Below are 223,462 nucleotides of genomic sequence, written 5' to 3' on the forward strand. Positions count from 1 at the left end.
CTGGAACGGACACTGCGCTAGCCTGTTCCGGCCCTTTCGCGGGTAAACCCGCTCCCACAGGAACTGTGCAAACCTTGAGACTTGCACAGCCCCTGTGGGAGCGGGTTTACCCGCGAAAGGGCCAGTGCAGGCTAGCGCAGGAGCGACTGGATCTGTTCGTGCAAGGTATCCAGGTCGAACGGTTTGGCCAGGATCGGTGCCTTGCGGGTGATCGGGCTGCCGGATTCGAGAATCTCCGCCGGGTAGCCGCTGATGAAGATCACCTTCAGGTCCGGCCGCAACTTCACCGCCGGCTCGGCAATGTCCACCCCGGAAATCCCGCCCGGCAAGCGGAAGTCCGTGACCATCAGGTCGAGGTGCGGCTTGCTCGCCAGGATCGCGAACGCCTGCTCGCCATCCTCGGCCACCAGCACGTGGTAGCCCTCGCCTGCCAGGTAATCGCGCAGGATCATGCGAATCGCCGGTTCGTCCTCGACCACCAGTACTACATCTTGTGCATCTTCACTCATGTCAACGCCTTGAAATACTTACAGCTGGTCATCAGACCCCAGGCTCAGGCAGAGGTTGCCCGTGCCTGGTCGTTTTGTTGTTCGTAGGTTGCCAGTGGCAACTGCAAGGTAAAGGTGGCGCCTTTGCCCTCTTCACTCTCCACCAGTATGCGCCCGCCGTGGGCCTGGACGATCTGCTCCGATATGTACAGCCCCAGGCCCAACCCACCACTGGCCTGCTGGGTGGCGACCCGCTCGAACTGTTGGAAGATGCGCTGCTGGTTGGCCACGCAGATGCCGATGCCATGGTCCTGAACCTGCACGCAGGCCAGGCCGTCCTGCTCGAACACCCGCACCTGCACCGGTTTGCGCTCACCATAACGCAAGGCATTGGACAACAGGTTGGCCAGCACCTGCTCGATGCGAAACTCGTCCCACTCACCCTGCAGCGGCTCGCAGCGTTGCAATTCGAAATGGGTGTCCAATGCGCTGGCCTGGGCAGCAAAGTTCTCCACCAGGCCGCGCACCAGCTGGCCCAGGTCGAACGCCTTGGGCCGCAGCGACAGTTTGCCGGTGCGGATGCGCGATACATCGAGCATGTCTTCGACCAGGCGGATCAAGCTGTTGATCTGCCGCTCGTCGCGCTCGACCATGGCCTGCAGCTTGTCGCCGCTGAAGGCGGCAAGGTTGCCGCGTGCCAGGTGCAGCTTGCGCAGCTGGGTTTCCAGGATCAGGCCATTGAGCGGGGTGCGCACCTCGTGGGACACGATCGACATGAAGTCATCGCGCATGCGCACGGCATGCTCCAGTTCACCCCGCGCCGTTTGCAGCTGGGCCAGCAGCAGTTCCTGCTCCTGGCGGCTGCGTTCCAGGGCCTGCAACTGGCGGTCGAGCACCTTGCGCTGGCGGTACAGGTCGACGAACACCGACACCTTGCTCTTCACCGCCAGGGTGTCGAGCGGCTTGTGCAGAAAGTCCACCGCGCCGCTTTCATAGCCCTTGAACGCGTAGTTCATCTCGCGCCCGGCGGCAGTGACGAACACGATGGGGATGTTGCGGGTCTTTTCCGTGCCGCGCATCAGCTCGGCCAGCTCGAAACCGTTCATGCCCGGCATCTGCACGTCGAGGATGGCCAGGGCGAACTCGTGCTCGAGCAACAGCGACAATGCGGCCTCGGCCGACTGGGCCTGGTGCACCTCGCGGTCTTGGCCCTGGATCAGGGCGTCGAGGGCCAGCAGGTTTTCTGGAAGGTCGTCGACGATCAGCAGTTTGGCGATGGTGTGGCTTAGCATGCGCTGGGTTCCAGGGCGGCGAGCAATCGCTCGATGCCACTCAGAGAAAGAATATGGTCGGGCTGGTGCAGGGCCAGTGCGGCCTCCGGCATCAGCGCCACCTGTGCGTCGCAAGGGTCCTGGACCACGGTCCGGCCCCCGTTGTGCTTGATATAGGCCAGGCCTTCGGCGCCATCTTCATTGGCCCCGGTGAGCAGCATGCCCAGCAGGCCGGCACCGTAGGCATCGGCCGCCGACATGAACAGGTAGTCGATCGCCGGCCGGGAAAAATGCACCGGCGGCTCCTGGCTCAACGACAGTGTCAGGTCACGCTCCACCGACAGGTGGTAACCCGGCCCGGCCACGTAGATCTGCCCGGCGCGCAGCGGCTGCTTGTCGCGGGCCTCGCACACTGGCCGCCGCAGGCGGCGCTGCAGCACCTCGGCCAGCTGGCTGTGGCGATCATCGGGCAGGTGCAGCACGCATATCACCGGAATGGCGAAGCCGGCCGGCAACGCGCCCAGCACGCTGAACAGCGCCGTCACGCCACCCGCCGAGGCGCCGACCACCATCGCGCGTACGCCTTTCATGACTTGCGGTAGATCCGTTCGGGCTTGACCAGCGGCTCGAAGCGCTCGCTGTAGGCGGAAAAATCCACCGATTCCTTGCTGCCCAGCACCAGGAAGCCGCGGTGGCACAAGGACTCGTGGAACAGGCCCAGGGCGCGGTCCTGCAGCTCCTTGTTGAAGTAGATGAGCACGTTGCGGCACGACACCAGCTGGGTTTCGGAAAACACGCTGTCGGTGGCCAGGCTGTGGTCGGCGAAGGTCACGTTGTCGCGCAAGGTGCTGTCCATGATGGCGTTGCCGTAGGCTGCCGTGTAGTACTCGGCAAAGTCCCGCCGGCCGCCGGCGATGCGATAGTTCTCGGCGTACTCGCGCATGCTCTGCATCGAGTAGATGCCCTGCTTGGCCTTGTCCAGCGAATGCGGGTTGATGTCGGTGGCGTAAATGATGGTGCGCTCCAGCAGGCCCTCCTCGCGCAGCAGGATGGCCATCGAATACACCTCCTCGCCCGTGCTGCAGCCGGCAATCCACACCTTGATCGAGGGCCAGGTGCGCAGCAGCGGCACCACTTCGTTGCGCAGCGCCAGGTAGTGCCCCGGGTCGCGGAACATCTCGCTGACCGGGATCGTCAGGTACTGCAGCAACTGCATGAACATGCCAGGGTCGTGCAGCACGCGCTCCTGCAGCGCCGACACCGTCAGGCAGTCGAACTGGCGCAGCGCATGCAGGATCCGGCGCTTGATCGACGCGCCGGAATAGTTGCGGAAATCGTAGCTGTACTTGAGGTAGATGGCCTCGATCAGCAAGCGGATTTCGATATCGGTGTTACGTTCGCTAGTCAAATTCGCTCCAGTTGCGGTAGCCACACACGGATCAGCGAGAACAAGCGGTCCAGGTCGATCGGTTTGGCCAGGTAATCGTTGGCGCCGGCCTGCAGGCATCGCTGCTGGTCATCCTTCATCGCCTTGGCGGTCACGGCAATGATCGGCAGCTTGCGCCAGCGTGGTTGCTGGCGGATCAGCCGGGTGGCCTCGAAGCCGTCCATCTCCGGCATCATCACGTCCATCAGCACCAGGTCGATGTCGTCATGCTGCTCCAGGCGCTCGATGGCCTCGCGGCCGTTGCGGCCGATTTCGACGATCGCGCCCTTGTGTTCCAGCGCGCTGGTCAGGGCGAAGATGTTGCGCACGTCGTCGTCCACCAGCAGCACCTTGCGGCCTTCGAATACCTTGTCGCGGCTGCGCGCGGTCTTGAGCATGCGCTGGCGTTCGTTGGACAGCTGCGACTCGACCTTGTGCAGGAACAGCGTCACTTCGTCGAGCAGGCGCTCCGGGGAGCGGGCGCCCTTGATGATGATCGAGCGCGAGTACTTGAGCAGGTCGGCTTCTTCTTCGCGGGTCAGGTTGCGCCCGGTATACACGATCACCGGCGGGAAGGCACGGATGTCCTCGGCGGTCATGCGCTTGAGCAGCTCGTTGCCGAGCATGTCGGGCAGCTTGAGGTCGATGATCATGCAGTCGTAGATGTTCTCGCGCAGCAACGCCAGGGCATCCTGGGCCATGGCCACGGCGGTGATCTCGACATCGTCGTCGCCGATCAGGCGGGCAATGCTTTCGCGCTGCAGGTCGTCGTCTTCCACCAGCAGGATGTGCTTGAGCTTCTGGGTCAGCTTGGCCTCCAGGCGGGCGAACACTTCCTTGAGTTGTTCGCGGCTGGTGGGCTTGACCGCGTAGCCGACGGCGCCCATGTGCATGGCAGCCTCGACCCGGTCCTCCACGGAAATGATATGCACCGGAATGTGCCGGGTGCTCGCCTGCTCCTTCAGGCGTTGCAGCACGGTCAGGCCGGAATGGTCGGGCAGGCGCATGTCCAGCAGGATGGCATCGGGGATGTACTGGGCGGCCAGCTCGAAGCCCTCGTCGGCGCCCTGCGCCACCAGGCAGCTGTAACCCAGCTCGTGGGCCAGGTCGAAGAGAATGCGGGCGAAGTTCGGTTCGTCCTCGATCACCAGGATGCAGCGGTTGCCGAACGGCGCGCGCTCGCGGTCGTCGGCGAATGCCGGTGCCTGGCGTTTCGGCGCCGCCACCGCCGGTGCCTGCGGCGCGGGTGGCAGGCTGTCGACCGCCGGGCGCAGGCTGAGCGGCTCGATATCCTGCGCTACCCGCTCATAGCGCTCCGGCAGGATCAGGCTGAACACGCTGCCCTGGCCGGGGCTGCTGTCGACGCTGATCTGCCCACCCAGCAGGTGCGCCAGGTCGCGGGAAATGGACAGGCCCAGGCCGGTGCCGCCATAACGGCGGTTGCTGGTGCCATCGACCTGGTGGAAGGCGCCGAAGATCGCCTGCTGCTGGTCGGCGGCGATGCCGATGCCGGTATCGCGCACGGCAAAGACGATGCCGGTGCCAGGCTGGTAACCGATGTTCAGGCTGACCTTGCCGCGCTCGGTGAACTTGATGGCGTTGGACAGCAGGTTCTTGAGGATCTGCTCCAGGCGCTGGCGGTCGGTGAACAGCGTGGCCGGCACCTGCGCCTCGGTGGTCACCTCGAAGGCCAGGCCCTTGTGCCCGGCCAGCGGCTCGAACATGCCACGCAGGCCTTCGACCAGGCGTTCCACCTGGGTGCTTTCGGGGCGCACTTCGAGCTTGCCGGCTTCCACCTTGGCGATGTCGAGAATGTCGTTGATCAGGTTGAGCAGGTCGTTGCCGGCCGAATAGATGGATTCGGCGAACTTGACCTGCTCGTCGCTGAGGTTGCCCTCGCCGTTCTCCGCCAGCAGCTTGGCCAGGATCAGCGAACTGTTCAGCGGCGTGCGCAGCTCGTGGGACATGTTGGCGAGGAACTCGGACTTGTACTTGCTCGAACGCTGCAGCTCCTCGGCGCGCGCCTGCAGCTCGTCCTGGGCCTGGAGCAGTTCGTCGTTCTTGCGGTCCAGGGCCTCGGTGCGCTCGGACAATTGCTCGTTGGTCTGCTCCAGTTCCGCCTGCTGGGTTTCCAGATGGGCCTGGGACTCCTTGAGCACGCGGGATTGCTCTTCGAGCTCTTCGTTGGCGGTTTTCAGCTCTTCCTGCTGCACTTGCAGCTCTTCGTTCAGTTGCTGGGTCTCGGCCAGCACTTCCTGCAGGCGCTGCCGGTAGCGGGCGCTTTCGATGGAGATACCGAGGTTGCCACGGACCCGCTGCAGCATCTCTTCGTCACGCTCCTGCAGCGGCCGCAGGAAGCCCAGCTCCAGCACACCGTTGATCTGCCCGTCATCACTGCAGGGCATCAGCATGGCACTGCGCGGCAGGCCCCGGCCCAGGCCGGAACTGAGGTGGAAATAGTCGTCGGGCAAGTCGTCCAGGCGCAGCAGCCGCGCTTCGCGCACGGCCTGGGCCAGCAGGCCTTCGTGATCGCCCAGCACCTGCTCGCGGGCCTGCTCCTCGGCATCCAGGCCATAGCTGGCCACACGCACCAGGCGGCCATGCTCGTCACGCACGTACAGCGCGCCGACCACGCTGCCCAGGTAACCGCCGAAGAAACGCAGGATGTTGTCACCGAGCATGGGCAGGGTCAGCTGGCCGAGCACCTGTTCGGCCAGTTGCGTCTGCCCGTTGCGCAGCCAGGCCTGGTGTTCCAGGCGCTCGGCCGCGCGCTGCTGGGCCTTGAAGTTTTCGTCATAGGAACCCGACAGCGCCAATAGGTCGCGCCGCCCGAGGTAGGCCAGCAAGGCACTGAGGCCGACGATGAACAGCACGAAGGACGACATGACCGTGACGGTCACACTGTTGACTCGCTCGTTGCGCGCCATGCGCAACTGTTGTTCGCTGGCGATCAGGTTGTCGAACTCTTTGCGGATCTCGTCGGTCAGGCGCTTGCCGCGGCCGTTGCCGATCAAGGCGCGGTAATCACCCTGGCTGCGGCGCAAGTTGATCATCTCGCTGCCGAAGGTGTTCCACGCCTGCTGCAGGGCGATCAGCCGGTCGATGCGTTCGACCTGTTGCGGGTTGTCCTCGACCATGCCGCGCAGGCTCTGCAGGCTACCGAAGATGCGCGGCTTGGCCACCTCGTAGGGGTCGAGGAAACGCTCGTCGCCGGTGATCAGGAAGCCACGCATGCCGGTTTCCATGTCGATCGACAGTTTGACCGTTTCGTTGGCATTGCCGATCACCCGGTCGGTGTGCTCGACCCACTGCAAGGCCGAAAGCAGGTAGTTGATCACCGCGACGAAGGCAACGGCCCCCAGCAGGCCAACCCCCAGGGGTAGGCCGACGTTGCGGCTCAACAGCTTGCGGAAGCTCCGCTGGTCCATCGAGGCTGCTTGAATCATGTGAAAACGCCCGAGCAAGTAAAGTCCATTGAAAGTGTGGCAAATCGATCGTTGTAGTTGTCTGCCACTGCTCTGTCCCGTAAAGCGAGTCTAACCAGCTTTGGCGGGTCTGGCAGGGCATTTAGCCAGTATTTGAAGGTGATGTGAGCCAATCGTTCCATCTGATTGCACGGACCGGTATCCTCGGGGAACTTCTGCTGCCATCCGGAGCACAGATTAAAGACATTCATTCTGCACAGGATCGCAACCATGCACCTTCTGGTAGTCGAAGACGACGACATCGTACGCATGCTGATGGTCGAAGTGCTCGACGAGTTGGGCTACACCGTCATCGAAGCGGAGCATGCCAACGCGGCGCTGCGCATTCTCGAAGACCCGAACCAGGCGCTGGCGCTGATGATGACCGATGTGGGGCTGCCGGACATGCGTGGCGAAGATTTGGCGGCCAAGGCGCGCGAACTGCGGCCGCTGTTGCCGGTGCTGTTCGCCAGTGGCTATGCCGAAAGCGTCGATGTACCGGAGGGCATGCACCTCATCGGCAAGCCGTTCAGCATCGACCAGTTGCGGGAGAAGGTGCAGGCCATTCTGGGTAACCCTTGAAATCGGTGTCGCCTGCTTCGCGGGCTTGCCCGCTCCCACAGGGAACGCGCGGCCCCCAAGCTGGCGCTGTACCTGTGGGAGCGGGTTCACCCGCGAAGGGGCCGGAACAGGCAGTACACCTCACAGCTCCCTGCGCAACAGGTAGCTATCCATGATCCACCCCTTGCGCGCCCGCTCCCGCTCACGCACTTCCATTATCTGCGCCTTCACCGCCTGCAACGGCCCGGCAATCAGCACCTCATCAGCAGTCCCCAGGTACGCGCCCCAGTAGATCATCAGCGCCGGGTCATCGAGCCGGGCAAACGCGCACTGCCCGTCCAGCATCACCAGCACATTGTCGATCTGCCCCTGCCCGGCCAGGCGCCGCCCTGGCAATACGGTCAACGGCTCACCGATGCGGTTGAGCGGCACCTGATGGCGCGCCGCCAACGCCTGCACGCTGCTGATGCCCGGAATGACCTGCAGGCGCAGCGCCACACCACGCTCGCGGACCAGGCCAAGGATGCGCAGGGTGCTGTCGTACAGCGTCGGCTCGCCCCACAGCAGAAAGGCGCCGGTTTCCCCAATGCCTATCTCCTGTTCGATCAGCTGGGCATACAGCGCCGCACGCTGCCGGTGCCAGTCCTGCACCGCGCCCAGGTAGTCATCGGCCTGGCCATCGCGTGCAGGGTCGGCCACCTGCACCAGGCGGTAGCCGCCCTCGGGCCGGTAGCGTTGCAGGATGGCCTTGCGCAGGTGCACCAGTTCGTCCTTGTCGCCGCCCTTGTCGAGCACGAAGAACACGCTGGCCTGGCGCAGCGCATCGACCGCCTCGTAGGTGACCTGGCGCGGGTCACCCGGGCCGATGCCGATCAACAACAGGTCTTTCATTGCCCTGCCCTTTGCGGGAACCAGCAGCCATTGTCAGGTGGCTGCCGGTATTTGGCAAAGCGCCCCGTCAGAAGATGGAGAAGTTGTAGCTGACAATGACCCGTGTCTCGTCCATGTCACGCGCCCACTTTTCATAGTTGCTGCGGTAAGTGGAATTACGCAGGCGCACACTGACGTCCTTGAACGTGCCACTTTGCACCTGGTACTTGAACTCGGTGTCGCGTTCCCATTCTTTGCCTTCGGCCGTGCTGCCCGGCACCTTGATATTGTCACCGTTGATGTAACGGGTGAAGAAGGTCAGGCCGGGCACGCCCAGGGCCTTGAAGTCATAGTCATAACGCACCTGCCAGGAGCGTTCCTGGGCGGCGGCGAAGTCGTTGACCTGGGCATAGTTGACCAGGTACGGGTTGGTGCCATCCAGGTATGGCATGGCACTGTCGCCATACATGCGTTGCCAGCCGGCACTGAGCTTGTGACCACCCAGGCTGTAGCCGAGCATGCCGCTGAACGCGCGATGGTCGATTTCGCCGGCGCGGGCATTGCCGATGTCGTCACTCTTGATCAAGCGCAGGTCTGCCGACAGGCTGCCCACCGCCAATGGCTGGCTGGCCACCAGGCCGAGGAAGTGCTGGCGGTAGATGTTCTCCAGCTTGGCCACCTGGTACTGGGCGCTGAAGCGCTCGTTGAAACGGTAATCGACACCGGCCAGGTCAAAGTGGTCAGCCTCGATATCGCAGGCATAGCGCTTGTTCTTGCAATGCACGCGAATGTCCTGGCGGTCGGTGGAATCCCGTGCGGTGTACTTGTCCAGGCGGGCCAGGGTGAACTTCAGGTCGCGCACTTCTTCGGAGGTGAGCATGGCGCCATGGAACATGGTCGGCAGCAGGCGGCCATCGTTGTACTTGAGCAGCGGCACATCTGGCATCATCGAACCGTACTTGAGCACGGTATTGGAAACCTTGACCTTGGCCGCCAGGCCCATCTTCGCGTACTGGTCCGCCGAGTGCCGTGGGTCATGGCCGGAAGACGGCAACAGGCCGCTGTTGCTGTCTGCCGGGCTGGAGTCAAGTTTGAAGCCGAACATGCCCAGCGCATCCACGCCAAAACCTACCGGCCCCTGCGTGTAACCCGACTGCACATTGAGGATGAAACCTTGTGCCCATTCTTCGCGTTTGGACGCACCCTGGCTGGAACTGCTGTGGCCGTCACGGAAATCCCGGTTGAAATAGACATTGCGTGCTTCGACCTTAGCACTGCTGTCTTCAAGAAAACCGGCGGCCTGGGCATTGACGCCGGCACACAACAGGAACAAGCCGGCAACACGACGCCCGGGGGCGAGGGGGAAAGGGGCAAACATGGGAGAAAACATCCAGAATCAAGGCGAGTAAACAACCTGTGGCACGTGCTGGCCACGGTACTGCGAGGGGGCCGAACAATAGCCGGCCATCATCTGAAATTATCGCGCGAAGGCTCTGGCACGGGCCATTGGACCATGGTCTAAGCGCACCGCAAGGCAACCGCGAAAAAACCGGACAATACCGCGCGCAAAACTAGGAAAGTTCCCGGCTTACTTACAAAAAGTTTGCAGTTTACCCAGTACCCATGAATGACTACACTCGATATCAGCGAACAGCGGAACCCACCCGCGTGGCCGGCGTTTTTATTCTTCTTCAATGTTCGTCACGCCCTGCCACGACCGACGTACAGGAGTGATTACAGTGTCCAGACTTGCAGAGTTTCGTGCTGCCGAAAAAGCGCTCCAGGAACAGATGGCGCAACTGGAAGCGTTGAAAAAGGATGCCGGCCTCAAACGCGAAATCGAATTCGAGCAGAAACTAGTCGGCCTGATGAAAAGCTACGACAAGAGCCTGCGCGATATCATCGCCATCCTCGACCCGAAAGCAGTGGCCCGGGTTTCCAGTGCAGCGCCCAAGCAACAGCGCCGCGCGCGCGTGGTGAAGGTTTACACCAACCCGCACACCGGCGAGCGGATCGAGACCAAAGGCGGCAACCACCGTGGGCTCAAGGCCTGGAAAGAACAATACGGAGCCGCCACGGTAGAAAGCTGGGTACGCTGATGAAACGTCCACACGTGCTTCACACTTTTTTCACAAGGGCTGGCTCAGTATCGAGACAGCTAAAGGACTAGCGACCCCATCACGCGCCCGCACATGCGGGCCTCTAATTCCAGCGCCCTGCCTCGTGCAGGGCGCTTTCATTTGCGCAATCGGCACACTGCCGTATCATGGCCGGCCTGTCTGTTTTGCCGGCGCCCTGCGCCCGGCCCCGTCTCAGGAGTTCCCATGAGCCTGCATGATCTGCAAACCCTGCCTGGCGTCACCGCCCAACCGGACGCCGCCACCGCCCAGTTCGTCTTCAACCACACCATGCTGCGGGTCAAGGACATCGAGAAGTCCCTGGACTTCTACACCCGCGTGCTGGGCTTCCGCCTGGTGGACAAGCGCGACTTCCCCGAAGCTGCCTTCAGCCTGTACTTCCTGGCCCTGGTCGACCCGGCGCAGATCCCGGCCGATGACAGCGAACGCCACCAGTGGATGAAGTCGATCCCGGGCGTGCTGGAGCTGACCCACAACCACGGCACCGAAAACGATGCCGAGTTTGCCTACCACAACGGCAACACCGACCCACGCGGCTTTGGCCACATCTGCATCTCGGTACCGGACGTACGCGCCGCCTGCGCACGCTTCGAGGCACTGGACGTACCGTTCCAGAAGCGCCTGCAGGACGGGCGCATGAACCACCTGGCCTTCGTCAAGGACCCGGACGGTTACTGGGTCGAAGTCATCCAGCCGACCGAGCTCAAAGGCTGAGCGCTCATCGCGGCTCGCTCGTCGGGCCGGGAACTCCCGGCCCCTTGCTGTGGTATATGAAGGTAACTGCTTCACATGCCACAGCGAGGTAAGGACGATGCAATCTCTTCACTGTGAATATCGCAAGCACACCATCACCGCCAGCGTGATGCCCCACCCCGATTCCCCCCTGCCCTACGCCGCCGGGTGCCTGATCACCGACCCCGACGGACACACCAGCAGGCGCATGTCGATGCCGATGAAGTTCTTCTCCGACCTCGAGAACGCCCAGCATGTGTCGCTGGCCCATGGCCGGGCGCTGGTCGACCAGCAGCTGGATGAAGGGCACAAGGTGTTCTGACCTTGTCGATGCCTGTGCCGGCCTCTTCGCGGGTAAACCCGCTCCCACAGGGGTAGCGCCGCTGCTACATGCGTGCGCTAATCCCTGTGGGAGCGGGTTTACCCGCGAAAGGGCCGGCACAGGAGTAATCAGATATCCCGGGCGTACGCCACCGCCGCCTCCACCTGCGCCAAGGTGGGTCGCACCCCGGTATAAAGCACGAACTGCTCCAGCGCCTGCAGCGCAATCACCTCCAGCCCGGTGATCACCGGCTTGCCCAACGCCCGCGCCCGTCGGATCAACGGTGTGCTCTCCGGCATCGCCACCACGTCGAACACCCGCGCCGCCGCGGCGATGGCGTTCTCGGAAAACGCCAGCTCCTCGGCCTCGGGCCCGCCCGCCATGCCGATCGGCGTCACGTTCACCAGCATGGGTGGGCACAGGTCGCCCAGCTCCGCCACCCAGCGATAACCGCACACATCCGCCAGCTGTCGCCCGGCCTGCTCGTTGCGCGCAACGATGATGCCTTCGGCGAACCCGGCATCGCGCAGGGCACTGGCTACCGCCTTGGCCATGCCGCCACTGCCGCGCAAGGCAAACGCCGTGGACGGGTCGACCTTGTGCTGCGCCAGCAATTGGCGCACGGCCAGGTAATCGGTGTTGTAGGCCTTCAGGTGACCATTGCTATTGACCAGGGTATTGACCGACTCGATGGCCGCCGCCGATGGGTCGATCTCGTCGACCAGGGCCATGCAGGCCTCCTTGTACGGCATCGATACCCCGCAACCGCGGATACCCAAGGCACGTATGCCCGCCACCGCCGCCGGCAGGTCATCGGTGCGCATGGCCTTGTAGTAGAAGTCCAGGCCCAGCTGCTGGTACAGGTGGTTGTGGAACCTTACCCCGAAGGTGCCGGGGCGGCCGGCCAGGGAGATGCACAGCACGGTGTCTCTGCTTGGAGTTGTCGACATAACCTTCTCCTTTGTCATAACTGAAACGTTTGTTCAGCGTAACAGAGGTAACCGCTGGTCGTCCCTTACACAACCTTTACCGTTCCCCCGTGCTCAGCTGACGAAGAGTGGAGTCATAGTAATAGGACCCCACACCTGGGGTGTCCTTGCGAGGGTTTCTTCATGAACCGTCACATTCCCGGAATCGCCCTGCTGGTCGGTGCCTTGGCCATCAGCGCGCCCGCTGTCGCCCATGGCGGCCATGGCCATGGCGGTTGGTATGGCCCCGGCCCTCTGCTGGGTGCGGCCGTGGTTGGCGCCGTGGTCGGGGCGACGGTTTATGGCGGGCGTGACCGTACCGTGTACGTCGAGCGCCAACCGGTCTACTACGGGCCGCCACCGGTGTACGTGCAACCACCGCCACCGCCGGTGTACTACCAGCCGTACTACGTGCCAGCACCACCGCCCCCGGGCTACCGCACCTACTACGGCCCGCCACCGGTGTATTACGGCCCGCCGCGGTGGTAAATGTTGATAGAACCAATGACCACTATCGAGGAAGTTAATTTCAAACCGCCCCGGCTGCTGCGTAAGGTAGGGCCATGTTTTACAGGAGGTCCACATGGCCACTATCCAGATCATGTCCGTCGTCGGCAGTGCCGTCCCCGCTTCGCTGCGTCAGCAGGGCCTGCTGGCATGCTGGTACCTGGTACGCAACGGCGAAGCCGTAAGCGGCCCGATGCCGACCCTCGCCTCGGCCCAGGCCCTGGTCGAACAGTTGCAACCAGGCACCCTGGTCGCCTGACCCGTATTTGTTGTGCGTTGCTCCCTACGCCCTTCTGGCCCGCCTACCTGGCGGGTCTTTTTTTGCCTGGGCGTTACGCCTGAACCTCCCCGCTGCAGGCTATGAACATTGCCAACAACGCGGCCAATTGGTGCTCGCGCTGACCGTAGCCCGCGCCAGGCAGGCTGGCCCAGATCGGCGCGGCCTTGGCGATCGCCTGGGCAATGCGGCCGGCCTTGATCAGTGCCAGTGCCCCGCACTCGTTCAGCAACTTGATTGCCGCCAGGTCCTGGGCCTCAGGGGTAAAGCGGCCATTGAAGCCATAAGTGCTCACGATGGCATCCCAGGTACCGGCCAGAATCTGGTACCGCCCTGCCGCGGAGCTGTGGATGCCGTAGCTGGGCAACCACACCTTCTGCCTCGGGTGCCCGCTGTAGTCATTGAACAGTTGGCCGCCGACCAGGACGTTGTAGCCATCGTCACTGGCGGCAATGGTTGAGGTACCCTCGGACCAGGCCAGCATGTCCAGGAATGCGAGCACGTTCGCGCCGCCGGCAGCGGCAGAATCCAATCGAGCCATGTTGTCTCCATACAGAAAAGGGCCCATACGCATGGGCATGAACAGAATTTGTCTTGCGGGCCGCCTCACTCACCCTGCTTCCCGCGCAGGCGGGCGATCCCCTCGCCCTGGACGGTGACCTGCCGGGGAGGATGGCCGCCCCGACTGGTCAGCGCTTCGATCTTGCCTTCCAGGCGCCCTACAGTGATCACCAGTTCATTGCGTTCCTTGGCAAACTGATCGGCCCTGGCCTGCGCTTCTCTTCGGGCGTCACGCTCGATATCGAGCAGCTCGTTCAGGCGCCGGACCACGCCAATATCAGCGTTGTCCATGGCACGGTCAGCCGCATCCCTGGACAGCCACTTGCGCAGCCAGAGGAATGCACCCAGCAACACGGTGCCTGTTCCGCCCAGCCAGGTGATGGTGCCTGGGCCGAGGTCAGTCGGGTCCATGAAAACCTCATAACGGATGGTGATGTCGTAAGCCTGGAGAACAGCTTCTCGGTGGCTTTCCTTGCTTGCATATTTAATTTAGCCTACAGCTAATATCGTGACAAGAGAAATTTAGCCTTGAGCATATTTAGCAGCAAGCTAAACACTGGCATGCTTCGCCCCATGGACATCTACGAAATTCGCAAGCACAACCTGGTCAAGCTGATCGGCAGCCAGAGGAAGGGATCCTGCGCAGAGCGCTGGGGGATGGCGCCTGCGCATCTGAGCCAGATCCTTTCGGACAAGACAGCGAAGAACCTGGGCGATGACGTGGCCCGCAGAATCGAGGGCATCGAAGGCTTGCCGCGGGGGTGGTTCGACGCGATGGCAGCGGGCGACCAGGCGCAGTCGCCGGTCGAGGCTGGCGACAGCAAGCTTTCCGCGGCCGACCTGGTCAAGCAGATGCTTGCCAGAAGCGGCAGAGGCATCCCCGAAGAAACCCGGCAAAGGCTGCTGGCCGCCGCCGAGGAGCCGGCAGACTCGACGCTGGTGGCGGCTGAACTTGTTCGGCCAGGCCTGGTGGGCGACGAAGTGTGGATTGCCCACTACGACGTCCGTGCGGCCATGGGCGGCGGGCAGATCCCCCACGACTACCCCGAGATGTTCAAGGATGTTCGCGTCAGCCCAAGCCACCTGCGCGAGCTGGGCGTGGAGTTCAGCGAGCACCACCACCTGAAGATGGTGACCGGCTGGGGGCAGTCGATGGAACCGACCATCAAGCACCGCGACCCGCTGATCGTGGACGTCAGCATCCGCGAGTTCGTCGGTGATGGAATCTACTTCTTCTCCTGGGGCGACCACATCTACATCAAGCGGCTGCAGATTGCCGACGAAGACCATTTCGAGATGATTTCCGACAACTCGCGGCACAAGGACCGCATGATTCGCCGGGAAGAGACCTACATCCAGGCCAGGGTGCTGCTGGTGTGGAATGCGCACCTTGTGTAAGCGTCATTGATCTAGCAGGGCACTGTAGGAGCAGCCTTGTGCTGCGAAGAGGCCAGTACTGACAATGCATATCTGTTGCCTGTCCCGGCCTCTTCGCAGCACAAGGCTGCTCCTACAAAGTGGGCATTTTCCCGATGTTCAGAAAGGTGCCGCCTCCTCGACCTGCTGCTCGCTGTCCTGCTCGACGATAAAGTCGTCGCGCTCCTCCACGCTGCCGCGCTCCCAGCGCACCGTCACGCTCTCGTCGTCGTTGAAGGTCAGTTCCAGCTCGGGCGTCTCGGCCAGCAGGCCCATCACCTCCTCCCACTCGGCATCACCGTCGGTATCCAGGCGATGCACCGTCACCCAGCGCTGCGTCTGCGCGAGCGGGTGGTTGATCATCGCTGATACCCGCAAGCTCAGCCGCTCTATTCCGGTCATTTCCTGGCGCTGATGGGGCGTCGACTTCAAGGGCTTAGACATATTCTTATCCTGACAGCTGTATATTCGTACAGTATTCAAGGAAAGCTTATCTCACCGCCAAATCAAGCGTAAAGCCCCCGATGTGGAAAATTTTCGCCAACAGGTAATTTGTCGCCCGGCGAAATAATTTTAGCCATGAGCTATTGACGATGATTTAGCGCAAGGCTAAATTTCATTCTAGCAGCCGCCACCGTGCTGCTGCGGCACCAACCGTCATTTCCATTCAGGAGTTCCCCCCATGAGCGTAGATATCAGCAACCTCACCATCGCCGTTCCGGTAGCCGAATCGTCGATCAGCACCGTAGCGGTCGAACTCACCGGCAGCGAAGCGATTGCCCTTTACCCGAACTATGTGACAGTGCTCAGCGATGGTTCGGTCCAGTTGTCTGCCCCCACCAAAGGTGCTTCGAGCAAAAGCACCCGCAGGACCCGCTGCGAGTGGTCGGAGCCGAAATACTGGACCTTGAGCGGTGCCCCACATCACTGGAATCGCCAGGAAATGACGCTGACCAAGGTCAACTGGGCGCAGAAGGTGGTCATCGCGCAGATGCATGTCTACGGGGACGACAGCCCGCCCGTGAAGGTGTTCTGGAAAAAGGGCGACATCACCCTGGGTTTTCGGCGGACCTACAACCAGACTGACCCTATCAACTCGACGGTGCTCAAGGGGGTACCGCTGGGGGCAAAGTTCGAGGTGAGCATCCATGCCACCGCAGCAGGCGTGGTCAACGTTACGGCCAAGTGCAATGGCGTGAGCGGTACGTCCGGCGATCTACAGTTCGACAACACCTGGGCTACACAGCTATTCGAGTTCCACGGCGGGGTCTACAACCAGGTGGACTACACCGATACCACGCCAGCCGATGACGGCTCGATCTGCATCATCAGCGACCTCTCGCTGACCCATGCCTGAACCCAGTCAGCCGGCAAGACATCCCGATGCCCCTGCCCCCCCAACGCAGGTTGCATCGGGATCGCCTTTGGCTGAACTCCAGGTGGGCCGCTCATGGCTGCCGCTCAAACTTCCTGCTTCCCGGATGAACTAAGCTATTCGGATGTCTTTTTTCCAGATCAGGGTTAGGCCCCCATGAGACTGTTCGATTTCATTGATAGCAGTATGGAACCCATTCTCCAGGCTTGGGAAAATTACGCTCGCTCGGTTGAAACAGAGCTGCCGAAGCAGGACTCCATCGGCTTGCGCAATCATGCCGAGAAGATGCTCCGCACCGTGGCCGCAGACATGAGAACGCCCCAGAGCAGGCAACAACAGTCCGAGAAAGCACAAGGGAGAGGCCCCAGGAGTTCCAGCGAAACCGCAGCGCAGACCCACGCGGTTGCTCGCTTGATAGCTGGGTTCTCGATGGACCAGATGGTGTCCGAATACCGGGCATTGCGCGCAAGCGTTCTGTCCCTCTGGCTTAGCCAGGAGTCGTTCGCAGACGCGCATCATGTTCAGGACATGATCCGGTTCAATGAAGCGATTGACCAGGCGCTCGTAGAGTCGATCGCGGCCTACGGAACGGCAGTCGAGGCGACCCGGAAAATGGTGCTCGCCGTGCTCGGTCATGATTTGCGTTCGCCCTTGGGCGCGATACTCATGGCTGGCGGGCTGATCCAGCGGCAGGCCGGACTGGATGAAAAGGGAAAGGTACTTGCGACCCAGGTTTGTACCAGCGCACATCGGGCAAATGTCATGATCAACGATCTGCTGGATCTGGCCCGCTGCAACCTGGGGACTGGCATTCCAGTGGATTTGCGGAAAATGGATCTGAACGCCATCTGCCAGGCTGTCATTGACGAACTGCGCACGGCATTCCCGCACGCGCGGATCATCCTGGATGAGCAGGCGCACATCACCGGGCAATTCGACCCTGACCGCATCTCTCAGGTTTTCTCCAACCTGATAGGCAATGCCCTGCGCCATGGCGATGCGACAGCCCCGATCAAGGTCACGGTGGCCAGGGTGGATGGTGTTCCACGGGGCAGCGTCCAGAATTCCGGAGAGCCTATTCCACCCGAGGTGATGCCCTACATCTTCAAGCCGGAAGGGCGATACTCGAGCTACTCATCCGGAGAGCGGGGCTCCGCAGCGGGGCTCGGCCTCGGCCTGTTCATCGCATCGGAGATCGTGGCGAACCACGGTGGCAGAATTGAGGTGGAGTCGACCGAAGAGGAAGGGACGACCTTCGAGGTTGTTCTGCTGTCTTCGGCAGAGTGATGATGGGTACAGGACAAGTACCGGATTAAATTTCGTTCACGTTGCGCCCTTTAGTCATAAGGCATTCGACAGCAAATCAGCCATACTCCAGAATGCAGTGGTTTTTGGGGGAAAACCCTTGCACAGCCAACGACATACCAACTTTTAGTGAGCCTCAACGTGAAAACATCCCTGTCCATCCTCAGCCTGCTGCTGTTGCTCACAGGTACTGCGACCCTTCCGTCGACCGCTGCTGCACAACCCCCGGCCCAGGTTCAACGTGACCCTTCCAAGCTGCACCTCGCCTCGGGCAGCGCCCTGCTGATCGACTTGAACACCAACCAGGAGCTGTATTCAAGCCACCCCGACCGCGTGGTACCGATTGCGTCGGTGACCAAACTGATGACGGCGATGGTAGTGCTGGATGCCAAGCAGCCCATGGATGAGATGCTCACCATGACCATTGCCAACAACCCGGAAATGAAAGGCGTGTATTCGCGTGTGCGGCTGGGCAGCCAGCTCGACCGCCGCGAAACCTTGCTGATTACCCTGATGTCATCGGAAAACCGGGCGGCCAACACCCTGGCCAACCATTACCCCGGCGGCTACCCGGCGTTCATCAAGGCGATGAACGCCAAGGCCCGCAGCCTGGGCATGGCGCACACCCGCTACGTCGAGCCGACCGGCCTGTCGACGCAGAACGTGTCCACGGCCCGTGACCTGGCCAAGCTGCTGATGGCGTCGCGCAAGTACCCGATGCTGAGCGAGCTGTCGACCACCCGCGAGAAGACCGTGGCCTTCCGCAAGCCCAACTACACCCTGGGCTTCCGCAACACCGACCACCTGGTGAACAAGAGCAACTGGGACATCAAGCTGACCAAGACCGGCTTCACCAATGAAGCCGGGCACTGCCTGGTGCTGCTGACCCGCATGGACAACCGCCCGGTGGCCATGGTGATCCTCGACGCCTTTGGCAAGTACACCCACTTCGCCGATGCCAGCCGCATGCGTCAGTGGCTGGAAACCGGTGCTGCCAAGCCGGCGCCGGCGGTGGCCATGCAGTACAAGGCGGAGCGGCAGAACAAGGGGCGCCTGGCGGCCGAATGACCGCCACCTGATGCTACCCGGCCCTTGTAGGAGCGGCCTTGTGTCGCGATGGGCTGCAACGCAGCCCCGACGATTTGTGCATTGATGCCAACATCCCGGGGCCGCTTCGCAGCCCATCGCGACACAAGGCCGCTCCTACAGGGGACCATATCCGCTGTCAGGCCGTGGCGCTGACCATCCCGCCCGCGCTGCTGCCGCCCTCTTGCTGCAACAACTCCAGCAACTGCGCCGTGGCCGCCATGATCTGCCCGTTGATGGTGGCAATGCTCGCCTGCTTGGCGCCCACCGCAGCCGCCTTGGCAGCCTCGTCCATTTTGCTGTCCATCAATGCAGCAAGCTGCTTCTGCTCCTCGGCCAGCTGCTTTTGCAAATCCTTGATCAACTGACGCAGCTCGGACACGGCCTGCGACTCCCCACTGCCTTCACTGTCCGTGGATTGCGCCTGGCCAGCCCCGCCAACCTTCATGCTGTCGCTACTGATGCTCAAGGGCCCCAGTGCCTCACCAGCCTGTTTCGCCTGCTCGCGTTCGGCAGTTGCGTTCGCGCTCAGCGTCTGGGCTGAAACGCCGTTGATCATCAAATTGCTTGCTGTTATCCCGCTCATCTCGGTTCCTTGCCTCAAGTTGGCTCCTTGTCGTACCCCTATCGGCCCCCCCTCACAGTTCTTTAGCCCGCTTAAATTCCCCCCCGGCTGGCTCGTTCCAACACATGTACTTGCGCAGGAGCCGGAGCTCCGGCGGGCGTCAAAATCCGACCATTCAGGGAATCGCAGCCATGAGCCAGCCCTCACAGCAGGAAACCATCAAAGATCTGATCGGCGTGGGCTTCGGCCCTTCCAACCTGGCCCTGGCCATCGCCCTGGAAGAACTCGCCGAGTCCCAGGGCCATGCCCTCGACGCGCTGTTCATCGACAAACAGCAGGACTATCGCTGGCACGGCGAAACCCTGGCCACCCAGAGCGAGTTGCAGATCTCGTTCCTCAAGGACCTGGTGTCGCTGCGCAACCCCACCAGCCCCTACAGCTTCGTCAACTACCTGCACCAGAAGCAGCGCCTGGCCGACTTCATCAACCTCGGCACCTTCTACCCCTGCCGCCTCGAGTACAACGACTACCTGCGCTGGGCCGCCGAGCACTTCGCCACCCAGGCGGTATATGGCGAGGAGGTGCTGCGCATCGAGCCGGACGTGCAGGCGGGCCGGGTCGAGCACCTGCGCCTGGTCTCGCGCGACGCCCAAGGCCGCGAATACAGCCGCCGCACCCGTTCGGTGGTGGTCGGCAGCGGCGGCACGCCGAAAATCCCGGAAAAGTTCGGCGCCTTCAAGGACGACCGGCGGGTATTCCATCACTCCCAGTACCTGAGCAGCCTGAACAAGCTGCCGTGCACCGCCGGCAAGCCGATGCGCATTGCCGTGATCGGTTCGGGCCAGAGCGCCGCCGAGGCGTTCATCGACCTCAACGACAGCTACCCGTCGGTCAAGGTCGACATGATCCTGCGCGGTTCGGCCCTCAAGCCTGCCGATGACAGCCCGTTCGTCAACGAGATCTTCTCGCCGGACTACACCGACCTGGTCTACAACGAACCGGCCGACCAGCGCAGCAAGCTGCTGGGCGAATACCACAACACCAACTATTCGGTGGTCGACCTCAACCTGATCGAACGCATCTACGGCATCCTCTACCGGCAGAAGGTCGCCCACCAGTACCGCCACAACGTGCTGTGCCGGCGCCAGGTCGAAGCCGTGGTGGCCACCCGCGAAGGCCTGGAACTGACCCTGCGCGACCTTGCCACCGGCCAGCAGCAGACCCACCGCTACGACGCGGTGATACTCGCCACCGGCTACGAGCGCCGTTCGCACCGTGACCTGCTGGCGCCCCTGGCCGGCTACCTGGAAGATTTCAGCGTCGACCGCAACTACCGCGTGCTGGCCAGCCCCGACCTGCAGGCCTCGGTATACCTGCAGGGCTTCTGCGAAAACAGCCACGGCCTAAGTGACACCCTGCTCTCGGTGCTGCCGGCGCGCGCTGCGGAAATTGGCCGCGCGCTGTACCAGGACCTGGCGCAGCTGCACGGCAAGCCGCAACCGGCAGTGGCCCTGACCCGCGCCTGATCCCCTAGGCATGTAACAGGACCTGTAGGAGCAGCCTTGTGCTGCGAAGAGGCCGGTACTGACAACAGAGATGCATTGTCAGTACCGGCCTCTTCGCAGCACAAGGCTGCTCCTACAGGGTCGCGCCAGCTTTCAGGTTTCTTTGCCTGAAACATTTGCTTGCATTTAAAACGGCAGGTTTTCGATTCTCATTCGTCCTTATCAATACAGCCCCTCTTTGGCTGGGCACACGCTCGACTCCCCATTGCAGAAGACCGTCAGATGGCCAAATCACCGAAAAAATCCAAATCCAGGCTGTGGTTCCTGGTCCACAGCTGGCTCGCCTTGCCGATCTGGTTCTTTGTCCTGATCGTCTGCTTCACCGGCATGCTCGCGGTGGTCAGCCAGGAAATCGTCTGGCTGGCCGACCCGGCCGTGCGCGCCAACAAGCCCGACGCCGACGCCGAACGCCTGAGCTTCCAGCAGGTACTGGACGCCCTGCACAAGGCCGAGCCGGACATGGTGGTGGAGCGGTTGATCCAGCCGGACGGTTCGCACTTTGCGGTCAAAGCCAATGTCACCCTGCCTGACGGCACCAGCCCGACGCTGTATGTAAACCCCTACACCGGGGCCATCCAGGGCAAGACCCCGGACTTCAACTTCGAAGCCTTCACCCGCGCCCTGCACGGCTGGTGGCTGGTGCCGTTCACCAACGGCTTCAGCTGGGGCTGGTACCTGGTGTCGCTGCTCGGGCTGCCCATGCTGGCTTCGCTGGTCACCGGCCTGGTGGTGTACAAGAAGTTCTGGAAGGGCTTCTTCAAGCCGGTGCGCACCGGCCATGGTTCGCGGATTTTCTGGGGCGACCTGCACCGCCTGGCCGGGGTCTGGTCGATCTGGTTCATTGCGGTCATTTCCATCACCGGCACCTGGTTCCTGATCCAGGCGATCCTGGCCGACAACCACATCACCATTTCCAGCCGGCCCATCGTGCCGGTGATCGCCCGTGAGGACGTGCCGCAAACCCCGAATGGCAGCCCGGCAACGCGCATCGACCTGGATGAAGCGGCACGCATCGCCGGCCTGGCAGTCCCGGGGCTGGATATCAGCTTCATCTCGCTGCCGGCCACCGCCTACAGCCACATCACCCTGGCAGGGCCAGGCTGGTACCCGCTGATGTTCCAGAGCGCCTCGGTAAACCCGTACACGCGTAATGTCGACAGCCAGTTCCTGATCAGCGACCGCTCCGCCCTGGAGTTCGTCACCGAATCCATGCGCCCGCTGCACACCGGCGATTTCGGCGGCCTGCCGATCAAGCTGGTGTGGTTCTTCTTTGGCCTGGTCCTCACCCTGATGGTGTTCAGCGGCTTGCTGATCTGGACCAAACGCACCGCCCAGGCCACCGCCGCCGCCCTCAAGCGCAGCGAGCGCGCACCGCGCATGGCGCGCCATGAACCCACCGTGGAGATCCGCCCATGAGCCAGGCCCAAGCCGTGACCGTCAGCCCGCTGAAGCAACTGTGGCTGAAGTGGCGTTTTCACCTGAACATCCTGCTGATTCTCATCCCGCTGGGCTTCATGCCCAAGTACTTCGCCGACGCCAAGCTGTTCCGCGGCGAAGCGGGGCTCGGCGCCAATGTGATCAACGACATCCAGGTCGGCCCCTATACCCTGGACCTGGCCGAGATGCGTGACGAGGCGCCCCGCGCCGACGGCCCTGCCGGCCACTTCAAGGTCTTCAATGCGTCGCTGTGCAAGGCCTGCGTCAACGGCGTCAAGGCGGCCTACCTGCGCATCGGCAAACCGCGCAGCCTGCGCGCCGCCGGCACGATTTTCTTCGGTGCGCCGTACAACATGGGCACCTCGTTGCCGATCCCGCCACGCACCAAGCCCGACGCGCAGATCTGGATCACCCTGGAAGGCTGGGACGGCAGCATGCACCAGGCGTCGGTCCCTCTGGCCAAGGCATCGCCAGCCACCGTGGCCTGGCTCGAGAAACAAGGAGGCAAGAAATGAAACACCTGATACGCACCCTCGCCCTGCCCTTGCTGGTGCTGGCCGCCGGCCCGGCCCTGGCGCACAACCCGATGTGCGAATGCGAAGAACTGCCTGGCGGCCAGGTCAAGTGCACCGGCGGCTTCTCGGATGGCAGCGGTGCCCCCGGGGTAACCCTGGACGTGATCGCCTACGACGAACAGGTGCTGGTCGGCGGCAAGCTCGGTGACGATTCGACCCTGACCTTCAAGCGCCCGGACGGCGAGTTCTACGTGCTGTTCGATGCCGGCCCCGGGCACGTGGTGGAAGTCGACCACGCCGATATCGCCCAGCCATGAGCCGCGCCCAAGTGATTCGCCCGGCCGGTGCCGGGCACGAAACCCTGTACGTGCTGCTGGTCAGCCTGCTGATCGTGGTACTCGCCACCAGCGTGGTGCTGCTGCGCGGCGAACGCGAGGATGAACAGGCCATCGCCAGCCACCAGATCGACGCCCGTCGCGACCTCACCGCCGCCGAGCAAGGCCTGTACACCGACCTGCGGGTGGCCTTCGACGAAATCCAGCTGCTGCGTGAAGAAAACGCCGCCGCGCCCAGCGTGCAGGCCCTGGCCGAGGAAGGCCTGCCGCCGTTCGTGGTCGATGCCGGCAGCCAGAGCCGCGGCAACCACCAATGGTCGTGGCTGGAACCCGGGGCCTACCTCGGCCGCAGCCAGGCCCCGGAAGTGGCCGGCAGTCTGCTGCTGATCCTGCCGGCCGACAGCACCGGCCAGGCCGATGTCTGGCTGCGCCGCGACAGCGCCGCCGTGACCCCGGACGACCTTGGCCAGGCCGCCCTGATCGCCGCCGGCTGGCAGCAAGTGGTCAGCCATTACGACGCCGGGGTCACCCGCGAACACCGTCACTGAACCCAAGGACTCCCCCATGCTCCGCTCCGCCCTCGCCCTGCTCCTGGCCCTTGCCCTGCCGGCACAGGCCCTGGCCGATAACGGCAAGCCCCTGCGTATCGGCATTACCCTGCACCCCTACTACAGCTATGTGAGCAACATCGTCGGCGACAAGGCCGAAGTGGTGCCGCTGATTCCGGCGGGGTTCAACCCGCATGCCTACGAGCCACGGGCCGAGGATATCAAGCGCATCGGCACCCTGGACGTGGTGGTGCTCAACGGCGTTGGCCATGACGATTTCGCCGACCGCATGATCGCCGCCAGCGAAAAGCCCGGCATCAACACCATCGAGGCCAACCAGAACGTACCCTTGCTGGCGGCCACCGGCATTGCCGCCCGTGGCGCCGGCAAGGTGGTCAACCCGCACACCTTCCTGTCGATCAGCACCACCATCGCCCAGGTCAACAACATCGCCCGCGAACTGGGCAAGCTCGACCCGGACAACGCCAAGCTGTACACGCAAAACGCCCGCGCCTATGCCAAGCGCCTGCGCACACTGCGTGCCGACGCACTGGCCAAGGTCACCGAGGCGCCCAGCGCCACCTTCCGGGTCGCCACCATCCATGCCGCCTACGACTACCTGGTGCGCGACTTCGGCCTGGAGGTGACCGCGGTGGTCGAGCCAGCCCATGGCATCGAACCCAGCCCGGCCCAGCTGAAGAAGACCATCGACCAGCTCAAGGCGCTGGACGTGCGGGTGATCTTCTCGGAAATGGACTTCCCGTCGGCCTATGTCGAAACCATCCAGCGTGAATCCGGCGTGCGCCTGTACCCGCTGACGCACATTTCCTATGGCGAATACACCAAGGACAAGTACGAAGTGGAGATGAAGCGCAACCTCGACACCGTGGTCCGCGCCATCCAGGAGAACCGCGCATGACCGCCGCCGCCAACCTGGTGACAGCCTGCGGGCCGCGCATCGAGTTTGCCGGCATCGACCTGACCCTGGGCCGCACCCGCATCCTCGAACAGGTCAGCTTCAACGTCGCCGCCGGCAGCGTGCATGCCATCGTCGGCCCCAACGGCGGCGGCAAGAGTTCGCTGATCAAGACCCTGCTTGGGCAAATGCCACACCAGGGCCAGCTGACCCTGCACTGGCCCGGCGAACGCGAAGTGATCGGCTATGTGCCGCAGGCGCTGGAGTTCGACCGTGGCCTGCCGATGACCGTGGACGATTTCATGGCTGCCATGTGCCAGCGCCGCCCCGCCTTCCTCGGCCTGTCGCGCCGTGTGCAGCCGGCCATCGACGCGGCCCTGGCGCGGGTCGGCATGCTCGACAAGCGCAAACGGCGCATGGGCGCGCTTTCCGGTGGCGAACGCCAACGCGTGCTGCTGGCCCAGGGCCTGATTCCCGAGCCGCAACTGCTGGTGCTGGACGAGCCGATGTCGGCCCTGGATGAAGCCGGTATCCAGGTGTTCGAACAACTGCTGCAGGGCTGGCGCCAGGCCGGCACCACCGTGCTGTGGATCGAACACGACCTGGAAGCCGTGCTGCGCCTGGCCGACCGGGTTACCGGCCTGAGCCGCCAGGTACTGTTCGACGCCCCACCCGCCCAGGCCCTTACCCCAGAGCGCCTGCTCGGCCTGTTCTCCGTTCACCCGCGTAGCGAGAGCCTTGCCTGATGAGTTTCGAAATCTTTCGGCAAACGGTCCAGGACTGGGCCACTGCCGGCTACCTGCCCGAGGCGCTGGCCTATGGCTTCGTGGTCAACGCTCTGCTGGCCGGTTTGATGATCGGCCCGGTGCTGGGCGGCCTGGGCACCCTGGTGGTGGTCAAGCGTTTTGCCTTCTTCTCCGAGGCGGTCGGCCATGCCGCGCTGACCGGCGTGGCCATCGGCATCCTGCTGGGCGAGCCCTACACCGGCCCCTACGGCAGCCTGTTCGGCTACTGCCTGCTGTTCGGCATCTTGCTCAACTTCCTGCGCAACCGCACCGGGCTGTCGCCGGACACGCTGATCGGCGTGTTTCTGTCGGTGTCGCTGGCGCTGGGCGCCAGCCTGCTGCTGATGCTGGCGGGCAAGATCAACGTGCACATCCTCGAGAACGTGCTGTTCGGCTCGGTGCTGACCGTCAGCGGCCAGGACCTGGTGGTGCTGGGCATCGTCGCGGTGCTGGTGCTGGCATTGGCCGTGCCGCTGTACAACCGCATCATGCTGGCCAGTTTCAACCCCCAGCTGGCGGCCGTGCGCGGGGTGGCGGTGAAAACCCTGGACTACCTGTTCGTGGTGCTGGTGACCCTGGTCACCGTGGCCTCGGTGAAGGTGATCGGGGCGATCCTGGTCGGGGCGCTGCTGGTGATTCCCGCTGCCGCCGCACGCCTGGTCAGCCAGTCGCTGAAGGGCTTTTTCTTCCTGTCGGTGCTGATCGCCACGCTGAGCACGTTGCTCGGCATCCTGCTGCCGATCGTTTTCGACCTGCCGGTGCCGTCCGGCGCCGCGATCATCCTGGTCGCGGGCATCTGCTTCGCCCTGGCGGCGCTGGCCCGCGCCCTCGTCCCCCGCCTGCAAGGAAACCCGGCATGAACCTGAAACGCCTGACCCTGGCGCTGGCCCTGGCCGGCCTGCCGTCGCTGTCTTTCGCCACGCAAGTGCTGACCGCCCTGCCCGTCACCCACAGCCTGGCCAGCGCCCTGCTCGACGGCACCACGGTGCAGCTCACGCGGGCAGCCCCCGCCAACCTGCCTGCCAGCCGCCAACCTTCCTATTTCAGCGGGCGCGGTGGCGCCAGCCTGCACAAGGCCGCGCAGCAGGCCGACGCGGTGATCGGCGTGCGCTCGATCTGGCGTGACGACCCGCTGTACCCGATGGCCCGGCGCAGCAATATCCGGATCGTCGAGATCGACGCCGCACGGCCAGTGGATGGCGCGCTGCCGGGTATTGCGGTGAGCGGCGACGAGGCCTATGGCGCCTACCCCTGGCTCAACCCGACCAACTTCGGGCGCATGGCCGACGTGGTAGCCAATGACCTGGAGCGGTTGGCGCCGGGCGACAAGGCAAAGATCCAGGGCAACCTGGCCGGGCTCAAACGCCAGTTGCTGGAGCTCTCGGCCAGCAGCCAGACACGCCTGGCCAAGGTCGACAACCTGACGGTGGTGAGCCTGTCGGAGCGACTGGGTTATCTGGCCAGCGGGTTGAACCTGGACATGGTCGAGCAGCCGCTGCCGGCCGAGTGGGATGCCGCTGCGCTGAAGGCGCTGGGGGACAACCTGAAGGCGCAGGATGTGGCGCTGGTGCTGGACCATCGGCAGCCGGAGGCGGCTGTAGCCGAGGTGATCAAGGCGTCCGGGGTGAAGCTGGTGGTGGTGGAAAGTGACCCTGAGGATGCGTTTGCCGGGTTGAAGGCCAGTGTGAATCAGGTAGTTGGCGCTCTGGGCGAAAGCTGATGTTCTCCTCGCAGTCCCACAGGCCTGCACGGTCCCTGTGTAGGAGCGGCCTTGTGTCGCGATGGGCTGCGCAGCAGCCCCAAGGGTTCAGCGGTGATGCACAATCTTGGGGCTGCTGCGCAGCCCATCGCGACACAAGGCCGCTCCTACAGGACCGCGCTCGACAGCCAGGCCACCATCAACGCTTCATGCACCGCTGATAACGCTCATCCACCCGCCCGGCAAACCACGCCGTGGTCAGCTTGCGGGTGATCTTCGGGCTTTTCAGCTGAATCCCCGGCAGCACCGCCCGTGGCACCGGCTTGCCGGCCGCGGCATCCGCCAGGGCAAACACCCCGCTGTACAGCTTGCTGTCCTCGAAGGCCAAGCTATCGCCCTCCTCCAGCTGGCTGCGGACCTGCGGGTTGCGCAGGCCCAGCTTCCCTCCCAGTTTGCGCGCCGCCTTTTCCGTGGTCCCGGGCATGATCGAGCCCGGCGCCACCAGGTCGCCATCCAGCGCCAGCGTTACCCCCGTCACCTTGCTCAGTGCCGCCTGGAATGCCGCATTGCGGCTGGCGTACCAGCCCGCGTTGAAATCGGCAAAGCGGTACAGCTGGCGATCGTAGTTGGCCGAATAGCCCAGCAAGTGGGCGATACCGAAATACATGCCGCCGCGCCGGGTGAACACTTCCTGGCGAATGCTGCCGTCGTGGCTGTAGGGGTAATCCCGCGCATGCTTTTCGGCAAAGTCGATGCTGACCTGCATCGGCCCACCGGTATGCACCGGGTTCAGCCCGCCCAGCAAGGTCTTGCCCAGCGGCACGCGAGCGATGACTTCGTCATACAGTTCGCTCAACTGCTTCTCGCTGCGCACCGCCTGCAAACGTTGCTGGTAGCTCTTGCCATTACCCGACGGCGTCTTCAGTGCACCATCGACCAGCAACTTGGGGATATGCAGGCGCGCGGCGCGGCGGTCGATTTCCTCCCGGGCAATACGCCCCAGGTTGGGCACCTGCGGGTCGGCATTGAAGGTCGATTCCTGTTCGGTCACCGCCAGCACCGCACACAGGTTGCTCTTGCTAGGGGCAATTCGCTGGGCCTCGAACGCCACCTGAATGTCCCGGGCCCAGCCCTCGCGGTCCTTGGCCTGGGCGGGTAACAGCCGCAGCAGTTGGGCGCGGACCTTGGCCGGGTCCGCCTCGGGTGCTTCCTCACGGCGCCCGGCGCAGCCTTGCAGCAGCGCCAGGGCCATCAACCCGGCAGCCAGTAACCGGCCGTTCAGGGCTGTTCACCGACCAGGTAGGTCTTGCTGATGTGCCGGAACAGCGGGTGGCCGGCACTGCCCATAAGCTCGAACAAAACCATTTCGCGGGTCACCACCTGCGCCCCCGCAGCCCGCATGCGCGCCAGCCCTGCGGCCTTGCTCGCCGGGGTACGGCTGTCGCAGGCATCCTCGACCACGAACACCTGCTTGCCCAGTGCCAGCAGGCCAAGCACGGTCTGCAGCACACAGACGTGGGTTTCCATGCCACAGACAATCACTTGCTCGCGCGCCATCAAACTCGCTGGCAGGCACTCGGCGGCCACGCAGGAAAAATGGCTTTTCTCCACCACCTCGGCGGCCGGCGCTGCGGCCAGCAGCTCGGCCAGGGTATGGCCCAGGCCCTTGGGGTACTGCTCGGAAATCACCGTCGGCAGTTCCAGCTCGTTCGTCGCCGCCAACAACCAGCGGGCCCGCGCGCGGGTGCCTTCAGGGTCGCTCATGGCGCCGATGAGTTTTTCCTGGATGTCGACGACCAGCAGCGTGGCCTTGTGGGGATCGATCAGCATTGTCTGCCTCTTGCCTGGGAAAAGGCCTAGCCTCCCCCAAGGCAAGCGGTGACGTCAATCAGGCGGACAGCCGAAGCGGTTGTAGCGACGCGGTCAGCGCAGCGAGCACCCGGTCCTCATGCTCATGGATGAAGAAGTGGCCGCCAGGGAACATCTGCAGCGAGAACGCCCCGTGGGTTTCCTGGCGCCAGGCCTGCAACTGCTCGTCACTGGCGCGGTCCTGCATGCCGCCCAACACGTGCAGCGGGCACTGCAACGCCGGCCGCTGGCGGTAGGCGTAGGTACCACACAGCAGGAAGTCGGCGCGCAGGGTGGGCAAGGTCAGGCTCATCAGCTCGGCGTTGGCCAGCACTTCCTCGGGCGTGCCCTGAAGCTCGCGCAACTCGCCGATCAACTCGGCGTCGCTTTTCGGCTCGCGCCAGTTCTTGCCGTCGTAGTCCTCGCGGCGGGTCGGCGCTGCGGTACCGCAGGCGAACAGGGCCAGTGGCGCCGGGCAGCCCAGCGCCTGCAACTCATGGGCAAGTTCAAATGCCAGCAAGGCGCCCAGGCTATGGCCGAGCAGCGCGTAGGGGGTGCTGGCCGCCAGGCGCTGTTCGGCGGCCAGTTGCCGGGCCAGGGCCTGCATGTTGGTGTGCAGTGGCTCGGCCATGCGCGCACCACGCCCGGGCAGTTCCACCGGGCGTACCTGCAGCCACGTCGGCAGCTTGCGCCGCCAGCGGCTGTAGACCATGGCGCTGGCCCCGGAATACGGCAGGCACAGCAGGTTCAGTGCAGTCACTGGGCGGCGGCTTCGGCCATTTTCTGGCGCAGGCTCAGCGGGCGCATGTCGGTCCAGACTTCATCGATATAGGCCAGGCATTCCTTCTTCAGGCCGCTCTTGCCTACGGCACGCCAGCCGTTGGGGATGGCTTTGTAGTCGGGCCAGATCGAGTATTGCTCTTCGTGGTTGACCACTACCTGGAACTGGATATCGTCGCGGTCGAAAACGGAAGTCATTGCCTGTCTCCTTGAGTGATGAATGCCGCTGCGCGCCTGGCGCAGGGGGGCTTTCAAGTAGACGTAGCATGCGGCGAAAAAATTAGTGGGGCTGATGCGGTCCTTGTAGGAGCGGCCTTGTGTCGCGATCGGGCGCGCAGCGGCCGTAATCCAGGCGACCCAGACCTGCCAGGAAGACCGAGGTTGCAGGCTTTGCGGCCGCTGCGCGCCCGATCGCGACACAAGGCCGCTCCTACAAAGACCGCGCCGGGCAGGCCTTCAGGTATCCCGCAACAGGTCGTGGGTATCGAGCAAGCGGAAGGCAACCTGCGGGTTGCGTTCCAGCCCACGGCGGATCGCCGCCGGGATCGACTGCCGGGTCTTGCGGCACAGCCCGGGCTGGTCGTCCAGTTCGATGACGATGCCACGCATGGTCCGCACTTCGTTGAAACCAGGGGCGATGTGCACGCGGATGCCCAGGTTTTCGTACATCCGTTGCTGCAGGCGTTGCAGGTCTTCCAGGTCCTTGAGGTTTTCCAGGCGGTCGAGCAGGCGCTTTTCTTCCTGGCGGGTCAGCAGGAGGATGCGCTGGGCTGTCTGCGGGTGGTCGGCCAGGTGTTCGCGGCCACAAATGCAGGCGCCAGGTGGGCAGGGTTGGCGCAGGGATGGAGAACTGGTCATGGGGCAAGCATAGCCAGTTTTTGTGTCGCCTGTGCGGGCCCTATTGCCGGCAAGCCGGCTCCCACAGGAGCCGCGATGGCGTAAAAAAACTTTCCTGTCAGGATAAAAAATTTCACAAATCTCTAGACCGTCACCCCTCACTTCGCCTATAAATCGCCAAAAGGAAATTTATATTCCTACCAAGAAACATAACTTCGCCTCCCGCGAAGCCTCTTTTGCCCTTGTGCCCGACCTGCCCCACTCCATCACGAGGCCTATCCGACATGCATCCCGCTCCCGATCACTTCATCCTGCGCGTCAGCTGCCCGGCCGTGTCCGGCATCGTCGCCGCGGTGACCACCTACCTGGCCGAGCACGGTTGCTACATCAGCGAGATGGCGCAGTTCGACGACGAGGACAACGGGCGCTTCTTCATGCGCGCGGTGTTCCGCTACAACACCGATGTCACGGGTGACACACCGCAGCTGGAAGCCGGCTTTGCCGATGTCGCCCAGCGCTTCGACATGCAGTGGAGCCTGCACAGCAGTGCCCGGCCGATGCGCGTGCTGCTGATGGTGAGCAAATTCGACCACTGTCTGTCCGACCTGCTGTACCGCCATGCCAAGGGCGAGCTGGACATGCAGATCACCGCCGTGGTCTCCAACCATCTGGACCTGCGCCCGATGGCCGAGCGCCAGGGCATCCGTTTCGTCTACCTGCCGGTCAGCAAGGACACCAAGGCCGAACAGGAAGCCGCGCTGCTGCGCATCGTCGAGGACACCGGCACCGAACTGGTCGTGCTGGCGCGCTACATGCAGATCCTCTCCGACGACCTGTGCCGCCAGCTGTCGGGCCGGGCGATCAACATCCACCATTCGTTCCTGCCCGGTTTCAAAGGCGCCAAGCCTTATCACCAGGCCTACCAGCGCGGGGTGAAGCTGATCGGTGCCACCGCCCACTACGTCACCAGCGACCTCGACGAAGGCCCGATCATCGAGCAGGAAGTGCAGCGCGTGGACCATGCCTACGCACCGGACGACCTGGTGGCCATCGGCCGCGACACCGAGACCATCGCCCTGTCCCGCGCCGTGAAATACCACCTGGAGCACCGGGTGTTCCTGAACCACGACCGCACGGTGATCTTCAAATGAACGCCATTCCCGGTATCAAGCTGATCGACGGCAAGGCCACCGCGGCGCGGGTGCTGGCCGAGGTACGCGAGCAGGTGCAGGAACTGCGGCAGGGCGGCGTGCAGCCGGGCCTGGCGGTGGTGCTGGTGGGCGCCGACGCTGCCAGCCAGGTGTATGTGCGCAACAAGGTGCTGCGTGCCGAAGAGGTGGGCATCCGCTCGCTGGAGCATCGCCTGCCCGCCGACACCAGCCAGACCGAGCTGCTGGCCCTGATCGAGCGCCTCAACCGCGCCCCCGAGGTCAACGGCATCCTCGTGCAACTGCCGTTGCCGGCCCATATCGACGAACACCGCATTCTCCAGGCGATCAGCCCACTGAAGGATGTGGACGGCTTCCACAGCGAGAACGTCGGCGGCCTGGCCCAGGGCCGCGATGTGCTCACCCCGTGCACGCCCAGCGGCTGCATGCGCCTGCTGCGCGATGCCTGTGGCGAACTGCGTGGCAAGCATGCGGTGGTGGTCGGCCGCTCGAACATCGTCGGCAAGCCCATGGCCGCCCTGCTGCTGCAGGCCGACTGCACGGTGACCGTGGTGCACTCGCGCAGCCGCGACCTGCCGGCGTTGTGCCGCCAGGCCGACATCCTGGTGGCCGCAGTGGGCAAGCCGCGGCTGATCGGTGCCGACTGGCTCAAGCCCGGCGCGGTGGTGATCGATGTCGGTATCAACCGCATCGACGAAGGCGGCCACAGCCGCCTGGTCGGCGATGTCGACTTCGCCGCCGCCCTGCCCCAGGTGGCCGGCATCACACCGGTGCCCGGCGGCGTCGGCCCGATGACCATCGCCTACCTGATGAAGAACACCCTGCTCGCCCTCGACCTGCAACAACAGGCCGCCCACCAGGAGCGCACCCCATGCCTTTCGCCCTGCTGAAATACGGCCTGAGCGCCGACTACCCGGTGGAGGTCGACCTGCCACCACCGTGCGAACTCAAGCCACGCTATGACGTGGTGATCATCGGCGGCGGCGGCCACGGCGTGGCCATCGCCTACTACCTGGCCAAGTACCACGGCATCACCAATGTCGCCGTGCTGGAAAAGGCCTACCTGGGCGGCGGCAACACCGCGCGCAACACCGCGGTGATCCGCTCCAACTACCTCACCAGTGAGGGTGTGCGCTTTTACGCAGAATCGGTGCGCATGTTCCAGAACCTGTCGAACGAGTTCGACTTCAACATCATGTATTCCGAGCGCGGCCAGCTCACCCTTGCGCATACCGACGCCACCGTGCGCGCGTTCCGCCAGCGCGCCGAGGTCAACAAGCATTTCGGTGGCCGCACGGAAATGATCGACCGCCAGCAGATCCGCGAACTGGTGCCCAGCCTGAACCTGGACCCGGGGCACCTGCCGGTGCTGGCTGGCCTGTGGCACATCGACGGCGCCACCGCGCGCCACGACGCAGTGGCCTGGGGCTACGCCAAGCAGGCGGCCAAGCGCGGCGTCGAGATCCACCAGCTGACCGAAGTGCAGGACCTGCTGATCCGCAACGGGCGCATCGAGGCGGTGAAGACCAACCGTGGCACCGTGCAGTGCGGTTGCGTGGTACAGGCCGTGGCCGGGGCCAGTTCGCTGCTGATGGCCAAGGCCGGCATCCGTGCGCCGATCCATACCTACCCGCTGCAGGCCATGGTCACCCAGCCGTTCAAGCCGTTCCTCGATCCGCTGGTCAGCTCGTCGGCGCTGCACTGCTACGTGCAGCAGACCAGCCGTGGCGAGATCGTCTTTGGCGGCGGCTCCGACCCCTACCCGCTGTACAACACCCGCTCCACCCTCGACCTCAAGGAAAGCCTGCTGGCCCACGCCATCGAGATGTTCCCGTTCATGGCCAACGCCAAGCTGATGCGCCAATGGGCCGGGATCACCGACATGACACCGGACTACAGCCCGATCATGGGCCTGTCGCCGGTGCACAACTATTACCTGGACGCCGGCTGGGGCACCTGGGGTTTCAAGGCCACGCCGATCTGCGGCAAGACCATGGCCGAGCTGGTCGCCAGTGGCGGCAAGGTGCCGGAACTGATCGCACCCTTTGCCCTGGAGCGCTTCAGCCGCTTCCAGCAAGTCAACGAAATGGGCGCCACCGCGGCCAGCCACTGAGGAGCGACGACGATGAAGATCCTGACCTGCCCCTTGAACGGCCCGCGCAATATCAGCGAGTTCACCTACGGCGGCGAATTCAGGCACATGCCCGACCCGGCCAGCTGCAGCGACGCCGAATGGGCCGACTATGTGTTCAACAGCGACAACCTGGCCGGGGTGGTGACCGAGTGGTGGCTGCACAACGCCTCCAGCTACTGGTTCCTGGCCGAACGCCACACGGTGAGCGACCAGGTGCTACGCACCTTCGACCCGAAAGAACTGTTCGACCGTCGCGTCGACTTCACCCCCGCCGCCACCCCGGAGATTGCCGGATGAACAGCCACACTCGCCTCCCCGCACCCATGGGCCTGCTGATCGACCGCGAGCGGCCCCTGCACTTCCAGTTCGACGGCCAGGCCTGCCAGGGCTTTGCCGGTGACAGCATCGCCAGCGCCCTGCTCGGCAGCGGCCGCTGGCTGCTGTCGCGCTCGTTCAAGTACCACCGCCCGCGCGGCCCGCTGAGCATGGCCGGACAGGATGCCAACACCCTGGTGCAGCTGCCGGACGAGCCCAATGTGCTGGCCGACCTGGAAGCCGCCCGCGATGGCCTGGTGGTCGAAGGGCAGAACTTCAACGGTAGCCTGGCGCACGACCGCGATGCCTACCTGGGCAAGTTTTCGCGCTTCATGCCGGTCGGCTTCTATTACCGCTCGTTCTACAAGCCCAAGGGCATGTGGAAGGTGTGGGAGCCGCTGATCCGCAAGAAAGCCGGCCTGGGCGTGCTCGACCTCGGTTTCAGGCCGCAGTATTACGACAAGGCCTATCTGTTCGTCGATCTGGCTGTCATCGGCGCTGGCCCGGCGGGCCTGCGTGCGGCACTGGACGCGGCCAATGCCGGGGCCAAGGTGTTGCTGATCGAACAACAGCCGGTGCTTGGCGGCTCGCTCACCTACGCCCGCTTCGACATTGCCGGCACCCGCGCCACCGGCCTGCGCCAGGAACTGCTGGCGGCCGTCGAAGGCCACCCGAACATCCAGGTGCTGCTGGAAGCCACCTGCAACGGCTGGTTCACCGACAACTACCTGCCGGTGATCCAGCACAAACGCCTGTACAAGGTGCGCGCCAGCCGCTGCCTGGTGGCGGCCGGTGCGTTCGACCAGCCGGTGGTGTTCCGCAACAACGACCTGCCAGGGGTCATGCTGACCAGCGCCGCGCAGCGGCTGATGAAGCTGTACGCGGTCAAGCCGGGCCAGCGCGCGGTAATCCTCACCGGCCACGATGACGGCTACCTCGCCGCCCTCGACCTGCAGGAGCAAGGCGTGGCCGTGGCCGCGGTGGTCGACATGCGCGCCGCGCCAGCCGATGCCGCAGTGGCCGCCGAACTGAAGCGCCGCGATATACCCGTGCACCTGGGCAGCACCGTGTACGAAGCCCTGCACGAAGCGGGCATGCGCCACGTGAGTGGCGTGGATATTCGCCCGATCACCGGCCAGGGCAAGGTCGGCTCGCATGGCCTGCGCCTGGCCTGCGACCTGCTGTGCATGTCGGCAGGCTACATGCCGGTGTACCAGTTGCTGTGCCAGGCTGGCGGCAAGCTGGCCTACGATGTGAACCGCGACGAATTCGCCATCAGCAACCTGCCGGCCGGGCTGGATATCGCCGGCTCGGTGAACGGCCGTCACGCACTGAGCAATGTGCTGGCCGACGCCACTCGCGGGGCTGCCGATGCGCTGGCAGCGCTGGGCCTGGAAGCGCCGGTGCAGCCAGTGTTCAGTGCCGAAGCCAAGGTCAACTTCCCCTGGCCGATCTTCCCCCACCCCAAGGGCAAGGATTTCGTCGACTTCGACGAAGACCTGCAAGTGCGCGACATCGTCAACGCCACCCGCAGCGGCTACCGCGACGTGCAGCTGGTCAAGCGCTTTTCCACGGTCGGCATGGGCCCGTCCCAGGGCCGCCACTCGGCGCTGCCGACCGCCCGCCTGGTGGCCCACGCCACCGGGCGCAGCATCAGCGAAACCGGGGTGACCACCGCCCGGCCACCGTTCCAGGCGGAAAAACTGGCCCACGTCGCCGGCCGCGCCTTCGACCCGTACCGGCAAACACCAATGCATCGCCGCCATCTGGAAGCCGGGGCGAAGATGATGCCGGCCGGTATCTGGCAGCGCCCGGCCTATTATGGCAAGCCTGAGGAACGCGAACGCTGCATGCAGGAGGAAGCCCGCCATGTGCGCGAGAAGGTCGGCCTGATCGACGTTTCCACCCTCGGTGGCCTGGATGTGCGCGGCCCCGACGCCGCCGAACTGCTGGAGCGCCTCTACACCTTCGGCTTCGCCAAGCTGGCCATCGGCCGCACCCGCTACGCGCTGATGACCAACGAGCACGGCGTGGTGATCGATGATGGCGTGTGCGCCCGGCTGGGCGAGCAGCACTTCTACGTCACCGCCACCACCAGCGGCGTCGACCGCATCTACCAGCAGATGCTGAAGTGGAACGCGCAATGGCGCCTGGATGTGGACGTCACCAACGTCACCGCCGCCCTGGCCGCGGTCAACCTGGCCGGGCCGCTGGCCCGCCAGGTGCTGGCCAAGGTATGTGACGATGTGGACCTGTCGGCCGAGGCCTTCCCTTACCTCGGCGTACGCCAGGGCACCGTGGCCGGTATTGCCGCGCGCATCCTGCGGGTGGGCTTTGTGGGTGAACTGGGCTACGAAGTGCACGTGCCGGCGCGCCACGCCGAGCGCCTGTGGGATGCCTTGATGCAGGCCGGCGCGGGGTTGGGCATTCGCCCGTTCGGCGTCGAGACCCAGCGCCTGCTGCGCCTGGAAAAAGGCCACGTGATCATCAGCCAGGACACCGACGGCATGACCCACCCGGCGGAGATCGACATGCAATGGGCGATCGGCCGCAAGAAGCCATTCTTCGTCGGCAAGCGCTCGATCGAGATCCTCGAAGCGCAGCCGCTCAAGCGCAAACTGGTCGGCTTCACCCTGCCCAAGGGCAGCCCACAGCCGCTGGAGGGGCATCTGGTGCTGGACGGGGCGGATATCAGCGGCAACGTCACATCCTGCGAATACTCGCAAACCCTGGGGCAGATCATCGGCCTGGCTTACGCCGGTGCCCATCAGGCCACGCCTGGCATGCACATCCCGATCCGCGTGGAGGGCGGCGTGATGGTCAATGCCAAGGTGGTGCCCCTGCCGTTCCACGATCCCGACAACCTGCGCCAGGAGCTCTGAGCCATGACCAGTTTGCAAGCCGAAGCTTTTATTCCACACAGCCCGCGGGCCGAGCTGTTGCACAACTGCGCGTTGACTGACCTGACCGGTCTGGCCCGGGCCGGGTTTCGTGGGGGCGACAGTGCCGCTTGCCTGCAGGCGCGTGGCTACCGCTTGCCGTCGCTACCCAACCAGGCCGTGCGCCAGGAAGACGGTGGCTGGGTAGCGCGCTTGTCGCAGACCGAGTACCTGCTGTTGGGCAGCCTGGCGGACGGCGGTGCACGGGTGGCTGCCGAAGAGGCCGGGTGGGTGCAGGATGCCCGGCGCAACTACCTGCTGCCGCGCCAGGATAGCCATGCCTGGTTGCAGCTGTCGGGGGAGTATTGCAGCGCGGTGATGGCCAAGTTGTGCGGGGTGGACTTGCGCGCCCAGGCGTTTCCCGTTGGGGCGGTGGCGCAGACCTCGGCGGCGCGGATCAACGTGATCGTGCTGAATGTGGGGAGCGATGAGAGGCCGGCGTTGCAGTTGCTGTTTGATCGGGCGTCGCTGGCGTATTTCCGTGAAGCGGTACTGGATGCCATGGATGAGTTCGATGGTGGGTGGGTCGGGGTGGATGAGCTGATGCATTGACCTGCGCCGGCCTGCCCTGTTCCTCATGAACGGCGCGATTCCTGTAGGAGCGGCCTTGTGTCGCGAAAGGGCCGCAAAGCGGCCCCGGCGTTTTTGCGGTGATGCACAGATCGTTGGGGGCGCTTCGCCCCCCTTTCGCGACACAAGGCCGCTCCTACAAAGTAATCACGCAGATCTGCGATACCTCAGTGCTTCATGCCCAGCTCGGCATCATCCATCAGCGCCTTGGCCATTGCGCTCAGGTAATGGGCGGCCCAGATCATCATCGGTTTCTCATCCATCAGGCCGGTGATTGTCAGTTCGCGGACATAGCCCATCAATTCCGAGGACTGCTCGCGGGCATCGCGACAGGGGATGCCGGGCTCGATGCGGAACAGTGGATGGGTGCCGTTTTCGCCTTGGTAGAAGGTGGTCTTGCCGACGGTGAATTGGGTGTCTTCTGTGGTCATTGGTGAATCCCCCTGAAATATCTCGACTGCCTGAGCCGGCCCTTTCGCGGGTAAACCCGCTCCCACAGGTACTGTGCAAGTCTTGAAGTCTGTGGTGATCCTGTGGGAGACCTCGGCGGCGCGGATCAACGTGATCGTGCTGAATGTGGGGAGCGATGAGAGGCCGGCGTTGCAGTTGCTGTTTGATCGGGCGTCGCTGGCGTATTTCCGTGAAGCGGTACTGGATGCCATGGATGAGTTCGATGGTGGGTGGGTCGGGGTGGATGAGCTGATGCATTGACCTGCGCCGGCCTGCCCTGTTCCTCATGAACGGCGCGATTCCTGTAGGAGCGGCCTTGTGTCGCGAAAGGGCCGCAAAGCGGCCCCGGCGTTTTTGCGGTGATGCACAGATCGTTGGGGGCGCTTCGCCCCCCTTTCGCGACACAAGGCCGCTCCTGCAAAGTAATCACGCAGCCCTGCGATACCTCAGTGCTTCATGCCCAGCTCGGCATCATCCATCAGCGCCTTGGCCATTGCGCTCAGGTAATGGGCGGCCCAGATCATCATCGGTTTCTCATCCATCAGGCCGGTGATGGTCAGTTCGCGGACATAGCCCATCAATTCCGAGGACTGCTCGCGGGCATCGCGACAGGGGATGCCGGGCTCGATGCGGAACAGTGGATGGGTGCCGTTTTCGCCTTGGTAGAAGGTGGTCTTGCCGACGGTGAATTGGGTGTCTTCTGTTGTCATTGGTGAATCCCCTGAAATTTCTCGACTGCTTGCACTGGCCCTTTCGCGGGCACGCCCGCTCCCACAGGTACTGTGCAACTCCTGAGTACGGTGAAGATCCTGTGGGAGCGGGCGTGCCCGCGAAGAGGCCAGAGCAGGCAACACATTACTTCTGCCCTAGTGCAAAGTGCTGCGCCCATTGGGCATCTGCACCTGGATCAAGGTGTCTTCGAAGGAATCGGGGGATGTGGGGTGGATCGGGGACAACTTTCAGCATGCTTTGGTATCCATTTGTTGGGCCACCACCGGCCTGCTGTCAAACAGGTAGGTGGCAGCTGTACATAGGTTGACAGACCGGCGGATACCAGAACCGGCGCACGCGAACGTGCCCCATGCACAGCCACCATGAAGGGCAAAGCCATGCGAAGTATCTCGTCGCGGCCTGTCAAAGCCGATCGCTGATGTGCAGCGACCCGCCGAGACTAGAGCGCTGCCAAAGCGGCCGCAACGGGAAACAGGCGGCGTGAGTATCTTTGGGAAATAGCCTACAAGGAAGGGGCTAAATCTGATTTTTCGTTCAAGCCGGGCAACGCATCTGCCCCAACCAGTACGCCACATCCACCTCGTCGATCTGCTCGGCACGCAGGAACCGCTCGGCATACTGGCGGTACACCCCGCTGCTGAGGAACAGCTCCAGCAACTGGCCGTCGATGTGCCCGCCGCGGGCCATGCCCACCAGGATCTTCACCGACTCGGACAAGGTCTTCGGCGCCTTGTAGGGCCGGTCGGCCGCAGTCAGCGCCTCGAAGATGTCGGCAATCGCCATCACCCGCTCGGCAATACCCAGGTCCTGCTCGCCCAGCCGGCGCGGGTAGCCGCTGCCGTCCATTTTCTCGTGGTGGTTGCCGGCGATGTCCGGCACCCGCTTGAGCTGGCGGGGGAACGGCAAGGAACTGAGCATGATGATGGTCTGCACGATGTGTTCGTTGATCTTGAAGCGTTCCTCATCATTCAGCGTGCCGCGGCGGATCGCCAGGTTGTACAACTCGCCGTGGTTGCTGGCGTAGGCCGGCAAGCGCATGTCGAAACCCCAGCGGTTGCGCGGGTCGCCCTTGGCCACCGGGGGCTTGCGCGGGCCCCAGGGTACGCAATGCTCAGGGCGGTCGGCCAGCAGTGGTTCGTCAACCGGTAGCGCAGGCGCAGGCACATCGGCAAAGCGCTCCACCTCATCACGGGAGATGCCCAGGCGGTTGTCGAAATGGCGCTGCCAGCGGCGCTGGCCAATCTGCTGCAGGCGCTCGATGTCGGCGTCCTGCATGAACTCGCCGCCGATGTTGGCCTGGGCGACGAAGGCGAAGTCGTCCTGCAGCTGGGCCTGACTGCGCGCCAGGGTGGCTTGCAGCGCCTGCTGGTCGCCACCGCTGGCCAGGCCTTGCCAATAGGCCAGCTCGGCATCCCGCCAGAGCACCTCGAAACGCATGCGTACCTCGTGGATACGGTTGTACAAGGTTTCCAGCTTGGTCGCCTTGTCCACCACATACTCGGGGCTGGTGACCTTGCCGCAGTCGTGCAGCCAGGCCGCCACGTGGAATTCGTAGCGTTCAGCCGCGGTCATGCTGAAGCTGGCGTACGGGCCGGTTTCGGCCGCCACCGCCTGGTCCAGCAGCATCTGCGCCAGTTGTGGCACCCGTTCGCAGTGGCCGCCGGTATAGGGGCTCTTGGCATCGATGGCATCGGCCAGCAGCTTGATCATGGCATCCAGCAGGCGTTGCTGGGCTTCGACCAGCTGGCGCGTCTCGATGGCCACCGCCACCACCCCGGACAGTTCGGCAACAAAGCTGCGGAACGGCTGGCCTGTCTGCTCGTGTACAGGCCCATCGCCCAGTTGCAGGACCAGGATGCCCAGCAACGCCTGGCTACGGTCATTCAGCACCAAGGCCATGCTGCCCTCATGCAGGCCGAGGGCCTGGGTCACCGCCGTGGCCAGGTGCTGCTGGGCAGCCTCATCCACGGCCAGCTCGCCAGGGTACTGCTCGCCACGGCAGGCGGCGGCCAGGCGCAGCAAGGCATGTTCGGCATCGAACAGGTACACCACGCCGGCATTGACCCCGGCGGCTTCCACCAGATGGGTCAACACACCGTCGAGCATGCGCTCCAGGTCGCGCTCGCGGCTGAGCGTGAGGGTAATCGCCTGGAAGCTGCGGATGGTGCCGGACATGCGGCTGAGCACGCGGCTCAGCTCACGCACCTCGGACACCCGCGAGCGCACCCCGACTTCGCGGCTGAAATCAAAACCCGCCACGCCTTGCAGCTGTTCGGCCAGCAACCGCAACGGGCGGCCGATGCGCCGGCCGAGCACACCACCAAGCACCAGCAGCACGGTTATCAGGGCGGCGGTCCAGAGCAACTGTTCGAGCAGTACCTTGCGCGCACCAGCCAGCAACTCATGGCCTGGCACGGCAATCAGCACCTGCAGGTCCTGCCCGGCCAGGTTGGTCAGTTGCACGCGCATGCCATACCAGGTCTGGCCGTCCACCTGATAAGGCTGCGGGCGGGTGCCTTGCGGCAGGTCGGCGTAAAGTTGCTGCAGGCTGGGGATGCCCAGTTCGCCGATGCGCGACAAGCGCACGGCCTGCCCTTCGTGCACGATTACCCGCTGCAGGTCCGGGTAGGCCACCACGCTGCCCTGATCGTCGACCACGACGATCTCGGTGCCGGGGGTCATGCGCAGGCCCTGGGTCTCGCTGGCCAGGTCGTCGACCGAAACGTCCATGCCGATCACCGCCCCGCCGTCGACGCTGCGCTGGGCCATGGTCAGGCCGATCTCGCGGGTGGTGAAGAACACATAGGGGTGGGTCAGTACGGTGGTGGGTTGGGCGCTGGCCTCGACAAACCACGGGCGCGTGCGCGGGTCGTAGCGGTATTCGGGCTTGGCCTGGGCCTGCAGCAGGTTCAGCGCGTGGTCGTAGAAGCGCCACTCACCCTGCACCGCCCCACCCTCACGGCTGACGCTCTGCACCAGGAAAACGGTGCCCGGCGGCGCGGCGAAACGCTGCAGCAACTGCGGGTCGCGCAAGCGGCGCACCAGCAGGAACTCACCACTGGGGTAACCCATGTAGGCAGCACTGAGCATGCGGTTGGCGTCCAGCGTCTCGACCAGTTGCGGCAAGCGTTCCAGGCGCTGAGCCGGGGTTTGCGCGGCCGGGTTGTGGGCGAGCAGGCGGATACTGCTGTGCACCGGGTCGATCAGGCGCCGGGCGCGCTCGTCGATGGTCTTGCCTATTTGCTGGGCAGAATCACCCGCTGCGGCCACCAAGGTCTGGCGAATGCCGTGATAGCCCTGCCAGGCCAGGGCGGCGCCGAGCAGCAACATGCCCAGCACGATGGCGAGAGCCACCAGCCACTGCAGTGAAATGCCACGTCCGGCGTTGCCAGCAGCACGACCATTCGACACGCAGCCCATCTCAGGTACTCCATGTATGGCGGTTTGACGGGGCAGCCAGGACGATCATGCAGGCCGAAGCCATTCGCAGGCAGCGAGACGGGGGCGTGGTGCCACATAGCCCAGCCCCATCTTGGCAGCAGTGTAGAGCGGACCCGAGCTTTCTGCCGGGTTGGCAAAGAAAATTAACGGAACGCCATGAATGATCCGGATACCGCGTCGCCTGCTTCGCGGGCTTGCCCGCTCCCACAGGGACCGCGCAGCACCTGAGCCAGTGCAGTACCTGTGGGAGCGGGGCAAGCCCGCGAAACAGGCGACGCGGTAAAGATCGGATGTATCAGGCGCGCAACTGGTACCAGGTGGTCTTGAGCTGGGAATACTTGTCGAACGAGTGCAGCGACAGGTCGCGGCCAAACCCGGACTGCCTGCCGCCGCCAAACGGCACCGTCACGTCCAGCGCATCGACCGTGTTCACCGACACGGTGCCGGCCTTCAACGCCCGCGCCACGCGGTGCACCTGGTTGAAGTCATCGCTCCACACCGACGCCGCCAGCCCATAGATGCTGTCGTTTGCCAGGCGCACGGCCTGCTCTTCGCTGTCGAAGGCACTGACCGCCAGCACCGGCCCGAATACCTCCTCCCGCGCCAGGCTCATACGGCCATCGACACCGGCAAAAATGGTCGGCTCGATGTAATTGTCCGAGCCGTCGATGGTCAGGCGCCGGCCACCGCACACCAACCGCGCCCCGTCCTGCCCGGCGCGGGCGATGGCGGTTTCGATCCGGCCGGTCTGCCCGGCATCCACAATGGCACCGGCACGGCTCGCCGGGTCCAGCGGGTTGCCTGGCAGCCACTGGCGGGCCTTGGCCTGCAGGCGCTCGATGAACTCGTCATGGATGGAGCGCTGCACGTACAGCCGCGAGTTGGCCGAGCACACCTCACCCTGGTTGAAGAAGATACCGAATGCCGCCTTTTCCGCAGCCAGGTCCAGGTCCTGGCAGTTTTCGAACACCAGGTTGGGGCTCTTGCCGCCGCACTCCAGCCATACCTGCTTGAGGTTGGACTGTGCCGAGTACTGCATGAAGTACTTGCCCACCTGGGTGGAGCCGGTGAACACCAGGCAATCCACGTCCGGGTGCAGGCCCAGCGCCTGCCCGGCCTGCTCGCCCAGGCCCGGCACCACGTTCAGCACGCCTTCCGGTACACCGGCCTGCAGCGCCAGCTGGGCCAGGCGCAAGGCCGAGAACGGTGATTGCTCGGCGGGCTTGAGCACCACGCTGTTGCCGGCAGCCAGCGCCGGGGCGAGCTTCCAGGCGGCCATGTCGAGCGGGAAGTTCCACGGCACCACGGCGGCGACCACGCCGAGGGCTTCGCGGGTGATGGTGGCCAGCGCGTTGGGCGCGGTGGGTGCCACCTGGTCGTACAGCTTGTCCAGCGCCTCGCCGTACCAGGCAAACACCTGCGCCGAGCCCGGCACGTCGATGTTGTAGGCGTCCATGACCGGCTTGCCCATGTTCAGCGAGTCCAGCAGGGCCAGTTCTTCGCGATGGGCCATGATCAGCTCGGCCAGGCGCAACAGCACTTTCTTGCGCTCGCCCGGGGCCATGCGCGGCCATGGGCCTTGTTCGAAAGCCCTGCGGGCGCTGGCGACGGCCAGGTCGACCTCGGCCTGGCCGCAGGCGGTAACCTGGGCCAGCACCTTGTTGGTGGCGGGGTTGATGGCGGCGAAGGTGGCGCCGTCCTGTGCGTTGACGGGCTTGCCGTCGATCAGTGCATTGGCCGGGAGGTAGAGGTCCGAGGCACGTTGTTGCCAGAATTCGAGGGTGTACATTTGTACTCCTGGTAGCTGTTGGAGCAATTTTCCTAAGGGCTACGCGGTTCCTGTGGGAGCGGGCGTGCCCGCGAACACCGGCGTAGCCGGTGCCATACAACGCGTTGGGCCCTTCGCGGGCACGCCCGCTCCCACAAGGGAAGGTGACACGCTCACGAACATTGTTCCCTGTGCGATAGCGCAGCCCCAAGGGCTGGGCGATCTCCCACAGGGATCAGCGGTCTAGAGCTTGCCGACCAGGCGCGCCGTGCGGTCCACGGCAATGCGGGTCTTCTCCACCAGCTCATCCAGTTCGCTGTGGTTGGCGATCAGCGCCGGCGCCATGATCATCCGGCCCAGGGTGGAGCGAATGATCACCCCTTCCTCGAAACCGAAGGTGCGGCACTGCCAGGCGAGGTCATTCTCGTTGGCGAAGCGCTTGCGCGTCGGCTTGTGCTCGGCGAACTGCAGCGCCGCCACCAACCCGGCGCCCTGCACCTGGCCGATCAACGGGTGGTCGGCAAACACCTCGCGCAGGATGCGCTGCAGGTACGGCCCGGTGTCGTCCTTCACCTGGCGCACGATGCCTTCGTCACGCAGCGCCTTCAGGTTGGCGATGGCCACCGCCGCCGCCACCGGGTGGCCGGAATAGGTCAGGCCGTGGGCGAACACCCCGCCCCGCTCCACCAGCGCCTCGGCAATGCGCTTGCTCAGCACCAGGCCGCCCATGGGCACGTAGCCGCTGGTCAGGCCCTTGGCGATCGACAGGGTGTCAGGCTCGAAGCCGAAGTACTCGTGGGCGAACCATTCGCCAGTGCGGCCAAAGCCGCCGATCACTTCATCGGCGCACAGCAGCACGTCGTACTGGCGGCAGATGCGCTGGATCTCGGGCCAGTAGCTTTCCGGCGGGAAGATCATGCCGCCCGCGCCCTGGAACGGCTCGGCGATAAAGCCGGCGACGTTCTCGGCACCCAGTTCGAGAATCTTCTCCTCCAACTGCAAGGCGCAGCGGCGGCCGAACTCGGCCGGGGTCAGCTCGCCGCCCTCGGCGTACCAGTACGGTTCGTCGATGTGCGCCACATCCGGGATCAACCCGCCCATTTCGTGCATGAACTTCATGCCACCCAGCGCCGTGGCGGCCAGGGTGGAGCCGTGGTAACCGTTCCAGCGGCCGATCATGATCTTCTTGTTCGGCTGGCCAACCACCTGCCAGTAGCGGCGCACGGTACGGATCAGCACCTCGTTGGCCTCGGAGCCGGAGTTGGTGTAGATCGCGTGGCTGTAGTGCCCCGGCAACAGGCTGAACAGCAGCTCGGACAGTTCGATCACCGCCGGGTGGGTGGTGTGGAAGAACATGTTGTAGTAGGCCAGCTGGTCCATCTGCGTGGCTGCGGCGGCGGTCAGGTCGCGGCGGCCGTAGCCGAGCTGGGTGCACCACAGGCCGGACATGCCATCCAGGTAGCGCTTGCCCTCGCTGTCCCACAGGTGCAGGCGTTCGCCACCGACGATCACTCGCGGCCCTTCGGCGTTCAGCGCCTTCTGGTCGAGGAAGGCATGGATGTGGTGCGCGGCATCGGCTGCCTGGTAGTCACGGGTCTGGCGTTGCGGGGCGAAAGGCGCATTCATTGTTGGTTTTCCTTTGCGGTGGGGTTGCAGGGTGGCTTGCGCTCAGCGCAGCTTGCCCATGTAGCTTTCCAGCGGGTCCTTGCCCAGCACGCCCTGGGCATTGGCCAGCGCGTCGATGAACAGGGAGAACAGCTCGGACTGGGTACCGATGTCGAGCTTGGCGTAGACGTTCTTGCGGTGTGACTTGATGGTGTCCTCCGACACCCCCAGGCGCTCGGCCAGCGACTTGGTCGAGTGGCCTCGCAGGATCAGCTGGGCGATACGGCACTCACGCTCGGTCAGCAGCGAGCTGCCGAAGTTGTTCAACGCCACGTGGATGCGCTGCTCGAGGATGTTCTCGAAGCGCCCGGTGCGGCTGTCCAGCCCGGCGAAGTGCTTGCCGAGCACCGCCAGTACCCAGGGCGTGATACGCCCGAACAGCGCACGGGTTTGCCCATCGAGCTTGTCGGTGAACGCCAGCGATACCGCCAGGCTCTGCCCGGGCGCGACCTGCAGGATGTAGTTGAGCTCATCCTCCAGGTGCGAGTGCCGGTAGAACGACTGGTAGTACTCGCTGACCTCGAAGTGGTCGGGCGCCACTTCGAACAGGCCGTAGCAACCGGACTCGACCTGCTCCACACAGGCCCCGTAGAACGGGTCGAGCAGATAGAAGCCGGACAGGTAGCGGCTGACATTGCCCTCGGGCTGCCAGGGCGCCTTGTCGTCCTGCTCGAACAGCGCGCAGGGCATGCCGTCGTGCGGGTACAGGTACACCGTGGTCGCCTGGATCGGCCGAATCACGCCAAGCGCAGCAAACAGGGTGGCGGCAAAGCCCGGTCGGCCGATCGCCTCGGTGACCTTGGCCAGGTGCTCGAACCACTGTTGCGAAAGCAATTGATCAGTCACTTTGGGCCTGCCGTCTCAAGTAAAGGCACCGCCGCCAGTGCGGTGCGTCGTTGGCCAGATACTCCCATGGCACTGCAAACACCGAAATCACCCTTTGGGGTGAGCAGGCAAAGCCCCCTGCTGGCTCACCCCAAAGGGTGATTCCGGGTACCAGCGGGGTGTGGGAGCATCAACCCGCCCCAGCGCTGCGAGCCACCCGCTCGACCTCCTTGCACAACACCCACCGGTATCGAGCTCGCTCGCATACCGCGGCGTCCTGCATCCCTTTCCAGGAGTTAGCAATGCATACAACAACAAGTACAGCCCATAGCCCTGCACATAGCCCGTCGCAACCCACCGCCAGCAACGGCCGTTTCCGCAAGTCCATGGGGCTGCCCGCCCTGGTGCTGTTCGGCCTGGCCTACATGGTCCCCCTGGCAGTGTTCACCACCTACGGGCTGGTCACCCAGATGACCAAGGGGCACCTGCCCACCGCCTACCTGCTGACCCTCGCCGCCATGCTGCTGACCGCCTACAGCTACGGCCGCATGGTCCAGGCCCACCCCTACTCCGGCTCGGTCTACACCTACACCCGCAAGGCCTTCGGCAGCCACATCGGCTTCATCGCCGGCTGGACCCTGCTGCTCGACTACATCTTCCTGCCGCTGCTCAGCTACCTGCTGATCGGCATCTACATGTCGGAGTACTTCCCGGCCATCCACGCCTGGGTGTGGGTGGCGGGCTCCATTGCCCTGGTCACCTTCCTCAACCTGATCGGCATCGAGTCGATCACCCGGGTGAACTGGATCCTGGTGGTGGTGCAACTGGTGTTCATCGTCGTGTTCGTCGCCCTGTCCATCCACAACCTCAGCGGGCAGGCGCAGCCAGTGTCGCTGCTGGCGCCGTTCCACCACGAAGGCTTCAGCGTGCCGTTGATCATGACCGGCGCCGCCGTGCTGTGCCTGTCGTTCCTGGGCTTCGATGCGGTCTCGACCATGGCCGAGGAAACCAGCAACCCCACCTACCGCATTCCCGTGGCGATCCTCGCCGTGTCGCTGATCGGCGGCATGTTGTTCCTGGTGGTGTCGTACTGCGCACAGATGGTGTTCCCTGACTGGGGCAGCTTCGCCGACCCGGACTCGGCGTCGGTGGACGTGATGCGCCGGGTCGGCGGCGAACTGCTGGTGACCGCCTTCACCGCCACTTACGTGGCCGGCTGCTTCGCCTCGGCAATGGTGTCCCAGGCCAGCGTGTCGCGGGTGCTGTTCGCCATGGGCCGCGACGGTGCGTTGCCGCGTGCGTTCGGCCAGCTGGTGACGAAAAAGCGCGTACCGGCCACGGCCATCCTGCTGGTCAGCCTGCTGTCGCTGATTGCCTTGGTGATCAGCCTCGACACGGTGGCCAACATGATCAGCTTTGGCGCGCTGTTCGCCTTCTCGGCGGTGAACCTGGCCGTGGTCAAGCACTACCTGATCGACCACAAGCTGCGTGGTGGCCGCAACTACCTGCTGTATGGCGCCATTCCCGGCCTGGGCTTCCTCAGCACGCTGTGGCTGTGGAGCAGCCTGACCAGCCTGTCGTTCACCATCGGTTTGTGCTGGATGGGCATGGGCCTGGTGGTGCTGCTGGGGCTTACCCGGGCGTTCCGGGTGAAGCTGCCGGAGTTGCAGATGGCCGAGTGACCCACGCGCTTTCGAGCATTTGCGCGGTCCCTGTGGGAGCGGGTTTACCCGCGAAGCAGGCGACTCGGTGGATGGCACCGGCTTCGCCGGTGTTCGCGGGTGAACCCGCTCCCACAGTGGGCCGTGCATACGATGGAAACTTTTGGAGAAGGCCGTTGTGATAACGATCTGTTATCACCTGATCCGCATTAATCATTATTCAGCACGCATTTCGCCCCCTACAGTCCCAGCCCAACGACTGTCATTGCCAACGGGAAACGAAATGTCCATCGAACATCGCCTGAACCACATCGCCGGCCAGCTCAGCGGCAACGGTGACGTGCTGCTGAACAGCGTCGACGCCCACACCGGCGAGCCACTGCCATACGCCTTCCACCAGGCGACCAGCGACGAAGTCGAAGCCGCGGTGCAGGCCGCCGAGGCTGCCTACCCGGCCTACCGCAGCACCAGCCCGGCGCAGCGCGCCGCCTTCCTCGACGCCATCGCCAACGAACTGGACGCACTGGGCGATGACTTCGTCCAGCATGTGATGCGCGAAACCGCGCTGCCCGAGGCACGCATCCGCGGTGAGCGCGCCCGCACCAGCAACCAGCTGCGCCTGTTCGCCGATGTGGTGCGCCGTGGCGATTTCCTCGGTGCGCGCATCGACCGTGCGCTGCCCGAGCGCACCCCGCTGCCACGCCCGGACCTGCGCCAGTACCGCATCGGCGTCGGCCCGGTGGCTGTATTCGGTGCCAGCAACTTCCCGCTGGCCTTCTCCACTGCCGGCGGTGATACCGCCTCGGCGCTGGCGGCCGGCTGCCCGGTGGTGTTCAAGGCCCACAGCGGGCACATGCTGACCGCTGCCCACGTGGCCGCGGCCATTGACCGCGCGGTGGCCGGCTGCGGCATGCCTGCAGGCGTGTTCAACATGATCTATGGCGCCGGCGTGGGTGAAGCACTGGTCAAGCACCCGGCCATCCAGGCGGTCGGCTTCACCTGTTCGCTGCGTGGCGGCCGCGCCCTGGGCGACATGGCGGCTGCGCGCCCGCAGCCGATCCCGGTGTTCGCCGAAATGAGCAGCATCAACCCGGTAATTGTCCTGCCCCAGGCCCTGCAGGCCCGTGGCGAGCAGGTAGCCAGCGAACTGGCCGCCTCGGTAGTGCTGGGTTGCGGGCAGTTCTGCACCAACCCGGGCCTGGTGGTGGGCATCAAGTCGCCGCAGTTCGAACGCTTCGTGCACACGCTGGTGGCGCGCATGGCCGACCAGGCGCCGCAGACCATGCTCAACGTTGGCACCCTGCGCAGCTACCAGAACGGTGTGCAGCATCTGCTGGCGCACCCTGGCATCCAGCACCTGGCCGGGCAACCACAAACCGGCACCCAGGCCCAGCCACAGCTGTTCAAGGCGGATGTGAGCCTGCTGCTGGACAGCGACCCGCTGCTGCAGGAAGAAGTGTTCGGCCCGACCACCGTGGTGGTGGAAGTGGCCGATGCCCAGCAACTGGCCGAAGCGCTGCGCCACCTGCAAGGCCAGCTGACGGCCACCCTGATTGCCGAACCGGACGACCTGCGTGCCTTTGCCACGCTGGTGCCGCTGCTGGAGCGCAAGGCCGGGCGCCTGCTGCTGAACGGCTACCCGACCGGCGTAGAGGTATCGGACGCGATGGTGCATGGCGGGCCATACCCGGCCACCTCCGATGCCCGTGGTACTTCGGTCGGTACCTTGGCCATCGACCGCTTCCTGCGCCCGGTGTGCTTCCAGAACTACCCGGATGCGCTGCTGCCGGATGCGCTGAAAAGTGCCAACCCGCTGGGGATTGCGCGGTTGGTGGATGGGGTCGCCAGCCGTGGCGCGGTTTGATCTGACATTGAGGTAGCCTGTACTGGCCTCTTCGCGGGTAAACCCGCTCCCACAGGGACTACACAGCTCATGAATTCTGTGCAGTACCTGTGGGAGCGGGTTTACCCGCGAAGAGGCCGGCACAGGATTACCAGCCCTGTATACAATCCGCAAAAACCTTGCTTACAATGCCATGCGCCTATGACATCGGTAATCGCCGATGCGTATTGCGACAGGCTTAAGCCATGTCATCTACAAATGCTCCAAGAACGCTACTGGTCAAGAACGCCGAACTTCTGGTCACCATGGACGGCGAACGCCGCGAGATCAGGAACGGCGGAATGTTCATCGAAGGCAACCTGATCCGCCAGGTCGGCCCCAGCGATACCCTGCCACAGCACGCCGATGTGGTGCTGGACATGGCCGGCAAGGTGGTCATCCCTGGCCTGGTCAACACCCACCACCACATGTACCAGAGCCTCACCCGCGTGGTGCCGGCGGCCCAGGACGGCGAGCTGTTCAATTGGTTGACCAACCTCTACCCGATCTGGGCACGCCTGACCCCCGAGATGATCGCGGTGTCGACCCAGACCGCCATGGCCGAACTGATCCTGTCCGGCTGCACCACCTCCAGCGACCACCTGTACATCTACCCCAACGGCTGCAAGCTCGACGACAGCATCCATGCCGCCGACGAGATCGGCATGCGCTTCCACGCCGCGCGCGGCAGCATGAGCGTGGGCCGCAGCCAGGGCGGCCTGCCGCCTGATTCGGTGGTGGAGAAGGAAGCCGACATCCTCAAGGAATCCCAGCGCCTGATCGAGGACTATCACGACGCCAGCCACGGCTCGATGCGCCGCATCGTGGTGGCGCCCTGCTCGCCGTTCTCGGTCAGCCGCGACCTGATGCGCGAAGCAGCCGTGCTGGCGCGCCAGTACGGGGTGTCGTTGCACACCCACTTGGCCGAGAACGTCAACGACATCGCCTACAGCCGCGAGAAGTTCGGCATGACCCCCGCCGAATATGCCGAAGACCTCGGCTGGGTCGGCCACGACGTGTGGCACGCCCACTGTGTGCAACTCGACCAGCATGGCATCGAGCTGTTCGCCCGCACCGGCACGGGTGTCGCCCACTGCCCATGCTCGAACATGCGCCTGGCCTCGGGCATCGCCCCGGTGCGCAAGATGCGCGACCACGGGGTGCCGGTGGGCCTGGGGGTCGACGGTTCGGCATCCAACGACGGCGCCAGCATGATCGGTGAAGTGCGCCAGGCCCTGCTGCTGCAACGGGTGGGCTTCGGCCCCGACGCGATGACTGCACGCGAGGCGCTGGAAATTGCAACGCTCGGCGGTGCCAAGGTGCTCAACCGCAACGACATCGGCGCCCTGGCCCCAGGCATGGTGGCCGACTTCGTCGCCTTCGACCTCGGCCACGTGGCCTATGCCGGTGGCCACCACGACCCGCTGGCGGCGCTGGTGTTCTGCACCCCGACCCAGGTGCACACCAGTGTCATCAATGGCCGTGTGGTGGTGAAGGATGGCCAGCTGGCCACGGTCGACCTGCCACGGGTGCTGGAGCGCCACAACCAGTTGGCACGCCAGCTGGTCAGCGGCGAATAAACTGCCATTTGGGCCGCCCTGCGGCCCATTGCCTATCAGAGGACCATGACCATTTCATGCCAGGCCATGCCGCCGTGGTCCGATGGCGATGGTTTGATGTACTGATACCCCAGCTTCTGGTACAGCGCCACGTGCTGCTCCTTGCACATCAGGTGAATGGTCAGCTTGCCCGCAGCTTTCATGCGTGCGATGAATTCATCCATCAACCGCTTGGCGTAGCCTTTGCCCTGGTGTGCCGGGTCCACCACCACCGACATGATCACCACGTTTGGCGCCGCCGGGTCATGCCCGACCAGTTCCTTGAATGCCTCGTCGGACATCACCACTTCGTGGGCACAGCCGCTGTTGATGAAACCAACGATCTCGCCCGCGTTTTCCAGCACCAGGAAGCCCTGCGGATACTGCGCGATGCGGGTGCGGATCTTCTCCAGCGTGGCCGCCTCATCGCCTTCATAGGCACCGATTTCGATGGCGTAGCAGCGCTCGGCGTCGGCGGCTGTGGGGGTGCGAAACTGAGGGGCGCTCATGGCGGGATTCCTTGGTAATGGCTAAAAACAGCCGCCATGGTAAATGAGCGCCGCAGCCACAGGTACAGCTTGTACCCGAAACCTGCGCAGTAACCGAACACATCCACCGCGTCGCCTGCTTCGCGGGCATGCCCGCTCCCACAGGTACGGCGCAGGCTTCGGGATCACACTGTACCTGTGGGAGCGGCCGTGGCCGCGAACACCGGCGCAGCCGGTGCCATCCACCGCGTCGCCTGCTTCGCGGGCATGCCCGCTCCCACAGGTACTGCGCGGGCTTCGGGATCACGCTGTACCTGTGGGAGCGGCCGTGGCCGCGAACACCGGCGCAGCCGGTGCCATCCACCGCGTCGCCTGCTTCGCGGGCTTGCCCGCTCCCACAGGCACTGCGCAGGCTTCAGGCTCACGCTGTACCTGTGGGAGCGGCCGTGGCCGCGAACACCGGCGTAGCCGGTGCCATCCACCGCGTCGCCTGCTTCGCGGGCATGCCCGCTCCCACAGGTACGGCGCAGGCTTCGGGCTCGCGCTGTACTTGTGGGAGCGGCCGTGGCCGCGAACACCGGCAAAGCCGGTGCCATCCACCGCGCAGTCTGCTTCGCGGGTGAACCCGCTCCCACAGGTACGGCGCAGGCTTCAGGCTCACGCTGTACCTGTGGGAGCGGCTTTAGCCGCGAACACCGGCGCAGCCGGTGCCATCCACCGCGTCGCCTGCTTCGCGGGTGAACCCGCTCCCACAGGTACGGCGCAGGCTTCGGGCTCACCCTGTACCTGTGGGAGCGGCCGTGGCCGCGAACACCGGCGTAGCCGGTGCCATCCACCGCGTCGCCTGCTTCGCGGGCTTGCCCGCTCCCACAGGCACTGCGCAGGCTTCGGGCTCACGTTGTACCTGAGGCAACCTTGTGCTGCGAAGCGCCTCGCGGGCGGCGCTCGATCTCACAGGTGCCAAACATCCCCAGACCTGCACCTGCTGCTAACAATTTTTTGCAATTCATTACATTTCTGCGTGATTTCATTTTGCCTCACTGCTGTAGAAGTGACGGTTTCGGTTGGGTGTCAGTTATTTTGTTGTTTTTTTGACGCTCATCATCGAGCCTCAGCGGCGCATGTGCCCGTAGCCACCTCTCAGAGCCGTTTCAATCTACTTTTCAGAGCCAGTGTTTTGACGAATGGAATGCCGTGGTTGGCTATTTCCGGCTTAGGCGCCGAAAGCAGCCAGCTTCATGTACAAGGACTGTATTGGTTGGCCTGCGACAACGCAGAAGACGCCACCGTCCTATGCCGCCAGGTGGTCGGGGGGCTGCCCGAGCACGTTCGCGCAGCCCTGGTCGCCGATGCGCAAGCCATCGGTGATGTGCTGAGTGCGCTCGATATCGCGCAGGGCCCAGCCGAACTGGCGCTGTACGAAGCCGACCTGCAAGCCGCCCGGCACCTGGTCGATGACCTGCCGCGTATTGACGCCGCCGGGCGGGTGCTGGTGCTGTTGGCGCCCGCCGACGTCTGGGGTGCCGGCAACGTCGAAAGCTGGTGCAATGCGCTGCGCCCGGTTCTGTTGGCCGAGGCCACGCTATTGCTGGTCATCAGCAGCGGCCAGAGTGCCGGGTTGCTAGAGCGCCTGCGTGCGTTCAACCAGGGCGTCGATGGCCTGGCCCAGGTGTACCGCGGCAAAGGCGGGGTGCGCTACCTGCAGCATTTCTGGAGCAACCCGCTCGGCAAGACCGGTACGCGCGATGTGGAACTGGCGCGGCTTGAAGCAGGCTTCGCCGCCGCCGGGGCGCCGCAGGCCCCCAGCGACACCGGTGGCGACGAGCTGTTGTGCCTGGCCCAGCGCCCGGTACTGGAAGGTGCGCCAGCCTTCTCCGAGCACTGGCAGGTCTGCGAGAGCCTCGAGGAACTGGGTGCCAAGGCCGGCAGGGCGGTTTCCGCCACGGTCATCTTTGCCATGGACGGCGGGCAGCGCCTGGATAGCCTGGCGCGCCAGTTGCACCGCTTGCGCCAGTTGCGTGGCAGTGCCCTGAAGCTGGTGGTGCGCGAGATGGCACCAACCCTGCGCTACCAGGATGAACAACTGCTGCTGGCCTGCGGGGCCAGCCAGATCGTGCCGTTCGGCGCCAGCCTGTCGCGCTTCCTGACCATGGTCGAGAGCATCCAGGGTTACCTCTGGCGCCGGCGCCTGCCAAGCGATTTCGATGCCTTGCTCGCACGCCTGCGGCCGCTGGCCATCTGCGGGCTGGTGGCGCCGCGCGCGTTCGCCGAAGCGGTGCAAACCATGTGGCACGGGGTGCGCAACGGCGAAATCGCCCACCAGTTGCTGGTGTTGCGCCCGGCCCCTGGGCTGACCCCGCTGCAAGCCTGCTCGCGCACGGTGTTCCGCCGCGACGGCGATATCGCCTGCGTGGTGGGCGATGTGCTGTTCCTGTTCCTGTTCGCCTGCCGCTCCGAAGGCGTCGAGCAAGCCCTTGACCACATCTTCCAGTTGTCGTGGAAAGAGTTGTTCATCAGCCAGGAGGTGCTTGCCGGTGTCGACAGCCTGGCCACCCCGGCCTTCCTCGACGACAGCGTGCCACAGCCACCCCGGCTCGACGCGGCGGCGCAGCTGCCCACCCAGGCCAGGCCGGCCCTGGCGCCGCGCCGGGTGGCCCTGGGCAAGCGGGGTACGCAATGAACTTCGTGCAACTGCTGCAAGTGGTCGGCGTCACGGCGCTGGTCACCTTGGCGCTGGCCCTGCTGCTGTTGCGCCTGCGCGCCACGCTGCGCGGCTGGTTGCGCCGCCGCCTTCCACCTCGTTACCTGAAACCGCTGGGCATACGCCACCGCGCTGCACGCCAGGAACCCCGTAATGACTAATACATCCGCCACCCTCCCGGTACCGGCCCGCTGGCCTGGACTGGGAGGGTGGAACCTCTATTTCCTGGCCAAGTTCCTGCTGGTCGCCCTTGGCATGCTCGACTTCCAGGCGCTGCCGAACCTGTTGTTCGCCGCGTTTCTGCTGCTGCCGTTGCCGGGCAATTGGCTGCGAATCGCGCGGCAGCTGGTGGCCGTACCGGTCGGCATCGCGTTGTTCTACCAGGACACCTGGCTGCCGCCCTTCAGCCGCCTGCTGGCGCAGCCGGGGGTGTTCGATTTCTCGTGGGACTACCTGCTCGAACTGCTCGGCCGCTTCATCAACTGGAACCTGCTGGGCGCGCTGGCGCTGTTGCTGGTGGGTTACCTGTACCTGCGCCACTGGCTGCGGCTGAGTACCTTGAGCCTGCTGGGGCTGGCGTGGCTGGCGGTCGGCGGCCTGCCAGCGCTGGGGTTCAATGCGGGCCAGGCGCCTGGCGCCGCGGCTGCCAGCCCCACCGAGCAGGCGCAGGCCACCGCGGTTGCCGACAATGCCACGCTCGACAGCTGGCTCGAGCGGTTCTTCGCCAGTGAGCGTGAACGGGTGACAGCATTCCCGGCCATGAAGGCCGATGAGCAGCCGTTCGACCTGCTGGTGATCAACATCTGCTCGCTGGCCTGGGATGACCTGTCTGCCGTCGGGCTGCGTGACAACCCGCTGTTCTCGCGCCTGGACGTGATCTTCGACCAGTTCAACTCGGCCACGTCCTACAGCGGGCCGGCCGCCATCCGCGTGCTGCGTGCCAGCTGCGGGCAGTCGTCCCACGCCGGGCTGTATCAGCCCGCCCCGGAGCAGTGCCTGTTGTTCCAGAACCTGGCCAGGCTCGGTTTCCAGAGCAACACCTTGCTCAACCACAGCGGCCGCTTCGACAACTTCATCGGCGATATCACCCAGCAGCACATGCCGCAACCCGGCCTGCGCAACACCGACTTCCCGCGGGCACTGGTCGGCTTCGACGGCTCGCCGATCGCCAGCGACCTGGAGGTGCTGCGCCGCTGGTGGGGGCAGCGCAAAGGCGCGCCGGCCGAGCATGTGTCGCTGTTCTACAACAGCATCAGCCTGCATGACGGCAACCGTATCGTCACCGCCGACGGCGGTACCCGCGTGGCCGATTACGCCACCCGCGCCACCCGGCTGTTCGGCGAGCTTGGCAGCTTCCTCGATGAACTGGAGCGCAGCGGCCGCCGCGTGGTCGTGGCCATTGTCCCGGAACATGGTGCCGCGCTGCATGGCGACCGCATGCAGCTGTCGGGCATGCGTGAAATCCCCACTCCATCGATTACTCATGTGCCGGTGGGCCTGAAGTTCATCGGCATGGGCCAACCTGCCCGCAGCGAGCCGCTGCACGTCTCGGCACCCACCAGCTATCTGGCGCTGTCCGAGCTGATCTCGCGCGTGTATGCGGGCCTGGGCCAGCAGCAGCTGCTGGATGTGCCCAGCCTGCTGAGCGACCTGCCGACCACCGAACAGGTCGCGGAAACCGCAGGTGCGCAAGTACTGAACTACCAGGGGCGCGCCTACATGCGCCTGCAAGGCCAGCCCGACTGGCAGCCTGTCCCGAAGGAGCGCCCATGATCACTGGCAAGGCAGACCCCGCCGACCGCAGCGACGATATCGCCCAGTTGCGCCAGCACCTGGACATGCCGGACCTGAACTACCAGGACATCTCGTTGCTGGTGGGTGTCCAGCAGGCCTTGCAGCGCTGGCCACTGCTGGGTGAAAGCTGCCGGAGCAGCGCCCAGGGCACCTTGTACACGGCGGCGCCGCGGCGCCAGGTGCTGTCGCCATGACCAGCCTGGCGTTGCACGGCGTTCGCGGTGGCCTGGGGCGCAGTGCCTTGCTGGCCGCGCTGGGGCATGCGTTGCAGGGCGTAGGTGAGCGGGTGCTGCTGGTCGACCTGTGCCCAAGCAACCTGCTCGGCCTGCACTTCAATCTGCCCCTCGACACCCACGAGGGCTGGGCGCTTGCCGAGCGGGAAGGGCGGCCATACAGCGATGCCATGTACGAGGTGCTCGATGGCCTGTGCCTGATGCCGTTCGGCAATCTGCCTGCCGGCACGCGGCCGCCGTTGCCCGATGCTGAAGCCTGGCGCGCGCGACAGGCCGAGCTGGCCGAACACTTCGACTGGTTGCTGTTCGATCTGCCGCAACTGCCGGCCGATGCCGCTGGCCAAAGCGTCGAGACTGACGTGCGGGTGTTGGTGGCCGAGGCCGAAATGGCCAGCCACCTGCTGCTCGGGCGCCGGCAGGTCGAGCACTACGACCTGTTGCTGGTCAACCGCTACGACCCCGCCAGCCGCTTGCAGAGCGACCTGCTGATGGTGTGGCGCGACCTGTTCCGTGATCGTTTGCCGATCCAGGTGGTGCACCGCGACGAGGCGTTCATCGAGGCCCTGGCGTGCAAGGCACCGCTTGGCCACTACGCGCCGCAGAGCCTGGCTTGCCGGGACGTGCAGAGCCTGGCGGTGCGCTGCCTGACGAGGCGCCAGTCGTGACCCTGACCCCTCTGTCGGCCTACGCCTGGTTCCGCACACGTGGCGCGCGGCGGCCGGTTGCGTGGCTGTTTACCCTTGGCGTGTGGCTGGCCTTCCTGTTCCTGCGCCTGGAGTCGCCTACCTGGCAAGCCCTGTTGGCCGAGCGGCAGCGGCTGTACCCGCAACTGGCGGGCAAGCGCCCAAGCCTGGGTGACCCGCTGCGCCTGCTGATCCAGAGCCTGTGGCTGCTGGTTCGGCGCCAACCGCTGCCTCGCGAGCCGGGGTTTGCCCGCCGTGCCTGGAGTGCAGTGCGTGCACAGCTGCGCGGTATGCGCCAGGTGCTGCGCCGTTACCATGGCCTGCTGATCGACCGCCTGCAGCAGCTGCCTGCGCGCTACCGCGCCAGCGCTTTCAAGCAGCAAGCCTCGGCACACCTGCGCGGCTTGAGCGTGTTCGCCCGGTGGGTTTTCTACAGCGTGCTGACCCTGGGCGCCATCGGCCTGGCCGTGCTGTGCGTGACCGAACCGTTCGGCTACCTGGCGCAGCTGGTGTTCATCTGCCTGCTGCTGGGCATTGCCCTGCTGGTGCGGCACATGCCGGGCCGCTTCCCGACCCTGATGCTGATCGTGCTGTCGACGCTCATCTCCTGCCGCTACCTGTGGTGGCGCTACACCTCGACCCTGAACTGGAACGACACCACGGGCCTGGTGTGCGGGGTGATCCTGCTGGCGGCAGAAACCTATTCGTGGTTCGTGCTGATCCTGGGCTACATCCAGACCAGCTGGCCGTTGCAGCGCAAGCCGGCGAACCTGCCGGCAAACCCGGCGCACTGGCCGACCGTCGACCTGATGATCCCCACCTACAACGAAGACTTGTCGGTGGTGCGCACCACGGTGCTGGCCGCCCTGGGCCTGGACTGGCCGCGCGAGTGCCTGCGCATCTATATCCTCGACGACGGCCGGCGCGAGGCGTTCCGTGCGTTCGCCGACGAAGTGGGGGTGGGCTACATCGTGCGGCCGGACAACAAGCACGCCAAGGCCGGCAACCTCAACCATGCGCTGGGCGTGACCGACAGCGAGCTGATCGCCATTTTCGACTGCGACCACGTGCCGGTGCGCTCCTTCCTGCAAATGACAGTGGGCTGGTTCCTCAAGGACCCGAAGCTGGCGCTGGTGCAGACGCCGCACCATTTCTTCTCGCCCGACCCGTTCGAGCGCAACCTGGGCTCGTTCCGCCGTCGCCCCAATGAAGGCGAGCTGTTCTACGGCCTGATCCAGGATGGCAATGACATGTGGAACGCGGCGTTCTTCTGCGGCTCGTGTGCCGTGCTGCGCCGTACCGCGCTGGAGAGCATCGGCGGTTTCGCCGTCGAAACCGTGACCGAAGATGCCCATACCGCCTTGCGCATGCACCGCCAGGGTTGGTCATCGGCCTACCTGAGCATTCCGCAGGCGGCCGGCCTGGCCACCGAGAGCCTGTCGGCGCACATCGGCCAGCGCATTCGCTGGGCCCGGGGCATGGTGCAGATCTTCCGTACCGACAACCCGCTGTTCGGCCGTGGGCTGAGCCTGTTCCAGCGGGTGTGCTATGCCAACGCCATGCTGCACTTCCTGGCCGGCCTGCCACGGCTGGTGTTCCTGACCGCGCCGCTGGCGTTCCTGTTGCTGCATGCCTACATCATCTACGCACCGGCGTTGATGATCCTGCTGTACGTGCTGCCGCACATGATCCACGCCAGCCTGACCAACTCGCGCATGCAGGGCAAGTACCGGCAGACCTTCTGGGGCGAGGTCTACGAGACCGTGCTGGCCTGGTACATCGCCCGCCCGACCACGGTCGCGCTGTTCGCGCCGAAGAAGGGCAAGTTCAACGTCACCGCCAAGGGCGGCCTGATGGAGCAGGAGCAGTTCGACTGGCGCATCGCCCAACCCTACCTGTGGCTGGCGGCGCTCAACGTGGCCGGCCTGGGCTTCGCCGTGTGGCGCCTGTTCACCGGCCCGGCGGCGGAAATCGGCACGGTGATCGTCAGCTCGCTGTGGGTGATCTACAACCTGCTGATCATCGGCGCCGCCGTCGCCGTGGCTGCCGAAGTGCGCCAGGTGCGCCGCGCCCACCGGGTGCAGATGCGCTTGCCGGCGGGGCTGGTGCTGGCCAGCGGTCACGCCTACCCCTGTACCCTGGTCGACTACTCCGACGGCGGTGTCGGCCTGCAATTGCACCGGGGCCTCGAGTTGCAAGCGGGGGAGCGGGTGCGCCTGCTGCTCAACCGCGGCCAGCGCGAGTTCGCCTTCCAGGCCTGTGTCACCCGTACCGTCGGGCAACACGTGGGCCTGGTGTTCCATGACCTCGGCCAGCAACAGCGTATCGACCTGGTCCACTGCACCTTTGCCCGCGCCGATGCCTGGCTTGGCTGGAACGAGCAGCACGAGGTCGATCGCCCGCTGCGCAGCCTGGTCGACGTGCTGAAGCTGGGCGGTGTCGGTTACCTGCGGCTGGTCGAACACTTGCCGCCATGGGTGCGGGCGTGGCTGCACCCACTGCACGCGCTGGCGAACTGGCTGGCCAGCTACAGGCCCCGCACACCGCAGCCTGTCCCTTCCTTGAACCCTGTTGATCGAGACGCATGATGACTGGTTATCCCGCGCGTACCTGGGGCCTGGCGATGGCGCTGCTTGCTGCCTTGTCGCAAAGCGCCGCTGCCGCCTCTGTCGCTCCGCTTGCCGAGCCAGCCGTACCCACGGTGCCGAACTGGGCGGTTGCGAAAACCTTCGAGCAGCTCGGGCATGCCTCCGACAGCCTGCTGCTGGGGGTGCGCAACAGCGAGCATATCGAATTCGGCCTGCGGCGCGACCGCCTGGCCACCGACGCCAGCCTGCAGCTGGACTACACGCCATCGCCCGCGCTGTTGCCGAACCTGTCGCACCTGCGCGTGTACCTGAATGACGAACTGATGGGCGTGGTGCCGGTGGAAAAGGACCAGCTTGGCCAGCGCGTGCGCCGCCAGCTGCCGCTGGACCCGAAGCTGCTCAGCGATTTCAACCGGGTACGCCTGGAGTTCGTCGGGCATTACACCGACATCTGCGAAGACCCTGCGCACAGCGGCCTGTGGCTGAACCTGAACCGCAAGAGCCAGGTGCAGCTGCACGAACAGGCCCTGGCCCTGGACAACGACCTGGCGTACTTCCCGCTGCCGTTCTTTGATGTGCGCGACACCGGCAAGGTAACGCTGCCGGTGGTGTTCAGCGGCGTGCCGAGCCTGGGCGAGCAGCGTGCGGCGGCGATCCTGGCGTCCTACTTCGGCAGCCAGGCCGGTTGGCGCAAGGCGACCTTCCCGGTGCTGTACGGCAGCCTGCCGGCCCGTGGCGACAAACCCACGCCGAGCATCGTGTTTGCCAGCAACGACCGTCGCCCGGCCTTCCTTGCCGACCTGCAGCAATTCCCGCCGGTCGACGGCCCGGTACTGCAGATGATCGACCACCCGGACGACCGTTTCAGCAAGGTGCTGCTGGTGCTGGGCCGCAACGACGATGACCTGGTCAAGGCCGCCTCGGCGCTGGCGGTTGGCAACAACCTGTTCCGCGGTGCCCGGGTGAAGGTCGAGCAGATGACGGCACTGCAGCCGCGCCAGCCTTACGATGCGCCGAACTGGACACGCACCGACCGCCCGGTGCGCTTCGCCGAGCTGCTCGATTACCCCGAGCAGCTGCAGGTCAGTGGCCTGCAACCGCGGCCGGTGACACTTGAGCTGAACCTGCCGCCGGACTTGTTCGTCTGGCGCAACCAGGGCATTCCGCTGCGTACGCTGTACCGCTACACGGCCCCGGCAGTGAGCGACGAATCGCGCCTGAGCATCAGCGTCAACGACCAGTACATCACCAGCATGCCGCTGGTGGGCAATGACCGGCGCGGCGGTACGCTCGAGGAAATGCGCCTGGCGGTGCTGTCCGGTGACAACAGCGCATTGACCGAGAAGTCGCTGGTACCGGCGTTGAAGATCGGCGACCGCAACCGCCTGCGCTTCGATTTCAGCTTTGCCAGCACCCTGGGTAGCGCCCAGCGCGACCGCTGCCAGACCTCGTTGCCGGTGGATGTGCGCGCGGCGATCGACGACAACTCGACCATCGACCTGTCCGGTTACCACCACTACATCGCCATGCCCGACCTGCGCGCATTCGCCCGCAGCGGCTTCCCGTTCAGCCGCATGGCCGACCTTTCCGAAACGCTGGTCGTCATGCCGGCCAAGCCCACGGCGATGCAGGTGGGCACCTTGCTCGATGCGGTCGGCGGGCTGGCCGGGCAGATCGGCTACCCGGCGCTTGGCCTGCGGCTGGTCGATGACTGGAAGCAGGCCGCAGCGGCCGATGCCGACTTGCTGCTGCTCGGCAGCCTGCCTGAGGCGCTGGGGGATGCGCCCAACCTTGGCCTGTTGCTCAGTGCCCAGCGGGACTGGCTGCTGCAGGGCCGTAGCACAGGGCTGCCGGGCAGCCAGCGCTTCGATACCGCGCCGGTGGCCGCGAGCAGCCGAGTGGCAGTCAGCGCGCAGGCGCCGATTGCGGCCATCACCGGGCTGAAGTCGCCCTTCCATGAGCAGCGCAGCGTCGTCGCCCTGCTGGCCAACAGCGATAGCGACCAAGCGTTGCTGCGCGACGTGCTCGGCGATGTGGGCAAGCTCGATGCGGTGGCCGGTTCGGTGACGCTGGTGCGCAGCAGCGGCGTCACCAGCCAGTTCGTCGGTGAGCACTACTTCGTAGGCGCGCTGCCGTGGTGGCTACTGCTGTGGTTCCACCTGTCCGAGCACCCGGTGCTGCTGGCGGCAATCGCGGCCATTTGCGTGGTGCTGTTTGCCTTCCTGTTGTGGCGGGCACTGCGCTGGGCAGGCAAGCGCCGCCTGGGTGAGGCGGGGTGATGATGCGTCAGTTGCTGGTGGGGCTGGTCGCCTTGGGCCTGCCCGTCGTCACGAGTGCCGCACCGGCTTGCAAATGGCCGGCCTGGGACCGCTTCAAGGCCGAACTGGTGAGTGTCGACGGTCGGGTCATCGACCCGAGCGACGAGCGCCTGATCACCACCTCGGAAGGGCAGAGCTACGCGCTGTTCTTCGCCCTGGTGGGCAATGACCGGCAAGCCTTCGCGCAGTTGCTGCGCTGGACCGGCAACAACCTGGCGGAGGGCGACCTGGCCCGGCATCTGCCCGCCTGGCTGTGGGGCCGTAACGACCAGCAGCAGTGGCAGGTGCTGGATGCCAACAACGCCAGCGATGCCGACCTGTGGATTGCCTACAGCCTGCTGGAAGCCGGGCGGCTGTGGGACGAGCCGGCCTATACGCAGTTGGGCCAGCGCCTGCTGTGGCGTATCGCCGCGCAGACCGTGCGCAAGCTGCCGGGCCTGGGGGTGATGCTGCTGCCGGGGGACTACGGCTTCGAGGATGCTCGTGGCGCCCGCTTGAACCCCAGCTATTTGCCGCTGCAGTTGTTCGATCGCTTCAGCCTGGTCGACCCGTTGTGGGGCGAGCTGGCGGCCAACACGCGGCGTTTGTGGCTGGCTTCGTCGCCAAAGGGCTTTGCCCCGGACTGGCTGCTGTGGACGCCAGCCGGTGAACTGGCAGCGGACCCGCAACATGGCAGTGAAGGTGACTACGACGCCATCCGCGTCTACCTGTGGGTCGGCATGCTGGCCAAGGACGCGGCGCAGCGTGCCGAACTGGTGGCCCACTATGCCCCGATGGCGGCATTGACCACGCGCCAGGGGTTGCCGCCAGAGCATGTGGATGCGCACAGCGGTGTTGCCAGTGGCCATGGCCCGGCGGGTTTCTCTGCGGCGTTGCTGCCGTTGCTGGCAGCATCGCCGGAGCACGTCGCGGGCCTGGCGGCACTGCGTCAGCGCCTGCGCGAACAGCCAGTCGAAGCCAAGGCCTATTACAGCCAGGTGCTGGCGCTGTTTGGCCAGGGCTGGGACCAAGGCCGCTACCGTTTTGACCCGCACGGCCGCCTGTTGCCGGCCTGGAGCGCGCCATGCAGCGAATGATCGGCGTGCTGATGCTGGCGGCAGTGACCTGCCAGGCCACGGCGCAACCCAAGGATGCCGGCGAACAGCGCCAATGGCTGCTGGACCAGGTGCGTCGCGGCGAGGCGCTGCATCGTGACGACCTGGTGCGCGATGCACTGGGGCGGCTGCAATTGCTCGAGCCGCGCAACCCGGATGTGTTGCTGGCGGCCCTGAGCCTGGCATTGCGCGAAAAGAACAGCACCGAGGCCGAGCAGTTGAGTGCGCGGATCAGTGCCATCGCGCCTGGCAGCTTGCAGGCACGCCAGGCCAGGCGCCTGCTCGAGCTGCAGCAGCCGGAGCGCGTGCGGCAATTGCAGCAGGCCCGCCTGCTGGCGGTCACCGGGCGCAATGAAGAGGCGCTGGCGGCCTATGAACAGTTGTTCGCTGGTGAACCGCCAAGCCTGGAATTGGCCCTGGACTACTGGCGCGTGCGCGGCAACCTCCCAGGCCAGCGCCCTGAAGCGATCAGGCAGCTGCAGCAACTGGACCAGCAGTACCCGGGCAGTGCCGGGCTGCGCCAGACCTTGGCCGGTTGGCTGTTCGCCGAAAATCGCGACCGCGAAGCCTTGGCCTTGCTCGACCAGCTGTCGCGCGACCCTGGCGCACGGGATGCCGCTGCCCAGCGTGAGTTCGACTACCTGTCCGGGCAAGCGGTGAGCGCCGCCAGCGCGGCGGCCTGGCAAGCGTTTCTCCAGCGTTACCCGGCTTCACCGTTGCAGGCGCAGGCCAGCGAGACCCTGCAACAGCAGCGCAAACTGCTGGCCGACCCGTCCTGGCAGGCTGGCCGGCGGGGCTTGGCATTGCTCGACAAGGGCCGCAACGCTGAAGCCGAAGCACAACTGCGCCGGGCGCTGCGCCAGTATCCGGATGATGCCAGCCTGCAGGGTGCACTGGGCTATGCGCTGATGCGCCAGAGCCGCTACGAAGACGCCAATGCGGCGTTCCGGGCGGCAAGTGCCAAGGAGCAGGACACCTACTGGATCAGCCAGTGGAAGGACCTGGAGTCGTCCAGCCAGTATTGGGCGCTGCTCAGCAAAGGCGAGCGGGCACTGCAGGCGAAAGACCTGCGCGCTGCCCGTGCCTTCTACCAGCAGGCACGCCAGCAGCGCCCGAAGGAGGAATACGCCTTGCTGGGCCTGGCGGATGTCTCGCTGGCCGAGGGCGATACAGCCGCCGCCGAGCGGCAATTCCTGCAGGTTCGGCGCATGGCACCGGATAACGAAAGTGCCGTGCGCGGCCTGGTGCGTGTGTACCAGGCGCAATCGCCCGACAAGGCGCGGGCGTACCTCGACAGCCTGTCGCCTCGGCAGCAAGCGCAGTTCGCCAGCCTGCGCCGCAGCCTGGAACTCGCACGCCTGCGCCAGCAAGGTGACCAGGCCATGCAGCTTGAGGACTGGGCGGCGGCCAGCCAGGCGCTGGGCCAGGCCACGGCCTTGGCCCCCGATGAGCCCTGGCTGGTCTACCAGCTGGCCAGCAGCCTGCGCCACCTGGGGCGCACCGCCGAAGCCGACGCGGCATTCGCCAGCATCGTGCAGCGCCAGCCGGGCGACCCATCTACCCGCTATGCCCATGGCCTGTTCCTGGAGTCCAGCGACCGCGATGCGCTGGCCCTGGACAGCCTGGGCGCGGTGCCGCAGGGGGCCTGGAGTGCGGACATGCATGCACTGGAGCAGCGTATCCGCCGCCGCATGACCCTGGCCTCGGCGCAGCAGCTGCAGGCGCAAGGCAGCACGGCTGAAGCGTCCCGCCTGCTCGAGGCCAGCCTGGCGCGTGGCGAAGGCAGCACCGACGACCTGATGCTGCTGGCTGACTGGGCGGCGGCCAATGGTGAGCCTGGCAAGGCGCGCGGTTATTACCAGCGCGTGCTTGCCGTGCAGCCTGGGCAACCCCAGGCGCGCCTTGGCGTGATCGAAAGCGCGGTGGCCGAAGGCAACCTGGCACAGGCCCGGCACATGCTGGCTGTGCAGGTACCGCAACTGGCTGCCGATGACAGCAACGCCCAGCGGCGCCTGGCGGCTGTCTGGGTCGCCTTGGGCAAACACGACCAGGCGGCCGCAATGCTCGACCAGATCGCAGCGCAGCAGCCTCGCCCCGATCCCTTGTTGCGGCGCGATGCTGCCCGCCTGGTGGCGCAGGATGACCCGCAACGGGCGCTGGACCTTTACGCCGCAGCGATGGCCGATGCGCAGATGCTCGAGCGTGCTGCCGTGTCGCCACGGGACGACCGTGCACTGACGCTGGCCAGCCGTGAGCAGGATGACGACGACTGGCTGGCACGCAGCCTGCGCAGCGACGTCGATGCGCTGTATCGCCAGCGCAATACCCATGTGACGTTGATGCACGACTACGGTTGGCGCGAGGACGACGGCACGCCGGGCACGTCCGAACTGAGTACCCAGTCGACCTTGCTGCATGTCGATACCCCTTGGCAGGACGGCACCGCCTTTGCGCGGGTGGAGCGCATCGGCATGGATGCGGGGTCGTTCAAGCAAGACGATGATGGGCGCTATACCACAGATTTCGGTAGCTGCCAGGTTGTTGGCGAGTGCAAGGGGGGCTCGCAAACTGCTGACGGCAGTGTGCTGGCGCTGGGCTGGCAGGGTAGCCGCTGGGCCTTCGACCTGGGCACCACCCAAGGATATGCGATCAACAACTGGTTGGGTGGCGCCACGTTCAACGGTGACCTCGGCCAGTTTGGCTGGTCGCTGACCGCTTCGCGGCGGCCGATGAGCAACTCGCTGTTGTCCTTTGCCGGGGCACGTGACCCGCGCACGGGCGTGCGCTGGGGTGGGGTCACGGCCAATGGCGCCACGCTCGGCCTGAGCTGGGACCAGGGCGGTGACAATGGCGTCTGGGCCAGCCTCGGGCACCACTGGCTGTATGGCGAAAACGTCGCCGACAACCAGCGCACCCGGGCCATGGCCGGCTGGTACCACCGCGTGGTGGAAAAAGCCGATGAGCGTGTGCGCGTGGGCCTTACGCTGATGCACTGGCGTCACGACAAGGACCTGGGCGGCTACAGCCTGGGGCAGGGCGGCTATTACAGCCCTCAGCGTTACACATCGGTTGGCGTGCCGGTCAGTTATGCCTGGCGCAACTACGACTGGTCGGTGCTGCTGGAGGGGTCTGTAAGCTGGTCCCAGGCCCACAGCGGCCGCAGCCGTCTGTATCCGGACACGCACCTCAACCGTAAGTTGATGGATCGATTTGATATCGACGATTCGAACAACGATGCGATGCGCGATGCCAGCGACAGCAGCGGGCTGGGCTACCGCCTGCGCGGGCTGTTCGAGCGACGCCTGAGCGACCAGTGGGTGTTGGGCGGCGGCTTCGACTGGCAGCACAGCGATGACTATGCGCCTAGCCATGGCATGCTCTACCTGCGCTACCTGTTCGAGCCGTGGCGAGGCAACCTGGCGCTGCCGGTGACGCCGCTGGAGCCCTATAGCGAGTGGCGTTGATTCCGAATGCAGACGCTGTGTGCGGATTTACCCGTGAAGAGTCGGGCCTGCAGGGAACGGTCAGCGCCGTGCCGACAACTGCTGCGGTGCCAAAAAAGCATCATGGAAGTAATTGCGCACAGCCTGCATCGCCGGGCTGAACGCCCGTTCCCGGTGCCAGGCCAGCCCGACGCTCATCGGTGTCACCGGGTCGCTGATGGTCACCGTCTCGATACGCTTGCCCTCCAGCGACCAGGGCCGGTGCACCAGGTCCGACAGGATCGCCACACCGCTGCCATTGGCGACCATGCTGCGCACGGCCTCCACCGAACTGGTCCGCACCCGCACTTGCGGCCGCTGCCCGGCCTGTTCCCAATAGCGCATGGCGCTTTGCTCGGCCTCATCCACGGTCAGCAGGATGAACGGCTCGCAGGCCACTTCGGCCAGGCTTACCGCCGAGCGCTCGCACAGCGGATGATGGCCGGGCAGCCACAGGCGGCGTTCGGAGTTGAACAGGGTTTCCGAGACGATGTCCGGGTGGGTGAGGTTGGCGGTGAGCACCACTGCCATGTCGAAACGCCCCTCCAGCAAGCCTTGCTCGATGGCGCTGCGCTCCTGTTCGTACAGCTCCAGGGTCACGTCCGGGTGCCAGTGCTCCAGCCGCTGCAGGTGATGCGGCAGGAAGTAGCCGATCACCGTATAACTTGCCGCCAGGCGCAGCAGGCCGCTGGCGCGCACGTCCGGCAGCGGGCTGTTCAGCGCATCGTCCACGCTGCGCAGGATCACGTAGGCGCGGTTCAGGAAGTGGCGGCCGGCCTCGGTCAGGCTCATGCCCTGGGCCGATCGCTGGAACAGCAGCACGCCAAGCATCGCCTCCAGCTCCTTGATCGCCGTGGTCACCGCAGACTGGGAAATGTTCAGGTGGATTGCCGCCTGGGAAATCTGGCCGATCTCGGCGGTGGCGACGAAATAGCGGACCTGGCGCAGGGTCAGTGACACGGTAGGCTCCCGGGGTATCTGATTTTCAGAAGACACCCTATCTGTTTATAGATCTTCCCAAGGGGGTGCGGAGAATCTAACGTGGCTTGCATGCAGTCACAAGCGCCAGGAGAGACAGTCATGCAGGTGGTGGATTTCAACTCGGACATGGGTGAGGGCTTTGGCCCGTGGACCATTGGCGACGGCGTCGACAACGAGCTGATGGGCTACATCAGCACGGCCAACATTGCCACCGGCTTCCATGCCGGTGACCCCGGCACCATGCGCCGTACCGTCGAGCGGGCCAAGGCCCTGGGCGTCGCAGTGGGGGCGCACCCTGGGTTCCGCGACCTGGTCGGCTTCGGCCGCCGACACATCAATGCCCCGGCCCAGGAACTGGTCGACGACATGCTCTACCAGCTCGGCGCCTTGCGTGAAATTGCCCGCGCCCAGGGCGTGCGCCTGCAGCACATCAAGCCGCACGGTGCGCTGTACATGCATCTGGCACGTGACGAAGAAGCTGCACGGCTGCTGGTGGAAAACCTGCGGGTGATCGAGCCGGAGCTGCTGCTGTACTGCATGCCCGGTTCAGTGATCTGTCGCATTGCACAGGAGCTTGGCCAGCCGGTAATTCGCGAGTTCTACGCCGACCGCGAGTACGACCTGAGCGGGTCGATCGTGTTCACCCGCAACGTGCGGGGCCATGAGCCCGGAGCGGTCGCCGAACGGGTGTTGCGGGCTTGTCAGCAAGGCGTGGTGCGCACGGTCGAGGGGCAGGACCTGGCCATCGAATTCGATTCCATCTGCTTGCACAGTGACACCCCGGGTGCGCTCGAACTGGTCGAGGCCACGCGCCAGGCGCTGGACGCTGCCGGTATCGTGGTGCGCGCGCCACGCTGAATCCGTGGGGCATCTGGCGGGTATACGCCGGAGCCCGTGCAATTTGCTTTCGCCTGCCTTTCTATAAAGATTCCAAGAAAAGGAACAGTCATGGCCGAACCGCTTGCTACAACCCCGATCCGCTACAGCTTTGGCGCCGACGAGCACCTGTTTGCCGAAGTCAGCGAGAGCATGTCGCTGGAGGCTTTTTTCAAGGGCATGGCCGTCACCCGTGCGGTGGAGCGGCTGGCCCTGGATGGCGTGCTGGATGTGTGCCTGGCCAACGCCTCGTTCCAGATCCGCTTCGACCCGGACCGTATCGCGCCGCAGGCACTGCTGGAGGCGGTGCGCGGTGCCGAAGCGCAGGCGGTGGCCGAGCGCTCGTTGCAGACGCGGATCATCGAGATTCCAGTGCTGTACAACGACCCCTGGACCCATGAAACGCTGATGCGTTTTCGTGACCGCCACCAGGACCCGGGCAGCACCGACCTGGAGTATGCCGCGCGGATCAACGGCCTGGCCGATGTCGAGGCGTTCATTGCCGCGCACAGCGGCGCGCCGTGGTTCGTGTCGATGGTCGGGTTCGTTGCCGGCCTGCCGTTCATGTTCCAGATGGTCGAGCGCGAGCGGCAACTGCAGGTGCCCAAGTACCTGCGCCCGCGTACGGACACCCCCAAGCTCACCCTTGGCCATGGCGGCTGCTTCGGCTGCATCTATTCGGTGCGCGGGGCAGGCGGCTACCAGATGTTCGGTGTCACCCCGGCGCCGATCTACGACCCGCAGCAGACACTGAACTACCTGAAGGAGCACATGGTGTTCTTCCGCCCCGGAGACATCGTGCAGTTCAAGCCCATCGACCGCCGCACCTACGACCAGGCGGTGGCGGATGTCGAAGAAGGCCGCTTCGACCTGCGCATTCGCCCGGTGGAATTCTCCCTGGACGCGTTCCTCGCCGACCCGGTCGGCTATCCACGGACCCTGCAGGAGGTGCTGGCATGATCAAGGTACTCAAACCCGGGCTGGCTACCTCGGTGCAGGACCTGGGCCGCGAAGGCTATTACCACTTGGGCATCCCGCCGTCCGGCGCCCTCGATCAGTACGCCCTGAGGGCGGCCAACCACCTGGTGGGCAACCCGGCCGGCGCCGCGGGCCTCGAGTGTGCGCTGGTGGGGCCGGAGCTGGAGTTCCAGCAGGATGCCCTGGTGGCGGTTTGTGGTGCGCAGATGCCGGCCTTGCTCGATGGCCGCGAGCAACGCCCGGACACGGCGTTTGCCGTACGTGCCGGGCAGGTGTTGCGTTTCGGCTTCCCTACCGCAGGCGCCCGGGCCTACCTGGCGGTGGCCGGCGGTATCGATGTACCCGAGGTGCTCGGCAGCCGCTCCACCTATGCGTTGGGTGCATTGGGTGGCTTCCATGGGCGCAAGCTGATGGCGGGTGACCTGTTGCCGGTCGGCGTACCCAGCGGCAAGACCCGCGCCGGTGCGAGCCTGCCAATGGCCTTGCGCCAGGCCTTGGGCGGCGAGGTGGTGCTTCGGGTGGTGCCGGGGCTGTATTTTCATCGCCTGACCAAGGCTGCGGCGCAAAGCTTTTTCACCGAAGCCTGGACGGTAGGCTCCGAGGCAGACCGTATCGGCTACCGCTACAAGGGCGGCAGTGCCTTGAGCTTCCAGCCACGGGAGCAGCCGTTCGGGGCCGGCTCGGATCCATCGAACATCGTCGACAGCTGCTACCCGATCGGTTCGATCCAGGTACCTGCGGGGCTGGAGCCGATCATCCTGCACCGTGATGCGGTGTCGGGCGGCGGCTACGCCATGATCGGCACGGTGATCAGCGCCGACCTGGACCTGATCGGGCAGATGCAGCCCAACCAGCAGGCGCGGTTCCTGGAAGTCAGCCTGGAGGACGCACTGGAGGCTCGGCGTTCGTACAAGAAGAAGCTGGGTTGCCTGGCCAGGTTGTTTGGCTGATTGATCGGTTGCGGCGCTGCGCCGCCCACACAAGGGCTGGCGCAGTCGTTGCAGGGGCGGCCTTGTGTCGCGAAAGGGCCGCAGAGCGGCCCCGGAATTCCGGCATTGCAGCGTCCAGACAAGCCAAGAGGCGAAAATTCCTACAGCGTTTTGGGAAGCCCTACGCTCCTCGAAGAATTGATTCCCCGATAGTGTTCATGTCTTCAGCCTACTGGAAGACAAGGACCTCTTCATGCCCGGCCCATCTGCTGTTCGTCCTGGAAAATCCCAGGCCGCCAACGCTGCCCATGACGTAACCGAAAGCAGCCTGCATGCCATGCTCGATGTCCCGGGGGGCACCGATTCACCCTATCCACCCGATCAGGGCAGGCGCGCAGATCATCAGGGTTATCCGGCCGACCCGGACTTCCGGCTACGCGGTGGCTTCGCCAACCTGATGCTCGACGCGGCCAACCCGCTGTTCGGCCTGGTCATACGCCTGCGTACGCTGGATGACCTGCCCAACATCGAACAGGTGCACAAGGCCCTGCAGACCCAGGTCAGCGCCATCCGCGAGGAAATACAGCAGCACGGTTATTCCGCCGTACACCTCGAAGTCTATTCCTATGCCTTGTGCCTTTACCTGGACGAGGCCGTGATGAGCCGCCCCTGGGGGAACAATTCGTGCTGGAGCCACGAACCGCTGCTCAGCATCTTCCATGACGAAACCCAGGGTGGCGAGAAGATCTTCGTGTTGCTGGAACGGTTGATGCAGTCGCCCAAGGAATTCCAGGATGTGCTGGAGTTCCTGTACTTCTGCTTTTGCCTGGGCCTGAAGGGCAAGTACGCCCTGGACCCGAAGTGCGATGAAATCATCAACGCCCTGATTTCGCGGATGCACAAGGTCATTCGTGAACTGCGCGGCCCCACGCCGGAATTCGTGGGCGACCCGTATACCAACGTGGTCCATCGCCCCCACCGCAGGCTGCGCCGGGAATGGCCCTGGTGGAGCCCGTTGGTGATCTCCGCCATCGCCATGGTCTGCGCCTACTGCTACTACAGCTACCGCCTGAGCTTGATCACCGCCGAGGTGCTGGAATCGCTCAACGGCATCTTGCAGCAGTAACAGGGGGATCCGCATGCCTAGCCAATCCGACTTGCGTTTCACCTTCCAGCCGCTGGCTGGCCAGATTGACTTCGAAGTGGTTTCGTTCGAACTCGACGAAATGATCAGCTCACCGTTCCAGCTGAAACTGGAACTGATCAGTTTTGAAGACGAGGTCGACTTCGGCCAGTTGCTCGACAAACCAGTGCTGTTCACGATCTGGCGCGGTGAGCGCCCCTTGCGCTATGTGCACGGCCTGGTCAGCAGTTTCAGCCAGGGTGAGACGGGGTTCTATCGCACCCGTTACCGCGCCCTGGTCGAGCCCGTGCTGGCCCGTGCCGGCTTGCGTTCGAACTGGCGCATCTTCCAGCAGAAGACCGTGCCGCAGATTCTCGAATTGATGCTCAAGCGCCAGGGCATTGCCCGTTTCGAAATCAAGAGCATGGGCGAGCATCAGGTGCGCGAGTTCTGCGTACAGCCCGGTGAAACGGACCTCGACTTCATCGCCCGCCTGGCGGGTGAAGAGGGTTTCGTCTATCGCTTCGAGCACACGCCGAAACACCACCTGTTGGTCATCACCGACCGACTGCTGGCGCTGGGGCAGATCAGCCGAAGCGCGCTCAAGGCCGACGACGAGGATGATGACTTCTTTGACGAAGACGACATCGGTCCCGACCAGGTGCTGTACCGCGCCAACAGCGGTGGCGACCAGGCCAGGCCTTGCCTGCGCCGCCTGCGTTACAGCGAACAGGTACGCACCGCACGCCAGGTGCAGCGGGACTACACCTTCACCAACCCGCAGTACCGGCAGGAACACCGCGCAGGTGACAGTAGCATCACCCATCAGTCCCGGGACTATGAGCGCTTCGACTACCCCGGCCGCTACAAGCGTGATGCGGTCGGAGTGCCTTTCACCGCTACCCGCCTGACGGCCCTGCGCCATGACGCCCGTATTGCCGAAGTCGAGGGTGACGATGTACGCCTGCAACCAGGGCTGAGCTTCACCCTCGTCGAGCACCCGCGCAAAGACCTCAACGCTCATTGGCGTGTGATGCGTGTACATCACGAGGGTAGCCAGTTCACCAGCCTGCAGGAAGAAGCTGCCGGGGCCGAACAAGGAACGCGCTACTCGCAGGAAGCCGTGCTGGTGCCCGGCCGGATCGAATGGCGTCCGGCGCCATTGCCCAAGCCACGCATCGACGGCCCGCACATGGCCACGGTCGTCGGGCCGCCCGGGGAAGAGATCTACTGCGACGAGTGGGGCCGGGTCAAGGTGAGCTTCCCCTGGGACCGGGAGAGCGAGAACAACGAGTTCAGCTCCTGCTGGGTACGCGTGTCCCAAGGCTGGGCAGGCGGCAGCTGGGGCTCGATGGCCATCCCGCGCATCGGCCAGGACGTGATCGTCCAGTACGTCAACGCCGACCCCGACCAGCCGATGATCACCGGGCGTACCTATTGCGGCGACCAGCTGCCGCCGTACGACCTGCCCGAACACAAGACGCGCATGACCATCAAGAGCCAGACCCACAAGGGCGATGGTTTCAACGAGCTGCGCTTCGAGGACGAACTCGGCAAGGAAGAAGTGTTCATCCATGCCCAGCGAGACCAGAACAATGTAGTCGGCAATGACGAGACCACGCGTGTGGGGCGTAATCGTGTCGAACAGGTCGGCAATGATGAGCACTTGAATATCGGCCATGACTTCCGCCAGGAAACCGGGGGCGACCATACCCAGCTCATTGGGCAAAACTGCCGTGTAGATATCAAGCATGACCTGTTTGAGAAAGTAGGCAACGACCGTAGCGAATCAACAGGGGCCAATCACCAGGCCTTTGTCGGAAAGGACGCCGAGCTTGTCGTCAAAGGTGCGCAAAAGGTCACCGTCGGGCAGGGCATGGAGCAACATACGACGATCTATCAGCTGCGCGCCAGTGAGCGCATCGAGTTCAGAACCGCGGGCGGCAGCATTGTGCTGGACGGGCAGGGCATCACCATCAACGGGCTGAAACTCGACCTGCTGGGGCAAACCAGTGCGGCTGCGTCAGGGGCTGGAAACAGTCAGCCACTTTCGCTTACGCCTGACGCCAGCAAAAAGTGCGAGGCCAAGGTCTGATGCGCACCGATAACCTGGCCAGGCTCATCGAAAGCCATCATGGGGCGCACTTGTACTGCCATGTGCTGATAGACCCGCTTGCGACTGCTCACGATGGCGACCACGCCGTGCTTGCCCCGCTGCGCAATGCCCTGGGTGAGCAGGCATTGACCCGTGTGCACCGGGCCGACCTGGCCCATGCCCCCCAACTGCATCCCGTACTGGTCTGCCTGGCTTCGCCCGGCATAGTCCCCAGTCGCCGTCTGCTGGAACTGACCGCCCGAGCAGCGCAGAGGGCGTTGTTTCAGCAACGGCGTTACCTGTGTGGCTGGCTGTTCAGTGAGGCGCCTGCGGCCGCTGTCGCGTCCCATCTCACGGCCTTGTGTCGGTTGCCCGATTCCAATCGGGAATTTGGCTGCTACCCGGTCTATGAACCCGTCCGTCTGGAGTTGCTTGCGGCGACGTTCGAGCGGCTTGAACAAGGCCCATGGTGGCCGATCAGTGATTGGTTGTTCCTGAGTAGCGGTGGGAGGTTGGCAAGCCTGAAAGGGCAGAGCGGGCAGCGACACCCTTTGCCGACCCCTGCGCGGCGAATTCAGGATGACGTGGGGCTGATCGAACGTGTGCTGGCTACCTGGAGAGTGTTGCGAGCGGGTTCGCAGCACACCAATCAGTGTCAGATTCCACCGTTTGCTGCGGTGCGTGCTTCGAACCATGTCGATGATGCACGCAGGTTGGGCCTGAGCGAGATGGAGGACATCGTGGCCTTCGCTCTCCATCACCTGTGCATTCACCCCAGGCTGCACACCGTACCTGCGGTGGGCGAAATGATCGACACAGCGGCCAGAGGTCAGGCGCCTCTTGCCGCATTGCTCGCCCGCTACTCCGAGGCGCAATGGCGCCAACTGATCGAATGCCTGCCGAAATCCGAGAGTCGCTTATGACCATCAGCCAACGTATTGCCCTCGCGATCGCCGAAGCCGGGCTGCCACACGACCAGTGCATGTTCTGCGAGCGCCAGGGCCTGCCGATCCTGCCGCTGCGCCGCGCCCTGGTGCCGGATACCCGTCCCGAGTGTGTCTCCACCGTGGCGGATAACCGGCATATCTCGACAAAGATCGGCTTGCGCACCTTGCGCAGGGGCTTCCTGTATGTGCTGCTCGACCAGCAGGTCTGGCATGCCTATGCCGTCAGCGAGCAGGGTCACCTGCGTCGTTTCAATCCCTACGAGCCGCCAGACGGCCCGCCTTCGCCGCTGCCCGAAAAATGCGTGAACGCAGACCACGACATTCCTTCGGCCTTTCTCAACATCGATACCAGCAGGTACGCCAGCGCCTGGCTGGCCTTCTCCAGCGATCCTTGGCCGGTGAGCGTGCTGAACGCCTACAAGAGCGGCGCGTCGCCTGCGCATCGCTTCGAGGGCCTGGATCTGATTCAGGCACGCAGCAATCCCGAGCTGCTGGGCATCGCCATGACGCCCGATAACCTACAGGTGGACCAGCAGGTATTCGAGTATGCCCAGCATGGCTGCGCGCCCTTCGACAGTGCGCATGGCTTCCACAGCCGCTGGTTGCGCCGGTTCGCCCTGCGTGGGTATCTGGTCAATGCGATCAACCGGCACAAGCTGGAAAACGGCGTACTGGCGGTAGTGCTCGACGACACCGTCGGGCTGATTCAGGAGTACAACCATCAGCGCCTGAACTGGGTACTGAAGCGTCAGGCCTGGCGTGAAGAACCGATGCGGGCTTATCAGCTGCAGACCTCGCAGATCCTGCAGATCATTCGTGCCACGCACAGGGAATGGGCGGCGCAGAAGGTGCCGTCGCTGGAACCGATGACGGGCGATGGGCCGCCGGTGTTCACCGACCCGGCAGTCGAGCGGCAGCTATTGGTCGAGCGTGCGCAGCAGGAGAGTGACGAGCGGCTTGAAGAGCGCTACCACGAACCGCAGCGGGCCGCGTTCCAGGCTGAATACGAGCAGCAGGAGCGCGAGTTTCAGCGCTACATCGACAAGGACGCAAGGGCGTACGTTGCCTTGTTCGATACGCCGATGTTCAAGGTGGCCGAGGCGTACGACTACGACGGTAACGATCGTGAGTCCGGGGTGGCCTACGCCAAGACCATGGCCCTGTGCCTGGGTGGCGGCGTTACGGAAGCTGTCGTCCCCCGCCTTGAACCGCATGTTCCCGCTTCCGGCACCAGCGAACTGCTCTGGTTGAAATGGCTGCAAGATCCGGACAGCCCGCCCTACCGCGCCTTGCTGATGCGCGACCAGGCACTGCTGGCCGGGCTGCTGCCCAGTTTCTCCGCCACAGAAGCGATCAACTGGAAAGACAGCGACAAGCTCTACGGCATGCTGAGCAAGATCATCGCCAGCGATGACGCCGGCCTGCGCATGCGCAATACCCTCAAGCAGGCCATTGCCGAAACGCAGAGCGCGCTCAATGCGGCCAGTCAGCGGCTGGCGCCATGTCTGTCACCTGGCATTCAGAAAGCCGTGCGGCATCTGAACAGCGCCACGCAGTTTCTCTACAACGGCGTCCACCTGATCGAGCTGGAAGTGCAGATGAAGCTGGGCGAGTACTACGCCTTGCAGAGCGCCCACCTCCGAGAGTTGCAGCACAAGGCCAACGCGTCGATCGCCGAGGCACGGGACCGGATGCGCCGCAATATCGATGACTTCGAGTTTGGCTCGATGAAGGCCATGCGCAAGGTGCGGCCGATCATCCAGCACGGGCTGATGAGCCTGGCCGTGCTTGACCCGCGGTTCACCAATACGATGATCAGCGTGACGGTGTGGGTCGAAGGCAAGGCCGAGGAAGTGCATGGGCGGCTGTTCAAGGAGGCCAGCATGGGGGTAACCCAGGCGAGCAGCGCGGCACAGCTTGCCCTGGTGGATATCTCGGTGGCAGCGGGGACGCTGGAAACCGATGCGCGCAGGTTGTTGCACGGGATGAAGATCACGACGCAGCAGGCGGCCCGATTGGTAAAAACCGGTTTTTCCGGGTTGCGCGGGATTGCTGGCAGCTGGGAGGTTCTGCTGGCGATAGGCGGTTTGTATTTGCAGCAGGACAGCCTTGGCAGGAATCAGGAAAAGGCGGAAGCGGAGATTGGGCCCAAGGCGTATGAAGCCAAGTTGGCGTTGCAAGGATCGCAGTTGGGCCTGTTGGGAGGGCATATCGAACTGGTTGGGCTCATGTTGCGGGCAAGTGCCTATAAGGGTATGCCATGGACCAAAGGTGCTACTGCCACAGGCGAGACCTTGATAAAGATCGGTGCTGTAATAGGCGCTGTCGTCGGGTTTGTTGAGGCAGCACAGGCAGTTTCTGCTGCTAAACGTGCATCGGCAGCAGGAGATGGTGCAGCAGCGATACGATACTGGTTGGCTGCAGGTTTTTACGGGGCCAGCGCCATTGCCGTCGCTGGAACAGCATTAAGTTCCACTGTATGGGGACCCGTAGGCCTCGCTGTAGTGCTGGCGTTGACTGCCTATACGCTTAGCAAAAGCGCTGAAGAGAATGAGTCATCCGCTCTGGAACGGTGGGCCCGACGGTGCTGTTTTGGAAAGGCAGATGAGACGCCAGTCATTCACTGGAGAAGCCCGGAATACGCAGACATCGCATTTGCGGAGCTCAACGCCGCCACGCTAGGTGTACAGGCAGAATTCCACTTCGAAGCGAATCTGGTAAGCGACCCGGCCACTCCAAGGATCGGAGGGTTGACCGGTCTTGAACGGAAACAAAAAATAAAATTCAAGATAATCCTACCTCAGTACAAAGACGGAATGTCGGCATATCGGTGGTGCCTGACAGTCCATCGTCGAGGTGATGGCCAGTTCCCGGACTACACGGGAGGAGAGACGCTGGTTGTGGATGAGTTTCATGCACGTCGCTCAACTGGCTCTTCCAAGTCGGCCAGCTTCCCTGGCTTTTCTCCGCCTAGGCTGCCCGACTATAAAAGCGACTTTAATATTGATAAAAAGTACTCTTCTTTTTCGGAGGGTAATGACCGGTCCCAGTTGGCTATCTCAGGCCTTATAGAACTCATGCCGACAATTGGAGCGCACTCCATTGTCGCAGCAACATTGCTGGTAATGTACTGGCCGGACCGAGAAATTGAAAGTGCGTATATTGAGGTATGTAACCGGAGGGCAAATGACGACGCATGAGCCAAGAGTGCTAATGAGACGTGCGCCAGCCTGGCGCTACGATCTGCCGAGCGCCCACGAAGCACCCACATCGCTCTTGAGTTTGAACGATATTAATCCGCCACCAAACCATGCTGATGATGTATACATGGAGTTGCCTCGATCTACAGTCCGTCTACGAGGTGTATTGGCCTTGCTTGGCATTCCGACGCTGCTGTTCTTGTTTTTTGTAGCTGTACAAGTGTATTGGGGCCTCATTGATTACAGTCAGGCCTTCGATTGGATTATGAAGCTAATCTTGATACTCGGGCCTCTAATCTGCATATGGGTCGTCTTTTCATTTGTCCGGCTAGACTTGGCACTTCCACGAGACGAACCAATACGTTTTAATCGCTTGCGTCGAAAGATCTATATTTATCAATTCAGATGCAACTACCTCTTCCTGTTCAGCCGCAAACACTGGGGCGTCAAACCTGTCGCCTACAATTGGGACGACGTAACCGCCGAAGTCTACCGAGTCTACGCCTCCGGCTACGGTGGGCTGATCGAAAACGTCATGCTGTCGGTTCGCAACCCGGAAACCAACGAAGTCATCGACCGCGTCTTCTTCACCCACGACCTGTATCACGGCGAAGCCTACTGGGCGATCGCCCGGCTATTCATGCAGCAAGGCCCCGAAGCCCTGCCGAAGTTCGTGCACCCACCCCGTGACTGGAACGATGACGATGGCCTCAGCCACATGCATTGCCTGGCACCCAAGGTTCATTGGCCGGAGGACATGGACCGTGAATCTCGTACCGGGCCATCAGAAGGAGAAGCCCAATGAACCCTGTCGTACTGGTAGGCCATCGACATGTCTGCCCGCTGCATGGCGTCAACCAGGTAGAAAGCGGCAGTGCCACGTACACCTTCAATGGCAGGGCGGTTGCCAGGGTGGGGGATCGGACCACGTGCGGCGCCGTGATCGAGAGTGGGGCTGAGCATTTCCTGGTCGAGGGCGCGGCCGTGGCGCGTAAAGGTGACCGGACGGATCACGGTGGTGTGCTGGAGGAGGGTGATGCTGGGTGGATGCTGGATTGATCAAATACCTCTTGTACAAGATCGGGCCCACAGATCTCTGTGCGGCTTTGGCAGTGAACACCAGCGCAGCCGGATGGGTTTGCTATCTCGGTGTTGACACCGAGTGCGCCGCGCCACCATTATCCAGCCATATCCACGCAACGGGCTTGCCGGCATGTCCATTTCCAACCACGCCATTTTCGCTTCGGGCTTCATCGCCCAGGCAGACGCGTGCGTTGCCGTTGCCAAGAAATCCAAGAAACAGCCGCTCATCTGACCGAGGCGCGCTGTCTCGTCAGGTGGGCTGACGAGACAGAAGGCGCCAGGTATCCCTGCCAGACCACTTCGACTCTTCGCCCTGCTGACGCTGACTTTCGGTCAACATCAGGAGTTTTTGCATGTCGAATTTCCGTGGTATCTGGATCGCCCTCGTCACGCCAATGCGCGCCAATGAAATCGACTTCGCCGCCCTGGAAAAACTGGTGAAGAAGCTGCTCGAAGAGGGTGTGGCCGGTTTTGTGGTATGCGGTACCACGGGCGAGGCAGCGGCGCTGTCCAAGGCCGAGCAACTGGCCGTGCTGGACGCTGTGCTGGCCTGGGTGGAGCCGGGCAGGGTGGTGATGGGCCTGTCGGGCTACAACCTGCGCGAGCTGTTGGCCTTCCAGGCTGAAATCCAGCGGCGTGACATTGGCGGACTGCTGGTCCCTGCACCGTGCTATATCCGGCCTTCGCAGGCCGGCATCGAGGCGTTCTTCAGCACCGTGGCGGATGCCGCCAGCGTGCCGGTGATCGTCTACGACATCCCCTACCGCACCGGGGTACGCATCGAGCGTGAAACCCTGCGCCGCATCGTGCGCCACCCGCGCATCGCGGCGGTGAAGGACTGCGGCGGCGACAGCGAGACCACCATGGCCCTGATCCAGGACGGCCACGCCCAGGTGCTGGCCGGTGAGGACATGCAGATCTTCAACAGCCTGTGCCTGGGTGGCGCAGGGGCCATTTCGGCTTCGGCGCATGTACGCGCCGACCTGTACGTGCGGATGCTGCAGCAGGTCGACCATGGCGACTGGGTAGCCGCGCGCGGCACGTTCTACCAGTTGCTGCCGTGGATGAAGATGGCCTTTGCCGAGCCCAACCCGGCTGTGGTCAAGGCGGCCTTGCAGCTACAGGGGCTGATGAGCGACGAACTGCGAGAGCCCATGCAGCCGTGCACCGAGATGACCCGGGGCAAGCTGCAAGGCGTGCTGGATTCGCTCGGTGCTTGAGATAGCACGGCACATAACTCATTGAATCAGCAGGGCCCCTGTGGGAGCGGCTTTAGCCGCGAACACCGGCGCAGCCGGTGCCATGCAGCGCGTTGGATTCTTCGCGGCTAAAGCCGCTCCCACAGGGTACGCGGATCGCTTGCTTCTGAATCTATGAAAGCGGCCTGGCCTCGCCAATCAGGATATCTTCGAAAAACGCCCCGACCGGCTCGGTAGGGTGGCACAACTGGATCTCCAGCACCCACACCACTTCGCTCGGGACGATTTCCACCTCGGCCAGTTTGTCCTGCCCATACAGCACATGCGGGAAGTCGGCGATGCGATGCCCGGCCAGGTTGCGCTCCAGCTGCCAGCCTTTTGCCTGGGCACTGCGCTCGGCGAAGTCGTACAGTTCGCGCCCGGTCAGGCCACGGCCCCAGGCCTGGCGGGTTTCGTCGAACACTTCATGCAGTGCCTTGACGCAGGCGTGGTGCAGCTCGTGCTGGCCGAACACGAAGGTGTCGCCATAGTCGCCCTCATAGCCATCCCATACCGGGCCGACATCGACCACGACGATATCCGTGTTACGTAATACACGTTGCAGATCAATGCCTTGGCGCGGCGTGCGCACGGTGTCGTCGCCAAAGCGGATGTAGGTCGGGTGCCAGGTGTGCGATGCGCCCATCGCCTGCAAGGTTTGCGCGGCCATCTCCAGCGCCTGGGCGGTGGTCATGCCGACTTTCAGCTGGCTGGCGATCGCTGTTACGGCCCGTACCGACTGCTCGCGGGCAGCGAGCATGCCGTCCAGCGAGTAGCGCGGGCCGACTTTTTCCAGTTCCGGGTGCAATGGGTTGGCTGTTGAAGCCGCGGGCGCCAGTGCGCCGCTGGCAACGAAAGCCTCCGCGACAAAACGATGGGGCTGCAGGCCTGCTGCGAGGCACTGCTCGCGAACCTGGCTGATCATCGTGGCATTGCCGCAGGCATAGACCTGGGTGTCGGCCCAGCGATGGGCCTGGGCCAGCGCCACCTGCTGCACGCGCTCCCGGTCCGACAGCACCGGGTGCCAGCGAAAGTGAGCGTGTGCACGGCTGGCCTGGTCGAGAAACTCACGGTCATAGAAGTCGGCTTCCGATCTGCCGCCCCAGTACAACGTGACCTCTGCAACACCTGCCAGGGCGGTCAGCAGCAATGGCTTGATGCCGGCGTAACCTGTGCCAGTGGCGAACAGCACCAGGGGCCGCTGGTCCTCGTGCTGCCAGGTGCAGGCACCCACCGGCCCTTCAAGTTTCAAGCTGTCACCTGCTTGCAGGGTTGGCAGCAGGCGTTCGGTAAACAGGCCGCCGCTTACCTTGCGGATGTGAAACACCAGTTGCCCCTGGTCCTGGGCGGGCAGGTTGGCGATGGAAAAACAGCGGCTGTCACCGTTGTCGAGTCGAAAGCGTACGTACTGGCCAGCCCGTACCGCCAACGGCTGTGCAGGCTGCAGCACCAGTTCGATGATATCGGCGCTCAGTTCGCGTTTGCCATGAACCTGCGCGTGGATTTCCAGCGCCTGGGTTTCCAGGGACCAGCCGGGGATTTCCAGGCGCATGTCGCTGCAGGCGTGGCTCTGGCACAGCAACATTTCGTTGGCGGCGAGGGGGTAGCAGGGCGCGGGCATGTCTGCCGTCCGCTGCTTGTCCCGATACTGCCCCGACACCACCTTGACCTTGCACGACCCACAGGCGCCGCGGCGGCATGAGAAGGGCACCGGCAGGCCGCTGGCGAGCATGGCATCGAGCAGCAGCTCCTGGCTGGCGTCGAAGGTTTTGCCCGAGGGCGACAATTCAATGACGTGGCGGTTCTGCATGGGCACCTCGGGGCAAGTGGAGGTTCGATTGTTGCTATAGTCCAGGACCAGTAGAACCTCCAGTTTCGGTTAATTCACATGGTCCAGCTTCGCAAATGGCAGCCGCTGCTCAAGCTCGACGGGGCGCAGCCGCAGGCTTCGTACAGGCAGATCGTCGAGGGCCTGGTAGCCGCGATCTCCGAGGGCCGCCTGCGCCCCGGCACGCCGTTGCCTGGCACGCGGGAAATGGCGCAACTGCTGAACGTCAATCGCAAGACGGTGATCCTCGCCTACGAGGAAGCCGAGACCAAAGGCTGGCTGGAAAGCGTGCAACGCCGTGGCACCTTCGTCAGTCGGCAGCTGGCGGCTGGCACCCAGGCCGAGCCCGACGCAGCGCAGCCCTTTGCCCTGGTGCTACAGGAGGAGCCTGCCGTTGCCTACTTCGCGGCCAACGAACAGGCTGCCGCGCAGCAGGATCGGCCGGGTGCGCTGTTCTTCGACAACGGCGCCTGTGACCACCGCCTGCTGCCGCAAACCGTTCTGCACCGTTATTACCGTAACGCCTTGCGCAACAGCTTTGCCGCCAACACCGTGCGCCATGGCAGCGCGTGCAGCAGCCACTCCCTGCGCAGCGCCTTGGCCGACATGCTGCGGCACAATCGCAGCCTGAACGTTGGCGCCGAGCATATCTGCCTGACCCAGGGTGTGCAGATGTCGCTGTACCTGGTGGCCAGCGTGCTGCTCAAGCCCGGTGACGTTGTGCTGGTCGAACGCCTGAGCTATCCGCCTGCGTGGGAGATCTTCCGCCAGCTGGGCGCCCGGCTGGTCACCGTGGACCTGGATGACGAGGGCTGCCGGGTCGAGCAGATCGATGCACTTTGCCGGCTGCACCAGGTGCGCATGCTGTACATCACTCCCCATCACCAGTTCCCGACCACGGTCAGCCTGCCTGCCGGGCGCCGACAGCAGCTGCTGGAGCTGGCGCGGCAGCATGACTTTTGCGTGGTCGAGGAAGACTACGACCATGAGTACCACTTCGCCGGTCGGCCTTACCTGCCGCTGGCCAGCGACCGTCAGCAGCGGCACGTGATCTACATTGGCTCATTGTCCAAGTCCCTGGGCAGCACGTTCCGTTGCAGTTTCATTGTGGCGCCGGCGGAGGTGGCTGCGGCGCTCGAACGCAGGGCGACGCTGACCCTGGGGCAGGGCGATGCGGTGATGCAGCAGATGCTGGCGGACTTGATCAATGATGGCGAGCTGAAAAAGCATTTGCGTAGGGTTGCCCGGGAGTATCGCCGGCGTCGAGAGACCCTGTTGGCTTGCTTGCGCGATGCCTTTGGCGAACAGGTAACCGTGCGCGAGCCGGAAGGTGGGCTGGCACTTTGGGTGAGGTTTGCTGACGGGATCGATGTGGACCAGTTGGTTGGCAAGGCGTTGGAGTTGGACCTGGTGGTACGCAGTGGCCGGCAGTTTTCGCCGTTTGGTCATGTGGAAAATGCCCTGCGCCTCGGTTTCGCCTCGCTGGACATGGATGAAATCCGGATGGCTACACAACGTTTGGCGCAAGCGGCGAAGGCGATTGCAACATCGGTCCAGCGCAATCCCTGTGGGCGATCACCCAGCCCTTTGGGCTGCGCTTTCGAGTAGAGAACTGATTTTCGCAAGTGGTCCGCGTACCCTGTGGGAGCGGCTTTGGCCGCGAAGAATCCAACGCGGTGCATGGCACCGGCTGCGCCGGTGTTCGCGGCTAAAGCCGCTCCCACAGGGTCCCTGCTGATGCAATGAGTTATGGGTAGTTCCATGAGAGCTGACTTGCGGGTGATCACCGGCGCAGCCGGTGGCAAAGCAGGTCGATGATGGCCTGACGCGCAGCGTCTGATCGCCGTCAGTGTGCAGCCGTCGGCAGCATGCCCGAGCCCTGGGCCTTGTGCGCGGCTTCTATCAGCTGCAGGTTGCGGCTGCGCAGTGCGTGATTGTTGCCAACACGCAGGTTGGAGCGAAGCGCCAGGGTTTCGGCCTGTTCATACTGCCCTTGCTGAAGGCGCAAAACGCCAAGGTAGTGCAGCGTTGCCGGGTTGTTCGGCTGAATGTGCAGCGCACGCTCCAGGGTGGCCGCCGCCTGGTCCAGTTGGCCGTCGGCATATTGTTGCGAGGCGGTTTCGATCAGCACCGTCGAGGCATTGTTGCTGCGTGCGGGCGCGTAGCGTTCGCCGGCCAGTGCGCCCTGTGCCGTGATTGCGCTGAACAACAGGAGCAGGGCTGACAGAACAGGTGTGCTGGGCATCGGCGGTAGACTCGGCAGGGCTTGGGCAGGCCCGGTTGGAGGGCGAGGGGATGCTATCGACCGAATTGGAGCGTTGAAGTTCCCGCCTGGTCGGCTTGTTGCCTGTTGCCCGGTCTTTGCCTCGACAACATCTGTTCGGTTACCGCCCATAACCGCACTCCGGCGCCTCAAGCCTGGGGCAGTACCTCCGATAGCAGCACACCCACCGTCGAATCATCGACCAGAAGTGGTGCCAACAAGGAGTACTGCCCGCATGCTTGCCAACCTGAAGATCCGCACCGGAATGTTCTGGGTGCTGTCGCTGTTCAGCGTGACCCTGCTGTTTTCCACCGTCAGTGCCTGGCGGGCGGCGGTGGGCAGCGACCAGCAGATCACCGAACTGGACCAGACCGCGCACCAGTCGGACCGGTTGAACAATGCGTTGCTGATGGCGATTCGCGCCAGTGCCAATGTGTCCTCGGGCTTCATCGAGCAGCTGGGTGGTCATGAGGAAAGCGCCAGCAAGCGCATGGCGCTGTCGGTCGAGCTGAACGACAAGAGCCAGAAGCTGGTGGACGAGTTTGTCGAAAACGCCCGCGAGCCGGCGCTGCACGCACTGGCAACCGCGCTGCAGTCTACCTATGGCGAGTATGCCAAGGCGGTCGCCGGGCAGCGTGAGGCAACCCGTCAACGTTCGCTCGAGCAGTATTTCAAGGTCAACACCGACGCCGGCAACGCCATGGGCCGGCTGCAGGCGCTGCGCCAGCAACTGGTCGGCGCATTGAGTGAGCGCGGTCAGCAGATCATGCTGGAATCCGACCGGCGCCTGGCGCGTGCGCAAATGCTGAGCCTGGGGCTGCTGGGCGTGACGCTGTTGTTGGCGGCGCTGTGCTGGGCCTTTGTTGCCCAGCGCGTGCTGCACCCGCTGCGCGAAGCTGGCCGGCACTTCCAGCGCATTGCCGGTGGCGACCTGAGCGTGCCGGTGCAGGGGCAGGGCGGTAACGAGATCGGCCATCTGTTCCATGAACTTGAACGCATGCAGCAGAGCCAGCGCGATACCTTGGGGCAGATCAGCAGCTGTGCCAGGCAACTGGACGCAGCCGCCACGGCGCTGAATACCGTCACCGAGGAAAGTGCCAACAACCTGCGCCAGCAGGGCCAGGAGCTGGAGCAGGCCGCCACCGCCGTCACCGAAATGACCACGGCCGTGGAGGAGGTTGCGCGCAATGCCATCACGACCTCGCAGACCACCAGCGAATCCAACCAGCTGGCAGCGCAAAGCCGCCGGCAAGTCAGCGACAATATCGACGGCACCGAGGCCATGACTCGTGAGATCCAGGCCAGCAGCGCGCATCTGCAGCAACTAGTCGGGCAGGTGCGGGACATCGGCAAGGTGCTGGAGGTGATTCGTTCGGTGTCCGAGCAAACCAACCTGCTGGCGCTCAATGCCGCCATCGAGGCCGCCCGTGCGGGCGAGGCCGGGCGCGGCTTTGCGGTGGTGGCGGATGAGGTGCGTACGCTGGCGTACCGCACGCAACAGTCGACCCAGGAAATCGAGCAGATGATCGGGCGCGTGCAGGCGGGTGCCGAAGCGGCCGTGGCCTCGATGCAGGCCAGTACCAGCCGCGCCCAGTCGACGCTGGACGTGACCCTGGCCTCGGGGCAGGTGCTGGAGGGTATCTACAGTGCGATCGGCGAGATCAACGAGCGTAACCTGGTGATTGCCAGCGCAGCCGAAGAGCAGGCCCAGGTGGCGCGAGAGGTGGACCGCAACCTGCTGAACATTCGCGAGTTGTCGACATCCTCGGCAGCGGGGGCGCAGCAGACCAGTGAGGCGAGCAAGGCGTTGTCGGGGTTGGTGGGGGAGATGACGGCGTTGGTGGGGCGGTTCAGGGTTTGAGGTCTGGCGGGCACCAGGCTGTGGGAGCGGGCGCACCCGCGAACACCGGCGCAGCCGGTGCCATCCACCGCGTCGCCTGCTTCGCGGGTAAACCCGCTCCCACAGGGGCCCCGCCAGTTGAAGGAATGTGCTGTACCTGTGGGAGCGGGCGAGCCCGCGAACACCGGCGCAGCCGGTGCCATCAACCGCGTCGCCTGCTTCGCGGGCATGCCCGCTCCCACAGGGACCTCACCAGCTGAAGGAATGCGCCATACCTGTGGGAGCGGGTTTACCCGCGAACACCGGCGTAGCCGGTGCCATCCACCGCGTCGCCTGCTTCGCGGGTAAACCCGCTCCCACAGGGACCCCACCAGCTGAAGGAATGGGCTGTACCTGTGGGAGCGGGCAAGCCCGCGAACACCGGCGTAGCCGGTGCCATCAACCGCGTCGCCTGCTTCGCGGGCATGCCCGCTCCCACAGGGACCTCACCAGCTGAAGGAATGTGCTGTACCTGTGGGAGCGGGCGAGCCCGCGAACACCGGCGTAGCCGGTGCCATCCACCGCGTCGCCTGCTTCGCGGGCATGCCCGCTCCCACAGGGACCCCACCAGCTGAAGGAATGCGCCGTACCTGTGGGAGCGGGTTTACCCGCGAACACCGGCGTAGCCGGTGCCATCAACCGCATCGCCCGGTTCGAGGGCACGCCATGCGCGCTTTCAGTTATCGATCATGCTTCGAAGAGGAGCGCCCGGCCTTGTTGTGTTCCTTGGAATGGGCAATGCCGGACCGGGTAGTGCCACGGCCGTTGTCATCATTGCGAAGGCTTCCATAGTGATTGCCGCTCTCGCCATGGTTGCGGGTGGCCTTGCCTGCATGATCACTCTCGTAGCCGGCGCCATTACCGTTGAACCCACCTTTGCCGCCGCCATTGCCATTACCTTTGGCATATGCGGAACCAATCGGCGAGACATCGGCAGGCAACAATGCAGTTGCGCCGAGCGCCAGGGCGCAGGTAAAGACGGCTACCAGGGTTTTTTTCATGTTTGTTCGCCTCCAAAAGGCGCAGGGGTGGGAATTTGAGTGCGGATACGACATAAGGTTGCCTTTTAAGTTCCGCAGTGCGCAGCCGTTCGATGAAGCGGCTGCCAGGCCCATTCAGTACCTGGCAGCCTTCAGCTCATCGATCATTCTTGGAGGAGTTTTGTACCGCGCCGCTCAGCCCCTTGGCATTATGATCACCGGGCGTAGTCCCCGAGATAGCGGTAGATTTCGTCAAGCCGCGAGTATCCTTGGACTGGGCAATGCCTGAGGTGGTGGTCCCATGGCCGTTGTCCTGGTTACGTGAGCTTCCATAATGATTGCCGCTCACACCATGATCGCGCGTAGCCTTGCCGGCATGATCACCCGCGAGACCCGCACCATTGCCAGTGCCATTGTGCCCACCCATGCCGGCGCCACGTCCACCGCCATTGCCGCCGCCGTGGCCACCACCACCACCGTGGCCGCCACCGCCACCGCCACCGCCACCGCCACCGCCACCGCCGCCACCTTTGGCATACGCGGAACCCATCGGCGAGATATCGGCAGGTAACAATGCCGTTGCGCCGAATGCCAGAGCACACGCAAAGACGGCCACCAGGGTTTTTCTCATGTTGTTTCGCCTCCAACGGCGCAGGTAGAGCTCAGGTGCTGATAAGACATGCAGCGGCTTTTCAAGTTCTGTCGTGCTGACAGAAGGATCGTGGTCCATGACTGCTCAGATCTCGACCTGGGTGCCAAGCTCGATCACCCGGTTCAGCGGCAGCTTGAAGTACTTCAGGTTGCTGTTGGCATTCTTCAGCAGGAAGGCAAACAGGTGCTCCCGCCAGCGGGCCATGCCCATCTGCCTGCCTGCAATGACCGTCTCCCGGCTGAGGAAATAAGTGGTGCGCATGGGGCCGAACTCAAGGTCCGCACGTTGGCAGCGGCTTAGCGCCAACGGCACGTCGGGTTCCTCCATGAAGCCGAAATGCAGGCTCACGCGGAAGAAACCGTCACCAAACGCCTCGACCTCAAAGCGCTTGCCGGCGCTGACCCGTGGCTCGTCCTCGAACACGACGGTCAACAGCACCACCTGTTCATGCAGTACCTGGTTATGCAGCAGGTTGTGCAGCAAGGCGTGAGGCACCGCCTCGGGCCTGGCGGACAGGAATACGGCAGTACCGCCCACGCGGTGAGGCGGCTGGGCCTTGAGGCTGGTAATGAACAGGTCCAGCGGCAGCGAGCTTTCGTCCAGCCGCTCGACGATCATCCGTCGCCCGCGCTTCCAGGTAGTCATCAGGGTGAACAGTGCCAGGCCGGCAATCACCGGAAATGCACCGCCCTGGAGGATCTTCGGCGCATTGGCGGCGAAATACAGGCTGTCGACCAGCAGGAACGCCAGCAGCATCGGCACCGCCAGCCAGCGTGGTGCCTTCCACAGCAACAGCACCACTGCCGAGGCCAGCAGCGTGGTGATCAGCATGGTCCCGGTCACGGCTACGCCGTAGGCTGCCGCAAGCGCCCCGGACGACTCGAAGCCGACCACCAGCAGCACCACGCCAACCATCAACGCCCAGTTCACCATGCCGATGTAGATCTGCCCCTGTTCCTCGCTGGAGGTGTGCTGGATGAACATGCGCGGTACGTAACCCAGCTGGATGGCCTGGCGCGTCAACGAGAACGCACCGGAGATCACGGCCTGGGACGCGATGATGGTGGCCAGCGTGGCAAGCCCGACCATGGGCAGCAGGGCCCATTCGGGCGCCAGCAGATAAAATGGGTTGCGCACTGCCTGCGGGTCGCCAAGGATCAGCGCGCCCTGGCCGAAGTAGTTCAGCACCAGGCCGGGCAGCACCAGCAGGAACCAGGCTCGGGCAATGGGTTTGCGGCCGAAGTGCCCCATGTCGGCGTAGAGGGCTTCGGCGCCGGTCAGCGCCAGCACCACCGCGCCAAGGATCGCCACCCCCATGCCCGGGTGCAGCACGAAGAACTTCACCGCCCAGAGCGGGTTGAGTGCCTGCAGCACCTCCGGGCGCTGGACGATGCCGTGCAAGCCCAGCGCACCCAGTACGACGAACCACAGCACCATGATCGGCCCGAAGAGGATGCCGATGCGCGCGGTGCCGTGCTTCTGGATCAGGAACAGCGCCACCAGCACCACCACCGACAGCGGCACGACCCAATGTTCGATACCGTCGAAGGCCAGTTGCAGGCCCTCGACGGCCGATAGCACGGAAATCGCCGGGGTGATCATGCTGTCGCCGTAGAACAGCGCGGCGCCGAACAGGCCGAGCAGCACCAGTATCCTGCCCAGGCGCTGGTAGGGCGCCGCCGCCCGATGCGCCAAGGCGGTCAGGGCCATGATGCCACCTTCGCCCTGGTTGTCAGCACGAAGGATGAACAGTACGTACTTGAGCGACACCACCCAGAGCAACGACCAGAACACCAGTGACAGCACACCCAGTACGCCGGCGGTGTTGGCCTGCACGCCGTAGTGCCCGGCGAACACTTCCTTGAGGGTGTACAGCGGGCTGGTACCGATGTCGCCATACACCACGCCGACAGCGGCGACGAGCATGCCGATGGGGTTGGACTTGCCGGGAACGGATTGATTTGCGATGACGGTGGACTGGCTCACGAAGGGCTTCTCTGGACTGGCGGGTAGAAGTGCATGCCATCCCTGAGCATCGCGCGCCCAGTATTCCTTCTGTCTGTCGGCTCAGCCGTAAAAAGAGCGTAAAAAATCAGCCAGCGCCCCACTGCCTGTCAGTCAGGCAATTCGGGGCCGCTTTGCGGCCCATCGCCGGCAAGCCAGCTCCCACAGGTACAGCGCAGACTTCAAGAATTACGCGGTCCCTGCAGGAGCTGGCTGGCCGGCGATGGGCTGCTCAGCCAGGTTGCGCCGCCAGGCTGTTGCTGACATTACGCCCCAGCACCAGCACCGTAGCGAAACCGCAGCCCACCAGGGCCGTGGCCAGGCTCAGCAGCACCGAGCTGCCCAGCTGGTCGACGATCCGCCCGCCGAAGAACGAGCCCAGCGCAATGATCACCTGGAACATGGCGACGAACAGCGGCATGCCGCGTTCGACATCCTTGGGCGCGACGACGAACATCCAGATACTGGCGCAGGCCGGGAACGCGCCGAAGGCGAAGCCCCACAACCCGATCAGCATCGCTGCACCGGTCATGCCGGTGGCGAAATGAGGGAACAGGGCAGTGCTGGTGCCGATCATCAACGCTACCAGCAGCAGGGTGTGACGTACGCTGCGGTTGGCGGCGAAACCGGCGAAGATATTGCCGAATACCCCGGCCACGCCATAAAGCAGCAGCAACGACCCAATGGTCGGCCCATCGAAGCCGGAGCTTTGTTTGAAGAAGGGCGCGACATAGGTGTACGCGGCAAAGTGCGCCAGGCCAATCAGCAACACGGCAATCAGGCCAACCCGCGCCTGTGGGTTGATGAACAGGGCCGGCAGGTCGCTGATGCGAATGGCCTTGTCCGGGTTGAGCCGCGGGAGCAACAGGATCTGCGCCAGCAGCACCGGTACGCCCAGTAGCGCGGTTACCAGAAAGGTCATGCGCCAGCCCATCAGGCCGCTCAACCAGGTGCCTACCGGCACGCCCAGCACGGTGGCCAGGGTTACACCGACCATGATGATCGAGGTGGCCTGGGCTACGCCCACGCCCTTGGGCGCCAGGCGGCCGCTGAGGGCAATGGCCGTCGCCCAGAAGCCGCCGATACTCACGCCCAGCAGCACGCGGCCGAACAGCAGCAGGTTGAAGTCACTGGCGTAGGCCACCACCGAGTTGGCGATGATCATGATCAGCGTCAGGCCGATCAGCAGGTAGCGACGGTCCAGGGCGCCAATGCCCACCGACAGTAGCGGGGCGGCGAGGGCGGCCATGATGCCGGGCAGGGTAACCATCAGGCCGGCGTGGCCTGCACTGATGCCGAGGTCGCTGGCGACATCGTTGAGTACACCCACCGGCAGGAATTCGCTGGTCACCAGGGCGAAGGCGCCGACGGCGACCGAAAGGATTGCCAGCCACTGCTGGCTGACGCTTTGTTGATCATGTTCGGGGAGGCCGCTAGGGGCCTGGCTGGCACTTGGCATGGTATTGGATTCCAAGAGAGGGATGTCGCCTGAAGCAGGCGCAAGGAGCGGGGGAAATTTGCTGGCGATTATAGGGGGCGCTTTTGCCAGGCCAACATGCGGGTCGCTCGATAGTAATCATCAGCGCAATCGATGAAACGCCTTGCGCAGAGCGCCCGCTGTTGGAGGGAGAGTAATGCTGCAGGTTCCGCAAGCAAGCGTTCAGCGGCGCTGGCCAACCAGCGCAGCGCCTGCGCAGGCCAGGGCAATCGCTGCAATGCCCAGCCACTGGAGCAGCGTCAGCACCTCATTGAGGATCAGCCAGCCGGCTATGGCCCCGGCGGCGGGTGAAGCGCTGAGCAGCACGCCAAAGATGCTCGGCGGCAGGTGCCGCATCGCATACATGTCGAGCAGGAAGGGCACGGTGCTGGAGAGCAGAGCGACGCCCAGGCCTACCGTGAGCACCCAGGGCGCCAGCAGGTCGGTACCTGCCTGGTCAACGCCAAGTGGTACCCCCAGCAGCGCTGCGAACAGCATCCCGGTGGCGACCGCCTGCTTGCCGTGAACCGCCACCTTGCTGCCGAGCATCACATACAGCCCCCAGGCCAGTGCAGCGGCGAGCGAGTACAACACCCCGCGCGGGTCCAGGCCATGGCTATCCGTACCCCAGGGCAGCAAGGTGAGGCCGGCGACCGACAAGGCAATCCAGAGCAGGTCGATTCGGCGTCGGGAAGACAACAAGGCAGCCCCCAGAGGGCCGATCACCTCGATGGACACCGCGATACCAACCGGGATGTAGAGAAATGCCCGATAGATAAGCAGATTCATCAGCCCCATCATCACGCCGTAGCCCAGCAGGTGAAGCATGTTCGCCTGCTGCCAGATGCGCCAGGGCCGCAACACGGCCAGCAGGATCACGGCTGACAGGCCTAGGCGCAGTGCGGCCACGCCCTCTGGGCCGACCAGTGGGAACAGGGTCTTGGCCAAGGCAGCACCGGTCTGCACAGACACCAGGCCGGCGATGGCAGCGCCGACAGGAGCGAATGCTCCAACACTTTTCGAGTCCACGCTCGTCTCCAGCGACATACGAGACGCAATTTTAGGGCTCGGCGTTCGAAGGAATTGCTGTGAAAATAGCCCCCTGATGAGCGAACTGCTTTCTTTGGAACCCGAAAATGAGTGACTCCACCAGCCGCCCGCTTGACGGCTTCGATCATGCGATTCTGCGGCTGCTTCAGCGCGACAACAAAACCTCCCAGCGAGCGATTGCCGAGGAAATCGGCCTGTCCACGCCTGCTGTACAGCGGCGTATCGCCCAAATGGAGGCAAGCGAGATGATCGTCGCCAACACTGCGGTGATCGCCCCGGAGAGTGTCGGCCAGATGATTACCGCCATTGTCGAATCGCGCTTGCGGGACGACCGATCCCTGGTGATGGACCGCGCCAAGCGGTACTTCGCCAATGTCGAGGAGATACAGCAGTGTTACTTCGTCAACGGCGGGGTTTCGTTCATCATCGTCATGCTTGCCCGTGATGTGGCGCATTTCGAAAAGCTGGTCAGGCTGCATTTTGCGGATAACGAGGACATCCTGACCTATCGGACGCTGATTGTCCTGGACAAGGTCAAGGTCGGGTTGTCAGTTCCGGTCTGACCCGCGAAGCAGGCGCCGTGGTGGATGGCACGGGCTTCGCCCGTGTTCGCGGGTGAACCCGCTCCCACAGGTTTTGCGTGGCGCTTGAAGCCAGAAAAAAACTGAGGGCGCAACAGTCGTGCCCACAACCTGAAGGCCAGCGCGATCCATGTGGGAGCGGGCGAGCCCGCGAAGCAGGCGCCGCGGTAGATGGCGCGGGCTTCGGTGGAGGACACGCAAGCGTCCTCCACATCACCTGCATCCTATGGCGACACCAGCACATCGCATTGGGATTCGTTAAGCACATGCTTGGTGACGCTGCCTATCAGCAGTTCTTCAAGCGCGCTTTCCCCTTGCTTGCCAACCACGATCAGGTCGCATTCCAGCTCCTGTTCCTGCTCGGCAATCCGCCAGCCAGGGTCGCCATGCACCACGATCTGCCGAGCATCTGCCACTCCGGCGGTTTCGCTCAAGGCCGCGAGCTGCTTCACCGCATCCTTGCGGATGACATTGCGGTAGTGTGCAAGCGTGTCATGGTCGATGTGGGCGAAGCGCATGCTGCCTTCGAACGGCGCCTCGTACACATGCAACAGAATGATCTCGGCCTGTGGGGCAATGGCTTTTGCCAGTTCGATGGAGCGCAGTGACGAAGGCGAAAAATCAACTGCAACCAGCAAGGTCCGGTACGCATCGCGTGGCGCCTGCTTGACCACCAGCAAAGGGCAGGGCATGCGGTTCAGCATCTTTTGCACAGTGGAGCCCAGCAGCAGGCGCCGCGCCACGCTCTGGCCCTTCGCCCCGCACACCAGCAGGTCGCTGCGTTTATCCTGCACCACACGGGTGATTTCCGTGGTCACCGAGCCGTGCGCGACCTGCACGCCAGCGGCGATGTCATGGCGCTGGAACAGCATTGCAGCCAGTGCGCGAATTTTTTCGCCTGCGGTATCCAGCACGCGTTTCAGCAGGTCGTCACCCGGTGCCACCAGCTGTTTCAGGCGCTCGAAGGGGGCCGGGTTGGCAACGTACAGCAGGTCCAGCGATGCCTGTTGCTCCTTGCTCAGGTACGCAGCGCGTTCTGCCGCGTTGCGGGCAGACGTGGACAGGTCGGTGGCTACCAGTACGTGGTTCAGCGGGCTCATGTGGGGCTCCTTGTCCAAAGCCGCGCACGGTGATCGATGGCGATGGCCTTGAGCACAATGCGCATGGCGGTTTTCGATTCGTTCCTTGCTGACAGCCATCGTCGCGCGAACCAGGGGCGGCGGCTTGATTTGCGTCAATGGAGTGAGGGTGACGAGGTGAGTACCGTCACCGCTCTTGAGTTGACCGCATCCATGTCCAGGTGAGTCACCCTGGCAACAGCCCCCGCAACACCCCCGTCACGACAATGGCAAACACCACCACCGGCAGGATGGAATACCGCGAAGCCGCATACACGGTAAGCCCCAGCGCAATCAGGTCGGCCGGATGGCCGGAAACGAACTTGGGCGCGATCACGGCGATCAGTACGCAGCCGGGCGCGGCGTTCAGCACCTGGGTCAGTTGCGGCCCTGGCGTTCGGTTGCGCAACAGCAGAAAGCCCAGCGCACGGGTGAGGTAGGTGGCCACCGCCATGCCCACAATGGTGACCAGCGTAGCGACGTCGATCATGGCTTGGCCCACAGGTAAGCGCTGACCAGGCCAGCCACGGTGCCCGCGAGCACGTACCATCCGCCGGGGATCAGCAGGTAGAACAGCGCCGCGGTGACCAGGCTGAACAGCCAGGGCAGGGCGGCGTGCACGCCTTTCCACATGCCTTTGAGCAGCACCAGGAAGACGGCGGCGAAGGCCATGTCGAAGCCATAGCTGCGCAAATCGCCAAGCAACGGCCCGACCTGCGCGCCAAGGCTGGTGAAGCCGACCCAGGTCACCCACAGGCACAGCGACACCCCCATGAAGTAGCGCAGGCTGAAACTACCGCGCTGGCGCGCATCGGCCAGGCCCATGGCCCAGCTCTCATCGCACATGAAGAACAAGGCACCGAGCGCTTTTGGCAACGGCAGGTGGCGCAGGTACGGCGCCAGGGTCGCGCCCATCAGCAGGTGGCGGCTGTTGACCAGCAGGGTCATGGCGACAATCACCAGGACCGCCGGCGGCGAGGTCCATAGCTCGATGGCGGCGAACTCCGAGCCACCGCCGAAGTTGAGCCCGGTCATCAGCGCCACTTCGCCTGCCGCGAGCTGCTGCCGGGAAGCCTGGGCGCCGAGCACCAGGGCGAAGGGGATGAAACCCAGCAGCACCGGCAAGGCGGCCGTGGCGCCACGACGCAGTTCGCTTTCCGGCGTGGCGGTGGGGGGATCGTTCAGTACAGGTTCAAGGGTATTCATGGGCACCTCCAGTGGAGGTAAATTATTCCAATGTATTGCTGGAATTGGCTTGCGTAGTTGCACCGGAGCTTGGAAGATTTGGCATCTGCTACTGGCAACTGGCAATTTGAGGTTCTTCAATGCCAATCAAGCTCGACGCTATCGATCGACGTATCCTGCGAGCACTGCAGCGCGATGGCAGGCTACAGAACCAGGAACTGGCCAAACAGGTTGGGCTGTCTGCCTCGCCGTGCCTCAGGCGGGTGCGCCTGCTGGAAGAGGCCGGGGTGATCGAGCGCTACGTGGCGCTGGTGGACCCGGCCAAGGTGGCGCTGGGTCTGACCCTGTTCGTGCGGGTGTGGCTCAAGCGCCAGGACCAGGAAACCACCGACGAGTTCGTCGAGGCGGTGCGCCAGTTGCCCGAAGTGGTGGAGTGCCATGTGATGGCGGGTGACTGCGACTTGCTGTTGCGGGTGGTGGCGGCGGACCTGGAGGCCTATCGGCGCTTTCAGATCGCGCACCTGACCAGCCTGAGCGTGGTGCAGAACGTCAAGACCGAAGTGCCGATGGAGAAGATCAAGCTGACCACCGAGCTGCCGGTGTAGTAGCCAGGGCCGCTCGCATCACGACCCCGCGCTGTTCGGCAGCGGCTTCATGCTCAGCGTGGCCCTGCTGTGCTGCGCGTTGTTCAGCGTGAACATGGCCAGCTCCACCGCAGACCGGGTCGTTTGCCTCGGCGTTCCTGATCAGTGCGGCGGTCGCGGCGGTGGCGGCGATGGCCTACGTATTGCTGCTGAAGCAGCCAGTGTCTGCTGACAGGTAATCCTGTAGGAGCGGCCTTGTGTCGCGATGGGCCGCAACGCGGCCCCGGGGTTTCAGCGCAAATGCACACATTGCCGGGGGCCGCTTTGCGGCCCATCGCGACACAAGGCCGCTCCTACACGGGATTGCGTCAGGCAGGGTCATAACGGTTTGTGATGCCAGGCATCATGACAATTTATTTATCCTTATCAATGCCACGCTCTAGCATCTGTTGCCCGCCATCGCCCATCAATCACGAGGTCTTGATGAACAATTCGCTCTTCATTCCCCAGCGTACCGCGGCATTGTTGCTGCAGCACTGGCTTAGCGGTGAGCTGCTGGCGGAACTGCCCGCCAGCCTCAAACCCGAGACGTTGAAACAGGGCTATGACAGCCAGGACGAGTTGTTTGCGGCCGCCGCAGGCCAGCGTGCCGGGTGGAAGCTGGGTGTCGGCAGCCCCGCAGCCATGCGGGCGGCCAATTTGTCCCGGCCCTTGATTGGCCAGTTGGAGGCGGGGCGCTGTCATGCTGGTGGTGTGCACATTCGGTTGCCGGCCGTTACGCCGGTAACCATCGAATGCGAGGTCGCCTTCGTGCTGGATCGCGATATTCCACCCCAGGTTGGGCGGGTGCCGGCCAGCGAAGATATTCGCGCTACCTGTGTCACCTTCGAAGTGGTGCGCTCGCGCTTCGTCGATCGCAAGATTGTTGGGTGGCCAAGCTTCGTGGCGGACAACGTTGGGTTTGAAGCGCTGGTGATAGGCAACAGCCTGGCAGCAGGCATCGATGTGCCGTTGCTGGCTGACCTGGCCGAAACCACCGAGGTATACGTAGACGGCCAGTTGCGGGCGCGGGGCTTGTCTGGCGATGCGGCGACCGACCCGTTGGCATCGCTGGCCCACCTATATGCGCATGCCGCCGAACGTGGCCAGACCCTGAAGGCAGGCGATGTGGTGACTACAGGGGCCATGTGCCAGCCATTCGACCTGAACGAAACAGGGCATCAGGTTAGCGCCAGGTATCTTGGCCAGGAGCTGTTGTTTACGCTGTAGCGATGCCCCAGCCTTTTCGCGGGTAACCACGGCGTTGCGATTGTTTGTATGAGTCACCTTGATGCTTTCCCTTAGCGGTACTAATACTAAGAGACTGCCGGGAGGGGGATGAACATGCAGACGCGCTTTGTTGTGGTTCCCGCTGTGCCGCTCAAGAAAGAGATTTACCCGCGTAGTCTTGGCTTTCCCGCGACGTTAGGGGAGGGTTATGACCTTTATGACACACAAGAAAAGCTGCGCCTGACCTTCAACTACCCGACACGCGCCGAGGCGGAGTTCGTATGCGCGTCCCGCAACAGTTGCCGGGATGCCGATGCGGCGGATATCGCCGGGATTGGTTGATGCAGTTGAAGCTTTGCGGAACTTGAGTGCGATGCGGTCCAGGTGGGCGCAACTGACTTGCTCAATTTTTTGAGACGTGCGCGGTCCCTGTGGGAGCGGGCTAGCCCGCGAACACCGGCGTAGCCGGTGCCATGCACCGCGTTGCATTCTTCGCGGGTAAACCCGCTCCCACAGGGATCGCGTCTGGCCCAGGGTTGGCGCCATTCCTGTAGAGGCCATGGCCTTGCCCATGGATCGTGAAGCCTGCACGGGTCGGTGTGGGAGCGGGCGTGCCCGCGAACACCGGCGTAGCCGGTGCCATGCACCGCGTTGCATTCGCCGGGCCGGGGGCTTGTGTCATGCGTGTTTGAGCGCTTCCACCAATTGCGCCTTGGTCATGGTGGAGCGCCCCTTGATGTCTTTGCTGCGCGCTTCCTTCATCAGGCTCTGCTTGCTCTGGGTTTCCAGGGAACTGCCCGATGTGCGGGAATGACCCTGGCGTGACTTCGCCGCCCGTTTGGCCGAGTCCGAGCGGGCAGTTTTCTTCTCGCTGGAAGAGGTGGCCTTGCCCGAGCCGCCTTTCTTCTCGCCACCCCCGGACTGTTTGTTGACGGTGGCCCAGGCGCGCGCTTCGGCCTGGTCTTTCGGCACGCCTTTGTGCTCGTAGCTTTCCTCGATATGTTCGGCCTTGCGCTTCTGCTTGTCGGTGTATTTGTCCTTGTCGCCGCGTGGCATGGCATTCACTCCCGTCTTGGTTTGCATGAACGGTTGAATGCCGCGGCAACGCCCGAGTGCCCGGTAATCGACCAGCGGTGCCAGGAAACCTGTCGCCCACTCGAAACAGTCATTCAACCGACACATCGAGGCCTTAGGGTTGAGACAGGAACCCGTCCAGAGCTCTGCTCACTGATGTTGCCGTGATGGCGCCGCCAGACGGCTCTACCGTGCGGCTTGCCATTCATTGGTCACAAAGCTGTAACATTGCTGCTGCAAAGTGTGCCGGCCATCACACGGAGCGCTTTTCGATGATACGCCTGATGAAGTCTGCTGCACTCGCCGTTGCCGTTTCGCTTTGCGCCACTTCGGCATCCTTCGCCGCAGAGAACGTCCGCCTGACCGGTTCCGGCGCCAGCTTCCCGGCACCGATCTACCTGACCTGGTTCAAGGCCTTCAGCAAGGAAACCGACGGTGTCACCGTTGACTACCAGTCCAAGGGGAGCGGGGCGGGTGTTCAGGACTTTCTGAACAAGACCGTCGACTTCGCCGCCAGCGACTCGGCAATGAAAGCCGAAGAAATCGCCAAGGTCGGCGAGGGCGTGCAGTTGCTGCCAATGACCGCCGGTGAAATCGTCCTGGCTTACAACCTGCCGGGCAACCCTAAAGGGCTGAAGCTGCCGCGCGATGTGTACTCCAACATCTTCCTCGGCAAGATCACCCAGTGGAACGACCCGCAGATCGTCGCGGCCAACCCTGAGCTGAAACTGCCAGCTACCCCGATCACCGTGGTCGTGCGTGCCGACTCCAGTGGTACCACTGCGGTATTCACCAAGCACCTGTCGGCCATCAACGCTGACTTCAAGCAAGCGCTGGGTGAAGGCAACACCGTCAACTGGCCGGCCAGCGACAAGTTCATCAAGTCGCCGAAGAACGACGGCGTAACCGCCACCGTCCGCCAGACCCCAGGCGCCATCGGCTACATCGAATACGGCTTCGCCAAGCTGGCCAAGGTCGACTTCGCCCAGCTGCAGAACAAGGCCGGCCAATATGTCGTGCCGAACGCCGAGAGCGGTGCCGAGGCGCTGGCTGCGGTGCAGATGCCGGAGAACCTGGTGGCCTGGCTGCCTGACCCTGACGGTGCCAAGTCCTACCCGATCACCTCCTACACCTGGATGATCTTCCGCAAGGACAACGGTAACCCGGCCAAGGCCAAGGCCATGCGCGAAATGGTCGAATACAGCCTGACCGAAGGCCAGAAGATCGCCGACTCGATGGGCTACATCCCGCTGCCAGCGTCGGTTGTCGATCAGGTACGCAAAGCGTCCGCCAACATCCAGTAACACGCCCAGGCGCTCCCGGTGTGGTCTGGCGGCCATGCCGGGTGTGTTTGCCCTCTGTCCCGGAACTTGCCAATGAACACTCCTTTTGCCATCCCGGCTAACCCCGACTCCGCGTGCCAGCCACCGTCTGCGAAAGACTTCCTGGTTGATCGCACCTTCCGTGCGCTTGCACGCATCGGTGTGGTGCTGGTGCTGGCGCTGGTCTTCGCGCTGGTCTACGAAGTGGGCCGCAAGGCACTGCCAGGCATCGAGAAGCACGGCTTTGACGTGCTGTTCGGCAGTGTCTGGGACGTCAACCAAGGCAAGTACGGTATTCTGCCAGCGATCTGGGGCACGCTTTACAGCGCCCTGATCGCTCTGTTGATCGCCGGTTTCTTCGGCGTCAGCATGGCCATTTTCCTGACCCAGGACTTCCTCCCGGCCCGGCTGGCGGCGGTGTTCCGCACCATCGTCGAGCTGCTCGCTGCCATCCCCAGCGTCGTCTACGGCCTGTGGGGGATCTATGTGGTCATCCCGGCCATTCGCCCGCTGACCACCTGGCTGAACAGCGAGCTGGGCTGGATTCCCTTTTTTGGTACTTCCCTGAGCGGCCCAGGGCTGCTGCCTGCCGCGCTGGTACTGGCGATCATGATTCTGCCGACCATCGCCGCCGTTTCGCAGGACGCCCTGACCAGCGTGCCGATGAAGACCAAGCAGGCCGCCTACGGCCTGGGCGCCACCCATTGGGAGGCCATCCTCAAGGTAATGGTGCCATCGGCAGCCACCGGCATCTTCGGTTCGCTCGTGCTCGGCCTGGGCCGTGCGCTGGGTGAAACCATGGCGCTGGCCATGCTGGTGGGTAACGCCAACAACATTTCCCTCTCCTTGTTCGCCCCGGCCAACACGCTGGCGGCCTTGCTGGCCCTGAACTTCCCGGAGGCCGGCCCGAACGAGATCGAGGTGCTGATGTACGCGGCACTGGTATTGATGTTCATCACCCTGGCGGTGAACGTGCTCGGCTCGATGATCATGCTCTACGCCCAGCGGGGTAACAAATGATGACCAACCTCACCACCCCTGCAAACGCGTTGCCCAGCCTGCAGCGCAAGCTGGAAGGCCGTTCCCTGCGCAGCCTGGTATTGACCACGCTGGCATGGTTCGCGGCGCTGGTGGCCAGCGTGCCGCTGATTTCCGTGCTGTACATGCTGATCACCCGCGGCGGCGCACGCCTCAACCTTGAGGTGTTCACCGAGCTGCCACCCACCGGCTTCGAGATGGGCGGGGGCTTTGGCAACGCCATGGCCGGTACTTTCGTCATGGTCGGCATTGCTGCCGCCATCGCCGTACCGGTCGGTATCCTGGCCGCGGTGTTCCTGGCCGAACTCGGCCCGGACAGCAAGCTGGCCAACGCCGCGCGCTTCGCCGCCAAGATGCTCACCGGCCTGCCGTCGATCCTGGCCGGCGTGTTCGCCTACGCCCTGGTGGTGATGACCACCGGCACCTACTCCGCGCCGGCAGGTGGTGTGGCCCTGGCGGTACTGATGCTGCCCATCGTCGTGCTGACCGCTGAAGAGTCGATGAAGATGGTGCCCAAGATCATGAAGGATGCAGCCTACGGCATGGGCTGCACCCGTGCCCAGGTGATCTGGAAAATCGTCCTGCCCACCGGCCTGCCGGCGATCCTGACCGGCGTCATGCTGGCCGTGGCCCGTGCCGCCGGCGAGACCGCGCCGCTGCTGTTCACCGCGCTGTTCAGCAACTACTGGATCCTGCATGACGGCGACCTGGCAGTCATGAACCCGACGGCCTCGCTGGCCGTACTGATCTACAACTTCTCCGGCATGCCATTCGACAACCAGCTCGAGCTCGCCTGGGCGGCCTCGCTGGTACTGGTGATGATCGTGCTGGTAATCAACATTCTGAGCCGAGTATTCGGCAAGCCCAAGTATTGAGAAAGGGAGCATCCGACCTTGAACGTATCCACTGCGCCAAAAGCCGCTCCCGTGGTCAGCGAAGCCCCCATCGTCATGGACTGCAAGCTGGACAAGATCTTCTACGGCAATTTCATGGCCGTTCGCGACAGCCATGTGCCGATCCGCAAGAACGAGATCACCGGTTTCATCGGGCCTTCCGGCTGCGGCAAGAGTACCGTGCTGCGCAGCCTCAACCGCATGAACGATCTGGTGAAGGGCTTCCGTTTCGAAGGCCATGTGCACTTCCTGGGCCAGGATGTCTACGGCAAGGGCGTCGACCCTGTGGTGGTGCGCCGCTACATCGGTATGGTGTTCCAGCAGCCCAACCCGTTCTCGATGAGCATCTTCGACAACGTCGCCTTCGGCCTGCGCCTGAACCGCTACAAGGGCGATATCGGCGACCGCGTCAAGCACGCACTGCAGGGTGCCGCGCTGTGGGACGAGGTGAAGGACAAGCTCAAGGTCAGCGGCCTGGCCCTGTCCGGCGGCCAGCAACAGCGTCTGTGCATCGCCCGCGCCATCGCCACCGAGCCGGAAGTGCTGCTGCTGGACGAACCCTGCTCGGCACTCGACCCGATTGCCACCCGCCGGGTGGAGGAGCTGATGGTCGAGTTGAAGAAGGACTACACCATCGCCCTGGTGACCCACAACATGCAGCAGGCGATTCGTGTGGCCGACACCACCGCGTTCTTCTCGGTCGACATCTCCAAGGGCACCCGTACCGGTTACCTGGTCGAGATGGGCCCGACCACGCAGATTTTCCAGAACCCGCGTGAACAGCTGACCGCTGACTACATCAGCGGCAAGTTCAGCTGAGGCCGTACCTGCCAAGGTGGCCGGGTGTTGCAGTCAGGAAGGCTGCAACACCCGGCCGCATTACCTTCCGCCAAGTGTTACCAGGGATTTCCAATGCCAGCGACGCGTCGTCTTGATCTGCCAGCGGTAGAGCGCGCACTGCGTGAGGTGCAGGCCCGCTTTGCCGAACTCAGCCAGCATTTCACCGAACCGCGGGACCCATTCACCGACGAGGTGCTGCTGAATGTGGTTGAAGGCTATGCCCTGATTGACGACTATGTCGCCCGGGGTGTCGACCTTTTCGACCTGCAGCAGCTGAACCTGATGCTGGAGATCAATGCCACCGTGCTGTGCGGCAGCGACCCGGCACGCAGGCTGGAATTTGCCCCGCACCTGGCGGCGACCGAGGCGCACTTTTTCAACAATGTTGAGGGCGGCATCAAGGACCTCTACAACTGGTATTGCTCGTATGGCAGCGACTCGATCTGGAAGCGTGCGGCGGGTGTCTACGTTCGAATTCTCAGCAAGCCGCAGCTGTTCATCGAAGGCAACAACCGCACAGGGTCGCTCATTGTCAGCTACTTGCTGATGCGCGCGGGGCTACCACCATTCGTGCTGTCGCTGGACAACGCCGAGGGTTACTTCAACCCGTCCTCGGTCATACGCAACTCCGCCAAGCATGGGGTCAAGGCTTTGTACGAACTTCCCAAGATCAAGAAAAAGTATGCAGCTTTCCTTGAAGCGCACGCGCCCGAGCCCGGCAAGTTCTTCCTGGGCGGCACATCCATGCCTGCGCGCGAGAGGTGCCGCTGATGCAAAGCCCTTCTCTGTTCCAGCGCGGGCGGCAAGCCCTCGAGCGTACGTTCAATCGCCCGCAGGTACGCATTTCGTTCGATATCGACGACACGCTAGCCTGCCAGGCCGACCACGCCGCCGCCGAGCACAGCAAGCTGCCGGCGTTCGTCCACCGCTGGTTGGGTGAACCCCTGCGCAGTGGCACGCGCTCGCTGATCCGCGACCTGCGCCGCCAGGGTTGCAGCATCTGGATCTACACCTCGTCGGGGCGCACGCCGTCCTACATCCGCCGTTGGTTGATGCTCTACGGTATCCGCGTCGATGGCGTGGTCAACAGTGACCGGCACCAGCATATCCTGGCAGTGAACGGGCTTGAGAATGCGCCCTCGAAGTTGCCGTCGGCCTTCGATATCGACCTGCATGTCGATGATTCCGAGGGCGTGCGGCTGGAAGGCGTCGACCACGGTTTTCGCGTGGTGGTGGTGTGCCCCAAGGATGAGAACTGGGCGCAGAAAGTGATGGATGCGGCGGTCGATGTCCAGGCACAGCTGGCCTGGCAGCAACCGCACCGCTATGAAATGCCGGTACGGCAGCGTTCGCAGGCCCTCGCTTCCTGAGGGCTTCAAGGTACCTTTCTCGTTACGCCTCTTCGCTACTTGTTGCCCCCCACCTCCAATCGCGGCTTCCCATTTTCAGCTTCGGCTTGACTCGTGAAATTTTTCATGTAATTTTTCATGAAAAATAACTCTAAAAATTTCACGGCAGTCTCAAACGATGAAGATGCACGAAGAGGTTGAAGCCCTCGCGATCCTTATTCACGACCTGCGCAAATTCAAGAACCTGACCCTGGGCGAACTGGCCGAGCGCATCAACCGCTCGGTCGGCTTCCTGTCCCAGGTCGAGCGCGGTGTTTCGCGCCCTACCGTGGCCGACCTCACCGCCATCAGTGAAGCGCTCGGCGTATCCACCGCGTACTTCTACAACCTGAGCAAGCCGCGCAGCGTCAGCTGGGTCACGCGCCCCCACGAGCGGCGCACGCTGTACCTCGAGTCGGGCATTACCGATGTGCTGGCTTCGCCCACCATCGGCGGCGCGTTCTCCATGCTCGACAGCCATCTCGAGCCAGGCGCCAGCAGTGGCGAGCTGTACCTGACTGACCGTTCCGAGCAGGGCTGTTTCGTGCTCGAAGGCGAACTCACGGTCTGGCTGGACCACGGCGACGCCGTGACCCTGCAGGCCAACGACTGCTTCCAGCTGCACCCCCACGCGCAGTTCCGTTACGCCAATCTGACGGAAAAAACCACCCGCGTGCTCTGGGTCTTCAACTGAATTCGTTCACCTCACAAGGACAAGAAGATGAGTGTCGTCTTTCCGGATCTGCTGACTGAAGTGCGCTCGTTCCGAGCGCAGCACCCAGAAATACGTTATGTCGACCTGATTGCGCTGGATATTCCCGGGCACTTCTACGGCAAGCGCTACCCCATGGACATGCTGGAAAAAGTCGCAGCCGGCGCGCCGCTGAAGTTGCCGCAGAACTGCGTGCTGCTGGGCACCCAGGGTGGCCTCTACCCGATCGGTGACTACTGCTTCGCCGACGGCGACCCGGATGCCGCACGCCGCCTGGTGCCGGGTACCCTCAAGCCGGTGCGCTGGGAAAAGGAACCGATCGCGCAGATGCTCATCACCTCCGACGGCACTGCCAAGCCCATCGAGTTCGAGCCCCGTGAAGTGCTGGCCCGGGTGATCCAGCGCCTGGCCAGGCGCGGCATTCGCCCGGTGGTGGCCTTCGAGCTGGAGTTCTACCTGTTCGACCGCAAGCTCGACAACGGCCTGCCACAGTACCCACGCGACAAGGCGACCGACGACCACGACGACCAGCCGAACATGCACATCGAGCGGCTGTCGCGTTTCGCACCGGTGCTGCACGAGATGGTCGATGGCGCCAACGAGCAGGGCGTTCCGGCGAATGTCATCACCGCGGAGCTGGGCCCAGGCCAGTTCGAGATCAACTTCTCGCACAGCGACGATGCCATGAGCGCTGCGGACTGGTCGGCGCTGTTCTGCCGCAGTACCCGCGGGATCGCGATGAAGCACGGCTACCGAGCCAGCTTCATGAGCAAGCCGTACCTCGACGCGCCGGGCAGCGGCATGCATGTGCACGTCAGCCTGTACGACAACGCCGGCAACAACATCCTGGCCGGCGATGACCAGCGCAAGCTGCGCCATGCGGTGGCAGGGTGCCTGGAGCTGCTGCCGCACTGCATGCCGATCTTCGCCCCCAACCACAATGCCTACCGCCGTTACGGCGCCATGGTCAACGCGGCGAGCAAGGCTAGCTGGGGTTTCGAAGATCGCGATGCGTGTATTCGCATCCCCGAGTCCGACCCGCGCAACCTGCGCATCGAACACCGCCTCGCCGGTGCCGACGCCAACCCGTACCTGGTGCTGGCGGCCATCCTGACCGGGATGGAGCATGGCCTGGAACGTGGCGTCGAGCCCATTGCCCCGCTGAACGACAACCGCCAGAGCGGCATCGAGTTCCCCAAGGATGCCTTCAGTGCCCTGGCGGCCATGCGTCACCACCCGGAGGTGAACGAGGGCCTGGGCAGTGAATTCGTGATGGTCTACTGCGAAAACAAATACCAGGAGCAACTGGACTTCATGCGCCACATCGATGCCCGCGAATACCGCTGGTTCCTGTAGGTGCCGGGGTTGGGGCAGCGCCGCTGCACCCTGCCTTTCTACCGTTTCAATACAACGCGCAATATGGATTTGCCGGAGGAAGATATGCCACGTGTGCCCGTTATCGGCATTACCGCATGCACCAGCATGATCGAGCTGCATGCAACCCAGACCATCAGCGAGAAGTACGCGCGCGCGGCGGCCAAGGCAGCGTGCGGGCTGCCCATCGTGATACCCAGCCTCGCAGACCTGATGGACAGCGCCGATATTCTCGACGTGGTGGATGGGCTGATCTTCACCGGTTCGCCGTCCAACATCGAACCGTTGCACTACAACGGCCCGGCCAGTGCAGCGGGCACCCATCACGACCCGCTGCGTGATGCCACCACCTTGCCGCTGATGCGTGCGGCCATCGCCGCCGGTGTGCCGGTGCTCGGCATCTGCCGTGGCTTCCAGGAAATGAACGTGGCGCTGGGCGGCACCCTGCACCAGAAGGTGCATGAGACCGGCATGTTCATGGACCACCGCGAAAGCAAGGGTGAGCCCATCGAAAAGCAATACGGCCCGCGTCACGCCCTGCATATAGAGCCCGGCGGCATGCTCGACCGCATGGGCTTGCCGGCGGTCATCGATGTCAATTCCATCCACGGCCAGGGCATTGATGTACTGGCCCCCGGGCTGAGGGTGGAGGCGCTGGCACCCGATGGCCTGGTGGAAGCGATTTCGGTCGAGAACAGCAAGGGTTTTGCCCTGGCCGTGCAATGGCACCCCGAGTACCAGGTCATGGACAACCCACATTACCTGACCATCTTCCAGTCCTTTGGCAAGGCCTGCCGGCATCGCTCGGTATTGCGCCAGATGCTGTTGAAGTCCGCCTGACAGCGATCTTTCCCAATTACAAAAAAGTACCTGCGTGGCACGGCTGCGCAACTTGATGGAGTGAAGTCAATGAGTGAGCAGAATTCCCAGACCCTCGCCTGGCAAGCCATGAGCCGCGACCACCACCTGGCCCCGTTCAGCGATGTTCGGCAACTGGCCGAGAAAGGCCCGCGCATCATCACCTCGGCCAAGGGCGTGTACCTCTGGGACAGCGAAGGCCACAAGATTCTCGATGGCATGGCCGGGCTGTGGTGCGTGGCGGTGGGCTATGGGCGCGATGAGCTGGCCGACGTCGCCAGCCAGCAGATGAAGCAGCTGCCGTACTACAACCTGTTCTTCCAGACCGCGCACCCGCCCGCGCTGGAACTGGCCAAGGCGATCGCCGATGTGGCCCCGCAAGGCATGGACCATGTGTTCTTCACCGGCTCCGGCTCCGAAGGCAACGACACCGTGCTGCGCATGGTCCGCCATTACTGGGCGCTCAAGGGCCAGAAGAGCAAGAAGGTCATCATCGGCCGCATCAACGGTTACCACGGCTCCACCGTGGCCGGCGCGGGCCTGGGCGGCATGAGTGGGATGCACCAGCAGGGTGGGCTGATCCCGGATATCGTGCATATCCCGCAGCCGTACTGGTATGGCGAAGGCGGCGACATGACCGAGGCCGACTTCGGCGTGTGGGCGGCCGAACAGCTGGAGAAGAAGATCCTCGAAGTTGGCGTGGACAACGTTGCCGCCTTCATCGCCGAACCGATCCAGGGCGCTGGCGGGGTGATCATTCCACCGCAGACCTACTGGCCGAAGGTGAAGGAGATCCTGGCCAGGTACGACATCCTCTTCGTCGCTGACGAAGTGATCTGCGGCTTCGGCCGTACAGGCGAGTGGTTCGGTAGCGACTACTACGACCTCAAGCCCGACCTGATGACCATCGCCAAGGGCCTTACCTCCGGCTATATCCCCATGGGCGGCGTGATCGTGCGAGATGAAGTGGCCAAAGTCATCAGCGAAGGCGGCGACTTCAACCACGGCTTCACCTATTCCGGCCACCCGGTGGCGGCTGCGGTGGGCCTGGAGAACCTGCGGATACTGCGTGATGAAAAGATCATCGAGCAGGTGCACGACAAGACCGCTCCGTACTTGCAAAAACGCCTGCGCGAGCTGGCCGACCACCCGCTGGTAGGCGAGGTACGCGGCCTGGGCATGCTCGGCGCGATCGAGCTGGTGAAGGACAAGGCCACCCGTGCGCGTCATGAAGGCAAAGGTGTCGGCATGATCTGTCGCCAGCATTGCTTCGACAATGGGCTGATCATGCGTGCCGTGGGCGACACCATGATCATCGCGCCGCCGCTGGTGATCAGCATCGAGGAGATCGACGAACTGGTGGAGAAGGCCCGCAAGTGCCTGGACTTGACGTACGAGGCTGTTCGCTGAGCGTCTGGGCGAGACAGTTGCCCCCACCTGACCGGTTGCGCGGTCAGGTGTAGGAGCGGCCTTGTGTCGCGATGGGCTGCAAAGCAGCCCCGGCAATTTGTGCATCTGCGCTGAAACCCTGGGGCTGCTTTGCAGCCCATCGCGACACAAGGCCGCTCCTACAAGGGCCCGCGTCAACCGACCAGGCATATCTTCGCCGGCTCGTGCAATTCCGCGAAGAATCTTGCTTTGTGAAATGAATCATGTACTTTTCAGGGCATCAATTTTCCCATCCGAAAGTCGCGATTCAACCATGAAAGTGCACGAAGAGATCGAAGGCCTGGCCGTACTGATTCGCGACCTGCGCAAGTTCAAGGGCCTGACACTGGGCGAACTGGCGCAGCGCATCGGCCGTTCGGTGGGCTTTCTGTCCCAGGTCGAACGGGGCGTATCCCGCCCAACCGTGGCCGACCTCACGGCTATCAGCGAAGAGCTCGGCGTCTCCACGGCCTATTTCTACAAGCTGGACCAGCCGCGCGAACTCGAGTGGGTCACCCGCCCTCACGAGCGTCGTACCCTTCACCTGGCCGGTGGCATCACCGATGTGCTGGCATCCCCCACGATAACGGGCGCGTTCTCCATGCTCGACAGCCACCTGGAGCCTGGGGCCAGCAGTGGCGAGGAGTACCTGGACGACAGCTCGGAGCAGGGCTGCTTCGTGCTCGAAGGCGAACTGACCGTATGGCTGGATGGCGGCGAGCCGGTAACGCTGCGCGCCAGTGACAGTTTTCAGCTGCAACCCCACGCAAGTTTTCGTTACGCCAACCTCACCGACAAGCCCACCCGCGTGCTCTGGGTGTTCAGCTGACAAGAGAAGCCAAGCCATGCTGGCTTTGGCGTCACCAGGCAATCGGTGTGCCGTCCCACGCCCAGAATGTACCGCTCTGGTCGGGGCCGTGCCGGCTCACCAGCGCTAGGATGCATGTCGCTGCAAATGCCGGCGAGAACAGTTTTCCCGGCGGTACATTGCCCTGAAAGGGTTGGGAAAGGCGGGTGTCGGTGGTCCCGGGATGCAGCAATAGTACCGTGGAAGCAGGGTTCAGTCGCTTGAGTTCGATGCTCGCAGTGTGCAGAAGCTGGTTGAGCGCGGCCTTGCTGGCGCGATAGCTGTACCACCCGCCAAGATGGTTGTCGCTGATCGACCCGACCCGCGCCGACAGTGCCACATAGGTCATCGGTTGCTGTCGCAACAAGGGCAGCAAGTGCCTGAGCAGCAGGACAGGGGCGAAACAGTTGGTCGTGAAGCTGGCCAGCAGCCCAGCCATGTCCACCTGTGTCAGCGCTTTTTCGGCCCGTGCGGGTGCCTCTTGCAGCACGCCAAGCGTGCACAGTACAAGGTTCAGCTGGTCGCAGCAGGCGCCCACCCGTGCCGCCAGTGTTTGCAGTGCCACTTCGGAACAGGCGTCGCAGTCGATGCGAACCAACTGTCTTGGGTGCTCGGCGAACAAAGCATCCAGCGCGGGGCTGCTGGTGGCATGTCGCGAGACGGCAAACACCCGCCCGATGTCGTCGCGCGCCAGCAGCTGTGTGCACAGTGCAAGGCCGATCCCCTGGCTGGCTCCGCAAATCAGCACGTTGGCGGGGGTATGAAGGTCATTGATAAGGCTCACTGAACTGCCTCCTTTGCCGGCCCCGACGCAGGTATGCCACTGTCACTGGCTCTGCCGAAACAAGGCCCTGAGACCCGCAAGTAAAAGTTGTACAACCTCATAAAAAACTGTACATAGTTTCTAATATTGTACAGGTATTTCACGTGCTCGAGGTCAGTATGGGGCACACAACTCGTTGGGCCTGGCTTTGCCTGCTATTGACTGCCCTGTCGGAGGCGGCGGACTGGCGAGCGGAGCTGCCGGCAGCGCAACGGCTGGGCGTCGGTGAGTTCAGCTGGTTTGGCTTGCGCCTTTACACTGCACAGCTATGGGCGGCAGGTCCGGTCCAGGACTGGAGCCGGCCTTTTGCCCTTGAGCTGGCCTATCATCGAAGCCTGTCCAGGGACACGCTGGTACAGGCCAGCCTCGAGGAAATGTACCGCCTGGCACCTGAAAACGTGACGCCGCAGCGGCGCGCGGCGTGGTCCCAGGCCATGCAGCAGGCGTTCGTGGATGTACGCCCTGGGATGCGCATCACCGGCTTGTACATACCGGGGCAGGGCTGCCGTTTCTACGTCGATGGCAAACTCAGCCGGGCGGTCGCCGACCCCGTTTTTGCACGGGCGTTCTTCGCCATCTGGCTCGATCCACGGGCCAGGGATCAACAACTGCGTCAGCGTCTGCTGGGGGGCATGCCATGAATCTGCATAGCGGTAACGCTGACCAGCCAGGGGGAGCCTGAAGATGCGCCTGGGTCTGGTACTGGGTGACCAGCTGTCCTTCGATCTGGCCAGCCTCAACGCCCTCGATCCTGCCCGCGATGCTGTGCTGATGGCGGAAGTGGAAGGGGAGGCCAGGTACGTGCCGCATCATCCGCTGAAGATCGTCCTGATCTTCAGCGCCATGCGGCACTTCGCACTGGCACTGCGCAAGCGCGGTTGGCAGGTGCATTATGTGAAACTTGATGATGACGGCAACAGCGGAACCATCGTTGGCGAGTTGCGGCGCTGGCAGCAGGCCCTGGGAGCCACGCATATTCACCTGACCGAGTGCGGAGAGTGGCGCCTGGAGCAGGCGTTGCGCGATGCCGCACTGCCGCTTGTGTGGCATCGCGACACGCGATTTCTCTGTTCTCGCGAAGCCTTCGCGCGCTGGGCCCGGGAACGCGGCCAACTGCGCATGGAGTACTTCTACCGTGGCATGCGCAAGCGTACCGGTCTGCTGCTGGAGCCTGACGGCAGCCCGGCAGGTGGAACCTGGAATCTCGATGGCGACAATCGCAAGGCCTTGCCCCGCCAGCTGCGTGGCCCCTTCGCCGCGCATTTCGAGCAGGACGAGATCACGGCAGCGGTAATAGCCCTGGTACGCCAACGCTTCAGCGACCACTACGGAGCCATCGACGGTTTCGACTACCCGGTGACCCATGCCGAGGCAAGGCAGCTCTGGCAACACTTTCTGGAGTTCGGCCTGGCAGCTTTCGGTGACTACCAGGATGCGATGGCCGAGGGCGAGCCGTACCTGTTCCATGCGCGCATCAGTGCGGCGCTGAACATCGGGCTTCTGGACGTACGTTGCCTGTGCGAGGAGGTCGACAAGGCCTGGCGCGAGGGGCGAGTACCGCTCAATGCAGCAGAGGGCTTCATCCGCCAGTTGATCGGCTGGCGCGAGTATGTGCGCGGCATCTACTGGCTGCGCATGCCGGAGTATGCGGCGCTCAACTACCTGGGCAACGAGCGAGCGTTGCCAGAATTCTATTGGACCGGGCGCACCCGCATGCGCTGCATGGAGCAGGCCATCGGCCAGACCCTTCGCCTGGGCTACGCTCACCATATCCAGCGGCTTATGGTCACCGGCAACTTCGCCTTGCTGGCCGGTATCGCCCCAGCCGCGATTTGTGAGTGGTACCTGGCGGTCTACATGGATGCCTTCGACTGGGTCGAGCTGCCCAACACGCTTGGTATGGTGATGTACGCCGACGGTGGCTACCTGGGGTCCAAGCCTTACTGCGCCAGTGGTCGTTATATCCAGCGCATGTCCGACCATTGCAAGGCGTGCAGTTACAGGGTTGACCACGTGACCGAGGTGGATGGCTGCCCGTTCAATGCGTTGTATTGGCATTTTCTGATTCGCCATCGCTCGGAACTTTCGGCTAACCCGCGTCTGGCGCTGGTCTATCGAAGCCTGGATGGCATGGCGGCTGACCGTCGCGATGCCGTGTGGCAGCGTGGCCAGTCACTGCTGGCACAACTCGATGCGGCGCAGCCGATATGAAAAAGGGTCTTTTGCCCAGCAAGATCTGCGTGGTGTGTGGGCGGCCGTTCAACTGGCGCAAGCGCTGGGCGCGTTGCTGGGCGCAGGTGCGCTACTGCTCCGAACGATGTCGCAGGTCAGCACCGCACCGCGAGGCGCGCGAGCAAGGGCAGGGTAGCGGCCCATATCGGCACCAGTAACAGGCCGGTTTCCAGCGTGCCCATGGGCAAGTCGACATTTGCCAACCTCGCCCCGCTCAGATAGGCCAGAGGGCCGCCAACTGCACCCACCAGCGCACCGAGCCGCCAGTGCCTGCCGGCCCATGCCAGGCTGTGGCGCATGCCGCTGGCCAGCACCAGCCACAGCAGCGCAAGCCACAGCGGCAGTGGCCAAGTGTCGAAACCGAACACGCCCAGCGCGCCCAGCACGCTGTCCAGCACACATCCCACCGGCGTTACGCGCAACAGCGCCTTGACCTCTGCGTGGACGTCCGGGCACAGGCTCAGGTGCACGGCCAGGCCAGGAACCACAAGCAACGACAGGCAGGTTTTTTCGGCCCCCAATACGCATAGCCACCAGCCAGCCTGTAGCCACAAGGCATTGGCGAGCAGCCAGCCACGGCTCATCAGGCACTGCCAGGCAAGGGCGCGCGCCGTGCCTGGGGCGCGGCCCAGAGCAGATGCGCGACACCGATGGCGCGCTCCTCGAAACCGCCTTGGCAGTAACACAGGTAGAACTCCCACAGGCGCTGGAACATGTCGTCATAGCCCAGGTCCGTCAACGCAGCGCGTGCCTGGCGCAGGTTTTCTCGCCAGTGCCGCAGGGTGCGGGCATAGTCCTGACCGAAATCTTCCATGTGCAAGAGGTTGAGTGCGGTGTGCCGGCTGGCAGTTTCCAGCATCACGCTCAACGAAGGCAGGGCGCCACCGGGGAAGATGTAGCGCTGGATGAAATCGACCGACCGCCGCGCCTGCTCATAGCGCTGGTCGCGTATGGTGATCGCCTGCAACAGCATCAGCCCGTCGGGCTTGAGTAGCGAGGCGCACTGGCGGAAATACACCGGCAGGTAACGGTGGCCGACAGCCTCGATCATCTCGATCGAGACCAGTTTGTCGAAGGTGCCTTGAAGATCGCGGTAGTCTTCGCGAAGCACTTTCACGCGCTGCTCCAGCCCCAGGGCCTGAACGCGTGTCAGGGTATGGCTGTACTGCGCCTCGGAAAGCGTGGTGGTGGTGACCTTGCAGCCATATCGGGTGGCGGCGTGGATTGCCAGGCTGCCCCACCCGCAGCCGATCTCCAGCAGGTGGTCGGCAGGGCACAGTTCCAGCTTCTGGCAGATGCGCTCCAGCTTGTGCAACTGAGCTTGTTCCAGCGTCTGTTCAGAGTGTTCGAACCGGGCTGCCGAATACATCATGGTAGGGTCCAGCAACCGCTCGAACAGGGCATTGCCCAGATCGTAGTGCGCCAGGATATTGCGGCGGGCACCGCGCCTGCTGTTGCGGTTGAGTTTGTGCTGCAACCGCAGGGCAGGGCGGCCGAAGCGGGCCAGGCCACCCTCGAGGGTGTCAAGTACCTCCAGGTTTGCGACAAACAGGCGAGTCACCAGCGCCAGGTCGGGACTTCGCCAATAGCCGTGGATGTAGGCTTCGCCAGCACCGATCGAGCCATTACCGGCTATCAGGCTCCAGGTGATGTCATCAAGTATTTCGACCTCGGCCTGCAGCGGGCTGTCGGCGTCACCGAAGCTCCATTGCTGCCCGTGGCTGAGCAGGCGCAAATGGCCATGGCGCAGCCTGCCCAGGCTGGCGAGCACGGCGTTTCGTGCCAGGCCACCGAACAACGGCCCGAGGCCGGCGAACTTGCTAACGCTCAGGGTGGGGTTCGACATCATCAGGGTCCTCGCAGGAATGGCCGAGCGCCAGGTCACTCTGGCTGGGCGTGTGGTCATGGATGGGCGTGCGTTTGAACAACAGGCGCAGTGCCTGCCAGTAGATGGCCGCGACGGTGCGCAGGCTCATCCAGGGGAAGGCCAGTACGTATCGGTGCACGGCGGCTTTATCCAGCGGCTGGCGCTGCAGGGCCAGGTCGGCCTCGAACACCTTGCTATCGGCTTGCCAGTTCTCCATGTGGATGCGCACATGCTCTGCGTCCAGGGCAAAGTGCAAGCGATAGTCCATGTGCAGTGGCATGAAAGGCGACACATGAAAGGCCTTGGTGACAGTGAAGGGCCTGGCAAGGTTTTCGCTGACCGGCAGCACGTAATGGAAGCGTTCGCGCCATGGCGTGTTTCGCACCTCCAGCAGGATTGCCGTCAGTCGTCCGTCGCGGTCATGGCAGAAATAGAAACTGACCGGGTTGAACGACAGCCCCCAGCAACGCAATTGCGTGAGCAGGTGCACCGGCCCCTCAGGCATCTCTCCCGTCGCGCTGCGCACCAGCAAGCGTGCAGCCTGGGCCAGGGGCTCGCCCCGGCGGGTCTGGGCTGGCAGGTAATCTGCCTGGTTCCAGCTGAGCGGCGCCAGGCGCCAGCGCCACAGCCAGCGTGACAGGCCTGTCAGCCAGGCTTGCTCGTCCAGGTCCAGGTAGAACATGCCGATCCTGTAGCGGAAGGCGTGGGGGCGCGGCGCCAGGCGCCGGTGGCTGACCCAGCCCACGCAAAGGCTGCTGTTCACAAGTGCTCTCCGAAATGCGCGGCCACCTTCAACGCACTGACCACGCCATCTTCGTGAAAGCCGTTGCCCCAGTAGGCGCCGCAGAAGTAACTGTGGCGCTGGCCCTGCAGCTGTTCCTGGCGCGCCTGCGCGGCGCACGCCGCAAGGCTGTACTGCGGATGGTCGTACTGGAAGCGGGCAATGATCTGCGCCGGATCCACCAGCGCGGTCTGGTTGAGGCTCACGCAGAACGTCGCCGGTGCCTGGATGCCTTGCAGAATGTTCATGTTGTAAGTCAGCGCGGCAGGCGCCTGCTGTGGCCCGCCGAGCCGGTAGTTCCAGCTGGCCCAGGCGCGTTTGCGGCGGGGTAGCAGACGGGTATCGGTGTGCAGCACCACATCGTTGCTGGCATAGCCGATGGCGCCGAGCACTTCCCGCTCCTGCACGCTCGGCGCTTCCAGCAGCGCCAGGGCCTGGTCGCTGTGGCAGGCAAACACCACATTGTCGTAACGTTCGGTACCGGCAGCGCTCATCAGGGTGACGCCACCTTCGTCGCGGCTGACCCGGTAAACCTTGCAGTCGAGGCGGATGCGCCCGGCAAACGGTCGGCACAGCGGACCGACATAGCTGCGCGAGCCCCCTTCGATCACGCGCCACTGTGGGCGTTGGTTGACCGACAACAAGCCGTGGTTGCGACAGAACCGCACAAAGAACGCAAGTGGGAAGCCGAGCATGTCCGCGCGGGACATCGACCATATCGCCGAGCCCATCGGTACGATGTAATGATCGATGAAACGCTGCCCATACCGCTGCATCTGGAGGTAGGCGCCCAGGGTAGCGTTGGCATCGATACGCTGGTTATCCAGGTCGGCGAGCGCCTGACGGTTGAAACGCAGAATGTCCCTTAGCATCCCCCAGAACCCCGGGGACACCAGGTTGCGGCGTTGGGCAAACAGGGTGTTCAGGTCGTGCCCGTTGTATTCCAGGCCGGTGGCCGGATCATGCACGGAGAAACTCATTTCGGTCGGCCGCGAGGCGACTTTCAGGTGCTCGAGCAAGCGGATGAAGTGCGGATAGGTCCAGTCATTGAATACGATGAAGCCGGTATCTATTGCATGGCGTTCACCCTGCCAGATCACATCGAGGGTATGCGTGTGGCCCCCGATCCATTGCTCGGCTTCGAAAACCGTAACCTCATGCCTGCGTGACAGCAGATGAGCGCAGGATAGCCCTGCGATGCCGCTGCCGATTATTGCTATACGCATGGATCATCATTCCTGTTCATGACGGGCAAGGTGTTGCCCTAGCGCCAGGCGCAGGCGTGCGGGCAGTGCGCCGAGCAGTCGCAATACCAGGGTGAAAAGCAGGGGGAAGTTGATTTCCAGCGGGCGTTCGGGAAGGCGTTTGGCAATATGGCTGGCTGCGCGCTGCGCCGACCACAGCTGCGGCATGGGGAAATCGTTGCGACGGGTCAATGGCGTGTCGACAAAGCCAGGGCTGACGAGGGTGACGGCGATGCCCTCGCGGGCCAGGTCGATGCGCTGCGATTCCACCAGATAGCGCACGGCTGCCTTGGACGCGCCATAGGCACCGGCGCGGGGCAGGGCCAGCCAGGTCACCGAACTGCCCATCACTACCAGGTGAGGGTGCTGACCGGCGCGAAGCAAGGGCAGGGCTGCTGCCAGGCAGTAGCTGACGGCAAGGAAATTGGTACGGACCACGCGCTCGACAAGGGCTGGGTCGAAATGGCCCGGTTCCAGGTACTCGCAGGTGCCTGCATTGAGGATCACCCGGTCCAGCGCTCCCCAGGCCTGCTCGATACGGGTTGCGATCCCGGATACCTGTACAGGGTCGTCGAGGTCGCCGATGGCCAGCAGCACCTGCCCGGGAAAGTGTTCAGCCAACGGCGCGAGACGATCCGCATTGCGTCCGCCCAAGGCAACCTGGTGGCCTTGCTCCAGCAGGCATTGTGCAAGTGCGGCACCGATACCGCTGCTTGCGCCTGTCAGCCAGCAGCGGCTCATGCCATCCGGCCTTTGAGCCATCGAATCGCACCGCCCATGACCGGAACATGTTCGTAGAGCAGGGCTGCTGCGTCGAAATAGTCCTGGTGAAAATGGACCCGGTCATGCCATTGCAGGTAACTGCATCCCTGCAAGGTGATCTGCTCACCACCGGCCAGGCGTGGATGGCGGAACTGCAGGGTCCAGCGCAGGTAACCTTGCCCGGGCGTCACTTCGTCGGCGCTGGAAAAGGCATAGCGGATATCGTGAGCGTTGGCGTACAACTGCGCGAAATAGGCCCGCAGAGCCGTCAGCCCCTGGATCTGATGCAACGGATCGCGAAAGGTGACATCGTCGCTGTACAGCTTTTCAAGGGTGCCGAGGTTGCCCCCGTCGAGGCGGGTGAAATGCTCGGCGAATTGCTGCAGATACGCTGACATGCTGGGCTCCAGGAATCCTGTACAGAAATGGCTTGCTGTACAGGTATAGCTGAAGTCTAAGCGTAAATCTATACAAGTCAACGACCTTGTATAGGTTTTGGTCAGCGCTCCGCCTGGCCCAGTTGCCGGCGCAATTCAGCTACCTCGGCCTCCAGCTCGCGTAGCTTTTCCTCGGCGAAAACCTGCGCTGTAACGTCGCGCTGGATGCCGATGTAGTACGTCAACTGGTCCGCTTCGTTGTGCACGGGCGTGATGGACAACTCGTTCCAGAACAGGCTCCCGTCCTTGCGGTAATTGCGCAGCACCTGGCAGCATGGGAGGCCTCCACGGATTGCCTCGCGGATGCTGTCGAGGCCCGCCTGGTCATGATCTTCGCCCTGCAGAAAACGGCAGTCCTGATACAGGATTTCCTCGGCGCGATAGCCGGTCAGGCGCTCGAAGGCGGGGTTGACGTAGATGAGGATGCTGTCGTCGCCTTCTTGCTCTGCGACGACGATGCCATCGTTGGAATGCTCGACCATCAGTTGCAGGAGTTTCGCGTTGATCATGGGGCCCACCTACAGGCATTTGTATGCGAAGTGCGCAGCCTGGCCTGCGTGCAGAAGGCCTCGGCGCCGTTTGTTGCATGATGAACCAACGAGGCTCGCCGCAGAAGGTGCATATGGGTTTAGAATGTGCCACCCCCCAGATAAACCCTCATCATGACTGACGCCACCCCAGCCGATTTGTTACCCATGCGCGATGTGGTCAGCCTGACCGGCATCAATCCGGTGACCTTGCGGGCCTGGGAGCGGCGCCATGGGTTGATAAGCCCGCAGCGCACCGAGGGCGGCCATCGCCTGTACACGGTCCGGGATGTCCAGCGCATACGCGACATCTTGCACTGGACCGGCAATGGCGTGCCCATCAGCAAGGTAGGCGACATCCTCGCAGGTCAGCCAGATGCGCCGGTGCAGCAGCACTCGGCGTTCGACGACTGGCGCGCTGCCGTGGAGCGTGCAACCAAGGCATTCGATACACAAGCGCTGGAAAGCATCCATGGGCAGTTGTTCACCGTCCTGCCCAAGGCCACCGTGCTGCGTGAGGTGCTGATGCCAGTCTGGCATGGCCTGGCCTCAGGCATTGCGCCGGGCCAGCGTAGCCAATGGCTGTTTCTGGACATGTTCCTGCGCGCCCGCCTGCTGATGCGCCTGCAGATGAACCAGGCCGATGCACCGCGCGTGCTGCTGGCAGGCACCGAGGGGCAAGCCGAACTGCAGGTGTTGTGCACCGGGCTGCTGTTGAGCAGCGAGCAGCAACGCATCGAAGTGCTCGGTTGCGGGCAGCCGCTGGAAGAAATACCCATGCTGTGTGCAGCAATGCAGCCCGCAGCAGTGGTGATCAAGGTCCAGGTGCCGGTGGACCCTGCCTTGGCCAGGCGGCTGCGTTCGCTGCAAATGGCAATCGTTTGTCCGCTGGCCTTGATTGGCGAGGGATTGGCCGATTTACAACCAGCCTGGCAAGGCCTCCCGCTGTGTCTGCTGGACGAGCAGCGCGCTGACGTCGCACCCATGCTGAACGCCTTGCTCAGTGGTGCCCTGGACCTTTGACAGGGGCCCGCCGTAGTCTGCCGTACTGATCCTCGCCTGCTCCTGTGGGTTACGCCAGAAGTCTTGCCTCTGGGCGTAACCCGGTCCTGGGCCGGAATCATCACGCCGCGCGCGCAGGCCCAAAGCATCTGGCAGCCCCCTCCAAGGCAGCGTTTCTGGCTGTTTGCCAGCTTCTGATAATCGCCTCCGACATCCCGTCCCCGTTTCGGAGCGCGCCATGTACAACAATAAGAATCTGTCCCCACGCTTGCTGGCGGCTGTTACCGTCAGCCTGTCGACCCTTTGCCTGAGCAGCCTCGCCCAGGCCGAGATCATGCTGTACGACAAGGACCAGACGACGTTTTCCACCGACGGCTATATCAACGCCTTCTACGTCAACAGCGATGTCGACCGGCAGGGCGAGCAGTTCGATCGCCGCCAGTCACGGGTGAAGATGGGCTTTCTGCCCAACTACCTGGGCTTCAACATGGGCAAGCAGGTGGATGACCTGAAGCTCGGCGCGCGTGCCTCGTTCTGGGTGACCATCAACGACAGCGAAACCAACGGTACCGATACCGCCATCGACGTGCGCCAGTTCTACGGCACCGTGGCCAACCCCGAGTGGGGTGAGGTGCTGATCGGCAAGGACTTCGGGCTGTTCGCCCGTTCCAATATCCTGCTCGACGAACTGCTGGCCGGTTATGGCCAGGTCAGTGACACCCTGGGGCTGGTGGACGGCGGCGGGGTATCGTTCGGCAACATCGGTAGCGGCTACCCGTACCCGTTCCCCACCTCGCAGATCACCTATCGCACCCCAGTGATGGACGGCCTGCGGGTGGCGGTGGGCATCATGGACCCGGTGGACACCAACGACAGCAGCCCGACCGGCAAGGCCTACCAGGAAAACCCGCGTACCGAAAGCGAGATCACCTACCAGTTCGACCTGGGTGGGGCGCAGATCTACAGCTGGGTCAACGGCAGCTACCAGACCTCCGACAACACCGACCCGGCGGTGCAGTCGGTCACCTCCAAAGGTTTGGGCTATGGTGTGCAGGCGAAGATGGGGGGGCTGTCGCTGACCGGCTCGGGGTTCCAGGCCAAGGGCATCAACCCGTTCTTCACCAACAACGCTGGCGAACCGACCTTGCGCAATGTCGACAGCGATGGCTACCTGCTGCAGGGCTCCTACAAGGTCGGCAAGAACCGGGTGGCGCTGTCCTATGGCAAGACCAAGGACGATGGCAACGGCGCGGTGGGCAGTGGTGCGGATTACGAGACCCGTGGCGTGGCGCTGTTCCATGACGTCAACGACAACCTCAAGCTGGTTGCCGAGTACAACCAGTTTTCCATCGACGGCCATGAAACCAGTGACCAGAACGAAGACACCGATACCTTTGCGGTGGGGGCGGTGCTCACCTGGTAAGCCTTGCCAGACCGGGCAACACGGTCAATTGTAGGAGCGGCCTTGTGTCGCGAAAGGGCCGCAAAGCGGCCCCAGGATTTCAGCAGCGATGCACAAATTGCTGGGGCTGCTTTGCAGCCCTTTCGCGACACAAGGCCGCTCCTACAAGGTCTCGCGCATGCCGGTGATATTACGTCCATGGAACCGCCCACCCGCTACCCAAGTAGCATTCGTCGTCGATGATCGCCTTCGTACACTCATCACTCAGCCACCCCGCGCCGGAGACCACGATGCAGCAGGCTCACAACGACGGTGTGGTCAGCGCCATGTCCCAGGCAACCGACGCCCGGCAGGCAGCCCAGGAGCTGGCGGCGCAGTTGCTGCACCCGCACCTGGGCTTCGTGCTGTTCTTCTGCTCCGCCGAATACGACCTGCAGGCCTTGGGCGAAGCCCTGGAGCAGGGTTTTGGCGGCATCCGCCTGGTCGGTTGCACCAGCGCCGGGGAAATCACCCCGCAGGGCTATGGCCGCAACTGCATAACGGCAGTCGGGTTCGATCATCGGCACTTTTCCATCGCCACCGAACTGATCGATGAAATGGAGCGCTTCAGCCTGATCGACGCCCAGCAGATGGTCGAGCGCCTGGTCGGCACCTGCCGCAGCAACACCCTGGCGCCGATCAAGGGCCACAGCTTTGCCCTGACCCTGCTCGACGGCCTGTCCAGCCGCGAGGAAATGGTGCTCGCCGCCCTCAGTGCGGCCCTGGGCGATATCCCGCATTTCGGCGGTTCGGCCGGCGATGACAACTACCTGACCCGTACCCACGTGTATTTCGGCGGCGCATTCCACCACGGCGCGGCGGTGGTGGTGCTGGTCAATACCTGGCTCGACTTCGAAGTGTTCACCACCCACCACATCCTGCCGCGCCAGGAAAAGCTGGTGGTCACCGGTGCCGACAGTGCCCAGCGCCGGGTCTTCGAACTGAATGCCGAGCCTGCTGCCGAGGAATACGCCCGGCACATCGGCGTGCCGGTGGCCGAGCTCGATCATCGAGTGTTCGCCGCCCATCCGCTGGCCGTGCGCATCCATGACCAGTATTACGTGCGGGCGATCCAGCAAGTGCACCCGGACCTGAGCCTGAGTTTCTACTGCGCGGTGGAGAACGGCATCGTGCTCACCGCCATGACCCCGGGCCCGCTGTTGCCGAACCTGCACCAGTTGTTCGACGGCTTGCAGCAGCGGCTCGGCCCGCTGCTGCTGACCATCGGTTGCGATTGCTTCCTGCGGCGGCTGGAGCTGGAAGCCCGGCACGGCCTGGAGCCGATCGGCGCGTTCCTGCGCGAGCAGCGGGTGATCGGCTTCAACACCTACGGAGAACAGTTCAATGGCATGCACATCAACCAGACCTTCACCGGGGTCGCCATTGCCCGCAACCGGCCTCCTGTCGGTCGCTGAACTGCAGGCCGAGGTCGCCCGGCTGCAGCACCAGAACCACAAGCTGCAGCGTATCAACGGCGCACTGATCGAGCGTATCGAGTCTGGCGTCACGCGTGGCAACGACCCTTATGCCGCGTTCCAGCATTCGGTGGTGCTGGCCGAACAGGTGCGCGAACGCACCGAAGCGCTGAACCAGGCCATGGCCGAGCTCAAGGCCGTCAACCACCTGCTCAGCGAGGCCCGGCAGCGGGCCGAGACGGCACACCAGCACCAGATTCGCCTGATCACCGACCATGTGCCGGCGCTGATCGCCTACCTGAATGCCGACCTGGTCTACGAGTTCACCAACAAGGTCTATGAAGAATGGTACTGCTGGCCTCGCGGTGTGATGCTGGGCCAGAGCCTGCGCGAGGCCCACAGCGAGCAGCATTACCAGCGCCTGGAGGCCTACGTGGCGCGGGCGCTGGCAGGGGAGAGCGTAACCTTCGAGTTTGCCGAAACCAACATCAACGGCCAGGAACGCTACATGCTGCGCTCCTACGTGCCGAACCGCCTGGCCAATGGCGAAGTGGTGGGCATCTTCGTGTTGATCCGCGACATCACCGAGCGGCGCAATACCGCACAGGCGCTGCACCAGGCGTATCAGCACCTGGAGCAACGGGTACGCGAGCGCACTGCCGAGCTGACCAGCCTGAACGAACAGCTGCTGCGCGAAATCGAGGAGCGCAGCCGGGTGGAATCGCGCCTGCGCGAGGCCAAGCGCGAGGCCGAGCAGGCCAACCTGTCGAAAACCAAGTTCCTTGCCGCCGTCAGCCATGACCTGCTGCAGCCACTGAACGCGGCGCGGCTGTTCACCAGCGCCTTGCTCGAGCACCGCGAGCCGCACAACAGTGCTCACCTGGTGCGTAATGTCAGCAACTCGCTGGAGGATGTGGAGAACCTGCTAGGTACCCTGGTGGACATTTCCAAGCTCGATGCCGGCGTGATCAAGGCCGATGTCGCCCCGTTCGCCCTGCGCGAACTGATGGACAACCTCGCTGCCGAATACGCCCAGGTGGCGCGCAGCGAAGGGCTTGAGCTGCATTTCGTGGGCTGTTCCGCCGTGGTGCGCAGTGATATCCAGCTGCTGGCGCGGATTCTGCGCAACCTGCTCAGCAACGCCATTCGCTACACCCGCAGCGGCCGCGTGGTGCTGGGCTGCCGGCGCCAGCGTGGCGGCTTGCGGATCGAGGTATGGGACAGCGGGATCGGTATCGCCGAAGAGCACCTGGAAGAAATGTTCCAGGAGTTCAGGCGCGGCGATGTGCAGCGCCCGGACCAGGACCGTGGCTTGGGCCTGGGCCTGGCGATCGTGGAAAAGATCGCCGGCATCCTCGGCCACCGGATTCGGGTGCGGTCATGGCTTGGCAAAGGCTCGGTATTCGCGGTCGAAGTGCCGCTGAGCGCCACCGCGCCCAAGGCCCAGCCGAGCCTGGCGATCAGCGAACCGATGCTCGAGCGCCTGCGCGGGGCGCGGGTGTGGGTGCTGGATAACGATGCGGCGATTTGCGCCGGCATGCGCACCCTGCTGGAGGGGTGGGGTTGCCGGGTGGTCACCGCGCTGTCGGAGGAGGACCTGGCGCGCCAGGTGGACAACTACCATGCCGAGGCCGACCTGCTGATCGCCGACTACCACCTGGACAACGACTGCAATGGCGTCGACGCCGTGGCGCGGATCAATGCCCGCCGTGCCCAGCCCTTGCCGGCGATGATGATCACCGCCAACTACAGCAACGAGCTCAAGCAACAGATCCGCGAGCTGGGCCACACCCTGATGCACAAGCCGGTGCGGCCGATGAAGCTGAAGGCGGCGATGAGCCATTTGCTGGGCAGCCAGGCCTAGCCGTGATGCCAGACAATCGGACCCAAAGGCTGCTCAGTACGTGTAGGAGCAGCCTTGCGCTGCGAAGAGTCCATTACTGCTAGAGAAGATTATTGCCTTGCCGGCCTCTTCGCAGCACAAGGCTGCTCCTACAGGGCAATGAGGTAGCCTGGGCAATGGAGCAGGGACCAGGTCAACGCCGCAGGTAATCACCAAAATCGATATCACCGGCACTGAGGATGGCCTGCACCCGGTTGTGCACGTTGAGTTTGCGCAGGATCGCCGAAACATGGGCCTTGACCGTGGTCTCGGCGATATCCAGGGTGTAGGCGATCTGCTTGTTCGACTCGCCCTTGGTCATGCGCTCGAGCACCAGCAGCTGCTTGCGGGTCAGGGCCTGGAGCATCTCCGGCGGGAAGCTCGGGGCATCGTTCAGGCGCCGGCTGGTGCTGCTTTTCTGGGCACGGATGATGTCGGGCGGCAGGTAGACGTTGCCATTGAGGATCTGCTCGATCGCCTCGATCATCTGTGAGCGGGGCGAGGACTTGGTGATGAAACCCACCGCACCATAAGTGATGGCCTGCAGCACGATCTGCTTTTCCTGCTCGGCCGAGACGATCACCACCGGCGTGGTCGGTGCCTCGTTGCGCAGGGTGATCAGGCCATTGAGGCCATGCATGCCGGGCATGTTCAGGTCGAGCAGGATAAGGTCGAGGTCGTCGTGCTCGTGGGTCAGCGCCAGGGCGCTGTCCAGGTCGGCAGTTTCCATGACTTCGCTGCCCTGGAAGCCATCGCTGATAACGTTGTGGATGGCTTCGCGAAACAGGGGGTGATCGTCGGCAATCAGAATTTTGTACATGGCCTTTTCACCTCGTTTTTATTGGATGGAGCGGGCACGCGTTCGCAGGCGATGAATTCAGGGGAAGGGTTCTGGCTGCGCCGGCTGCAGCGGCAGGTTGGCCTGCTGCCAGGCGTCCAGGCCGTCGCGGTACCAATACAGATTCTTATAGCCCAGGGCTTTCGCGCGTTTTACCGCGTTCCAGCTTAACCAGCAATCGGAGCGGCAGTAAAAGACCAGCGGTTGCTCCGTGCGCCCCGCGGTGGCTTGTTGCAGGTTGCGCACGAAGTAATCGTGCCACGCCGGGCTCAGCTCACCGTCGCCGGTGTTGGCCAGCCAGCGGCTGCCGGGGATGTTGGCGTGGGGTTCATCTTCGATGAAGCGGCCTTGCAACCATTGGCGGCGGTAGACGTCGATCAGTACCGGCCTTGGGGTGTGCCGTAGCAGGGCTTGCAAGGTGGCGGTGTCGATGACCTGGCCGCCCTCGACCTGTTGTGGGGTCGGGCTGCGGTAGAGGGTGGTGCGATAGCCGTCGGCGGAGAATAGCGGCGTGGTGTCGGCCTGGGCGATGCCCAGCGTCAGGCTCAGGGAAAGCGCCGCCAGCAATGGGCGTGGCAGCCGGGGCAGGGCACGTGGCATGGGGTTTGTCCTTTTTGTTATAGGCCCATTACATGCCAGTGGCGGTGCATTGTGAATGCGACGATCAGACAGCAAAGGCAGTACCAAAGTAGTAGAAAGCCGGGCGCCTCTGGCCTGATCCTGCCCAATATCTGAATGCATGCGCGATCCCTGTGGGAGCGGGTTTACCCGCGAACACCGGCGAAGCCGGTGCCATGCACCGCGTCGTCTTCTTCGCGGGTAAACCCGCTCCCACACGGACCGCGTTCCTTCAACGGGTTCGGCGAAGGGTCCGGAGGGAGACAGCTGCCAATCAGCGCGGCTTGCGCAGCGCCGCATGCTGGGGGTTGAAGGTAAGGATCGCCAGCAGGGTGAACAGCACGGTCAGACCCAGGCATACCGCCAGCGCCAGCGGGTTGAAGCGCTCATACAAGGCAAAGCGCACCAGCTCCACGGCATGGGTGAACGGGTTCACTGCACACAGCCAGTACAGCCACTGGCTGGCCTCGCGCATCTTCCACAACGGGTACAGCGCCGAGGAAAGGAAGAACAGCGGGAATATCACGAAGTTCATCACCCCGGCAAAGTTCTCCAGCTGGCGAATCGCATTCGACAGCAACAGCCCCAGGGCGCTGAGCATCAGCGCCACCAGCAATAACGCCGGCAGCGCCAGCAACAAGCCCGCAGCCGGTGGCTGCACGCCATACAACCAGGCAATGGCAAGAAAGGCGTACACCTGCAGCAGGGAGATCAACGAGGTTGCCAGCAGCTTGCTGCCGAGCAGGAAGGGCCGCGGCAACGGGCTGGTCAGCAACACGCGCATGCTGCCCATCTCCCGGTCATAGACCATCGACAGCGAGCCCTGCATGCCGTTGAACAGCAGGATCATGCAGGCAAGGCCCGGGATGATGTACACCTCGTAGGGGATGTAGGTGTCGTAGGGCTCGATGATCGCAATGCCCAGGGCCGCGCGAAAGCCGGCGGCGAACACCAGCAGCCACAGCAGCGGGCGCACCAGGGCGCTGAGAAAACGGGTGCGTTGCAGGACGAAACGCAGGCATTCGCGCAGGAGAATGCCGTTGAAGCACTGCCAGTAAGCGTTCATCGGGCATTGGCTCCTGTGGGGGCGCTGGTCAGGCAGGCAAAGGCATGGTCGAGGTCACCGCCGTGCTCCAGGCTCAGGGCGTCGGCCGTGCCGCTGGCCACCAGGCGCCCTTGATGCAGGATCAGCAGGTCATCGCTGGGCTGCACTTCGTCCAGCAAATGGGTGGTCCACAGCACACTGAGGCACTGCTCGCGGCACAGCAGCCGCAGGTGCTGGTTGAGCGCCAGGCGGCTGGCCGGGTCAAGGCCGACGCTGGCCTCGTCGAGCAACAGCAAGCGCGGTTCATGCAGCAGCGCGCGGGCAATTTCCACCCGGCGCCGGTGGCCGATGTTCAGCGCCCGGACCGGCTCACGCCGCCGTTCATCGAGGCCCTGGCGGGCCAGTTCGGCATCGACCCGAATATTGCCCTGGCGCCGCGACAGGCCATGCAGCGAGGCGTGGTAACGCAGGTTCTGCTCCACGCTCAGGTCAAGGTCCAGGGTGCTTTGCTGGAACACCACGCCCAGCTGGCGCAAGGCCGGGCGTGTGGCGTTGCGCAGCGAGCAGCCGCACACGCGGATGTCGCCATGCTGCAGGTCGTACAACCGGGTGAGCAGGGCGATCAAGGTCGACTTGCCGGCGCCGTTGGGGCCCAGCAAGGCGGCGAAACGCCCGGGCGCCAGGCTGAAGCCAACCTGCCTGAGCGCCTCGCGCTGGCCGTAGGCAAAGCTCACGTCACTGACTTCGAGGGTATTCATGGCGTCACCACCACGCCCCAGGGGTAGCGGCCGACCTTCACCGACTTGAGCACCTTGAGGTTTTTTGCATCGATCACCGAAACGTCGCCGCTGACCCCGTTGGTGGCCAGCAACTGGCTCTGGTCCGGGGTGAACGCCAGTTGCCAGACCCGCCGACCCACCAGCAGGTAGTCGAGTACTTCGTAGGTCTTGGCATCGACCACCGCCACATGGTTGGCCGGGCCCAGGGCGACGAACGCGTACTTGCCATCGGCGCTGAGCTTGATGCCTACCGGCTGGACCTTGTCCGGGTGCACGCCCTTGATCTGGAAGTTGAGGGTTTTCAGCACCTGGCGGCTGGCCACGTCGAGGATGGTCACCGTGCCGCCGATTTCTGCCGAGGCCCACAGCCGCGAGCCGTCCTGGCTGAACTCGACGAAGCGCGGTCGCTGGTCCACCGGGGTGCTGTCCGCCAGGGTCTGGGTGCTGGTGTCGATCCAGTGCAGCATGTTGGTGGTTTCGCTGGTGTTGACCGCCCACTTGCCATCCGGGCTCACCGCCATGCCTTCGGGCTCGATGCCGACGTCGATCTGCCCGAGCACCTTGTCGGTCTGGGTGTCGATCACTGTCACCAGCGCGTCGTCCTCGTTGGACACGTACAACCAGCGGTCGTTGGGGTGCAGGGCGAACTGCTCGGGGTCCTTGCCGGAGGGCAGCTCCTTGATGATCTTGCGGGTGGCCACGTCCATCACCTGCACCCGGTCCGAATCGCTGGCGCAGATGTACAGCAGCGTGTTGTCGTGGGACAGCAGCAGGCCGCGCGGGCGCTGGCCCACCGGCAGGGTCTCGGTGACTTGCAGGGTGTGCATGTCGATCAGGCTGAGGCTGTTGTCCTTCTCGTTCGACACCCAGGCGGTGGCGGCCACGGCATGCCCGCCGGCAAGCGCCAGGGCGCCCGACAGCAGGCTGGGGTAAAGCAGTGCCCGGTGAAACGGGGAGCGACGCATGGCGAAATCCTTTTTGTTGTGGTTATCGGGTCAGGGGTAGCCGCAGGTCACTTCGGGCTTGTCGTAGCCCAGGCTGTCCATTTCGTTGAACGGGTGCAGGAAGCCCTCCTGCGGCGAGGTGCTGACCAGGGCCCGCGGCTGCACCAGCGGGATTGGCTGGCGCAGCTCGCCGTTCCACGGGCGGTAGCTGAGCTTGCGGCCCTTGAAACCGTCCAGCGGCAACTGCTCGCTGAGCAGCAGTTGCTGCAGGGCGCGGGGCTCGGCCTGGCGCAGTTTGCTCACTGCGCTGGCGACGCTGCGCACGGCCATCCAGGCGGCGAAGTCGCGGTCGTTCATCCAGCGCCCGGCCTGGGCTTCGAAGCGCTTTTGCAACTGCGCCGCGCCGAAGGTTTCCACGGTCTTGTGCCAGCCGGTGGGGGTCAGGCCCTGGGTGCCGGCCACCGGGCGCGGGTACCAGGTCTGGTAGGGCAGGTACTCGCCGAAGTCGCCGCGCTCGTCGGCCACCAGCACCACGTCGTACTCGGCGGTTTGGGTGAACAGCGGCATGTCGGCCTGGGCGCTGCGGCGCTGGTCGTTGTCGAATGTCCAGGCTTTCTCCGCGACCAGCTGCATGCCGAAGCGCTTCATGGACCGGCGCAGGGCCGCCGCATAGGCCCGGTCATCGTCGGTCTGGCCGACGACCAACAGCGCCCGTTGCCATTTGCGCATTACCAGGAACTGCGCCAGGGCATCGGCCAGCATGGCGCGGCTGGGCAGGCTGTGCAGCACATTGCCCAGGCACTGGCTGCTGCGCAGGCTGTCGTCCGGGCTGCCGGCGTTGAACAGCAGGCTGTCGGGCAGGGCGGCAGACAGCGCGCGCAGGCTGGCGGCGGGGGCATTTACCACGAACAGCCGCAGGCCTTGGTCATGCTGGGCCTTGGCGGCTTGCAGCAGGGCTTCGGGGCTGTCGACGCTGGCATTGGCCAGGTGGAATTCCTGCTTGAGAAAACGCCCGCTGCTGTTGCTGTCGACAATCGCCAGTTCGGCGCCCTGCAGCCCGGCATCTGTGGGCTCGGGCAGGATGTTGGACAGCAGCGGGCCGGGATCGGGGCGATAGCCGAGGTAGCCGATGCGCACCTGCAACGGTTCCCCGCCCGGGGCTTGCGCAGCGGGCGCCGGGCTCGCAGAAAGCGTCACGGCCAGGGCCAGCAGGCAGGTCAGGGCAAGGTGGGCAGGCTGGCGCATAAGGCAACTCCACGGCAGATGGCGCCAGCATAGGAAGCCCGCCGGGAGGGGGAAATATGCAGAAAGTAGCGCTCGGCCGGTACCAAGGTAGTAATTCACCACACGGGCCCGGGTTTTACGATGAGCCGCAGCCACTGGAGGAGAATTGCCCATGCGCCTTGTCAACCTGTCGGCCCTGTGGCGAATCAACCTCTGGGTCACCTGTTGCTTCGCGTTGGTGACGCTGGCCTGTGCCGGGGTGCTGTTGCGCCAGGCGGTGGCTGATGTGGAGCGGGAGTTGCAGTCGGCGCAAGCCGTGGTGGCATACCTCGGCGACACCGCCGAGCGCGCCCCGCAGAGCCTGCAACCACGGCTGACGCAAAGCCTGCGCCATGTGCGGGTGCACTGGCTGGCGGCGGATGAACCTGCGCGGCTGCCGCAAGAAACCGGCCTGGATGCCTGGCTGGGCCGCCAACTGCTTGGCCAGCGCCATGACAGCAGTCGGCTGCTGGAGCTGGGTGACGGCCGCCGGGTAATGATTGCCGTGGATGCGCGGGATGAAATCGACGAAGTCCGTGACTCCCTGCAGCAGCTGTTGGTCCTGTGCGGCCTGGCGTTGTTGCTGAGCTTGTTGACCATTCGCTGGGCGGTGCGGCGGGGCATGGGCCTGCTGGACGAGCTGCTGCAGGCCTTGCGCCAGGTCTCGGGTGGGCAATTGACCACACGCCTGCGCGAGGCCGGCCTGCCGGAGGCGCGCCAGCTGGCCGAGCATTTCAACCGCATGACCGCATCTCTGCAGCAGGCCCGGGCCGACAATACCCAACTCACCCAGGCCCTGCTGGCGGTGCAGGAGCAGGAGCGCACCCAGCTGGCGCAGACGCTGCACGACGACCTCGGGCAATACCTGGCGGGTATTCGGGCCCAGCTCTGCCTGCTGCGCATGGTCGCCGACCAGCCCGCCGTGGTGGCGCGGACAACACGCACCCTGGAGCTCGATTGCGAGCGCCTGCAGCAAGGTTTCCGCGCCCTGGTACACGACCTGTACCCGCTGGCGCTGCAGCACATGCCGCTGGCCGAAGCCTTTGGCCTGCTGGTGAGCCAATGGCAGGCCAGCCAGGGTATCGATTGCCGCCTGCGGGTCGGCGAGCAGCTGCCGGCGCTGCCCGGGCCGAGCAGGACGCATCTGTATCGCTTGCTGCAGGAGGCATTGACCAACGTCGCCCGGCACGCCGGCGCCAGCCAGGTGCGGGTACGCCTGCAACGCAGCGCCAAGGGCTTGCGCCTGCTGGTTCGCGACAACGGTTGCGGTGCCAGCCAGCCCCAGCGCCCCGGGGTAGGCCTGCACTCGATGGCCGAGCGCGCCCGCAGCCTGGGCGGTGAACTGCGCATCCTCAGCCGCCCTGGGGCCGGCTGGGCGCTGGACCTGAATATTCCCATGGAGGTGTGATGAATATCGTGTTGGTCGATGACCACGCCGTGGTCCGCCAGGGCTATGCCAGCCTGTTGCGGGCAGTGCTGCCGACAATACAGGTGCGTGAGGCTGCCAGTGGCGAAGAGGCGCTGGCCCGGGTTCAGGAGCAGGTGCCCAACTTGGTGATCATGGACTTCGGCCTGCCAGGCATCAGCGGCCTGGAAACCACCCGGCGTCTGCGCCAGCGCCTGCCGCAATTGCGGGTGCTGTTCTTCAGCATGCATGACGAACTGCCGTTGGTGCGCCAGGCGCTGGATGCCGGTGCCTCGGGCTACCTGACCAAGAACTCGGCGCCCGAAGTGCTGATCGAGGCGGTGCAGCGGGTGTTGGCCGGGCATGCCTATATCGAACAGCCCCTGGCCACCCAGCTGGCCTGCACCTCACAGCAGAATGCCAGCGACCCGCGCTTGCAGCGCATGACCCAGCGTGAGCTGGAGATTTTCGTGATGCTGGCCAAGGGCACACCGGTGCGAGGGATTGCCGAGCAGCTGTGCATCAGCGCCAAGACCGTGTCCAACCACCTGACCTTGCTCAAGAGCAAGTTGCAGGTCAGTTCCCATGCCGAGCTGGTGCATCTGGGGATTGATCTGGGGGTGGTGCGGGTGGCGGGGTGAGGTGTTCTGCTATCTGGACTCTGCGCAGAGCCTTGTAGGAGCGGCCTTGTGTCGCGATGGGCCGCAAAGCGGCCCCCAGGGGCTTCAGCGTCAACGCAGCAATCGTCGGGGCTGCTTTGCAGCCCATCGCGACACAAGGCCGCTCCTACAGGGGGGCTGCGCAAGGCGGGAATATCGGGCTCAATTGTCCCAGGTCTCGGGGCACCCCTTGCACCCCTCCATGTTGGCCTCTTGAAAATTCCCGTAGTGCTGCCGCGCCCCGCGCAAGTCGGCGCGGGCCAGGTTGCTCTGGCCAAACTTGGCCTCCTGCAGGTTGGCATCGCCGAGGTCGGCCTCTTGCAGGTCAGCCTTGCTCAGCCAGGCCATTTCCAGGTCCGCCGCGCGCAGGTTGGCCTGCTGCATCTTTGCCCCTGACAACCTGGCGAACTGCAGGTAGGCCGCGCTGAGGTCGGCCTTGGCAAATTGCGCACCCTGGGCAAACAGGCCCCAGCCCTGAATGGCCACGAGCCGGCCATGGCTCAGGTCGGCCAGGCGCAGGTTGCTCTGCTGCAGGCTGGCGCGGGTCAGGTTGGCGCCTTGCAGTCTGGCCTTTTCCAGGTTGGCCAGGTCCAGCCGGGCATGGCGCAGGTCGGCATTGCGCAGGTCGGCGCCGGCCAGGTTCATCTTGCGCAGGTTCTGGTTGGCCAGGTTGGCGCCCCGCAGGTCGGCCCCCGGGCACTGGCTGGCTTCGGCAATCACGCAGCCGTTGATGGTCAGGGGGGTATCGTTGCCAGCGTCGTCGGCATTCTCGGCCATGGCAGGGGCCAGCACGATCAGCAAGGCAAGTGGCAGGTAGTTCATGGCGAAAGGCTCTCAATGTGAAGTCGGGTATGCACCCTGGGGCCGCTTTGCGGCCCATCGCCTGTAGGAGCAGCCTTGTGCTGCGAAGAGGCCAGCAAGGCAACAGATCTGCTTCGGCTGTAATGGCCTCTTCGCAGCACAAGGCTGCTCCTACAAGCAATAGGCTGCACTGCAGGTCAACTCATGCAGTCAACGCTGTGCAGTCTTGTTGTCCCAGCTGGGGATCTTGAACACCCAGAACGAACCGCCCTGGGCCACCGGCTTGGTCAGTTCGGCCATGTCGCCGCCCCATAGCGGCACCGCGCCGCCGTAGCCCACGGTCACGCCGATGTACTGCTCGCCGTCCTGTTCCCAGGTGATTGGCGGCGAGACGATGCCGCTGCCGGTCTGGAACTTCCACAGCTCCTTGCCCGTCTTGGCGTCGAAGGCCTTGAAGAAGCCGTCGCCGGTGCCGGTGAACACCAGGTTGCCCTTGGTCGCCAGCACGCCGGCCCACAGCGGCAACTGCTCCTTGTGCTCCCACACCAGCTTGCCGGTGCTCGGGTCCATGGCGCGCAGGGTGCCGACGTGGTCGTCATACATGCGCTTGATGCGAAAGCCCATGCCCAGGTAGGCCGAGCCCTTCTTGTAGTTCACTTCCTCGGTCCAGTACTCCTCCTTCCACTGGTTGCCGGGGATGTAGAACAGGCCGGTGTCCTGGCTGTAGGCCATGGGGTTCCAGTTCTTGCCGCCAAGGAAGGGTGGCGAAACCTCCACCGGCTTGCCCTTGGTTTCTCCCGGCAGCGGTTTGGCCGGGCGCTGCCCGGGGTTTTCCACCGGGCGCCCGGTCTTGAGGTCGATGTGGCTGGCCCAGGTGATGTTGTCGACGAAGGGGAAGGCGTTCTGCAGTTTGCCGTTGCTGCGGTCCACCACGTAGAAGAAACCGTTGCGGTCGGCGTGGCCGGTGGCCTTGACCAGCTTGCCGTCCTTGCCCTTGTAGTCGAACAGCACCAGCTCGTTGTTGCCGGAGAAATCCCAGGCATCGTTGGGCGTGTGCTGGTAGAACCACTTCACCTCACCGGTGCTCGGGTCGACGCCGACCTGCCCTGAGGTATACAGGCTGTCGTAGTCATGCGGGTTGCCGCCTTTCGAGGTGCGCGCCCAGGTGTTCCAGGGGCCGGGGTTGCCAGCGCCGACAATGATGGTGTTGGTCTCGGGGTCGAAGCTGGCGCTTTGCCAAGGCGCGCCGCCGCCGTGGCTCCAGGCTTCGACCTTGCCGGTTTCGGTGGTGGGGTCGTCCGGCCAGGACGGTGCCTTGACGTCACCGGTCGGCGTGCTGTCCTTGCCGTTCAGGCGGCCCATGTGGCCCTCGACGAAGGGCCGCATCCACACCTCTTCGCCGGTGTCCGGGTCGCGGGCGAACAGTTGGCCGACCACGCCGAATTCATCGCCGGAGCTGCCGTGGATCAGCAGTACCTTGCCGCTGGTCTTGTCCTTGATCAGCACCGGGGCGCCGGTCATGGTGTAGCCGGCGGCATGGTCGCCGAACTTCTTGTTCCACACCACTTTGCCGGTGCGCTTGTCGAGGGCGATGACCCGCGCGTCGAGGGTGCCGAAGTAGATCTTGTCGCCGTAGATCGCCGCGCCGCGGTTGACCACATCGCAGCAGGGGCGAATGTTGTCCGGCAGGCGGTGGTTGTAGGTCCACAGGCGCTTGCCGGTTTTCGCATCGAGGGCGAACACCCGCGAATAGGAGCCGGTGACGTAGACCACACCGTCACTGACGATGGCCTGGGATTCCTGGCCGCGTTGTTTCTCGTCGCCGAAGGAATAGGACCAGGCCGGGGTCAACTTGAACACGTTCTTGTCATTGACCTGGGCCAATGGGCTCCAGCGCTGGGCGTTGGTACCCATGCCGTACTGCAGCACATCCTGGGTGGTCAGGTGGTCGTTGGCGATGTCTTCCCACGTCACGTTCTTGCTGGCAGGTGCCGCAGGGGTGGTGGCTGCCGTGGCCACGCTGCCCAGGGCCAGGCTACCGGCCAGCAGCAAGGCCCGCACGCTCAGGGCCAGAGGGGAAAGGGCGGGTAGCGTTCTTGTTGTCATGGTTGCAGTTCCCAGTGGAGGTTTTGGCCTGCACAGGGTGGGACGGGGCGGGCATCGCCGGATACGGAAAATGTCCCGCCCTTGCCGGGAATAGTTCCCGCAGGGCACCTCATTTGGCCCTTCGCCACAAGCCCTACTACCAAGGGAGTAAGGCGCGGCCACCAAAGCAGCATTCGGCCGCCTGCGGGCTGTTTCTAAGATGGCGACACGGCCTCTGTGGTTGAGGCCTTGCGTGCAATCGTGAGGGCATAAAAATGACAACAAAACGCAACGTCTTGCTGGCTGCCGGGCTGCTTGCCAGTGCAGTGCTGACCGGCACTGCCTGGGCACATGGCAATGTGGTGCCCCAGGCCGTGGAAACCAAGGGCCTGACCCCGATCAAGGACGCTGGCGTAACCCTGGACGGCGATGGCTGGGCGGCGGTCAACCCGTACCGCAGCTCTCCCGAGCATGACAAGGCCGTGGAAATCGGTGCCTCGGCCTACAACCAGAACTGCGCCGCCTGCCATGGCCTGGAGGCCAAGTCCGGGGGCATCGCCCCGGATTTGCGCATGCTCGATGCCGGCGAGGCGGGGGATGAATGGTTCGTCGAGCGGGTACGCCACGGTGCGGTCCGCGACGGCCGGGTGTACATGCCGAAAATGGCCGACTACCTGAGCCAGGAGGCCCTGTGGGCGGTGCGCACCTACCTGGACAGCGTGCACGTCGAGGAGTGACGGCCATGCGTCTGTTGGCGGTGCTGTTGAGCGGCCTGCTGCTGTGTTGCGCGGCGGCGCACGCGCAGGTGCGCAGCTACGACGCGATCATCGCCGCTGGCGAACTGAAGGTGGCGGTGTACAAGGACTTTGCGCCCTACAGCTTCGAGGACCACGGGCAGCCGCGCGGTGTCGACGTGGAACTGGCGCAGGCCCTGGCCACGGCGTTGGGGGTGCGCTTGCAGCTGATCTGGGCGCCACCTGGGGAGAAGCTCGACGACGATCTGCGCGACTACATCTGGCGTGGCAGCCCGCTGCGCCACCAGCAGCTGGCCGACCTGATGATGCGGGTGCCGTACGACCATGCCTACGCGCAGCGGCGCAACGAGGTGGGCGAGCTGGAAAACGCCCAGGTGGTGATGTTCGGCCCCTATCAGGAGGAGCGCTGGCAGGTCGCCTACGATCACCGCCGCCTGCCCTCGGTGGCCAGTGTCGCGGTGTTCCAGCAACACCCGATCGGGGTCGAGGTGGACAGCGTGCCGTCGTTCTACCTGACTTCTGTGTTCAACGGCATGCTCAGTGCCAAGACCCATCATTACCCCAATGTGCAGCAAGCTTTCGGCGCCATGCAGGCCGGCCAGGTAGACGCGGTGATGGCGATGCGCGGCGAGGTTGACTGGCAACTGCACCAGGCCGCCGACCCGCAACTGGCCCTGGCGGAAAACGCCTACCCGAACCTTGGCAAGCAGGCCTGGGAGATCGGCATGGCGGTGCATGAAAGCAACCGGCAGCTGGCCTATGCGGTGGAGGAGGCACTTGAGGCGTTGATTCGTGATGGGCGGATGAAGGCGATTTATGCCAGTTACGGCCTGCGTTACCAGGTGCCGGAAATGTATCAGTAACAAGCTTCGCAGGCTTGTGAGTTTGTAAAAGCAACACATCCCCCTGTGGGAGCGGGTTCACCCGCGAAGAATGCGACGCGGTATATGGCACCGGCTTCGCCGGTGTTCGCGGGTGAACCCGCTCCCACAAGGACCGTGCACTGTCAGCCAGGTTTGCGTTGATCAAAAGGAGTGGGCGATGAACTGGCGAGCAACTTTGCTGCTGGCCTGCTGGATGCCCTGGGCCGCACAGGCCCAGGCCAGCGAGCCGAGTAACCACAAGGACCCGGTGCCGTCGGTGATGTGGGACTTCTACCACAAGCAGCTGCTGGGCCAGGCCGCGTTCGTGTTCGATGACCGGGTCAAGCTGCTGGCGCCGCCGTTTGCCGAGGACGCCCGCCAGGTGCCGCTGGAGATCGACGCCCGGGCGTTCAGCGGCGAGGTGGTGCGGATTCTCGCCTGGGCCGAACTCAACCCGCTGCCGCGCATTGTCGACTTCCAGCCTGGCGAGCGCGTGCTGCCCTGGTTGTCGATCCGCATCCGCGTCGAACAGGCCACACCGCTGCGTGCCGCGGTGCTGACCCGCGACGGCCTGTGGCATGTCGGCTCGACCCTGATCGATGCTGCCGGCGGCGGTTGTACCGCGCCCAGCGTGGTACGTACCCAGCCCGGCTGGGAGGAGCACCTCGGTGAAGTCCTGGGCGGGCGCTACCCGCGCGGCGACAGCAGCCGCTTGCGCCTGCAGGTGGCCCACCCGATGGACAACGGCCTGGTCAGCGGCATTCCCGAATTCTTCCTCAACCATGCCGAGCTGCAAGGCGCGGACGGCCAGCGCCTGGCCAGCCTGGAACTGTACCCGGCGGTCAGCGAAAACCCCAACCTGGGCTTCGACATCCAGGGCCCTGGGCCGACCCGGTTGGTGTTGCAGGACAACAGCGGCAACCAGTTCGAGGCGGCAGTGCCCTGAACGCCTTGCCCGACTCCATCCCTGACCAGAGGCGCCTGTCATGCGTTGCATTCTGCTGTTGCTGCTGTGCCTGGGCCTGCCGGCCTGGGCAGACCTGGACTATCGGCTCAAGCCCCGGCAGATCGCCGAGGGCACCTGGCTGTTGGAGGGCAGCACCGACAATTTCGCCAAGGACAACGGCGGCAATATCGTCAACACCGCGTTCATCGTTACCGACAGCGGGGTGGTGGTAATCGACAGCGGGCCGTCGAAACGCTACGGCGAAGCCTTGCGCCAGGCCATTGCCGCCACCACCGACAAGCCGGTGGTCGAAGTGCTGCTGACCCATCATCACCCCGACCATGTGCTGGGCAACCAGGCCTTTGCCGATGTGCCCATCGGCGCCCTGGCCGGTACCGGCGAGCTGTTGCGCCAGCAGGGCGAGGCCATGGCCGAAAACATGTACCGCCTGGTCGGCGACTGGATGCGCGGTACCGAGGTGGTGCTGCCGACCCGGGTGCTGGAGCCGGGTATTCACGAGGTGGGTGGCCACCGCCTGCGGCTGCTGGCGCTGGGCGGGCATACCGGTGCCGACCTGGCGATTCTGGATGAAAGCACCGGTGTGCTGTTCGCCGGCGACCTGGTGTTCTACGAGCGCGCATTGACCACGCCCAACAGCCCGGGGCTGGAGGTGTGGCTGAAGGACCTGGACACCTTGCAAGCGCTGCCCTGGAAGCAGCTGGTACCCGGTCACGGCCCGCTGGCCAGCGATGCCCGGCCGTTTGCGCAGATGCGTGATTACCTGAGCTGGCTGGATGGGCTGATGCGTGATGGCGCAGCGCATGGCGATGACATGGCCGAGATGATCCGCAGCCCGATACCCGAGCGGTTTGCCGGTATCAGCCTGACCCGATACGAGCTGATTCGCAGTGTCAGCCACCTGTACCCCCGCTACGAACGCCAACAGCTGCGGCGCGTCGACAGCAAGGGCTGACACGGTCCCTGTAGGAGCGGCCTTGTGTCGCGAAAGGGCTGCAAGGCAGCCCCCGGCAATTTCAGCCATGGGCACAAATCCTGGGGCCGCTTCGCGCCCCTTTCGCGACACAAGGCCGCTCCTACAGGGGACCGCGCAGGTTCACTGATACCAAGGAACTAGAAAACTCCGCACTGCGGGCAATTGTTGGCAAGCAGGTCGGGACCAAGAATTCCCGACACACCGGGAAGTTTTCCCGGATACAACAAAAAAACCAAAGGTAGCCGTCATGACCCGATCCACACGTCGTCCCGTGTTCGCCTTGAGCCTGGTGCTCAGCGCCATGCTGCTTGCCGGTGCAGCCCACGCCGCTGTCAGCAATGAAGAAATTCTCCAGGACCCGAAGAACCCGCAGCAGATCGTGACCAATGGCCTGGGCGTGCAGGGCCAGCGCTACAGCCCGCTGAACCTGCTCAATACCGACAACGTCAAGGACCTGCGGCCGGTCTGGGCGTTTTCTTTCGGTGGTGAGAAGCAGCGCGGCCAGCAGGCCCAGCCGCTGGTCAAGGACGGGGTGATGTACCTGACCGGCTCCTACTCGCGGGTGTTCGCCGTGGACGCCCGTACCGGCAAGAAGCTGTGGCAATACGATGCGCGCCTGCCCGATGACATCCGCCCGTGCTGCGACGTGATCAACCGCGGCGTGGCGCTGTACGGCAACCTGGTGTTCTTCGGCACCCTCGATGCCAAGCTGGTGGCGCTGAACAAGGACACTGGCAAGGTGGTATGGAGCAAGAAGGTGGCCGACCACAAGGAAGGCTACTCCATCAGCGCCGCGCCAATGATCGTCAACGGCAAGCTGATCACCGGCGTTGCCGGCGGCGAGTTTGGCGTGGTGGGCAAGATCCAGGCCTACAACCCGGAAAACGGCGAGCTGCTGTGGATGCGCCCGACCGTGGAGGGGCACATGGGCTACGTGTACAAGGACGGCAAGGCGATCGAGAATGGCATTTCCGGCGGCGAGGCGGGCAAGACCTGGCCCGGCGACCTGTGGAAGACCGGTGGTGCGGCGCCTTGGCTGGGCGGCTACTACGACCCGGAAACCAACCTGATCCTGTTCGGCACCGGCAACCCGGCACCGTGGAACTCGCACCTGCGCCCGGGCGACAACCTGTATTCCTCGTCGCGCCTGGCCCTGAACCCCGACGATGGCACCATCAAGTGGCACTTCCAGAGCACGCCGCACGACGGCTGGGACTTCGACGGCGTCAACGAGCTGATCTCGTTCAACTACAAGGACGGCGGCAAGGAGGTCAAGGCCGCCGCCACCGCTGACCGCAACGGCTTCTTCTACGTGCTGGACCGCACCAACGGCAAGTTCATCCGCGGCTTCCCCTTCGTCGACAAGATCACCTGGGCCACCGGCCTGGACAAGGACGGCCGGCCGATCTACAACGAGGCCAGCCGGCCGGGGGCGCCGGGTAGCGAGGCCAAGGGCAGCTCGGTGTTCGTGGCGCCGGCGTTCCTCGGTGCCAAGAACTGGATGCCGATGGCCTACAACAAGGACACCGGGCTGTTCTACGTGCCGTCCAACGAGTGGGGCATGGACATCTGGAACGAAGGCATCGCCTACAAGAAGGGCGCGGCGTTCCTTGGCGCCGGCTTCACCATCAAGCCGCTCAACGAAGACTACATCGGCGTGCTGCGCGCCATCGACCCGGTCAGCGGCAAGGAAGTATGGCGCCACAAGAACTTCGCGCCGCTGTGGGGCGGGGTGCTGACCACCAAGGGCAACCTGGTGTTCACCGGCACGCCGGAAGGCTTCCTGCAGGCGTTCAACGCCAAGACCGGCGACAAGGTCTGGGAGTTCCAGACCGGCTCCGGCGTGCTCGGCTCGCCAGTGACCTGGGAAATGGACGGCGAACAGTACGTTTCGGTGGTTTCCGGCTGGGGCGGCGCGGTGCCGCTGTGGGGCGGCGAAGTGGCCAAGCGGGTCAAGGACTTCAACCAGGGCGGCATGCTCTGGACCTTCAAGCTGCCCAAGCAACTGCAAACGGCAAGCGCCAGTCGCTAAGCCGATAACCCGCCGCTTGCTGCAGCCGACCCTGCGGCAAGCGGCCCTACTACCAAATGACGAGAGCCCCGCTGCCAACGATGCATTCGCCCGGCAGGCGGGGCTTTTTACCATCGGTCCATCGCCTGTCGCCGGACAGGCATCGACCCCCGCAGAGGCTCAGCATGATCTACGCACAACCCGGAACCCCAGGCGCCATCGTGTCCTTCAAGCCACGCTACGGCAACTTCATCAACGGTGAATTCGTGCCGCCGCTGGGCGGCCAGTACTTCACCAACAGCTCGCCGGTCAACGGCCAGCCGATTGCCGAGTTCCCGCGCTCCGGCGCCCAGGACATCGAGCAGGCCCTGGACGCCGCGCATGCCGCTGCCGAGGCCTGGGGCAAGACCTCGGTGCAGGACCGCGCCCTGGTGCTGCTGAAGATTGCCGACCGCATCGAACAGAACCTCGAAGTACTGGCCGTTACCGAAAGCTGGGACAACGGCAAGGCCGTGCGCGAAACCCTCAACGCCGACGTGCCGCTGGCGGCGGACCACTTCCGCTATTTCGCCGGCTGCATCCGTGCCCAGGAAGGCGGCGCCGCCGAGATCAACGAAGGCACCGTGGCCTACCATATCCACGAGCCGCTGGGCGTGGTCGGGCAAATCATCCCGTGGAACTTCCCGCTGCTGATGGCCGCCTGGAAGCTCGCCCCGGCCCTGGCCGCCGGCAACTGCGTGGTGCTCAAGCCGGCGGAGCAGACGCCACTGTCGATCACCATTTTCGCCGAGCTGATCGCCGACCTGCTGCCGGCAGGCGTGCTGAACATCGTCCAGGGCTTTGGCCGTGAAGCCGGCGAAGCCCTGGCCACCAGCAAGCGCATCGCCAAGATCGCCTTCACCGGTTCCACCCCGGTGGGCTCGCACATCATGAAGTGCGCGGCCGAGAACATCATCCCGTCCACCGTCGAACTGGGCGGCAAGTCGCCGAACATCTTCTTCGAAGACATCATGCAGGCCGAGCCCGCGTTCATCGAAAAGGCAGCCGAAGGCCTGGTGCTGGCGTTCTTCAACCAGGGCGAAGTGTGTACCTGCCCGTCGCGGGCGCTGATCCAGGAGTCGATCTACGAGCCGTTCATGGCCGAGGTGATGAAGAAGATCGCCAGGATTACCCGTGGCAACCCGCTGGACACCGCGACCATGGTCGGTGCCCAGGCCTCGGAGCAGCAATACGACAAGATCCTTTCCTACCTGCAGGTTGCCCGGGAGGAGGGCGCGCAGTTGCTCACCGGTGGCGCTGCCGAACGGCTCGACGGCGACCTGGCCAGCGGTTACTACATCCAGCCGACCTTGCTCAAGGGCAACAACAAGATGCGCGTGTTCCAGGAGGAGATCTTCGGCCCGGTGGTGGGCGTGACCACCTTCAAGGACGAAGCCGAAGCCCTGGCGATCGCCAACGACAGCGAGTTTGGCCTGGGTGCAGGGCTGTGGACCCGTGACATCAACCGTGCCTACCGCATGGGCCGTGGGATCAAGGCCGGGCGTGTGTGGACCAACTGCTACCACCTGTACCCGGCGCATGCCGCGTTCGGTGGCTACAAGAAGTCCGGGGTGGGCCGCGAGACGCACAAGATGATGCTCGATCACTACCAGCAGACCAAGAACCTGCTGGTGAGCTACGACATCAACCCGCTGGGCTTCTTCTAAACCAAGGATCAGCTTGACGCGATACCTGTAGGAGCGGCCTTGCGTCGCGAAAGGGCCGCATGGCGGCCCCAGCAATCTGTGCCGCATGGCTGAAAACCTGGGGCTGCCTTGCAGCCCTTTCGCGACGCAAGGCCGCTCCTACAGGTATCGCGCAAGCTTTTGAGTTTTTTTTGCTCCCCCTACCAACGCACCCCGCAAACCTGTCCCAAAGTAGCATTCGGCCCCGCCGCTCCTCGTGCATTAATGCCTCTACCGGAATCGCCCGGCACCAAGAAGAGGAATGCCCCATGTGGACTAAACCCGCCTTTACCGACCTGCGCATCGGCTTCGAAGTGACGATGTACTTCGCCAATCGTTGATGCCTGTCCGGCCATCACCGCGATGGCCGGGTCTTCATTGAGCAAGCCTGTTGTGAACCTGATCGATCGTGAACAAGCCCTGGCCTTGCGCAAGGGCTTTCGCCTGCGCTGGGAGCCGCGCCAGGCGTGTCATGTGCTGCTGTACCCCGAGGGCATCATCGAGCTCAATGCTAGTGCCGGCTGGGTGCTCGAGTTGCTGGACGGCCAGCGCAGCGTGGCGGCTGTCATCGACCGCCTGGCACAGCGCTTCCCCGGTGTGCCGGGGCTCGACGAGGACATCCTGGCGTTCCTGGAGGTGGCCCGTGCCAAGTACTGGATCGAATGAGCCGTGGTCACGCTTTGGTCTGGTTGCTTTCGCTACGGGATGCTTTACGCTGGCGGTTACCTTCCAGAACAATAAGAACAGGCTTCCCGATGAGCCAGAGTTTCAGCCCGCTTCGCAAGTTCGTTTCGCCCGAGATCATCTTTGGTGCCGGCTGCCGGCACAATGTCGCCAATTACGCCAAGACCTTCGGTGCGCGCAAGGTGCTGGTGGTCAGCGACCCCGGTGTGATTGCCGCCGGTTGGGTGGCAGACGTGGAGGCCAGCCTGCAGGCCCAGGGCATCGACTACTGCCTGTACAGCGCCGTATCACCCAACCCACGGGTCGAAGAGGTGATGCTCGGTGCCGAGATCTACCGGCAAAACCACTGTGATGTGATTGTCGCGGTCGGCGGCGGCAGCCCGATGGATTGCGGCAAGGCCATCGGCATCGTGGTCGCCCACGGGCGCAGCATCCTCGAATTCGAAGGCGTGGACATGATCCGCGTGCCCAGCCCGCCGCTGATCCTGATCCCGACCACGGCCGGCACTTCGGCGGACGTGTCGCAGTTCGTGATCATTTCCAACCAGCAGGAGCGCATGAAGTTCTCCATCGTCAGCAAGGCGGTGGTGCCGGACGTGTCGCTGATCGACCCGCAAACCACCCTGAGCATGGACCCGTTCCTGTCGGCCTGTACCGGTATCGATGCGCTGGTGCATGCCATCGAAGCCTTCGTTTCCACCGGCCACGGCCCGCTGACCGACCCCCATGCGCTGGAGGCCATGCGCCTGATCAACGGCAACCTGGTGGAAATGATCGCCAACCCCACCGATATCGCCCTGCGCGAGAAGATCATGCTGGGCAGCATGCAGGCGGGGCTGGCGTTTTCCAATGCGATCCTGGGTGCGGTCCACGCCATGTCGCACAGCCTGGGCGGGTTCCTCGACCTGCCGCATGGCCTGTGCAATGCGGTGCTGGTGGAGCACGTGGTGGCGTTCAACTACAGCTCGGCACCGGAGCGTTTCAAGGTGATTGCCGAAGTGCTGGGTATCGACTGCCGCGGCCTCAACCACCGGCAGATCTGCGCGCGCCTGGTGGAGCACCTGATCGCCCTGAAGCATGCTATCGGCTTCCACGAAACCCTGGGCCTGCATGGGGTGCGCACGGCCGATATCCCGTTCCTGTCGCAACATGCGATGGATGACCCGTGCATCCTCACCAACCCGCGTGCGTCGAGCCAGCGTGATGTCGAGGTGGTCTATGGCGAGGCCCTCTGACGAGCAGCAACGGGCGCTGGCCGGGCTGCTGGGGCTGGGCGACCACTCGGCGCGCAAGAGCCATTACCCGGAGCTGGCGGTGCGCCTGGACGAGCTGGAGGCCGAACGCAACCGCTACAAGTGGCTGTTCGAAAACGCCGTGCACGGGATTTTCCAGGCCAGCCTGCAAGACGGCATGCGTGCCGCCAACCCGGCGTTGGCACGCATGCTGGGTTACGACAACCCGCAAGCGTTGCTGTTTCCGCTGACGGACCTTGCCGACAACCTGTTTGTCGGCGGGGCCGAAGAGTTGCACGCCATCACCGCGACCCTCGCCCGTGAACGCAGCCTGCACGGCTATGAAACCCGCTTGCGGCGCAAGGATGGCAGCCACCTCGATGTGCTGATGAACCTGTTGCTCAAGCCAGGCCAGGAAGGGCTGGTGGAAGGGTTTGTCGCCGACATCACCGAACGCAAGCTGGCCCAGCAGCGCCTGCAGCAACTGAATGACGAGCTCGAGCAACGGGTGGCCGCCCGCACCGATGAACTGCTTGAGGCCAACCGCAACCTGCAACAGCAGATCGCCGAGCGCAAACAGATCGCCCGCGCCCTGCGCGATGCCCGCGACGCCGCGGAAACCGCCAACCGCAGCAAGGACAAGTACCTCGCTGCCGCCAGCCATGACCTGCTGCAACCGCTGAATGCCGCGCGGCTGCTGATCTCGACCTTGCGCGAAAGGCCACTGCCAGAAGCGGAAAAGGTGCTGGTGGAGCGTACCCACCAGGCCCTGGAGGGCGCCGAAGACCTGCTGACCGACCTGCTGGACATTTCCCGGCTCGACCAGGCGGCGGTCAAGCCGGACGTGGCGCTGTACCGCCTCGACGAATTGTTCGGGCCACTGGTCTCGGAGTTTCGCACGGTGGCCGATGCGGCAGGCCTGAAGCTGCGCGCGCGCATTGGCGACTACGCCATCAGTACCGACCTGCGGCTGATGACGCGTATCCTGCGCAACTTTCTCAGCAACGCTTGCCGTTATACCGACGAGGGCAGGATCCTGCTGGGGGCCAGGCGCCGCGGCGATCACCTGCGCCTGGAGGTGTGGGATACCGGGCGGGGCATCGCGGCGGATCGGCTGCAGGCCATTTTCCTCGAGTTCAACCAACTGGACGTTGGCCGCGCCGCTGACCGCAAGGGCGTGGGCCTGGGGCTCGCGATCGTCGAGCGGATCGCCAAGATTCTCGGCTACCGCATCGAGGTGCGCTCGTGGCCTGGGCGTGGCTCGATGTTCAGCATCGACGTGCCGATCGGCGAAGCCATGCCGCTGCCTATCCACCAGGCCGCGCCGCAGCCGGGCGCCGGCAACCCGTTGCCGGGCCGCCGCCTGCTGGTACTGGACAACGAAGTGAGCATCCTCGAGAGCATGGGCGCGCTGCTCGGGCAGTGGGGCTGCGAAGTGGTTACCGCGACCGACCAGGCCGGGGCCTTGCTGGCCTTGCAGGGGCGGGCACCGGAATTGATCCTGGCGGACTTTCACCTGGACCACGGTGTTGTCGGCTGCGAGGTGGTCAGGCACTTGCGTGAACATTTCGGCGTCGCCATTCCTGCGGTGATCATCACCGCCGACCGCAGTGATCAGTGCCGACGCTCCTTGAACAAGCTCGGTGCGCCGTTGCTGAACAAGCCCGTCAAACCGGGGAAGTTGCGTGCGGTGTTGAGCCAGTTGCTGGGCTGAAGCCTCAACTCACGGCCTTGCGCGACAGATAACTGAATTCGCAAGCGATCCTCGAACCCTGTGGGAGCGGCTTTAGCCGCGAAGAATCCAACGCGGTGCATGGCACCGGCTGCGCCGGTGTTCGCGGCTAAAGCCGCTCCCACAAGGGCCCTGCTAATTCAATGAGTCATGTGCAGTTCTATGAGAGCAGCCTTGTGCTGCTCCTACAGGGGGGCGCGCAGTGCCAGGTGGCTGTTCCCGAAATGGGACTCTGTGTTGCGGATGCCAGCCTGTCACGGCTCTGCCTGGCTGGTTATCTTACCGGGGCGCCATTGTTTGGGCGAAGTCATACCAAACGCATCCAACCCGAGTAAGGAAAACATCATGGCCTTTCAATACAAGCGACTGGACAAGAACAACGCCGCCGTACTGCTGGTGGATCACCAGACGGGTTTGCTCTCTTTGGTAAGGGATATCGAACCCGACCGTTTCAAGAACAATGTGCTGGCCCTGTCGGACCTGGCCAAGTACTTCAAGTTGCCGACCATCCTCACCACCAGCTTCGAGAACGGCCCAAATGGCCCGCTGGTGCCCGAACTCAAGGAGCAGTTCCCTGACGCGCCGTACATCGCGCGCCCGGGCAACATCAATGCCTGGGACAACGAAGACTTCGTCAAGGCGGTCAAGGCCACCGGCAAGAAGCAGCTGATCATCGCCGGTGTGGTGACCGAGGTTTGCGTGGCCTTCCCGGCACTGTCGGCCCTGGAAGAAGGCTTCGATGTGTTCGTGGTCACTGATGCCTCCGGTACCTTCAACGAACTGACCCGTGATTCGGCCTGGCGCCGGATGGAAGCCGCCGGCGCGCAGCTGATGACCTGGTTCGGCGTGGCCTGCGAGCTGCACCGCGACTGGCGCAACGACATCGAAGGCCTGGGCACGCTGTTCTCCAACCACATCCCGGACTACCGCAACCTGATGACCAGCTTCAGCAAGCTGTCGAAGTAATCCGGCCGGGGAGCCATGCGCGTGCATGGCTCCCCGATCGCTTGTGTCACACGTCAGTTTTGTGCCGCCGGTGCCTGCGCCTCGAGCAGGGCGGTACCCAACCTGTCGTCAGTTAATCTGCTTATATATCTTACGGTTGCTCGACTCGCGCACTTGAACGGTAATGTGAGTGTGCTCGCGGATGCGCAGAGACGCCTCCAGCTCATGAATCAACCCGGCCCGGAATGCCATGCGCCCATGCGCGGCTCCCTGGCCGTGTCCCGAGGTGCCGGATGGCTCCACTGATTTCCTATTTCAAGATGGCCTTGAACCCTGGCCGTGGGGTGCTGTTCTTCGCGCTGCGTACCATCGTTGCAGGCCTGTTGTGCCTCTACCTGGCGTTCATCTTCGACCTGGAACAACCGAAGTGGGCGCTGATGACCGTGATCATCATCAGCCTGCCGTTGGCCGGCATGACCCTCAAGCGCAGTTTCGCCCAGGTACTGGGCACCGCAGCGGGGGCGGCCATGGCGGTGGTGATCATGGCCTTGTTCCCCCAGGCGCCAATGCCTTTCATCGTCTGCCTGGCCCTGTGGCTGGCGTTCTGCACGGCGGGCGGCACGCTGCTGCGCTATACCGACTCGCATGCCTTCGTCCTCAGCGGGTTTACCGCCGTGGTGGTCGCGATGCTAGCCGTGCCGGAACCGGACGGCATCCTCCTGCTGGCCATCACCCGGTTGACCGAAACCCTGCTGGCGGTGGCCTGCGTGGCCGTGGTCAGTTTGTTGAGCGCGCGCCCACAGGCAGTGGCGCAGGGCTACTTCAGCAAGGTCGATAGCCTGGTCAAGCTGATCGCCCGGCACGCCGCCGAGGTGGTGCGCAGCGAAGAGGACGAAGCCGCGCTGCACCAGCGGCAGGCGCAATTGATCAGCGAGATCAGTGCGCTGGAAGGCCTGCGCCGCCATCTCTATTTCGATGCGCCGCACCTGCGCAACGCCGATGGGCTGGTGCAGCTGCTGGCCAACCAACTGGTGCTGCTGGTGTCGCGCCTGCTGGTATTGCGCCAACAGCGCGAGTTGATCAAGCAGCACTGGCAAGGGCCGTTGCCAGAAGAAATCCAGCTGTTGCGCCAGGACGAGCTGGACAATCTGGAGGCACTGGCACGTGACGGCGTGAAGTTGTCGGCGCAGCGCCGCGAAGCGATCCACCACCTGTACCAGCGCTTCGACGCCGCCGCTGACCGGGTCGAGTTTCTCGACGAGCCCTTGCCCCCGCGCATGCGCTCGCTGGCCTGGGCCCTGCGCTGGGAGCAGGCGCGCCTGCTGCAGCAGCTGAATGAACTGATCGAGCTCAACGAGGCGATCCAGCAGGGCAGGGGCGCCAGTTGCCCCCATGCCCAAGGGCAGGCCAGCGCGCTGCATCTGGACTTCCGCCTGGCCGGCATGAACGCCGTGCGGGCGTTCCTGGCGCTGTTTCTCGCCGGTTGGTTGTGGATCGAAACGGCCTGGGACGGCGCGCGTTCCGGGGTGATTCTGATCGGTGTCATGTGCTCGCTGATGGCGACGCTGCCGCGGCCGTTGCTGGCCAGCCAGAACTACAACCGTGGCCTGCTGGTCGCGCTGCTGTTGTCCGCCGTCTACCAGTTTGCCCTGCTGCCGATGTTCACCGATTTCGAAATGCTTGCCGTGTGCCTGGTGCCGTTGCTGTACCTGGCGGCCGTCGGCCTGGCCAGCCCCATGACCGCGGGCATCGGCATGGGCATCGGGTTGATCAGCCTGTTGATGATCGGGCCGCAGAATGTCGGCGCCTACCACAACAGTGCCATGCAGTGGTTCGAGTTTGCCGGTGGCTATGCGGCGGCTGGCGGGCTGGCGATGGTGGTGTTCGCCCTGGTGTTCCCGTTCAACCCGCAAAAGCGCATGGCCCGGCTGTTCCGCCAGACCCGCGAGGATGTGCATGAGTACGTGACGGCACCTGCCAGCGTGGCGCGTCAGTTCGATTTCGAGAGCCGTATGCTGGACCGCCTGTCGGCGATGATCGGCCTGTTGCCCGCCGCCACTGATGCGCGCTCCCGGGAGTTGTTCGATTGCAGCCTGGTGTGCCCGGCGTTGGCCATTGCGCTGGGCCAGGCGCATGCCCAGTGCGTCAACCTCACGGTGTTGCCTGAAGGCACGAGGGCGCGTTTGCGCCTAGGGTTGCAGGAGATGGCGGATCTGATCGGTGCACGCCGGCGGGTGGATGTGGACGGGCTGTTGCGCGAGCTGGCCGAGCTTGCCGAAACCCTGGATGCGCTGCACCAGGCACACGCCGAGGCGGGCCGCGAGACGCTGCGGCAGTTGTTCATCCTGCGGGTCGCGCTATCGGTTGTCGGCCAGTTGTTGCAGCGCTATCGACCGGTGCTGGCAGCGCAGACGTTGCCTGAGGAGGAGGGCGCCTATGCCCGTTGATTTCGAGTTTGGCGGGGTCTACCTGCCGCCGATTGCCCAGGCGTTGTTGCTGGGGTTGCCGTTGTTTCTGGTGCTGGACGCCCTGTTGCGGCGCAGTGGCGTGCTGGCGCGTGTGTGGCACCCGGCGCTGTTGCAGGGCGCCTTGTATGCCGCGATCTGCGCGGCGCTGGTGTTGTCGATGGGAGCGAGTGCCTGAATATGCCTGTGTTGAAACCTGTTCTTGCCAAAGCCGTGACCCTGGCGGTGCTGGCGCTTGCGGTGGTGCTGGGCTGGTTTGCCTGGGACTACTACACCCGTGCGCCCTGGACCCGTGATGCCCGTGTGCGGGCCGATGTGGTGACCCTGTCGGCCGAGGTGGCAGGGCGCATCATCGAGCTGCCAGTGCAGGACAACCAGTTCGTCAGGCAGGGCGACCTGCTGCTGCAGATCGACCCGGCGCGCTACGAGCTGGCCGTGCTGCATGCTGTGCGAGCCGTCGAAGTCGCGCGTGCGGCGCTGGGCCAGTCGCAGGCCGCCATCGTCGCCAACGAGGCGCAGCTCAAGCAGCGGCGCAGCGAAGAGCAACGCCGACGCAAGCTGCAATCGATGTCGGCAATCTCTGCCGAAGAGTGGGAAAAGGCCGGCACCGACGTGGCCGTGGCCCAGGCCGACCTGCTGCGCGAACAGTCCAACCTCGGCCTGGCACAGGCCAACGTGCAACTCGCCGAGGCCACGCTGCAGCAGGCCCGGCTCGACCTCGAACGCACCCGGGTCAGCGCCCCGGTCAGCGGTTACGTGACCAACCTGCTGACCCGCCAGGGCGACTATGCCCAGCCGGGCATGCCGCTGCTGGCGCTGGTCGACAGTTCGTCGTTCCACGTCAGTGGCTATTTCGAGGAAACCAAGTTGCCGAAAATCAAGGTGGGCAGCCGTGCGCGCATCGCCCTGATGAGTGGCGAGGTGCTGGATGGCACGGTAGAGAGCATCGCCTATGCCATCACCGACCGCGAGAACCAGCCGGGCAACCGCCTGCTGGCCAACGTCAACCCAAGCTACACCTGGGTCAAGCTTGCCCAGCGGATCCCGGTACGGCTGCGCCTGGAGCGCAGTGCCGATGCGCCACCCTTGCGTGCGGGGACCACTGCCACCGTGACCATTCTCGAATAGCTGGGGGTGGGCGATGAGCATGATGTTCGATTTGAATGAGCTGTACCTGTATACCAAGGTGGTCGAGTGTGGCGGTTTCGCATCGGCCGGGCGCGCGCTCGGCCTGCCCAAGTCGCGGCTGAGCCGGCGAGTCGCCAATCTGGAGGACCGCCTGGGAGTGCGCCTGATCCAGCGCTCCACCCGGCAGTTCGCGGTCACCGAAGTGGGGTTGGAGTACTACCATCACTGTATGTCGATGGTCGATCGGGCATTTGCTGCCGAGGACGCTATCCAGCGCAGCCGCGCCGTGCCCAGCGGCATTGTCCGGCTGGCCTGCAGCACCTCGCTGCTGGATGCACGCCTGGCGCCGATGCTTGGGCAGTTCATGGTGCAATGCCCGGCGGTGGAGTTGCTGGTGAAGAGCTACAACCGGCGGGTCGATGTGATCGGCGAGGGCTTCGACCTGGTCCTGAGCGTGCGCCATCAACCGCTGGAAAGCAGCGAGCTGGTGATGCGCAAACTGGCGCAGAGCCGCCAGTGCCTGGTGGCTTCGCCCGGCTTGCTGGCGCAGTACGACCGCCCTCTGCAGCCTGCCGACCTGTTTGAACTGCCCAGCCTTGGCTGGGGGGCGAATGTTCAGGAGTACGTCTGGGACCTGGACGGCCCCGAAGGCGGGGTGGCGTCCATTCGCTTCCGCCCACGGTTGGTCTCCGACGATATCGCGGTGCTGTACCAAGGCGCGCTCGCGGGCGTGGGCGTGGTGCTGCTGCCAGCGGATATGGTGAAGGATGACCTGGCCGCCGGGCGTTTGCTGAACGTGCTGGAGAGCTGGGTACCCAGGATGGGCGAGGTAATCGCCCTGTTTCCTTCGCGGCGAGGGCTGACGCCTGCAGTGCGGGAGTTGATCGACTTTCTTGCGGTGGCGTTCGAGCGGACGGCGTAGCGCCTTTGACCGGGCGCAGCGTTCACCAGGCAGAACGCTGCGGCGCATTTCATCGCCTACCGTCAGTTACGTCGGGCATCTATCATTCAAGCTTTGCAGCCTGTGCAGCAGGGTGGCCGCAGGCAATCGTCAATCAGGAGTTTCAATGTCAGAGCGAGCAATCCGCGCTTCGTTTGCAGGCGTGGCGTACCAGGTGAACGTGACAGATGGCCTGCACCAGTGGGCCAGCGATGTTGATGCGGCGGCAGGCGGCGGAGATGTCGGGCCGTCACCCCATGGGCTGTTGCTGTCATCCCTCGGCGCCTGCACTTCCATCACGGTTGCCATGTACGCACAGCGCAAGGAAATGCCGCTGCAAGCCATCGATGTGGATATCCGCATCGAGCAGGAACAACTGGGGCGCGAACCTCGGATCCAGATCGCTCGTGACATTCGCTTGAGCGGGCCGCTGAGCGAAGAGCAACGCACGCGCTTGCTGGAAGTTGCCAATGCCTGCCCCATTCACAAGGTGTTGAGCGGCGAAATCATCATCGCCAGCAAGCTGGTTGGATGAGGCCAGGCGCAGCGTTGCGCCTGCCGGCTGCCGGCTGCCGGCTGCCGGTTAGAGGAGCAGCACATGAGTACATGCGCCAACTATCCCTTGGCGGGCATGAGGTGCACGACGATGGCGACCCTCGACGCGAATCGGCGCCTGCTGCTTTGCCCGTTGGGGCTCGGCCTGGTGCTTGCGGCGCCTGCCCAGGCCGACAACGCCCTGGGCCAGAAGGACAACATCTTCACCGGTGTCAATGACCGGCAGGCCGTGGAACTGGGCATCCCGCCCGGTCTGGTCGAAGGCGCGCGCCTGGATGCGCTGGTGAGGAACTACTATTTTCAGCGCGATAACCACTCTGACCTGGTACCCCGCAACCCGACCGAATGGGCCCAGGGTTTTCTGTTTTCGTTCCGCTCGGGCTTCACCGATACGCCTGTCGGGTTGGGCGTGGATGCGCACGCCTTCCTCGGCATCAAGCTCGATGGCGGCGGTGGAAGTGGCGGCGCTGGCTTGCTCCCGCTGGACTCATCGCTCAAGCCGGGTGACACGTTTTCCAGTGCCGGCGCGGCGCTCAAGCTCAGGTACCTCGACACCTTGGTGAAGGCCGGCGACCAATTGGTCGAGAACCCGGTGGTGGCGAGCGGCACAAGCCGCCTGTTCCCGCAGACGTATCGTGGCGTCACCCTGAAGAACCATGGCATCGACGACCTGTGGCTGGATGCCGGGTTCGTGGAATCTACCCGGCTGCGCAACCAGAGCGGCCACTCCCACCTGGTCACCGCCTATGGCGCGCGCAACAGCGCGGGTGTGGCGGCGGACCGCGAAAGCCCTCATATCGGCTGGCTTGGCGCGGTGTATGGCCGGCCGCAAGGGCTGCAGCTGACCGTTTATGGCGGCCAGCTGGAAGACATCTGGAATCAGTATTACCTGGGGGTTTCGCAGGTGTTTCGGGTCAATGATGCGCTGCTGCTCAAACCCTACCTGCACTACTTCAAGACCCGGGACCAAGGGCGCAGCCAGCTGGGTGACATCGATAACGACACCTACAGCGCCGGTATCTCCGCGACAGCCTATGGCCAGACCCTGACCCTGGGCTTGCAGAAGGTCGACGGCCGAACGCCGTTCGACTACATCACGCAGAACGACCGTGTCTTCCTTTACCTGAGCAACTCCCAGCAATTTGCCGATTTCAACGGCCCCGGTGAAAAGTCCTGGCGCCTGCAGTACGAAACCAGCCTGGCGCCGCTGGGGGCACCTTCGCTGCAGTTCATCGCGGCCTATACCCGGGGCGAGGCCGACCTCACCCGTGTCGACCCAGCAAGCGTCGGTTATGGCTATATCTACAACCCGGACGGCAAGCACGCCAAGCACTGGGAACGCGACCTTGCCCTCAAGTACCAGGTGCCAGCCGGCCCGGCGAAGGACCTGTCGCTGACCCTGCGCTGGGCAACGCACCGCGAGGGTGATGGCTATACCGCGCCCGGCAATACCCGCGGCAACTCCAGTGCCGATGAATACCGCCTGATCGTCGATTACCCGATCAGCCTGTTCTGATCGCGTGATGTGCGTTGGCCACGACGCACAGGCCCGCTGAAGGGATGATGCTTGGTCATGCAAGCCAGCTCTCCTAGAACTGCACATAACTCGTTGAATTAGCAGGGCCCCTGTGGGAGCGGCTTTAGCCGCGAACACCGGCGTAGCCGGTGCCATGCACCGCGTTGGATTCTTCGCGGCTAAAGCCGCTCCCACAGAGTGACGCGGATTGCTTGCGAATTCAGTTCTCTACGCGACAGCGCAGCCGTACTTGTGGGAGCGGGCGTGCCCGCGAAGGGCCGCAAGGCGGCCCCGGCCTGACATCGGCCAGGCGCCGGCATAGCGCCGGTCATTCCCAGATATGTTCGGCCAGAAAGTCGATCAGGCTGCGCACTGAGGGCAACAGGCCGCGGCGGGAAGGGAACACCGCATGGACGATGCCGCAGCGCGGTTCCCATTGCGGGTTGAGCTCCACCAAGCGGCCGTTTTCCAGGTCCTGGTCAACCACCATGAACGGCAATTGCACGATGCCTACACCGTCAAGCGCCGCCTGCCGCAGTGCGCTCATGTCATCGGTGATGTAGCGCGGCGTGTGGCGGATTTCGGCATGCGCGCCGTCGGGCCCTTCAAGTTGCCAGATGTGGTCCCTGGGTGGCCCCCAATCCAGGCTCGGCTGCTCACCCAGGTGCTCTGGTTCGACGGGCAGCTGCAGCGCCAGCCGCTCCACCAGCGAGGGGCTCGCGACCAGCCGCTGCGGGCTCCTGGCCAGTGTGCGCATGACCAGGTCGCTGTCCTCCAGCGGCGGGAAGCGCACCCGCAGCGCCAGGTCGAGGCCTTCGCCCAATACATCCACACGGCGGTTGGTGGGTTCCAGGTGCACCTTCACTTTCGGGTTTTCGGCCATGAATCGACTGACCAGCCCGCCGACCCGGTAATGCAGCAGAGTTGTCGGGCAGCTCATGCGCACGGTGCCCTGGGGCTCGGCGCGGGTGCGTTCGACCACCCATCGGGCCGCTTCCGCTTCCACCAGCATGGCCCTGCAATGCTGGAAGAACTCCTGGCCCGTCTCGGTCACCGAAAAGTGTCGGGTGGAACGCTGGAGCAGGCGTACGCCCAGGCGTTCCTCCAGCTGCAGGACGCGCCGGCTGAGTGTTGATTTCGGAATGTTCAGTGCCCGCCCGGCCGGCGCGAAACCGCCGTGCTCGACGACTTGGGCGAAGTAATACAGGTCGTTCAGGTCTTCCATGTTCGATCGTTCACCAGATGGAACTCTGTGACCAATCTATCAGCTCTAGCGCATGCAGGGTGAGAGCACTAACGTTTCCAGATTGGCGTTGAAACATGAATGCCCACAGGAGACCTGGATGAGGCCTTATAGAAAGTCCGCTGCACTGTTGTCGCTGGCGACGACACTGGGCAGCGCAGAAGTCGTGGCCGATGCTGTCAGCCTGCCGCCGTTGCCGCTGGGCAACACCAGCTTCCTGGATGGGGTCGTACGGCCAGGCATGCTGTTCGAACTGCCGATCCAGCACTATCGCGCCCAGGACGCCACGGACAGCCACGGCAGTGCGGTGCCGGGGCGTCAGAAAGTGCACAGCACCACGGTGCTGCCGCACCTGGCCTACATCACCGAGCACAAGCTGCTGGGCGCCAACTACGGTATGGAAGTGCTGTTGTCGCTTGTGCACCTGGAAGTCGATATCGACAACGGCCCGGACGGTTCACGCACGCGCCAGGGCGACCTGATCTTCAGCCCGTTGCTCCTGCAATGGGCGCCGGTGCAACTGTTCGGGCGCCCGTACTGGCAGCGTTTGAACCTGGTGATCACCGCACCCACCGGGGATTACGACCGTGATGCCAGCATCAACGTCGGCAGCAACCTGTGGGTGGTCAGCCCGCACTACGCCTTTACCTGGGAGCTGACCGACCGGCTCGAGGTCAGTGGGCGCCTTCATTACGCCTGGTCGAGCCGCAACGAAGACCCGGCCAGGCGTTTGCAGGCCGACGATATCCAGCCCGGCGAGGCGGTGCACAGCAACTTCTCGGTGTCTTACGCAATCTCCGATGCCTGGCGGGTGGGCCTTGCCGGTTATCACCTGGAGCAGGTATCGGCCGACCGGATCGACGGCCACCGGCAGTCAGCGTCCAAGGAGCGCGTGCTGGCCCTGGGGCCTGGCGTGATGTACGGCAGAGGCAAGCAGGCGTTCTACGCCAACTTCTATGTGGAGCAGGGTGCAAGGAACCGGTCCGAGGGCAATCAGCTGACGTTGCGCTATCTGTTGCCCTTCTAGATCGGCACTGATTCGCCCGAATGAAAACCTGTGGGAGCGGGCAAGCCCGCGAAGGGCCGCAAAGCGGCCCCAATTGCCTAAACGACCGGCATTAGGCTACAGCCCGACTGCGTCAGCAACGGTAGGCGATACGCGCAGCTTGCAGAACCGCGCCTGGCGCAAGGCTTGCGCTGTACCTGTGGGAGCGGCTTCAGCCGCGAACACCGGCCAAGCCGGTGCCAGACACCGCGGTTGCGCAATGCCTCACTGCACCTCGCACGCTTCCTGCGAAGGCACACCGTAGGACACGTAGTACGCCAACCCCACGAAGATCGCCCCACCCACCGCATTCCCCAGGAACACGGCCACCAGATTCTCCACCAACTGCCCCCAGCTCAGGTAGCCGGCAAAGATCGCTGCGGGAATCAGGAACATGTTGGCTACCACGTGCTGGAAACCGATGGCGACGAACGCCATGATCGGGAACCAGATGCCGAGAATCTTGCCGCTCATTTCACGGCTGGCATACGACAGCCACACTGCCAGGCACACCAGCCAGTTGCAGCCGATTCCGGACACGAAGGCGTGGAGGAAGTCGGCGTTGGTCTTGCTGGTCGCAGCCGCCAACATCTTGTTCAGGTAGGCCCCCTCGGTCAGGCCCAGCAGATGACCGAAGCACCCGGCAACGAACAGTGCACCCAACAGGTTGGCGACGGTCACCAGCAGCCAGTTGCGCGCCACGGCGCCTGGGCCGATACGCCGGGCGAACATCGCCAAGGGCAGGCTCATCATGTTGCCGGTGAGCAGTTCGCCACCGGCCAGGATCACCAGGATCAGGCCGATGGGAAATACCGCGGCGCCCAGCAGTGTGCCGAACGAGGCCCACTGTACCGGGATCATGGTGCTGACGTGGATAGCCAGGAGAAACCCCAGCGAAATGAATGCACCTGCGAGAAACCCCAGGACCAGTGTCGCATGGGTGGATAGATGGGCTTTTTTGACGCCGCTCTCGATGACGAGCTCGGTGATACGGGTGGGGCTGTTGACGGACATTTTGCAAACTCGAACACAGTGACGGCGACGCAACTGGCAGGCACGCCGTGGTGGGGCTTGATCAGTACGGGGTAGGCTGCGCAGCTGGCGCAAAGGTGTAACGCGCACCTTTGGGCCAGCTGCGAAGAGGGCGGCAAGCTACATGAGGCAATTTGACGCGGTCAAATCGATGGAATGGATGAGCTGATAGACCGCGTCGATGAGGCCCGCAGGTCAGCGCTCGTAGATCAGCTTCCCGGCAAACCAGGTCTGCAGCACTTGGGTATCGCGCAGCGTTTCGGCATCGACGTCGAGCACGTCGCGGTCGACCACGATCATGTCGGCCTGCTTGCCGACCTTGAGCGAACCGATCTGCTGCTCCAGGCGCATGGTGCGGGCGGCGTTGAGTGTATAGGCCTGGAACATCACCTGGCGGTCGATGGCTTCAGCAGCGTTGAGCACACCTTTGGGCCCCTTGCGGCTGATGGCCTGGTAGATCGCCTGCCAAGGGTCCGGTGTGGTGATCGGCCAGTCGCTGGCGCCGGCAAGGGTGGCGCCATGCTTGAGCAGCGAACGGGCCGGGAAGGTGTGCATGAAGGCCATGGCGTTCACGTACGGCTTGACCAGCTCCATGTTCGATTGGTCGGCGCTGGCCCAGTACAGCTGCATTGCTGCAATCACGTCGAGCTGCTTGAAACGGGCGTATTCCGTGGGGTTGACCATCTGCAAGTGGGTGATGGAATGGGGGATGCCGCTGTGGCGATCACGCCGTGCCTGCTCGATGCCGTTGAGCGCCTCGCGCACGGCGCGGTCGCCGATGGCATGCACGTGCACCAGCCAGCCACGGGCGTCGGCGGCACTGACCAGCTCGCCAAAGTGCTTCGGGTCCAGCAGCAGTTCGCCGTGCTTGCCGGAGTTGCTGTAGGGCTCGAGCATCGCCGCCGTTTGCGCTGGCGCTTCGGCAACGCCGTCGGCAAACACCTTGATGCCCGGCAGGGTGAGGTTGTGCACGCCGAGAAATTGCCGGCGTACCTTGTCCAGTTCGTCCAGGTCGGCAGGGCGTGCCCTGGAATCGGCCATCAGCAGGGCGGCGACGTGGGCGGTCAGCTCGCCGCGCGCGGAGAGGTCCTTGTACACCGGCAGCACGCCCAGCGAATGGTTGTTCACATCGGCCCCCGGCAGCTCGTTGGCCAGCGGGTCCATCCAGCCGGTGATGCCTAGTTGCTTGTAGTGGTCAAGGGCCATGCGCCCTGCGCTCAGCAGGGTGGCATGGGGCAGCGCGGGCAGCAGGTCGGTCACCGGGTAGTAGCTGGCATCGGCGAGGAAACCGTTTGGGGTTCCGTCCGGATGTTGGCCGATGGTGTTGCGTGCCTCGGCAGGCAGGGCAGCGATGGTGTCGGCATCGATTGCGGCGCGCTTGAGCATGGCCTGGTTGGCCCAGCCGGTGTGCATGTCGTTGGCGGCGAACAGGATCGGTTGCTCGGCCCATTCGCCGTGGTTGAAGCGCTGTTCCAGCGCCGGAATGTCATTCCAGTAGGTGACCGGTACACCACCGACGACAAGGAACTCGCCGCGCACGGCCTTGCCGTCGCTGCGCCACTGGCGCAGGCGCCGTTCCAGTTCGTCCAGGGCAACCTGCTCGCCGGCGAGGTCGGCCAGCACCAGTTGCAGGCCACCCTTGATGGCATGCGAGTGGGCGTCGAGCATGCCCGGCATCAGCACCTTGCCGCCCAGGTCGATGACCCGGGTGCCTTCGGCCCTAAGGCGTAGCACGGCCTGATCTGAACCTACCGCGACGATTTTCTCGCCTTCGACGGCCACGGCCTGCTGCAAGGGCTGGCCGGGCTCGGCGGTGTAGACCTTGGCGTTGTGCAGGATCAGGTCCACTGCCGCGAAACCCGGCATGCAGGTGCAGGCCAGGCCGGCGCTGATTGCCATCTTCAGGAGCTGCTTCATGCTGTGCCTCGTTGTTGTCGTGATGGCGCCGCAGCCTAGCCAGGGGGGCAGGGCGGATAAAGGCGAGGGCAGGCACAACTTTTTTCGTGATGGGGAAAGAATCCCGAGCCCGTATTTGCCAGGCTGCAAGCAGCGGACCTTGCCGTGCCTATTCAAATCGGCGGCATTTGCGGGTTTGATAGGAGGGGCAGATACTCGCAACCCTCGCATCACTCCCACCGTTTGTGCCGAACAGGAAGAAACCATGGACAAGATGATGGCCCTGACCATCTTCGTCGCTGCCGCCGAACACGGCAGCTTCAGCCGTGCGGCCGAGCAACTGGGCAAGACGCCGTCTGCCATCACCAAGGCTGTTGCGCACCTGGAGAGCGAACTGGGCGTGCGCCTGTTCGAACGCACCACCCGGCGCATGGCGCTGACCGAGGCCGGTACCTTGTACCTGGAAGGCGCGCGCCAGGCGCTGATGCACCTGCAACGGGTGACCGAGGAAGTGGAGCAGTTGCAGCACGCGCTGCGCGGTACCCTGCGCATTACCGCGCCACCGTCGTTCGGCCCCGCGTTTCTCAACCAGGTGTGTTGCCGCTTCATGCGCGAGCACCCGCAGGTGCGCCTGGAGGTCAACCTCAACGATGCCAACGGAGACCTGATTGATGGCGGCTACGACCTGTCGCTGCGCGACGGCCCCACCGACCAGCCGGAGCTGATCGCCCAGCCGCTGATCGAGAACCGCGTGATCCTTTGCGCCAGCCCTGCCTACCTGGCCCAAAAAGGCGAGGCGATCACTCTGGAGAACTATGCCCAACACGACTGGCTGCTGTTGCGCCACCCGCTGCTCAACCGCAGCTTCTGGTGGATCGAACACGGCGGCCAGACGCTGCGTGTGCGTCAGCCCACCCCCCGACTGGTGAGCGACAACTTCGACTTCCTGCTGGCCTGCCTGCTCGATGGGCAGGGCTTGCAGTTCGTACCCACCTGGTGTGCCGCCCCCTACCTGGCCAACGGGCAGCTGGTGGAGGTGATGCCCGACTACTGGCGGGCGCTGAGCGCGTTCGGCCCGTGGGTGCACGTGCTGTACCTGCCGCACCGGCGCAATACCCGCAAGGTGCAGGCGTTCATTGCCTTGCTGCATGAGCACCTGCACGGGCAGGGCGCGCAGGCGCTGGCACGGGGCTGAGTTTTTCCATCGGGGCACAAAAGTTGTGCGGGTTGTGGCGATGATCGATTGGGGGACGCCTCGTTAGGCTAGCGGTGCTTGCCTGACCACCGCGGCCTGTACCAGGAGTTCCCCGCCTTGAAGATCCACACCCATGTCAGCGACATCCGCAATCCCCTCGAGCGTGGCCATCAGATTGGTGCGCGCTTCGCCGAGCAGATCCGTACCACCACTGCACTGTACCTGGGCTTTTTCCCGCGGGTTGGCGTGCCCTTGAGTGAGGCGCAGCGCATCGGCGAAAACAGCTTGGCAGCCCTGGAAGCCTGGAGCCCGGGCCTGGCCGCTGAAGTGGCCGGCATGGCCAGCGGTGCCGAGCTGCCGCTGTGGCAGCTGGCGAGCCTGAACGCCCGCACTGAAGTACTGGCGGCCCGAACCCGCCACAGCGAATGCTCCACCACCGTGCATGCACCCCGTGGCGCACGTGCGCCGCAGACCCTGCAGACCTGGGATTGGCATGACAGCCTGTGCCCCCATGGCCTGATGCTGGCGCTGCACACCGAGCGCGGCATGAACGTCAAGCTGTTCTGCGAGTTCGGCATGCTCGCCAAGCTTGGTGTGAACAGCGCGGGCCTCGGCCTGCACTTCAATATCCTCCACCACGCCAGTGACAACGACAGTGGTGGTGTGCCGGTGCACGCCATCGCCCGGCGTCTGCTGGAGGAGGCCAGCAGTGTCGAGGAGGCCATCGAGCTTGCTCGTTCGGCGCGGGTCAGTGCCTCCACCGTGCTGACAGTGTTCTCCCGCCAGGACCGCAGCCCGCGCGCGGCCAGCATCGAGCTGAGCCCCGCGCGCACTGCTTTGGTCCTGCCACGGGAAGACGGCTGGCTGCTGCACACCAATCACTTCCTCGACCCACAGCTGAGCCTGGGCGAGCAGGTCGCCGACCGTGCCGATACGCAATGCCGCCTGGGCCACCTCGAACAGGTGGTCGGCCAGATGGCCAGCGCTGACCTGCGTGCCCGGGCCGAGGCCATGTGCGGCGCCGAGGGCGACAGGGCGCCGATCTGCTTCCACCCGGACATGGCCATGCCCGATACCGAACGCTGGGAAACCTTGCTCAGCGTCGGCATCGACACCGAACGCTGTGCCCTGCAGTACGTGGCCGGCACGCCTGTGCAACTGGCCAAAGCCGGCTTCGACACTTTCTGAGCCAACCCGGTGCCGCCAGCTCAAGGCGGCGCCGCTGAACGAGAACAACAACAATGCATGCGCAACATTCCCGCCCTGCGTCATCCCGTTCCGCCTTGCGAACCTTCTGCGTCTCCGGACTGGGGACGGCGCTGGAGTTCTATGACTTCATCATCTACGGCACCGCCGCCGCACTGGTGTTTCCCCAGGTGTTCTTCCCGCAGATGGACCACCTGACAGCCACGTTGGTGGCCTTCAGCGCTTTCGGTGCGGGCTTTCTTGCCCGACCGTTGGGTGGCCTGGTGTTCGGCCACTTCGGTGACCGCATCGGCCGGCAGAAGGTACTGGTTGCCACCTTGCTGCTGATGGGCATGAGCACCTTCCTCATCGGCTGCCTGCCCGGCCATGCCAGCGTCGGCGTGGCCGCGCCGATCCTGCTGGTACTGCTGCGCCTGGTCCAGGGCTTTGCGGCTGGCGGGGAGTGGGGCGGTGCCGCGCTGTTCGGCATCGAGTCTGCGCCACCGGGGCGGCGCGGGCTGTGGGGTAGCTTCACAAGCATGGGGATTGGCGTGGGTGGCATCCTCGGGGCTGGGGTGTTCGCCATCGTCAGCGCGGCCTTTGACGACAACCTGGTCGATTTCGCCTGGCGCATCCCGTTCTGGCTGGGCGGTACCTTGGTGCTGATCGGCCTGTACGCGCGCCTGAAGGCACCGGCAGCGGCCACCACGCCCGTGACCAAACCTGAACATGCACCGTTGGCCGCGGCCCTGCGCCAACGTCCGCGGCAGCTGTTGCTGTGCACCGGGATCGCCTTCGGTTACTGCACCATTGCCTACATCGGCAGCACCTTCTTCCTGACTTACGCCACGCAGGTGGGCTTTGGCAGCACCGAGGCGTTGATGTTCGACCTGGCGATGTCGGTCGCCATCGTGCTGTCGGCACCGTTGTTCGGCTACCTGTCGGACCGTTTGGGGCGGCGCACGGTGATGTGCTTTGGCGCAGTGGCAATGGCCGTGGGGCTGTTCGTGTTCTTTTCCCTGGTGGGCATGAAGAGCTTCGCCATCGCCTTGTGCGCCTACAGCCTGACCGGCCTGCTGATGGGCGCGACCCAAGGGCCTATCCCGGCCTTCCTCGGCGAGCAGTTCCCGCGCAGCATGCGCTACTCGGGTATCTCGGCCAGCTACCAGATCGGCGCCGCGCTGGGCGGCGGCACCGCATCGAGCATCGCCACGGCCATCCTGATCCTCACCAACCATGACCCGTTGGGCGTGGCGCTGTATGGCGCGGGGGCACTTGCACTGGTTGCGGTGTGTTCGCTCATGCTGCGCGAGACATCGCGATTGAGCATGGCGCAGATCGATGAGGAGGTGCCGGGGCGCGTGGCGTCTGCGGCATTGGGCAGTCATTGAGGGTATTTGCGCTGCCTGCCATCACCCAGGACAAATTTGAGGGTGTTGGCAGGCTGGAGGCGACAGACGGGCTGCTGGCAGCGCGAGGCGATCGGAATGGGGCTGGCCTTGGCCTGACTGATGGCACTTCAGCCACGGCCACCTGCAAAACGAGATCTGCGAAACTGCGGAATAGAGCATTCAAAGTCACTTGCGAAGTTTGGATCCAGTTGCCGATAAAACTTTCCACTCGGTCAAATTACAACAACTTAGCAAACTAACTAACTTGATTTAGTGTACCGCCTGTCGGTCGTTTTGCTCGAGAAATGAACGATTTGGGTGACGCTGACTCCTATTTGCCAGCAGGTGCCTTCAATGTGATTGCACCTCGCGCCTTTCCCCCAGAACTTATGGACGTTCAACCTCATCGGCATCGCAGGGATGCTCATGGGGCTTTTTTTTTCCTGAATAGTGGAGCAATGCCATGCCCAACCGAGGCTCTTCGGGTGAGCCACCGTGTGTATTGAATAATGATCTGCTTTTTCATTTAACGATTCGAATTTGGCTTTGCCGCTGCGATTAAATCGTTCGCACGCCTATTGCAAGGTCATCTAGCGCTAACGCATTACGTGGAGAAAACGTCGTGGAGATTAATACAATTATTAGCCTGTTCGGGCAGAAAGAATCCATGGAGCTGGTGCGGTTGTCGGTGATTTACGTTCATTTACTGGCCTGTTGCATTGCCATCGGCCTGGTATTCGCCAGTGACGCCGAGATGGTCAGGAACTTGTTGAAAGGTCATAAAGAGGCCGGGCATGACAGTAAGCATATGACGAGCTTGCAGAAGTCCGTGGCCAATGCCCTGATATTCTTGTGGCTCACGGGCGCCGCAGTGATTGGAATTGACTACCTTGATAAAGGTATGAACTATTTTGCCAATCCGAAACTTCAAGCGAAGGTCATTATCGTCATGTTGCTGACCTTCAATGGCATGCTGTTGCATCGTTATGTATTGCCTGCCCTGCTCAAGGCGGGCAACTTGCTGGATCTTAATTTTGGCGTGCGGATGTTCGCACTGTTCTCCGGCGCACTGTCGGGTGTGTCCTGGTTGTATGCGGCGATGCTGGGCGTTGGCCGGCCACTGGCCTGGAAATACTCGCTGACCGAGTTGCTGCTGGCTTATCCGGTACTGATCCTGCTTGGCTTTGCCATGATGGCTGCCCTGACCCAGTGGGCACGCAAACGCAGCCAGGCCGAACCGGTTCCGGCGCCTGTCTGGCGGCTGGCTGGCATTCCTACCTGATTGCCTGAATAACGCTTCAATTACGCCGCGAACCGGGAAACCTGGTTCGCGGCGAGCTCGTTTCATGGGCAGCCTCTGGGCGGTTCGGCTGGCGGTTGGTAAAGGCCCGAAGTGATGTGTCGCCTGATCTGGCCTCTTCGCGGGCGCGCCCGCTCCCACAAGGTCCCGCGCAGTTCTGTGGGATATCGCCCGGTCCTTTGGGCTGCGCTGTCGCGTAGAGAACTGAATCCGCAAGCAGTACGCGTACCCTGTGGGAGCGGCTTTAGCCGCGATGAATCCAACGCGGTGCATGGCACCGGCTGCGCCGGTGTTCGCGGCTAAAGCCGCTCCCACAGAGTCCCCGATGATTCAATGAGTTATGTGCTGTTCTCCCCATCCGCTGACGGGTCAGGCGCGAACCAATAGAAATATCGCCGGTAGCAGTTGCCCATCGTCAGGCGGCAGGCCGCCTGCAATGGTTTTTTGCGCTCGTTGCAGCGTGGTGGCGATGGTGATTTCCGTTCGCGACTCGATACTCGGATTTGAACGTCGCTGCATGGTTGAGGCTCTTAATGCAAAGGACACCGTGAGGGCTCCCTTATGAGCATTGAACGCAGTATCCCTGAGCTCGAGGCCTGGTACGCCCAGTACGACGACATCAGTTACCGCCGTGAGTCGCCGGATGCCTACCACCATGAACTGCTGCGCACCGCCGAGGCTTTGCGTGACGATGGCGCCATCGATTGGGACGACTGGCTGGCACTCAAGGCATTGGCCGATGACGCCCATGTGCGTGCTGTGGAAGATGCCGTGCAGGCCCACGTCAGCGACCCCGACGCATGAAAGCGCTGAAGATTGCCACGTTCAACATCAACGGCATTCGTAGCCGGCTGCCGGCACTGCTGGCTTGGCTGGAGCGGGAAAAGCCCGACATCGCCTGCCTGCAGGAACTCAAGGCGGCGGATCAGCAGTTTCCTCGCCAGGCGCTCGAAGCGGCGGGTTATGGTTGCCTCTACCAAGGGCAGCCTTCGTGGAATGGCGTGGCCATTCTGGCGCGGGGCAGCGAACCGCTGGAAGTACGTCGTGGCCTGCCTGGCATGGAGGACGACAACCAGAGCCGCTACCTCGAGGCAGCGGTGCAGGGCGTGCTGGTGGCATGCCTGTATCTGCCGAACGGCAACCCGCAACCGGGGCCGAAATTCGATTACAAGCTCCGCTGGTTCGAAAGCCTGATCGCCCATGTGAAAGGGCTGCATGACAGTGGTCATCCCGCGGTGCTGGCGGGTGATTTCAATGTGGTGCCTACCGACATGGATATCTACAACACGCGCTCCTGGATGAAGGATGCGCTGCTGCAGCCCGAATCACGTGCGTGCTACCAGAAACTGCTGAATCAAGGCTGGGTCGATGCCATTCGTCATCTGTATCCGGACGAACGCATCTATACCTTTTGGGATTATTTCCGCAACCACTGGGCCCGCAACGCCGGGTTGCGTATCGACCACCTGCTGCTCAACCCCGAGCTCGCGCCTTACCTGAAGCGGGCTGGTGTCGATGCCTGGGTGCGTAACGAACCCAAGGCCAGCGACCATGCACCAGTCTGGATCGAGCTGAGCACGCGTCGTCGGCCGTAGGGCAGTTCGAGCGAACCTTCAACTACCGGAACTACCGCTGGAGCCCGAACCACCGGAGCTTCCTGTCCCGTTGCCGCGTTCCGATCCATTGCTGTCACTACCCGATCGGTCGGTAGTGCCATCGCCACCGGTATTGTCAGTATCATTGCTATCGGTGCCGCCAGAGCCCGACCCCATGGCATCCGCAGGCGTGCCGGAGCCGGTCGCTCCGCCTTGGCCGTTCATGTGCCCACTGTCATGCGGCTGCGTGCCAGGAGCACGCTGATCGTTCAGGTCGGTGGCTGCCAGCACCACAGGTGCGCTGACCCCCAGGTACAGCGCGAGCAGTAACGAATGAGGCTTCATGATCTTCATGGCGATACTCCGTTGCGGGTTGGTCACCTTCTGTTCGGCCTGCATTACCCACGGCCGTGCCGTGAAAGCGACGGAATGCTTCGAGCGCTGACATGCACGGGGGCGGGTTACCCCACGTGAATACTTTGAGGCCCGCGCTTCGATTCCTCTGGCAAGGCCGTGACCTTGATCGCGCGTACCGGTACGGCGAATTTTGCACCCACCTTCGAGAAGCGCTCGAGCAGGTGGAAATTGATCGCTTGCTGGATGTCCATGTACAGGTTGTAGCCGGGGTCCTTGACGATATACACGCACTCGAATTCCAGCGCCTCCTTGCCGAAGCCGCGCAGGTGGGCACGGTCGAAGCGCACCTGCTGCTGTGCCTTGATCGCTTCCTCGACAATGGCGGGTGCTTTCTTCACGGCCTCGGTTGGCGTGTCGTAGGACAGGCCGAACTCGAACACGATCCGTCGTTCCTGCAGGCGCTTGTAGTTCTGGATGGTGCTGCTGATCATGCTGGCGTTGGCCATGACGATCTGCTCGCCGCCCAGGCTGCGGATGCGTGTGGTCTTCAGCCCCACGTGCTCCACCGTGCCGGCCAGGGGGCCGATGACGATGAAGTCGCCCACCTCGAACGGCTTGTCGACGGCGATGGATAGCGAGGCGAACAGGTCGCCGAGGATGTTCTGCACGGCCAGTGCAACGGCGATACCGCCTACCCCCAGGCTGGCGACGAAGGCGGTGATGTTCACGCCCAGGTTGGACAGCATCGCCAGCAGCACCACTGACCACAACAGCACCCGCGCGCCCCATGCCGACAGCGTGGCCAGCGCGCTGCCCTGGTTCAAACCGTCGGTGCGATGCCGGGCGAAGTAGCGACTCAGGCCCAGGCCGATGGCGCGGTTGGCCCACAGCCCGATCTGCAACGCCGCGACCACGAACCACAGGCTACCGACGCGGGTCAGCCAGCGCTCGGGCAGGTCGAGCATGCTCAGGCCCACCAGCAGCGAGGCAAGGAACAGCAGAAAATTGCTGGTCCCGGCGAGCACCTTGGCCAGCACCTGGCTGAGCGCGCCGTCATGCTCGGACCAGCGCCTGACCCGATGCAGCATGAAACTGATGGCCGCCCGCGCCACGAGGAATGTCAGCAGCGCTACCGTCAGTGCCAGCAACAAATTGAGAACGGAAACTCCGAACAGTGTGGTATCGGTGAACAAGGCGATGATGCGATCACTCATGAGACACTTGCCTCCTTGCGCAGGATTGGGTGACTGGGGGAGCGGCATTGCCGGCGAAGCAGGCAACGCCACTCGTTAGGTGAGCCTCAGCCGTCGGACTGCTCCTCTGGCGGCACCTGGCCTTCGGGCCAGTCGGGCGCTTGCTGCTCCTGTTCCTGTTCAGGCACAGGCTCGCCTGGGTTGTGGGGAACTTCGTCCACGTACGGGTCGGGTGTGTTGGGTTCGATCATGGTCTGGCTCCTCGCCGTTGGGCTTTCAGGCATGGAACCGGGCTTTCAGCCCGACTCCACGGCAGTGTTTTTCTTCCAGCCTCGCAGGTTCATGGCGCACAGGCAGCCCTGGAGGAGGATCAGCGCCCAGGCTTGCGCCTGCCACCCCCAGGCGGCCCACAGCACGTTGCTGGCAATGAAGCAGCAGAAACCCAGCTTGCGCCGGCCTGGGCGCCGTGAGCCGATGCACCAGGCGGCAAGTACCGTCAGGACCATGGCGGGCCATTCAAGAAAGTCGATCCAGGCCTCCATCACGCGGCACGCTGTTCGCCCTTGAGCAGTTTCTTCTGCGCTTCCATGGCCTGGCCGAGCTCATCCAGTTCCTGCTTGCCCAGCAGCTTGCGGGCGGTCGGGAACAGCTCGCTTTCTTCCTCCTCGATATGGTGTTCCAACAGTTCCTTCATCACCTTGACCCGCCCGGCGAACTCGACGGTACCGGTCTCGGTTTGCAGCAGGTCCGGCAGCACCAGCGAGTCGACGGTGCGGTGCTCTTCCTTGGCTTCGTAATACATCTTCGCTTCTTCCTTGCCGCCGGCCTGCTTGATGGCCGGGTACAGGAGCTCTTCTTCCAGGGCGGTGTGGATGCTTACTTCCTGCTTGATGCGTTCGAGCAACTCGGCGCGCTTCTTCACTGCGCGCTCAGTGGTGGAGGACAGTTCCTCCAGCAGCTTCTTCACCAGCTCATGGTCCTGGATCAACAAATCGATAGCGTTCATGCGACACCTCTTCGGGGCTGGAAAAATCACGATTGCCTTCGATGGAGTAGGGCCCGCGCGCCAAGGTTCAAAGCGGATGATCAACGTACTGGTTTCGCGAAAGGCTGCACCCACAGGGAACCACGCAGGTTGCACCGGTGCGACAGGGTCATTCCTGCGGGATGATCGAGATCTTGCCGTTGCGCTCGACGATGGCGAACTTGATCTGCCCGACGCTTTCGATGCCCTGGCTGTCCCGCGCCGATTCGAGAATGTCGTCTTCGGTCAGCCGTGCCCGCCGCATTCGGTGGTGGAGAAAGCGCCCGTGATCCACGACCAGTGTCGCGTGGCCGTCGACCAGCCGGGCCAGGCGCTTGGAGTTGAGCTTGGCCAGCGACAGGCCGACATCCAGGACGATCAGCGTGGCGATCACCAGCATGGCGTTGGTGAACGAGAAGTCCTCGCCGAGCAATGCCTGCTGGGTTGCTTCGCCGATGATCAGCAGCAGGACGAAGTCGAAGGTGGTCAAGTCTGCCAGCGAGCGCCTGCCAGCCACGCGAAACAGCAGCATCAGCGCGATGTACATGCCTGTCGCACGGAGAATGGAGTCCATGTCGCGCTCCTACGGGTAAAGAAAGGTCGAGAAATGCACTGTGCTGTCCGGGCCCGCGCTGACAACACCTTCGAGAGTACCGACGTATTCGCTGCGCAGGGTGAGGTAGAGGGTGGCGATACCCTCTTTGCTGGTGCCGAGCTGGAGCAGAAGCGACCTGCCATGGGAACGCGACACTTGCGGCTCTGGCTGCAGCGTTTCGATGCTGGCTTCGCGTAGCAGGGTCCCCCCGAGCAACAACATCACAGGCTCCCCGGCAGTACCGCGAACCGTGATGCGCAGGTTGTCGGTGGTGCCGCTGCGGCTGAGGCGCTGATACTCCACATGCACCCGGCCGTCCTCGCTCATGACCTGGGCGTCACTGAGCGGACCGTTGCCGAACAACCCGGCCAGGCCCAGCAGCACGACCAGCACCAGCGCGTACCATCCCACCCGTTCGAAACGCCAGACCCGCTGCTGCATTCGCATGTCTTCTTCGACGGGGTGGTGCCTTGAAGCCAGCTCGTCTTCGTCCATGCTCGTAGCCCCTCACGTAGCCCTCAGGCGCGCTCACCGCGCAGCCAGCGTTGGTGGTAATGGGCCAGGTGCGACAAGCCGAAGAGCGCGCCCTGGCGGATTACCTCCGCGCGCTCGCCAAAAAAGCGCTGGCTGCGAGTGAACACGGCCAAGGGCTCGCCGGCAAAGGCCCAGGCAAAGCACACCGTGCCCGGGGCGATGGCACCCTGCGGCTCCGGCCCGGCGACACCCGTGCTGGCGATGGCGACGGTGGCGTCGCTGTCTTTCAATGCGCCGAGCGCCATCTCCCAGGCGACCGCCTCGCTGGTCAGGCCGTAGCGTTCGATAGTCTGCGGGCTGACGCCGAGCAGACGTTTCTTGGCACTGGGCGAGTACACCACGTAGCCGCTTTCCAGTACCTCGCCGGTCCCCGGCACTGCTGCCAGCAGCGCAACCATGGCACCGGCCGTGCACGATTCTGCGGTGGTCAGTACCAGCTTGTGGGCCTTGAGGTAATCAAGGGCCTCGAGTACGGGGTCGGTCGTCATGGATAGTCACTCGTGCATTGTCTTGTGGTGGACGTGTTTCCTGCGGGATTGGTTCATTGCTTGTGCCACCGATCAATGGCGGGGAAAGCTTCCTGAACTTTGTTCCGCTTGCCGGCTTCCTCTAGGTAGGAGGGCGGCGGTGCGGACCTCGCGCTGCTGCCGGAACAAGCAGAGGAGAAGCGATCATGACCGAGCCTGTGACGTATTTCTGGATCGCTGTGGCGGCGATCATTGTGTTGCTCGATCTGTGGGCCATCGTCAGTGTTTTCCGCAGTGACAAGAGCGATGTGACGAAGGCGATGTGGGCACTGTTGCTGTTGGCGCTGCCCATTGTCGGCCTTGCCATCTGGGGCGTGCTTGGGCCGCGTGGAATCAAACGCGGTACCGGGCCGTCGTCGCCTGAACATAGCAAGGGGTAGGAGGGGAAATGAAGAAAGAATCGGATGCACCTCGCAGCGGAACCCAAGGTGAAGAGGAACGGGACAATGATGCGCAGCGTCCTGATGGGTCAACTGGCACGTCCCATGATTCCACTGCGCAGAAAACAGCTCGTGATGAAACGCAACGCAAGCGGTCCGCGTAACCTGTGGGAGCGGCTTTAGCCGCGAAGAATCCAACGCAGTGCATGGCACCGGCTGCGCCGGTGTTCGCGGCTAAAGGCGCTCCCACAGGTTCCCTGCTAATTCAATGAGTCATGGGCAGTTCGATCATCGCTGTATCCCCCCGAATGCATGGTCAGGTCCCAATGTACCGGCGGCAGCGCCCGGCACTAGGATGACCTTGCGGCAGTCGTCCTGCTTCTGGTCGAACAACTTGTAACCTAACGCCGCTTCTTCCAGGGCCAGACGGTGGGTGACGATCAGTTCCGGTTCCAGGCGCCCGGCCTCGATATGTTCGAGCAGTTCAGGAAGGAATTTCTGCACGTGGGTCTGGCCCATCTTGAACGTCAGGCCCTTGTCGAAGGCATCACCGAACATGAAGGCGTGGATAAAACCCGCATAGACTCCAGGCACGCTGACCACGCCGCCCCGGCGCACCGCGGCGATGCTCTGGCGCAGCGCCTTGCCGCTGCTGCCCTCGATCTTCAGCGTGGTCAGTACCGTTTCGGTGGTACTGCCCTTGGCCTCGAAACCGACCGCGTCGATGACGGCGTCCACGCCGCGCATGCCTGGGGTCAGGCGGATGATGCTGTCGGCCGGGTCATCATCCTGCTCGAAGTTGATCGGCACCACACCATAGGCGTCGCGAGCGAACGCCAGGCGGTAGTCATTGTCGTCGACCATGAAAATGGTCTGGGCGCCCAGCATGCGCGCGCAGGCTGCGCTCAGCAGGCCGACTGGCCCGGCGCCATAGATGGCTACTGTCGAGCCGGGGCCGACCTGCGCATTGGTAACGGCCTGCCAGGCTGTTGGCAGGATATCCGAGAGGAACAGCACCTTGTCGTCCGGCAGGGCGGTAGGCACCTTGAACGGGCCGACGTTGGCCTTGGGCACCCGCACGAAATCCGCCTGGCCGCCGGGCACGCCGCCATACAGATGGCTATAGCCGAACAGTGCGGCCCCGGGCGGGATGCCTTTCTTGTTGATGATTGCACCGCGGCCGGTGTTGGTGGTTTCGCAAGCGGCAAACTGGTCGAGTTGGCAAAAGAAGCAGCTGCCGCAGGCGATCACGAAGGGAATCACCACGCGGTCACCGACCTGCAGGTTGGTCACCCCGCGGCCGGTATCTTCGACGATGCCCATGAACTCGTGGCCGAAGATATCACCCGGCTCGGTCTGTGGAATCTTGCCATGGTAGAGGTGCAGGTCGGAGCCGCAGATGGCGGTAGCGGTGACCCGGAGGATTATATCGTCCTCGTCCTGGATAAGTGGGTCGGGGACATTGTCGACCCTGACGTCCTGGGTTCCGTGGTATGTCAGTGCTCTCATTGGTTCATCTCCTGGGGCCGGGTGGTCTATGCAGGGGAAGCCAAGGAGGGAGGTAAAGTTCAGGTGGAATCATCCATCGGTAATTTTCAGTGCTACTGGCCCCACCAACATCATGAAGAACTGTCGTTGAGGTGACATGGCAACAGGTGAAGCCGGCGCCCGGAGGAAACTTTAGCTGCCCTGCGAGGCTCAACCGTGCTCAAGCCGAGCGTAAAACCATGAACAGGAATCCAGCATTGCAAACAAGCTTTGCCCCTTCGGCCACGCCACGCCAAGCCGCGGGCTTGCTGACATCTGCCATGTTGCTGATGCTTGCCTCGGGGGTTGCGCCGCTTGATCGTGCGGATTGGTGGCTCGAAAACGTTTTGCCGCTGGCGCTTCTGCTCACCTTGGCTGCGACCAGCCGTTATTGGCGCTTTTCTCGGCATGCTTACCTGGCAATCGTGGTGATGCTGGCGATTCACGAGCTAGGAGCGCATTTTACCTATGCCAAAGTCCCCTATGACGCTTGGCTGCGTGCGCTTACCGACCACTCTCTGAATGCCTGGATGGGCTGGCAGCGCAACCAGTTCGATCGTCTGGTGCATCTGAGTTACGGCCTTTTGTTCGTCCTGCCGATCAGGGAGCTGCTCCAGCGCCAGGCCCGGTTGCGAGGTGGTTGGTTGGCGTTGTGTACCGTTTCCTTCGTCCTTGCCACATCGGCGCTGTACGAGCTGCTGGAGTGGATAGGTGGCCAATACCTGGGTGATGACCAGGCACAAGCCTTTCTCGCGACCCAGCAAGACCCTTGGGATGCACAAAAGGACATGGCCCTGGCTTTGCTTGGTGCACTTGTCACCTTGTTGATCCAGCGGTTTGGGGCAAGCAAGGTCTGGGGCAGAAGGGTAGTGAGTTTGGAGGGGGAGCACGGGTGACGGGTAGAAATAAAAGGCTTCTCCACCACTGGAAAGGCTTTTTGCAATCAGCCTGTGACCGTTGAAAAACCCTTAAGTTTCCATCGGGAAAACAATAACTTGGAGAATTTTTCCAAGTCGTGTCACTCGTCGGATTTCCATTGTAAGCCCCTGTCCAGAGCCTCAGGATCGCCTCCGTATCCCTCTGAGGCTTTCACAAATGAAGTACTCCTCGATTCTGTTGTTGTCACTTGGCCTGCTTAGCGGCGTTGCGTCGGCAGGCGGCAATACCGGAGCAGGTATAGGTGGCGCATTGGGTGGAGTATTGGGCTCGGTAGTCGGTCAGTCGATCGGCGGCAGCACCGGCTCGGCAATCGGCGCCGGCCTGGGTGGCGCGGCCGGTGGTGCGGTGGGTGCCGACAAGCACAGCCGTGGCGAGGCGGCCATTGGCGGCGCACTGGGTGCAGCTGGCGGCAACGTGGTGGGTCGCAAGATGGGCGGCACCACTGGCAGCATGATCGGCGCAGCAGCCGGTGGCGGTGTGGGTGGTGCCTTGGGCAACCACATGGGCCGGGAATACGATGACGAGAGCGGGCATCGCTACCGGGATTATGACGACGATGACGACGACCGGGGCTGGCGCCGTCACCGCCACGACCGTGGCCATCATTATGGCTGGCGCAACAATCACCGCTACGACGACTGATCCCCGCGTTACTGGCCCATCGCCGGGCTGGCCGCAGCTGTCACTCGGCTAGGCATCATGCGTGCTCTGCTGTAGCCACTCCCTCGGGCTTGCACCCACCTTGCGGCGAAAGGTGCGGGCCAACGCAGACGGGCTTTCGTAGCCGACCTCATCGGCAATCAGGGCGATGGGGCGGCCTTCGCGCAGCCGTTTCTGGGCAAGGCTGATTCGCCAGTTCGCCAGGTAATCGGCAGGGGTGATGCCCACGGTCTCGCGAAAGTGCGCAGCAAAGCTCGCGCGCGACATGCCTGAGCGGTCAGCCAACTCTGCCACGGTCCAATTGTGCTGTGGCTCGTTATGGATACCCACGAGCGCACGGGACAGCTGTGCATTGGCCAGCCCGGCCATCATCCCCGAAGCAATGCTGCGGCTGGCGATCAGATGGCGAAGTAGCTGAATCACCATCAACTCGAACAGCCGATTGAGAATGACATCCCGTCCACACTCGTCGCCGAAGGCTTCTTCGAACAGCCATTCGAGGGTGCCATCGAGGCCCTGCAATTCGCGCAACGGCTTGATGATGAAGTCCGGCAAGGCCTGGGTCAGCGGATTGTTGGCGCCACCATCGAACTGCAAGGTGGCGCACACCAACTCCGCTTCGTCTGCTTCGATCGCCAGCAACTGATGCTCCTGCGGACGTACCGCAAGTATCAGGCTTGGCTCCGCCAGCTCCATGAGCTGACCACGTTTGTCACTGAAGGTCAGGCGACCCGAACGAAGCAGGTGCGCGTGGCCGGAACTTTGCTGCCCATGAAAGCGGGTCGTTCCACAAAAATCACCGTGGTGGAAGGTAGACGCATGCAGGTTGAAGTGCTTGAGCAGTGTCGATAGTCGGTCCATGGGGCGCTCAGGTTTGGACGATCGGTTGCATAGATTCGACGATCTGAAGCCGAAAGGATAGTCGTCTTCCCTAGTATTGACTCCAGGCTTGATCGACAAGCTGGTTAATCACCCTACTGGAGAAACTACCATGACTCGTATCGCTGCTCTCTCGCTGGACCAGGCCCCTGCTGGCTCGCGCACTGCCCTTGAAGGCATTCAGAAAGGCCTTGGTTTCATACCCAACGCCTTCAAGACCCTGGCTCACTCCCCAGCCGCTCTCAATGGATACCTGGGCCTCGCCCAGGCTCTGGGCAAGAGCTCACTGAGCGCCGCGGAGCGTGAAGTGGTTGCGCTTGCCACCTCGGAAATCAATGGTTGCGACTATTGCCTGGCCGCACACAGCTTTTTTGGTGCCAAAGCCGGCTTGAGCGATGAGGCCATTAGCCAGGCGCGTAGTGGCACGCTCAGCGCGGTCGCCGCGCTGGCGCATCAGATCACCGAAAGCCGCGGCCAATTGAATGACGATCAGGTCGCCGCAGCACGCGAGGCTGGTCTCAGCGATGGCAAGATCGTGGAGGTGGTGGCACAGGTCACGCTGTTGACCCTGACCAACTACCTGAACAACATCTCCACCACCGATATCGACTTCCCGCCGTTGGCACACTAGGAGGGCAACCGACATGAACCAGGTGACAATCTATACCACCCAACACTGCCCTTACTGCGTGAGCGCCAAGCGACTGCTGGCGCACAAGGGGGTCAGTGCCGTGGAAATCGATATCGAGGCTTCGCCGAACCATCTGGCCGAGATGCTGCTGCGATCCAGGCGCAGGACCGTGCCGCAGGTCTTTGTGGGGAGTGTCCATGTGGGAGGTTTTGATGATCTGAAACGCCTCGATCAAAAGGGCGAGCTCGAAGCACTGCTCAGTGCCTGAAGGGCTGATTCAGCGATATTTGCCTTTGGCCGTTAGCCGCCCTTGGCAAGGGCAGCTAACGGTTCAAAGCGGTCACTTGCGATCCCTGTTTCACCGACGCTTCGTTGCACTCGTCGATGATCAGCACTGAGCCGCAGCAACCTGCTTGCGTTCACCCATGGGAGAGACGCCGAAGAAACGGCTGTAGCATTTGGAGAAATGCGCCGGCGAAACGAAACCACAGGCAAGGGCGATATCCCGTACTTGCGATTCGCTGTGCAGTAACAGTTGTCGGGCGCGCGACAGGCGTAATTCAAGGTAGTACTGGCTAGGGGTACTTTGCAGATGCTTGTGGAACAGGCGCTCCAACTGCCGAACTGAGATGTCGTTCAACTGCGCCAGTTCCTCCAGGGTCACAGGGTCTTCGAGATTGGCCTCCATGATGCTGACTACCTGGCTGAGCTTGGGTTGGGACGTCCCTAGCCGCTGTCGCAGGGGCACGCGCTGGCGTTCCTGCGAACTGCGAACGCGGTCGCACAACAGCAATTCGGCCGCATGTTCGGCAATCTCTCGCCCGCCGGGTTCGCGTGCGATCAGTTGCAGGCACATGTCCATTGATGCCACCCCACCCGAGCTGGTGTACCGGTCACGGTCAAGTTCAAACAACTGGCTGGAAATGATGATCCCGGGAAAGCGCTCTTTCAGCGCTTCGATATCTTCCCAGTGGATGGTGCAACGGTAACCCGTGAGCAGATTGGCACGCGCCAACAAATGGCTACCCGTGCAAATGCCACCCAATGCCACTTGGTCATGGGCGAGCTTGCGCAGCCAGTTCAGGATGGCGCGGGTATTGTGGTCGGAGACGATGGGGTTTGGCCCTACCACAAACAGCATGTCCAGCTTGGGCGCATCCTTGATGGTGTATTCAGGCAGGATGCGCATGCCGTTGCTGGCGCTCACCGGCTCCATGTCGGCGGCGATGATCAGTGTCTGGAACATGGCCCTGCGCGCAGCAAGGTTAGCCATGCGCAAGGTCTCCACCGCAGAGGCGAACCCGATGGTGGTGAAATTGGGGATCACCAGAAACCCGACGATCTTGGGTGTGGGGGCATCGACAGGGTAACCCGTGGCCAGCGGGGAGGATCTCGGCGTAGCCATCAATACGACTCCTACAATGCAAGATGACGTGTTCAGCGCCTGTCTCCCGATACAGGCAATTTTTTGTGTAAAAGGGCTCCAAGCCTGCGGCGGCATACTACACGCAGCAATCAGGCTACAGGGTGCGCACTGGCCGATATTCGCCCCCTGTTTGCAGTTTGACGCAAAAAGGCGACACCCTGCGAACGCATAGCCTTCGCAGGGCGAAGCGGCTGAGCCAGCCTCAGGCCGATTTGGTTGCGACACGGGGCAGTGGGCGCTTCCTGGGCGAGAAGATCGAACTCATGCACACGATGGCAATTGCCAGCGCGCCGGTTGTCATTACTTCCATGCGGTGGCCGGGCATGATCAGCATCATTGCCAGAATCCCGATGATGGAGGCGACGACCAAGTAGCTCAGCCAGGGGAACAACCACATCTTGAAGGCCATGACCTCACCTCGACGAGCCATCTGCTTGCGCAGGATCAGTTGCGATACCGCGATGGCCAGGTAGACCAGCAGTGCCACGGCACCGGAACTCGCCAGCAGGAAGGAGAACACCTCGTCCGGCGCAAAGTAGTTCAACGCGGTGGTAAGGAAGCCTACAGCGGTGCTGGCCATGACCGCGACGAATGGCACACCGGCCGATGAGGTGCGCTGGAGAACGGCAGGGCCGTCGCCACGTCTGCTCAGCGAGTAGACCATGCGCGATGCGGTGTAGATTGCCGAGTTGAGGCAGCTGGCCACGGCAATCAGCACGACGACATCCACGATCATCTTGGCGTGAGGGATGTTCATCAGCTCAAGGGCCCTCTGATAGGAGCCGACCTGCACCAGCATGGGGTCGTTCCAGGGCACGATCGAGACGATCAGGAACACCGAGACGATGTAGAAGATGCCCATGCGCCACACGACCGAGTTGGTAGCGCGGGTGATCTGTCTGGAGGGGTCCTTGGATTCTGCGGCGGCGATGGTGACGATTTCGGTGCCCATGAAACTGAACACCGTGGTCAGCATGGCGCCAATCACCGCTGCCATGCCGTTGGGCATGAAACCGCCGAAGTCGTTGCTCAGCTTGGCCACGCCACTGACGCTGAGGTTTGGCACCACGCCGGTCAGGGCCAGCGCACCCAGGGCGATGAAGGCCAGTACGGCGATGACCTTGAGCATGGCGAACCAGAACTCGAACTCCCCGTAGCGCGCAACGCTGAACAAGTTGGTCAAGGTGAGCAGGGCAGTAACGGCCAGTGCGAATTCCCAGGTTTCGATCGCGGGGAACCAGGCATGCAGGATTGCCGCTGCGGCAATTGCCTCGATGGGAATGACCAGCACCCAGAACCACCAGTACAACCATCCAATGGTAAAACCGGCCGAACGACCCATTGCGCGTTCGGCATAGGTGGAAAACGAACCGGTATCAGGGGAAGCAACTGCCATTTCACCGAGCATGCGCATGACCAGCACAACCAGTGTGCCGGACATGATGTAGGCCAGGATGGCCGCTGGGCCGGCCGCTGCAATTGCATGCCCCGATCCGATGAAAAGGCCGGCACCGATAGCGCCGGCTATCGAGAGCATGGTGACGTGGCGCTGCTTGAGGCCGGGGGCCAGAGTTGAATGGCTGGACATTATCATTACCCTTGTTGTTATAGATGGCGGGTTAACAGCTAATGCGAATCGTGCTCTGGTAGATCAATGCGGTGTTGCGGCGCTTAACTGAATGCCTCGCGGACAGCGTTGCTGATGCCTTCGGTGCAGACACGCAGAATCAGTTCGCCTTTCTCGCGGCTGGCGCCTTTTGGCGATGACAAGGTTCCACACGCCGGCGTGCGCTCGGCAATGATCGGGAACACATCGTAGGGGGGGAAGGTGGCTGGCGGATGATCGACGGCACGGGTCAGGTCGACTTTCTCGGGGTGCAGGGCCAGCATCAACGAAGTCTCGAAGACGCCACCGTGTTCAATGTCCCAGCCGAGGAATCCGTCAGGGTAGAGTTCCTGGATGACCTCAGGCGCGTTGACGAAGTCCCAGTAGGACAGGACCACGACCTTGAAATCGGTGATGCCGGCATAACGGAGTTCGCGCAGCGCCAGGTCGATGCCTTCCACGATGAACATGGAGTTCTCGTAGTGCCCGTTCATCATCACCAGCTGACGCGCGCCGTGCCGGGCCAGCTCCCTGATGATGTCCTGGATGGTATGTGTCAGTGTTGCGCCATCCAGGCTGGTGGTGCCGGGAAAGTGGTTTCCGCCGCCCGATTTTTGCTGCGACTTGTAGCCGTAGGCCAATGCGGGGAGCACCAGGCCGTCGACATTGCGCGCTACGGCCTTGCACAGCGCGGTCGGTAGCAGTACATCCACTTCCATGCACATGTGGTGGCCGTGTTGCTCCAGGGCGCCTACAGGCAAGAATATCGGGCTGCCGGATGCAACACGCCGGGCGTACTCGGGCCAGGTGAGTTCGCCAATTACAACGCTATCGTTCATCGGGTGGTCTCTCTATGTTCTTGTAATTGCAAAAGCTCGTCCGGTTTGCAGCAGTAGCAGATGTCCCAATTTGATCAGATCGCCATCGGCTGGAATTGTCAGTTTCCGACCTGGAATTGACAAAAGCTGCCGTGGCTCTATCCCGTAGGTCACGGCATGCGTTGATTCACGAGTTCAGGGGCGGCGAAAACGTTCATGTCGGACGAACTGATTTGCTTGCCCATTCTGCCTGGCAATTAGGGGTCGAAATCTGACATATCTGGCCAGGCAACTACCGGGACAATATTACTGTTCGCAGTAGACGCTGCGTGGGTAAAGTTGGAGGTAGTACATGCAGCAATTGACCGAAGTGGGCCAGCCATTGGCAAGCACAGTGCGCATTGGTTTCCTGTTGAGTGAAGGGTTTGATTTCTATGCGTTGGCCGCCGCATTGGAGCCGTTGCGCATCGCCAATGAAATTGCCCGGTGCGAAGTGTGCCAGTGGCAGATCATCAGCCTTGGCGGCCGGCCGTTGAAGGCCAGCAACGGTATTTCCACGGCCACCGTGGAACTGAGCCAGGCAAAACCGCTGGATATACTCATTGTCTGCCCGGGTGATGAAATGCGTTCACGCACAGGCACCCCGCATCTGCGCCACCGTGTATCGGGGCCGAAGGTGCGCTGTGCGGCAAAACAGATGACGTGGTGGTTGCCCACCGTTGACGATTACGCAGACCTGCCTGTCGGCCAGATCAAATGTGTGCATGCACCGGCCAGTGTTTCGGAACAGGTCAAGAAGACCCTGGCTTTGTTCCCGCCGTCTACATCCCACCTGCTTGGAGTCAGCGAACTGGCAACGCTGATCGGCGTTTCGCGGCAACTTCTCGAGCGCTTGTTCGCGCACCGCCCCCACTGAATCCTCACTATCGGTTGATTGCGCTGGCGCCTCGGATTCTGCGTCGCCTTTGCGGTGTTTGGCCTCGTTTGCACGGCGACGGATCTGGTCATTTACGGGTCGGATTCGCGCAAAAAAGCATTCGGCTTATCTGGTCGAATGGTCACCAGTGGCACCGATAAACAAGTTTCTCCGCTGTTAACTACAAGGAATAAAAAACATGCAAATGCCAAAAACCATTCAGATCAAGAACGGCGAAAAAGTCAAACCGACGTTCTCGCAACAGGAATATGCCAACCGTCAGTCCAAGTTGCGCACTTACCTGGCACAAAACAATATCGATGCTGCGGTCTTTACCTCCTACCACAATATCAACTACTACAGCGACTTCCTGTACTGCTCGTTTGGCCGCCCCTATGCACTGGTTGTCACTCAGGAAGCCGTCGTGTCGATCAGTGCCAACATCGATGGTGGCCAGCCATGGCGCCGTACGGTCGGTACCGACAACATCATCTACACCGACTGGCAGCGTGATAACTATTTTGTCGCGATTCAGCAGGCACTGCCCAAGGCCGGGCGCATCGGCATCGAGTTCGACCACCTCAACCTGATGAACCGGGACAAACTGGCCAGCCGTTACCCGCAGGCCGAGCTGGTGGACATCGCCGCGCCGTGCATGCGCATGCGCATGATCAAGTCGGCTGAAGAACACGCGATCATCCGCCAGGGCGCCCGGGTAGCCGACATCGGTGGCGCTGCAGTGGTGGAGGCCCTGCGTGACCAGGTACCTGAGTACGAAGTGGCATTGCACGCTACCCAGGCGATGGTGCGTGAGATCGCCCGCACCTACCCGGACTCCGAGCTGATGGATACCTGGACCTGGTTCCAGTCGGGCATCAATACCGACGGCGCCCACAACCCGGTGACCTCGCGCAAGGTCAACAAGGGCGACATCCTCAGCCTCAACTGCTTCCCAATGATCGCGGGTTATTACACCGCACTGGAGCGTACGCTTTTCCTGGACCACTGTTCCGATGAGCACCTGCGCCTGTGGGAGGTCAACGTCAAGGTGCATGAGGCTGGCCTTGAACTGGTCAAGCCCGGCATGCGTTGCAGCGACATCGCGCTGCAGCTGAACGAGATCTTCCTGGAGCACGATCTGCTGCAATACCGTACGTTCGGTTACGGCCACTCGTTCGGTACGCTTAGCCATTACTATGGTCGCGAGGCAGGCCTGGAGTTGCGTGAGGACATCGACACCGTACTCGAGCCGGGTATGGTGGTGTCGATCGAGCCGATGATCATGCTGCCCGAAGGCCTGCCGGGAGCTGGCGGTTACCGTGAACACGACATCCTGATCGTCAATGAGCACGGTAGTGAAAACATCACCAAGTTCCCGTACGGTCCGGAACACAACATCATCAAAAAGTGATTGAACCCGCCGCACAGTCACCCTGTGCGGCTTTCTCCCTGCACCGGCGATTTGCGCGGTGCGCCTGAAGGCGTGAACCGCGGTTGACTGAGTTACGCCGGATATAACTGCTCCTCTATCGAAACCGTGAGTGATGAAGTCTCTGCACCGGTGTGGAGGGTGGTATCCGTTTCGATCAGCATGACCGCACATTCTTCCTCGGCAATCGGCCGGTGTCGCATTTGCTTTGGAATCACGCAGAATTCTCCTGCGTTCAGGACAATGGTGCGGCTTTCGAGCTCGATGCGAAGCGTGCCAGAGACCACCGTAAACATTTCGTCTTCATGTTCATGGGCATGCCAGACGAACGCGCCTTTCAATTTCGCAATCTTGATGAAATGGTTGTTGACGCGGCCGATGACCTTGGGCTTCCAGTATCCGGTCAGCGTATCCAGTTCATGTTGCAGGTTGATGCTGTCCACCGTGTTGATCATGCGCGTACTTCCTTCTGCAAGTCAGTCTGAGGCTTGCAATCTAGAGCGGCGCGTGGCTTTTGCGTATCGACGAATTACAATACCGGTATTAACACTGCTAATGGCCTGGCATGAACAAGAACCACACCCTTGATCTGGCGCTGCTCAGGGCCTTTGTCGAAGTGGCGGATACCGGAAGCATGAGTGTTGCATCGGTAGGCCTGCACCTGACACAAGGGGCTGTCAGCCAGCGAATCAAGCGGTTGGAGGCATTCCTCGGCTGCCCATTGCTGATGCGTGACACTCAAGGCAGTAGCCTGACCTGGCAGGGGAGGTCGTTGTTGCCTGACGCTCGTCGCCTGCTGCGGATGCATGATGCATTTTGCGCCAGTGTCGGGGCCAGGGAATCAGACGCCCCGGTGCGTCTCGGGCTCCCGTTCGATATGGCCGGCGCGCCGCTTGCTCCCGTGCTGAAGGCGTTCGGTGATGCCTTCCCCAAGGCCGAGGTAAAGATCTTCAGTGCTTCGTCCGTGGACCTCGACCAGGTGTTCGCCACGGGCGAACTCGATCTGGTGCTCAGCCAAGGCCCGGTTGATGTCGAGTTGGGCGAACGCCTGGCTGTTGATCAGCTGGTGTGGCTGGGCAACGAGACTGCATCGGCACGGCGCCCATTGGCTCTGTGCTTCCTGACGGCGAATTGCGCCTTTCGCGACACCGTTTTCCGGTGTCTTGGCGAAGCAGGTATCGTGGCAAAGGTGGTATTTGAAAATGCGTCGGTCGATACCACGTTGACCATGGTTCGCAACGGGCTGGCGGTTACGCCATGGCTGCAAAGTCTCGTTCCTGAAGATATCAGCCTGGCTGCACCTGAATGTGGGTTACCAACACTGCCCGCGTTCGCCGTGCGGTTGCAGACGGTCGAGGATGCCAGTCGTTCCGTTTCTGGCCTCGCGGACATTATCCGGGAACATTTCAAGCGCTGAGACGGCTGCGTTTCTCATCACTGCGAAGCCGGTCCAAATGAGCAGTGCCAGATTGTTTGTTGACGTTGCTCCACGCCTGTGCACCCGACTGACGCAGGCCTACGGCTCTTGCGCAAGACCGTGCAGGTGCTCGCGCAGAAAGTCGATGAAGGCCATCGCCCGTGCCGAATGTCGCCGCTCGCGGCTGAACACCGCGCTGACGGGCAGTGCCGTGGCTTTGTAATCGTCAAGCACGCTTAGCACGCTGCCGCGTTCAACGTCTGCTTTGAAAAGCCATTGTGGGGAGAGGGAGATGCCCAAACCGCACAGCACCATTTCCCGAATGGCCTCGCTGCTGTTGCTGGTGACGTTGCCTGTGATGGCGATATCGAACGCGTCCGACCCCCGTGTGAAGCGCCAGCGATCGTATTGCTCCAGCAACGTGAAGCCGATGCAGTTGTGGTTTGCCAGTTCGCCAGGCTCCAGTGGCAGGCCGTGGCGTTCCAGATAGGCAGGCGAGGCGTATACCTGCCGCAGGGTGTTGCCGAGCGGTACCGCCACCAGGCCCTCGTTTTTCACTACGCCTATCCGGATCGCCACATCTATGTCCTCCATGAGCAGGTCTTCGTTGTGATCGTTCAGCCGGAGGTCAAGCCGCACATCGGGATAGCGCTGCAGAAAAGTCCCGATCAGAGGCGGGCAGATGCGGGGCAACTGACGATCCGGGTGGATCGGCAACGGTTCGCACTGGACGAGGTAAACGACGCCTTCCGCCAGGTCGCAGAAGGCCGCGCCAAGGGCAAGACAATCATCCAGTTGTTGAGCGAATAGAACCGAGAACGTTGAACGCCATGGTATCCGCCGATGGGGGCCGCTTTATCGAGCGGCCCCCTGACTTTGTCGTGCTGGAGAGCAGATTTCGGGGGACGCGATTCTATGGCACACGCTGAGTGGGTCAATTGCAATCGCTGGCATGCTTTGGCAATGCACACGATATCAGTGCTGCCAGCAGAACAAATACTGTGGAGATCCACAGGCAGGCCTCCAACCCGTAAGCCTGGAATACCCAGCCGGAAAGCAGCGTACCGACCAGCCGCCCTAGCGCGTTGGACATGTAGTAGAAGCCCACATCCAGCGATACCCCGTCTTCCTTGGCATAGCTGACGATCAGGTAGCTATGCAGTGACGAATTCACGGCGAACAGCACGCCGAACAGCATCAGCCCGCCAAGCACCATCACCTGGGCCGACCAGCCTGCCGACAGGCCCACGGCGATGAGCGCCGGCAGCCCGGCAAGGGCGATCGCCCAGATGAAAGCCGCGCGACCGTCGGGCACCTGGCCGCGTTTCTTGCCAGTGATGTGGGGGGCAAGCGACTGGACGATGCCGTAGCCGATTATCCATGCAGCCAGGAAGCCGCCGACTAGCCAGAAGTCCCAGCCAAAAGCCGTGCTCAGGTACACCGGCAAAGCCACGACGAACCAGACGTCACGGGCGCCAAAGAGAAACAGCCGTGCGGCCGAAAGAATGTTGATGGCCCGGCTCTTGGACAGCATGTCGCGGAACTTCGGCTTGGCCTTGGCCTTGCCCAGGTCCTTCTTCAGCAGGATCAGGCTGCCGACCCAGATCAATGCCAGTACCGTCGCCATGGCCAGCACCGCCAAGGTAAACCCGAGCAGTGCGAGCAGCGCTCCGCCGAGGAAGAAGCCCACTCCCTTGAGTGCATTTTTCGAGCCCGTGAGGATGGCTACCCACTTGTAGAGGGTGCCTTGCTGGCTATCCGGCACCAGAAGCTTGATGGAGCTCTTGGCGCTCATCTTGTTCAGGTCCTTGGCGATGCCGGACAGCGCCTGTGCCGCCATCACCCAGGGCACTGTCAGCCAGGCTGCCGGCACCGTGAGCATCAGCAAGGCCAGCACCTGCATGCCCAGGCCGATGTTCATGCTGCGGTTGAGCCCCAGGCGGGCGCCGAGGTAGCCGCCCACCAGGTTGGTGAGCACGCCGAACACCTCATAGAACAGGAACAGCGCCGCGATCTGCAGCGGCGTGTAGCCCAACGTATGGAAGTGCAGTACCACCAACATGCGCAACGCACCGTCGGTGAGGGTGAAGGCCCAGTAGTTGCCGGTAACCAGCAGGTACTGACGCACTTGTGCAGACAGGGCTGACAACGCCTTCATGATCGCCGGTTACTCCGCCGTGCCGACCAAGCGTGCCAGTTCAGCTGCACGGTTGGCGTAGCCCCACTCGTTGTCGTACCAGGCGTAGATCTTCACCTGGGTGCCATTGACCACCATGGTGGACAGCGCGTCGATGATCGAAGACCGTGGATCGGTGCGGTAGTCGATGGACACCAGAGGGCGTTCTTCGTAGCCCAGGATGTCCTTGAGCGGCCCTTCGGCAGCGGCTTTCAGCAGCGCATTGACCTCGTCAACCGTCGTCTCACGCTCCACCTCGAACACGCAGTCGGTGAGCGAGGCGTTGGCCAGCGGTACACGCACAGCGTGACCATTCAGCTTGCCGCGCAGCTCAGGGAAGATCTCGGCGATTGCGGTGGCCGAACCCGTGGTGGTCGGGATCAGGCTCATGCCCGAGGCACGGGCGCGACGCAGGTCCTTGTGCGGCGTATCGAGGATGCTCTGGGTATTGGTCAGGTCGTGGATGGTGGTGATCGAGCCGTGGCGGATGCCCAGGTGCTCGTGAATTACCTTGACCACCGGGGCCAGGCAATTGGTGGTGCAGGAAGCGGCGGTGACGATACGGTGCTGCGCCGGGTCGAACAGGTGCTGGTTGACGCCCATCACCACGTTCAGCGCGCCTTTCTCCTTCACCGGAGCGCAGACCACCACGCGCTTGACGCCCTGATCCAGATAGGCCTGCAGCACCGCTACCGACTTCATCTTGCCGCTGGCCTCGATGACCAGGTCGCAGCCCGACCAGTCGGTGTCCGCGATGTTCTTGTTCGCGGTGACCTTGATGCGCTTGCCCTCGATCACCACCGAGTCGCCTTCTGCCCCGGCTTCACGCTGCCAGCGGCCGTGGACCGAATCGAAGTTGATCAGGTGGGCGTGGGTCTCGGAGTCGCCGGCCGGGTCATTGATCTGGACGAATTCGAATTCCGGCCAGCCCCAGGACGCGCGCAGCGCCAGGCGACCGATACGGCCAAACCCATTGATGCCTACTTTGATTGCCATGGTCTTGTTCTCGAGTTGTGACTTCAGATGGATCGTTGATTGACACGCCTGGAAAGTTCCTCGGCCGACTCCTTGCGCTCGGAGTAGCGGTCGACGAGGTAGTCGGCGCGGTCGCGCAACAGCAGGGTGAACTTCACCAGCTCTTCCATGACATCGACGACACGGTCGTAGTACGGGGACGGTTTCATGCGGCCCGTTTCGTCGAACTCCAGGTAGGCCTTGGGCACGGACGACTGGTTGGGGATGGTGAACATGCGCATCCAGCGGCCAAGCACGCGCAACTGGTTGACCACGTTGAACGACTGCGAACCGCCGCATACCTGCATGACCGCGAGGGTCTTGCCCTGGGTCGGCCGTACGGCGCCCATGCTCAGGGGGATCCAGTCGATCTGCGACTTGAACACACCAGTCATCGCGCCATGACGTTCCGGGGAGCACCAGACCATGCCTTCCGACCACAGCACCAGGTCGTGCAACTCCTTGACCATCGGATGGTCATCCGGCGCGTCATCCGCCAATGGCAGGCCGGACGGGTTGAAGATTCGCGTCTCGGCACCGAAGTGCTCCAGCAGGCGGGCGGCTTCTTCGGTCAGCAGGCGGCTGAAGGAGCGTTCGCGGGTCGAGCCGTACAGCAGCAGGATGCGAGGCTTGTGGGTGGACTGCTGCGCGATCGCCAGTTTCTCGGCTGTCGGCAGATCGACCAGGTCGTTGTCGATGTTGGGAATGGGGTGTTCGGTCATGGTTTCACTCCTGGGAAAAGGCACCCGATGGCTGATCGAACCAGCGACGCTTGAGCCACCAGGCCACGCCAACCAGCGAGATCAGTACCGGCACTTCCACCAAGGGCCCGATGACGGTGGCAAACGCGACCGGCGAGGCGAGGCCGAAGGTGGCGATGGCCACCGCAATGGCCAGTTCGAAGTTGTTGCTTGCCGCAGTGAAGGCCAGCGCAGTGGTGCGGGGGTAGTCGGCCTCCAGCAGCTTGCCCATCCAGAAGCTGATGAAGAACATCACCACGAAATAGATGGTCAGCGGGATGGCAATGCGCAGCACGTCCAGCGGCAGTTGCAGCACCATGTCGCCTTTCAGGCTGAACATGGCAACGATGGTCAGCAGCAACGCCACGAGGGTCAGCGGGCTGATTTTCGGAATGAAGTGCTCCTGGTACCAGGTGGCGCCTTTACGGCTGATCAGGGTCTTGCGGGTCAGGAAACCGGCCAGGAACGGGATACCCAGGTAGATCAGCACCGATTGGGCTATATCGAGGAAGCTGGTCTCGATGACGCTACCTTCCAGGCCGAACAGTGGCGGCAGCAGGCCCAGGAAGATCCAGGCGTACACGCTGAAGAACAGGATCTGGAAAATGCTGTTGAAGGCGACCAGGCCGGCCACGTACTGGTTATTGCCGCCGGCGATCTGGTTCCATACCAGCACCATGGCGATGCAACGCGCCAGGCCGATGAGTATCAGGCCGGTCATGTACTCGGGCTTGTCGGAAAGGAACACTACTGCCAGCCCGAACATCAGCACCGGGCCGATCACCCAGTTCTGGATCAGCGACAGGGCGAGGATGCGCTTGTCCTTGAAGACCTGTGGCAACTCCTCGTATTTCACCTTCGCCAATGGCGGGTACATCATGACGATCAGGCCGATTGCGATGGGAATGTTCGTCGAGCCCACCGACAGACTGTGCAGCCACGCTGGCAACCCCTGGAACAGGCTGCCGAGAGCAATCCCCAGGCCCATGGCCAGGAAGATCCAGACCGTCAGGTAGCGGTCGAGGAATGAAAGCCGGCTTTTGCTCATGGTGTATCTCCCTGAACGTCAGAGCGTTCCGATGATCGCCAGCTCGGCCTTGAGCCGGGCGGCATCCGGTTGTTCGAAAGGCAATGCGAGAAATGCCTTTTTCTCGGCAGTGGTCAGCAGCAGGCAGCGACGCGCTGAGGGCGGTCACCCATGGTGTCCAGTCGTTTGGCGCTGGTGCTCAACCATTCGCGATTGGCTTCCAGCGTGGTTACCAGGACATCGCGTACCCAGGCGGGCAGCTCTGGATGCAGGCGGTAGTAAACCCATTGGCCCTGCCTGCGGTCTTCAAGCAGGCCGCAGGTGCGCAGTTGTGCGAGGTGGCGAGAAACCTTGGGTTGGCTTTCTTCCAGGGCGCAGATCAGTTCACAGACGCACAGCTCTTCCTCACGAGTGATCAGCAGCATCATCCGAATGCGGTTCTCGTCGGCGAGGCATTTGAAGACCTGGGTCGGGGTCAGCGAGTCAGTCATGGGTGTTCTCGGTGCGGGCAGTTGGTGCCTATGGCGGGGTATTCACTGTATATGTTTTTTCGAATATACGGATTTTCGAATGTATTGCAAGGCCGCCGGATCTGTTCTGCGCACCTTGTGAAAGCAACGGCCTTGCTCAATTCCCAAAGCTGGCGCGATCCCTGTAGGAGCGGCCTTGTGTCGCGAAAGGGCTGCAAAGCGGCCCCAGGTTTGATGCGCAACAGTTGAAATTGCTGGGGCTGCTTTGCAGCCCTTTCGCGACACAAGGCCGCTCCTACAGGGTCCCTGTCAACTTGATAAGGTACGGTAGCGTTCTGTCGATCAAGGCCGTGCAAATACGTTTAACATGCTCCAGGCCCGCCCCCATCGTTGAAAGAGATTCGCATGGAATTACGTCAGCTTCGCTATTTCCTGAGTGTTCTGGAGTACGGCAGCCTTGGCAGGGCTGCGGTCGAACTTGGGGTCGGCGCCTCGGCATTGAGCCAACAGCTGTCCAAGCTGGAGAGCGAGCTGTGTACCCGACTTTTGACACGTTCGAGCACCGGCGTCGCGCCGACGGCGGCCGGGCTGGCCTTCGAATACCATGCGCGCCTGGCGCTTCGCCAGGCGGAGCATGCTGTGCTGGCAGCACAGAGCGGCCGCATGAGCGGCTATGCCAGCGTGGGGCTGGCCCCGACCACTGCCTCGATCCTTGGCTTGGCGTTGATCGACAGGATGCGCGAACGCTATCCCGACATCCGGTTGCACCTGGTGGAAATGCTGTCTGGTTATCTGATGAACCAACTCAATGCCCGGCACCTCGACCTGGCGGTGCTGTTCCAGGCAGAGACGGGGCCGCGGCTGGAGGTACGGGCGCTTCTGACGGAGCGGCTGTTCGTGCTGGTTCCCGCGCCACTGGTCAAGGACGGCTGGGGCGAGTCGCTCACGTTGCAACAGATCGCGACGCTGCCGTTGGTTATGCCAAGCACGCAACACGGTCTGCGAACGACGTTGCGCTCGATTTTCGAGCGGGCAGGGCTGGAGGCCAGCATCGTCATGGAAGTCGATGGTTTGTCGCTGTTGATGGATTGCGTGTGTGCGGGCCATGCCGCCACCATCCAGCCCGGCGCGACGGTGGCCCGTGCGCATCAGGCGGGCCTGCGCGTGTTTGCTGTCGACGAAGCCCTGGCGCAGCGTCGCAATGTGATTGTCAGCCTGACTGATGACGAGCTCTCACCGGCGGCGCTGGCGACGCGGATCGTACTGCAGGACGTTGCCCGGGAGCAGGTGGAGCAGGGCCGATGGCCAGGCGCACGGCTGCTTTGACCCAGGCGCCGAGGGCGCTTGCTCCGACCCTTTAGAAAAACTGAATGCCTCCCCCCGACCATCGCGTTTCGCGGTCTGCGGGCGCTCATTAAAGTCCCCGGTCACGAGGAGCAGCCGAACATTCGGCTCTTCGTGATCTGGAGGCGAAATGATCGATGTGCTAGTCATCGGAGGGGGCAATGCCGCCCTCTGTGCCGCGCTGATGGCGCGAGAGGCCGGAGCCAGCGTGCTGCTGCTCGAGGCCGCACCCCGCGCCTGGCGTGGTGGCAACTCACAACACACGCGTAACCTGCGGTGCATGCATGATGGCCCCCAGGACGTACTGCTCGAGGCGTACCCGGAAGAGGAGTTCTGGCAGGACCTGCTGAAGGTCACTGGTGGCCAGACCAACGAAAAGCTTGCGCGCCTGGTGATTCGCGCATCCTCCAGCTGCCGTGGGTGGATGCGCCGGCATGGCGTGCATTTCCAGCCCTCATTGTCAGGTGCGCTGCACACCGCACGGACCAATGCCTTCTTCATGGGCGGCGGCAAGGCGCTGGTCAATGCCTACTTCCGCAGCGCCGAAAACCTTGGCGTACAGATACGCTACGACACCCCCGTAGCCGACATAGAACTGCAGGACGGACGCTTCGTTGCGGCCCATGTGCCTGCGCGCGAGGTTCAGGGGCGACACCTGCCCGCCGAGCGCATCGAGGCGCGTACCTGTGTGCTTGCCGCCGGTGGTTTCGAGTCCAACCGCCAATGGTTGCGCGAGGCGTGGGGGCAGAACGAGCGAGGGGAGTGGCCTTCGGACAACTTCCTTATCCGTGGTACGCGTTTCAATGATGGTGTGCTGTTGCGCCGCATGATCGAACAGGGCGCCGACACGATTGGCGACCCGACCCAGGCACATATGGTGGCGATCGATGCCCGCGCACCGCTATACGACGGCGGCATCTGCACGCGCATCGATTGTGTGTCGCTGGGCGTGGTGGTCAACCGCGACGGCCAGCGCTTCTACGATGAAGGCGAGGATTTCTGGCCCAAGCGCTATGCCATCTGGGGGCGCCTGGTGGCGCATCAGCCAGGGCAGGTCGGGTTTTCGATCATCGACCGGAAAGCCCTCGGGCGCTTCATGCCACCGGTTTTCCCGGGCGCCACCGCCGATAGCCTTGAGGCGTTGGCCGGCCTGCTCGGTTTGCCTGTGCAGGCCTTCCTCGAAACCGTACATGCCTACAACCGAGCCTGCCAGGTGGGCACTTTCGACCACACACGGCTGGACGACTGCCACACCGTTGGCCTGGAACCGGTGAAAAGCCACTGGGCGCGCCCGATCGATACGCCCCCCTACTACGGCTACCCGCTGCGCCCTGGCGTGACTTTCACCTACCTGGGGCTGCGCACCGATGAAACCGCCGCCGTTCATTTCGACGGGCGTCCCAGCCCGAACCTGTTCGTTGCCGGTGAAATGATGGCGGGCAATGTACTGGGCAAGGGCTACACCGCAGGCGTCGGCATGTCCATCGGCACCGCCTTCGGCCGTATCGCCGGAACCAGCGCTGCTGCGGCGGCGGGTTACGAACATCCAGAAAAAGAGAAGAGCCATGACTGCGCAACTGCCTGAGCCACGCCAGCCTGACACCGCCGGGCCGGCCCTCGAACTGATCCCGGTGTTGAACGTCGAGGAGCAGGAAGTGGACCGGCAAATGCGGATCTGCAATGCCTGCCGTTACTGCGAGGGCTTTTGCGCCGTTTTCCCGGCGATGACCCGCAGGCTGGAGTTCGGCAAGGCCGATATCCATTACCTGGCCAACCTGTGCCACAACTGCGGCGCCTGCCTGCATGCCTGCCAGTACGCGCAGCCCCACGAATTCGCGGTCAACGTGCCCCAGGCGATGGCCAAGGTGCGCGGGCAGACATACGCCGAGTACGCCTGGCCGGCCCTCTTCGGGCGGCTGTACAGGCACAACGGCACCTATGTCGCCAGTGCATTGGCCGTAGCCTTGTCGCTGTTCCTGCTGCTGACCTTGTTCGTCAACGGCACGCTGCTGCCCGGGCGGTTGGCTGGGAATTTCTATGCGGTCTTCCCGCACAACACCCTGGCGCTGATGTTCGGTAGCGTCTTTGTCGCTGCAGGCTTGGCTCTGGCGGTGGCGGTACGTCGCTTCTGGCGTTCGGTCTCGCCTGCCGAGGCGCTGGCGCAACCGGCAAAAGGGGCTGTGCTTGAGGCATCAAGCGCGGCGTTGACCCTGAAATACCTGGACGGTGGGCACGGCCAAGGTTGCAACAACGCCGATGATCGCTACACGCTCTGGCGCCGTCGCTTCCATCACTTCACCTTCTACGGCTTCATGCTGTGCTTTGCCGCCACGGTGGTCGCCACCGGGTATCACTATCTGCTGGGCCAGCAGGCGCCGTACCCGCTGCTGAGCGCACCGGTGTTGCTCGGAACCCTGGGCGGAATTGGCTTGATTGTCGGGCCTGCCGGGTTGCTGGCGCTGAACCTGCGCAGGGCGCCGGAGCAGGGCGATGTGGCCCAGCGCCCCATGGATCGGGCCTTCATCCTGCTTCTGCTGTTGGTCAGCGCCACAGGCCTTGCCCTGCTGGGGCTGCGTGATACCGCAGCAATGGCGGTCGTGCTGGCGCTTCACCTGGGGACGGTGATGGCGCTGTTCATCACGCTGCCCTATGGCAAGTTTGCCCATGGCCTGTTCCGCAGCGCGGCACTGCTCAAGTTTGCAATCGAGAAGCGCCGGCCCAACAAGCTGGGCCTGGGCGGGGAGTGAACCATGAACTCAGCCTGTATTTCCCCTGCGCCGTGCCGAGCCGGAAGCAAGGCATTTCGTTCAGCGGTTGGGCCACTTGTCCAGCAGGATCGACACGAACTTCTCCGCTGCCGGCGACAGCGACGCCCCTCTGCGGTAGACCAAACCAAGGGTACGGGTTACCTGGGGTTCGATCAGCGGCACGCTGACCAGCGTCGGGTGGTCGGCGCTGGGCATGGCCAGGCTGGGCATGGCCGACACGCCCAGCCCGGCCTCGACCATGCCCAGCGAAGTGGACAGGTGCTGAACCTCGTAGAACCACTTGGGCCGCAGGTTGAGCCCGGACAGGGCATGGTCCAGCAGCATCCGGTTACCGCTAAGCCGGCCTACGCCGATCAGGCGGTAGTCGGCCAGTTCTGTCCAGGTGACGGCTTCACGGTTCGCCAGCTTGTGGTCCCTGCGGCAGGCCAGGACGAAATGTTCCTGTACCAGGGAGACGAACTCGATGTCCGGGTGCTGGCCGCTCATCATGTTGATGCCGAAATCGGCTTCACCGCGCAGCACGGCTTCGAGCCCGTCGTTGGCACTGAGGTCCAGCAGACGAATGCGGATCTTGGGGTATTGCTCGTTGTAGTCACGGATCACCGACGGCAGGAAATAGAACGCTGCAGTCGGAATACAGGCGAGGGTTACCTGACCGGTCTGTCGTTCTGCGAGTTCGCGAATGCTCAGGATCGAGTCTTCGAAGTCATCCAGCAGGCGCCTTGCCTTGGGCAGGAAGTCACGCCCGACGCTGGTCAGGCTGACGCGACGAGTAGTGCGTTCCAGCAACGAAGTGCCCAAGCCTTCCTCGAGCTTCTTGATCCGCCGGCTCAAGGCGGGCTGCGACAGGTGCAACGCTTCTGCGGCTTCGTGGAAGCTGCCGAGTTCGGCGATTTTCACGAAAGATCGTATGTCTTGCAGCTCATATTCCATCTCGGATCGCTCTTGGCAGTCGGTTCTGAATTGATGCTTGAATCGCAATAATGGCTACGATATTTGCATTGGATTGATTTATCCATCCCTGTCAATCTTTTGTCCACAGCATCAATGATGTCCATTGATCAACAAGAGTGCGAAATCATGCAACGAATTCCTTGCGTACTCATGCGCGGTGGCACCTCCAAGGGCCCCTTTTTCCACGCATGGGACCTTCCTGCCAATGTGGTCGAACGCGACGAATTGCTGATCAACCTGATGGGTTCCGGGCATGAACTGGAAATCGACGGCATCGGTGGCGGTAGCCCGCAGACCAGCAAGGTAGCGATTGTCAGCCCCTCGCTGCATGGCGACGCCGACGTCGACTACCTGTTCGTGCAGGTCATGGTCGCCCAGCGCCGGGTTGATACCGCGCCCAACTGCGGCAACATGCTGTGCGCCGTTGGCCCGTTCGCCATCGAGCAAGGGCTTGTCAAAGGCCAGGACGGCAAGACGCTGGTGCGTATTCGCAACCTCAACACCGGCACTTTCGTCAATTCGCTGGTGGAAACCCCCGGCGGCATCGTGCGCTATGAAGGCCGCACGGCGATCGATGGCGTACCGGGCACTGCCGCTCCGGTGCACCTGACCTTCCTCGATGCGGTCGGCAGCAAGACCGGCAAGCTGTTCCCGACCGGCAAGGCCAAGGATGTGATCGACGGCGTTGCGGTCACCTGCATCGACATGGCCATGCCGATGATGGTGGTGGAGGCCAGCCAACTGGGCGTCACCGGCTCGGAATCCCCGGCCGAACTCGACGCCAACGGCGAATTGCTCGAGCGCCTCGAGGCGTTGCGGCTGAAAGCCGGCAAGGCCATGGGCCTGGGCGATGTCAGCGGCATGGTCATCCCCAAGCCTGTGCTGGTGTCCAAGCCCCGCTATGACGGCACGTTGCAGGTCCGCTACTTCATGCCGCACAACTGCCACCGTGCCTTGGCCATCACCGGAGCGATAGGGCTGGCGACTGCCTGCGTCAGCCCGGGTACGGTGATCGGCGAACTGCTGGGCGAGGGCGCCGAGCAACTGGCCGAGGTACGCCTGGAACACCCAAGCGGCGGTATCGATGTCGCGCTGTCACGCAGCGGCGCCGATGGCAAGACGATTCAGGCCTCTGTGGTGCGAACCGCCCGGCGGCTGTTCTCAGGCTTCGTTTACGCGCCTACATTCCGCAGGTTGGCGGGGTAGGCCCAGGCGGTAGTCCAGACCTGTACATTCGCAACAAGCGCATCCGCACAATTTCAACAATGGGTGATGCCTCATGAGACTCGCCAAATCGCTGTACTTCCAGATCCTCTGCGCCGTCCTGCTGGGCGTGGTGGTCGGTCACTTCTGGGCGCAACAGGCCGTTGCGCTCAAGCCCCTGGGTGATGCGTTCATCAAGCTGATCAAGATGATGATCGCGCCGGTGGTCTTCTGCACCATCGTCACCGGTATCGCCGGGATGACCGACAAGCGCTCCCTCGGGCGTTTGATGAGCAAGACCTTGCTGCTGTTCCTGGTATTGACCGTCATCAGCCTGATGATCGGCCTGGCAGCTGTTTACCTGTTCCGCCCAGGTGTCGGCATGAACATCGACCCCGCCACGCTAAGCACCGCGGGGCTCGGCCAGTACGCCGCGTCTGCGGCAAAGCTCAGCGTGGTCGACTTCTTCATGCACATCATTCCCGACACCTTCATCGGGGCGTTCAACAAGGGCGAAGTGTTGCCGGTGCTGTTCATCGCGGTGCTCAGCGGTTTTGCCCTGTCGTCCATGGGCGAGAAGGGCAAGCCGGTACTCGATGTGCTGGAATCTGCCTCGACCATGGTGTTTCGCATCTTTGGCTACCTGATGCGCTTCGCCCCGGTCGGCGCCTTCGGTGCGCTGGCCTTTACCGTCGGGCAGTACGGCGTGACGTCCCTGGGGGCACTGGCCAAGCTGGTCGGTACGCTCTACATCGCCTGTGCGTTCTTTGTGCTGGTGGTGCTCGGTGGTATCTGCCGTGCTCACGGCTTCAGCCTGTGGAAGCTGCTGCGCTATTTCCGCGAGGAGTTTCTGGTGGTGCTCGGCACTTCGTCCACCGAGCCCGTGCTGCCGCGCATGCTGGAGAAACTGGAGAAATTGGGCTGCAAGAAGGGCGTGGTCGGGTTGGTATTGCCAACCGGTTACTCCTTCAACCTCGACGGTACAGCCATCTACCTGTCGTTGGCGGCAGTCTTCATCGCTCAAGCCTGCAACATCGACCTGAGCCTGGGCCAGACGGTGACGATGCTGGCGATCATGCTGTTGTCGTCAAAAGGCGCAGCGGGTGTGACCGGTAGTGGCTTCGTTGCACTGGCTTCGACCTTGACCGTGATTCACGACATTCCGTTGGCAGGGCTTGCCTTGCTGATCGGCATCGATCGCTTCATGTCCGAGGCGCGTGCCCTGACCAGCCTGGCCAGCAACGCCGTAGCCACCGTGGTCATCTCGCTGTCGGAGAATGCCTGTGAACGGGAAACCTTGCTGCGCCGCCTGAACGGCATTCCGGCTGCACCGGACGAGGCGGATATTGCGCAGGCCGACTGGTCTGCCGAGCCTCGGCATCACAGCTGAAAGCCTCTTCCATCTCCCATTGTTGACTTAAAATCCCACTCAGCATCCTGGCGATGCCGAGTGGGGTAGGGGGCCGTCTGCCTTGCCGATGGCCGCAATAGAATAAAAACAAGAGAAAAGACCATGCTCGCACTCCTGGGCCTGATCATGGTGGTGACCTTCACCTACCTGATCATGAGCAAACGCCTGTCGCCAATCGTTGCGCTCACCGTGGTACCCATTGTCTTCGCTGTGATCGGTGGCTTCGCACCTGAACTGGGCAAGATGATGCTCGATGGCTTGAAAATGGTGGCGCCCTCGGCAGCGCTGTTGCTGTTCGCCATCCTGTTCTTCGGCCTGATGATCGATGCCGGCCTGTTCGACCCGCTGATCCGCAAGATTCTCAAACGCGTCAATGGCGACCCGGTCAAGATCGCCATCGGTACCGCGCTGCTGTCGCTGCTGGTGGCGCTCGACGGTGACGGCACCACCACCTACATGATTACCTGCGCGGCCATGCTGCCGCTGTACAAGCGCATCGGCATGAACCCGATGATCCTGGCCACGGTATCCATGCTGTCGTTGAGCATCATGAGTGGCATGAGCCCTTGGGGTGGGCCGGCCACCCGGGCCATTGCCGCGCTCGGGCTGGATGCGACCGAGTACTTCATCCCGATGCTGCCGACCGTGATCGGCGGTGCGGCCTGGGTGGTGTTCACCGCCTTCCTGCTGGGCCGTGCCGAGCGCCGACGCATCGGCAACATCGCCCTGGAGTCGGGTGGCGGCAACTGCTACATCAAGGAAATCCTCGGCGACAACCCGCACAAGCGCCCACGCCTGGCGTATGTGAACCTGGTGCTGGTGATTGCCGTCATGACGGCGCTGGTGATGGGCGTCATGCACTCCGCTCTGTTGTTCATGATCGGTTTCGTCGCAGCGCTGATGATCAACTACCCGCAACTGGATCTGCAGAAAGAGCGCATCCTCGCCCACTCCGGCAACGCCATGACCGTGGTACTGCTGGTATTCGCCGCAGGCATCTTCGCGGGGATCTTCTCGGGCACCAAGATGGTCGATGCACTGGCGCAGACCCTGGTCGACTGGATTCCCGAGGCTTGGAGCCACTGGTTCCCGCTGGTGGTGGCGCTGACCAGCATGCCGCTGACCTTCGTACTGTCCAACGACGCTTACTACTTTGGCGTGGTGCCGATCCTTGCCAACGCTGCGGCCGCCTACGGCATCGACCCGGTTGAAATCGCCCGCGCCTCGGTGCTGGGGCAGCCGGTGCACCTGATGAGCCCGCTGGTGGCCTCGACCTTGCTGCTGGTGGGCATGGTCGATCGCGACATCGGTGACTTCCAGAAGGCCACCGTGAAATGGGCGGTGCTGACATCATTGGTCATCACCGCACTGGCCTTGGTCACAGGTGCCTTGTCCTTCTTCGTCTGATCTGCCTCGGGCGCTGCTGGCGCCCACCTCATCCAAGAACAACAACAGAGAATCGAAAATGTCCCGAACTGTTTTCCGTGGGGCCACCTGTGGCCTGCTCTGCGGCTGGCTGCCTGTGGCCGGCGCTGCCGGATTCATCGACGACGGCAAGCTCAAGCTGCAGCTGCGCAACGTTTACTTCAACGAAAACTTCCGCGACGAACAAGGCATGAGCGCCCGCGCTGCTGCAACTGCAAAGAGCGAGCGTGTGGAATGGGCACAGGGTTTTCTGCTCGACTACCAATCAGGGTTCACCCAAGGCCCGTTGGGGCTGGGGCTCGATGCCCTGGGGCTTGTAGGCGTACGGCTCGATTCGGGCCGCGGGCGCAGCGGTACCGGCTTGCTGCCGGTGCATGACGATGGCCGTGCCGCGGACGAGTTCGCCAGTGCCGGTGTGACGGCCAAGGCGCGACTGGGGCAGACCATCGTCAAGCATGGCACCTTGCTGCCCAAGACACCGGTGCTGGTGTACAACGATGCGCGATTGTTGCCGCAGACCTACCAGGGTACGCAGCTGACCAGTACTGATGTCGATGGCCTGACCCTGACCGCCGGCCACCTGGACCGTTTCAAGCAGCGGGACTCCTCCGACAGCACCGGCCTGTTCCTGGATGGTTACAGTGGCAGCGAGTCTGGCGATTTCAGCTTTGCCGGGGCCGACTATGCCGCCAGCAAGCAGCTGCGCTTGAGCTATTTCCACGGCCAGCTCGAACACTTCTATCGCCAGGACTACCTAGGCCTGATCCACGACCTGCCGTTGGCCGGCGGTGTATTGACCACCGACTTGCGCTATTTCAAGAGCCGCGACAGCGGGGCCGCTCATGGTGGTCAGATAGACAATGACATGTTCAGTGGGCAGCTGTCCTATACCCACTCCGGGCACACTGTCGGTGCCGGTTACCAGGTGCTCGACGGCGAGGCAGGGCTGCCATACATCAGCGGCGCGACGGTCTACTCGTTCAGTAACGTTGGCATCGGCAAGTTCATCGAGGAGGAAGAGAAAACCTGGATGGCCAGCTATGCCTACAACTTTGCTGCGGCCGGTGTCCCCGGGCTGACCTTCATGGCGCGCTACCTGAGCGGGGACAACGGTCGCTCGGCTGATGCCGGGCTCAGCGAGTGGGAGCGTGACGTGGAGCTTGCCTATGTGGTGCAATCCGGGCCTGTGAAAGGTCTGGGTGTGAAGCTTCGCAACTACGTCTACCGCTCTGACTTTTCCCGAGGGCGCGACAGCAACCGGATCTACCTGACCTACGATATTGCGATCTGGTAATGCGGCCGTGCGAGCATGCATGCCTCGAGGTGCTTGCTCGCACGCGTTTCATGCTTTGGACGGCTGTGGCGCTTTCTTGCCCAGTCGGATCAGCTCATTGGAGAAGCACAGGCCGAAGAGAATCAGCCCGGCCCCCAGGTACAACGTGTCCCGCGGTACTTCATTGAGCACCACGAACGCCAGCAGTGCGGCAAACAGAGGACTGTTTTTATCAGGGCGATGCTGCTGGAGCTGAATCCACTGTTCATCAACACTTTGCTGAGTACGCCGATCGTTGCATTCAATGCAGCGGCGCAGAGTGCAAAGAGTACGCCTTTGCCGAAATGAGATTGCATTTGTACATTCCTTGTTATTGGCTTTATGCCTTCGCCCGGTCGACATGCAGGCGATTGCGGCCCGCCTGCTTGGCGATGTAGAGCGCCCGGTCGGCGCGTTCAATCAGCGATGGCGGGCTTTCGAGGGCCGTTCCGTCGGCGCAGGCGATGCCGATGCTGGCGGTCACATGCCCGAAAGGGCTGCCTTTGTGAGGGACAGGTTGCAAGGCCAGGCGCTCGAGCATCAGCCTGGCGACGACGACCGCTCCGTCGTTGTCGGTATCGGGCAGGATCACGGCCAGTTCCTCACCCCCGTAGCGTGCCAGCAGGTCGCGAGGGCGGCGGATGCAGGAAGAGAGCAGGGCAGCCATCTGCTGCAGGCAGGCGTCGCCAGCCGGATGCCCATAGGTGTCGTTGTAGCGTTTGAAATGGTCGATATCGATCATCAGCAAAGCCAGCGTGGTGCCGTTTCGATGGGCGGTGCGGATTTCCTGGGTCAGCGCCTCGTCAAAGCAGCGCCGGTTGGCAAGCCCTGTGAGCGCATCGTGCATCGCCAGGCTTTCGAGCTGTTGGTTGCTGTCAAGCAACTGCTGTTGGGTCAGTCGAAGCTCGCTTTCGACCGCACTTCGCCGGCTCATGGCGCGAATCAGCAGCCAGCCAATGGCCCCGATCAGTGCCAGCAGCGCAGCGACCACCAGTGACGACAGCAGCGCCTCGAGCCGCCAGGCCGAGAGTGCTTCCTGCTTGCCCAGCGCGACCGTTGTCACCAGGGGTAGCTTGTCGCTCTTGCGAAACGCATAGAGGCGCTCCACGCCGTCCAGGCTGGAGGTGAACGATGCGGTGCCCGCTGGCTGGTCAACGAGATACTTGGTAAAGATGGGTGACTTCGAAAAGTTGCGCCCCATGTCCTGTTCCCGAAATGGGTAGCGCACCAGCATGGAACCGTCGGTGTAGGCCAGCCCGATGGCACCGTCATGGCCGACATCCAGTTTGCCGAAAAGCTGCAGGAAGTTCTCCACGCCAAGCGTCATGGCGACAACGCCGGCGAACTCGCCGTGGTCATCGTTGAACCGCCGGCTGATGGTGATCACCCATTCCTGGTTGACGCGGCTACGGATTGGCAGGCCGATGAAGGGGTCGCGGGATGGGTCGTCACGGTGGTGGATGAAAAAGGCTCGATCGCTGCTGTTGGCACCGACGGGTGTCGGCTGGTTGGACGACATCAGCCAGCGTCCGTCCCTGGCGTAGATCATGATGCCGCTCATCGGCGGCATCAATGGTTGCTGGCGCTTGACCAGTTGATCCAGACGTTCGATCTGCGCAGGCCCGGCGCCCTCGGTTTCCAGGCGCTCGACCAGGCCGAGCAGCAGCATCGAGCTCTGCCGGACGATACCTTCCGAATAGGTGGACAGTGCCTGGGTCAGGTTCAGGCCATGGACATTGACGTCTTCCAGGGCGCGCTCGCGAGAAGCCATGACCTTCCACAGCGTTAACGATGCGAGAGAGCAACCGATGACCGATAGCAGTAGCACAACGAGGTGGATGTCACGCTTCACGTCAATTCACACGCCTTTTTCCCTAAAGACCAAGTTGAGCGTCGACACGCTTTAACTAACCAGACGGTAAGGAAGTAACCATCTGGTTCATGTGCAATAATATAACACCGAAGTTGCCGGAGTGTTCGACAGAATTACGCGCTCTGTCAGAACCCGTTTGTTATCTTCCGCCAGGATTTGCAGAAGTGTGAACATGACGAGAGGGCAAGTAACCCTGGACGTAGCGCACGGTCTTTTCCAAAGTTCGCGCCATGTCGGGATGTGCCAACTGATACTTTTGTTCCAGTTGCTGGCTGTCACTCATGTCGAAGCGCTGCGTCTGGATGAAGTTCAGTGACTCGGCGCTGATCGACAATCGGGTGGCCAGGCCGGGAATCGCCAATAGCCACTTCAGCAACCCTATGGGTACATGGCGGCGGGGGGCCTTTATATCCAGCGTTTGTGCCAATTGTTCGAGCATACCCTGCAGGTTCGGGGTGTGCTCATACAGCGCCAGGACCTGCCGGTTGGCCATCGACGGGTCGAACGCCACGCAGATCATCATCTTTACCAGGTAATCGACGCTGACCAATGGCAACCAGTGCCTGGCGGAACCAGGGACAGCCTTGAACCGGCCCAGTGCCAGGTTTCGAATGAGGTCGGCCAGAGGTTGCCCTTGAGGGATATGCCCACTTTCGCTATGGCCACACACCGTAGCAGGATGAACGATCGTGTAATCCGCGCCTGCCTCCTGCATGTAGCGGATGACTGCAAAATGGGACTCCAGCTTGCTGCCTTCGTAGCCACCCACACGACCGTAGACTGCGGGCCAATTGGTGTTTTCAGGGCGCTCGTGATCAACCCCGATACTTGAAAGATGAGTAAGGTTCTGCAGCATATAGCCGCCCACCATCAGCAAGCGAATACGCTGGCTCGCCGCGAGCCTGGCGACTCTCAGTGCCCCTTGTACATTGACTGCGCGGGCCTGCTCAATTGTCAGGCCCCAGGTAAACTGCGCCGCGAGGTGGAAGACCACAGCGACTGAAGCTACGCATTGCCTGTCTGTTTCGCTGAGTCCAAGTCCATCCCTGCTGATGTCTCCTTCAACTGCATTTATATATGCAGGGTTACCTCCCAGTTGGCTTACTTGCGCTTTGAGGCGTTCGATATTTTCAGGGTTGCGCATGAGCACCCAGGTCTTGTGCCCTGTCGCAGTAAGACGGGCCAGCAGATGTTGACCCACAAACCCACTGCCGCCGGTGACGAAGCATTCCACGCTCATATCTGAATCCTTGTCTGGATGATTGGCGCAGGCTAAGGTGTGGAGCGTACTCTACAGTCAAGGAATTTTTACTGTGAATGTTGGAGAGTTGGAGCGCCGGAGTGGAGTCGGCCGCCATACATTGCGCTATTACGAGCAACTCGGGCTTATCGTGGCCCATCGCCAAGCCAACAATTACCGCAGCTACAGCGACCAGACCGTTGTTGATCTGGCCTTTATTCAAAGCGCTCAGAGCGGCGGTTTCTCGCTTGCCGAGATTGGCGACATCCTTGCGGCCAAGCGGGGTAATACGATCGATTGCGCGCAAGGCGCGATGTTGGTAGCCAGCAAGATGGCCGACATTCAAGCGAAGATCACCACGCTGCAAGCCGCCTATGTCCTTCTGGACGCGGAGCGTGCAAAGCTTGAAGCCAGTGCCATTGCCAACGGGCTGACCATTCCTGACCTTCCTGCCCATGCGCCTGCCTCGACGTCGGGGATGTACTGATGCGGCTACCGACGCTTGGCTACCCGGGTGCTGGCGAACTCTTGGTGATTCGCCAGCAACTCAGGGGCTTGTGTGCTTACACCGCGAGCACCGGATAATCCGTATATCCCTTGGCGCCGCCGCCATAGAAGGTTTGCGGATCGGCTTCGTTCAACGGAAGGTCGCCACGCAGGCGCTGCACCAGGTCGGGGTTGGCCAGTGCCCAGCGCCCGACAGGTGCCATGTCGGCAAGGCCGGCCTCGATGTCGGCTGCCAGGTGCTCGCGGGCGCGGTTCACCCGGTTGACCAGCAGTACGCCTGGCCATGCCTGGCGCAGCGTCTTGAGCAAGGCGTCGTCACCGTTGTGGGCAAGGTGCAGGTACGCCAGGTTGCGCTGTGCCAGTTCGGCAACCAGGATGCGGTACAGCTCGGCGTGCTCCGGACCTTCTGCGATGCCGCCCAACGCTGAACCCGGCGACAGGCGGATGCCAGTACGCTCGGCACCGATCTCGGCCACCACGGCATCGACCACCTCGAGGGCAAAGCGCATGCGGCGGCTGATCGAGCCACCGTAGGCGTCGTCCCGCTGGTTGGCATTGACGGCCAGGAACTGCTGGATCAGGTAGCCGTTGGCGCCGTGGATCTCCACGCCGTCGGCACCGGCTTCGATGGCGCGGGCTGCAGCCTGACGGAAATCGTCCACGGTAGTACGAATGTCCTGCTCGCTCATCGCTCGCGGCGTCGGCACCTGCTGCATGCCCTGAGGCGTGTAGATCTGCGCATCTGGGGCTATCGCCGATGGCGCCAGGGCCTGACGGCCATGGGCGGTGTTGGATGGATGCGACATGCGTCCGGCGTGCATCAGCTGGATGAACAGGTGGCCACCACCGGCATGCACTGCATCGCTGACCTGACGCCAGCCCGCCACATGGGCATCGCTGTGCAGGCCGGGAGAGTCGAGAAAACCCTGGCCGTCGGCGCTGGGTTGCGTGCCTTCGCTGATCAACAGGCCCAACGAGGCGCGCTGGCCATAATATTCAGCGGCCAGCGGGCCTGGTGTGCCGTTGGGCAGTGCACGGCTACGGGTCAGGGGTGACATGGCCAGACGATGTGGCAGTTGCAGTTTGCCGAGTTGGATAGGGTCCCAGAGCGAGGTCATCAGGTGTCTCCTGCAGATGGATTGGGTGAAACATTCGCATGGGATACAGCTTATTTCGTTCCATATTCGGTTGGTAGAGTCTAATATTTGGACTCGATGTCTCAAAAATGGACCGATCATGGACCTTTCAGCTCTGGCTGACTTCAACCTCGTAGCGGCTCACGGCGGCTTTGGCAAGGCCAGCCGCCTAAGCGGCCGCCCCAAGGCCACGCTGTCGCGGCGAGTCATGGATCTTGAGCAAAGCCTAGGCGTGCGGCTTCTGGAGCGCGGGGCACGGTCGTTGCGCCTGACCGAGGAAGGTCAGGTGCTGCACGAGCGCACCCATGGCCTGCTGGACGAGATCGTAGAGGCGGGTGAACTGGTGTCGGCAGGGCAGACCAGCCCACGCGGTCAATTGCGTGTCAGTGCCCCGGTGCTGTTCTCCCATACCTTGCTCGGGCGCCTGGCTGTGGGCTTTGCCCAACGCTATCCGCAAGTACGGTTGGACATCACCGCCGAAGACCGCAATGTCGATCTGGTAGAGGATGGATATGACGTGGTGATTCGCGTTAATCCCAGGCCGGATGCGCTGCTGGTGGGGCGCTGTTTTGCCCGCGACGACATGCTGCTGGTGGCGCCGCCAACCTTGTCGCGGCCTGCTGCGTGCAGCAATGGCCAGATCGCCGAAGTGCCCGCCGTGGCCTTGGCCAACCGTTTCGACAACGGGCCCTGGCACTACCAGGACGGTGACACCTTGGGCGCGGTAATGCCCGATGTGCGCCTGCGCCTGTCATCGCTGATCATGATCCGTGATGCGGTGCTCGCCGGCGCGGGTGCCGCACTGATCCCGCGCTCCCTGCTGCTGGGCGACGAGCACCTGGCACGGCTGTCCATCTGGGGGCGAATGCCCGATAGGCCGATCGAGTTGTGGGCCCTGCACGCCTCACGCCGGCTGGCTAGTCGCAAGGTCTCGGCGTTCATCGACTACCTGTGCGAAGCCTTCCCCGACCAGACGCTCAGCCATGGGTTCTCAGCCGATTGACCTGTCGCCTGCAAGAAACGCCAGCAGGTCGCGAAGCACGGCGTCCTTTTGCTCGATCAGCAGGTAATGGCCGGCTTCGGGGTACTCAAGGTATTGCGATTGCCCGATCAGTTGCGCTGCCAGCCGGCCGGTGGTGGCAGCCGGGGCGTTTTCATCGCGTGCACCGTGCAGAATCAAGGTCGGCACCTTGATCCCGGTCAGGTCCTGGCGGAAGTCCGTGATGTACCAGGCCTGGGCACAAGCTGCGATGGCGCGTTCACTGGCCTGGTAAGTCTGGGCCAGATACCAGTCGCGCAGGCCCGGCTCCGAGAACAAGGCGTGCGCATAATCCCCGAAGAAGCGCTGACGATCCTGGCGCAACGCCTGCATCAAACCGTCGAAGGCCGCTGGCGGCATGCCTTCGGGGTTGTCCGGCGAGCTGGCCAGTTGCGGTGTCACCCCAGCCAGCAGCACGGTCGCGGCGATTCGGCGATCGCCGTGGCGGGCCAGGTAACGTGCCACTTCGCCACTACCCATCGAATACCCCACCAGCGTGACATCTTGCAGGTTCAGGTGCTCGATCAATTGCGCGAGGTCGTCGCTGAGTGTGTTGTAGTCGTAGCCGCTCCAGGGCTGGTCGGAGCGCCCGAAACCGCGGCGGTCATAGCTGATTACGCGGTAACCTGACTCGGCCAGGCGGGTGGCATGGTAATCCCAACTGGCAGACGACATCGGCCAGCCATGGATCAACACCACTGGGCGACCGTGGCCCCAGTCGTTGTAGTGCAGGGAAACTGCGTCCGAGGTGCGGAACATAGGCATGCGAGATGACTCCGGGCAGGGAAGAAGCCGGCATTCTGGCGGGGGCGGGGAGAGGGGGATAGCCCCTAAACCGGGACACGCTGATCCGGATCATGGACACCGCGCCGCACGGATCATCAGCTGCCGCGGGAGAGTATCGAGGTAGTTGCGGCTGCGTTACCTGGTTTGCCAGCATGCAAGCCTTACTGGAAAACCGGTATTGACCTCGAGTTAAGTCAAGGTTTTAGAGTGTCGTCCGGACTCTCTCGCAACTTCCGGAAACGAACTCACAAAGGACCAGGAATGGACACTCCGACCTCACTGCTGATTTTCCAGATAACCTGCTGCATCGGCTTGAGCCTGTGGCTGAGTATCAGCCTGATCAACAACCTGCATGCCTTTGCCAGTTCGGCCGGGGCGATCGGGGCAACCATGTCGATGGCGCCGCTGGCCCAACCGCCCGCAATCAGCCTCCCACTGCTGGGGCGAGCGATGACTTCTCCCTCCCTCCATCGCCTGGCCTTGTCGATCATCGTGCTGATACAGGCAGCCGCCGCCCTCACGGCCTGGGTCGGGTGCTATGAACTGGTGCTTGGCGCCGGCCTGGAGGCTTCACTGCCCTGGTTGAACCTGGCCTTGAGCGCAACGCTCGGGTTCCTGCTTGCGATGCTGCTGGGCGGGATATGGTTCGGCTACTGGATCCGCCAGGAAGGGTTGCAACTGACCCATCTGCTGCTGATGGTCTGGGTCCTGCTGCACTTCGTCGTACTCAATGTCCGGTGGGGTTGATCGGTCGATGGATACTTGCAGGATGCCAGGAAGGAGCAACAGATGAAGACGATGATCGTAGGCGCCAGCAGAGGGTTGGGCCGTGCCTTGCTCGAAGGGCTCGGCAAGCCAGGGGACACGCTGATCGGCGTATCCCGCAAACAGCCGGTCGACCTGGCCCTTGCCTCGGGCATCGATCTGCACTGGATCGATGCCGACCTTGCCAAGCCAACGGCGGCTGTAGCACAGATCGCGGATCGAACACCTGCCGATCTGGATGTCCTGATCTGCAACGTGGGCATCTGGGAAGAACACGCCTTCAGCGAGCACTACGCATTCCTCGACGACAGCGACGAATCGATCACCAGGCTGGTCGAGGTGAACATCACCGCCACGCTGCTTCTGCTCAAGCGGCTGGTGCCAAAGTTGCTAGGTGCGCCCCGACCGCAGTTGATCCTCACCGGTTCGACCTCGGCCCTTCGCCAGAGCGGGCGCCCGGAGGTGGCGTTCGGCGCCTCCAAGTTCGCCCTCAACGGCATGGCTGATGCGCTACGCGAAGGCTTCAGGGATGACAACCTGGCGGTGACCGTGCTTCACCTGGGTTACCTGAATATCGACGACGCCCTGAACACGCCATTGGCGCAAGCCGCAGCACGAGGCGAACGGCGCCAGGTACCGGTGCATGATGTGGTCACCATGGTCGACGCGCTGTTGCGCTTGTCCGAGGCTTCGTTCGTAAGGGAGCTGACCTTGCCGGCGATCGGCGATGAGCGCTTCTGACGCCAAAGCTGCCATTCAGCCCTCACGTTTGGTGGCTGTGCTGCCTCCGGTACTCGCCCGGTGTCATGCCTGTCCAGGCTTTGAAGGCGCGCAGGAAAGAATTGGCATCCATGAACCCGATCAGGAACGCAATTTCTCCTGGGGACAGGGTTGAGCGAGACAGGTAATGGCAAGCCAGGCCCTGACGCGTGTCATTGAGTATCTCCTGATAGTTCAGCGCCTCGTCTGCAAGATGACGCTGGAGTGAGCGCTTGCTCATCGCCAGACGACTGGAGACATCATGGATGCTGCTCCGCCCGCTCGGCAGCATATCGAGCAGCGCGCTGTGTACTCGCTCTTGGGTTGTGGCGCCGGCTTCGAGCTTTGAAAGCCGCGTCCGGAGTTCCGGCTCGAAGAATTGCCACATGGCAACGTTCTCGGTAAGGAAAGGGCGCGCAGCATCTTCTTTGGAGAAGCGAATACGATTGCAGTTGCCTTGTCGCAAGAAACATCCCAGGAACTCTTCGCACGGTTTTGCTGGTTCGGGCAGCGCAACCAGCTCTGCCTCCAGCGGGGTGATCGTTTGCCTTGTGGCGAGGCGCGCCAGGTGGGTAAGGAAAACCAGTTCCATCGCAAGGAGGCTGCGCGGGAGCGGACGGTCGTATCCGTAGCACTCGATAAAAACCTCGGTATAAGCGTCGTGGAAGACCACATCCAGTGCCAAGGGACCACACAGACGCTTGTACTCGGCAAGCCGGGTGAGCGCTACGTTGAAGTCCGGGCTGCACAGGCAAGCAAAAAGAGCCGGATCGAAGGCTTCGACTGAAACGGCACCACCGAGTCGCAGTGGTAGATGCGACTCTCCGACCAGCTGCTCAAGGCTTTCGAAAAGTCGAAAATACTCAGGTGGCGAGAGCACGGAGTCCTTGCGGCTGAATAGATCAGCCGGTAGCTCGGCCAAGGCCAGCAGGTCCCCAGGCGCTACTCCCAAATCAGCAATGATCACCTTCCACCCAGCATGCACGGCGAAGTTCTTGGCTTGTTTCATTATCGAGGCATCTCTTTGCAGCGCATTGCCTTGGCACGCAAGTCAGCAAGGCGAACGGATAGGGCTTCTCTGGCCTTCTCAGGATGCCTTTTCCATTGCCTTGCGGGACATCCTGAGCACCAGTTTGCGAGGCAACAGCGGAACAATCCAGTCGAGCATGACGCGCAACTTGCCTTCATTGAACGCAACCAGTTCACCGCGCTCCATGGCCTGGTAACCGCATTGCGCCACGGATTGTGCCGTCCTGGCATTGTTCCAGGCATCCACACCCTGCAGATCACCTGCGGCGACGAAACCTGTTGCGACTGCTCCCGGGCACAGCGCAGTGGCGGTTACACCGTATTCCCGGGTTTCCTCGGCGATAGCCTGGGTGAAGGATGTCACGAATGCCTTGGTGGCGTAGTAAACCGCCTGCAGGGGGCCTGGTATGAACGAGGCGGTCGACGAGACGTTGAGAATACGCCCGCGTCGACGCAACACCATCGCCTTCAGATAATGATGGGTCAGAGCGGTAAGCGCGGCCATGTTCACTTGCATCATGGCTAGATCGGCAGCGATGTCGCGTTCGACGAACTTCCCGTGGCCACCGAACCCGGCGTTGTTGATCAGAACGTCGATGGACAACCCCAATGCTTCGGTGGCAGCGAATACCCGATCTGCTGCGCCAGGATCGGCCAGGTCTTCCACGATTACATACACTTTCACGCCGTATCGAGTCTGAAGTTCCTGCTTGATGGACTCCAGCTTGTCACGCGAGCGCGCTACCAGGACGACATCGCCACGCTTGGCCGCATGGAGGCGTGCCAGTTCCAGTCCGATGCCACCCGAGGCGCCAGTGATCAATGCGGTGTCAGTAACCATGTTTTCTCCTTGCTTGCTGCAAAACGTTTGGGCAAGGAGATGCTACGGTGCGGGTTTGGGGATGGCACTAGCACAAGATGCCATGGCTAATTCCGATTGCGCCAAGTTGTGGTTCGCGCAGCGCGAGCCAAGCGTTATCCATTACTTGATAGCGACTGCTTTCTAGCCGAAGCAGACATCAGGTGTAGCCGCAGTCGAGCCGCAGCTGGCATGCTTGTTGATCGCTAGCGGGAAGACGCAGGGAGTCTACGATGGAACGGTCTTGCATTACTTATTACCTGGAAATGATCTCGGCTTCCGAGTTGCAGGAAAAACCACAGCGTCACGACCTTCAGATCATCGAATGTGAAGTGCCTCAGGCGGAATTCAATCGTTTTCTCTACAAGCTGGTAGGAACGCCCTGGGAGTGGGGCGATCTTGATAGCTGGAGCAGTTCCGAATGGCAGGCACTCGTTGAACAGGAGTGCCACCGTACCTGGGTTGCCTATCACCGCGGCGCGATAGCCGGCTATTACGAGCTTTATCGCCCCGATGGCTGTAACTGCGAAATCCGCTACTTCGGGTTGGCACCGCAGTTTCTAGGGGGTGGCTTCGGCGGGGCACTCTTGAGTCACGCTGTTCGATCTGCGTGGGAATGGCAAGGTACAGAGCGGGTGTGGGTACACACATGCACGTTCGACCATCCTGCCGCGCTTGGAAATTATCAGGCGCGCGGATTTCGTGTTTTCAAGCAGGAGGAGACGCAGCCAAGCCAATGAGTGCTGACGCCAGACTGCGAAAGCTCGCCATGGAAGAAGGCGGCCGTTCACGAGTGGCCGTTTTCGACCCAAAGCGGACGCTAAAAGATAACTGGTTTCGTAAGCGCGACACGTACTCTGTGGGAGCGGGTTTACCCGCGAAGCAGGCGCCGCGGTGGATGGCACCGGCTGTGCCGGTGTTCGCGGGTAAACCCGCTCCCACAATGATTGCTGTTGGGCAAAATGACAGCTAAGGGTCGAAAGCAGCCGGTCGTGGGTGACCGTTTTCGACCCAAAGCGAACACTGATCCAAAGCTCTGTAGTCAGTGCAGGCCTCATCGCCGGCAAGCCGCCCCCCACAGGAATATCACCAGCCTTCAGGCATGCGCTGTACTTGTGGGAGCCTTGCCGGCGATGGGCCGCGAAGCGGCCCCGATTACAGATGTCCGCTTCGAGTCGATAGCTGGATGGGCGGGGCTGAAAATTGGCTGCCTACACATTGCTCTTTCTGAACGATGTCGAGAGCAGATGGGGGCATTATCGGGCTTGTATCAACTGGATTTTTCACCGTTTGCCCATTCGCCACCAAGTGTTTTGTACAAGGTCACCCGGTTGGTCTGTTCTGTCAGTTTCAGGTTGATCAGCGACTGCTGCGCCGAATACAAAGAGCGCTGGGCGTCGAGCACGTCCATAAAGCTTTCCGAGCCTTCCTTGTATAGGGCCAACGAGAGCTGATAAGCGGTGTCGGTAGCGTCGGTCAGGCTGCGCTGGGCATCAAGGCGCTCATTGATATGACCACGCACTGACAGCGCATCAGCCACTTCGCTGAACGCGGTCTGGATCGTCTTCTCGTAGGTCGCCACTTCGATTTCGCTGTTGACCTTGGCTGCATCCAGGCTGGCCCGATTGCTGCCTGCGTTGAAGATCGGCAGGTTGATCGAGGGGGCGAAGCTCCATGCGCCACTGCCGTCTTTGAACAACCCGGACAGCTCGCTGCTGGCGGTGCCGCCGCTGGCGGTAAGGGTAATGCTCGGGAAAAACGCAGCCCGAGCCGCACCGATATCAGCATTGGCCGCCTTCAGTGAATGCTCAGCGGCCAAAACGTCCGGGCGACGCTGCAGCAGGCTCGAGGGCAGGCCCTGCGGCACGCCCACCAGCAGTGTGGTATCGAATGGCTGGTCGCCTGGCAGCAGCGTGTCGCTCAGGCGTTCGCCGACCAGCAGTTCGAGGGCGTTACGGTCCTGCTCGACCTGGCTGGCATAATTGGCCGCATCGGCCCGGGCGGACTCGACTGTACTGCGCGCTTGCGCCAGGCTCACCCCGGACTCGCCGCCCAGTCCATGGCTCTGCTGCACCAGAGTGTAGGTTTTCTGCTGGCTGGCATAGGTGTCATTTGCCAGCTTGAGCAGTTGCTGGTCGGCGGCCAGGGTCATCCAGGCCGTCGCGACCTCGGCTACCAGACTGAGCTGCGTGCTGCGGCGAGTTTGCTCCAGCGAAAGGTACTGCTCCAGCGCAGCATCCTTGAGGTTACCCAGGCGGCCAAACAGGTCCAGCTCATAGCTGCTGACGCCCAGGCCCACGCTGTACTGGCTGCTGACCGCCGAGCTGCCGTTGGTCACGCTGCGCTGTCGGGTACCTTCGGCAGTTGCCGAAACTGCCGGAAACAGCTCGGCGCGCTGGATGCGGTACTGCGCCCGCTGGTATTCGACATTCAATGCGGCCACGCGCAGGTCGCGGTTGTTGGTCAACGCCAGCGCCACGGTATCGCGTAGGCGGGCATCGGTGAACAGCGATTTCCAGTTGATATCGGCGCTCGTGGTGCTTGCGCTGGTGGCGGTTGGCCACTGCTCGGCTACCGGTGCTGCCGGGCGCTGGTAGTCGGGTGCGAGGTTTACGCAGCCAGTAAGCACCAGCGCCAGCAACAAGGGGGACAGACGCATCACGCTTCTCCTGCAACAGTATCGACAGTGCTGGCGCCTCGGCCGGCCAAGCGCTGCACAAGGGCATAAAACAACGGGATGAAGAACAGGCCAAGCAGGGTGGCGGCGAGCATGCCACCCAGCACGCCGGTGCCAATTGCTTTTCGTCCACCGGCCCCGGCGCCGCTGCTCAGTGCCAGCGGCAGTACGCCAAGGATGAATGCCAGCGAGGTCATCAGTACTGGCCGCAGGCGAATGCGCACGGCCTCCAGGATGGCAGTGATGAGGTCCTGGCCGCGCTCGTATCCTTCTTTGGCGAACTCGACGATCAGAATGGCGTTTTTCGCCGTCAAACCCACCGTGGTCAGCAACCCGACCTGGAAGTAGACATCGTTGGCCAGGCCGCGCAGGCCCGTCAGCAGCAGCGCGCCAAGGATCCCCACCGGCACCACCAGCATCACCGCAAAGGGCACCGACCAGCTTTCGTACAGCGCCGCCAGGCACAGGAACACGAACATGATCGAGATGGCATACAGCAGGGGGGCTTGGGTACCCGCCATACGTTCCTGGTATGACTGCCCGGCCCAGGCGTAGCCGATGCCGTCAGGCAATTGCGCCATGATCTGCTCGACTGCCGTCATGGCCTCGCCGGAGCTCACGCCACTGGCCGGCTCACCTACCAGTTCGTACGAGCCGAAGCCATTGAAGCGCTCCAGTAACGGCGAAGCGGTGCTCCATGAGGTGTTGGTGAATGCCGACAACGGCACCATGGCATCACTGTCGTTGCGCACATACCAGGCGCCGATATCCTCGGCCAGCATGCGCTTGTCGGCCTCGCCCTGCAGGTAGACTTTCTTCACCCGGCCGGCGTCGACGAAGTCGTTAACGTAACTGCCGCCCATCACGGTGCTGAGGGTGTCATTGATATCGCTGGCGGAAATACCCATGGCACCGGCCTTGCGGTCGTCGATGGCGACGTTCAGCTGGGGCGTGTCTTCCAGCCCCTGAGCACGAACGTTGGCCAGGCGCGCGTCTTTGGCCGCCAAGGTAAGGAACTGATCGCGGGCCTTGAGCAGCTCGGCGTGACCGAGGCCAGCCAGGTCCTGCAACTGCACATCGAAGCCTGAGCTCTGACCCAGGCCTTGGATAGCCGGTGGGGCTATGACGAACACATTGGCATCGAGGATCTTTGCCAGTGCCATGTTGGCCCTTCGTGCCACCGCTGTGGCGCTGTGTTCGTCGCCCTGGCGTTCGCTCCAGTCCTTGAGTTTGATGAAGGCTCGCCCCGAATTCTGTGCGTTACCGCCGGTACCCAGGCCGCGCACAGTGAGGATCGACGCCACCTCCGGTTGTTGCAGTATGTATTCCTGAACCTGGCGGTTTACCGCTTGCAAGCGCTCGTCGGTGCCGCCCACCGGCAGGGTCATCTGCATCATCAGCATGCCCTGGTCTTCCTCAGGCAGAAAAGCCGTGGGCAGTTTCTCGAACATCAGCGCCACGCCACCCAGCAGCAGTACGTAGACCAGCAGGCCGCGCAGCGGACGCGCAAGTACATTGCCGACACCGCGCTGGTAGCGCTGTGAGGTACGGTCGAAGGTACGGTTGAACCAGCCGAAGAAGCCACGCTGCGTTGTACCGTGGGCCGTCACCGGCTTGAGCAGGGTGGCACAGAGGGCCGGAGTCAGGGTCATCGCTACCAGGACAGACAAGGCCATGGCTGCTACCAGGGTTACCGAAAACTGACGGTAGATGATCCCGGTTGAGCCGCCGAAGAAGGCCATCGGGATGAATACTGCCGAGAGCACCACGGCAATACCGATCAGCGCGCCGCTGATCTCGTCCATCGACTGGCGGGTCGCCTCACGCGGCGACAGGCCTTTTTCGGCCATGATGCGCTCGACGTTCTCCACCACCACGATGGCATCGTCAACCAACAAGCCGATCGCCAGCACCATGCCGAACATGGTCAACGTGTTGATCGAGTAGCCGAGCATCGCCAATACGCCGAAGGTGCCGAGCAACACCACTGGTACGGCAATGGCGGGGATCAGCGTGGCGCGCAGGTTCTGCATGAACAGGTACATGATCAGCACCACCAGGGCGATGGCTTCGAACAGGGTCTTGACCACCTCCTCGATGGAAATCTTCACGAACGGCGCGGTGTTGTAGGCCACCTCGCTACGCAGTTGCAGCTTGCTGGGGAAGAACTGTTCCAGTTCGGCCAACTTGGCTTGCACCGCTTCAGAAACGTCCAGTGCGTTGGCACCGGTGGCCAGGCTCACCGCAAGGCCGCCGGAAGGCCGGCCATTGTGCTCGGCGACCACGTCGTAGCTTTCGCTGCCCAGCTCTACCCGGGCCACGTCGGCCAGAGTCACCATAGCGCCGGCACTGTTGGACTTGAGAACCAGGTCGCGGAACTGCGCGGCGGTCTGTAGCTTGCTGCGGGCGTTGATGGTGGCGTTGAGCTGCTGGCCGGCGCGAGCAGGCAGAGCGCCCAACTGGCCGGCCGAGGTGTCGACGTTCTGCGCTTCCAGCGCGCCGCTGATGTCTGAGGGCATCAGCGCGAATTGCTTGAGCTTGTCCGGGTCGAGCCAGATGCGCATGGCGTAGCTCGAACCGAGGGTGGTCACATCGCCGACGCCGCTGACCCGGCTGATCTGGTCATACAAGGTGCTGGAGATGAAGTCACTGATGTCGGTGGCGGTCACATCAGGGCTGTCCGATACCAGGGATACGATGATGAGGAAGTCGCTGGCCGAATTGTTGATCTGGATACCCTGCTGCTGCACGGTATCGGGCAGGCGCGCCTTGGCCTGCTCCAGCTTGGTCTGCACCTGCATTTGCGCGGTATTTACATCCGTGCCGGCCTCGAATGTCAGGGTGATTTTGGCGCTGCCGGACGAGCTGCTGGTGGAGGACATGTAGGTGAGGCCGTCGAGGCCGGTCATCTGCTGTTCGATGACCTGGGTCACCGAATCTTCCATTGTCTTGGCCGACGCGCCGGTGTAGGTGGCGTTGAGGCTGATCTGCGGCGGGGCGATGTTGGGATACTGCGCCAGCGGCAGTTCGAAGATGGCCAGGCCACCGCCAAGCATGATCAGGATGGCGATGACCCAGGCGAAGATTGGCCGGTCGATGAAAAAACGTGCCATGGGATGGGCCTCAGTTGCTATCGTTGTGAGCGGTCAGGGGGGTGTTCTGCACCTGCACCTGTTGGCCAACACGCACCTTTTGCAAACCCTCCATGATGACCTTGTCGCCAGCTGCCAGGCCGTGACTGACCCACCAACGGTTGTCTACAGCACGGGCCAACGTCAGCTCACGCTGTTCTACCTTGCCATCGACCACTACCAGGGCGGTGGCGCTACCGCGCTCGTCACGGCTGACGGCCTGCTGCGGTACCAAAATAGCGTCGTTCTGTACGCCTTCCTGCAACGTTGCCTTGATGTACATGCCCGGCATCAGCAGGCCGTCGGGATTGGGCACCACTGCGCGGAACGTCACACTGCCGGTGCTTTGGTCAACGCTGACGCCGTTGAAGGTGAGGGTGCCGGCATGGGCGTAGGCGCTCCCATCTTCAAGTTCCAGGGTCACACGAGCGGCATCCGCCTGCCCGCTGCGTGCCAGCTTGCCTTCGGCCAGTTCGCGCTTGAGGCGTAGCAGGGTGCTGCTTGGCTGGGTGAAGTCGACGTAGATCGGATCGAGTTGCTGTACCGTGGTGAGGGCCGTGGTCTGCTCGGCAGTGACCAGTGCGCCAGGGGTGACCGTGGAAGTGGCTGTGCGGCCATCGATCGGTGCGTTGATGCGGGTGTAGTCGAGGTTGATCTGTGCGGTACGCTGCTCCGCCAAGGCAGACTGCAGGCTGGCACGGGCCTCGAGCAAGGCCGACTGGGCGCTTTCGTTGTCTTCGGCACTGATTGCGTCGAGCTTCACCAGTTGAGCATCACGCTTGGCTTTGAGTTCGGCAGCCCGCAGCGTGGCTCTGGCCGAGCTGACGGTGGCCTTGGCCTGGGCCAAGGTGGCCTGGTAGGACTGCGGGTCAATCTGGTACAGCGCCTGGCCGGCCTTGACCGTGTCACCCTCATTGAACAGACGTTTCTGAATGATGCCGCCAACTTGCGGACGGATCTCGGCAATCAGGTGGGCGCTGGCGCGACCGGGCAGGGTGGTGGTCAGGGCCTGGGCGGAGGTTGTCACTTCATGCACCGCCACTTCCTGTACAGGAGCGGGGGCTGCAGCGGTTTCGGTTTCACCGCACCCTCCCAGGACAAGTAGGCCGGCGCCAAGCAGTAGCGCCCGGGACCAAGGTGATCGTGTATAGAACAGGGAGAGGAATAACGTATGCATCGCAGGCTCCGACCCAATTGATTCAGATGGCCCAAGCGTGCGTGGAAATTGTGCAGCAAATGTGCAGAAAGGATGGAGATTGGCCTGCGCGCCTTGCGGCGCTGGAGTTGGCACGCTTCAATGGTGGCAATTCCAATTCACCGGCGGAGCTATGAGAGTCAGCCTTTCGCACAAGTTTTTCTTCGCGATGCTCTTGGTCTGCACTTTCGCCGTGTTGGGCATGGTGTTCGCCGCCTACTTAAGTTTGAAGTATGGCTTTCTCGGCTACCTCAATCAGCAAGCCGAGGAGCGCATGGATCGCATCGTGCCGCGGGTCGAGCAGGCCTATGCGCGTAATGGCAGCTGGGACTTCATCCGTCGCGACAAGGACCAGTGGTTCGAACTGCTGCGCCCGGACGATATCCAGCCGGACAAGACTTTCGACCCCAGCTTGCTGACGGTCTCCGACCTGACTGGCGCGTTCGTGCGCTTCGCCCTGCTCGATGCCCAGCGCCGGCCGATCATCGGCTACCAGGGGCCTGGCAGTGAAATGCTGCTGCGCCCGATCAGGCATCAAGAACAGCTGGTCGGCTGGATGGCCCTTGCGCCGCTGCAGTCGGTGACCAGCGTGGGTGACCGCCGCTTCCAGCTGAACCAGCTGCGCTCCAGCCTGCTGATAGGTCTGGCCTGCCTGTTGGCCACGGGTGTGATCGCCTGGTGGCTTAGCCGTGCCTTGCTGCGCCCGATCCGTGAAGTGGCCAGTGCCACCCATCGCCTGGCTGCAGGTGATTATGAAATCCAGCTGCCGGTGCGTTCGGCAGACGAAGCTGGGCAACTGGCCGGCGATTTCAACCGCATGGCCGCCACGCTGGCGAGCAACGAGCGCCTGCGCCGCGACTTCATGGCTGATATTTCCCACGAGCTGCGCACGCCGCTGGCGGTGATGCGGGCCGAACTCGAAGCCATGGAAGATGGCATTCGCCCGGTCGATAGCAACGGTCTGCGCTCGCTGCAAGGCGAAGTCGGGTCGCTGAGCAAGCTGGTCGACGACCTGTTCGACCTGTCGTTGACCGAAGTAGGTGGACCGACCTATCGTCGCGAACGTATCGACCTGCGGGTGCTGCTGCCGGTGGTGGCCGATGCCTTCCAGGCCGGTTTTGCCGAGCGTGGCCTGGCGTTGCGCCTGGAGTTGCCGGAAGAACCGCTGTGGGTGCTGGGCGATGAGTCACGCCTGGGCCAGTTGTTGCACAACCTGCTGGAAAACAGTCGCCGTTATACCGATGCGGGCGGTCACACGGTGCTGCGCGCATTCCAGGACGGCGACCAAGTGCTGGTGCAATGCGAGGACACCGCCCCCAGCGTGGACAGTGCATCCCTGGCGCGCCTGTTCGAGCGTTTCTACCGCGCCGAGCGTTCGCGTAACCGTGCCAGTGGGGGCACCGGCCTGGGCCTGGCAATCTGCCGTGGCATCGCCGAAGTACACGGTGGCAAGCTGACGGCCAAGGGCTCGGCCTTGGGCGGCTTGCTGTTGTCACTCACGCTTCCGGTTGCCGGAGATCAGGCATGAGCCAGATTCTGTTGGTGGAAGATGAACCCAAGCTCGCCGCGCTGGTGGGCGATTACCTGCGCGCCGGTGGCTACCGCGTCGACCACCAGGAGGACGGCCTGGCGGTGATCCCGGCGATTCGCCAGGGCCAGTACGACCTGATTCTGCTCGACCTGATGCTGCCCGGTCGCGATGGCCTGGATATCTGCCGCGAGCTGCGCAGCTTCAGCCAGATGCCATTGATCATGATGACCGCCAGGGTCGACGAGATCGACCGCCTGCTGGGCTTGGAGCTGGGCGCCGACGACTACATCTGCAAGCCGTTCTCACCACGCGAGTTAGTCGCACGGGTCAAGGCCGTGTTGCGCCGTAGCGGGCAGCAGGCACCGAGCCTGGGCGTGGAGCTCGACTCTCGATCATTCCAGGCGCGCTACATGGGGGTGGCGCTGGACCTGACGCCGGTAGAGTTTCGCATGCTTGCGGCACTGGCGGCTCGCCCGGGACAAGTGCTGTCACGCGACCAACTGATGAATCACATCTACCGAGACCATCGCGTCGTCGCAGACCGAACCGTAGACAGTCACGTGAAGAATTTACGGCGCAAACTGTCAGGGGTAACTCCAGGACATGACCCGCTCAGGTCGGTATACGGGGTGGGTTACAGCCTGGAGCTTGAGTAGAACCCGGCCGCCAGCGGAGCGCCAGTGCCAGGCGCAACCGGTTGGGCACAAGGTTATCGAAATCAACTGCTCATCTATTTCATATCTAAATTCCCGAGCGGTTTGGTTGTTACGCCAGACCGGAGCGGATACGAGGGCGCTTTCGACCCGTAGCGGTCATTTTGCCCCACAGCAATCATTGTGGGAGCGGGTTCACCCGCGAACACCGGCACGGCCGGTGCCATCCACCGCGGCGCCTGCTTCGCGGGTAAACCCGCTCCCACAGAGTACGCGTCGCGCTTACGAAACCAGTTATCTTTTAGCGTCCGTTTTGGGTCGAGAGCAGCTGGTCGTGGGTGACCGCTTTCGACCCATAGCAGCCATTTACCGAGAGCGAATTACAACCTGTCGACCAATTCAGCCAAGACAGTTACGCTCGCGTCATTTGCACGGAAGCATCAATGAAAAAGACTTACGAAGGTAGCTGCTTGTGCTCAGCAGTAAGTTTCGAACTAGTCACTGCGCCAAAGGCAGTTACTCACTGCCATTGCAGCCAGTGCCGCAAAGGTCACGGGGCTGCATTCGCATCCTACGGTAGCGTCCCGCGTAGCGACCTGCGAGTACTACGTGGCGCCGATAGCATCAGGACGTATGCGTCTTCACCGACAGTAATGCGCGAATTTTGTCTGGCGTGCGGTTCGACTTTATTCTGGTCACGTTCTCAAGGTGAATATGCCGGCTGGATATCCATAGCGCTAGGAACGCTTGATACCCCCTTCGAGCCGAAGCAGCAGAGACATGTGCACGTCGACTCCGCTGCGCCTTGGTACACACAGGCCAGCATTCGGATCCAGCTCGGCTGACCGACATAGGTTAATACTCGCTATCAACAGGAGCAGCCGATTTGCAACGGACGCCAAGAGCATAAGTGCGCTTGCAGTTGACCTAGTCGTCGCAGCCTGATCAGGTTATGCAAGGTCCTTAGATGCTAGATCGCGACTGATTGGCGGCAGGCGCCTTCGGTGAAGGCACCGCGGTCAGCAGGAGATGAACTACGCTTCTGTAATAACACCGCAGATCGAAGAAACATTGCACAAGGTCGATACGGCCGGATGCTGGTGGTAAGGGACTGGCCATTCTTCGGGACCCGGCACCCTCATCGCCATCACCCGGGGTAGCCTCCGTGACAATCAAACAGCCCCTTACTGCTCTGCTGTTACTCGCCCTGCTGTCTGGTGGTTGTACAACGCCCACTGTCTCTCACGAACCCAGTCAGGCCTTGCCTGCGAACGATTCGGCGTTCGGTCGTTCTATCCAGGCCCAGGCAGCCCCCCATCGGGGCCAGTCGGGCTTTCGCTTGTTCTCCGATAGTGCCGAGGCTTTCGCCGCACGCGCCGAGCTGATTCGCAATGCTCAAAGCAGCATCGACTTGCAGTACTACATCGTTCACGACGGCATCAGTACTCGGATACTGGTGCGCGAGCTGCTCATCGCCGCCGACCGTGGCGTGCGCGTCAGGATCTTGCTCGATGACACCACCAGCGATGACCTGGAGCGAATTATCGCGACACTGGCGGCGCATCCGCATATACAGATCCGAGTGTTCAATCCACTGCACCTGGGCCGCAGTACCGTCGTGACGCGTACCATGGGCCGGCTGTTCAACCTGGCCCGGCAGCACCGGCGCATGCACAACAAATTGTGGGTGGTGGACAACAGTGCGGCCATCGTCGGCGGGCGCAATCTGGGGGACGAGTATTTCGATGCCGAGCCCAACAGGAATTTCACCGACATCGACATGCTCGGCGTCGGGCCGGTTGCAGAACAATTGGGACATAGTTTCGACCAGTACTGGAACAGTGCCCTGAGCAAGCCCATCGAGCAGTTCATCTCGACCAGGTCGACGACCGGGGACCTGAAAAACCTCCGGACTCGGCTGGACGAGTCCCTGGAGAAAGTACGCAAACAGAATCATGCGCTCTATCAACAACTGATGAGCTACACCACCCAGCCACGCCTGAATGACTGGCGCAGGGAGTTGATCTGGGCCTGGAACAAAGCGATGTGGGATGCACCGAGCAAGGTCTTGTCGAGTGGCGAGCCAGCCCCGTACTTGTTGTTGGCCACCCAATTGGCACCCGAGCTCAATGGGGTATCCAAGGAGCTGATCCTTGTCTCGGCGTACATGGTACCCGGCCAACCAGGGGTGGTGTACCTGACCCGTCGTGCCGACGCTGGCGTGTCGATCAGCTTGCTGACCAACTCACTGGAAGCCACCGATGTACCCGCCGCGCACGGCGCTTACGCGCCTTATCGCAAAACCTTGCTTGAGCATGGTGTGCAGTTGTTCGAATTACGCAGCCAATCCGGTGACAATGGCGACAGCGACAGTGGGCTGGGCCTGTTTCATAGAGGATCCTCCAATAGCTCCGAGTCCAGCCTGCATAGCAAGGCGATGATATTCGACCAGCAGAAAGCGTTTATCGGCTCGTTCAATTTCGACTCGCGCTCCTTGTTGTGGAATACCGAAGTCGGCGTGTTGGTCGATGACCCTGAGCTTGCTGGACGGGTGCGCGAACTGGCTCTGGAGGGGATGGCACCGGCTCTCAGTTATCACACCCGGCTGGAAAAGAATCAGCTGGTATGGGTCACCGAAGACGATGGCAAGCAACATACATTGACCAAGGAACCGGGGAGTTGGTGGCGACACTTCAATTCCTGGCTCAGCAGCGCGATCGGGCTGGAGAAAATGTTATAGCGTGGTTGTGTTGTAATTAATCGTCGGAGGCCACTCCGGTCATTCATTTCATTTTCAGGACCAGGATCATGCAGATGTGGATGAGGGCCCCCGGGCGGCTTGTCAGCCAATCGATGATGGCGATAGGGATTGGCTTCATCGCGATCATCGTGGGTAGGGAAGTATCTGCTACACCTCAAACCACTCAAGAGATAAGAGGCTTGCTGGACTTTGTCGAGCATAGTGAGTGCAGGTTCGTGCGCAATGGTACCGAATACTCTGGTCCCCGGGCTCGGGCGCATTTGATGCAGAAGCTGGATTATCTCGAAGGTAGGAAAATGGTGAAAAGCGCGGAAGACTTCATTGATCTTGCTGCCACCAAAAGCAGTATGAGTGGCCGCACCTATGAGGTGCGATGTCCAGAAGGCGTGGAGCCGGCGAGCATATGGTTGAAACGAGAGCTACAAAGGCAACGGCAATAGATCCAAGGCGCGACGATGATTAGCGCCACTGGTCTGCTACCAGTGCTGCGACAAGCATGGTCATGAAGCGAACTACCTCACCATGAACAAACTGGTTGCCTCGACCAAGGCTACCGGTGGATTTCCCATCGTTTGAACCTTGCTGAAGGCCCCGATGCCTACAAGCACTTTGATGCGCGGGATGATGGCTGGACGAAGGTGGTGCTCAAGCCTGCTGCCTGATTCGCACCCCGATGCTTCCAGGCAAGGAAGCTCGGCGAGGGAGGCGTTCGTCTGGTGTGCTAACTGGCACCTGCTTGAAACAAGCCCCGAACCACCTCCCTCATCCAGCGATTCCCGCTGTCTTGCTGGTAGCGCGCGTGCCAATGCTGCTTGACCGTGAAGCCCTCCACTGCAAACGGGCAATCGTGCACCTGCAGACCATGCATGTTGGCAAGTGTCTGCCCGATGTGCCGTGGCAGCGTAGCCACCAGGTCGGTCGACCCGACAATCATGCCTAATCCCAGAAACGCCGGCAGCTCCAGCATTATCCTGCGTTCGATGCCGGCCCGTGCCAGGCCAGCCTCGAGCAACTTCTGCCCGGTCCCGGCACTGATCTGTACATGCCCCTCGCCCTGGTAGCGTGCCACGCTCATGCCTTGGCCCAAACGAGGGTGTTGTGGGTTGCTCAGGCAGACCCAGTCCTGTTCGAACAACACTTGCTGATACATCCCCGCACCCAGCCAAGGCACAAAGCCGATGGCCAGGTCCGCCTCGCCGGACTCCAGCGCGCTTTCGGTGTTGCCATCTATGCGCGCCGCCTCCAGGCGAATACCCGGCGCATGGGTACGCAGGTGGTTGAGGATGCTGGGCAGCAGGGTGATATGGCTGGCATCACTGACGCACAGGCGAAAGCGACGCTGGGCCGTGGCCGGAACGAATTGCGGCTCCCAGGTAGTCAGGCGCCGCAGCGATTCCAGCACCTCGCGGCATGGCCCGATCAACTGGTCTGCCCGCGGGGTAGGGGCCATGCCCCCGGGGGTGCGCACGAACAGCGGGTCGTTCAGTTCTTCACGCAAGCGCCCCAACCAGATACTCACGGTAGGTTGACTCTGGCCGAGCTGTTCAGCGCTACGGGTCACGCTACGGCAGTGGTAAAGCACATCGAACAGCTGCAGCAGCTTGGGATCAGGCAAGGCATCGAGCGTGCTCATTATTGCGAGCCGCAGACGCTGGTGCTATCGCTGCAGAACGGTCTTGGCCACGAAGACATCCTGGCCGAGGCCGTGGGGCGTGAGCGGGTATTGGCCGGCAAGACCTACGTCGGTGGCGTGCTGCTGGCGCCGGGTTCGATCCGTGCCGGCGTGGCAGGCAAACACACCTTCATCGGCGAGCTCGACGGCCAACGGACCTCGCGTGTGCAGGCCATCGCCGAGGCTTTCAATGGCGCCGGGCTCGCCACCACGGTCAGCGACAACATTCTCGGCACCATGTGGGACAAGCTGCTGGTCAACGTCGCGACAGGCGCGCTCAGCGGCATCACCATGCTCAGTTATGGCCAGCTGTACAGCGAGCCGCTGCTGGAAAGCACCGCCAAGGCAGCGGTCAGCGAAGCCATCGCCGTCGCCGAGCGGGCCGGCATCCGCCTGAGCCTCACCAGCCCGGACGCTGCGTGGTGCCTGGCAGCTGAAGGCCTGCCGACAAGCTTCCGTACCTCGATGCTGCAGAGCCTGGAAAAAGGCTCGGTCACCGAGATCGATTTCATCAACGGCTCCGTCGTGCGCTGGGGCCAGCGCCACGGCGTGGCTACGCCGGTCAACGCGACCCTGGTTGCCTGCATCAAGGGTATCGAGCGCGCCATGGCCGATCAGCAGAAGGGAAGTAATCCATGAGCCAGCCGAAAGCCTACCTTGAACACGTTGCGTTCTGGGTGCGGGACATCCAGTGGCACATCCGCTTTTTCAGCGAGGTGTGCGGCATGACCATGCGCGAGATGCAAGGTGACGCCGAGCAGCCTGCGCAGTACTGGACCCTCGGTGGCCTGCAGTTCATCCACCAGCCGGACTTTGCCGGCCCGGAAGGGCGCATGGCACACCTGGGCATCATGTGCGAGGACCTCGAAGCCGCGTTGGCCGCCGCACAGCGTTTTGGCGTCAGCGAAATGCCTCAGGGCCGCAACTGGCTGCGCCTGCCTGACGGCCTGGCGGTCGAGTTCATTCAGGCATTGCCGGCGAAATGCGTCGCCCAGGCACTGGCCATCGACCCACGTGCAGAGGTGGTGGCATGAGCGTGGTGGAAAAATACTGGGACGATGCCTGCGAAGGCGATGAATGCATCAGCCCCACCTACACCGTTACCCGCGAACGCATCCTGGCCTACGCCGAACTCACCGGCGACCACACCCCGGTGCATGTCGACGAGGCGTACGCCAACGCGAGCCACTTCGGCTGCCTGGTTGCCCATGGCCTGTTCGGCCTGTCGATCGCCGACGGCCTGAAGACCCAGTGCGAATACCGCTTTGTACCGGGCATGTCGCTGGGCTGGACCTGGGACTTCGTGCTGCCGATCAAGGTCGACGATGTGCTGCACGTGCGCATGCGCGTGGGGGCGATGCGCCCGAGCAACAGCCGACCGGGCTGGGGCATCGTGGTCTTGCCGTCGGAGCTGATCAACCAGCATGGCGAAGTCGTGCAGCGTGGCGAGCACAGGCTGATGGTGCCGAGGAGAGTGCAGGCATGAGCCAGGCATTGCCATTGACGGGTATTCGCGTCATCGACTACAGCCACTTCCTGGCCGGGCCCTATGTGGGCCGTTGCCTGGCAGCACTGGGCGCCGAGGTGATCAAGGTCGAACGGCCGGGCAGCGGCGATGCCGGCCGCCAGCACGCGTTTACCCTTGATGAACAGCAGAGCGGTTACTTCCTGCAGCTGAACATGGGCAAGCAGGGCGTCAGCGTGAACATGAAAGACCCGCGTGGCAAAGCGTTCATGCAGCGCCTTACCGACTCGGCCGATGTGTTCATCGAAAACTATCGCCCCGGCGCCCTGGACAAGCTGGGCCTGGGCTATGCCGAGGTGTCAGCGCGCAACCCGCGTCTGGTGTACTGCTCCATCTCCGCCTACGGCCATACCGGCCCGGATGCCCACCGCGCCGGCTTCGGGCTGATCGCCGAGGCCAAGAGCGGGATCATGCAGATGGTCGGCGTGCCGGGCGAAGCGCCGCCGTTGCTGCGCATTTCTTTGGGCGACATGTACACCGGCATCCATGCCGTGGCGGCGATCAATGCGGCGCTGTTGGGCCGGGTGAGCAGTGGTCGTGGCCAGCACATCGACATGGCCCTGTACGACACGCTGGTGTCGATGCATGAATACGCGGTGCAGTGCTACACCTTGTCCGATGGCACCGTCCTGCCCGAGCAGACCGGCCATGACATGCCCACCTCCACCCTGTACGGCGTGTTTCGTGCGGCTGATGGCGACCTGGTAATCGCCGCCCAGGTCGACGACGCCTGGAAGCGCTTTGCCGCGATGCTCGAAGCCAACGGTGGCCCGCCCGGGTTCGGCAGCGACAGCCGCTACCACTGCCTCAATGGCCGCAACGCCCACCGCCAGGCGATCCTGGCCGTGGTGCGTGACTGGGTCGGTGCGCGCCGGGTGGCCGAGATCCTGCAATTGCTCGATGGCATCGACATTCCCAGCGCCAAGGTGCAGCGCATCGACGAGGTCGTGGCTGACCCGCAGATCCAGGCGCGCAACATGGTCATCGAGCAGCAGCACCCGCGCTACGGTACCTTGCGCCTGCCCAACCTGCCGTTCCGCTTTTCCGAGTGCGACACCACGATCCACCAAGTGGCCCCGGACCTCGGTCAGCACAATGCCGAAGTGGCCGCCGGCCTAGGTTTCAGCCCTGAAGAAATCACCGCCATGCAGGCAGACGGTGTGCTGTTCACCCATGGAG

At 63.2% G+C, this 223,462-nt stretch carries 213 protein-coding genes and 7 pseudogenes (2 of these 220 only partly in view); 132 read left to right on the top strand and 88 right to left on the bottom strand.

Going from position 1 to position 223,462, the window contains the following annotated elements:
• Positions 1-21 carry the final stretch of a TetR/AcrR family transcriptional regulator gene (locus ABIB24_RS00265; protein ID WP_075044895.1) on the top strand. The gene continues 561 nt to the left of window position 1, outside the view, so only the last 21 of its 582 coding nucleotides appear in the window; its start codon lies off the left edge, out of view; its stop codon occupies positions 19-21.
• A gap of 110 nt (positions 22-131) precedes the next feature.
• Here ABIB24_RS00265 and ABIB24_RS00270 read toward each other — a convergent pair whose 3' ends face one another.
• From ABIB24_RS00270 to ABIB24_RS00290, 5 genes are read right to left on the bottom strand one after another with little or no spacing between them, the layout of a single operon-like run.
• Complete coding sequence (locus tag ABIB24_RS00270; protein ID WP_003256176.1) at positions 132-509, bottom strand: response regulator; 378 nt, start codon at positions 507-509, stop codon at positions 132-134.
• Positions 510-553: 44 nt separating this feature from the next.
• Positions 554-1,780 carry a hybrid sensor histidine kinase/response regulator gene (locus ABIB24_RS00275; protein WP_085665152.1) on the bottom strand — a complete coding sequence of 409 codons (1,227 nt, stop codon included), beginning with the start codon at positions 1,778-1,780 and terminating at the stop codon, positions 554-556.
• The gene (locus ABIB24_RS00280; RefSeq protein ID WP_085591023.1) at positions 1,774-2,349 is read right to left on the bottom strand and encodes a chemotaxis protein CheB; all 576 of its coding nucleotides are present in this window, start codon (positions 2,347-2,349) and stop codon (positions 1,774-1,776) included. The genes ABIB24_RS00275 and ABIB24_RS00280 overlap by 7 nt, the downstream gene beginning before the upstream one ends.
• Positions 2,346-3,167, bottom strand: a complete 822-nt coding sequence (locus ABIB24_RS00285; protein WP_003259474.1) for a CheR family methyltransferase — start codon at positions 3,165-3,167, stop codon at positions 2,346-2,348. The genes ABIB24_RS00280 and ABIB24_RS00285 overlap by 4 nt, the downstream gene beginning before the upstream one ends.
• The gene (locus ABIB24_RS00290; RefSeq protein WP_137163626.1) at positions 3,164-6,631 is read right to left on the bottom strand and encodes a response regulator; all 3,468 of its coding nucleotides are present in this window, start codon (positions 6,629-6,631) and stop codon (positions 3,164-3,166) included. Before ABIB24_RS00290 ends, ABIB24_RS00285 begins: the two co-directional genes overlap by 4 nt.
• 249 nt (positions 6,632-6,880) lie before the next feature.
• On the opposite strand from ABIB24_RS00290, the gene ABIB24_RS00295 reads away from it, so the two are divergent.
• Positions 6,881-7,231, top strand: a complete 351-nt coding sequence (locus tag ABIB24_RS00295; RefSeq protein WP_137163625.1) for a response regulator — start codon at positions 6,881-6,883, stop codon at positions 7,229-7,231.
• Between the two features lie 120 nt (positions 7,232-7,351).
• Here ABIB24_RS00295 and cobF read toward each other — a convergent pair whose 3' ends face one another.
• Together cobF and ABIB24_RS00305 are read right to left on the bottom strand one after the other, a co-directional pair.
• Positions 7,352-8,101, bottom strand: a complete 750-nt coding sequence (cobF, locus tag ABIB24_RS00300; RefSeq protein WP_137163624.1) for a precorrin-6A synthase (deacetylating) — start codon at positions 8,099-8,101, stop codon at positions 7,352-7,354.
• A gap of 67 nt (positions 8,102-8,168) precedes the next feature.
• Entirely contained in the window at positions 8,169-9,458 is a 1,290-nt protein-coding gene (locus ABIB24_RS00305) for an OprD family porin (RefSeq protein WP_025338690.1), read from the bottom strand.
• A 361-nt stretch (positions 9,459-9,819) separates the two neighbouring features.
• Here ABIB24_RS00305 and ABIB24_RS00310 point away from each other — a divergent pair, with 361 nt between their 5' ends.
• The 3 genes from ABIB24_RS00310 to ABIB24_RS00320 all read left to right on the top strand — a co-directional run bounded on the left by ABIB24_RS00310 (position 9,820) and on the right by ABIB24_RS00320 (position 11,272).
• On the top strand, positions 9,820-10,179 hold the full coding sequence (locus ABIB24_RS00310) for a histone-like nucleoid-structuring protein, MvaT/MvaU family (protein ID WP_015270810.1): 360 nt from the start codon (positions 9,820-9,822) through the stop codon (positions 10,177-10,179).
• Between the two features lie 225 nt (positions 10,180-10,404).
• Positions 10,405-10,932 carry a lactoylglutathione lyase gene (gene gloA / locus ABIB24_RS00315; protein WP_025338689.1) on the top strand — a complete coding sequence of 176 codons (528 nt, stop codon included), beginning with the start codon at positions 10,405-10,407 and terminating at the stop codon, positions 10,930-10,932.
• Positions 10,933-11,029: 97 nt separating this feature from the next.
• Positions 11,030-11,272: a hypothetical protein gene (locus ABIB24_RS00320; protein WP_013973119.1), complete on the top strand. Its 243-nt coding sequence runs from the start codon at positions 11,030-11,032 to the stop codon at positions 11,270-11,272.
• A 128-nt stretch (positions 11,273-11,400) separates the two neighbouring features.
• Here the strand turns inward: ABIB24_RS00320 and ABIB24_RS00325 are convergent, their stop codons facing one another.
• The gene (locus ABIB24_RS00325; protein ID WP_274079024.1) at positions 11,401-12,222 is read right to left on the bottom strand and encodes a shikimate 5-dehydrogenase; all 822 of its coding nucleotides are present in this window, start codon (positions 12,220-12,222) and stop codon (positions 11,401-11,403) included.
• A gap of 162 nt (positions 12,223-12,384) precedes the next feature.
• Here ABIB24_RS00325 and ABIB24_RS00330 point away from each other — a divergent pair, with 162 nt between their 5' ends.
• Together ABIB24_RS00330 and ABIB24_RS00335 are read left to right on the top strand one after the other, a co-directional pair.
• Positions 12,385-12,729: a hypothetical protein gene (locus ABIB24_RS00330; RefSeq protein WP_025338687.1), complete on the top strand. Its 345-nt coding sequence runs from the start codon at positions 12,385-12,387 to the stop codon at positions 12,727-12,729.
• A gap of 94 nt (positions 12,730-12,823) precedes the next feature.
• Positions 12,824-13,006, top strand: coding sequence for a hypothetical protein (locus ABIB24_RS00335; RefSeq protein ID WP_025338686.1), 183 nt, complete (start codon positions 12,824-12,826; stop codon positions 13,004-13,006).
• 73 nt (positions 13,007-13,079) lie between these two features.
• On the opposite strand, the gene ABIB24_RS00340 is transcribed toward ABIB24_RS00335, so the two are convergent.
• Both ABIB24_RS00340 and ABIB24_RS00345 read right to left on the bottom strand, forming a co-directional pair.
• Positions 13,080-13,565 carry a glycoside hydrolase family 24 protein gene (locus tag ABIB24_RS00340; protein WP_274079023.1) on the bottom strand — a complete coding sequence of 162 codons (486 nt, stop codon included), beginning with the start codon at positions 13,563-13,565 and terminating at the stop codon, positions 13,080-13,082.
• A 65-nt stretch (positions 13,566-13,630) separates the two neighbouring features.
• Positions 13,631-13,996, bottom strand: a complete 366-nt coding sequence (locus ABIB24_RS00345) for a chemotaxis protein (RefSeq protein WP_075044881.1) — start codon at positions 13,994-13,996, stop codon at positions 13,631-13,633.
• Positions 13,997-14,158: 162 nt separating this feature from the next.
• Here ABIB24_RS00345 and ABIB24_RS00350 point away from each other — a divergent pair, with 162 nt between their 5' ends.
• Entirely contained in the window at positions 14,159-14,983 is an 825-nt protein-coding gene (locus ABIB24_RS00350) for a S24 family peptidase (protein WP_085615186.1), read from the top strand.
• Between the two features lie 138 nt (positions 14,984-15,121).
• On the opposite strand, the gene ABIB24_RS00355 is transcribed toward ABIB24_RS00350, so the two are convergent.
• Complete coding sequence (locus ABIB24_RS00355; protein WP_025338682.1) at positions 15,122-15,445, bottom strand: DUF1654 domain-containing protein; 324 nt, start codon at positions 15,443-15,445, stop codon at positions 15,122-15,124.
• A gap of 238 nt (positions 15,446-15,683) precedes the next feature.
• Between ABIB24_RS00355 and ABIB24_RS00360 the strand changes: the two genes are divergently transcribed.
• The 3 genes from ABIB24_RS00360 (at position 15,684) to pbpG (ending at position 18,749) form a co-directional block, all read left to right on the top strand.
• Complete coding sequence (locus tag ABIB24_RS00360) at positions 15,684-16,358, top strand: polysaccharide lyase family 7 protein (protein ID WP_274120933.1); 675 nt, start codon at positions 15,684-15,686, stop codon at positions 16,356-16,358.
• A 174-nt stretch (positions 16,359-16,532) separates the two neighbouring features.
• Positions 16,533-17,663, top strand: coding sequence for a sensor histidine kinase (locus tag ABIB24_RS00365; RefSeq protein ID WP_354315958.1), 1,131 nt, complete (start codon positions 16,533-16,535; stop codon positions 17,661-17,663).
• 159 nt (positions 17,664-17,822) lie between these two features.
• Positions 17,823-18,749, top strand: coding sequence for a D-alanyl-D-alanine endopeptidase (gene pbpG, locus ABIB24_RS00370; RefSeq protein ID WP_025338679.1), 927 nt, complete (start codon positions 17,823-17,825; stop codon positions 18,747-18,749).
• Positions 18,750-18,906: 157 nt separating this feature from the next.
• Here the strand turns inward: pbpG and ABIB24_RS00375 are convergent, their stop codons facing one another.
• Positions 18,907-19,353: a hypothetical protein gene (locus ABIB24_RS00375; RefSeq protein ID WP_025338678.1), complete on the bottom strand. Its 447-nt coding sequence runs from the start codon at positions 19,351-19,353 to the stop codon at positions 18,907-18,909.
• Between the two features lie 170 nt (positions 19,354-19,523).
• Between ABIB24_RS00375 and ABIB24_RS00380 the strand changes: the two genes are divergently transcribed.
• The 9 genes from ABIB24_RS00380 (at position 19,524) to ABIB24_RS00420 (ending at position 27,153) form a co-directional block, all read left to right on the top strand.
• Entirely contained in the window at positions 19,524-20,858 is a 1,335-nt protein-coding gene (locus ABIB24_RS00380) for a lysine N(6)-hydroxylase/L-ornithine N(5)-oxygenase family protein (protein ID WP_274079020.1), read from the top strand.
• A gap of 261 nt (positions 20,859-21,119) precedes the next feature.
• Positions 21,120-22,313, top strand: a complete 1,194-nt coding sequence (locus tag ABIB24_RS00385) for a PepSY-associated TM helix domain-containing protein (protein ID WP_354315959.1) — start codon at positions 21,120-21,122, stop codon at positions 22,311-22,313.
• Complete coding sequence (locus tag ABIB24_RS00390; RefSeq protein ID WP_286101683.1) at positions 22,310-22,849, top strand: PA2404 family protein; 540 nt, start codon at positions 22,310-22,312, stop codon at positions 22,847-22,849. Before ABIB24_RS00385 ends, ABIB24_RS00390 begins: the two co-directional genes overlap by 4 nt.
• Positions 22,846-23,166, top strand: coding sequence for a hypothetical protein (locus tag ABIB24_RS00395; RefSeq protein ID WP_274079017.1), 321 nt, complete (start codon positions 22,846-22,848; stop codon positions 23,164-23,166). Before ABIB24_RS00390 ends, ABIB24_RS00395 begins: the two co-directional genes overlap by 4 nt.
• Positions 23,163-23,732, top strand: a complete 570-nt coding sequence (locus ABIB24_RS00400) for a DUF6162 family protein (protein WP_354315960.1) — start codon at positions 23,163-23,165, stop codon at positions 23,730-23,732. Before ABIB24_RS00395 ends, ABIB24_RS00400 begins: the two co-directional genes overlap by 4 nt.
• Positions 23,733-23,748: 16 nt before the next feature.
• The gene (locus ABIB24_RS00405; protein ID WP_025338673.1) at positions 23,749-24,651 is read left to right on the top strand and encodes a metal ABC transporter substrate-binding protein; all 903 of its coding nucleotides are present in this window, start codon (positions 23,749-23,751) and stop codon (positions 24,649-24,651) included.
• Entirely contained in the window at positions 24,648-25,394 is a 747-nt protein-coding gene (locus ABIB24_RS00410) for a metal ABC transporter ATP-binding protein (protein WP_015270826.1), read from the top strand. The genes ABIB24_RS00405 and ABIB24_RS00410 overlap by 4 nt, the downstream gene beginning before the upstream one ends.
• Positions 25,394-26,293 carry a metal ABC transporter permease gene (locus ABIB24_RS00415; RefSeq protein ID WP_013973136.1) on the top strand — a complete coding sequence of 300 codons (900 nt, stop codon included), beginning with the start codon at positions 25,394-25,396 and terminating at the stop codon, positions 26,291-26,293. Before ABIB24_RS00410 ends, ABIB24_RS00415 begins: the two co-directional genes overlap by 1 nt.
• On the top strand, positions 26,290-27,153 hold the full coding sequence (locus ABIB24_RS00420) for a metal ABC transporter solute-binding protein, Zn/Mn family (RefSeq protein WP_137163613.1): 864 nt from the start codon (positions 26,290-26,292) through the stop codon (positions 27,151-27,153). The genes ABIB24_RS00415 and ABIB24_RS00420 overlap by 4 nt, the downstream gene beginning before the upstream one ends.
• Positions 27,154-27,331: 178 nt before the next feature.
• On the opposite strand, the gene ABIB24_RS00425 is transcribed toward ABIB24_RS00420, so the two are convergent.
• The 5 genes from ABIB24_RS00425 to ABIB24_RS00445 all read right to left on the bottom strand — a co-directional run bounded on the left by ABIB24_RS00425 (position 27,332) and on the right by ABIB24_RS00445 (position 30,618).
• Positions 27,332-28,384, bottom strand: coding sequence for a DUF1615 domain-containing protein (locus tag ABIB24_RS00425; RefSeq protein WP_354315961.1), 1,053 nt, complete (start codon positions 28,382-28,384; stop codon positions 27,332-27,334).
• Positions 28,385-28,410: 26 nt separating this feature from the next.
• On the bottom strand, positions 28,411-28,962 hold the full coding sequence (locus tag ABIB24_RS00430; RefSeq protein WP_025338669.1) for a hydrolase: 552 nt from the start codon (positions 28,960-28,962) through the stop codon (positions 28,411-28,413).
• 58 nt (positions 28,963-29,020) lie between these two features.
• The gene (locus ABIB24_RS00435) at positions 29,021-29,740 is read right to left on the bottom strand and encodes a thioesterase II family protein (protein WP_137163611.1); all 720 of its coding nucleotides are present in this window, start codon (positions 29,738-29,740) and stop codon (positions 29,021-29,023) included.
• Positions 29,737-29,958, bottom strand: a complete 222-nt coding sequence (locus ABIB24_RS00440; RefSeq protein ID WP_016711157.1) for an MbtH family protein — start codon at positions 29,956-29,958, stop codon at positions 29,737-29,739. The genes ABIB24_RS00435 and ABIB24_RS00440 overlap by 4 nt, the downstream gene beginning before the upstream one ends.
• Positions 29,959-30,216: 258 nt before the next feature.
• Entirely contained in the window at positions 30,217-30,618 is a 402-nt protein-coding gene (locus ABIB24_RS00445; protein ID WP_025338667.1) for a hypothetical protein, read from the bottom strand.
• 263 nt (positions 30,619-30,881) lie between these two features.
• On the opposite strand from ABIB24_RS00445, the gene purU reads away from it, so the two are divergent.
• Genes purU through ABIB24_RS00475 form a run of 6 tightly spaced genes read left to right on the top strand, consistent with a single transcriptional unit; the run spans position 30,882 to position 37,706 of the window.
• Positions 30,882-31,748, top strand: a complete 867-nt coding sequence (purU, locus tag ABIB24_RS00450; RefSeq protein ID WP_354315962.1) for a formyltetrahydrofolate deformylase — start codon at positions 30,882-30,884, stop codon at positions 31,746-31,748.
• A complete protein-coding gene (folD, locus tag ABIB24_RS00455) occupies positions 31,745-32,656 on the top strand; it encodes a bifunctional methylenetetrahydrofolate dehydrogenase/methenyltetrahydrofolate cyclohydrolase FolD (protein ID WP_289515333.1) in 912 nt (303 codons plus the stop codon). The genes purU and folD overlap by 4 nt, the downstream gene beginning before the upstream one ends.
• Positions 32,638-33,879 carry an FAD-dependent oxidoreductase gene (locus ABIB24_RS00460; protein ID WP_013973144.1) on the top strand — a complete coding sequence of 414 codons (1,242 nt, stop codon included), beginning with the start codon at positions 32,638-32,640 and terminating at the stop codon, positions 33,877-33,879. The genes folD and ABIB24_RS00460 overlap by 19 nt, the downstream gene beginning before the upstream one ends.
• Before the next feature lie 12 nt (positions 33,880-33,891).
• On the top strand, positions 33,892-34,197 hold the full coding sequence (locus ABIB24_RS00465) for a sarcosine oxidase subunit delta (RefSeq protein WP_075044863.1): 306 nt from the start codon (positions 33,892-33,894) through the stop codon (positions 34,195-34,197).
• Positions 34,194-37,097: a 2Fe-2S iron-sulfur cluster-binding protein gene (locus tag ABIB24_RS00470; protein WP_354315963.1), complete on the top strand. Its 2,904-nt coding sequence runs from the start codon at positions 34,194-34,196 to the stop codon at positions 37,095-37,097. The genes ABIB24_RS00465 and ABIB24_RS00470 overlap by 4 nt, the downstream gene beginning before the upstream one ends.
• A 3-nt stretch (positions 37,098-37,100) precedes the next feature.
• Complete coding sequence (locus ABIB24_RS00475; protein WP_137163607.1) at positions 37,101-37,706, top strand: aminomethyltransferase family protein; 606 nt, start codon at positions 37,101-37,103, stop codon at positions 37,704-37,706.
• A 185-nt stretch (positions 37,707-37,891) separates the two neighbouring features.
• Here ABIB24_RS00475 and ABIB24_RS00480 read toward each other — a convergent pair whose 3' ends face one another.
• The gene (locus ABIB24_RS00480; protein WP_023660664.1) at positions 37,892-38,155 is read right to left on the bottom strand and encodes a DUF3077 domain-containing protein; all 264 of its coding nucleotides are present in this window, start codon (positions 38,153-38,155) and stop codon (positions 37,892-37,894) included.
• A 106-nt stretch (positions 38,156-38,261) separates the two neighbouring features.
• Between ABIB24_RS00480 and ABIB24_RS00485 the strand changes: the two are divergent.
• A pseudogene (locus tag ABIB24_RS00485) lies at positions 38,262-38,435 on the top strand (sarcosine oxidase); the annotation flags it as partial.
• Positions 38,436-38,620: 185 nt separating this feature from the next.
• On the opposite strand, the gene ABIB24_RS00490 reads toward ABIB24_RS00485, so the two are convergent.
• The 5 genes from ABIB24_RS00490 to ABIB24_RS00510 form a co-directional block, all read right to left on the bottom strand.
• Positions 38,621-38,884 carry a DUF3077 domain-containing protein gene (locus ABIB24_RS00490; RefSeq protein WP_023660664.1) on the bottom strand — a complete coding sequence of 88 codons (264 nt, stop codon included), beginning with the start codon at positions 38,882-38,884 and terminating at the stop codon, positions 38,621-38,623.
• A gap of 556 nt (positions 38,885-39,440) precedes the next feature.
• The gene (locus tag ABIB24_RS00495) at positions 39,441-42,326 is read right to left on the bottom strand and encodes an HD domain-containing phosphohydrolase (protein ID WP_354315964.1); all 2,886 of its coding nucleotides are present in this window, start codon (positions 42,324-42,326) and stop codon (positions 39,441-39,443) included.
• A gap of 316 nt (positions 42,327-42,642) precedes the next feature.
• Complete coding sequence (locus ABIB24_RS00500) at positions 42,643-44,136, bottom strand: aldehyde dehydrogenase (protein WP_274079009.1); 1,494 nt, start codon at positions 44,134-44,136, stop codon at positions 42,643-42,645.
• 222 nt (positions 44,137-44,358) lie between these two features.
• Complete coding sequence (locus tag ABIB24_RS00505) at positions 44,359-45,741, bottom strand: aspartate aminotransferase family protein (RefSeq protein ID WP_025338659.1); 1,383 nt, start codon at positions 45,739-45,741, stop codon at positions 44,359-44,361.
• Between the two features lie 42 nt (positions 45,742-45,783).
• Positions 45,784-46,626, bottom strand: coding sequence for a helix-turn-helix domain-containing protein (locus tag ABIB24_RS00510; RefSeq protein WP_025338658.1), 843 nt, complete (start codon positions 46,624-46,626; stop codon positions 45,784-45,786).
• A gap of 281 nt (positions 46,627-46,907) precedes the next feature.
• On the opposite strand from ABIB24_RS00510, the gene ABIB24_RS00515 reads away from it, so the two are divergent.
• From ABIB24_RS00515 to ABIB24_RS00525, 3 genes are all read left to right on the top strand, one after another.
• Entirely contained in the window at positions 46,908-48,287 is a 1,380-nt protein-coding gene (locus ABIB24_RS00515) for an APC family permease (protein ID WP_025338657.1), read from the top strand.
• A 262-nt stretch (positions 48,288-48,549) separates the two neighbouring features.
• Positions 48,550-50,130: an aldehyde dehydrogenase (NADP(+)) gene (locus tag ABIB24_RS00520; protein WP_354315965.1), complete on the top strand. Its 1,581-nt coding sequence runs from the start codon at positions 48,550-48,552 to the stop codon at positions 50,128-50,130.
• A gap of 224 nt (positions 50,131-50,354) precedes the next feature.
• Entirely contained in the window at positions 50,355-51,728 is a 1,374-nt protein-coding gene (locus ABIB24_RS00525) for an 8-oxoguanine deaminase (RefSeq protein ID WP_025338655.1), read from the top strand.
• Positions 51,729-51,763: 35 nt separating this feature from the next.
• On the opposite strand, the gene ABIB24_RS00530 is transcribed toward ABIB24_RS00525, so the two are convergent.
• On the bottom strand, positions 51,764-52,255 hold the full coding sequence (locus ABIB24_RS00530) for a GNAT family N-acetyltransferase (RefSeq protein ID WP_289515327.1): 492 nt from the start codon (positions 52,253-52,255) through the stop codon (positions 51,764-51,766).
• Between the two features lie 1,168 nt (positions 52,256-53,423).
• Between ABIB24_RS00530 and ABIB24_RS00535 the strand changes: the two genes are divergently transcribed.
• The 9 genes from ABIB24_RS00535 to bcsC are packed head-to-tail and all read left to right on the top strand — an operon-like array spanning position 53,424 to position 67,109.
• Positions 53,424-54,914: a BcsE family c-di-GMP-binding protein gene (locus tag ABIB24_RS00535; protein WP_354315966.1), complete on the top strand. Its 1,491-nt coding sequence runs from the start codon at positions 53,424-53,426 to the stop codon at positions 54,912-54,914.
• Positions 54,911-55,096: a cellulose biosynthesis protein BcsF gene (gene bcsF / locus ABIB24_RS00540; RefSeq protein WP_137164295.1), complete on the top strand. Its 186-nt coding sequence runs from the start codon at positions 54,911-54,913 to the stop codon at positions 55,094-55,096. Before ABIB24_RS00535 ends, bcsF begins: the two co-directional genes overlap by 4 nt.
• Positions 55,089-56,708 (top strand): cellulose biosynthesis protein BcsG, encoded by a 1,620-nt coding sequence (gene bcsG / locus ABIB24_RS00545; protein WP_274079900.1) that lies wholly within the window; start codon positions 55,089-55,091, stop codon positions 56,706-56,708. The genes bcsF and bcsG overlap by 8 nt, the downstream gene beginning before the upstream one ends.
• Positions 56,705-56,923: a cellulose biosynthesis protein BcsR gene (gene bcsR / locus ABIB24_RS00550; protein WP_025339608.1), complete on the top strand. Its 219-nt coding sequence runs from the start codon at positions 56,705-56,707 to the stop codon at positions 56,921-56,923. The genes bcsG and bcsR overlap by 4 nt, the downstream gene beginning before the upstream one ends.
• The gene (gene bcsQ / locus ABIB24_RS00555; protein ID WP_354315967.1) at positions 56,920-57,627 is read left to right on the top strand and encodes a cellulose biosynthesis protein BcsQ; all 708 of its coding nucleotides are present in this window, start codon (positions 56,920-56,922) and stop codon (positions 57,625-57,627) included. Before bcsR ends, bcsQ begins: the two co-directional genes overlap by 4 nt.
• On the top strand, positions 57,624-60,233 hold the full coding sequence (bcsA, locus tag ABIB24_RS00560; protein ID WP_354315968.1) for a UDP-forming cellulose synthase catalytic subunit: 2,610 nt from the start codon (positions 57,624-57,626) through the stop codon (positions 60,231-60,233). The genes bcsQ and bcsA overlap by 4 nt, the downstream gene beginning before the upstream one ends.
• A complete protein-coding gene (bcsB, locus tag ABIB24_RS00565) occupies positions 60,233-62,512 on the top strand; it encodes a cellulose biosynthesis cyclic di-GMP-binding regulatory protein BcsB (RefSeq protein WP_402948385.1) in 2,280 nt (759 codons plus the stop codon). The genes bcsA and bcsB overlap by 1 nt, the downstream gene beginning before the upstream one ends.
• Complete coding sequence (gene bcsZ / locus ABIB24_RS00570; protein WP_137164291.1) at positions 62,512-63,627, top strand: cellulose synthase complex periplasmic endoglucanase BcsZ; 1,116 nt, start codon at positions 62,512-62,514, stop codon at positions 63,625-63,627. The genes bcsB and bcsZ overlap by 1 nt, the downstream gene beginning before the upstream one ends.
• A complete protein-coding gene (gene bcsC, locus ABIB24_RS00575) occupies positions 63,615-67,109 on the top strand; it encodes a cellulose synthase complex outer membrane protein BcsC (RefSeq protein ID WP_354315970.1) in 3,495 nt (1,164 codons plus the stop codon). Before bcsZ ends, bcsC begins: the two co-directional genes overlap by 13 nt.
• Positions 67,110-67,169: 60 nt before the next feature.
• Here bcsC and ABIB24_RS00580 read toward each other — a convergent pair whose 3' ends face one another.
• Positions 67,170-68,087: a LysR family transcriptional regulator gene (locus ABIB24_RS00580; protein ID WP_354315971.1), complete on the bottom strand. Its 918-nt coding sequence runs from the start codon at positions 68,085-68,087 to the stop codon at positions 67,170-67,172.
• Between the two features lie 120 nt (positions 68,088-68,207).
• Here ABIB24_RS00580 and ABIB24_RS00585 point away from each other — a divergent pair, with 120 nt between their 5' ends.
• The 10 genes from ABIB24_RS00585 to dapA all read left to right on the top strand — a co-directional run bounded on the left by ABIB24_RS00585 (position 68,208) and on the right by dapA (position 80,559).
• Positions 68,208-68,966, top strand: coding sequence for a 5-oxoprolinase subunit PxpA (locus ABIB24_RS00585; RefSeq protein WP_354315972.1), 759 nt, complete (start codon positions 68,208-68,210; stop codon positions 68,964-68,966).
• Between the two features lie 90 nt (positions 68,967-69,056).
• Complete coding sequence (locus tag ABIB24_RS00590) at positions 69,057-69,944, top strand: 5-oxoprolinase subunit B family protein (RefSeq protein ID WP_084785213.1); 888 nt, start codon at positions 69,057-69,059, stop codon at positions 69,942-69,944.
• Positions 69,941-70,912, top strand: coding sequence for a 5-oxoprolinase subunit C family protein (locus ABIB24_RS00595; RefSeq protein WP_075045569.1), 972 nt, complete (start codon positions 69,941-69,943; stop codon positions 70,910-70,912). The genes ABIB24_RS00590 and ABIB24_RS00595 overlap by 4 nt, the downstream gene beginning before the upstream one ends.
• A 232-nt stretch (positions 70,913-71,144) precedes the next feature.
• The gene (gene icmH, locus ABIB24_RS00600) at positions 71,145-72,017 is read left to right on the top strand and encodes a type IVB secretion system protein IcmH/DotU (protein WP_137164289.1); all 873 of its coding nucleotides are present in this window, start codon (positions 71,145-71,147) and stop codon (positions 72,015-72,017) included.
• Positions 72,018-72,030: 13 nt separating this feature from the next.
• Positions 72,031-74,109, top strand: coding sequence for a type VI secretion system Vgr family protein (locus ABIB24_RS00605; RefSeq protein ID WP_354315973.1), 2,079 nt, complete (start codon positions 72,031-72,033; stop codon positions 74,107-74,109).
• Positions 74,109-75,032 (top strand): hypothetical protein, encoded by a 924-nt coding sequence (locus ABIB24_RS00610; RefSeq protein ID WP_354315974.1) that lies wholly within the window; start codon positions 74,109-74,111, stop codon positions 75,030-75,032. Before ABIB24_RS00605 ends, ABIB24_RS00610 begins: the two co-directional genes overlap by 1 nt.
• Positions 75,029-78,256, top strand: coding sequence for a T6SS effector BTH_I2691 family protein (locus ABIB24_RS00615; RefSeq protein WP_354315975.1), 3,228 nt, complete (start codon positions 75,029-75,031; stop codon positions 78,254-78,256). Before ABIB24_RS00610 ends, ABIB24_RS00615 begins: the two co-directional genes overlap by 4 nt.
• Complete coding sequence (locus ABIB24_RS00620; RefSeq protein WP_274079993.1) at positions 78,243-79,061, top strand: DUF6708 domain-containing protein; 819 nt, start codon at positions 78,243-78,245, stop codon at positions 79,059-79,061. Before ABIB24_RS00615 ends, ABIB24_RS00620 begins: the two co-directional genes overlap by 14 nt.
• On the top strand, positions 79,058-79,315 hold the full coding sequence (locus ABIB24_RS00625) for a PAAR domain-containing protein (protein ID WP_137164285.1): 258 nt from the start codon (positions 79,058-79,060) through the stop codon (positions 79,313-79,315). Before ABIB24_RS00620 ends, ABIB24_RS00625 begins: the two co-directional genes overlap by 4 nt.
• A 377-nt stretch (positions 79,316-79,692) precedes the next feature.
• Entirely contained in the window at positions 79,693-80,559 is an 867-nt protein-coding gene (gene dapA / locus ABIB24_RS00630) for a 4-hydroxy-tetrahydrodipicolinate synthase (RefSeq protein WP_354315976.1), read from the top strand.
• 151 nt (positions 80,560-80,710) lie between these two features.
• On the opposite strand, the gene ABIB24_RS00635 is transcribed toward dapA, so the two are convergent.
• A complete protein-coding gene (locus ABIB24_RS00635; RefSeq protein WP_502945813.1) occupies positions 80,711-82,387 on the bottom strand; it encodes a M24 family metallopeptidase in 1,677 nt (558 codons plus the stop codon).
• Positions 82,388-82,465: 78 nt separating this feature from the next.
• Between ABIB24_RS00635 and pdxR the strand changes: the two genes are divergently transcribed.
• Positions 82,466-84,013 (top strand): MocR-like pyridoxine biosynthesis transcription factor PdxR, encoded by a 1,548-nt coding sequence (pdxR, locus tag ABIB24_RS00640; protein WP_354315977.1) that lies wholly within the window; start codon positions 82,466-82,468, stop codon positions 84,011-84,013.
• Positions 84,014-84,251: 238 nt separating this feature from the next.
• Here pdxR and ABIB24_RS00645 read toward each other — a convergent pair whose 3' ends face one another.
• Entirely contained in the window at positions 84,252-84,650 is a 399-nt protein-coding gene (locus ABIB24_RS00645; RefSeq protein ID WP_025339589.1) for a tetratricopeptide repeat protein, read from the bottom strand.
• A 253-nt stretch (positions 84,651-84,903) separates the two neighbouring features.
• Here ABIB24_RS00645 and ABIB24_RS00650 point away from each other — a divergent pair, with 253 nt between their 5' ends.
• Entirely contained in the window at positions 84,904-86,529 is a 1,626-nt protein-coding gene (locus ABIB24_RS00650) for a methyl-accepting chemotaxis protein (RefSeq protein WP_354315978.1), read from the top strand.
• 698 nt (positions 86,530-87,227) lie between these two features.
• On the opposite strand, the gene ABIB24_RS00655 is transcribed toward ABIB24_RS00650, so the two are convergent.
• The 5 genes from ABIB24_RS00655 to ABIB24_RS00675 form a co-directional block, all read right to left on the bottom strand.
• On the bottom strand, positions 87,228-87,548 hold the full coding sequence (locus ABIB24_RS00655) for a hypothetical protein (RefSeq protein ID WP_015270018.1): 321 nt from the start codon (positions 87,546-87,548) through the stop codon (positions 87,228-87,230).
• 136 nt (positions 87,549-87,684) lie between these two features.
• Complete coding sequence (locus tag ABIB24_RS00660; RefSeq protein WP_249352882.1) at positions 87,685-88,158, bottom strand: hypothetical protein; 474 nt, start codon at positions 88,156-88,158, stop codon at positions 87,685-87,687.
• 105 nt (positions 88,159-88,263) lie between these two features.
• A complete protein-coding gene (locus tag ABIB24_RS00665; RefSeq protein WP_249352881.1) occupies positions 88,264-90,105 on the bottom strand; it encodes a potassium transporter Kup in 1,842 nt (613 codons plus the stop codon).
• A 310-nt stretch (positions 90,106-90,415) separates the two neighbouring features.
• The gene (locus tag ABIB24_RS00670; RefSeq protein ID WP_137164280.1) at positions 90,416-91,642 is read right to left on the bottom strand and encodes an MFS transporter; all 1,227 of its coding nucleotides are present in this window, start codon (positions 91,640-91,642) and stop codon (positions 90,416-90,418) included.
• A gap of 201 nt (positions 91,643-91,843) precedes the next feature.
• On the bottom strand, positions 91,844-92,689 hold the full coding sequence (locus ABIB24_RS00675; protein WP_025339584.1) for an EamA family transporter: 846 nt from the start codon (positions 92,687-92,689) through the stop codon (positions 91,844-91,846).
• A gap of 107 nt (positions 92,690-92,796) precedes the next feature.
• Here ABIB24_RS00675 and ABIB24_RS00680 point away from each other — a divergent pair, with 107 nt between their 5' ends.
• Complete coding sequence (locus tag ABIB24_RS00680) at positions 92,797-93,273, top strand: Lrp/AsnC family transcriptional regulator (RefSeq protein ID WP_274078533.1); 477 nt, start codon at positions 92,797-92,799, stop codon at positions 93,271-93,273.
• 242 nt (positions 93,274-93,515) lie between these two features.
• Here the strand turns inward: ABIB24_RS00680 and ABIB24_RS00685 are convergent, their stop codons facing one another.
• From ABIB24_RS00685 to ABIB24_RS00695, 3 genes are all read right to left on the bottom strand, one after another.
• Positions 93,516-94,391, bottom strand: coding sequence for a universal stress protein (locus ABIB24_RS00685; RefSeq protein WP_354315979.1), 876 nt, complete (start codon positions 94,389-94,391; stop codon positions 93,516-93,518).
• A gap of 205 nt (positions 94,392-94,596) precedes the next feature.
• A complete protein-coding gene (locus ABIB24_RS00690) occupies positions 94,597-94,899 on the bottom strand; it encodes an AzlD family protein (protein ID WP_025339581.1) in 303 nt (100 codons plus the stop codon).
• Positions 94,896-95,615 (bottom strand): AzlC family ABC transporter permease, encoded by a 720-nt coding sequence (locus tag ABIB24_RS00695; RefSeq protein ID WP_274119987.1) that lies wholly within the window; start codon positions 95,613-95,615, stop codon positions 94,896-94,898. The genes ABIB24_RS00690 and ABIB24_RS00695 overlap by 4 nt, the downstream gene beginning before the upstream one ends.
• Before the next feature lie 119 nt (positions 95,616-95,734).
• Between ABIB24_RS00695 and ABIB24_RS00700 the strand changes: the two genes are divergently transcribed.
• The 4 genes and pseudogenes from ABIB24_RS00700 (at position 95,735) to ABIB24_RS00715 (ending at position 97,789) form a co-directional block, all read left to right on the top strand.
• Complete coding sequence (locus ABIB24_RS00700; protein WP_081742284.1) at positions 95,735-96,199, top strand: Lrp/AsnC family transcriptional regulator; 465 nt, start codon at positions 95,735-95,737, stop codon at positions 96,197-96,199.
• 25 nt (positions 96,200-96,224) lie between these two features.
• Positions 96,225-96,417, top strand: a pseudogene (locus tag ABIB24_RS00705) (MFS transporter); the annotation flags it as partial.
• A 244-nt stretch (positions 96,418-96,661) separates the two neighbouring features.
• Positions 96,662-97,447, top strand: a complete 786-nt coding sequence (locus ABIB24_RS00710; RefSeq protein WP_085663352.1) for a 2-keto-4-pentenoate hydratase — start codon at positions 96,662-96,664, stop codon at positions 97,445-97,447.
• Positions 97,448-97,555: 108 nt separating this feature from the next.
• The gene (locus ABIB24_RS00715; RefSeq protein ID WP_085588058.1) at positions 97,556-97,789 is read left to right on the top strand and encodes a hypothetical protein; all 234 of its coding nucleotides are present in this window, start codon (positions 97,556-97,558) and stop codon (positions 97,787-97,789) included.
• Positions 97,790-98,125: 336 nt separating this feature from the next.
• Here ABIB24_RS00715 and ABIB24_RS00720 read toward each other — a convergent pair whose 3' ends face one another.
• Positions 98,126-98,503 carry a hypothetical protein gene (locus ABIB24_RS00720; protein ID WP_025339576.1) on the bottom strand — a complete coding sequence of 126 codons (378 nt, stop codon included), beginning with the start codon at positions 98,501-98,503 and terminating at the stop codon, positions 98,126-98,128.
• Positions 98,504-98,793: 290 nt separating this feature from the next.
• Here ABIB24_RS00720 and pstS point away from each other — a divergent pair, with 290 nt between their 5' ends.
• The 11 genes from pstS (at position 98,794) to ABIB24_RS00775 (ending at position 109,203) form a co-directional block, all read left to right on the top strand.
• Positions 98,794-99,825, top strand: a complete 1,032-nt coding sequence (pstS, locus tag ABIB24_RS00725; RefSeq protein ID WP_025339575.1) for a phosphate ABC transporter substrate-binding protein PstS — start codon at positions 98,794-98,796, stop codon at positions 99,823-99,825.
• 72 nt (positions 99,826-99,897) lie between these two features.
• A complete protein-coding gene (gene pstC / locus ABIB24_RS00730) occupies positions 99,898-100,863 on the top strand; it encodes a phosphate ABC transporter permease subunit PstC (RefSeq protein ID WP_023661148.1) in 966 nt (321 codons plus the stop codon).
• Complete coding sequence (gene pstA / locus ABIB24_RS00735; RefSeq protein WP_024086822.1) at positions 100,863-101,756, top strand: phosphate ABC transporter permease PstA; 894 nt, start codon at positions 100,863-100,865, stop codon at positions 101,754-101,756. The genes pstC and pstA overlap by 1 nt, the downstream gene beginning before the upstream one ends.
• Before the next feature lie 75 nt (positions 101,757-101,831).
• The gene (gene pstB / locus ABIB24_RS00740) at positions 101,832-102,593 is read left to right on the top strand and encodes a phosphate ABC transporter ATP-binding protein PstB (RefSeq protein ID WP_031324478.1); all 762 of its coding nucleotides are present in this window, start codon (positions 101,832-101,834) and stop codon (positions 102,591-102,593) included.
• A gap of 93 nt (positions 102,594-102,686) precedes the next feature.
• The gene (locus ABIB24_RS00745; protein ID WP_085588069.1) at positions 102,687-103,385 is read left to right on the top strand and encodes a hypothetical protein; all 699 of its coding nucleotides are present in this window, start codon (positions 102,687-102,689) and stop codon (positions 103,383-103,385) included.
• On the top strand, positions 103,385-103,984 hold the full coding sequence (locus tag ABIB24_RS00750) for a hypothetical protein (protein WP_137164274.1): 600 nt from the start codon (positions 103,385-103,387) through the stop codon (positions 103,982-103,984). The genes ABIB24_RS00745 and ABIB24_RS00750 overlap by 1 nt, the downstream gene beginning before the upstream one ends.
• A gap of 157 nt (positions 103,985-104,141) precedes the next feature.
• Positions 104,142-104,696 carry a helix-turn-helix domain-containing protein gene (locus ABIB24_RS00755; RefSeq protein ID WP_013972148.1) on the top strand — a complete coding sequence of 185 codons (555 nt, stop codon included), beginning with the start codon at positions 104,142-104,144 and terminating at the stop codon, positions 104,694-104,696.
• 27 nt (positions 104,697-104,723) lie between these two features.
• Positions 104,724-106,070: a glutamine synthetase family protein gene (locus tag ABIB24_RS00760; RefSeq protein ID WP_061550788.1), complete on the top strand. Its 1,347-nt coding sequence runs from the start codon at positions 104,724-104,726 to the stop codon at positions 106,068-106,070.
• A gap of 84 nt (positions 106,071-106,154) precedes the next feature.
• On the top strand, positions 106,155-106,928 hold the full coding sequence (locus ABIB24_RS00765) for a gamma-glutamyl-gamma-aminobutyrate hydrolase family protein (RefSeq protein WP_025339571.1): 774 nt from the start codon (positions 106,155-106,157) through the stop codon (positions 106,926-106,928).
• Between the two features lie 69 nt (positions 106,929-106,997).
• On the top strand, positions 106,998-108,356 hold the full coding sequence (locus ABIB24_RS00770; RefSeq protein ID WP_137164273.1) for an aspartate aminotransferase family protein: 1,359 nt from the start codon (positions 106,998-107,000) through the stop codon (positions 108,354-108,356).
• A gap of 292 nt (positions 108,357-108,648) precedes the next feature.
• Entirely contained in the window at positions 108,649-109,203 is a 555-nt protein-coding gene (locus ABIB24_RS00775; protein WP_025339569.1) for a helix-turn-helix domain-containing protein, read from the top strand.
• Between the two features lie 31 nt (positions 109,204-109,234).
• Here the strand turns inward: ABIB24_RS00775 and ABIB24_RS00780 are convergent, their stop codons facing one another.
• Positions 109,235-110,005 carry an SDR family NAD(P)-dependent oxidoreductase gene (locus tag ABIB24_RS00780; protein ID WP_137164272.1) on the bottom strand — a complete coding sequence of 257 codons (771 nt, stop codon included), beginning with the start codon at positions 110,003-110,005 and terminating at the stop codon, positions 109,235-109,237.
• 158 nt (positions 110,006-110,163) lie between these two features.
• Between ABIB24_RS00780 and ABIB24_RS00785 the strand changes: the two genes are divergently transcribed.
• Genes ABIB24_RS00785 through ABIB24_RS00795 form a run of 3 tightly spaced genes read left to right on the top strand, consistent with a single transcriptional unit; the run spans position 110,164 to position 112,434 of the window.
• Positions 110,164-110,685 (top strand): chalcone isomerase family protein, encoded by a 522-nt coding sequence (locus tag ABIB24_RS00785; protein WP_137164271.1) that lies wholly within the window; start codon positions 110,164-110,166, stop codon positions 110,683-110,685.
• A gap of 43 nt (positions 110,686-110,728) precedes the next feature.
• The gene (locus ABIB24_RS00790; protein ID WP_137164270.1) at positions 110,729-112,255 is read left to right on the top strand and encodes a cryptochrome/photolyase family protein; all 1,527 of its coding nucleotides are present in this window, start codon (positions 110,729-110,731) and stop codon (positions 112,253-112,255) included.
• Positions 112,252-112,434 carry a DUF2256 domain-containing protein gene (locus tag ABIB24_RS00795; protein ID WP_085616094.1) on the top strand — a complete coding sequence of 61 codons (183 nt, stop codon included), beginning with the start codon at positions 112,252-112,254 and terminating at the stop codon, positions 112,432-112,434. The genes ABIB24_RS00790 and ABIB24_RS00795 overlap by 4 nt, the downstream gene beginning before the upstream one ends.
• Here the strand turns inward: ABIB24_RS00795 and ABIB24_RS00800 are convergent.
• The 7 genes from ABIB24_RS00800 to ABIB24_RS00830 form a co-directional block, all read right to left on the bottom strand.
• The gene (locus ABIB24_RS00800) at positions 112,372-112,860 is read right to left on the bottom strand and encodes a DUF2878 domain-containing protein (protein ID WP_137164269.1); all 489 of its coding nucleotides are present in this window, start codon (positions 112,858-112,860) and stop codon (positions 112,372-112,374) included. The genes ABIB24_RS00795 and ABIB24_RS00800 overlap by 63 nt on opposite strands.
• Entirely contained in the window at positions 112,860-114,122 is a 1,263-nt protein-coding gene (locus ABIB24_RS00805; RefSeq protein WP_274078482.1) for an SAM-dependent methyltransferase, read from the bottom strand. The genes ABIB24_RS00800 and ABIB24_RS00805 overlap by 1 nt, the downstream gene beginning before the upstream one ends.
• A complete protein-coding gene (locus ABIB24_RS00810; RefSeq protein WP_274078481.1) occupies positions 114,097-114,906 on the bottom strand; it encodes a DUF1365 domain-containing protein in 810 nt (269 codons plus the stop codon). Before ABIB24_RS00810 ends, ABIB24_RS00805 begins: the two co-directional genes overlap by 26 nt.
• Positions 114,903-116,150, bottom strand: a complete 1,248-nt coding sequence (locus ABIB24_RS00815; protein ID WP_075045540.1) for an NAD(P)/FAD-dependent oxidoreductase — start codon at positions 116,148-116,150, stop codon at positions 114,903-114,905. Before ABIB24_RS00815 ends, ABIB24_RS00810 begins: the two co-directional genes overlap by 4 nt.
• 6 nt (positions 116,151-116,156) lie before the next feature.
• Complete coding sequence (locus ABIB24_RS00820; protein ID WP_274078480.1) at positions 116,157-116,909, bottom strand: SDR family NAD(P)-dependent oxidoreductase; 753 nt, start codon at positions 116,907-116,909, stop codon at positions 116,157-116,159.
• The gene (locus ABIB24_RS00825) at positions 116,906-117,328 is read right to left on the bottom strand and encodes a nuclear transport factor 2 family protein (RefSeq protein WP_274078479.1); all 423 of its coding nucleotides are present in this window, start codon (positions 117,326-117,328) and stop codon (positions 116,906-116,908) included. The genes ABIB24_RS00820 and ABIB24_RS00825 overlap by 4 nt, the downstream gene beginning before the upstream one ends.
• A 101-nt stretch (positions 117,329-117,429) precedes the next feature.
• On the bottom strand, positions 117,430-117,876 hold the full coding sequence (locus tag ABIB24_RS00830; protein WP_046613898.1) for a PAS domain S-box protein: 447 nt from the start codon (positions 117,874-117,876) through the stop codon (positions 117,430-117,432).
• Positions 117,877-118,029: 153 nt separating this feature from the next.
• On the opposite strand from ABIB24_RS00830, the gene ABIB24_RS00835 reads away from it, so the two are divergent.
• The 4 genes from ABIB24_RS00835 (at position 118,030) to ABIB24_RS00850 (ending at position 123,616) form a co-directional block, all read left to right on the top strand.
• Positions 118,030-118,917 (top strand): MerR family transcriptional regulator, encoded by an 888-nt coding sequence (locus ABIB24_RS00835; protein WP_354315980.1) that lies wholly within the window; start codon positions 118,030-118,032, stop codon positions 118,915-118,917.
• Positions 118,918-119,134: 217 nt separating this feature from the next.
• A complete protein-coding gene (locus ABIB24_RS00840; protein ID WP_274078477.1) occupies positions 119,135-120,319 on the top strand; it encodes a porin in 1,185 nt (394 codons plus the stop codon).
• Positions 120,320-120,588: 269 nt separating this feature from the next.
• Complete coding sequence (nosP, locus tag ABIB24_RS00845; RefSeq protein WP_274078476.1) at positions 120,589-121,752, top strand: nitric oxide-sensing protein NosP; 1,164 nt, start codon at positions 120,589-120,591, stop codon at positions 121,750-121,752.
• Positions 121,721-123,616, top strand: a complete 1,896-nt coding sequence (locus ABIB24_RS00850; protein ID WP_274078475.1) for a PAS domain-containing hybrid sensor histidine kinase/response regulator — start codon at positions 121,721-121,723, stop codon at positions 123,614-123,616. Before nosP ends, ABIB24_RS00850 begins: the two co-directional genes overlap by 32 nt.
• A 172-nt stretch (positions 123,617-123,788) precedes the next feature.
• On the opposite strand, the gene ABIB24_RS00855 is transcribed toward ABIB24_RS00850, so the two are convergent.
• From ABIB24_RS00855 to ABIB24_RS00880, 6 genes are all read right to left on the bottom strand, one after another.
• On the bottom strand, positions 123,789-124,454 hold the full coding sequence (locus ABIB24_RS00855) for a response regulator transcription factor (RefSeq protein ID WP_013972165.1): 666 nt from the start codon (positions 124,452-124,454) through the stop codon (positions 123,789-123,791).
• Positions 124,455-124,511: 57 nt separating this feature from the next.
• The gene (locus ABIB24_RS00860; protein WP_274078474.1) at positions 124,512-125,072 is read right to left on the bottom strand and encodes a PQQ-dependent catabolism-associated CXXCW motif protein; all 561 of its coding nucleotides are present in this window, start codon (positions 125,070-125,072) and stop codon (positions 124,512-124,514) included.
• Positions 125,073-125,364: 292 nt separating this feature from the next.
• Positions 125,365-126,156 (bottom strand): lanthanide ABC transporter permease protein PedC, encoded by a 792-nt coding sequence (locus ABIB24_RS00865; protein WP_013972167.1) that lies wholly within the window; start codon positions 126,154-126,156, stop codon positions 125,365-125,367.
• The gene (locus ABIB24_RS00870) at positions 126,153-126,893 is read right to left on the bottom strand and encodes a lanthanide ABC transporter ATP-binding protein PedB/LutE (RefSeq protein WP_274078473.1); all 741 of its coding nucleotides are present in this window, start codon (positions 126,891-126,893) and stop codon (positions 126,153-126,155) included. The genes ABIB24_RS00865 and ABIB24_RS00870 overlap by 4 nt, the downstream gene beginning before the upstream one ends.
• Complete coding sequence (locus ABIB24_RS00875) at positions 126,890-127,879, bottom strand: YVTN family beta-propeller repeat protein (RefSeq protein WP_025339563.1); 990 nt, start codon at positions 127,877-127,879, stop codon at positions 126,890-126,892. The genes ABIB24_RS00870 and ABIB24_RS00875 overlap by 4 nt, the downstream gene beginning before the upstream one ends.
• 30 nt (positions 127,880-127,909) lie before the next feature.
• Positions 127,910-129,103: a lanthanide ABC transporter ABC transporter substrate-binding protein PedA1 gene (locus tag ABIB24_RS00880; protein ID WP_274078472.1), complete on the bottom strand. Its 1,194-nt coding sequence runs from the start codon at positions 129,101-129,103 to the stop codon at positions 127,910-127,912.
• Positions 129,104-129,254: 151 nt separating this feature from the next.
• Here ABIB24_RS00880 and ABIB24_RS00885 point away from each other — a divergent pair, with 151 nt between their 5' ends.
• Together ABIB24_RS00885 and ABIB24_RS00890 are read left to right on the top strand one after the other, a co-directional pair.
• A complete protein-coding gene (locus tag ABIB24_RS00885) occupies positions 129,255-130,529 on the top strand; it encodes a HAMP domain-containing sensor histidine kinase (RefSeq protein ID WP_274078471.1) in 1,275 nt (424 codons plus the stop codon).
• The gene (locus ABIB24_RS00890; protein ID WP_063913558.1) at positions 130,529-131,167 is read left to right on the top strand and encodes a response regulator; all 639 of its coding nucleotides are present in this window, start codon (positions 130,529-130,531) and stop codon (positions 131,165-131,167) included. Before ABIB24_RS00885 ends, ABIB24_RS00890 begins: the two co-directional genes overlap by 1 nt.
• Positions 131,168-131,347: 180 nt before the next feature.
• Here ABIB24_RS00890 and ABIB24_RS00895 read toward each other — a convergent pair whose 3' ends face one another.
• Together ABIB24_RS00895 and exaA are read right to left on the bottom strand one after the other, a co-directional pair.
• Positions 131,348-132,007: a pentapeptide repeat-containing protein gene (locus ABIB24_RS00895; RefSeq protein WP_274078470.1), complete on the bottom strand. Its 660-nt coding sequence runs from the start codon at positions 132,005-132,007 to the stop codon at positions 131,348-131,350.
• Between the two features lie 189 nt (positions 132,008-132,196).
• Positions 132,197-134,092: a quinoprotein ethanol dehydrogenase gene (gene exaA / locus ABIB24_RS00900; RefSeq protein WP_274078469.1), complete on the bottom strand. Its 1,896-nt coding sequence runs from the start codon at positions 134,090-134,092 to the stop codon at positions 132,197-132,199.
• Between the two features lie 254 nt (positions 134,093-134,346).
• On the opposite strand from exaA, the gene pedF reads away from it, so the two are divergent.
• The 17 genes from pedF to ABIB24_RS00985 all read left to right on the top strand — a co-directional run bounded on the left by pedF (position 134,347) and on the right by ABIB24_RS00985 (position 152,561).
• Positions 134,347-134,808, top strand: coding sequence for a cytochrome c-550 PedF (gene pedF / locus ABIB24_RS00905; protein ID WP_013972175.1), 462 nt, complete (start codon positions 134,347-134,349; stop codon positions 134,806-134,808).
• 5 nt (positions 134,809-134,813) lie between these two features.
• Positions 134,814-135,689: a substrate-binding periplasmic protein gene (locus tag ABIB24_RS00910; RefSeq protein ID WP_137164254.1), complete on the top strand. Its 876-nt coding sequence runs from the start codon at positions 134,814-134,816 to the stop codon at positions 135,687-135,689.
• A gap of 178 nt (positions 135,690-135,867) precedes the next feature.
• On the top strand, positions 135,868-136,635 hold the full coding sequence (locus ABIB24_RS00915; protein ID WP_137164253.1) for a quinoprotein dehydrogenase-associated SoxYZ-like carrier: 768 nt from the start codon (positions 135,868-135,870) through the stop codon (positions 136,633-136,635).
• Positions 136,636-136,675: 40 nt separating this feature from the next.
• Complete coding sequence (locus ABIB24_RS00920; protein WP_137164252.1) at positions 136,676-137,608, top strand: quinoprotein relay system zinc metallohydrolase 1; 933 nt, start codon at positions 136,676-136,678, stop codon at positions 137,606-137,608.
• 268 nt (positions 137,609-137,876) lie between these two features.
• A complete protein-coding gene (pedH, locus tag ABIB24_RS00925; RefSeq protein WP_025339553.1) occupies positions 137,877-139,661 on the top strand; it encodes a PQQ-dependent alcohol dehydrogenase PedH in 1,785 nt (594 codons plus the stop codon).
• 164 nt (positions 139,662-139,825) lie between these two features.
• Positions 139,826-141,346, top strand: a complete 1,521-nt coding sequence (gene exaC, locus ABIB24_RS00930) for an acetaldehyde dehydrogenase ExaC (RefSeq protein WP_025339552.1) — start codon at positions 139,826-139,828, stop codon at positions 141,344-141,346.
• Positions 141,347-141,633: 287 nt separating this feature from the next.
• Entirely contained in the window at positions 141,634-141,705 is a 72-nt protein-coding gene (pqqA, locus tag ABIB24_RS00935) for a pyrroloquinoline quinone precursor peptide PqqA (RefSeq protein ID WP_003253598.1), read from the top strand.
• A 52-nt stretch (positions 141,706-141,757) separates the two neighbouring features.
• Positions 141,758-142,030 (top strand): pyrroloquinoline quinone biosynthesis peptide chaperone PqqD, encoded by a 273-nt coding sequence (pqqD, locus tag ABIB24_RS00940; protein ID WP_025339551.1) that lies wholly within the window; start codon positions 141,758-141,760, stop codon positions 142,028-142,030.
• Positions 142,031-142,119: 89 nt separating this feature from the next.
• On the top strand, positions 142,120-143,283 hold the full coding sequence (gene ercA / locus ABIB24_RS00945; RefSeq protein WP_025339550.1) for an alcohol dehydrogenase-like regulatory protein ErcA: 1,164 nt from the start codon (positions 142,120-142,122) through the stop codon (positions 143,281-143,283).
• Complete coding sequence (locus tag ABIB24_RS00950; RefSeq protein WP_354315981.1) at positions 143,267-144,994, top strand: PAS domain-containing hybrid sensor histidine kinase/response regulator; 1,728 nt, start codon at positions 143,267-143,269, stop codon at positions 144,992-144,994. Before ercA ends, ABIB24_RS00950 begins: the two co-directional genes overlap by 17 nt.
• Before the next feature lie 363 nt (positions 144,995-145,357).
• The gene (gene ycaC / locus ABIB24_RS00955; RefSeq protein WP_046613875.1) at positions 145,358-145,978 is read left to right on the top strand and encodes an isochorismate family cysteine hydrolase YcaC; all 621 of its coding nucleotides are present in this window, start codon (positions 145,358-145,360) and stop codon (positions 145,976-145,978) included.
• A gap of 272 nt (positions 145,979-146,250) precedes the next feature.
• Positions 146,251-148,404, top strand: coding sequence for an FUSC family protein (locus ABIB24_RS00960; protein ID WP_137164250.1), 2,154 nt, complete (start codon positions 146,251-146,253; stop codon positions 148,402-148,404).
• On the top strand, positions 148,394-148,600 hold the full coding sequence (locus ABIB24_RS00965) for a DUF1656 domain-containing protein (protein ID WP_025339545.1): 207 nt from the start codon (positions 148,394-148,396) through the stop codon (positions 148,598-148,600). Before ABIB24_RS00960 ends, ABIB24_RS00965 begins: the two co-directional genes overlap by 11 nt.
• Before the next feature lie 11 nt (positions 148,601-148,611).
• Positions 148,612-149,550, top strand: a complete 939-nt coding sequence (locus ABIB24_RS00970; protein ID WP_085588350.1) for an HlyD family secretion protein — start codon at positions 148,612-148,614, stop codon at positions 149,548-149,550.
• 22 nt (positions 149,551-149,572) lie between these two features.
• On the top strand, positions 149,573-150,472 hold the full coding sequence (locus tag ABIB24_RS00975) for a LysR substrate-binding domain-containing protein (protein WP_274078535.1): 900 nt from the start codon (positions 149,573-149,575) through the stop codon (positions 150,470-150,472).
• A gap of 145 nt (positions 150,473-150,617) precedes the next feature.
• Entirely contained in the window at positions 150,618-151,025 is a 408-nt protein-coding gene (locus tag ABIB24_RS00980; protein ID WP_085616138.1) for an OsmC family protein, read from the top strand.
• A 111-nt stretch (positions 151,026-151,136) separates the two neighbouring features.
• Positions 151,137-152,561, top strand: a complete 1,425-nt coding sequence (locus ABIB24_RS00985) for an OprD family outer membrane porin (protein ID WP_354315982.1) — start codon at positions 151,137-151,139, stop codon at positions 152,559-152,561.
• A 328-nt stretch (positions 152,562-152,889) separates the two neighbouring features.
• Here ABIB24_RS00985 and ABIB24_RS00990 read toward each other — a convergent pair whose 3' ends face one another.
• Positions 152,890-153,786 carry a LysR family transcriptional regulator gene (locus ABIB24_RS00990; protein ID WP_046613870.1) on the bottom strand — a complete coding sequence of 299 codons (897 nt, stop codon included), beginning with the start codon at positions 153,784-153,786 and terminating at the stop codon, positions 152,890-152,892.
• A 118-nt stretch (positions 153,787-153,904) separates the two neighbouring features.
• On the opposite strand from ABIB24_RS00990, the gene ABIB24_RS00995 reads away from it, so the two are divergent.
• Complete coding sequence (locus ABIB24_RS00995) at positions 153,905-154,831, top strand: SphA family protein (RefSeq protein ID WP_354315983.1); 927 nt, start codon at positions 153,905-153,907, stop codon at positions 154,829-154,831.
• 243 nt (positions 154,832-155,074) lie between these two features.
• Here the strand turns inward: ABIB24_RS00995 and ABIB24_RS01000 are convergent, their stop codons facing one another.
• Both ABIB24_RS01000 and ABIB24_RS01005 read right to left on the bottom strand, forming a co-directional pair.
• The gene (locus ABIB24_RS01000) at positions 155,075-155,863 is read right to left on the bottom strand and encodes a formate/nitrite transporter family protein (protein WP_025339522.1); all 789 of its coding nucleotides are present in this window, start codon (positions 155,861-155,863) and stop codon (positions 155,075-155,077) included.
• A 213-nt stretch (positions 155,864-156,076) separates the two neighbouring features.
• Positions 156,077-157,798, bottom strand: a complete 1,722-nt coding sequence (locus tag ABIB24_RS01005; RefSeq protein ID WP_354315984.1) for an amidohydrolase — start codon at positions 157,796-157,798, stop codon at positions 156,077-156,079.
• Between the two features lie 244 nt (positions 157,799-158,042).
• Between ABIB24_RS01005 and ABIB24_RS01010 the strand changes: the two genes are divergently transcribed.
• From ABIB24_RS01010 to ABIB24_RS01025, 4 genes are all read left to right on the top strand, one after another.
• Complete coding sequence (locus tag ABIB24_RS01010) at positions 158,043-158,972, top strand: LysR family transcriptional regulator (RefSeq protein ID WP_354315985.1); 930 nt, start codon at positions 158,043-158,045, stop codon at positions 158,970-158,972.
• A 117-nt stretch (positions 158,973-159,089) separates the two neighbouring features.
• Complete coding sequence (locus ABIB24_RS01015; protein ID WP_286101889.1) at positions 159,090-160,160, top strand: C45 family autoproteolytic acyltransferase/hydrolase; 1,071 nt, start codon at positions 159,090-159,092, stop codon at positions 160,158-160,160.
• Positions 160,161-160,213: 53 nt separating this feature from the next.
• On the top strand, positions 160,214-161,548 hold the full coding sequence (locus tag ABIB24_RS01020; RefSeq protein ID WP_289514722.1) for an MFS transporter: 1,335 nt from the start codon (positions 160,214-160,216) through the stop codon (positions 161,546-161,548).
• Positions 161,549-162,215: 667 nt separating this feature from the next.
• Entirely contained in the window at positions 162,216-162,830 is a 615-nt protein-coding gene (locus ABIB24_RS01025) for a hypothetical protein (protein WP_038409376.1), read from the top strand.
• A 387-nt stretch (positions 162,831-163,217) separates the two neighbouring features.
• Here the strand turns inward: ABIB24_RS01025 and ABIB24_RS01030 are convergent, their stop codons facing one another.
• On the bottom strand, positions 163,218-163,367 hold the full coding sequence (locus ABIB24_RS01030) for a hypothetical protein (protein ID WP_354315986.1): 150 nt from the start codon (positions 163,365-163,367) through the stop codon (positions 163,218-163,220).
• 42 nt (positions 163,368-163,409) lie between these two features.
• Here ABIB24_RS01030 and ABIB24_RS01035 point away from each other — a divergent pair, with 42 nt between their 5' ends.
• Positions 163,410-163,652 carry a hypothetical protein gene (locus tag ABIB24_RS01035; RefSeq protein WP_274078458.1) on the top strand — a complete coding sequence of 81 codons (243 nt, stop codon included), beginning with the start codon at positions 163,410-163,412 and terminating at the stop codon, positions 163,650-163,652.
• Entirely contained in the window at positions 163,649-164,443 is a 795-nt protein-coding gene (gene xth, locus ABIB24_RS01040; protein WP_025339516.1) for an exodeoxyribonuclease III, read from the top strand. Before ABIB24_RS01035 ends, xth begins: the two co-directional genes overlap by 4 nt.
• An 18-nt stretch (positions 164,444-164,461) precedes the next feature.
• Here xth and ABIB24_RS01045 read toward each other — a convergent pair whose 3' ends face one another.
• The 8 genes from ABIB24_RS01045 to ABIB24_RS01080 form a co-directional block, all read right to left on the bottom strand.
• Positions 164,462-164,797, bottom strand: a complete 336-nt coding sequence (locus ABIB24_RS01045) for a hypothetical protein (RefSeq protein ID WP_274078457.1) — start codon at positions 164,795-164,797, stop codon at positions 164,462-164,464.
• 107 nt (positions 164,798-164,904) lie between these two features.
• A complete protein-coding gene (locus ABIB24_RS01050) occupies positions 164,905-166,014 on the bottom strand; it encodes a mechanosensitive ion channel family protein (protein ID WP_013972203.1) in 1,110 nt (369 codons plus the stop codon).
• A gap of 86 nt (positions 166,015-166,100) precedes the next feature.
• Complete coding sequence (locus ABIB24_RS01055; RefSeq protein WP_155951623.1) at positions 166,101-166,244, bottom strand: hypothetical protein; 144 nt, start codon at positions 166,242-166,244, stop codon at positions 166,101-166,103.
• A gap of 45 nt (positions 166,245-166,289) precedes the next feature.
• Positions 166,290-166,535: a hypothetical protein gene (locus tag ABIB24_RS01060; protein WP_025339513.1), complete on the bottom strand. Its 246-nt coding sequence runs from the start codon at positions 166,533-166,535 to the stop codon at positions 166,290-166,292.
• Positions 166,535-166,999 carry a PA2171 family ribosome-binding persister protein gene (locus ABIB24_RS01065; RefSeq protein WP_025339512.1) on the bottom strand — a complete coding sequence of 155 codons (465 nt, stop codon included), beginning with the start codon at positions 166,997-166,999 and terminating at the stop codon, positions 166,535-166,537. Before ABIB24_RS01065 ends, ABIB24_RS01060 begins: the two co-directional genes overlap by 1 nt.
• Before the next feature lie 148 nt (positions 167,000-167,147).
• Positions 167,148-167,591: a DUF421 domain-containing protein gene (locus tag ABIB24_RS01070; RefSeq protein ID WP_004376294.1), complete on the bottom strand. Its 444-nt coding sequence runs from the start codon at positions 167,589-167,591 to the stop codon at positions 167,148-167,150.
• Positions 167,592-167,600: 9 nt separating this feature from the next.
• Positions 167,601-168,107: a hypothetical protein gene (locus ABIB24_RS01075; RefSeq protein ID WP_075045506.1), complete on the bottom strand. Its 507-nt coding sequence runs from the start codon at positions 168,105-168,107 to the stop codon at positions 167,601-167,603.
• A gap of 23 nt (positions 168,108-168,130) precedes the next feature.
• Positions 168,131-168,634 (bottom strand): CinA family protein, encoded by a 504-nt coding sequence (locus tag ABIB24_RS01080; RefSeq protein ID WP_274078453.1) that lies wholly within the window; start codon positions 168,632-168,634, stop codon positions 168,131-168,133.
• Positions 168,635-168,819: 185 nt separating this feature from the next.
• Here ABIB24_RS01080 and ABIB24_RS01085 point away from each other — a divergent pair, with 185 nt between their 5' ends.
• Positions 168,820-169,053, top strand: coding sequence for a PLDc N-terminal domain-containing protein (locus ABIB24_RS01085; RefSeq protein WP_004376302.1), 234 nt, complete (start codon positions 168,820-168,822; stop codon positions 169,051-169,053).
• An 8-nt stretch (positions 169,054-169,061) separates the two neighbouring features.
• Positions 169,062-169,217: a hypothetical protein gene (locus tag ABIB24_RS01090; protein ID WP_354315987.1), complete on the top strand. Its 156-nt coding sequence runs from the start codon at positions 169,062-169,064 to the stop codon at positions 169,215-169,217.
• A gap of 124 nt (positions 169,218-169,341) precedes the next feature.
• Here ABIB24_RS01090 and ABIB24_RS01095 read toward each other — a convergent pair whose 3' ends face one another.
• Positions 169,342-170,562 carry a zinc-dependent alcohol dehydrogenase gene (locus ABIB24_RS01095; RefSeq protein WP_354315988.1) on the bottom strand — a complete coding sequence of 407 codons (1,221 nt, stop codon included), beginning with the start codon at positions 170,560-170,562 and terminating at the stop codon, positions 169,342-169,344.
• A 218-nt stretch (positions 170,563-170,780) separates the two neighbouring features.
• Here ABIB24_RS01095 and ABIB24_RS01100 point away from each other — a divergent pair, with 218 nt between their 5' ends.
• Together ABIB24_RS01100 and ABIB24_RS01105 are read left to right on the top strand one after the other, a co-directional pair.
• Entirely contained in the window at positions 170,781-171,476 is a 696-nt protein-coding gene (locus ABIB24_RS01100) for a DUF2238 domain-containing protein (protein WP_286918229.1), read from the top strand.
• Positions 171,477-171,675: 199 nt separating this feature from the next.
• Positions 171,676-172,161 carry a glycine zipper domain-containing protein gene (locus ABIB24_RS01105; RefSeq protein ID WP_013972210.1) on the top strand — a complete coding sequence of 162 codons (486 nt, stop codon included), beginning with the start codon at positions 171,676-171,678 and terminating at the stop codon, positions 172,159-172,161.
• A gap of 48 nt (positions 172,162-172,209) precedes the next feature.
• Here the strand turns inward: ABIB24_RS01105 and ABIB24_RS01110 are convergent, their stop codons facing one another.
• On the bottom strand, positions 172,210-173,040 hold the full coding sequence (locus ABIB24_RS01110; RefSeq protein WP_286918228.1) for an AraC family transcriptional regulator: 831 nt from the start codon (positions 173,038-173,040) through the stop codon (positions 172,210-172,212).
• A gap of 130 nt (positions 173,041-173,170) precedes the next feature.
• Between ABIB24_RS01110 and ABIB24_RS01115 the strand changes: the two genes are divergently transcribed.
• Both ABIB24_RS01115 and grxC read left to right on the top strand, forming a co-directional pair.
• Positions 173,171-173,689 carry a carboxymuconolactone decarboxylase family protein gene (locus ABIB24_RS01115; protein WP_286918261.1) on the top strand — a complete coding sequence of 173 codons (519 nt, stop codon included), beginning with the start codon at positions 173,171-173,173 and terminating at the stop codon, positions 173,687-173,689.
• Between the two features lie 13 nt (positions 173,690-173,702).
• Positions 173,703-173,957, top strand: coding sequence for a glutaredoxin 3 (gene grxC, locus ABIB24_RS01120; RefSeq protein WP_015270068.1), 255 nt, complete (start codon positions 173,703-173,705; stop codon positions 173,955-173,957).
• 120 nt (positions 173,958-174,077) lie between these two features.
• Here the strand turns inward: grxC and ABIB24_RS01125 are convergent, their stop codons facing one another.
• From ABIB24_RS01125 to ABIB24_RS01135, 3 genes are all read right to left on the bottom strand, one after another.
• Positions 174,078-175,094, bottom strand: a complete 1,017-nt coding sequence (locus ABIB24_RS01125) for a GlxA family transcriptional regulator (protein WP_015270069.1) — start codon at positions 175,092-175,094, stop codon at positions 174,078-174,080.
• Positions 175,095-175,317: 223 nt separating this feature from the next.
• Positions 175,318-176,703, bottom strand: coding sequence for a GABA permease (gabP, locus tag ABIB24_RS01130; RefSeq protein ID WP_013972215.1), 1,386 nt, complete (start codon positions 176,701-176,703; stop codon positions 175,318-175,320).
• An 83-nt stretch (positions 176,704-176,786) separates the two neighbouring features.
• A complete protein-coding gene (locus ABIB24_RS01135; protein WP_013972216.1) occupies positions 176,787-177,560 on the bottom strand; it encodes a creatininase in 774 nt (257 codons plus the stop codon).
• 331 nt (positions 177,561-177,891) lie between these two features.
• Between ABIB24_RS01135 and ABIB24_RS01140 the strand changes: the two genes are divergently transcribed.
• On the top strand, positions 177,892-178,455 hold the full coding sequence (locus ABIB24_RS01140) for a type 1 glutamine amidotransferase family protein (RefSeq protein WP_023660547.1): 564 nt from the start codon (positions 177,892-177,894) through the stop codon (positions 178,453-178,455).
• A gap of 199 nt (positions 178,456-178,654) precedes the next feature.
• The gene (creA, locus tag ABIB24_RS01145) at positions 178,655-179,866 is read left to right on the top strand and encodes a creatinase (RefSeq protein ID WP_013972218.1); all 1,212 of its coding nucleotides are present in this window, start codon (positions 178,655-178,657) and stop codon (positions 179,864-179,866) included.
• 92 nt (positions 179,867-179,958) lie between these two features.
• On the opposite strand, the gene ABIB24_RS01150 is transcribed toward creA, so the two are convergent.
• Positions 179,959-180,339 carry a cupin domain-containing protein gene (locus ABIB24_RS01150; RefSeq protein ID WP_003256754.1) on the bottom strand — a complete coding sequence of 127 codons (381 nt, stop codon included), beginning with the start codon at positions 180,337-180,339 and terminating at the stop codon, positions 179,959-179,961.
• Positions 180,340-180,449: 110 nt separating this feature from the next.
• Between ABIB24_RS01150 and ABIB24_RS01155 the strand changes: the two genes are divergently transcribed.
• On the top strand, positions 180,450-181,301 hold the full coding sequence (locus ABIB24_RS01155; RefSeq protein WP_013972220.1) for a LysR family transcriptional regulator: 852 nt from the start codon (positions 180,450-180,452) through the stop codon (positions 181,299-181,301).
• Between the two features lie 99 nt (positions 181,302-181,400).
• On the opposite strand, the pseudogene ABIB24_RS01160 reads toward ABIB24_RS01155, so the two are convergent.
• A pseudogene (locus tag ABIB24_RS01160) lies at positions 181,401-181,982 on the bottom strand (substrate binding domain-containing protein); the annotation flags it as partial.
• On the opposite strand from ABIB24_RS01160, the pseudogene ABIB24_RS01165 reads away from it, so the two are divergent.
• Positions 181,980-182,111: pseudogene (locus tag ABIB24_RS01165) on the top strand (zinc-binding dehydrogenase); the annotation flags it as partial. The pseudogenes ABIB24_RS01160 and ABIB24_RS01165 sit on opposite strands and share 3 nt — an antisense overlap.
• A gap of 124 nt (positions 182,112-182,235) precedes the next feature.
• Here ABIB24_RS01165 and arsJ read toward each other — a convergent pair.
• The 5 genes from arsJ to ABIB24_RS01190 all read right to left on the bottom strand — a co-directional run bounded on the left by arsJ (position 182,236) and on the right by ABIB24_RS01190 (position 186,749).
• A complete protein-coding gene (gene arsJ / locus ABIB24_RS01170) occupies positions 182,236-183,459 on the bottom strand; it encodes an organoarsenical effux MFS transporter ArsJ (RefSeq protein WP_354315989.1) in 1,224 nt (407 codons plus the stop codon).
• Positions 183,460-183,468: 9 nt separating this feature from the next.
• On the bottom strand, positions 183,469-184,473 hold the full coding sequence (locus tag ABIB24_RS01175) for an ArsJ-associated glyceraldehyde-3-phosphate dehydrogenase (RefSeq protein ID WP_354315990.1): 1,005 nt from the start codon (positions 184,471-184,473) through the stop codon (positions 183,469-183,471).
• Between the two features lie 23 nt (positions 184,474-184,496).
• Entirely contained in the window at positions 184,497-185,213 is a 717-nt protein-coding gene (arsH, locus tag ABIB24_RS01180) for an arsenical resistance protein ArsH (RefSeq protein ID WP_354315991.1), read from the bottom strand.
• Between the two features lie 4 nt (positions 185,214-185,217).
• Positions 185,218-186,279, bottom strand: a complete 1,062-nt coding sequence (arsB, locus tag ABIB24_RS01185; RefSeq protein WP_075045498.1) for an ACR3 family arsenite efflux transporter — start codon at positions 186,277-186,279, stop codon at positions 185,218-185,220.
• A 113-nt stretch (positions 186,280-186,392) separates the two neighbouring features.
• Positions 186,393-186,749: a metalloregulator ArsR/SmtB family transcription factor gene (locus ABIB24_RS01190; RefSeq protein ID WP_075045497.1), complete on the bottom strand. Its 357-nt coding sequence runs from the start codon at positions 186,747-186,749 to the stop codon at positions 186,393-186,395.
• A 384-nt stretch (positions 186,750-187,133) separates the two neighbouring features.
• On the opposite strand from ABIB24_RS01190, the gene ABIB24_RS01195 reads away from it, so the two are divergent.
• The 3 genes from ABIB24_RS01195 to tcuB all read left to right on the top strand — a co-directional run bounded on the left by ABIB24_RS01195 (position 187,134) and on the right by tcuB (position 190,819).
• Entirely contained in the window at positions 187,134-188,054 is a 921-nt protein-coding gene (locus ABIB24_RS01195) for a LysR family transcriptional regulator (protein ID WP_274078450.1), read from the top strand.
• A gap of 148 nt (positions 188,055-188,202) precedes the next feature.
• Entirely contained in the window at positions 188,203-189,657 is a 1,455-nt protein-coding gene (gene tcuA, locus ABIB24_RS01200) for an FAD-dependent tricarballylate dehydrogenase TcuA (RefSeq protein ID WP_274078449.1), read from the top strand.
• Positions 189,638-190,819: a tricarballylate utilization 4Fe-4S protein TcuB gene (tcuB, locus tag ABIB24_RS01205; RefSeq protein WP_354315992.1), complete on the top strand. Its 1,182-nt coding sequence runs from the start codon at positions 189,638-189,640 to the stop codon at positions 190,817-190,819. The genes tcuA and tcuB overlap by 20 nt, the downstream gene beginning before the upstream one ends.
• Positions 190,820-190,879: 60 nt before the next feature.
• Here the strand turns inward: tcuB and ABIB24_RS01210 are convergent, their stop codons facing one another.
• A complete protein-coding gene (locus ABIB24_RS01210) occupies positions 190,880-191,773 on the bottom strand; it encodes a LysR family transcriptional regulator (protein ID WP_013972231.1) in 894 nt (297 codons plus the stop codon).
• Between the two features lie 147 nt (positions 191,774-191,920).
• On the opposite strand from ABIB24_RS01210, the gene ABIB24_RS01215 reads away from it, so the two are divergent.
• From ABIB24_RS01215 to ABIB24_RS01230, 4 genes are all read left to right on the top strand, one after another.
• On the top strand, positions 191,921-193,000 hold the full coding sequence (locus tag ABIB24_RS01215) for a 4-oxalomesaconate tautomerase (RefSeq protein WP_354315993.1): 1,080 nt from the start codon (positions 191,921-191,923) through the stop codon (positions 192,998-193,000).
• Between the two features lie 73 nt (positions 193,001-193,073).
• On the top strand, positions 193,074-194,387 hold the full coding sequence (gene dctA, locus ABIB24_RS01220; protein WP_025339496.1) for a C4-dicarboxylate transporter DctA: 1,314 nt from the start codon (positions 193,074-193,076) through the stop codon (positions 194,385-194,387).
• Positions 194,388-194,510: 123 nt separating this feature from the next.
• The gene (locus ABIB24_RS01225; protein WP_025339495.1) at positions 194,511-195,815 is read left to right on the top strand and encodes a CitMHS family transporter; all 1,305 of its coding nucleotides are present in this window, start codon (positions 194,511-194,513) and stop codon (positions 195,813-195,815) included.
• A 58-nt stretch (positions 195,816-195,873) separates the two neighbouring features.
• Positions 195,874-197,127 (top strand): OprD family porin, encoded by a 1,254-nt coding sequence (locus tag ABIB24_RS01230; protein ID WP_274078447.1) that lies wholly within the window; start codon positions 195,874-195,876, stop codon positions 197,125-197,127.
• 48 nt (positions 197,128-197,175) lie between these two features.
• Here the strand turns inward: ABIB24_RS01230 and ABIB24_RS01235 are convergent.
• The 3 genes and pseudogenes from ABIB24_RS01235 to ABIB24_RS01245 form a co-directional block, all read right to left on the bottom strand.
• A pseudogene (locus tag ABIB24_RS01235) lies at positions 197,176-197,328 on the bottom strand (DMT family transporter); the annotation flags it as partial.
• Between the two features lie 157 nt (positions 197,329-197,485).
• Positions 197,486-198,997, bottom strand: coding sequence for a sensor domain-containing diguanylate cyclase (locus ABIB24_RS01240; protein WP_354315994.1), 1,512 nt, complete (start codon positions 198,995-198,997; stop codon positions 197,486-197,488).
• Between the two features lie 160 nt (positions 198,998-199,157).
• Positions 199,158-200,258, bottom strand: a complete 1,101-nt coding sequence (locus ABIB24_RS01245; RefSeq protein ID WP_354315995.1) for an SDR family oxidoreductase — start codon at positions 200,256-200,258, stop codon at positions 199,158-199,160.
• 73 nt (positions 200,259-200,331) lie between these two features.
• Between ABIB24_RS01245 and ABIB24_RS01250 the strand changes: the two genes are divergently transcribed.
• Positions 200,332-200,745 (top strand): MerR family transcriptional regulator, encoded by a 414-nt coding sequence (locus ABIB24_RS01250; protein WP_137164227.1) that lies wholly within the window; start codon positions 200,332-200,334, stop codon positions 200,743-200,745.
• Between the two features lie 76 nt (positions 200,746-200,821).
• On the opposite strand, the gene ABIB24_RS01255 is transcribed toward ABIB24_RS01250, so the two are convergent.
• A complete protein-coding gene (locus ABIB24_RS01255) occupies positions 200,822-201,883 on the bottom strand; it encodes an alkene reductase (RefSeq protein WP_137164226.1) in 1,062 nt (353 codons plus the stop codon).
• A gap of 118 nt (positions 201,884-202,001) precedes the next feature.
• Here ABIB24_RS01255 and ABIB24_RS01260 point away from each other — a divergent pair, with 118 nt between their 5' ends.
• Positions 202,002-202,904, top strand: a complete 903-nt coding sequence (locus ABIB24_RS01260) for a LysR family transcriptional regulator (RefSeq protein ID WP_137164225.1) — start codon at positions 202,002-202,004, stop codon at positions 202,902-202,904.
• On the opposite strand, the gene ABIB24_RS01265 is transcribed toward ABIB24_RS01260, so the two are convergent.
• Entirely contained in the window at positions 202,893-203,705 is an 813-nt protein-coding gene (locus ABIB24_RS01265) for an alpha/beta fold hydrolase (protein WP_274078444.1), read from the bottom strand. The genes ABIB24_RS01260 and ABIB24_RS01265 overlap by 12 nt on opposite strands.
• A 282-nt stretch (positions 203,706-203,987) precedes the next feature.
• On the opposite strand from ABIB24_RS01265, the gene ABIB24_RS01270 reads away from it, so the two are divergent.
• The gene (locus tag ABIB24_RS01270) at positions 203,988-204,473 is read left to right on the top strand and encodes a DUF2165 domain-containing protein (protein WP_085706092.1); all 486 of its coding nucleotides are present in this window, start codon (positions 203,988-203,990) and stop codon (positions 204,471-204,473) included.
• Positions 204,474-204,515: 42 nt separating this feature from the next.
• Positions 204,516-205,232, top strand: a complete 717-nt coding sequence (locus tag ABIB24_RS01275) for an SDR family NAD(P)-dependent oxidoreductase (RefSeq protein ID WP_274078442.1) — start codon at positions 204,516-204,518, stop codon at positions 205,230-205,232.
• 22 nt (positions 205,233-205,254) lie between these two features.
• Here ABIB24_RS01275 and ABIB24_RS01280 read toward each other — a convergent pair whose 3' ends face one another.
• Both ABIB24_RS01280 and ABIB24_RS01285 read right to left on the bottom strand, forming a co-directional pair.
• Entirely contained in the window at positions 205,255-206,259 is a 1,005-nt protein-coding gene (locus tag ABIB24_RS01280) for an AraC family transcriptional regulator (protein WP_274078441.1), read from the bottom strand.
• A gap of 78 nt (positions 206,260-206,337) precedes the next feature.
• On the bottom strand, positions 206,338-207,120 hold the full coding sequence (locus ABIB24_RS01285) for an SDR family NAD(P)-dependent oxidoreductase (protein ID WP_274078440.1): 783 nt from the start codon (positions 207,118-207,120) through the stop codon (positions 206,338-206,340).
• Positions 207,121-207,371: 251 nt separating this feature from the next.
• Here ABIB24_RS01285 and ABIB24_RS01290 point away from each other — a divergent pair, with 251 nt between their 5' ends.
• Positions 207,372-207,878 (top strand): GNAT family N-acetyltransferase, encoded by a 507-nt coding sequence (locus tag ABIB24_RS01290; protein WP_354315996.1) that lies wholly within the window; start codon positions 207,372-207,374, stop codon positions 207,876-207,878.
• Between the two features lie 530 nt (positions 207,879-208,408).
• Here ABIB24_RS01290 and ABIB24_RS01295 read toward each other — a convergent pair.
• Genes ABIB24_RS01295 through ABIB24_RS01305 form a run of 3 tightly spaced genes read right to left on the bottom strand, consistent with a single transcriptional unit; the run spans position 208,409 to position 214,123 of the window.
• Positions 208,409-209,797, bottom strand: coding sequence for an efflux transporter outer membrane subunit (locus ABIB24_RS01295; protein WP_289514735.1), 1,389 nt, complete (start codon positions 209,795-209,797; stop codon positions 208,409-208,411).
• Positions 209,797-212,928 (bottom strand): efflux RND transporter permease subunit, encoded by a 3,132-nt coding sequence (locus ABIB24_RS01300; protein ID WP_137164216.1) that lies wholly within the window; start codon positions 212,926-212,928, stop codon positions 209,797-209,799. The genes ABIB24_RS01295 and ABIB24_RS01300 overlap by 1 nt, the downstream gene beginning before the upstream one ends.
• Before the next feature lie 10 nt (positions 212,929-212,938).
• The gene (locus tag ABIB24_RS01305) at positions 212,939-214,123 is read right to left on the bottom strand and encodes an efflux RND transporter periplasmic adaptor subunit (RefSeq protein WP_274119949.1); all 1,185 of its coding nucleotides are present in this window, start codon (positions 214,121-214,123) and stop codon (positions 212,939-212,941) included.
• Positions 214,124-214,274: 151 nt separating this feature from the next.
• Between ABIB24_RS01305 and ABIB24_RS01310 the strand changes: the two genes are divergently transcribed.
• The 6 genes and pseudogenes from ABIB24_RS01310 to ABIB24_RS01335 all read left to right on the top strand — a co-directional run.
• Entirely contained in the window at positions 214,275-215,669 is a 1,395-nt protein-coding gene (locus ABIB24_RS01310; protein WP_137164214.1) for an ATP-binding protein, read from the top strand.
• Entirely contained in the window at positions 215,666-216,328 is a 663-nt protein-coding gene (locus ABIB24_RS01315) for a response regulator (RefSeq protein WP_137164213.1), read from the top strand. Before ABIB24_RS01310 ends, ABIB24_RS01315 begins: the two co-directional genes overlap by 4 nt.
• A 440-nt stretch (positions 216,329-216,768) precedes the next feature.
• Positions 216,769-217,170 carry a GFA family protein gene (locus ABIB24_RS01320; RefSeq protein WP_137164211.1) on the top strand — a complete coding sequence of 134 codons (402 nt, stop codon included), beginning with the start codon at positions 216,769-216,771 and terminating at the stop codon, positions 217,168-217,170.
• Positions 217,171-217,490: 320 nt separating this feature from the next.
• Positions 217,491-219,065, top strand: a complete 1,575-nt coding sequence (locus tag ABIB24_RS01325; protein ID WP_137164210.1) for a phospholipase D family protein — start codon at positions 217,491-217,493, stop codon at positions 219,063-219,065.
• Between the two features lie 68 nt (positions 219,066-219,133).
• Positions 219,134-219,526 (top strand): YfeK family protein, encoded by a 393-nt coding sequence (locus ABIB24_RS01330; RefSeq protein WP_274078438.1) that lies wholly within the window; start codon positions 219,134-219,136, stop codon positions 219,524-219,526.
• Between the two features lie 31 nt (positions 219,527-219,557).
• Positions 219,558-219,748 (top strand): annotated as a pseudogene (locus ABIB24_RS01335) (aldehyde dehydrogenase); the annotation flags it as partial.
• 59 nt (positions 219,749-219,807) lie between these two features.
• Here the strand turns inward: ABIB24_RS01335 and ABIB24_RS01340 are convergent.
• Positions 219,808-220,719, bottom strand: coding sequence for a LysR family transcriptional regulator (locus ABIB24_RS01340; protein ID WP_274078437.1), 912 nt, complete (start codon positions 220,717-220,719; stop codon positions 219,808-219,810).
• A gap of 9 nt (positions 220,720-220,728) precedes the next feature.
• Here ABIB24_RS01340 and ABIB24_RS01345 point away from each other — a divergent pair.
• The 4 genes and pseudogenes from ABIB24_RS01345 to ABIB24_RS01360 all read left to right on the top strand — a co-directional run.
• Positions 220,729-221,397, top strand: a pseudogene (locus ABIB24_RS01345) (ketopantoate reductase family protein); the annotation flags it as partial.
• Positions 221,394-221,792, top strand: a complete 399-nt coding sequence (locus tag ABIB24_RS01350; RefSeq protein ID WP_025339475.1) for a VOC family protein — start codon at positions 221,394-221,396, stop codon at positions 221,790-221,792. The pseudogene ABIB24_RS01345 and the gene ABIB24_RS01350, both read left to right, overlap by 4 nt.
• The gene (locus ABIB24_RS01355; protein WP_075045462.1) at positions 221,789-222,244 is read left to right on the top strand and encodes a MaoC family dehydratase; all 456 of its coding nucleotides are present in this window, start codon (positions 221,789-221,791) and stop codon (positions 222,242-222,244) included. The genes ABIB24_RS01350 and ABIB24_RS01355 overlap by 4 nt, the downstream gene beginning before the upstream one ends.
• Positions 222,241-223,462: the 5' portion of a CaiB/BaiF CoA transferase family protein gene (locus ABIB24_RS01360; RefSeq protein ID WP_274078436.1), read on the top strand. Its footprint extends 11 nt past the window's final position; only the first 1,222 of its 1,233 coding nucleotides appear in the window; its start codon is at positions 222,241-222,243; its stop codon lies off the right edge, out of view. Before ABIB24_RS01355 ends, ABIB24_RS01360 begins: the two co-directional genes overlap by 4 nt.

This window comes from Pseudomonas sp. UYEF17 (assembly GCF_040546125.1).
Classification (GTDB): Bacteria; Pseudomonadota; Gammaproteobacteria; order Pseudomonadales; family Pseudomonadaceae; genus Aquipseudomonas; species Aquipseudomonas putida_Z.

Bases quoted from the DNA above. Each gene is read 5' to 3' on its own strand.
- ABIB24_RS00870 (WP_274078473.1), bottom strand. From the start codon at position 126,893: ATGAATACCCTCGAAGTCAGTGACGTGAGCTTTGCCTACGGCCAGCGC.
- tcuA (WP_274078449.1), top strand. From the start codon at position 188,203: ATGATCGATGTGCTAGTCATCGGAGGGGGCAATGCCGCCCTCTGTGCC.
- ABIB24_RS00590 (WP_084785213.1), top strand. From the start codon at position 69,057: ATGGCCGAACCGCTTGCTACAACCCCGATCCGCTACAGCTTTGGCGCC.
- ABIB24_RS00820 (WP_274078480.1), bottom strand. From the start codon at position 116,909: ATGAGCCGCTGCTGGCTGACAGGCGCAAGCAGCGGTATCGGTGCCGCA.
- ABIB24_RS01135 (WP_013972216.1), bottom strand. From the start codon at position 177,560: ATGAACGATAGCGTTGTAATTGGCGAACTCACCTGGCCCGAGTACGCC.
- ABIB24_RS00480 (WP_023660664.1), bottom strand. From the start codon at position 38,155: ATGACCACAGAAGACACCCAATTCACCGTCGGCAAGACCACCTTCTAC.
- ABIB24_RS00335 (WP_025338686.1), top strand. From the start codon at position 12,824: ATGGCCACTATCCAGATCATGTCCGTCGTCGGCAGTGCCGTCCCCGCT.
- ABIB24_RS00660 (WP_249352882.1), bottom strand. From the start codon at position 88,158: ATGAGAAAAACCCTGGTGGCCGTCTTTGCGTGTGCTCTGGCATTCGGC.
- ABIB24_RS01280 (WP_274078441.1), bottom strand. From the start codon at position 206,259: ATGAAACAAGCCAAGAACTTCGCCGTGCATGCTGGGTGGAAGGTGATC.
- pstC (WP_023661148.1), top strand. From the start codon at position 99,898: ATGAACACTCCTTTTGCCATCCCGGCTAACCCCGACTCCGCGTGCCAG.
- ABIB24_RS00670 (WP_137164280.1), bottom strand. From the start codon at position 91,642: ATGCCAAGTGCCAGCCAGGCCCCTAGCGGCCTCCCCGAACATGATCAA.
- ABIB24_RS01355 (WP_075045462.1), top strand. From the start codon at position 221,789: ATGAGCGTGGTGGAAAAATACTGGGACGATGCCTGCGAAGGCGATGAA.
- ABIB24_RS00805 (WP_274078482.1), bottom strand. From the start codon at position 114,122: ATGTCGAACCCCACCCTGAGCGTTAGCAAGTTCGCCGGCCTCGGGCCG.
- ABIB24_RS00275 (WP_085665152.1), bottom strand. From the start codon at position 1,780: ATGCTAAGCCACACCATCGCCAAACTGCTGATCGTCGACGACCTTCCA.
- ABIB24_RS00350 (WP_085615186.1), top strand. From the start codon at position 14,159: ATGGACATCTACGAAATTCGCAAGCACAACCTGGTCAAGCTGATCGGC.
- ABIB24_RS00880 (WP_274078472.1), bottom strand. From the start codon at position 129,103: ATGCGCCAGCCTGCCCACCTTGCCCTGACCTGCCTGCTGGCCCTGGCC.
- ABIB24_RS00755 (WP_013972148.1), top strand. From the start codon at position 104,142: ATGAAGATGCACGAAGAGGTTGAAGCCCTCGCGATCCTTATTCACGAC.
- ABIB24_RS01020 (WP_289514722.1), top strand. From the start codon at position 160,214: ATGCATGCGCAACATTCCCGCCCTGCGTCATCCCGTTCCGCCTTGCGA.
- ABIB24_RS01320 (WP_137164211.1), top strand. From the start codon at position 216,769: ATGAAAAAGACTTACGAAGGTAGCTGCTTGTGCTCAGCAGTAAGTTTC.
- ABIB24_RS00490 (WP_023660664.1), bottom strand. From the start codon at position 38,884: ATGACAACAGAAGACACCCAATTCACCGTCGGCAAGACCACCTTCTAC.
- ABIB24_RS01230 (WP_274078447.1), top strand. From the start codon at position 195,874: ATGTCCCGAACTGTTTTCCGTGGGGCCACCTGTGGCCTGCTCTGCGGC.
- ABIB24_RS00525 (WP_025338655.1), top strand. From the start codon at position 50,355: ATGTCATCTACAAATGCTCCAAGAACGCTACTGGTCAAGAACGCCGAA.
- ABIB24_RS00610 (WP_354315974.1), top strand. From the start codon at position 74,109: ATGCGCACCGATAACCTGGCCAGGCTCATCGAAAGCCATCATGGGGCG.
- ABIB24_RS01095 (WP_354315988.1), bottom strand. From the start codon at position 170,562: ATGAGAGCACTGACATACCACGGAACCCAGGACGTCAGGGTCGACAAT.
- nosP (WP_274078476.1), top strand. From the start codon at position 120,589: ATGCAGCAGGCTCACAACGACGGTGTGGTCAGCGCCATGTCCCAGGCA.
- ABIB24_RS00390 (WP_286101683.1), top strand. From the start codon at position 22,310: ATGAGCCAGGCCCAAGCCGTGACCGTCAGCCCGCTGAAGCAACTGTGG.
- gloA (WP_025338689.1), top strand. From the start codon at position 10,405: ATGAGCCTGCATGATCTGCAAACCCTGCCTGGCGTCACCGCCCAACCG.
- ABIB24_RS01265 (WP_274078444.1), bottom strand. From the start codon at position 203,705: ATGCCTATGTTCCGCACCTCGGACGCAGTTTCCCTGCACTACAACGAC.
- ABIB24_RS00980 (WP_085616138.1), top strand. From the start codon at position 150,618: ATGTCAGAGCGAGCAATCCGCGCTTCGTTTGCAGGCGTGGCGTACCAG.
- ABIB24_RS01245 (WP_354315995.1), bottom strand. From the start codon at position 200,258: ATGAGCGTGGAATGCTTCGTCACCGGCGGCAGTGGGTTTGTGGGTCAA.
- ABIB24_RS00605 (WP_354315973.1), top strand. From the start codon at position 72,031: ATGCCTAGCCAATCCGACTTGCGTTTCACCTTCCAGCCGCTGGCTGGC.
- pstA (WP_024086822.1), top strand. From the start codon at position 100,863: ATGACCAACCTCACCACCCCTGCAAACGCGTTGCCCAGCCTGCAGCGC.
- ABIB24_RS00375 (WP_025338678.1), bottom strand. From the start codon at position 19,353: ATGAGCGGGATAACAGCAAGCAATTTGATGATCAACGGCGTTTCAGCC.
- ABIB24_RS00680 (WP_274078533.1), top strand. From the start codon at position 92,797: ATGAGTGACTCCACCAGCCGCCCGCTTGACGGCTTCGATCATGCGATT.
- ABIB24_RS00475 (WP_137163607.1), top strand. From the start codon at position 37,101: ATGACCAGTTTGCAAGCCGAAGCTTTTATTCCACACAGCCCGCGGGCC.
- ABIB24_RS00785 (WP_137164271.1), top strand. From the start codon at position 110,164: ATGGGGCACACAACTCGTTGGGCCTGGCTTTGCCTGCTATTGACTGCC.
- ABIB24_RS01330 (WP_274078438.1), top strand. From the start codon at position 219,134: ATGCAGATGTGGATGAGGGCCCCCGGGCGGCTTGTCAGCCAATCGATG.
- ABIB24_RS00400 (WP_354315960.1), top strand. From the start codon at position 23,163: ATGAGCCGCGCCCAAGTGATTCGCCCGGCCGGTGCCGGGCACGAAACC.
- ABIB24_RS00720 (WP_025339576.1), bottom strand. From the start codon at position 98,503: ATGCCACGCGGCGACAAGGACAAATACACCGACAAGCAGAAGCGCAAG.
- ABIB24_RS00495 (WP_354315964.1), bottom strand. From the start codon at position 42,326: ATGGGCTGCGTGTCGAATGGTCGTGCTGCTGGCAACGCCGGACGTGGC.
- ABIB24_RS00620 (WP_274079993.1), top strand. From the start codon at position 78,243: ATGACGACGCATGAGCCAAGAGTGCTAATGAGACGTGCGCCAGCCTGG.
- ABIB24_RS01350 (WP_025339475.1), top strand. From the start codon at position 221,394: ATGAGCCAGCCGAAAGCCTACCTTGAACACGTTGCGTTCTGGGTGCGG.
- ABIB24_RS00440 (WP_016711157.1), bottom strand. From the start codon at position 29,958: ATGACTTCCGTTTTCGACCGCGACGATATCCAGTTCCAGGTAGTGGTC.
- ABIB24_RS00915 (WP_137164253.1), top strand. From the start codon at position 135,868: ATGAACTGGCGAGCAACTTTGCTGCTGGCCTGCTGGATGCCCTGGGCC.
- ABIB24_RS00325 (WP_274079024.1), bottom strand. From the start codon at position 12,222: ATGTCGACAACTCCAAGCAGAGACACCGTGCTGTGCATCTCCCTGGCC.
- ABIB24_RS01065 (WP_025339512.1), bottom strand. From the start codon at position 166,999: ATGAACGCTATCGATTTGTTGATCCAGGACCATGAGCTGGTGAAGAAG.
- cobF (WP_137163624.1), bottom strand. From the start codon at position 8,101: ATGAAAGACCTGTTGTTGATCGGCATCGGCCCGGGTGACCCGCGCCAG.
- ABIB24_RS00855 (WP_013972165.1), bottom strand. From the start codon at position 124,454: ATGTACAAAATTCTGATTGCCGACGATCACCCCCTGTTTCGCGAAGCC.
- ABIB24_RS00750 (WP_137164274.1), top strand. From the start codon at position 103,385: ATGCAAAGCCCTTCTCTGTTCCAGCGCGGGCGGCAAGCCCTCGAGCGT.
- ABIB24_RS00760 (WP_061550788.1), top strand. From the start codon at position 104,724: ATGAGTGTCGTCTTTCCGGATCTGCTGACTGAAGTGCGCTCGTTCCGA.
- ABIB24_RS00595 (WP_075045569.1), top strand. From the start codon at position 69,941: ATGATCAAGGTACTCAAACCCGGGCTGGCTACCTCGGTGCAGGACCTG.
- ABIB24_RS00775 (WP_025339569.1), top strand. From the start codon at position 108,649: ATGAAAGTGCACGAAGAGATCGAAGGCCTGGCCGTACTGATTCGCGAC.
- ABIB24_RS00405 (WP_025338673.1), top strand. From the start codon at position 23,749: ATGCTCCGCTCCGCCCTCGCCCTGCTCCTGGCCCTTGCCCTGCCGGCA.
- ABIB24_RS01115 (WP_286918261.1), top strand. From the start codon at position 173,171: ATGACTCGTATCGCTGCTCTCTCGCTGGACCAGGCCCCTGCTGGCTCG.
- arsB (WP_075045498.1), bottom strand. From the start codon at position 186,279: ATGAGCAAAAGCCGGCTTTCATTCCTCGACCGCTACCTGACGGTCTGG.
- ABIB24_RS00535 (WP_354315966.1), top strand. From the start codon at position 53,424: ATGCCGTGGTTGGCTATTTCCGGCTTAGGCGCCGAAAGCAGCCAGCTT.
- ABIB24_RS00520 (WP_354315965.1), top strand. From the start codon at position 48,550: ATGTCCATCGAACATCGCCTGAACCACATCGCCGGCCAGCTCAGCGGC.
- ABIB24_RS00765 (WP_025339571.1), top strand. From the start codon at position 106,155: ATGCCACGTGTGCCCGTTATCGGCATTACCGCATGCACCAGCATGATC.
- ABIB24_RS01030 (WP_354315986.1), bottom strand. From the start codon at position 163,367: ATGCAGCGACGTTCAAATCCGAGTATCGAGTCGCGAACGGAAATCACC.
- ABIB24_RS00380 (WP_274079020.1), top strand. From the start codon at position 19,524: ATGAGCCAGCCCTCACAGCAGGAAACCATCAAAGATCTGATCGGCGTG.
- exaC (WP_025339552.1), top strand. From the start codon at position 139,826: ATGATCTACGCACAACCCGGAACCCCAGGCGCCATCGTGTCCTTCAAG.
- bcsC (WP_354315970.1), top strand. From the start codon at position 63,615: ATGCAGCGAATGATCGGCGTGCTGATGCTGGCGGCAGTGACCTGCCAG.
- ABIB24_RS01010 (WP_354315985.1), top strand. From the start codon at position 158,043: ATGGACAAGATGATGGCCCTGACCATCTTCGTCGCTGCCGCCGAACAC.
- ABIB24_RS00830 (WP_046613898.1), bottom strand. From the start codon at position 117,876: ATGATCAACGCGAAACTCCTGCAACTGATGGTCGAGCATTCCAACGAT.
- bcsB (WP_402948385.1), top strand. From the start codon at position 60,233: ATGACTGGTTATCCCGCGCGTACCTGGGGCCTGGCGATGGCGCTGCTT.
- arsH (WP_354315991.1), bottom strand. From the start codon at position 185,213: ATGACCGAACACCCCATTCCCAACATCGACAACGACCTGGTCGATCTG.
- ABIB24_RS00910 (WP_137164254.1), top strand. From the start codon at position 134,814: ATGCGTCTGTTGGCGGTGCTGTTGAGCGGCCTGCTGCTGTGTTGCGCG.
- ABIB24_RS00415 (WP_013973136.1), top strand. From the start codon at position 25,394: ATGAGTTTCGAAATCTTTCGGCAAACGGTCCAGGACTGGGCCACTGCC.
- ABIB24_RS00710 (WP_085663352.1), top strand. From the start codon at position 96,662: ATGAACAATTCGCTCTTCATTCCCCAGCGTACCGCGGCATTGTTGCTG.
- ABIB24_RS01195 (WP_274078450.1), top strand. From the start codon at position 187,134: ATGGAATTACGTCAGCTTCGCTATTTCCTGAGTGTTCTGGAGTACGGC.
- ABIB24_RS00430 (WP_025338669.1), bottom strand. From the start codon at position 28,962: ATGCTGATCGATCCCCACAAGGCCACGCTGCTGGTCGTCGACATCCAG.
- ABIB24_RS00625 (WP_137164285.1), top strand. From the start codon at position 79,058: ATGAACCCTGTCGTACTGGTAGGCCATCGACATGTCTGCCCGCTGCAT.
- ycaC (WP_046613875.1), top strand. From the start codon at position 145,358: ATGGCCTTTCAATACAAGCGACTGGACAAGAACAACGCCGCCGTACTG.
- ABIB24_RS00655 (WP_015270018.1), bottom strand. From the start codon at position 87,548: ATGAAAAAAACCCTGGTAGCCGTCTTTACCTGCGCCCTGGCGCTCGGC.
- ABIB24_RS01070 (WP_004376294.1), bottom strand. From the start codon at position 167,591: ATGGACTCCATTCTCCGTGCGACAGGCATGTACATCGCGCTGATGCTG.
- ABIB24_RS00795 (WP_085616094.1), top strand. From the start codon at position 112,252: ATGAAAAAGGGTCTTTTGCCCAGCAAGATCTGCGTGGTGTGTGGGCGG.
- gabP (WP_013972215.1), bottom strand. From the start codon at position 176,703: ATGTCCAGCCATTCAACTCTGGCCCCCGGCCTCAAGCAGCGCCACGTC.
- ABIB24_RS01005 (WP_354315984.1), bottom strand. From the start codon at position 157,798: ATGAAGCAGCTCCTGAAGATGGCAATCAGCGCCGGCCTGGCCTGCACC.
- ABIB24_RS01300 (WP_137164216.1), bottom strand. From the start codon at position 212,928: ATGGCACGTTTTTTCATCGACCGGCCAATCTTCGCCTGGGTCATCGCC.
- ABIB24_RS00645 (WP_025339589.1), bottom strand. From the start codon at position 84,650: ATGCCCAGCACACCTGTTCTGTCAGCCCTGCTCCTGTTGTTCAGCGCA.
- ABIB24_RS01310 (WP_137164214.1), top strand. From the start codon at position 214,275: ATGAGAGTCAGCCTTTCGCACAAGTTTTTCTTCGCGATGCTCTTGGTC.
- ABIB24_RS01125 (WP_015270069.1), bottom strand. From the start codon at position 175,094: ATGGCTACGCCGAGATCCTCCCCGCTGGCCACGGGTTACCCTGTCGAT.
- ABIB24_RS01055 (WP_155951623.1), bottom strand. From the start codon at position 166,244: ATGATCGAACCCAACACACCCGACCCGTACGTGGACGAAGTTCCCCAC.
- ABIB24_RS00715 (WP_085588058.1), top strand. From the start codon at position 97,556: ATGAACATGCAGACGCGCTTTGTTGTGGTTCCCGCTGTGCCGCTCAAG.
- ABIB24_RS00505 (WP_025338659.1), bottom strand. From the start codon at position 45,741: ATGAATGCGCCTTTCGCCCCGCAACGCCAGACCCGTGACTACCAGGCA.
- ABIB24_RS00875 (WP_025339563.1), bottom strand. From the start codon at position 127,879: ATGCGTCGCTCCCCGTTTCACCGGGCACTGCTTTACCCCAGCCTGCTG.
- pedH (WP_025339553.1), top strand. From the start codon at position 137,877: ATGACCCGATCCACACGTCGTCCCGTGTTCGCCTTGAGCCTGGTGCTC.
- ABIB24_RS00470 (WP_354315963.1), top strand. From the start codon at position 34,194: ATGAACAGCCACACTCGCCTCCCCGCACCCATGGGCCTGCTGATCGAC.
- bcsQ (WP_354315967.1), top strand. From the start codon at position 56,920: ATGACCAGCCTGGCGTTGCACGGCGTTCGCGGTGGCCTGGGGCGCAGT.
- ABIB24_RS00515 (WP_025338657.1), top strand. From the start codon at position 46,908: ATGCATACAACAACAAGTACAGCCCATAGCCCTGCACATAGCCCGTCG.
- ABIB24_RS01105 (WP_013972210.1), top strand. From the start codon at position 171,676: ATGAAGTACTCCTCGATTCTGTTGTTGTCACTTGGCCTGCTTAGCGGC.
- ABIB24_RS00695 (WP_274119987.1), bottom strand. From the start codon at position 95,615: ATGAATACCCTTGAACCTGTACTGAACGATCCCCCCACCGCCACGCCG.
- dapA (WP_354315976.1), top strand. From the start codon at position 79,693: ATGTCGAATTTCCGTGGTATCTGGATCGCCCTCGTCACGCCAATGCGC.
- ABIB24_RS00500 (WP_274079009.1), bottom strand. From the start codon at position 44,136: ATGTACACCCTCGAATTCTGGCAACAACGTGCCTCGGACCTCTACCTC.
- ABIB24_RS00665 (WP_249352881.1), bottom strand. From the start codon at position 90,105: ATGCTCGTCGCCGCTGTCGGCGTGGTGTATGGCGACATCGGTACCAGC.
- ABIB24_RS00745 (WP_085588069.1), top strand. From the start codon at position 102,687: ATGCCAGCGACGCGTCGTCTTGATCTGCCAGCGGTAGAGCGCGCACTG.
- ABIB24_RS00960 (WP_137164250.1), top strand. From the start codon at position 146,251: ATGGCTCCACTGATTTCCTATTTCAAGATGGCCTTGAACCCTGGCCGT.
- ABIB24_RS00355 (WP_025338682.1), bottom strand. From the start codon at position 15,445: ATGTCTAAGCCCTTGAAGTCGACGCCCCATCAGCGCCAGGAAATGACC.
- ABIB24_RS00420 (WP_137163613.1), top strand. From the start codon at position 26,290: ATGAACCTGAAACGCCTGACCCTGGCGCTGGCCCTGGCCGGCCTGCCG.
- ABIB24_RS00330 (WP_025338687.1), top strand. From the start codon at position 12,385: ATGAACCGTCACATTCCCGGAATCGCCCTGCTGGTCGGTGCCTTGGCC.
- ABIB24_RS00320 (WP_013973119.1), top strand. From the start codon at position 11,030: ATGCAATCTCTTCACTGTGAATATCGCAAGCACACCATCACCGCCAGC.
- creA (WP_013972218.1), top strand. From the start codon at position 178,655: ATGCAAATGCCAAAAACCATTCAGATCAAGAACGGCGAAAAAGTCAAA.
- ABIB24_RS00305 (WP_025338690.1), bottom strand. From the start codon at position 9,458: ATGTTTGCCCCTTTCCCCCTCGCCCCCGGGCGTCGTGTTGCCGGCTTG.
- ABIB24_RS00860 (WP_274078474.1), bottom strand. From the start codon at position 125,072: ATGCCACGTGCCCTGCCCCGGCTGCCACGCCCATTGCTGGCGGCGCTT.
- ABIB24_RS01080 (WP_274078453.1), bottom strand. From the start codon at position 168,634: ATGACGACCGACCCCGTACTCGAGGCCCTTGATTACCTCAAGGCCCAC.
- ABIB24_RS01290 (WP_354315996.1), top strand. From the start codon at position 207,372: ATGGAACGGTCTTGCATTACTTATTACCTGGAAATGATCTCGGCTTCC.
- ABIB24_RS01190 (WP_075045497.1), bottom strand. From the start codon at position 186,749: ATGACTGACTCGCTGACCCCGACCCAGGTCTTCAAATGCCTCGCCGAC.
- ABIB24_RS00360 (WP_274120933.1), top strand. From the start codon at position 15,684: ATGAGCGTAGATATCAGCAACCTCACCATCGCCGTTCCGGTAGCCGAA.
- ABIB24_RS01090 (WP_354315987.1), top strand. From the start codon at position 169,062: ATGAAGAAAGAATCGGATGCACCTCGCAGCGGAACCCAAGGTGAAGAG.
- ABIB24_RS00895 (WP_274078470.1), bottom strand. From the start codon at position 132,007: ATGAACTACCTGCCACTTGCCTTGCTGATCGTGCTGGCCCCTGCCATG.
- ABIB24_RS00920 (WP_137164252.1), top strand. From the start codon at position 136,676: ATGCGTTGCATTCTGCTGTTGCTGCTGTGCCTGGGCCTGCCGGCCTGG.
- ABIB24_RS01100 (WP_286918229.1), top strand. From the start codon at position 170,781: ATGAACAGGAATCCAGCATTGCAAACAAGCTTTGCCCCTTCGGCCACG.
- pedF (WP_013972175.1), top strand. From the start codon at position 134,347: ATGACAACAAAACGCAACGTCTTGCTGGCTGCCGGGCTGCTTGCCAGT.
- ABIB24_RS01305 (WP_274119949.1), bottom strand. From the start codon at position 214,123: ATGCATACGTTATTCCTCTCCCTGTTCTATACACGATCACCTTGGTCC.
- ABIB24_RS00365 (WP_354315958.1), top strand. From the start codon at position 16,533: ATGAGACTGTTCGATTTCATTGATAGCAGTATGGAACCCATTCTCCAG.
- ABIB24_RS00995 (WP_354315983.1), top strand. From the start codon at position 153,905: ATGAGGCCTTATAGAAAGTCCGCTGCACTGTTGTCGCTGGCGACGACA.
- ABIB24_RS00770 (WP_137164273.1), top strand. From the start codon at position 106,998: ATGAGTGAGCAGAATTCCCAGACCCTCGCCTGGCAAGCCATGAGCCGC.
- ABIB24_RS00530 (WP_289515327.1), bottom strand. From the start codon at position 52,255: ATGAGCGCCCCTCAGTTTCGCACCCCCACAGCCGCCGACGCCGAGCGC.
- ABIB24_RS00700 (WP_081742284.1), top strand. From the start codon at position 95,735: ATGCCAATCAAGCTCGACGCTATCGATCGACGTATCCTGCGAGCACTG.
- ABIB24_RS00685 (WP_354315979.1), bottom strand. From the start codon at position 94,391: ATGAGCCCGCTGAACCACGTACTGGTAGCCACCGACCTGTCCACGTCT.
- tcuB (WP_354315992.1), top strand. From the start codon at position 189,638: ATGACTGCGCAACTGCCTGAGCCACGCCAGCCTGACACCGCCGGGCCG.
- bcsZ (WP_137164291.1), top strand. From the start codon at position 62,512: ATGATGCGTCAGTTGCTGGTGGGGCTGGTCGCCTTGGGCCTGCCCGTC.
- ABIB24_RS00650 (WP_354315978.1), top strand. From the start codon at position 84,904: ATGCTTGCCAACCTGAAGATCCGCACCGGAATGTTCTGGGTGCTGTCG.
- ABIB24_RS00345 (WP_075044881.1), bottom strand. From the start codon at position 13,996: ATGGACCCGACTGACCTCGGCCCAGGCACCATCACCTGGCTGGGCGGA.
- ABIB24_RS00270 (WP_003256176.1), bottom strand. From the start codon at position 509: ATGAGTGAAGATGCACAAGATGTAGTACTGGTGGTCGAGGACGAACCG.
- bcsR (WP_025339608.1), top strand. From the start codon at position 56,705: ATGATCACTGGCAAGGCAGACCCCGCCGACCGCAGCGACGATATCGCC.
- ABIB24_RS01155 (WP_013972220.1), top strand. From the start codon at position 180,450: ATGAACAAGAACCACACCCTTGATCTGGCGCTGCTCAGGGCCTTTGTC.
- ABIB24_RS00990 (WP_046613870.1), bottom strand. From the start codon at position 153,786: ATGGAAGACCTGAACGACCTGTATTACTTCGCCCAAGTCGTCGAGCAC.
- pdxR (WP_354315977.1), top strand. From the start codon at position 82,466: ATGGTCCAGCTTCGCAAATGGCAGCCGCTGCTCAAGCTCGACGGGGCG.
- ABIB24_RS00690 (WP_025339581.1), bottom strand. From the start codon at position 94,899: ATGATCGACGTCGCTACGCTGGTCACCATTGTGGGCATGGCGGTGGCC.
- bcsF (WP_137164295.1), top strand. From the start codon at position 54,911: ATGAACTTCGTGCAACTGCTGCAAGTGGTCGGCGTCACGGCGCTGGTC.
- ABIB24_RS01060 (WP_025339513.1), bottom strand. From the start codon at position 166,535: ATGGAGGCCTGGATCGACTTTCTTGAATGGCCCGCCATGGTCCTGACG.
- ABIB24_RS00585 (WP_354315972.1), top strand. From the start codon at position 68,208: ATGCAGGTGGTGGATTTCAACTCGGACATGGGTGAGGGCTTTGGCCCG.
- xth (WP_025339516.1), top strand. From the start codon at position 163,649: ATGAAAGCGCTGAAGATTGCCACGTTCAACATCAACGGCATTCGTAGC.
- ABIB24_RS00790 (WP_137164270.1), top strand. From the start codon at position 110,729: ATGCGCCTGGGTCTGGTACTGGGTGACCAGCTGTCCTTCGATCTGGCC.
- ABIB24_RS01275 (WP_274078442.1), top strand. From the start codon at position 204,516: ATGAAGACGATGATCGTAGGCGCCAGCAGAGGGTTGGGCCGTGCCTTG.
- ABIB24_RS01045 (WP_274078457.1), bottom strand. From the start codon at position 164,797: ATGAAGATCATGAAGCCTCATTCGTTACTGCTCGCGCTGTACCTGGGG.
- ABIB24_RS01075 (WP_075045506.1), bottom strand. From the start codon at position 168,107: ATGGACGAAGACGAGCTGGCTTCAAGGCACCACCCCGTCGAAGAAGAC.
- purU (WP_354315962.1), top strand. From the start codon at position 30,882: ATGCATCCCGCTCCCGATCACTTCATCCTGCGCGTCAGCTGCCCGGCC.
- ABIB24_RS01110 (WP_286918228.1), bottom strand. From the start codon at position 173,040: ATGGACCGACTATCGACACTGCTCAAGCACTTCAACCTGCATGCGTCT.
- ABIB24_RS00890 (WP_063913558.1), top strand. From the start codon at position 130,529: ATGAATATCGTGTTGGTCGATGACCACGCCGTGGTCCGCCAGGGCTAT.
- ABIB24_RS01150 (WP_003256754.1), bottom strand. From the start codon at position 180,339: ATGATCAACACGGTGGACAGCATCAACCTGCAACATGAACTGGATACG.
- exaA (WP_274078469.1), bottom strand. From the start codon at position 134,092: ATGACAACAAGAACGCTACCCGCCCTTTCCCCTCTGGCCCTGAGCGTG.
- ABIB24_RS00340 (WP_274079023.1), bottom strand. From the start codon at position 13,565: ATGGCTCGATTGGATTCTGCCGCTGCCGGCGGCGCGAACGTGCTCGCA.
- ABIB24_RS01025 (WP_038409376.1), top strand. From the start codon at position 162,216: ATGGAGCTGGTGCGGTTGTCGGTGATTTACGTTCATTTACTGGCCTGT.
- ABIB24_RS00445 (WP_025338667.1), bottom strand. From the start codon at position 30,618: ATGACCAGTTCTCCATCCCTGCGCCAACCCTGCCCACCTGGCGCCTGC.
- ABIB24_RS00295 (WP_137163625.1), top strand. From the start codon at position 6,881: ATGCACCTTCTGGTAGTCGAAGACGACGACATCGTACGCATGCTGATG.
- pstB (WP_031324478.1), top strand. From the start codon at position 101,832: ATGGACTGCAAGCTGGACAAGATCTTCTACGGCAATTTCATGGCCGTT.
- ABIB24_RS01225 (WP_025339495.1), top strand. From the start codon at position 194,511: ATGCTCGCACTCCTGGGCCTGATCATGGTGGTGACCTTCACCTACCTG.
- ABIB24_RS00615 (WP_354315975.1), top strand. From the start codon at position 75,029: ATGACCATCAGCCAACGTATTGCCCTCGCGATCGCCGAAGCCGGGCTG.
- folD (WP_289515333.1), top strand. From the start codon at position 31,745: ATGAACGCCATTCCCGGTATCAAGCTGATCGACGGCAAGGCCACCGCG.
- ABIB24_RS00460 (WP_013973144.1), top strand. From the start codon at position 32,638: ATGCCTTTCGCCCTGCTGAAATACGGCCTGAGCGCCGACTACCCGGTG.
- ABIB24_RS00800 (WP_137164269.1), bottom strand. From the start codon at position 112,860: ATGAGCCGTGGCTGGCTGCTCGCCAATGCCTTGTGGCTACAGGCTGGC.
- ABIB24_RS00950 (WP_354315981.1), top strand. From the start codon at position 143,267: ATGGCGAGGCCCTCTGACGAGCAGCAACGGGCGCTGGCCGGGCTGCTG.
- ABIB24_RS01285 (WP_274078440.1), bottom strand. From the start codon at position 207,120: ATGGTTACTGACACCGCATTGATCACTGGCGCCTCGGGTGGCATCGGA.
- ABIB24_RS00825 (WP_274078479.1), bottom strand. From the start codon at position 117,328: ATGTCAGCGTATCTGCAGCAATTCGCCGAGCATTTCACCCGCCTCGAC.
- ABIB24_RS01035 (WP_274078458.1), top strand. From the start codon at position 163,410: ATGAGCATTGAACGCAGTATCCCTGAGCTCGAGGCCTGGTACGCCCAG.
- dctA (WP_025339496.1), top strand. From the start codon at position 193,074: ATGAGACTCGCCAAATCGCTGTACTTCCAGATCCTCTGCGCCGTCCTG.
- ABIB24_RS01315 (WP_137164213.1), top strand. From the start codon at position 215,666: ATGAGCCAGATTCTGTTGGTGGAAGATGAACCCAAGCTCGCCGCGCTG.
- icmH (WP_137164289.1), top strand. From the start codon at position 71,145: ATGCCCGGCCCATCTGCTGTTCGTCCTGGAAAATCCCAGGCCGCCAAC.
- ABIB24_RS00835 (WP_354315980.1), top strand. From the start codon at position 118,030: ATGACTGACGCCACCCCAGCCGATTTGTTACCCATGCGCGATGTGGTC.
- ABIB24_RS01295 (WP_289514735.1), bottom strand. From the start codon at position 209,797: ATGCGTCTGTCCCCCTTGTTGCTGGCGCTGGTGCTTACTGGCTGCGTA.
- grxC (WP_015270068.1), top strand. From the start codon at position 173,703: ATGAACCAGGTGACAATCTATACCACCCAACACTGCCCTTACTGCGTG.
- ercA (WP_025339550.1), top strand. From the start codon at position 142,120: ATGAGCCAGAGTTTCAGCCCGCTTCGCAAGTTCGTTTCGCCCGAGATC.
- ABIB24_RS01000 (WP_025339522.1), bottom strand. From the start codon at position 155,863: ATGTCCGTCAACAGCCCCACCCGTATCACCGAGCTCGTCATCGAGAGC.
- ABIB24_RS00865 (WP_013972167.1), bottom strand. From the start codon at position 126,156: ATGAACGCTTACTGGCAGTGCTTCAACGGCATTCTCCTGCGCGAATGC.
- ABIB24_RS01175 (WP_354315990.1), bottom strand. From the start codon at position 184,473: ATGGCAATCAAAGTAGGCATCAATGGGTTTGGCCGTATCGGTCGCCTG.
- ABIB24_RS01260 (WP_137164225.1), top strand. From the start codon at position 202,002: ATGGACCTTTCAGCTCTGGCTGACTTCAACCTCGTAGCGGCTCACGGC.
- ABIB24_RS00465 (WP_075044863.1), top strand. From the start codon at position 33,892: ATGAAGATCCTGACCTGCCCCTTGAACGGCCCGCGCAATATCAGCGAG.
- ABIB24_RS00410 (WP_015270826.1), top strand. From the start codon at position 24,648: ATGACCGCCGCCGCCAACCTGGTGACAGCCTGCGGGCCGCGCATCGAG.
- ABIB24_RS00985 (WP_354315982.1), top strand. From the start codon at position 151,137: ATGGCGACCCTCGACGCGAATCGGCGCCTGCTGCTTTGCCCGTTGGGG.
- ABIB24_RS00885 (WP_274078471.1), top strand. From the start codon at position 129,255: ATGCGCCTTGTCAACCTGTCGGCCCTGTGGCGAATCAACCTCTGGGTC.
- ABIB24_RS00290 (WP_137163626.1), bottom strand. From the start codon at position 6,631: ATGATTCAAGCAGCCTCGATGGACCAGCGGAGCTTCCGCAAGCTGTTG.
- arsJ (WP_354315989.1), bottom strand. From the start codon at position 183,459: ATGAAGGCGTTGTCAGCCCTGTCTGCACAAGTGCGTCAGTACCTGCTG.
- ABIB24_RS01085 (WP_004376302.1), top strand. From the start codon at position 168,820: ATGACCGAGCCTGTGACGTATTTCTGGATCGCTGTGGCGGCGATCATT.
- ABIB24_RS01210 (WP_013972231.1), bottom strand. From the start codon at position 191,773: ATGGAATATGAGCTGCAAGACATACGATCTTTCGTGAAAATCGCCGAA.
- ABIB24_RS01255 (WP_137164226.1), bottom strand. From the start codon at position 201,883: ATGACCTCGCTCTGGGACCCTATCCAACTCGGCAAACTGCAACTGCCA.
- ABIB24_RS00425 (WP_354315961.1), bottom strand. From the start codon at position 28,384: ATGGCCCTGGCGCTGCTGCAAGGCTGCGCCGGGCGCCGTGAGGAAGCA.
- bcsG (WP_274079900.1), top strand. From the start codon at position 55,089: ATGACTAATACATCCGCCACCCTCCCGGTACCGGCCCGCTGGCCTGGA.
- ABIB24_RS00395 (WP_274079017.1), top strand. From the start codon at position 22,846: ATGAAACACCTGATACGCACCCTCGCCCTGCCCTTGCTGGTGCTGGCC.
- ABIB24_RS01050 (WP_013972203.1), bottom strand. From the start codon at position 166,014: ATGAGTGATCGCATCATCGCCTTGTTCACCGATACCACACTGTTCGGA.
- ABIB24_RS00385 (WP_354315959.1), top strand. From the start codon at position 21,120: ATGGCCAAATCACCGAAAAAATCCAAATCCAGGCTGTGGTTCCTGGTC.
- ABIB24_RS00840 (WP_274078477.1), top strand. From the start codon at position 119,135: ATGTACAACAATAAGAATCTGTCCCCACGCTTGCTGGCGGCTGTTACC.
- ABIB24_RS00965 (WP_025339545.1), top strand. From the start codon at position 148,394: ATGCCCGTTGATTTCGAGTTTGGCGGGGTCTACCTGCCGCCGATTGCC.
- ABIB24_RS00975 (WP_274078535.1), top strand. From the start codon at position 149,573: ATGTTCGATTTGAATGAGCTGTACCTGTATACCAAGGTGGTCGAGTGT.
- ABIB24_RS00280 (WP_085591023.1), bottom strand. From the start codon at position 2,349: ATGAAAGGCGTACGCGCGATGGTGGTCGGCGCCTCGGCGGGTGGCGTG.
- ABIB24_RS01270 (WP_085706092.1), top strand. From the start codon at position 203,988: ATGGACACTCCGACCTCACTGCTGATTTTCCAGATAACCTGCTGCATC.
- pstS (WP_025339575.1), top strand. From the start codon at position 98,794: ATGATACGCCTGATGAAGTCTGCTGCACTCGCCGTTGCCGTTTCGCTT.
- ABIB24_RS01340 (WP_274078437.1), bottom strand. From the start codon at position 220,719: ATGAGCACGCTCGATGCCTTGCCTGATCCCAAGCTGCTGCAGCTGTTC.
- ABIB24_RS01140 (WP_023660547.1), top strand. From the start codon at position 177,892: ATGCAGCAATTGACCGAAGTGGGCCAGCCATTGGCAAGCACAGTGCGC.
- ABIB24_RS01215 (WP_354315993.1), top strand. From the start codon at position 191,921: ATGCAACGAATTCCTTGCGTACTCATGCGCGGTGGCACCTCCAAGGGC.
- ABIB24_RS00635 (WP_502945813.1), bottom strand. From the start codon at position 82,387: ATGCAGAACCGCCACGTCATTGAATTGTCGCCCTCGGGCAAAACCTTC.
- ABIB24_RS00815 (WP_075045540.1), bottom strand. From the start codon at position 116,150: ATGCGTATAGCAATAATCGGCAGCGGCATCGCAGGGCTATCCTGCGCT.